The organism is Blautia sp. LMAG:36, assembly GCF_008680535.1.
In the GTDB taxonomy this organism is placed as follows: domain Bacteria; phylum Bacillota; class Clostridia; order Lachnospirales; family Lachnospiraceae; genus Blautia_A; species Blautia_A fusiformis.
Genome location: NZ_NALB01000007.1, coordinates 382,844 through 589,202, shown reverse-complemented (window position 1 = coordinate 589,202; position 206,359 = coordinate 382,844). Strand labels below are relative to the sequence as shown.

Below are 206,359 nucleotides of genomic sequence, written 5' to 3'. Positions count from 1 at the left end.
GGTCTGTTGCCGGGATGGCTGCCGGTTGGTTGCCGGGTTCGTTGCTGATAAATTTATGGGTTTGATATAGAAAAAGCCCGCAAGTAAAGGCTTTTTATGATCTATCTATGTTTTCGGCAACGAAAGCAACGAGATTTTATAAGAAAATTTGAAAAGTTAAGAAATCAGGGTCAGACGATAGTTTACAGGTTTTTTGATGTCCGTTGCCGGACTTCGTTGCCGCAACCACCGTCTAATCCCCCTATTCTATGGAGGTAGCCTATGGAGAAAAACAAGAAGCAGAATAAAAAAGTCCAGTTTGTAGTGGTTCGTGAGTTTTCTGGGGACAAAACCATGCGAGAAGCCTTTGAGCAGCTGATCGAGCGTCAGACCTGCGAACACTTTGAGGAATGGCTGGAGCATCGGGAAATGGCACAGAAAGCGGCGTAAAGCAGTTGAATCATGGACAGGGACATGGTATTATAATGATATCGTGTCCCTGTTCATAGAAGGAGAACACTATGAGCAGGAAAAAACAAGTTAATCAGAAAATCACAGCCCTTTATTGCCGTATCTCTCTGGAGGATGGCGGCGATAATGAAAGCATGAGCATCAGCAACCAGAAACTTATGCTCCGGGACTTTGCCGAAAAAAATGGGATGTTCCAGTATGAGTATTATGTAGATGACGGTTATACAGGCCGCAACTTCAACCGCCCCTCTTTCCAGCGCATGATTGCCGATATTCAGGCGGGAAAGATAGGCTGCGTTATCACCAAAGACCTGTCCAGGCTGGGCAGGAATTATATCGAAGCTGGCAGCTATATCGAAATCTTTTTCCCAAAACACAATGTACGCTATATTGCCATTACAGACGGAGTGGACAGCCTGACCCGTCAGGAAATGGACATTACGCCGTTTAAGAATATCCTGAACGATATGTACAGCCGGGATATTTCCAAAAAGGTGCTGGCAGGGCGTATGACCCGTTCCCGGCAGGGGAAGTTTTGTGGTGGGCAGCCGCCCCTCGGTTTGATGCGTGACCCGGAGGATAAGGGACATTTGATCCGTGACCCTGAGACAGCACCGGTAATCCGAAAAATCTATGATATGGCGCTGGATGGCTGGGGATGCATGCGGATTGCAAAGCAGCTCATGGATGATAAAGTCCCGATCACCAGAGTAAAAAGCAACACAGAATGTGATGTAAATTACTATTCATGGGGAAGTGCAAGAATCAGCCATATTCTGCGGAATCCCTTTTATAAGGGCGCACATCTGGTCTGCCGGACACATCAGAAAGGGATTCGCTCCAACACCTATGACATTATCCCTCGTGAGGACTGGGAAATTATCGAGGATTGCCATGAAGCAATCATCTCCCCGGAAGAATGGGAGCAGGTACAGGAAATCATTGACCGCAGACCAACCATTATGAAGGGCAACTCCTGCCCCTTTTATAACCTGTTCCACGGTATCATTTATTGTGCGACTTGCGGAAAGTCCATGCAGGTGCGGTATGAAAAGGTTGGCAGAACCGGAAAGAATCGTTTTACCGGCGAACAGCGAGAACCGATTGATAAGGCGTATTATATCTGCCAGACCTACAACAGGCTGGGCAAGAACGCCTGTACCAGCCACAAGATCGAAGCCAGAGATTTGTACAACCTTGTGCTGAAAGATATTCAGGAACTGGCAAAGACTGCGCTCAAAGATGCCGATGCTTTTTATCAGCGGCTGAGCAGCCGGATGGAGCGCCGGTATCTTCTGGATACTCCCAGACACAGAAGGAATGTCAACGACTGGAAAGCAGGAATCGTGAAATTGATGAGATGTTCCTGAGCCTATATACCGATAAGGCAAAAGGAATCCTGACTGAGCAGCGTTTTATGAAGCTGACAGCAACACTGGAACAAGAGCAGGAAGCCAACCAGAAGCGCCTGCAAGACCTACTGTTGATGATGCGCCACTCTGACGAACAGGAAAATGAAGTCCGCACCTTCATCAAAGAAATCCGGCGCTATGCAGCCATTGAAGAACTGGATGAAGCGGTGCTGAACCGGCTCATCAGCAAAATTTTGGTGGGCGAAGTCAAGAAGATTGACGGACAGAAGGTGCAGGAAGTCAGAATCGTTTATAACTTTGTCGGAGAAATCCCGGAGATTACAGCATAATCATTTCGCCTCATCTCTCAATCAGCGAGGGATGAGGCTTTTCTTTTTGTAAAATTGCAATAGATATATTCATAATTTATTTACAATTAAATTCCTAGCCGTACAGCAGAAAAATGATGACGAAAGATGATGCAAATGCTATAATGTTTGCATATAGATATGACAATTTGACCATATCGGAATCTTTATTCAAACAGATGATTGGAGATATTGCTATTATGAGAAATCCATGGCCAATTTTCAGCATTGCGGCTCTCTCCGGAGTTGCGTGCCTGATATATGATCACTTTTTTTCTTACGAGACTATGTGGATTGCTGTTGTAGTGTTTCTTGCACTGCTGGCTCTATGCTTTTTCGCATATTGCAAATATGAACATTGGCTGGCAAAGAAACTTAACCCCTATGTGGTGGCGATCAAAGCGACCATAATCTTGATAATTTGAAACAGGGATTGGATCGCTGGCGTCCCTGGGCATTCAGCAAACATTCCAAAAATATCATTACAGCGAACTGGTTCTCCGCTCTGCTGGACCAACAGCGCTGGACAGAAGCAGAAGAAATTTTGGAGCAGTTTTTGCATCGAGCAAAAAATACGCAGGATAAAATAGGGTATCACCTGCTTCGGGGAGATTACGCAAGGGCGATCGGAGATACCAAATTAGAGAACAGGAACGACTTCTAAGCGAACAGCTAAAAACCCAGCTTGGAAACAAAAAGGGAGAATCAAGAGTACCCGCAAACGCCAAAGAGAGTAAATATGCTTTCTTTGCTGGCTCTCTTTCAGCGTTGGTCTGGCATGTTCGGAATCATCAGCAATATCGCCACCGGGGACTCAATCCTTGGATCGTTTGGAGCCGGAGTTTTTATTTTGGGCTTGTTCTCGTTCCCAGTCTGCTTGATCTGGCTGATTCTCTGGTTGATCCGGCGCAGAAAGGAGGCTGCTAAATGACTTATATCCTCCCGGTACTCTATGTATTGTGTCTTATACATTCTTTCTTTTGGCAGTTCATTTTGGCAATGCAATCACATTGCAGATAGTATCGATCCTTCTGCCCTTTATTATGGGGGATCGTCAATTTGATTGTTGTGCTGACCGTTAGGAAGAAAGTGGTCGAGAAAAACATTGCTGAACTGCACTTTGATTATCAAGTATGGACTAATCCCGTTCTACCTGATCGGAGGGAGCATCACTGTATATGTAACGCTGATGGCATTCTTCCCATTGCCGCTGATGGCGTTGTTGGACTGGTAACCATTGTTTTTTTGATTTTGGGATACGGGATTCTATTAGGGGCAGCTCCCTATGCTATCGCTTATCTGATAAAGTCATGCAAAGACGGCATACATCCGAAATGGTTGGCGGTTTTAGCTGGAATCTGCCAGTTCTTCTTTTCCTTTGATGTACTTGCAATGATGGTTCTGACATTAAAGGAGCGGCACAGGGTCAAAACGACGATTGCCGTTTTCTGTGCAATGTGTCTTGCGCTCCTGCTTATCGTACTCTATGTGGTCATGACGCTGATAGGGGCATAATCGACCTTTATATAGGATATGAGTTGTTCATACATAAACAAATTTGATAGAATCGCAGAAAGGATTTTACGCTTATGAAAAACAATGGATTGCTTTACTGACAGGATGTGTGCTGGTATGCAGTATGCTGGCCGGATGCGGCTCAAAACCTCAGACATCAGCTCCGGCAGCTGCGGGCAGCGATAAAGGCTGTACGGATGAGGCCATTCTGTCTCAGCTGAAAAATGACGGGACACCTGAGTTCGTACTGGATGGCACTTACTACACACTTCCTTTGGAAACTTCCCAGCTGATACAAGCCGGCTGGAGTTTGGAAACGGAAGAATATGATGCAGGCAGAGGTTCTCTGCAACCCGGCGAGCGTATTTATGGGGAACTTTCCAAAGACGATCAGGAAATAGATGTTGCAATCGTAAATGCCGGGACAGAGCCATGCAAGCCTGCTGAGGGCGGAACGGTGGTAGAACTGGAATACTCTGCCGATAAGGATCAACCAAATCCTGATTTCTTTGTAACGCTCAATGGGATCAACTGTGCGATGTCCAACGCAGCTTTACAAAAGGCGCTGGAAGGTGTAGACGGATATAAACTGAATTCCGCAGGAAATATCGACATCAATCGTACTGTTGATGATGATGAAATTGCTGTTTATAAAGTCATTCTGGATGATGACTACACAGCAATCACGCTTGCTTCGGACAATGTTTTTGAATACAAGGATTATCAGCCGCAAGAGGTAAAAGAACAGGCATCTAATGAAAAGATTGCCGCTTACAAGGATACTACAAAAGCCGAGATGGAGCCGTATGCTCAGGATTTCAATGCGATCATCGAGGGATATGAAGAAAATATGGTCGTTGGATTTACAGTGAAGGTACTATTTGGGGCGAAGAAGTCGGTGAATATAAATCTATTGCCGGAACGCCGCTCGCTTCGGATGTGTCTCTCTACATCGCAGAGGATACAACCGGCCAGCTCTACTGTATTGCTAACCAGATTTTGAATGAAGATGGTACTGTAAGCACTGCCATTGAGCTTGAGGAAGGCGATCAGGTCAAGGTTTGGGGTTATGCTTCACAGTATCTGGAATTGCAGGAAGGTCTGAAAATCGTCGTGGTTCAGCCTGGTATCATTGAACGCAACGGCGAACTGGTGATCCTGGACAAAAATTTGAAAGCAGACTAATGCTTTTGAACGCCGGGTGCATCTATCAAAGGATTGCATCCGGCGTTCTCAACTTAAAACAATAATTAGGAGGAACAATTATGCTTACAATGAATGAAAAAGATAAAAATGAAATGCTGGAAGCCATTTTGAACGAAAACGAAGCCTACCAGTGCAAGTTATGGGCGGTCATCATGGCCGGGGCTGATACCTATGCACTGATTGGAGGACTTTCTACACTGACGGGGGGCGCTGCCGCTGCATTGGGCGCACTGAGCAATGCTTACTGCTATCTGGGAGTTACCGAGCAACACCTGAATATGGTCATTGTAAATTCCGTCAATGTCTCCAAAATTGAAAACCGGCTTTCTCTGCCCCTAAGCAGCATAACAAAGGCAGAAGTCAAGGGTGGGCTGCTGCCCGGAAGAAAAGTCGTAATGCTGCATTTCGGAAAAGAAAAAATGAAAATTTCTTTGATGAACAATGCGATTGGCTCTGATATTCAGGGGCAGAAAGAAAATGTTGAGATGTTCTGCCAGATTGTTTCCAAACTCGGATAACCCGTATTATAAAGCGAGAGGAATCAGAGCATGAAAAAAATCTTAATTGTGTTATTAGCTATGGTGCTGCTCCTTGCTGGATGCGGTAAAAATGGGACTTCATCGCCACAATCTCCCTCTGATGAATCTGTGACGGATCAGCAGGAACCTTCTTCTTCCGAAACCGAAATATCATCTGAAGATCACGCGATTCCCGGAACTTATACCGTCCCGGAGGGATGGGAGAAATCTGAGAAGCATTCTACTGATTCGCAGATTTTCTACATAGAGGAAGGTCACGAAAATGATGAAAAGCCGGACAACATATCCATCCATGTAGGAAAGAACAAATATAGTCTGGAGGAGCATGAGCAGTTCCGGGATGCGATCGTCCAACAGATTTTGATGCAGCTGGATGGTATTGAAGCACAACTGAACGGGGATGGAACCTATACCGAGCAGGGAGATCTACTGTATATCTTTACTATCGACGAGGGCGATATTGTCACCACGCAATACTATATTGTAAAGGATTACGGGTTCTGCCTGATCCAGCTTACAAATTTCAGCGGATCAGAAACCACCGAACAGGCCGCCAGAGACATGGTAGATAGCTTTGTTTGGGATACAGAAGGATAAATTGACACAGGAACAGTGATTTTATAGGAAAACGACGAAGATGGAGAAACAAAAACTTTCAGGAAAAACAATTTTGAAGCTGGTAGGGGCACTTTTGGCTCTGGCTTATTTGGGATTTTGTCTCTATGCGGGTATTACCGGGAAATTTCCGAATATGCACAAAGCCGAGCATGTGATGCGTTTCGGTGACCTTAAAAACTGGGTGTCTGGCGGGATATCGGCTGTGATGATTTTTGCCCTGTGTATTACTTCTGCTTTCAATGACCTAAATCTCCAGAAGGGACGCAAAAAATCATTTTTACCACTTTTTCTCACCATGATTTTGCCAATTATCCTTTTACTGCTTTTGGAGTCTTATCTGGATATTGGTTGGATCGGGATTGCCCTTTATGCCGGTATTGCAGTTTTTCTATTTGGAGTTGCATGGACTCCACAACTGTTGAATCAGTGGATCGCCCGCCGACTTTTGCGTGATGAACCTATGAGCGGCAAACAACAGGTACAGATCATTGAATGGATTCATTTTCATCCGCTGAAAAAGCTGCTGATTTTCGGGCTGTGGGGCTTTGGCGTCGTGCTGGTTCTGCGTGGCATCTGGGTAACGGCAACTGGAAAAATCGAAATGGACGGAGAGCTTTTCCTGTTTTTACTTGGTACAGCAGTTCTGGTTGTGGCGCTGTTTCAGAAAATGAGACGCTATATCTGCGCGCCTTACCGGAACATACCGGTACTGAATCAGATTCTCAGCAAAAATCAGCTGGAACAGCTGCTGGATGGAGAACATTTTGAACCAATAGAGTTTGAAGATGAGGGCATGAAAAAGTATCTGGAAATATACCAAAGCCAGAACTGGATGCTGATTGGCGGTAAGCTACTCTCAAAAAAGCTGGCTTTATGGTTCACAATGAATCGGTTCAGGAACCATACTTCCCTGAAGGTACTTTACCTGAACGGCATGACTGCCAAAGCAAAGGTCGATCTGGATATTCGAGGGGACCGGTACACGGAGTTTACTGCTGTGCTGAAAGAATTGATTGGATACGAAGGCACACTTAAACTGTATGAAAAAGAAGAACAGCTGGCACAGAAATTTGCGTCCTTTTTCCCAGATCAAACTTCCGAACAGGAGCGTGTCGCTGCTTTTCTTTCTCAGGATGTGACGCTGATCCGGCAGGATTACATTCAGACCTTCTCCCCTCCGCCAGATTCCCGAAAGAAAAAACGGAGTAGACGGGAACGGGAATAAAATATTTTCTTCATTTTTCAATGGAGAAAGGCTTACAAAAATAAAGAGAATTTAACTTGGGGGTTACCTATGAACTATGATATGAATATGATTAAATACCGCAAAAATGGTTTTTTTAGAATTGCAGCAGCTATTCTGATTATCTGTTTTACACTATTGGGGCTTACCGCTTGCGCCGGTACTACTGACAGCAAAGATAATAACGATGATAATGCACTGATACAAGGAACATGGGAAATAGATACCGGCTCTGGTGCTGGTTATAAATTCGTTGACGATAAGTTTATGTGGTTAAAATCCATCGAGAATGTTAACGATAACTACTGGTACGGAGATGTTGAGTATTATAAAGGTGCTGAAGCAATGGATATAGCAGGACTAACAGAGGAGGAACTTAAGAGCAGCCTGCCAGGTCTTAAACCTGAAAACATTTTTGTAACAAAATTAGATCCCGAAAAAATCATTACCGATGGTGAGGATAAAACTGCTACCAATATGAACGACCAAACCTTATGGACTCGCTTATGGCTTATTGAAGAAAATGAGGACAGTGTTGCTGCGGTAGTGTTTGATTTAGAAACTTTTAGTATGGAGAGCTACACTAAAGTTAAGTAAAAAACAAAAATTGGAATTTGGAGTAAACTTATGGACTATATAATACGAGAAATGAGAAGCGAAGAATACTGTTTATTAAGTGGTTTTTTATACGAAGCGATTTATATTCCGGAAGGTATTGAACCTCCACCTAAATCAGTAATAGAATGTCCGGAATTACAAGAATATATCGTCGAGTTTGGAAATCGAAAACATGATAAAGCCTTAGTTGCAGAGATTCAGGGAAATGTAGTAGGAGCTATTTGGGTAAGAATTATGAATGACTATGGACACATTGATAATGATACTCCATCTCTTGCCATGTCTGTCTGCCCCAATATAGAGGGTTAGGCATTGGAACTTCATTATTGAAACAATTATTACAAGTGGAAAGATTAGCTGGATATTCAAAAATATCCTTATCTGTTCAGAAAAGTAATTATGCAGTGAAGATGTACGAGAAAGTGGGATTTACTGTTGTTAATGAAAATAGCGAGGAATTTATTATGATTGTAAATCTATAACAGAAATTCCAGTTTGCATAACTGGCAACCCAACCACAATTAAATATTCACAGCTCTACTAAGCAGGAGATCCGAAAAGGTCTCCTGCTTTTTTGCACCCTAAATTAAATGTATCACAGCTAAAACTATCGAAAACAAAATAGGCAGATACCATAAAAGAAGTTTTTCTTTGGATAGTGCTTGTCTTTTTTGAATTCATCACTTGACATTGTGGCAAAGAGCTGATGAGCCAGGACGAGCTGGCAGTTATGGATGGCGGCAAGTGCATCTTGCAGTTGCGCGGTGTGCGTCCGTTTCTTTCAGACAAGTATGACATTACCAGACACCCTAATTTCAAATACACAGCTGATGCAGACAAGCGAAATACCTTTGATATTGAAGCATTTTTGTCTGCCAGACTAAAACTCAAGCCTGATGAGGTCTGCGATGTATATGAAGTAGACACAAAGGGCGCTTAATTTGTTCCGCTTTAGAAGGGAGTGATCTTATCTATTTGCCGCACCTGCCCTCTATGGGCCATTGGCGTACAAAGCGGACAATCGCAAGAAAAATAATGAAAAAGGAGGACAGCCGGAATCATGCTCCCGGAAACCGGGCGGCAGATTGTTCCGGCTTTTGTATGCCTATGAAACATGACAAACCTATTTTTTAATCAGATTCCGGCTAACAAACTATATGGCATTTTTTGAACAGGCAATTACCGTTCTTCAGACTCTCGTTATCGCTCTGGGTGCTGGTCTTGGTATCTGGGGTGTCATCAACCTGTTGGAAGGTTATGGCAATGACAACCCTGGCGCCAAATCTCAGGGCATGAAGCAGTTCATGGCTAATTAAAGGGAACAAAAAAGAAAGGAAAACCAATCCAGACGGTATCAGCGGCAGGATACAAGAATAAATTTTGATTTCACAAGATTGGTGCTATAATAAGAGAAAAGTTCCTGCCGGGGCAGCCGCCCCGGTGGTATGGATAGAAAGGCAGGAAAACAATATGCACATCAGCTATAAACCACTCTGGCACACACTGTTAGAGCGTGATATGAGGAAAGAGGATTTAAGGCTTGCTGCTGGTATGACAACAAATATGATTGCCAACATGAGCAAAGAGGGAAAGCACATCAGCATGGATACATTAGCCCGTATCTGCGAAACGCTGAATTGTGAGATTACCGATGTGATTGAGTTAGTACCAGACGAGCCTGCTTCCACAGGAGGTAAGGAACATGAGAGAATTGAAACCAAGAATAACGGAAAACGGAATTGATTATATCCTTGTCGGAGATTACTACATCCCGGACTTGAAACTGCCGGAGGAACACCGCCCTATCGGAAAGTACGGACGGATGCACCGGGAATATTTAAGGGAAGTCCACCCAGCCAGATTGAATACATTGATACTGACCGGAGAATTGTGGACATATCTTGCAGACCTGAACGAACAGGCACAGGAACGGTTAGACACTATCATGGAGCAGATGAAAGCACCGAGGGCGTGACAGAGGAATTGAAGCGAACTCAACAATGGAATGGGTGCAGCGTTGTAATAACATTCACAACCGGGCAGAAGAAATTGTTTTGCATGATATAATTTATTCATACGGGAGTAATTAAATCGGAGGTATATAAGATGATTGAAATTGTATTTGGTGAAAGTGCCTGTGGAAGTTTGAAAATTGCCCAAACTTACGGTAAGGGAAAGTATAGAGGAAGTGCAGTTCGGTCTTTATGAGGCACGAAGATGGGAGTGTTCCATCTTCAGATGAAATGAAAGAAGCACAAATTCAAGCACAGGAACAAGAACATATTGCTTGGGAGAATGCTATTCCATTGGGAGGCAAGAGCAGTGATGTTTATTGTTTTGATATGGCTCTTAGTGTGGGAGATATTTCTGATAATGGAATTGGCGAACAGCGGAAAAATGTTCTCAAGAAAATGCTGTCTGTCTGGTTTGTAGAGGATTTAGACTATCAGGTTGAAGAAAAAATACAGAAAATTAAAACTACATTGTCTTCGGTTATTGAACGATATGTAGCTGGGGAAGAATTCGTATTTGGTATAGCTATAATCCGGATGAACTTTGCGGTATGTACTGGCTTATGAAACAACTTCGACCATAAACTGTCAGACAACAATTTATTTGGTTAAGTTACCTGCCTGGGAATATGGAAAAGAAAATACTATGACATCCAAAATAGCATGGGGTGAGGTTTCTCCTGGCGAATGGGGAAAATATATAACTCTACAAGAAAAAGCTAAGCCTGTATTTCTTTCAGCTTGTGCTATGAAATGGAATCAACTTCAAAATGAAAATGCACCTTTGCGTGCAATGCTAAATGGTAAATTGCAAAGTGTTTCAGAAGATATATATGATAGTTTCATTCTTCGTGAAATTGCGGAACAGCCAGAGCAATTCAAAATGGCTATTGTTATAGGTAATGTTTTAGGAAAATATCAACTTGGAATTAGTGATGTATGGATTTCTAATCGCATTGATAAAATGCTTGAAGATGGTGTGTTGGAAATTATACAGGACGCACCAAAGGGAGAAACAAATTATCGCCGGATATTAAGAAAACGAATGAAATAATAACCACAGCAAGAACCGCTGCTACATGGAAGGCACCCCAACCATGCAACAGCGGTTTTTTTTTACCGTTTTTTCCTCTGGCTGATAGGCGTTCCCATTTTCTTTGATTTTTTGAGAATCCGAATCAGCCAGCGAAATTCTTCGTCTGACAGATTTTTATAGTTGATACCGAGCTGCTTGCAGTAAAGGACAACCAGCTTTTCATCCCGGCTGCCCTTGAAATTTTCGACTGCTTCGAGATTTTCTTTCAATTCATCGGCAACGGTGGTCTGGGGCGCACTCTCACTGTCCTTTTTGTGGGCTTCCCGAATATCCCGGATAATCAGGTTGAGGTCATCCAGAACCATGTGACTGAAATACTCATCATCACTGATATGGGCGGCTTGCAGCACTTTCAAATGCGGGTCATCTTCGCCTGGGCGATACCGTTCAATGATTTCATGCCGGACGGTATCGACAAGTGCATTGAGGTTTTGAATCTGCATGGTAGCAATCCCGTCCACATAAATCTCAATATCTGCAAGAAACTTGATAAAATCTTTATGTGTAGCAAGCTCACAGAGCAGACGGTTGTTAATCCGACCGCTTTTCAGCAGTGCCACCATCTCATCATTCAAATGCAACTCCGTCAATGGTGTGTTGATCTGCTCCCTGTTCTCTATCCGGCACAGTAGATAATCAACAGAGACCCCATAGAAGTCTGCCAGCGTGATAAGGTTGCCATGATTGATTTCCTTAAAATCCTCTTTTTCATAACTTCCAAGAGCTGATTTGGAAATGCCTGTCAGCTTTGATAGTTCTTCCAGATTTAAGCCTTTGTCCTTGCGGAGTTCCCAAAGGCGTTCCTGTATGCTTGTTGCTCCTTTCATGGGCGCACGCTCCTTTCCAATGGTTTCATTGCTGCCGCTTATCTGGATTATATCACACTTTCCGCAATCGTGGAAATTTCTGATTTTTACCCCTAATTCCTACTTTGTGGACATACGGCACAGGGCACAAAAATGTTCTATGATACAGGTAGTTCATCGATGGATTATTCCAATCGAATGACCAGCCTGTGTGGGATATGCTTCCCCGGCGATGTAGCGCCATGACTTTTGGCAGGGATGTGGAGGAACCCTGACCGAAACGAGCGTACCAAAGGGAGCGATACGCCGCTGTGAGATTCAGGGGAGGAACGACACCGGGGAGAACTGGCGAACTGACACCGAAATGATACCGAAACACGACAATCTGATAGGGGGATAGTCTACCCTATCGCTGATACTTCGGGAGATTTTAATCGGCTCTATGACCGTAATTTTGCCGAAAATCGCCCCGAAACCATACACTAAAACGGGAGGAAATACAATATGCCGAGAATGAGCAAAAAGAGGAAGCATGAGCTTTCCTTTTACCTCAATGACCGGGGGCGTGTCACTTACAACGAATTATGCCGGAAATGCCAGCATGGGTGCAAGCAGAGCTTCCGGGCGGTTGTGATTGACTGCCCCCGTTATTTATCCAAACGATCAAAGAAAAAGGAGGAACACACCGAATGAATTTTGAATTTATGACGATAGACACACCATTGCCGCCCTGTATGCCATTTCCCAGAGCGTTGACAGGATTTCCAGTCAGCAGCACCGCAAAGGTCATGTACTGCCGGATGCTGGACGCTATGCTATCCAAAGAGCAGGAGGACGAGAACGGAATCCTGTTTGTCTGCTTCCCTGTCACAGCCATTGCCGCAGTCCTGTCCCGCAGTCCCATGACGGTCAAGCGTTCTCTGAATGAACTGGAAAACGCCGGACTTATCATGCGGGTGCGTCAGGGCGTGGGAGAACCGAATAGGATTTATGTGCTGATACCGGGAAAGGAGGACGCTGCCCTTGCCTGATACCTCGAAGCTGGAAAAGCTCAACCGGGAGCTGGAGAAAAGCGAAAAGAAACTGCGGAAAGCCATCAATGATGAAAAGGCATTGCAGCACCAGTTAAAGCAGCTTACCCGAAAGGAACGGACGCACCGGCTCTGCACTCGTGGCGGTATGCTGGAAAGTTTTCTGCAAGAGCCGGAACGCCTAACAGATGATGATGTCATGCTGTTGTTGAAACTCATTTTTCACAGGCAGGACACGCAGGAACTATTGAAAAAAAATGCTGGAACGGGAGAAGCCGGAAACCCCTTAGTTTACTAAGGGCGCAATTATACACCACCCAGAGGTTGGTGCATTGCGTTCTCCGAAGGCTCCTCGCCGGAGAGCTGTGATTTTCCGCAGTCATGGTCTGCTCCAAATCAAACAGGGGACGCTACACTTCCCCTGCGCTGGCTGCAGCCAGCTACCCTTTTGTGGACTTGCCTGTTGGGGACACCTTGCGGTGCAAGCTGTTCCCAGCCGACAAGTTTCATAAAATATGCTATCTTTTCGATAATCGATGAAGTATAATAAAGTCAGAAATAAATCAGGAATTTGAGGTCAAGGCTTAAACGTGAGGTTTATATGAAAAAATACCAATGTCCTTGCTGCGGATATTTTACCTATAATGTTCCGGCAAATGAAGATTGTGGGTATATTTGCCCCGTTTGTTTTTGGGAGAATGACCCGTTCATTGCTTCTGATAACGAACCAAGCGACTCTAATCATGGAATAACGCTAAAAGAAGCGAAATCCAATTTCTCAAAATTTGGTGCTTGTGAAAAAGAAATGTTATGTTATGTCCGACCACCAAGAGATGATGAAAAAGAAATTTCATAGCGACAACTTCCAACTTGTAGAACTGAAAAATTAGAAGTTGTAAAGGATGTGATAAAATGGAAACACTTTTTGACCAATACAAAGAACTGAATATAAATGGCTCTTTGATTTGTCTTGAACAAGTTGAAGATATTTATTTTACTTCTGCTATCCGACCAATGCAAAGGCAATAGGTTTTGAAGGAAGTATTATGTATGCTTTATTGAGCCGTATGGGGAAATGGTTTTGCCTGCAATCCTGATACTGTGCAGATGTTTTTGTTTATCCACTGGCAAGAACCTTGAGGATTTTATGAGACTTATTCTTGCTTGTGGTTCTACTAATCCTATTGAGCAGATTATTGGATGGACAAGACAAATTTGAAAAACACCTCAAAGAGGAAGAAGCAATCCGCACAGAGGAACAGAAAGCGACATTAAGTTATCTTGAAACAGAATTAGAAATTTCCCCTATTGATAACCCTTATGACTATGTAAAAGAACTGCAATCTCGCTTTGACAATAGTGGCATTGAGTATAGTGATGAATACTATGATGTTTTGGGATTGATAGAAAATAACAACAAATAAATTCCAGTTCGTCAGCTTCACATCGGGTCAACTTGTCCCGAACTTTTACAACTAAATACCCGCCGCCCACACAGCGGCACACCGAGCAGGAAATCTGAAAGAAAGGTTTCCTGCTTTTTTTCTGCCCAAAATGAGGTGGTAAAACGCCACCCCTCCACCAATTAGCGAAAGGAGGGACACGAAATGCCCTGTCCACACAACGAAATCACGATTGTTCAGCGCAGTCAGCGGCAGTCTGCGGTTGCCGCCGCTGCTTACCAGAGTGGCGAAAAACTGTTCTGTGAATATGACCAGCAAGTGAAGCACTACCCGGAAAAGCGTGGTATCGTCCACAATGAAATCCTGCTCCCACCTAATGCCCCACAGGAATATGCAGACCGCAATACTTTGTGGAACGCCGCCGAAGCGGTGGAAAACAATGGAACTCCCAGCTTGCAAGGCGGTGGGTGCTTACCATCCCCAGAGAGATACCGCCCGACCAGTATGCTGTCCTTGTCCGGGAGTTTTGCCAGAAGCAGTTTGTTTCCAAAGGCATGATTGCTGACTTTGCCATCCATGACCCCCATCCGCCGGGACACAATCCCCACGCCCATGTCATGCTCACCATGAGGGCAATGGACGAACATGGAAAATGGCTTCCCAAGAGCCGCAAGGTTTATGACCTTGACGAAAACGGGGAACGGATAAAACTTCCGTCCGGCAGATGGAAAAGCCACAAGGAGGATACGGTGGATTGGAACGACCAGAAGTATTGCGAAATCTGGCGGCATGAATGGGAGGTCATCCAGAACCGCTATCTGGAAGCCAATGACCGTCCGGAGCGTGTGGACTTGCGTTCCTATGCCAGACAGGGGCTTGATATTGTCCCCACTGTCCATGAGGGGGCTGCTGTCCGGCAGATGGAAAAGCGTGGTATCCAGACGAATATCGGAACCTGAACCGGGAAATCAGAGCCGCCAACAGTCTGATGAAGTCCATCCGGCAGCTTATCCAAAACCTCAAAGGCTGGATTACCGAGCTGGGAGAAAAACGGAAAGAGCTGCTTGCACAAAAGGCGGCGGAGGAAGCGACACTTCTTCCCAATCTGCTGATGAAGTACATGGAGATACGAAAGGAAGAACGGAAGGACTGGACAAGGGCTGGACAGAACCGGGGGACTTCACAGGACTTAAAGGCAGTCAGCGAAGCCCTGTCCTATCTTCGGCAAAAGGGGCTTTCCACTGTGGAGGACTTAGAAGCATTTCTGGAATCTTCCGGGAAATCAGCCGCAGATTACCGCAATCAGATGAAGCCAAAGGAAGCCCGCAGCAAAGTGATTGACGGGATTCTTGCCAGCCAGACAGCCTGCAAGGAATGTAAGCCTGTCTATGAGAAGTACCAGAAGATATTTTTTAAGAAAACAAAGGAGAAATTCAAACAGGAACACCCGGAGGTTGCCCGGTATGCGAAAGCCGCCGCCTACCTTGCCAAGCACCCAGACGATAAGGACAGTACCCAAAAGGAGCTGCAAGAGGAGCAGGAAAAACTTCTGGAAGAAATCGCAGAGCTGAAAGTACCACTGACCGAGGTACAGGAGGATTTGAAGAAGCTGCGGGACATCCGCTACTGGGTACGGAAAGCCACCCCCGGCACAGAAGAAAGCAAAGAGCCGCCCAAGAAGCAGCCCATCAAAGAAGTCTTGCAGGATAAGGCAGACGAGAAAAAAGCACAAAGAACTGTCCCGGCACAGACGAAACACAAACAACAGGATATGGAACTTTAACAGGCACTTGCCATTTTCAATCAGAGAATGTCAGGTGCTTTTCTTATTTTCAAGGAGGGACAGATTTGAATGTATTTGAAGCTGTGAAGCAGTCCGTCACAACAAGACAGGCTGCGGAGCATTATGGAATCCATGTAGGTCGGAACGGGATGGCTTGCTGTCCGTTCCATAACGATAAAACCCCAAGCATGAAGCTGGATCGGCGTTACCACTGCTTCGGCTGCGGTGCGGATGGGGATGTGATTGATTTTGCCGCCGCCCTGTATGGGCTGGGAAAGAAAGAAGCCGCCGTACAACTGGCACAGGACTTCGGGCTTTCCTATGAGGACTGGAAACCGCCGGGAAAGGCAAAAAAGCCCAAGTCCCGGCAGAAATCCCCGGAGGAACAGTTTCAGGAAGCAAAAAACCATTGCTTCCGTATCCTTGCCGATTATCTCCACCTACTCCGAGTGTGGAGAAAGGAATATGCCCCGCACTCCCCAGAGGAAATCTTTCATCCCCGGTTTGTGGAAGCCTTACAGAAGCAAGACCAAGTGGAATATCTGCTGGATGTGCTGCTGTTCGGGGAAACAGAGGAAAAAGCGGCTTTGATTACGGACTACGGAAAGGATGTGATACAGCTTGAACAGCGAATGGCAGAGCTTGCAGCCGCAGACGCAGCAAGAACTAAAAAACACCATGAACGCCATGCAGCCGCCCCAGAGCGTTGAGGAAATCAAGGCGGGGCTGGAAACTACCGAGAAAGGCGGTGTCCGTCAGAGCATACGGAACTGCCTGACCGTATTCCAGCGTGACCCGCTGCTTTCCGGGGCTATCGCATACAACATCCTGACCGACCGCAAGGACATCATAAAGCCCATCGGCTTCCACAGGGAAAGCACAGCCCTGAACGATACGGACATGAAGTATCTGCTTCTTTATCTGGAAGAAACCTACGGGCTTACCAATGAGAAAAAGATTGATAACGCCATCGGGATTGTGGCGAATGAAAACAAGTACCATCCCATCCGGGACTATCTCAATACCCTTGTGTGGGACGGGACGGAACGAATCCGTTTCTGCCTGCGGCACTTTCTGGGGGCTGACGCAGACGATTACACCTATGAAGCATTGAAGCTGTTCCTGCTGGGTGCAATCTCACGAGCCTTTCAGCCGGGGTGCAAGTTTGAAATCATGCTCTGTCTGGTAGGCGGTCAGGGGGCTGGCAAGTCCACCTTCTTCCGTCTGCTGGCAGTCCGGGACGAGTGGTTCTCCGATGATTTGCGGAAGCTGGACGATGACAATGTGTACCGCAAGCTGCAAGGTCACTGGATTATCGAAATGTCGGAAATGATGGCAACCGCCAACGCCAAGAGCATTGAGGAAATCAAGTCATTTTTAAGCCGACAGAAAGAGGTTTACAAGATACCCTATGAAACCCACCCAGCAGACCGCCCCCGTCAGTGCGTGTTTGGCGGCACTTCCAATGCCCTTGACTTCCTGCCCCTTGACCGTTCCGGCAACCGCCGCTTTATCCCCGTCATGGTGTACCCGGAGCAAGCCGAGGTTCACATTTTGGAGGACGAAGCCGCTTCCAGAGCCTATATCGAGCAGATGTGGGCAGAAGCGATGGAAATTTACCGAAGCGGCAGGTTCAAGCTGGCTTTCAGCCCTGCCATGCAGCGGTATCTCAAAGAACACCAGCGGGATTTTATGCCGGAGGACACCAAAGCCGGGATGATACAGGCGTATCTTGATAAGTACACCGGGAGCATGGTCTGCTCCAAGCAGCTCTATAAGGAAGCCTTGAACCATGCCTTTGACGAGCCGAAGCAATGGGAAATCCGGGAAATCAACGAGATTATGAACCAGTGCATTTCTGGCTGGCGGTACTTCCCGAACCCAAGAATGTTTTCCGAATATGGCAGACAAAAGGGCTGGGAGCGTGAAAACCCGGCAACGGACTCCGGCAACCCGTCTGAAAAAACGATGGACGGTTTTGTGGAGGTCACAGAACAGATGGAGCTTCCGTTCTGAAAATGGCAGCCCGTTGCACCCCCTGTTGCTATCCCGTTGCCGAGCCGGTTGCCGGGGAAAATCCCGAAACTATCGGCTTTTCTCCCCTATGACAACCAAAACAACAGAAAAATAAAAGAAAAGTATAAATAGTAACCATCGCCAGATTGAGATTGTTTGCAAGGTCTTTTGAAGCCCGTTGCCGGACTTCGTTGCCGACACCCTCTGTCTGGCTATTTTCATGTATGGAGGATAACTGCCTATGGCAAAAAACAAAACAGAGATTCATGTTACAACGGTGTTTGACGGGGAACTGGACGCCACTGATGTGTTCGTCAGCCTGATTTCCCAGAAATACGGAAAGACAAATACAAAAGAATATCTTGCTAAAAAGAAAGATATAAGCTATAATGAAGATGAGGTTCAAAAGAGCCAGATACCGTCTGGATTGTGTGGGTAAATGGCTATGATGAACGAAATGGAATACAGAACAATCGGAAAGGCACTTGCCGGGGGCTATCGTGCAGCGGTCTATTGCAGGCTGTCAAAGGACGATGACCTGCAAGGCGAAAGTGCCAGTATCGCAAACCAGCGTGATATGCTGGAAAAATACTGCGAAAAGCAGGGATGGGAGGTTGTGGCAGTCTATCAGGACGATGGCTTCACAGGTCTTAACATGGAGCGTCCTGATTTACAGAGAATGTTGAGAGCCATTGAGCGCAGGCAGATCAACCTTGTCATCACGAAAGACCTCAGCCGACTGGGGCGTAACTATCTGCAAACCGGGCATTTGATTGAGGACTTTTTCCCAAGGAACGGCGTCCGCTATATCGCCATGAATGACGGTATCGACACCCTGCGTGATAACAACGATATTGCCCCGTTCAAGAATATCCTGAACGAGATGTACAGCAAGGATATTTCCAAGAAAGTCCATTCCTCTTATCTTCTGAAAGCGCAGAAAGGACAGTTTACCGGGTGTCTTGCCCCGTTTGGGTATCGGAAAGACCCGGAGGACAGAAACCATCTGCTCATTGACGAAGAAACAGCCCCGATTGTGCGGCTGATTTTCGGATATGCCCTAAACGGTCATGGTCCGAACTATATCCGCAGACGGCTGGAGGAAGAAAAAATCCCCTGCCCCACATGGTGGAACCGGGAACGGGGGCTTCGCAATACCCGCACCAAATGGGAAAAGAAAGACCCGGAAAACGGGCGGTATATGTGGGACTTCTCCGTTATCAAAGACCTTTTGATGAATCCCGTCTACACCGGGGCGATTGCTTCCCAGAAAAAGGACTACCGTTTCAAAATCGGCACGATTGGGGAAAAGAAGCCGGAGGACTGGATTGTGGTGGAGGGACAGCATGAACCGCTGATTGACCGCATGAGCTTTGATATTGTGCAGAACAAGCTGAAATCCCGCCAGCGTCCGGGGCAGACCAATGAAATCAGCCTGTTTGCCGGACTGTTAAAATGCGGCGAGTGTGGGAAGTCGCTGACGATACGCTACACAAACGCAAAATATCCCCAGCGGATTTATTCCTGCAAGACCTACAACGCCTTTGGAAAGAACCACTGCACCCAGCACCGGATTGATTATGACACCCTTTACAGCCATGTGCTGCGGAAAATACGGGAATGTGCCAGAGCTGCCCTGATGGACGGGGAAGCGGTTGCCGACCGCCTGACAAATACCTGCGAAGCCGAACAAAAGGAACAGCGGGAAGCAATGGAACGCTCCCTTACAAGGGACGAGGAACGGATTGAGGTTCTGGACAAAATGGTCATGCGGCTTTATGAGGATATGATTGCAGGGCGTATCAGTGAGCAGAATTTCAACACCATGCTGGAAAAGACACAGACCGAGCAGACGGAGCTTAAAACAAAAGTGTCCGAGGGCAGAAAGCGGCTGTCCGATGAAGTCCAGCTTGCCAATGACGCAAAACAATGGGTGGAAGCCATTCAGGAATATGCCAACATCACAGAGCTGGACGCAGCCACCCTCAACCGCTTAATCAAAGAAATCGTCGTGCATGAGCGCATTGACGAAGATAAAACAAGACACATTTCTATCGAAATTCATTTTAATCTCAAACCCATCCCGGAGGTGGAACAGGTCACTGCCTGACCTGTCCCGCCGGGACGGTTCTCTTAAAAACACCATATAGATTTTTTGTACGCCGCCGCCCGCCATCGAGCAGAGTTTTTACACCTAATTGGGGATAAAACAGCTTATGGCTGGCGCTGGTGTAGCCGTTGTTGGTATGGTTCTTGTACCTCTGCTCTCCGGGCTGTTCTCTGTCTAAGCGTTCCTGCATGAAATCCTTGCCGCTCCCGCAGCTCTGCGGGGGCGGCGGAAAGGAGGTTGACACCGTATGGATTTCTTACTTGAAGCCCTGACAAATTGGCTGAAAGAAATGCTGGTGGGCGGTATTATGAGCAACCTTTCGGGGATGTTTGACAGCGTAAACCAACAGGTCGCGGATATATCCGTACAGGTAGGACAGACCCCACAGGGATGGAATGGCAGTATTTTCAATATGATTGAGAATCTGTCAAACTCCATCATGGTGCCGATTGCAGGTGTGATCCTGGCTATCGTGATGACCGTAGACCTGATCCAGATGATTGCAGACAAGAACAACCTGCATGATGTGGATACCTGGATGATTTTCAAGTGGGTGTTCAAATCAGCTGCCGCCATCCTCATTGTCACAAACACATGGAATATCGTGATGGGCGTCTTTGATATGGCGCAGAGCGTGGTGGCGCAGGCGGCAGGGATTATCAATTCGGATGCGTCCATTGACATTTCCTCAGTTATAACCGATCTGGAACCGAGGCTGATGGAAATGGATTTGGGACCGCTGTTCGGACTGTGGTTCCAATCCCTCTTTATTGGCATTACCATGTGGGCGTTGTATATCTGTATCTTTATCGTTATTTATGGCCGTATGATCGAGATCTACCTTGTAACTTCGGTGGCTCCCGTTCCAATGGCTGCAATGATGGGCAAGGAATGGGGCGGTATGGGACAGAATTACCTCCGATCTCTGCTGGCACTGGGCTTTCAGGCGTTTCTCATTATCGTCTGCGTGGCAATTTATGCTGTGCTGGTGCAGAACATCGCTCTGGAAGATGACATCATCATGGCAATCTGGAGCTGCGTGGGCTACACCGTACTGCTATGTTTTACGCTGTTCAAAACCGGCAGTCTCGCCAAATCAGTCTTTCAGGCACACTAAAACGGAAGGAGGTTTCCACATTGGCTTATGTACCCGTACCCAAGGACTTAACAAAAGTCAAAACAAAGGTCATGTTCAATCTGACCAAGCGGCAGCTTATCTGCTTCACGGGCGGAGCGCTTATTGGCGTACCGCTTTTCTTTTTGCTCAGAAAACCTACCGGAAACAGTGTAGCGGCTATGTGTATGATGCTGGTTATGCTGCCCTTCTTCATGCTGGCTATGTACGAAAAGCATGGACAGCCCCTGGAAAAGATCGTGGGCAACATTCTCAAAGTAGCTGTGATCCGTCCAAAGCAGCGACCTTACCAGACCAACAACTTTTATGCCGTATTAAAGCGGCAGGAAATGCTCGATAAGGAGGTGTATGACATTGTTCACCGCAATAAAAAAATGGCTGCATCGGATGTTCGGAAAAACCGAGGAAAAAACTGTGCAGCCGGTAAAGACAAAGAAAAAACTGTCCCGCGCCGATAAGAAGCAGATCGAAGCGGCCATTGCCCGCGCTAACCGCACGGACAAAAAAGGAAAATCTGCGCAGGACAGTATCCCTTATGAACGGATGTGGCCGGACGGAATCTGCCGCGTATCGGACAGCCACTACACAAAGACCATCAAGTTTCAGGACATCAACTATCAGCTCTCCCAAAACGAAGATAAGACGGCAATCTTTGAGGGTTGGTGTGATTTCCTCAATTATTTTGACAGCTCGATTCATTTCCAGCTGTCTTTTTTGAACCTTGCGGCATCGGAGGAGACCTTTGCTAACTCCATTTCCATCCCGCCCCAGAGGGACGCCTTTGACAGTATCCGTGAGGAATACACCACAATGCTGCAAAATCAGCTGGCCAGAGGTAACAACGGTCTCATCAAGACCAAATATCTGACCTTTGGTATCGACGCGGACAGCATCAAAGCCGCCAAGCCCCGTCTGGAGCGTATTGAGACCGATATACTTAATAACTTCAAGCGTCTTGGTGTAGCTGCCAGAACGCTGGACGGTAAAGAAAGGCTTTTTCAGCTTCATGCGGTATTCCACATGGATGAACAACTCCCGTTTCAGTTTGAATGGGACTGGCTGGCTCCTTCCGGTCTGTCCACAAAGGATTTTATTGCACCAAGCTCCTTTGAGTTCCGCACCGGCAAGCAGTTCCGTATGGGTAAGAAATACGGGACTGTTTCTTTTTTGCAGATTCTCGCACCGGAACTGAATGACCGTTTGCTGGCTGATTTTCTGGATATGGAAAGTTCGCTCATTGTGAGTATGCACATTCAGTCGGTGGATCAGGTGAAAGCCATCAAAACGGTAAAGCGGAAGATTACCGACCTGGACCGCAGCAAGATCGAGGAACAGAAAAAAGCAGTCCGTGCCGGATACGACATGGACATCATTCCATCTGACCTTGCTACCTACGGCAGTGAAGCGAAAAAACTCTTGCAGGATTTGCAGAGCCGCAACGAGAGAATGTTCCTTTTGACTTTTCTGGTGCTGAACACAGCGGACAATCCCCGTCAGCTTGGCAACAACATCTTTCAGGCAGGCTCTATTGCCCAGAAGTATAACTGTCAGCTGACCAGGCTGGACTTCCAGCAGGAAGAAGGGCTGATGAGCTGTTTGCCTCTGGGTCTCAATCAGATTGAGATTCAGCGAGGACTGACCACCAGTTCCACAGCTATCTTTGTGCCCTTTACTACGCAGGAACTGTTCCAGAACGGGAAAGAAGCTCTGTACTACGGCATCAATGCTCTGTCCAACAACCTCATTATGGTGGACAGAAAGCTGCTGAAAAACCCCAACGGCCTGATTCTGGGTACGCCGGGTTCCGGTAAGTCCTTCAGCGCAAAACGAGAAATTGCCAACTGCTTTTTGCTTACCAGTGATGATGTCATTATCTGTGACCCGGAAGCGGAGTACGCACCTCTTGTTGAGCGTCTGCATGGGCAGGTCATCAAGATCTCACCTACTTCAACCAACTATATCAATCCGATGGATCTGAATCTGGACTATTCGGATGATGAAAGCCCGCTGTCACTCAAGTCTGACTTTATCCTCAGTTTGTGTGAGCTGATCGTGGGCGGTAAGGAGGGCTTGCAGCCGGTGCAGAAAACCATTATTGACCGTTGTGTACGGTTGGTTTACAACGAATATCTCAATGACCCAAAGCCGGAGAATATGCCGATTTTGGAGGACCTTTATAACCTGTTGCGGGAGCAGGAAGAAAAAGAAGCTCAGTACATTGCAACGGCATTGGAAATCTATGTAACGGGTTCTTTGAATGTGTTCAATCATCAGAGCAATGTGGACATTGATAACCGGATTGTCTGCTACGACATCAAGGAACTGGGCAAGCAGCTTAAAAAAATCGGTATGCTGGTGGTACAGGATCAGGTGTGGAACCGCGTTACCATCAACCGTGCCGCCCACAAGTCCACCCGTTACTACATCGACGAGATGCACCTGCTTTTGAAGGAGGAGCAGACCGCCGCCTATACGGTGGAAATCTGGAAGCGATTCAGAAAATGGGGCGGTATTCCGACAGGTATCACCCAGAATGTCAAAGACCTTTTGAGCAGCCGCGAGGTAGAGAACATCTTTGAAAACTCGGACTTCGTGTATATGCTTAACCAGGCAGGCGGAGACCGTCAGATTTTGGCGAAGCAACTGGGGATTTCCACACACCAATTATCTTATGTGACCCACTCCGGTGAGGGCGAGGGCCTGCTGTTTTATGGCTCTACAATCCTGCCTTTCGTGGATCACTTCCCGAAGAACACCGAGCTTTACCGCATTATGACCACCAAACCTCAAGAATTGAAAAAGGAGGATGAATGATTATGAATCTCAACATTTTGAATAAAAATCCGCTGATGTTTTTTGACAGGGCGGTAAATGCCCAGCGCAGCCAGCTGCTTACAGTCATGGCCGATGCGGTAAGTGAGTGCCGCACGGCGGCAGATCAGGCAGCCGAACTGAATGAGACCGGTCAGGTGGGGCTGCTCCGTCTGGCAGAGGTCTGGAGTGCCATCCGTGCCAAGGAAGGTATGGGCGGTCTGGTTCTGGAAGGAACAGAGGCGAAGATCCTGTCCGATGTGGTGGCACAGTTTTATGCCTACCTGTCCGGCTGTATGTTCAACGATCCTGTGGGAATGGCCATTTATGCAGAGCTGCACTACATGATGTCCTCCCTCATGCTGGGAGAATGGTTTGAATAAGGAACCGCGCCTGCGCTTTACTGATGAGGAACGGTCTGACCCTGCACTGGAAAAGCCGATCCGTAAAGCGGAGAAAGCTGCGGCCAGAGCAGATAAGGCGCAGGCCAATATCCCAAAGAAAAAGGTCAGGCAGACGGTCATTGACCCGGATACCGGAAAAAAGACCTCGAAGCTGACCTTTGAGGACAAGAAAAAGCCACCTTCCAAAGTTTCTCAAGGAGTCAGGGAAGCTCCCGCCCATCTGGTCGTGGGCAAGCTCCACAAAGAGATACGGGAAACAGAGCAGGACAATGTGGGCGTGGAAAGCGCCCACAAGTCCGAGGAGGCGGTGGAGACCGGCGCTTATCTGGTGCGGGAGGGCTATCGCAGCCACAAGCTGAAGCCGTACCGCAAAGCAGCACAGGCAGAGCGCCAACTGGAAAAGGCAAATGTAAATGTTCTGTACCAGAAATCTTTGCAGGAAAATCCCCAGTTTGCCAGCAACCCTCTTTCCCGCTGGCAGCAAAAGCAGGCCATCAAAAAGCAGTATGCCGCCGCCAAACACGCCGGTCAGACTGCCGGAAATACCGCCCAGGCTGCGTCCAAAACCGGAAAAGCCGCAAGGACGGTGAAAGAAAAGGCACAGCAGGCAGGGGCGTTCGTCGTGCGCCACAAGAAGGGTTTCCTGATGGCAGGGGTTTTGTTCCTCATTACCTGTATGCTGATGAATACCATGTCCTCCTGCTCCATGATGGCGCAGAGCATCGGTTCCGTTCTCTCCGGTACCACTTATCCGTCGGATGACCCGGAAATGCTGGCAGTGGAGGCAGATTATGCAGCCAGAGAAGTCCAGTTGCAGGAGGAAATCGACAACATTGAAAGCAGCCACCCAGGGTATGACGAGTATCGCTATGACCTTGGTATGATCGGCCATGACCCTCATGAGCTGGCAGCATTTCTGTCTGCCGTCTTGCAAGGTTACACCCAGCAGAGCGCTCAGGCAGAGCTGGCGCGTGTGTTTGCAGCACAGTATCAGCTGACGCTTACTGAGGAAGTGGAGATTCGCTACCGCACGGAGACCTCCACCGACCCGGAGACCGGCGAGACCACCTCAGAAGAAGTCCCCTATGAGTATTACATTTTGAATGTGAAACTCACCAGCAAGCCCATTTCCGCTGTGGCGTCGGAGTTACTGACCCCGGAGCAGATGGAAATGTATCAGGTTTACCGGCAGACCATGGGCAATAAGCCGCTGTTGTTTGGCGGTGGTTCCCCTGACATGAGCAATTCCGAGGACTTGACCGGTGTACAGTTTGTAAATGGAACCCGTCCCGGAAATCCGCAGTTGGTGGAGCTGGCCAAGCGTCAGGTCGGCAATGTGGGCGGTTATCCTTATTGGAGCTGGTATGGTTTTGACAGCCGCGTGGAGTGGTGCGCCTGCTTTGTATCCTGGTGTTATAACCAGGCTGGAAAAAGTGAGCCGCGCTTTGCAGGCTGTGAGTGGCAGGGCGTTCCGTGGTTCCAGTCTCATGGACAATGGGGTGCAAGAGGCTATAATAATCTGGCTCCCGGAGATGCAATTTTCTTTGATTGGGATTTGGATGGGACAGCAGACCATGTGGGTATCGTGATCGGTACGGATGGCAGCCGCGTTTATACCGTGGAGGGAAATTCCGGCGATGCCTGCAAGATCAAAAGTTATGACCTGAATTATCAAAGCATTAAAGGCTATGGTCTGATGAACTGGTAACAGACTTTGTGGAAAGGAGTGAACGGTTATGGCAAAAAACAAAATTGAACGTATCGACCAGGAAATTGAGAAAACCCGTGAGAAGATTGCGGAATATCAGGAAAAGCTCAAGACCTTGGAAGCACAGAAAACGGAGGCAGAGAATCTGGAAATCGTTCAGATGGTTCGTGCGTTACGCATGACTCCAGCACAGCTGAACGCTATGCTTTCCGGTGGAATGAACCATGGCAGAGATACGACACTGCCGGAATCAAATAATCAGGAGGCTACCGCTTATGAAGAATAAAAGAATTTGCAAAACACTTTCCGCCCTTTGCCTGACAATGGTTGTGGCATTTGGATTTACGATCCCTGCTTTCGCACAGGGGTCAGAACAGGCACCGGCGGCACCGGCAGAGGATTCTACAAATGACAGCAATGTGATTGTGGAAGAAACAGAACCAGCACCGGCACTTACACCGGAGGGGAATGCGGCACTGGTGGATGATTTTGGAGGCAATAAGCAGCTCATTACCGTTACCACCAAGGCTGGCAACTATTTTTACATTTTGATCGACAGGGCGAATGAGGATAAAAAGACTGCTGTTCATTTTCTGAACCAGGTGGATGAAGCGGATTTGATGGCACTGATGGAAGATGAAAATGTCAAAGAGAAGCCGGCTGCGGTATGCAGCTGCACGACAAAATGTGAAGCAGGGGCAGTCAATACGGCTTGCCCGGTCTGCGCAACTGATAAGAGTAAATGTACGGGCAAAGCACCGGAACCTCCGGCAGAAACACCGGAACCGGAAAAAGAGAAGCCTGCCGGACTGAACCCGGCTGCGATAGTCCTTTTGCTGGCTCTGCTTGGAGGCGGTGGCGTATTTGCCTACTTGAAGCTCATTAAGAATAAGCCTAAGACCAAGGGCAATGACAGTCTGGACGATTATGATTATGGCGAGGAAGATTCCGAGGAATGGGAAACCGAGGATGAGGAGTCGGACGAACCGGACGCTGATGGGGGCAGCACAGAAGAAGATGACGAGGACAGCGTGAAATGACCCGTTTCACAGACAGTCCCTATGAACGCATGATGACACGCAGGCCGGAGGGCGGGAGGGAAACTTCCCGTCCTCATTCTTTATCCCACAACCACCCCTGCTATGGTTGCGGGAGTTATGGAAGTCCCTGCGTAGGTATCTGCCATCGTGAGATGGAACGTTGGCTCAAAGAAAGGAAACGAAAAAAATGAGTGTTCTGATTATATTTATCAAGCTGATTGCTGTTTTTGACCTGCTGGTGATCGCCGTGTATTTTGGCGGCGACATTCTTTCTACCATGTTAAACAAACTTCGGAGAAAGCCAAAACAAGATGACCCCTTTGATTTCTCCTTAGATACCGTGACAGTTTCATTGTCCATAGATTCTATCCGTCAGCTTTATTCCGGTGATGCGGCAGAGTTTGTGGAAGAAAAGATCCTGCCAAATGCGGAGAAAACAATGGCCGTTTTGACGGAACAAGAACAGACGGCGACTCGTCTGCTCTTATCTGCTCTGATCGGTTTTCTTGCTGCAGAAGCTCCTATGGATGAACAGAGCTTTCCTTTGATGATGGAACTTCTGAACTGCATGGAAGGGGAAAAAGAAGATGGTTGCCAGGATGCAGTAGATAGTTTACTTGAAGATGCCGCCTGCAATACCCGCCGTCACGAAGAATATTACAGCAATTATCAACGCTACCAGCTGATGCAGGTGGATAAAACCCGTGTCATTTTGGCTTGCCGCATCATCATCAATGACCTGCTGGGGAAACTGTACCGCTATGATTATCGGTTTGGATATAACCTGCTTTTGGATGAGGAAAACAGCATTGAGAAAAAGCTGCACACGCCTGTGCGAGAAGAATGGGAGGATGAAGATTATGAAACTTGTAATTGCTGAAAAGCCATCAGTTGCCCAGAGTTTGGCGGCGGTGATCGGCGCAACCGTCCGTAAGGACGGGTATCTGGAGGGTAACGGCTGGCGTGTCAGCTGGTGCGTGGGTCATCTGGCCGGTCTTGCAGATGCAGACAGCTATGACCCCAAGTATGCCAAGTGGCGATATGATGACCTGCCTATCCTGCCGGAACATTGGCAGATGGTGGTGGGAAAAGATAAGAAAAAGCAGTTTGATATTCTCAAAAAGCTGATGAATGCCCCGGATGTGACGGAAGTTGTAAATGCCTGTGATGCCGGACGCGAGGGCGAGATGATCTTCCGCAGCGTCTATGAGCTGGCAGACTGTCAGAAGCCTATGAAAAGGCTCTGGATTTCTTCGATGGAGGACTCTGCCATAAGGGAAGGCTTTGCAAACCTGCGCCCCGGTGCGGATTATGACGGACTTCGGGATGCTGCCCTCTGCCGTGCCAAGGCCGACTGGCTGGTGGGGATCAATGCCACAAGGCTTTTTTCCGTGCTGTACCACCGCACCCTTAACATCGGGCGCGTGATGTCCCCAACGCTGGCGCTCATTGTCCAGCGAGAAGCTGAGATCGACACCTTTAAGCCGGTTCCTTTTTATACCGTGGCGCTGGAGCTGCCCGGTCTTACCGTATCCGGGGAGCGCATGAGTGACCGAGCAAGCGCAGAGCAGCTGAAAGAAGCCTGTCAGGGTGTAGCTGTCACAATCAAAAAGGTGGAGTGCAAGGAAAAGTCCGAAAAGCCGCCTGCCCTCTATGACCTGACTACTCTGCAAAGAGATGCCAACCGCCTGCTTGGATTTACAGCCCAGCAGACCCTGGACTATCTGCAAAGCCTGTATGAAAAGAAGCTCTGCACCTATCCCCGTACTGACAGCCGCTATCTGACCAGTGATATGGCAGACAGCCTGCCGGTGCTGGTGAACCTGGTTGCCAACGCCATGCCGTTTTGCAAAGAAATCGCCATTGCCTGTGATCCGCAGACGGTCATCAACGATAAGAAAGTAACTGACCACCACGCAGTAATCCCTACCAGAAATCTCAAGGATGCAGACCTTTCTGCCCTTCCTGCGGGAGAAAAAGCGGTGCTGGAGCTGGTGGCCCTGCGTCTGCTGTGCGCCGTAGCCCAGCCCCATATCTATTCGGAAACTGTTGTGATTGCAGCGTGTGCCGGTGGAGAGTTTACCGCCAAAGGAAAAACGGTGAAGCACCCCGGATGGAAAGCACTGGAGGACGCTTACCGTGCCAAAATGAAGGATGCAGAGCCGAAAAAAGAGGGCGCAGAGAAAGCTCTGCCGGAGCTGACCGAAGGACAGACCCTTTCGGTTTCTGCGGCAATCGTCAAAGAAGGCAAAAGCAGTCCGCCCCAGCACTTTACGGAGGACAACCTGTTGTCCGCGATGGAGACTGCCGGAAAAGAGGATATGCCGGAGGATGCCGAGCGAAAAGGTCTTGGGACACCGGCCACCCGTGCCGGTATTTTGGAAAAGCTGGTATCTGCCGGTTTTCTGGAACGAAAAAAGAGCAGGAAAACGGTGCAGCTTCTCCCTTCCCACGATGCAGTTTCCCTGATCACCGTTCTGCCGGAACAACTGCAATCGCCGCTTCTGACTGCCGAGTGGGAGTACCGCCTGGGAGAAATCGAGCGCGGGCAGCTTGCCCCGGAGGAGTTTTTAGACGGTATCAGTGCCATGCTGAAAGAGCTGGTGGGGACTTATCAGGTCATCAAGGGAACGGAGTACCTGTTCACTTCGCCTCGTGAGGTGGTGGGCAAATGCCCTCGCTGCGGCGGTGAAGTTGCAGAACTGCAAAAAGGCTTCTTCTGTCAGAATGATTCTTGCAAATTTGCAATCTGGAAAAATAACAAATGGTGGGCTGCCAAGAAAAAACAGCCGACCAAGGCTGTGGTGTCTGCACTGCTTAACGATGGCCGTGTCCGTGTGACGGGCCTATATTCGGAGAAAACCGGCAAGACCTACGATGCCACTGTGGTTTTGGAGGACGATGGACAGTATGCCAACTTCAAGCTGGAATTTGACCAGCGGAAAGGAGGCAGCCGATGAAGCTCTCTTTAGTGGAACGGGAAACCATTCTCCTCTATAACCAGGCAGAACCAATGGCTGAGGTCTATACCCACGATCCCCGTCTGATGGAGAAGCTGGAACTGCTGGCAAAAAAGCACCCCGACCAGATCACCCGAAAGGACGCCCATAACTTTATCGTCCCCAAGCGGTGTGTATCAGTCCGGGAGCCATATAGCGCAGAACGCCGCAAAGCCGCCAGTGAGCGTGCGAAAGCTGCCGGATACCAGCCTCCTATGCGAAAGTCCGGCAGTTAAAGGCACATGACAGAGAATGTATTTGAAGCAGTCAAGCAGTCGGTCAGCACCAGAGATGCGGCAGCGTTTTATGGGATCGAGGTCAAACGAAATGGCATGGCCTGCTGTCCCTTTCACGATGATAAGAACCCAAGCATGAAGGTAGACCAGCGGTTCCACTGCTTTGGCTGCGGTGAAGATGGGGATGTGATCGACTTTACCGCAAAGCTCTTTGACCTCTCCCCAAAAGAAGCGGCAGAGAAATTGGCACAGGACTTTGGCCTGATCTATGACAGTCAGGCCCCTCCCCGTAGGAGATATGTCCGGCAGAAAACAGAGGCACAAAAGTTTCGGGAGGACCGGCAGCGGTGTTATCGCGTACTGTCCGATTACTACTATCTGCTGAAAAAATGGGAAGCCGACAATTCTCCCCGGACACCGGAGGAAGAACCGCACCCCCGTTTTGTGGAAGCAATCCAGAAGAAAACCTATGTAGAGTACCTGTTGGACCTTTTTCTTTATGAAAGTGAAGAAGAACAAAAGGCATGGATTGCAGAACACACAGCAGAAATCACACACTTGGAAAGGAGATTGAAAATCATGGCTGAGAACAAACCCACCAACCGAGAGCGGCTAAGGGAAATCACAGATGGCATCGAGCAGGGGATCAAAGAACTGTTTGAGAGTGAAAAGTATATGCGCTATCTGTCCGTCATGTCCCGCTTCCACCGCTATTCGGTAAACAACACCATGCTCATCTATATGCAGAAGCCGGACGCTACATTGGTAGCCGGATACAATAAGTGGAAAGACCAGTTTGAGCGTCATGTAAAAAAGGGCGAGCATGGCATTACCATCATCGCCCCCACACCGTATAAGAAGAAAATCGAGGAGCAGAAGCTGGACCCGGATACCAAGGCTCCGATTCTGGATAAAGACGGAAAGATCGTCACAGAGGAAAAAGAAATCGAGATCCCCATGTTTCGCCCGGTCAAGGTTTTTGATGTGAGCCAGACCGACGGGAAACCTTTGCCGGAGCTTGCTTCCTCCCTTTCCGGCAATGTGCCAAATTATGAGGCATTCATGGAGGCTCTGCGCCGCAGTGCGCCGGTGCCGATCACTTTTGAAGCAATGGCCGCCGATACGGACGGCTATTTTTCTGCCGATCATCAGAAAATCGCCATTCGTCAGGGCATGAGTGAGGTGCAGACGGTTTCGGCCACAGTACATGAGATTGCCCACAGCAAGCTCCATGACCCTAAAAAATATGAAATGCTACCGTCATGGAAGGTTGTGCTGGAGAGTGAAGGTGGAACCAAGCATGATTTCAAGCTGGATTTTGCCACAGAAAGAGAAGCTGAACAGTTTGCTTCTGATATGGATTGGCGCTATGTGGACGAAAATCAGTTTGAATGGCGTCTTGCAGTTGAGGAAGATCCAACCGCAGAAAAACAGGCAATCAAAAATCGCCACACGGAGGAAGTGGAGGCTTTATACTCAGCATTCCAAAATGTTAATCATTTTAAAGAATGCTGAGAAATAAGACGTTTTTCTACTAAAAGATGTGCATTATTCGTTAGCGCAATCCACAAAGTCTTGCCATTTCATCTTCGTTACCCTCCCACATTGGTGCTTCATCAGATACAGGTGTTGGAACAGATTCCATTGCGTCTCTAAGCTGTTCAACAGATGGCTTTGCATAGTAGCTTTTGGTTGTATCAGTTCTGGCATGTCCTAACACTGTAGAAACCAGCTCAATGGCGATTCCATCCTGATAAAGATTTGTGGCTCTGGTTCGGCGAAACATGTGACAGTGAACCGAATCCGGAAGACTAACCCCTTTTTCACTGACCAGAGCTGCATATTTTTTTATAATCCGCTGGACATTTCCAACGGACATCCTGTCTGTTACACCTTTTATTGTTGTGGAAAATAAGTATGCTTCTTTGGAAGAATTACTGTGATATACACGTATATATTCCCTAAGGTGTTCGACTGCTTTAGCTGTTAATTGTATGGTTCTTTCTTTATTACCTTTGCCGGTTATGAAAATATTTGGATATTTTGATTCCATTGCGATATCACATAGGCGAATATTAAGCAGCTCACTGATTCTTACAGCTGTATCGTAGAGAAGAATCAAAATAGCACGGTCTCGTACACCGAATTTCGTATTCGGCGGTGCAGACAGTATTGCAGCAAGTGCATCATCGGACAAAATAGGTTTTTCCTTTTTAATGGTTTTGCATGGTGAGATCTGACTGATCGCCAGGGCAACTGACTGGACTGATATGTCCATATCCGAGGCATAGTTCAGATAGGCACGGATAGCCGCGACTCTTACATTTACAGTTGATGGCTGGCTGCCATTTGCAAGCAGATATTCTCTGAAATTATAAATACATTCTTTGGTACAATCAGAAAACTGAAAGGTGCTTATGGATTTACCTAATTCATCTGCAAGGTAGTTTTTAAATATTGTAAGGGAATCTCTGTAGGATTCTGCTGTAGCCTGACTGCGTCCGACCTGCTTTACCAAATAAACATTTAGAAAGTTCCATGTGTGAGAAAAGAACAGCTGGTCAGTCGATATCTTTGCTGATTTATTCTTCATAGGGAATCACCTCCGGAATGACCTTTCCAGACACTGAATCTTTCTCTCGGATAGTATCAAATGCCTTTTCTACAAGATGATAGTAATAATACGTTTCATCAGGACTTTTGTGTCCAAGGTATCTGCTTAAATATGGGAGCATAGTGTTTGTATCAATTCCCTGATGCATCCACTCATTAAATCTCTCTACTACAAAAGCATGGCGTAAACAGTGGGGTGTCGGATGTTTATCAACTGTCCTGGCAACCGGAAGCATGGCCCAATGGCGGTTAAAACTCGATTCTACTCCAGAGCACGAAACAGGCTTATGTGGATCTTTTCCCGGAAAAGCCCAGTCAATTCCGGGGAAAAGCATTTCCTGACGTTCTTTATAGTTTTTAAGTACCGGAAGGCTATCCTGCGGAAGATATACAAGGCGATCTTTGTTACCCTTTGAGCCAAGGACAGTAAGGATTCCTTTATCCAGGTCTATGTGCTCCCATTTTAGCAATCGCCCTTCTGACAGACGCAGACCGCAGCAAAAATATAGGAGAAAAAGAATCTTGCACTCTCTATCGAGTCTAAATTGCTCTGAATTATGAGACGTGCGGATATCCATTTTCTGTAGCAGTTCCTTAACTTCCTCTTTTGATGGAATGTAAAGAACCGGACGGTAAGCCTTGCAGAAAAAATTAGGAACGTATGCTTCCTGACCAAGGGAAAGGATATATTCACTCAGCACCTTCACCATCGACATACGGCGATTATGATAGGCATCTCCTTCGCCCGGTCTGGCTTCTGACCATTTGGCTGCCATTTCATAGGTGACTGTTGTCAGTTCCGGATAATTCTGTACGCAAAAGGTATCAAAGCGTTTTAATAGCTTTTCTTCGGAATTATAGGCATATCCATCAGCTCGTTTTTGCTGTATAAGTCCTTCGATATGATGTGCCAGACCGCTCTCAAAAATGTATGTCATGATAAAACACCTCCAAATTCCAGAGGGCAGAGCCTCATTTTATCTTCGTCACGTTCAAGATATACCTCTGCTGTTTCCTGACGTGCATGTCCGAGAGCATTGGAAATATCATCAAGTTTGTTGTCTGCCCGAAGCATTCTTGTGGCAAATGTTTTTCGTGTCATATGAAAGCCCTGACCAGTAGATAATTCAAATCCATATTCAGCAAGTATTCTTTTTAAAGCTCCACGGCACGCCGTTGTAACTTTAAGAGGAATATATGGTGCCTGATGGCTGATAAATATATAACCGTTGCCTGTGACAGCCGATTCCGGACGTCCATTCATGATGTATTTATATACTGAATTACCTACATCCGTTGGGACTGGAAGCGTTATTGCTTTGCTTGTTTTCTGCTGAATGAAGGAAACAGTTTTGTTTTTCCAGTCAAAATCATTTACCTGAAGCTTTAGGATGTCTGTTCCCCTGATACCCATTCGAAGTCCAAGCATGACCATGGCTGTGTCCCTGAGCTCCATGGGAGTAGAAGCTTTCTCACGATATTCATATATATTCTCGACCATAGCATCGCCCAGAACATCAACTATGCTGCGATGAGGCGCACAGCTTGCAGATACTGCAAAAGAAAGTGTTGGTGAAATCAGATCCTGGTCAGCCATGTACCGTAGAAGCTGACGAAGCTTGGTTCCATATGCATTTTTACTTTCCGGGGTCGAGTGGACATCATGGTTATGAAATGCTTTAACCACATCGGGTGTTATGGAGACTGGATTATCTATTCCATTATCTTCAAGATATTTGAAGAAACTGCATCCGGCTGCCCTGCACATGGTAAGTGTCTTATCGGTCATTCCATCCCGCCTGCGGCTTTCTATGAAACCATCAAGGATGCTTTTGCTCCATGATGGAAGATGATCAGATGCACGCATCGGCTCAGCGATTATATTGGATTCCATTATGCCCTGGAGATACTTTTCAAACATTCTGATAGTGTGTGAACGACGAGCTGATCCGGAACTGCTGGCTTTGATCTGATTCGGGCAATCCGGGAGTATATCTATCCATGATGTCACAGTTTCTGCCGAGTGTTCCAGATGGTTAAGTTCCAGGAACATGAAATACCATGTGAAATCATTGCGATAAACAGCTTTTGATGATTCCATGTATTTCCAATCGTCCAAAGCGTCAAGATATTCATCAGCTTTAAGAGCGAGAGGTATACTCGGATGAAATGCGGTACCTATTTTAGAAAGTCTCATCTCAAGCAGTATTTCAACGTTCTCACCAAAAAGAACCCGCTGGTAACACTCTGGCACATCACCTCTGCGGTGAAGATATTTCATAAGTGCTGTCATGGCACATACGGCGTTCTGACGTCTGGCAAGAGATTTACAGGATTTGCAGTAAGTATTCCAGTATTCGATAAGAGTATCTATGGTTATTGCTTCCGGCTCTGTAACTCCCAGGGAAGTAGCAAGCTTGAAGAACTCCTTGATGGCAACAGAATACGTATGGTAATAGCAGGGATTCTGTGTGGTCGCATAGTATTCTTCCAGCTCATATGTCAGGCGAAAAAAGGATTCCGATATTCCGCTCCGGCAGAAAAAACTGTCTTCTGAGCGGCAGAAAGAACTTTTGATATCTCCAAAGAGCAGGTAATGCTCGAGGCGGAACAGGGCATTTCTATATTGGGAACACGTCTCATAGGAAATTTCCCGTTTTTTAATCTCAAGCCAGTCCAGTGCGGCATCCATTGAAAAAGGAATGCCCTTATCCATCAGGTACTTGAAGAGTGTAGTATAACAGGTTCTGTGCATGTCTATATTTTTACATGCACTGTCTGGCTGTTTCATCATATTGAGAACTGATGAAATAGCATCTAAATAGTTTATTTGCATATCAAATGCGCTCCTTTCCGGCTTCCCATTCGAGGGGAAAACCTGATAATAGCATATCTGATAATGCTCATCTTTTTTACAAGAAAGTGAGGATTTATGGAAAATAATTTAAAAGATCAACATTATAAAAACATGGGTATAACGCCTCAAATGGAAACATTAACATTTGAGGCTGAAAGCATCTCCTATGCGGTCTGCAAATATTTTGGCATTGAGACCGGAGAAAACAGCTTCGGCTATATTGCAAGCTGGAGTCAGGGCAAGGAACTGAAAGAGCTGAGAGCCAGTTTGGAGACCATCAATAAGACCTCCGGCACTTTGATCTCTGACATTGAGCGCCACTATAAGGAAATCTGCAAAGAGCGTGGGATTGATCCCCATGCAAAGGCAGAGCCGGAAACCGCCCCGATAGAGCAGCCAACCGGCAATCTGACCTACTATGTAGCAGAGTGCATGGAGTTTCCAAACCTTGGAGAATATCACGATAACCTGTCTTTGGAGGAGGCGGTCCGCATTTATCAGGAGATTCCGGCAGAGCGAATGAACGGGATCAAGGGCATTGGCTTTGAGCTGAAAGATGGAAGCGACTATGAAGGACCTTTTCCGATTTTGACCGGGCAGACCATTGACATGGACACCATTCAGGCAATCGACTATTACCGTGATAATCCGTTGGTGCAAAAAGCGGTAAAGGAACTGGCTGCGGCCATGCCGGAAATGGAGGTGCTGGGAGCGGACGCCAACCAGCAGGAGGCTTTGTTTCTGATCGACGATGCCACTTATCTTCATATCCAGCCCTGTGACAGTGGCTGGGACTATACCCTTTACGATGCCGCATCCATGAAAGAGCTGGATGGCGGTCAGCTGGATATGCCGGAGCTTTCCCGCAAAAATGCAGTTCTCCAGATTTGTGATGACAACAATCTGGACAGCACTTCGCTCAGACACGCTCCTATGTCCATGATTGAGACCTTGCAGGAAGCTGCCTACCAGCAGATGCAGGCAGAGGCCAGTCAGATGGCTGCTTCTTCTCAGCTGCCGGAAGCACAAGAGCAGGTGCTGGATGAATACCCTATGCCTGATGAGCAGGTATCCACACCGGATATGCAGGAATACGGCTACTTCTATGATGGGATGCTCCCTGTCACCAGAGAACGGGCGCTGGAACTGGATGCCGCTGGTTTGACTGTCTATGTGCTGCATGAGGACAATACGGAGAGTATGGTATTTGACTCGCAGGAAATCATGGATCATGGCGGCATTTTCGGTGTGGACCGTGAGGAATGGGAGAAAAGCCCTCAGTTCCACGAAAAGGTCATGGAGCGCCAGGAACATCAGCAGGAACGGGAACAGGCATTTCTCGCTCAGAACAGAGATTGCTTTGCCATCTATCAGGTAAGTCGTGACGATCCGCAGAATGTGCGCTTTATGAATCTGGATTGGTTAAAGTCCCATGACATTTCCATAGACCGCAGCAATTATGACCTCATTTACACAGCTCCGCTGAGGGAGTCTGGCACGGTACCGGAGCAGCTGGAAAAACTATATGAGCAGTTTAATCTGCAAAAGCCGGCGGATTTTCACAGTCCTTCTATGAGTGTCAGTGACATCGTTGCGATCAAGCAGGATGGTAAGGTATCCTGTCATTACTGTGACAGTGTTGGTTTTACCCAGATCCCCGGATTCCTGCCAGAAAATCCGCTGAAAAATGCGGAGATGGCCGTGGAGGATGATTACGGCATGATCGACGGTATCATCAACAATGGCGCAAAAGAGCCTACGGTGGCAGAGCTGGAACAGCAGGCCCGCAGCGGTCAGTCCATTTCCCTCATGGATTTGGCTGCCGCTGCCCATCGGGAGGAACGGGAAAAGAAAAAGTCCGTCATGGAGCAGCTGAAAAGCCAGCCCAAGGCAGAACACAAAAAGACAGCGCCCAAAAAGAGTGCGGAAAGGGAGATTTGATATGGGAAACTTTACTTTTGAGGAAATGAACCTGATGTGCATTTACAATACCGGTAGCCGCACCGGACTGATCGAAGCTCTGACTGAGATGTGCGGTGAACTGGCCCCGGAGGAAACGGAACTGAGGGAGCTGACCGACAGCGCCCTTACGAAGCTCTGTGCGATGACCGATGAGGACTTTGCCCAGCTGGAGCTGTACCCGGATTTTGACCAGTAAATTTATCGTGTCGGGATGACATAGTGAGAGAAACTGTTCGATGGGAAGGCGGTTTCTCTCAATTCTTTACAAACTCCCACTATACTTGGAGGGATGAATGAACTATAATGTAAGCAACAAATAGGAATTTATAAGGAACTGATAATATGAAAGGATTTGAGCGAAAAAATCAATTATTTTCCCTTTGCGGATTGAATTGTGGGTTATGCCCTATGTTTTTAGGAAAGCACTGTGGCGGTTGCGGGAATGGTAATCAATCGTGCGGAATTGCTAAGTGTAGCCTTGAACATGGTAAAATTGAATATTGTTATGAATGTGAAAGTTATCCATGTGAAAAATATCGGTATATTGATAAATATGATTCTTTTATAACTCATAAACGCCAAAAAGCAGACTTGAAAATGATACAGGACATTGGTGTTGAACGGTATAATCTTCAACAACGGGAAAAAATGCAAATTCTTTCTCATTTACTTGCTAACTATAATGATGGTCGCAGAAAAAATTTCTTCTGTGTAGCAGTCAATTTATTAGAGCTTTCAGAATTACAAGAAGCTATGAAACAAATACAACAAAATGATGAATTGTCTGTCTTGTCCGTCAAAGAACAATGTTCATATATAGTTGATATACTTCAAAAAATTGCTGATAGAAGAAATATAGAGCTAAAACTTGTTAAAAAGTAGTTTGTAAATTCCAGTTGTGCGCCCAGCTAAGGGTGTGTAGTCAAGCCGGTGGGATTCCGGTTTATCCAAGGTTTAGCCAACCAGATAATAGCGAGTCTTGGGACGATGCCGGTAACGGCATCTGACAAGCGTAGACAGCAAGAAAGCAGGGTTGAATAGTGATTGAGCTTCGAAACGTTAACTTCAGTCGGTCGACGTCTTAACTGGTGCGGAAGACAATATCATATAATGCGATATGGCGAGTGTTATGTGGCACTGCGGAGTCAGAGAACCAATCATGTTTTACATTATGAATACACATCAACTGGGGAGAACCTGCCATTTCTCGAAGAAGAGTATGAAGTTGCAACTGAAAACGGAGGATTTCAAATGAATGGTAGGTGGTCGGACAATCCCATAGTACTGTGGAAATCGGGCAATGCCGATGGAGGGAAGGGGATTGCATAGTAAAGGTCTTACTGAGGACACATTATCCGTACTCAGGGACGGAGGAAATAATGGAAACGAAATTAGTGAGAATAGCTGAGATATCGGCAACATCAAAACATCCTATATTTACATCAGTGTACCACTTGATAAATGAAGATATGCTAAAGCAATGCCATAAGGAATTAGATGGGAACAAAGCAGTCGGAATTGACAAGGTAACTAAGGATGAGTATGGGAAGAACCTTGATAGAAATATCAAGGAACTGGTACAGAGGTTGAAAAACAAATCCTTTAAGCCACTTCCGTCACTGAGGGTATATATACCTAAAGGAAATGGAAAGAAACGACCATTAGGGATTGCTTCCTATGAAGATAAGATTGTACAAATGGCAGTGAAGAAAATACTGGGAGCTATTTATGAACCGAGATTCCTAAACTGCATGTATGGATTCAGACCGAATAGGGGGTGTCACGAAGCAATAAAAGAAGTATACCAACGGATAAGCTATGGAAAAATCAGCTATATCGTAGATGCCGATATCAAAGGTTTCTTTGACCATATCGACCATGATTGGATGATGAAGTTCCTTGAATGGAATATACAGGATAAGAACTTATTGTGGCTAATACGTAAATACCTTAAAGCAGGAATAATGGAGCAAGGAAAATTCGAGCCAACAGAGGAAGGTTCGGCACAAGGCTCAGTAATGAGTCCGATGCTTGCAAATATATACATGCATCATGTGCTGACGCTGTGGTTTAAGCTGGTGGTGCAAAGGGAAATGCAGGGAGAGTGTTTTCTCGTCAACTTTGCGGATGATTTTGTTGCAGGATTTCAATATAAGTCAGAAGCTGAAAGATACTATAAAGAGTTAAAGGAACGAATGGAAAAGTTTGGACTGGAGCTGGAAAGTAGTAAAAGCAGACTGATTGAATTTGGGAGATTTGCAGAGCAGAATCGTAGAGCAAGAGGAGAATGTAAGCCTGAAACATTTGATTTTCTAGGGTTTACCTTCTACTGTAGCAAAACTCGAAAGGGAGGTTTCGTGCCAAAGGTACAGACTTCAAGAAAGAAGTTTGAGCAAAAGGTTAGAGCATACAAGAACTGGATTTACGATAATCGAAATCGACCAATGCGAGAAATAATTAAAGAGTTGAACGTAAAACTAATTGGACACTATCGGTATTATGGTGTTACATGGAATTTTCGGAAGATAACAACATTCCTGCATAGAGTACAACAGTTTCTATTCAAAGCCATGAATCGGAGAGGTTGTAGACGGGCATACACATGGAATGGATTTGTGGAAATGCTCAAGTATTACCCGTTAGCAAAACCTAAAACGTACTATTGTTTATATTGAAGCAAATGTTACTATGAGGAGCCGTATGCGGGAAAGCCGCACGTACGGATCTGTGAGGGGCTAAGATTGAGAGGTCTTAGTCTACTCGACTGTATAACCAATAGGTTAGCCATAATTTAACATTCACAGTTTCACCCAGCAGGAAATCATTTAGGTTTCCTGCTTTTCTTTTACCCAAAACCGAAAGGAGGACAGAACACCATGCCAACCAAAGCTGAACTATATGCACAGATGGCGAACAAGGTGGCAACGCAGCTCACGGGGAGCTGGCAGGAATGGGCAGGGTTTCTCACCACTGCTTCCCGCCTTTACAAGTACCCGTTCCATGAGCAATTGATGATCTACGCCCAGCGTCCGGACGCTACCGCCTGTGCAGAGTACGATTTGTGGAATGAAAAGATGGGCCGGTATGTAAGGCGCGGCTCCAAGGGAATCGCTCTGGTGGACGATTCCGGGGACAGGCCCCGCCTGCGCTATGTTTTTGATATTTCCGACACCGGAACCCGTGAACATTCCCGCACTCCCTGGCTGTGGCAGCTGGAGGAGCGCCATTTGGATTCGGTGCAGGCCATGCTTGAGCGCACCTATGATGTTTCCGGTGATGACCTTGCCGGACAGCTCACCGAGGTAGCCGGAAAACTGGCTGAGGAATACTGGACGGAGCATCAGCAGGACTTCTTCTATATCGTTGACGGTTCCTTTTTGGAGGAATATGATGAGTTTAACATCGGAGTACAGTTCAAGGCAGCAGCCACCGTCAGTATCACTTACGCTTTGATGTCCCGCTGTGGACTGGAGCCGGAACGCTACTTCGACCACGAAGATTTCATGGCAATCTTTGATTTCAACACCCCGTCCACCATCGGGGCGCTGGGAACAGCGGTCAGTCAGATTAACCAGCAGGTGCTACGGCAGATCGGCGTTACCGTCCGAAATGCAGAGCGCGAAGCCAACCAAGAAAGGAGCAAGCAAGATGAACAATCCCATGACCTATATCCAGAACGGAGACTATCTGATTCCCGACCTGAAGCTGAGCCAGCAGCGGTCGAAACCCCTGGGCAAGTACGGCAGGATGAGGAAAACCTACCTGAAGGAACATCGTCCCATCCTCTACAACCAGATGTTGCTGAGCGAGAAGCTGTACCCGCACCTTCTGGAGATCGACGAGACCGCCCAGAGCAGACTGGAACAGATGATGCCCCAGCTGGCGAAGGAAGCGGGAGCCACCGAGGAACTGAAAGCCAGCGATCCCATGAAGTGGGTGGGGCTGATGAACACCTGCAAAGCTCAGGCCGAGGAAATCCTGATGGCGGAGCTTATCAACAGCTGACCCTAAACCTGTTCCTCTCCGAAGCGGAACAGATCCAATCCATAGATGAAGCAGAGAATGTAGCGCATACATCCTCTGCTTTTTCTTTTGCCCAAAATGACATCGACCATGTGCTGCGTTTGGGCGGCAATACAGACCGTCAAAGGGAGCGTGTGGTTGCAGCCTTTGAAAAGCAGAAAACCACCGCTGAGATTACCGAGATACTGAAAACGCTGTACCACGGCGGCAATGGCCTTGGCAGTGTGAGCGCATGGTATGCCGAGGATGGTATCCATCTTTCCCATGGGAAGTCTGTCCGTTATGACAGGTCTGCCCAGGTCATTTCCTGGGAGAGCGCCGCAGAGCGTATCGGGGAGCTTTTGGAAAGTGGTCAGTTTGCCTCCAATGTGGAGCTTGCAGAAGCGGCAGGCTATGAACGCTCCCTCCTTGCAGAAAAGCTCTGGTATCTGTATCACGATCTCAGTGAGGGTGCCAGAGAAGCCGGATATTTGTCCTGCCTGTCAGAGATCAAAGGCAATGGTTTCCCGGAGGAGACTCGCCGCCTGACGGAGCAGCTGAGTGACCCGGCTTTCCGCCAGACCCTCAAGGAAGAATACGCCGCCTTCTGGACTGCCTATCAGCAGGACCGTGACCTGTTGCGTTTTCACTATCACAGACCAAGGGAGATCTGGGAGAACCTGAAGGACCTTGACCTGCCACGCAGGACCTTTTCTTCAGACCTTTCCCAAGTGCCAACCGTTCAACACTTCATTACCGAGGATGAGATCGACGCCGCCATGACCAGCGGCAGCAGTTTTGCCGGAGGAAAAGGCCGCATCTATGCGTTCTTCATGGAAAACCATACGGACAAGGAAAAAGTGAGATTCCTCAAAGACGAGTATGGCATTGGTGGTCGCTCTCATGCCCTGTCCGGCGCAACACACAGCGGCGAAGATCACGATGGGAAAGGACTGCACTATAAAAAGCAGGACTGCCCGGATGTTCACTTGAACTGGGAAAATGTTGCCAAGCGCATTACCTCTCTTGTTCAGAAAGGCCGCTATCTTACCGAACAGGAACAGGCGCAGTATGACAAAATCCAGGCTGAAAAGGAACTGGCAGAAGAAGATGCTATCCAAGCCCAGCAGCCGGAGATGGAAGAAGAAACGCCAAAGCCTATCCTTCGGGAGCAGTTTGAGCAGTATAAGCCTGTGGTGACTGCCGCTATTTCCGAGGATGCCGCATACCGCAATGCCTGCGGGCATTCTGACCGTGAAAATGCTGTCATCGAGGGCAATGCCGCTGTGCGCCGTGCGGTTCTTGGTTCTAAGGATATGGAGCTGATCCGACTCTATTCGGATGTGCCGGAGTTCCGTCAGCGTTTACACCGGGAAGTGATCGACGAGACCTATCCAAAGCTCCATGAGCTTCTGCGCCCTCTTTCTCAGGAAGATATTGATACTGCCCTTTGTGCATGGAACGGCAATATCGAGAGTAAACACGCTGTTGTCCGCTATATGAAAGACCATGAAAGAGAAAAAGATACCGCCGCATGGCTGGCTCAGGAATACGGCGGCAGTAACAGCAACAGCCTGTTCGTTGTCCGTGCCGGCAGCCCGGAGGAAACGCAGCTGCCCTGGCCGAAGGTACAGCGCCGGATTGCCCAGCTCATTCAGGAGGACCGGTTCTATACCGAAGAAGAACAGAACCGTTTTGACGACATCGACCCAATCGCCATCCGGGAAGCTCTGGAAGAAAGAGGGATCGTCAACGGACAGGTGACAGACCCGGAAAAACTGGACAATGATCCGTTTATCCAACAGGTGATGTCAGATGCAGAGCAGATCGCAGATGCCGGGACAGAGCAGACTTCCGAAGTTTCCATTTCCGATGAGGAATATGACGCAGTTCGCCGCCCAATTCCGCAAAGAACCTCCTATGACCCAGCCGCCCCGGTCTATGCCGTGGGCGATACCGTGTATATCGAGGATGACGCCTATCAGATCACCGAGCTGCGGGAGGACACCGTACAGCTTCTGCCCACCGGCATGGTATATCCCATCTATCGGGCAGAGCGCAAAGAACAGTTCGAGCAGCTGCTTCGGGCAGACCGCCGCAATGCTTACTATACCGAGTTTCTTCCCATTGACCCGGACAAGGCAGATCAAGACTTGCGGGATGTATTGGCCCATGGACTCATGGATGAAGCGGATAAACAGCAGCTTTCCACGCTGCTGCAATCCGGCAGGAGCAACAGTGAGATCGCCTACTGGCTGAGTAGAGCTTATCCTCGTGAGATTGAGACGCTGGATTTGGAGAACGGCGATATTGCCGATTACCGTACCACGACACAAGGCATGGAGCTGGAAGTCATGGATGCAGAGGAAAAGCGTCTGGCTGTGCTGTATTTCCGCTGGGATGAGGTTGCGCCTTTGCTGCGCGGGATGTATGCCCGTCAGCTGGATGGCTTTGGACAAGAACAGCCCCAACCGTCTGCCGAATCCCCAGCCTTTCATTCCGAGACCGTGGCCGTCTATCCGGGCGATAAGAACCATCTACCTTATGATGTGGTGGTGGAACGGTTGCATATCGAGGAGCCGGAGCCGCCAGCCCCTGTGACAGAGCCGGAGAAAACCTTTGAGGAAGTGCTGGACGAACACCCGGTTTCCATTCAGGTCAATGGCCAGTGGCAGACCTTCCCCAATGCCAAAGCTGCCGAGGAAGCCTCCTACGAGGAATACAAGGCTAACCTGCGCCGCAATGCAAAAAACTTCCGCATTACCGATGAGCATTTGGGCGAAGGCGGTCCGAAAGCCAAGTTCCAGGCAAATGTCAATGCGATTCGTTTGCTGAAAGAGCTGGAAGCTGCTGGACAGCAGGCAAGCCCCGAACAGCAGGAGGTTCTTTCTCGATATGTGGGATGGGGCGGTCTCTCTGATGCTTTTGACCCGGAGAAACCGGCATGGGCTTTAGAGTATGCCCAGCTAAAAGAACTGCTGACCCCGGAGGAATATGCCGCCGCCAGAAGCTCCACCTTAAACGCCCATTACACCAGCCCTACGGTCATTCAGGCCATCTATGAAGCGGTGGGCCGTATGGGGTTTGAGACTGGAAATATTCTGGAGCCGTCTATGGGTGTGGGCAATTTCTTTGGTATGCTGCCGGAGGAAATGCGAAACAGCCGTCTGTACGGCGTGGAGCTGGACCCTGTTTCCGGGCGCATCGCAAAGCAGCTCTATCCTAAGGCGGACATCACAGTAGGCGGCTTTGAGACCACCGATAGGCGTGACTTCTTTGACCTTGCCATCGGCAATGTGCCGTTCGGTCAGTATCAGGTCAACGACAAAGCCTACAACAAGCTGAATTTCAGTATTCATAACTATTTTTTTGCCAAAGCACTGGACCAGGTGCGTCCCGGCGGCGTAGTAGCTTTTGTGACCTCCCGATATACTATGGACGCCAAGGATTCCACCGTGCGCCGCTATCTTGCCCAGCGTGCCGAGCTGCTGGGAGCTATCCGTTTGCCTAATGACGCGTTCAAAAAGAATGCCGGTGCCGAGGTGGTATCGGACATCATCTTTCTCCAAAAGCGGGACCGTCCGCTGGACATTGCACCAGAGTGGACGCAGACCGGACAAACGGAGGAGGGGTTTGCCATCAACCGGTATTTTATCGACCACCCGGAAATGGTGCTGGGCAGACAGGAGCCGGTAAGCACTGCTCATGGTATGGATTACACCGTGAACCCTATCGAGGGACTGGAGCTTTCCGACCAGCTGCATGATGCTGTGAAGTACATTCATGGCACTTATCAGGAGGCAGAGCTGCCGGAGCTGGGCGAAGGCGAAGCCATTGACACCTCCATTCCTGCCGACCCCAATGTGAAGAACTATTCCTATGCCATTGTAGACGGGCAGGTGTACTACCGGGAAAACAGCCGCATGGTGCGCCCGAATCTCAACACCACCGCAGAAGCCCGCGTAAAAGGTCTTGTGGGACTGCGCGATTGTGTGCAGGAACTGATCGACCTTCAGATGGATGCAGCGGTTCCGGACAGCACCATTACCCAAAAGCAGGCGAAACTGAACAGCCTCTATGACAGCTTTTCTGCCAAATACGGTCTCATCAATGACCGTGCAAACCGTCTGGCCTATGCAGACGATTCTTCCTATTACCTGCTCTGTGCGCTGGAAGTCATCGACGAGGACGGAAAGCTGGAACGCAAGGCAGATATGTTCACCAAACGGACCATCAAGCCCCATCAGGCGGTGGCTGTGGTGGATACGGCAAGTGAAGCACTGGCGGTGTCCATCTCGGAAAAAGCCTGCGTGGATATGGACTATATGAGCCAGCTTACCGGAAAAACAAAAGAAGAACTGGCCGGAGAGCTGCAAGGCGTAATCTTCCGTGTACCGGGACAGTTGGAGAAAGACGGCACACCCCATTATGTGACTGCTGATGAATACCTTTCCGGCAATGTACGCCGCAAACTGCGTCAGGCGCAGCGGGCGGCACAGCAGGACCCTTCTTTTGCAGTCAATGTGGAAGCTCTTACCGCCGCCCAGCCCAAAGACCTGGATGCGTCGGAAATTGAGGTGCGTCTGGGCGCTACCTGGATTGACAAGGAGTACATCCAGCCGTTTATGTATGAGACCTTCAACACCCCGTTTTATCTCCAGCGCAGTATCGAGGTCAACTATTCTTCCTTTACTGCTGAATGGCAGATCAAGGGGAAATCTTCCGTATCCTACAACGATGTGGCAGCTTATACCACCTATGGGACCAGTCGTGCCAATGCCTACAAGATTTTAGAGGACAGCCTGAACCTGCGGGATGTCCGCATCTATGACACCATAGAGGACGCAGACGGAAAAGAGCGCCGCGTGCTGAACGCCAAGGAGACCACCCTGGCGGCTCAAAAACAGCAGGCGATCCGGGAAGCCTTTAGGGACTGGATCTGGAGAGACCCGGAGCGCCGCCAGACTTTGGTGCGCCAGTACAACGAAGAAATGAACTCTACCCGTCCCCGCGAATATGATGGCAGCCACATCACTTTTGGAGGCATGAACCCGGCCATTACCCTGCGGGAACACCAGAAAAGCGCCATTGCCCATGTGCTGTATGGAGGAAATACCCTGTTGGCACACGAAGTAGGCGCAGGTAAAAGTGCGACACGTTCGTAACTGAAAAGGTTACGCACAAGTCAGCTAACAATAGAATCGGGATTTGAAAGGAGTCCCTGAAAAGACTTGGAGAACTAATATTCCGATAGGTGGAATGATGGGGTAACGCCCTGAAACGCCTACCTTATAAACTGCGATATGCGGCAGTCCTCTGTAACAAGGGCTACGGTATAACGCTCGCTAAAGTCGGCGGAAATGCACCCAAACGGATTATGCCGTGGAAAGTGTCCCAGAGATGGGATATGTGCATGATACGCCGGAGGTCTATAAACTGCCTATGGTCAGAATGTCATGGATGACTGACGAAATCCCGAATGTACGGGTCTAAAAGGCGCAGGAGCAGCAATGCTCCTTTCCGATTACGGAAGTATGTGAGGATGAGTAAGAATTCTTACTATGAAAGTCCTTGCGGTGTTACAGGCACCGCCCAGCATACAGGCTCAGAGGGACACCTAAGGGCAGATATGTACAGATAGGAATATTGGAACGTGGAAAGGCTGGAACACAGAGCCGGTTACAGGCTATGAGGTGTTGGATTGGAAAGCGTATTGCGTATAACAATCCTTTATCCAGTTGAGAGAGATGGCACAGTACCGTTGAAGCCGTAGAAATACGGTGGAGGGATGGCCATTAGTCGTCAGCAATCAATAAATTGAAAACTATACAGACACAAAGGTTCGAGTATGACTAAGAAAAGCGAAATCCTCTCGAAAGAAAGGAAAGTACCTGACTTTGGCAAACAAGAAGAAACCCTTAAAGAAACAGAAAATCCGCAATTCCGAATACTACGATATGCAGCTCGTTCTTGACGAATTGTATGCCGCAAGTGTCAAGGGGCAACGGTTCTGCAATCTGGTGGAACTAATAAAACGCCCCGAAAACATCAAGCTGGCCTACAGAAATATCCGAAAGAACAGCGGCAGTCGAACGGCGGGTGTGGATAATAAGACAATAAGCGATTTGAACAAGTGGAACGAAAATGCCTTAGTTGCCCATGTTCAGCGCAAGCTGGACTGGTATATTCCTAATGCTGTCCGCAGAGTTGAGATACCAAAGGACAACGGGAAAACCCGCCCCCTTGGAATACCCACGATTATGGACAGGCTCATTCAGCAATGTATTCTGCAAGTATTAGAACCTATCTGTGAAGCAAAATTCTTCAAGCGAAGCAATGGTTTCAGACCAAACCACAGTGCAGAAAATGCCATTGCCCAAGCGGAGAGAATGATACAGAACGTCGGTTGCCACTATGTCATTGATATAGACATTAAGTCTTTCTTTGACAATGTGAACCACGGAAAACTGCTGAAGCAGATGTGGACACTCGGAATTAGGGATAAAAAGCTGCTGTCTATCATTTCTGCCATGATAAAGGCAGAAGTGGCTGGAATCGGTTTTCCCGAAAAGGGTACGCCACAGGGCGGTATCATTTCCCCGCTGTTGTCAAACATCGTCCTGAATGAACTGGATTGGTGGATTGTCAGCCAGTGGGAGGAAATGCCCACCCAAAGGAACTATGTACACAGAATCTATGCGAATGGAACTCCCGACAAAAGCAGTACCATCCGAACCCTGCGCAACTACACGAATCTGAAAGAGTGCTATGTTGTCCGCTATGCAGATGATTTCAAAATCTTCTGTAAAAAGCGGTCAGATGCAATCAAGCTGTTCGAGGCAACGAAACAATGGCTTTTGGAACGTCTGGGACTGGAAACCAGCCCGGAGAAATCGAAAATCGTAAATCTGAAACGCCATTATTCCGAGTTTCTGGGCTTTAAGCTGAAAGTTCGAACAAAGGGAAAGAAGCCTGAAGGACAGCCACGGTATGTAGTAGAAGCACATATCAAGGATAAGGCATTGTTGAAAATCCGGGAGAAAAGCAAGGAAATTATTGGGCAGATACGGCAGACCTATGACCCAGGAATGGAATATCGTCTGATACAGAAATACAACTCCTATGTCATGGGCGTTCATAACTATTACAGCATTGCAACCCATGTGAATATTGACTTTCACAAAATCGCTTTCGATGTCAAAAAGAGCCTTTACAACAGATTGAAGCACAGACTGCAAAAGAAAGGTCAAATCACAAACAGGTATATCAAGGAGAAATACGGCACAAGCCGGGAGGTGCGTTATCTGAATGGTCATGCCATCGTCCCGATTGCCTATGTTCAGCATAGAGTACCTATGGATAAGAAAAGTCGGATAAATTCGTACACGCCAGAAGGGCGAAACGAAATCCACAAGAATTTGGCCGGTATCAATATGGCAGTTCTCTATTATCTGATGAACCGCCCCTGTGGCAAGCGGAGCGTGGAATACAACGATAACCGCATTGCGCTCTATGTTGCACAGAAAGGAAAATGTGCCGTCTCCGGTGTGGAACTGGAAGCAAAGCAAGTGGACTGTCACCACAAAAAGCCATTGGTGCTTGGGGGCAATGACAGCTACCAAAACCTGATTATTGTCTCCGCTGTGGTTCACATTCTCATTCATTCCAGTAATGAGCGCACCATCCGAAAATATCTGAAAGTGCTAAACCTGGATAAAAAGCAGTTGGCAAAGCTCAATAAACTTCGTGTGATGGCAGAAATGCCGGAACTCGTTTTCTAAAGGGCAAATCTGTTTGATGTATAGATTGTCATAAAAAGTGCTGACGATGGAAAGCCGTGTGATGGGAAACTGTCACGCACGGTTTGGAGCGGGGGAAAATCTGGAGGAACGGATATGCAGCCTGCGGCTGCATATCCCGCCCAAAGGATTACCTATCGCTATCCTTTGAGATGGTGGCCGCTGCGATGGAAGCCAAACGCCTGGGCTTGTGCCAGAAATCTCTCTTTGTGGTTCCAAACCATCTGACCGAGCAGTGGGCGTCGGAGTTTCTGCGTCTCTATCCTTCCGCCAATATCTTAGTCACCACAAAAAAGGACTTTGAGACCCATAACCGAAAGAAGTTCTGCGCTCGTATTGCGACGGGTGATTATGATGCCATTATCATGGGACACAGCCAGTTTGAGCGTATCCCCATCAGCCGGGAGCGTCAGGAACGGCTTCTCTATGAACAGATCGACGAGATCACTGAGGGGATTGCAGAGGTACAGGCCAGTGGCGGCGAGCGTTTTACCGTCAAGCAGCTGGAGCGTACCAGAAAGTCTCTGGAAGCCAGACTGGAAAAGCTGCAAGCCGAGGGGCGAAAAGACGATGTGGTAACCTTCGAGCAGCTGGGTGTGGACCGTTTGTTTGTGGACGAGGCCCACAACTATAAAAACCTGTTTCTATATACAAAAATGCGGAATGTGGCTGGTCTTTCCACATCGGACGCGCAGAAATCCTCCGATATGTTTGCCAAGTGCCGCTATATGGATGAGATCACCGGAAACCGTGGCGTGATTTTTGCCACCGGCACCCCGGTCAGCAACTCCATGACCGAGCTTTACACCATGCAGCGTTACCTTCAGTATGAACGCCTGCAAGAACTGAACATGACCCACTTCGACTGCTGGGCTTCCCGATTTGGGGAGACCGTCACAGCATTGGAGCTGGCACCGGAGGGAACCGGCTACCGGGCAAGAACAAGGTTTTCCAAGTTCTTTAACCTGCCAGAGCTGATGAATCTGTTCAAAGAAGTGGCGGACATCAAGACTGCCGACCAACTGAACCTGCCCACCCCGGAGGTGGAATACCACAACATCGTGGCGCAGCCTACCGAACATCAGCAGGAAATGGTCAAGGCTCTTTCGGAACGGGCATCGCTGGTACACAGCGGAACCGTTGACCCATCCCAGGACAATATGCTCAAGATTACCTCGGATGGCCGTAAGCTGGGGCTGGACCAGAGAATCGTCAACCAGATGCTGCCGGATGAACCTGGCACAAAGGTCAATCAGTGCGTGGACAACATCATGCAGATCTGGCGGGATGGCAAAGCTGACAAGCTGACCCAGCTGGTGTTCTGCGACATTTCTACACCGCAGGCAAAAGCTCCTGCAAGCAAGGCGGCGAAAACGCTGGATAATCCACTGCTTCACGCATTGGAAAGCGCTGTGCCTCTGCCGGAGCAGGAACCGGTCTTTACGGTATATGACGATATTCGTCAGAAACTCATTGCTCAGGGAATGCCTGCCGACCAGATCGCTTTTATCCATGAAGCCAACACCGAAGTGCGGAAAAAGGAGTTGTTCTCTAAAGTCCGTACCGGTCAGGTGCGTGTCCTTTTGGGCAGCACCGCCAAGATGGGCGCAGGCACCAATGTGCAGGACCGTCTGGTGGCACTTCATGACCTGGACTGTCCGTGGAGACCGGGAGACCTTGCCCAGCGCAAGGGCCGTATCGAGCGCCAGGGTAACCAGAATCCTCTTGTCCATGTGTACCGCTATGTGACCGAAGGAACCTTTGACGCATACCTCTGGCAGACAGTGGAGAATAAGCAAAAATTCATCAGTCAGATCATGACTTCTAAATCGCCGGTGCGCTCCTGCGATGATGTGGACGAAACAGCACTTTCCTTTGCCGAGATCAAGGCTCTGTGTGCCGGAGATCCCCGTATCAAGGAGCGTATGGATTTGGATGTGGAGGTATCCCGCCTGAAGCTGATGAAAGCCGACCACCAGAGCAAGCAATATCGTCTGGAGGACCAGCTGCTCAAATACTTCCCGGAGGAGATTGAAAAGCACAAAGGTTTTATCAAGGGCTTTGAATCCGATCTGGAGGTTTTGGCAGCTCACCCGCACCCAGAGGACGGCTTTGCCGGTATGGAGATTCGTGGAGACCTGCTGACCGATAAGGAGAACGCTGGTGCAGCTCTTTTGGATGCCTGCAAGGAGGTCAAAACCTCCGATCCGGTGCAGATCGGCAGCTACCGGGGCTATGCCATATCCGTGGAATTTTCCGCATGGAAACAGGAGTATACGCTCCTGCTGAAAGGACAGATGACCCACCGGGCAACCCTTGGTACAGACCCTCGCGGAAATCTTACCCGTATCGACAATGCCCTCGCCCAGATGCCCCAGCGTCTGGAGGCGGCAAAGGCTCAGCTGGATAACCTCTATCAGCAGCAGGCTGCCGCAAAGGAGGAAGTCGGAAAGCCATTCCTTTATGAAGAAGAACTGAGAAGCAAAAACGCCCGTCTGGTGGAGCTGGATACCCTGCTCAACATCGACGGAAAGGGGCGGGCACACACCGAGTCTGTTGTTGCCAAAAGCACACGGCCTTCGGTGCTGGATAACCTAAAACGCCCGGTGCAACCCCGCAGTACAGACAAGAAACCAAAACAGCATGAGGAGGTGCGATAACATGAATACTAACGATCTGAATACAGCTCTTTATGAAAAGATGGCTGCCGAACAGGACAAGTTCCGGGACTGGCTGAAAAGCCAGCCCCCGGAAGAAGTCTTAAACCATGCCTATGAGTACACCATCCGCGAGGACATCGTGATGGCAATGGAGGAACTGGAGTTGACCGACACCCAGGCTCAGGCGCTTTTGGAATCTCCCTCTCCATTGACGGATGTGTACCGCTATTTTGAAAAGCTGGAGACCGGCTATATGGGTGTGATCCGGGACAGCATTGAAAGCCGTGCCGACGATGTGTGCAGAGCCAAAGAGGAACTGCGAACAACACCGGTCTATCCATATTCTGCTGCCTATGCGTCCGAGCATGGGGAAATGGCACAGTACAACCTCTCATATCAGGCGAACAGCGCCTGCAAAGAAGCCATTGAGCAGACCATCAGCGCCCACTATGCAGAGAATCGGCTGGATACGGAGGCTGCGGTCAAAGATGTGCTGGAAAAGTTCGGGACGGAACGGGTACAGTTTATTCTTGCCAACACCATCCAGCGCAAGAACTATGACGGGCGTATCTCTCAGGACAATAAAGCATGGGCAAAAGCCATTCCTACGCTGGAGGACAGCGGCGCTTCCCGCCACTGTGCCTATCTGGTGGTAGATCAGGTCAATCCCGGTTTGACCGACCTGTTCACCAGACAGTTCCGAAAAGTCGCTCAAGAACAGCAGAAAAGCTCTGTCCTGCAAAAGCTCAAGCAGGAACCGCCTGCCCGCAAGCCTGCCACCCCGAAAAAACGGGAGCCGGAGCGATAACCATGGCAAAGCGCAAGCGGGATGTGCCGGTTTTGTTTTGGGTGTCCGCAGAAGAACTGGAACTGATCCATCAAAAGATGCAGCAATACGGGACAGAGAATTTGAGCGCTTATCTGCGGAAAATGGCGCTGGATGGTTATGTGGTCAAGCTGGAACTGCCAGAGCTGAAGGAGCTGGTCTCCCTGATGCGCCGAAGCAGCAACAACTTGAACCAGCTGACCCGCAAAGTGCATGAGACCGGGCGGGTTTATAATGCTGACTTGGAGGATATATCCCAGCGGCAGGAACAACTGTGGGAGGGTGTGAAGAAAATCCTTACCCAACTCTCCAAACTTTCATAACAGGGATAGATACTCCATTTGCGGAGGGAGGAACGGCGTTTCTTCGCCGCACCTTCCTCCGCTTTTTCTTTTTGTCTGTATCCTTGTCTTTTGCCTGTCCGTACCGGATAATATGAGTAGAATAAGAAGCGTAGCAAAGGAGTGAAAACAGATGCTGACCTTTGAAAAGGTGCTGGAGATTTTTGCGGATTACCTAACCGCAGACGAGACCATAGAAGTTTATATCAGCCGCCATGGATGTGTAAGAGTTGAATTTGACCAAGATTTTCACTATTGCTCTGGCGAGGTGTGCCATACTCCCAAGGAACTGTTCGACCTCTTAGCCGATGATTACCGGACTTATCTGGAGATTGAACTGACCAAAGGAAAACGGGAAGTGACGGAAGATGATGAGAGAGAAGCGGATGCCCTATGCAAACAGTATCTGGAGCGTTGGAAGGAGGAACAGAAATGAAGATTTTGAAATGTCTGCTGATGATCGTAACTGCACCGGTCATTTTGGTGTTGACGCTTTTTGTCTGGCTCTGCACGGGGCTGATCTACATATCCGGTCTGGTGCTTGGTCTACTAAGCACGGTAATTGCTCTGCTTGGCGTGGCTGTGCTGATTACCTATTCCCCGCAGAATGGTGTGATTTTGCTGGTTATGGCATTTTTGATTAGCCCGATGGGGCTGCCGCTGGCTGCGATCTGGCTGCTGAGCAAGGTGCAGAGTTTGAAATTTGCGATCCAGGATTGGGTGTATGGGTAAATGATGTGAATATAATTTGGAATGAAAAGAAGCAGGACAATGGGAGATGAGACCCACTGCCCTGCTTCTCTGTTTATTCGGAACGAACTGTAATATATTTTTGATGTTTACTTTTCGGTTTATCGGGAAGTGTCATTTTGAGTGTTCCATTGTTCAATAGCGGACGCAGATATTTTTGTGTAAAGTTTTTTGTGTTTTTGTATCCACAGTGTTCTGCGATTTCTAATTTTGAATGTGGTTCTATGCAAAATGCAAGGATTTTATCATGGGTTGCATCATGGGTTGCGTCATAGGTCTTATCATGGGTCGTTTCTATGATAGAAGGACCATGATGGTAATTTACATTTTTCAAGATGACTCTGAAATCTGTCGCTGTTGAGGAAAATTCGGGCTTATATGCCTCTGTGTATCCAGGCAGCTTTTCAGTTTCACTGACGATTTTGCGCAGACCACTTCCACGGCGTTCCATGTACTTCATGCGGTGGAACAGGTCAGCGATCACAGGGTTTCGTCGCATCGAACGAATACTGTAAATATCGTATTCCTGAATTGAGCCGCCGCCAAACATACCGCCCGGAGATGTGATTTCCACCCGATCATCAAACATATCAATGTGGACTTCGCTGCCAAGCACAATATAATCACGATGGATGAGAGCGTTGACAAGAGCCTCTGTTACAGCTCGTTCAGCATAATCCGGCTTGTCTACCCGATACTGAGCTTCTTTGACAAAACGGACTTTGGAATTATTGCGAATAAATTCACTGCCGCTTTTCAGTAAATAAATCAAATTCCCCTCGTATTCCTTATCGTCCAGCGCATCATCAAAGATAGAGCCTTTTTCCAAGCCATTCCACCGGGTACAGAACATACGGGAGTTATAAACTGTGTGCTGATCGGTCATGAGCTTTCCGGCATTGGTCAGGAACCCATTTTTGTCAGCCAAACCGAATGAGACATAATCGGATGGCTCGAAGCGGAGGCCGGTTCGTTCCAGATAGGTTGCCTCCAGGAGTGTGAAGCTGTAATCCTTTTTCACAGCTTCTGTTGTTAAGGTGTCAAAGGACTGATTGGTTCCCTTTAAGATCAGTTCATTCACAATGTAATCCGGTGCAATTACGCTTTCATTTCCAACACGGATGTATGCTTCCATTACTCCGTCTGCCTTGTAATAGTATGGGGTGCTGCGGCCAGGAGAAACCTCCAGAGCCAATAGGTTTTTACCATCTTCCTGCAATGGCTTTAAGATAAACTGCGGTAATGGTGTGATACGTTCTTTGATTAAGCGGCTGATCGCTTCAGCATCCTTTTGAACATCTGACAAGCCGATAGGCTCCCGGTCATCAGAGACTCCGAAAAACAGAGTGCCGCCGATCCCATTGGAAAAGGCACTGACACTTTTTAACCAGCTTTTTGGCTTTTTTGTTTCGAGAGCAACTTTGAAATCACATTCCGTTGCTTCGGCAATGAGCTGTTCTATCATAAAATCCCTCCTTTGAGGTTGTAGAATGTTCTTTTTTATTATACCCAGCGGAGAAAGTTATTGCAACGATAGAAGCAAAGAGTTCAGCGAAAAAATATTTATGAGAGGAGGGCCTTCTATTATGGCAACTACAAGAATCATGCCGCTTCATGTTGGCAAGGGTCGCACAGAAAGTCGGGCAATCAGTGACATCATCGACTATGTAGCAAATCCACAGAAAACAGATAACGGCAAGCTCATTACCGGCTATGCGTGTGACAGCCGGACTGCGGATGCGGAGTTCCTTCTGGCAAAGCGGCAGTACATTGCCGCTACCGGACGAGTGCGTGGCGCGGATGATGTGATTGCCTATCATGTGCGCCAGTCCTTCCGCCCCGGCGAGATTACCTCAGAAGAAGCAAACCGGCTGGGTGTAGAATTTGCAAAGCGTTTTACTAAAGGCAATCATGCCTTTGTAGTCTGCACTCACATAGACAAGTCGCACATTCATAATCACATTATCTGGTCATCGGTCAGCTTAGAATATGACCGGAAGTTCCGCAATTTTTGGGGTAGCACCAAGGCGGTTCGTCGGCTGAGTGACACCATCTGTATTGAGAATGGACTGTCCATTGTAGAGAATCCGAAACCTCACGGAAAGAGCTATAACAAATGGCTGGGCGATCAGGCAAAGCCTTCTCACCGAGAGCTGCTTCGTGTGGCGATTGACAATGCATTATCACAAAGTCCTGCTAATTTTGAGGAGCTGCTAAAGCTGCTGCAAGAGTCCGTCTGTGAGGTATCAAAGCGTGGAAAATCGTATCGTCTGAAGCTCCCCGGTTGGGAGAAAGCAGCCCGTATGGACAGCTTGGGCGAAGGATATGGATTGGAAGATTTACAGGCAGTTCTTTCTGGGAAAAAAACGCATACCCCACGAAAGAAAACGGTCACACAGGCAGAGTCGCCGAAGGTCAATCTGCTGGTGGACATTCAGGCAAAATTGCAGGCTGGAAAAGGTGCTGGCTATGCTCGATGGGCTAAAGTTTTTAATCTGAAACAAATGGCGCAGACCATGAATTACCTGTCAGAGAATAATCTGCTGGAGTATGCGGTTTTGGAAGAAAAGGCTGCGGCTGCCACGGCACATCACAATGATCTTTCGGCGCAGATCAAAGCGGCTGAAAAGCGCATGGCAGAGATCGCTGTTCTGCGTACTCACATCGTAAATTATGCCAAGACCCGTGAGGTCTATGTGGCATACCGCAAAGCGGGTTACTCTAAGAAATTCCGGGAGGAACATGAGGAAGAAATTCTGCTCCACCAGGCTGCTAAGAATGCCTTTGATGAGATGGGAGTCAAGAAGCTTCCCAAGGTCAAAGAGTTGCAGACGGAGTACGCGAAATTGTTGGAAGAAAAGAAAAAGACCTATGCCGAGTACCGGCGTTCCCGTGAGGAAATGCGGGAGCTTTTAACGGCAAAGGCAAATGTAGATCGAGTGCTGAAAATGGAGGTAGAACAGGATGTTGAAAAAGAAAAAGACCACGGCCAGCGGTAAGCTGGTCCTGGTCAAAAGCGTTCGCAGAACGCGCAGCCACAGAATGAAATTCTGTGTTCAAAGGGGTTTGGGGGCGCTGCCCTCAACAAGCAAGCGGAGAGGAAAATCACGGAGGGATTTTCTTCTCTGCGGGCCTGTGTGTATTAACACAGGCATTGCTTGCCTCTTTTCTCCGAAATTGAAAAGAACCAGTGAGAGAATCGTTAAATTTCACTCACTGGCTCAATTCATTTCAAATATCTCGGACAACTCTGTCAGTTCTTTCACCGTTTCTTGGGTGTGATGCAACAGGGTGTCACGCATTTCTGGCGGACAGCTGGAATAAAGCATTTTCATCTGATTGACACCTTCATCTTCCAGAGAAATATCTGGATTTATAAGCGTATCTAAAGAGATGTGCAGGACCTTTGCCAATGCTCTCAAAATCAAATAAGAAGGATTCATTTTCCCCTTTTCGATATTGGCGATTTGCTTTACAGAAACATGGCTCAGATCCGCAAGCTCCTGTTGTGTCAGGTCTTTTTTCTTTCGGGCTTCCCGCATTTTTTGCCCTAAAGCAGTCAAATCATCAATCGGCATAATCGTTCACTTCAATAATATTGTATCGTTCCGGTTTGTATGATGGAATGACCTTATTATGCCTGACAAGCTGTACGATTATGCCGATTATATAAAGCTGCGATTGGTGATAAACTTGTATTGTTCGAGACAAAGAACTATAATGTACTCTGTGGAGGTGCATAATGGATTATATGACACTAAAAGAGGCCGCCGAAAAATGGGGCGTGACACCTCGTAGAGTAAATTACTATTGCGCTGCTGGGCGTATCCCCGGCGCTGTAAAGATGGCTGGTGTTTGGCTGATCCCAAAGAACGCAGAAAAGCCGATTGACGGAAGGACAAAACAAGGGAAGGGGTTGCACCATGAATAAAATCCTGATTATAGATGATGACAGAGAACTGTGCGCTTTGATTAAACGTAGCGTACAAGCAGAAAACATAGAAGCTGATTTTTGTAATACCGGAAAAGAGGGCTTACAAAAATTAAGAGAGCAGGAGTATCAGCTTGTGGTGCTGGATGTGATGATGCCTGGTATGGATGGCTTTGAAACGCTGGAAGAAATCCGCAAAGAGAACAGTCTGCCGATTTTGATGTTCACATCTAAAAATGACAGCATTTCTAAAGTACGGGGCTTACGAGCCGGGGCGGACGATTATCTGACAAAACCGTTTGATATGGACGAACTGATTGCCCGTATTGCGTCCCTCATTCGCCGCTACACCCGTTTTAATCATCAAGCCGGAGCTGTGCAAAAACTGGATTTTGATGAATTACAAATTGACCTTGAAAATCGTTCTGTTACGACGGCAAACGGCACTTTTGAACTTCCGCCAAAGGAATTTGATTTGCTCCTGTACTGTGCAAAACATCAAGGGAAAATTTTGACCAAACAGCAGATTTATGAGGAAGTATGGGGCGAAGAATATTTCTATGATGACAGTAACATTATGGCGATTATCAGCCGACTTCGTAAAAAATTAGAAGTCAATCCTTCAAGCCCAAAGTACATACAAACGGTCAAAGGGATTGGCTACCGGTTTAATAAGGAGGTGTAGTCAGCATGGAAATTATCGTATTCTTGTCCATTGTGATTGCTGTTGTGGCTGTATTGACTTCTATCGTTCTCGTTCGGCGTGTAAAAAAACAAATAGCAGAAATGACCGATGTGCTGGTTGATGTGAAAAACGGAAATGGCAACCGGCGTATTCTATCTGCAACAAATGAACTGACAGCACCTCTTGCCTATGAAATCAATGAGATTGTTGTGGCCTATGAAAGCAGACTTTCAACTGTACGGCAGACAGAAGAAACCAACCGCCAGCTTATGACGAGCCTTTCCCATGACGTGCGAACGCCCCTTACTACTCTGCTTGGGTATCTTGACGCTACACACAAAGGACTGGTCACAGGAAAAGACCGGGATGATTATATTGAAACCGCCCGTCGGAAAGCCCATGATCTGAAAGAATACATTGATGTACTCTTTGACTGGTTCAAGTTAAATTCCAACGAGTTTGCTTTGGAGATCCAGAGCGTTGAGGTTGCAGAGCTGACAAGAAACATTCTGATCGACTGGATACCGATTTTTGAGGATAAACAGGTTGATTATGACATTGATATTCCTGAACAGCCTGTCCGGGTAAGATTGGATATGGATAGCTATATGAGGATCATCAATAACCTTATTCAAAATGTAATCGCTCACAGCCATGCGGACAAAATCAAAATTTCCCTATCGAAAAAGGAAAATAACATGGAGCTGCTGCTGGCGGATAATGGAGTGGGAATTGAGAAAGAAGATTTGAAACACATATTTGAACGGCTTTATAAGTGTGATAAAGGACGCTCTGAAAAAGGCAGCGGACTTGGTCTTTCTATTGTCCATCAGCTTGTAGAAAAGATGGGTGGAAGTATAACAGTTGAAAGTTTGCCGGGAAAAGGAACTGAATTTATGTTGCTTTTTCCTTTGGAGAGTTAAGCGGGTTCCCGTCTTTATGGCGGGAGCCTTTGTCATTTTACTGGATTTCAAATTGCAAGGTTAATGCAAGGTTGCGGCAAGGTTAATGCAAGGTTGGCATGATAGAATACCTTACAGAACAGGAGGTTTTGAATATGGATACAAATTATATCATTGAAACAAAAAATCTGACAAAGCAATACGGCTCACAAAAGAGTGTGGCTGACTTAAATATCCATGTCAAGCGTGGGAGAATTTATGGTCTGTTGGGTAGAAACGGAGCCGGAAAAACCACAACTATGAAAATGCTGTTGGGTTTAACGAAGCCTACTTCCGGTGAGGTCAAAATCTGGGGAAAGTCTTTGCAAGGGAATGAAAAGAAGTTGCTGCCCCGCATTGGCAGTTTGATTGAGTCCCCTGGTTTTTATCCCAATCTGACCGGTACGGAGAACCTGCGTATCTTTGCTACCCTGCGTGGAGTACCAAACAATCATGCCATCAAAGACGCTCTGGATTTGGTCGGGCTACCTTACAAGGATAAAAAGCTGTTTTCGCAATACTCTCTTGGCATGAAGCAGCGGTTGGCGATTGCCCTTGCAGTCATGCACGATCCGGAGCTTTTGATTTTGGATGAGCCGATCAACGGTCTCGATCCCATCGGTATTGCAGAAGTGCGATCCTTTATCCGTGAGCTTTGCGACACAAGAGGAAAAACCATTTTAATCTCCAGTCACATTCTTTCGGAGATTTCCTTGCTGGCTGACGATATTGGAATTATTAACCACGGTGCATTGCTGGAAGAAGAAAGCCTTGCTGAGTTGGAGCAAAAAAGCAGTAAACATATCCGGTTTACGCTCTCTGATACTGCACAGGCGGCAAGAATTTTGGAACGCAATTTCCATGAAACCCATTTTTCCATACAAGACGACCACAATCTGCGTCTACACAATATGGAGCTACCCGTGGGGAAAATTGTAACTGCTTTTGTAGAAAACGGATTGGAGGTATCAGAAGCACATACCTGTGAAGAAAGTCTTGAAGATTACTTCAAGCGTGTGACAGGGGGCGAAGGAATTGCTTAAACTAATCAAATGCGAATTTTTGAAATTGAAACGGAAGAAATTTATTCCGCTGATTATTTTGGCTGCGTTCCTGTTTCCAATCCCGCTGACTTATCTGATGACAACGCCCTCTATGATGGAGCAATATACGGATCGGGCAGATGCTTTCGATGGACTATTTAACATGGTGTTGGGATATGGTATCCAGTTTTTACTGCCCTGCATTATCGGAGTGATTGCCGCTATTCTGTTTTTTATGGAACGCGACAACGATACATTCAAAAATCTGCGTACAATTCCCGTAACCAGCACGCAAATGGTACTTGCAAAGATTATTGTCCTTTTTATCTTTGGAATTGTTTTTTGCGTGGCTTCTACCATTGCAACAATTCTTTGCGGAATTGGAACATTAGAAGTTTATGGAATTGGTTATAAGCTGTTTTTGGCGGTTGAAACGGGGATCTTCATTACGGCAGGAACACTCCCGTTGATTGTCCTTGTTGTCTTTTTCAGTAAGACCTATGTTTTTTCCATTTTGTTGTGTGTCTTTTACAGCGTTCTGAACATGAGTGCTACGGCATTGTTTGACACACTGCCTAAAACTATGTTATGGCTTCTGCCCACGCCACTGACTACATTTTGGAGTGCGGGAGATATGGCGGCTCATGGAATAAAAATGGACTTGGAGCAAATGACAGGGCTAATTCCCTCAACATTTCAAGTTGTATTCATTCTTGGGATTATGGCATTCGTTTCGTTCTTACTGATTGACAGATTATATAAGCAGAGGGGGGAATAAACATGGTTCGCATTGTAAAAACAGAATTTTATAAATTGAAAAGGTATCATATCCTTTGGGCGGGCGTTGCACTCATGCTCCTATCCGTCCTGCTGACCTTGTTTACCTCTATGGCGAATGATGGTTCCGTTTGGGATTTTGCCTATCTTACAGAACAGGTCATCAAAAACAATATGTCCATGATTTTTCCGATGTGTATCAGCCTAATTGCTGGATATATGATTTCTCGTGAGCAGACGGATGACACATTGAAAAATATTCTGACTGTGCCGATCTCTTTTAAGAAACTGTTGACCGGAAAATTGATTGTGTGCGGCGTATTGTCTATTATTTTCGGGCTGATATGCAGTCTGTTTACAATCATAGCAGAAATGATTGTGGGATTTCCCGGCTTTGAGATTTCCTTAGCTCTAAAAGCAGCCTTGCAGATTACTGCGGTTAATTTCTTTTTATATCTTGCGGTTCTGCCGATTATCGCTCTTACTTGTCGGAGTGCAGGCAGCTTTTTAGTCGGTGTAATCATTGCTTTTGTCTATGGATATGGAGGGATGTTTGCCGCTGGAAATATGACATTAGCAAACCTTTATCCGATTACCGCAAGTCTTGGAATGGTAGGCTACCGTAGCTATGATACCGCAGTCAACTGGAATATCGGAACCTGTTCTTGCAGTCTTGCGCTTGCTGTCGTTATTTCTGCCATCTTGATTTTGTGCATGAAAGAACGAGAAGCAACCCAAACAAAGAAAAAGGCCAAAAAGGTAGCTCCAAAGAAAGGCTGGTGATGATTTTATGAAGAAAATAGTTTTAGCATTAACATTCGTCCTTGTGGGAAGTTTTATGCTTGCTGGCTGTTCAAAAGATGAAATTCTCAATCATTACAATAACATTGTTCAGTCTGCGGGCTCCATAGAACTGACAGGGAAATCGTCACTGCAAGGGGAAAAAGAAAAAGGAATTGATGATTATACAGGGACTTATACGGCTGATTATGCGAACTTTTCAGGTACAGAGTATTTGTTCGGAGGAACTTCCATAAAGAGAGAAGCCGGTAAGGAGCTGTCCATTGATTGCACCTTGGAGATTACGGAAGGTACTGCAAAAGTATTTTGGATTTCTGGATCTGATGAAGCAGTCACGTTGATTGAAGCAACCGGAACTTATAGTGACATAATTACACTTCCTGATGGTGGAAATTATATTGGCATTGAATGTGAGAATTTCACTGGAAACATTGAATTAAATATTGAATAATACTCTGCCGGACGACGGCAAAAGAAAAAAAGCCGTCGTAGAGCAGACAATTTGACACGCCCATTTGAAACGGCGGCTTTGATTTTCAGAGCCGCCGTTTCTTTGCGTTTACACAAACCTATGACGACTTGCAGGGACACGGTAGCCGATTGGAGGTTATTTTGCCGTGTCTCGTTTGCTTTTTCAAAGCTCACATGATCTACATCAGTTAAAAAAAGCATTGCTCCTCCTCCGGGCAAATATAACATTGCATCGGCATTATCGTTCCATGTAATTCAGTATAATAATGGCTGTTCTTGGCGCGCCAGTTTTCTCTCACGGAAATCTGGCGTTTTTTGTTGCCATTTTTTCGGAGATGACCCGGTTGTCTGCCGGTGTCGGCCTCCGCCTCCATTCGATTCACCCGTCAATCACCCGCGAATCGAAATGGAGGTACATAATGAAGAAAATTAACCTTCGGGAACTTTATCCTGATGTTTATACAACAGACTTTTTTGTAGATGTGACAGAGGAAGTAATGGAGACTATTCGAGCAGCTGAACGTGCGGAGGCTGCGTATGAGCGAAAGATGTATCGTTATAAAGCACAGTATTCTCTGGATTGCGAGAATGGCATTGAAAATGCGGTGCTATTGAAGCCGCAAACACCGGAGATGCTTCTGGAGGAAAAACAGTTCCAGGAGCAGGTCTATGCTACTGTGATGAAGCTGCCGGAGAAACAGGCAAAGCGAATTTATGCCCGATACTATCTGGAAATGACGGTAAATGAAATTGCCGAAGTAGAAGGTGTAGACCCAAGTCGTGTCCGAGACAGTATCCGCTGTGGATTAAAGCAGCTTGTAAAATATTTTTGATAAAATTTCATTTGATGAGCCTGTTTTTTGTCAGTGTTAATAAGAAGGTTATACCGATTTGAAGTGCGCTTATTAAGAAAACGCCAGATCCAGGGGCGTAGCACCTCTGCATCTGGCGTTTTCTTATAGATTTGTACTTGCCTGTTTATCCGATATACGGGAATATTAAAGTGGCTTCACACCCTTTCGGGAAAACATTAGTAAGTTTGAAAGTGCCGTTATGAGCTATGGCGACTTGTTGGACAATCAGCAATCCAAGCCCATGTCTTAAATCAAGCCGTTCATCTGTGCTTTCCATATAATGCGGTTTTTCTTCCAGCTCTTGCAGCTTTTCAGCAGACAGACCCGTTCCGTTATCCGTAACCGCCAAGATAAGATGGTTTTGCGATGCTGTAAGCGAAAGGCAGACTTCACAGCCCTGTGGGTTGTGTTTCATACTGTTCTGGACAAGGTTGTTTACAGCTCGCGAAATCAATCTGGCATCACATTCCAACACAGCATTTTCGGCGTCAGGAGTGATCTTAATTCCGATGTTGTAGCTATCGGAAATTCCTGTATTCAACAGGTCTGCTACATAGGATCGCAGTAGTTTGGATAAGCGAACCATCTCTTTATGAAGCGGCTGCATCTCATATTCCAACTGCGATACTAAATTCAAATCCTGCACCAGCTCTTTGATTTTTACACTTTGCTTCCGTACTATTTCCGCCTGTTCACGGATGCTCTTGCTGGCAGCTTTACTTTCTGCAATACGGTCCGCATACCCCATAATCATGGAGAGAGGTGTGCGGATGTCATGGGAAACGCCGCTGATCCAGTTCGCCCGCGCTTCATTTTGCCTATTCAAAATGGAAGAAGCTTTGTTTACACTGCTTGCAATTTCCGATAGTTCTCCGCTGATATGAAGTGAAACTGGCTTTCCGTCTGCCAAAGTTTTCACAGCGGACACAATCGGTTCGGTATTGTGAATGATTCTGCGTTTGGAAAAGTAATAGGCTGAAAAGAGGCACAGCAAATCCAAGCCAAGCATCCCCAGCACAAAGATGGGGAGTCGTTGAAGTGCTGCAATGGAATAGTAATTGCTGGTGAGTTTTGTGTAGCTGTCTGTGGGATAGCCCAGCACCAACAACCCATCATCGGTGTTCCAAATAAAAACCGGGTAATCCTCAATATACCCTTTTGAAAATAGTGCGACATCTTGAATTGTGTAATTTTTCGGCACATTGTCCGGCAAATCAACCGACCAATAACATTGACCATCTGTGTTCAAGTAGATCGCCCAAATATGATTCTGTCGGAGCATTTGCACCGCCTCATCCGATAATTGTTCCGGTGTAGCGGCGGTAGCAGTCATTTCCAACATGGCTTGCGGGGATGAATCGCCATAATCCTCGGTCACAATCTTTTGAAAAGTCAGACCGAATACTACTGCATTAAGAAAAAGCAATATCAGAATAAAGGCAACGAACGACACAAGATATTTAGATATATAACTTCCGAATGATTTCATGACATCACTTCCTTGCTATCAGCTTATAGCCTAATCCTTTAATGGTTATTAGGGACACGGGTTTTGATGGATCGGTTTCAATTTTTTCCCGGACGCGCCGGACATGAGCATTGAGGCTGTTTTCGTAGCCAAAAGGATTATCCCCCCAGAGGGCTTCACAAAGCGCATCTACGGTAACAATCTTTCCAGCATTACGGGCAAGCGTTTCAAGTAAAGTATGTTCTTTGGCTGTCAGGGAGATAATTTCGCTGCCCTTATGGACTTCGGCCCGGCTGAAATCAATCGTACATCCATCCAAAACAAGCAGCGGTGAATCCTCTTTGTAGGTCCGCCGCAGTACCGCATAGATACGCAGTAACAGTTCCTGCGGCATAAAGGGCTTAGAAATGTAGTCATCTGCACCAAGCCCCAATCCCGATAATTTGTCTGCTGCTTCGTCCTTTGCTGTTAAGAAAATGATCGGCACATTGGTAAAAGTGCGGAAATGTTGCATCAGAGAAAAGCCATCCCCATCCGGCAGCATGACATCCAAAACAATTAAATCGGGAGTTTCCTCTTTTGCGGTCAAAATAGCTTCTTTGACTGTCATTGCGGTAAGGACAGTTTCAAATCCTGCATCTTTCAATATATCTGAAACCATTTTCAATAGTTCCTGTTCATCATCTACCAACAGGAGCCTTTTAGTATGTAAAAAGGAATTATCCATAGCAGTTTCTCCAATCTGATTTTGTTTGTTTCTATTATATCATGGGCTGTCCATTCTGCGTTCTTGTTCCTTGAAAAGTAAGGTAAAAGTAAGGACGGGAGAATGTAGATGTCAGGTTGAAGTTGTACCATAGAAGCATCGAAAGGAGATGTTTCTATGGACTATATCATTACAACGGAACAGTTGACCAAGAAATATAAGAACTTCACTTCGGTCAATCATGTTTCGCTTCATATTCGCAAGGGCAGCATTTATGGTTTTCTTGGCCCGAACGGGGCAGGCAAATCCACTACCATGAAAATGCTGTTGGGGTTGACCACTCCCACAAAAGGCAGCTTTACCATTGATGGGAAACAGTTTCCGCAGGATCGGATTGCCATTCTCAAAGAGATAGGCTCTTTCATCGAAGCACCGTCTTTCTACGCGAATCTCACCGGGCGGGAAAATCTTGACATTATCCGCCGCATTTTGGGACTGCCGAAAGCTGATGTGGAAGATGCTCTGGAACTGGTAGGGCTGACCGAGTTTGGCGACCGGCTGGCAAAACAGTATTCGCTGGGAATGAAGCAACGCTTGGGCCTTGCCGGGGCGCTCTTGGGGCGTCCGCCGATTCTGATTCTGGACGAACCCACAAACGGTCTTGACCCGTCTGGTATCCATGAAATCCGCAATCTGGTAAAATCCTTGCCCAGCCTTTACGACTGCACGGTGCTGATCTCGTCCCATATGCTGTCTGAAATCGAATTGATTGCAGATGACATTGGGATTCTCAACCACGGGCGGCTGCTGTTTGAGGGAAGCATGAATGATCTGCGTCAATACGCCCTGCAATCCGGCTTCGCTGCGGACAATCTGGAAGATGTGTTCCTTTCTATGGTTGAGAAAGATAACATGGACAGAAAGCAGAGGGCAAAATTATGAAAACGCTGGCAATCGAACTTCGGAAAGAAAAGCGAACCGGCGTGATTCCTGTGCTGCTGGCCGTTGGTGTCTTGGGAGCCGCCTACGCATTTGTCAATTTCATTGTGCGGAAAGACACACTTCTGAATCTGCCGCTGGCCCCGATGGATGTCTTGTTGACCCAGCTCTACGGCATGATTATGGTGCTGAATCTGTTCGGTATCGTGGTTGCTACCTGCATGATCTACAACATGGAATTTAAGGGAAGTGCCGTAAAGAAGATGTATATGCTTCCCGTCAGCGTCCCAGTCATGTATCTGTGCAAATTTCTGATTCTGACGGTCATGTTTTTGGTTGCAATCGTGCTGCAAAACCTGGCACTTGCACAGATCGGAATGACGGACTTGCCGGACGGAGCATTTGAGATGGGTACGCTGGTACGCTTTGCCGGATACTCTTTTCTCACATCCATGCCGGTACTGTCGTTTATGCTGCTGATTTCCTCGCGCTTTGAAAATATGTGGGTGCCGCTTGGAATTGGTGTTGCCGGTTTTCTGAGTGGTATGGCCCTTGCAAATTCGGGGCTGACGCTTTTGCTGGTGCATCCTTTTGTGATTATTCTGAAACCAGCAGTAGCCATGAGTGCCCAGCCTGATTCGACGGTTGCCCTTGTCGCTTTGGTGGAAACACTGTTGTTCCTTGCTGTGGGCTTGTGGCTGGCGAAGTACAGACGCTACGAGTAAGGAGGGATAATAAGAAATGAGCTTTTTGGATTTACTCAAAATCGAGTTTATGAAAGTAAAACGCTCCAAAATCGTACCCCTGATTTTTATTGCACCTTTATTGGTGGTGGTTTCCGGGGTTGCGAGTTTGAGCAACTACTTTACACCGGAATACACCAATGCGTGGCCTGCCATGTTTATTCAAAGTGCGCTTGTTTACGCCTACTATCTGCTTCCATTCAGCATGATCGTGGTTTGCGTGATGATCGCAGGACGAGAAACAGGAAATAACGGGATTCTGAAAATGCTGGCGCTGCCGGTCAGCCGCTGCGCATTATCCATTGCCAAATTCTGTGTGCTTACCTTTTATCTGTTTATGGAGATGGTGGTGTTTCTTGTCATATTTGTAATCGCTGGGTTGATTGCGACACAGACAATGGGAGTAACAGAAACCCTGTCGATCCTATATCTTCTGAAATGGTGCTTGGTGCTGTTTCTGACTATGCTGCCGTGCATTGCGGCTATGTGGGCCATCACTGTGCTGTTTGAAAAGCCGCTTCTTTCTGTGGGATTAAATCTGCTGCTTGTGATTCCCGGTGTATTGGTTGCGAATACGCCGCTGTGGATCGCCTACCCGTACTGTTACAGCGGTTATCTCGTTTCCTGCTCTCTCCATGACTTTACAGCAGAAACTTCCGACGCTGCTTTTTCGGTGTTTCCGTTCCTGCCATGCGCGATTGTAGTGTTTGGCCTGTTTTTCGCGTTGGCTGTCACCCAATTTGGGAAAAAAGAAATGAGGTAAAACTATGGAAAAGAAAAAACTTCAATCAGTTAGTATCGCTGCGCTCATTGTGAGCATCCTACCGCTGGCGGCTCTTGCCCCATCGCTTCTGCACCTTTCGCTGTCGGATGGAGTCCGAACCGCTTGGGCCGGAGCCAATATCGTTTTTGTCCTGCTGGGTCTGATTCTTTCGGTGGTATGTGTGCGGAGCAGGGAAAGCCGCAGCATTATCAATATTGTATCAACTGCAATCAGCGTTTTTTGGCTGCTGCTGATGGTGGGAATTGTTGCGCTTGCCATGTTCCTTACTTTCGTTCAGTGAGGAAACGGTTATGCGTAGAGTTGGGAAATTTATTGGATGCTGCCTGATCGCGGTTTCTTTGCTGGCTTGTACTGCCTGCTCCATCTCGATAGGTTAGAGCAAAAAGCAAAGCTGTACTATGGTAACTATTGCTGCAAAACGGATTTTGATTTAATCCGAAAAATTAAAGCCTTAGTCAGTAACTAACTACAGACACCATCTGCCGGACGACGGCAAAAGAAAAAAAGCCGTCGTAGAGCAGACAATTTGACACGCCCATTTGAAACGGCGGCTTTGATTTCAGAGCCGCCGTTTCTTTGCGTTTACACAATCCTATGACGACTTGCAGGGACACGGTAGCCGATTGGAGGTTATTTTGCCGTGTCTCGTTTGCTTTTTCAAAGCTCACATGATCTACATCAGTTAAAAAAAGCATTGCTCCTCCTCCGGGCAAATATAACATTGCATCGGCATTATCGTTCCATGTAATTCAGTATAATAATGGCTGTTCTTGGCGCGCCAGTTTTCTCTCACGGAAATCTGGCGTTTTTTGTTGCCATTTTTTCGGAGATGACCCGGTTGTCTGCTGGTGTCGGCCTCCGCCTCCATTCGATTCACCCGTCAATCACCCGCGAATCGAAATGGAGGTACATAATGAAGAAAATTAACCTTCGGGAACTTTATCCTGATGTTTATACAACAGACTTTTTTGTAGATGTGACAGAGGAAGTAATGGAGACTATTCGAGCAGCTGAACGTGCGGAGGCTGCGTATGAGCGAAAGATGTATCGTTATAAAGCACAGTATTCTCTGGATTGCGAGAATGGCATTGAAAATGCGGTGCTATTGAAGCCGCAAACACCGGAGATGCTTCTGGAGGAAAAACAGTTCCAGGAGCAGGTCTATGCTACTGTGATGAAGCTGCCGGAGAAACAGGCAAAGCGAATTTATGCCCGATACTATCTGGAAATGACGGTAAATGAAATTGCCGAAGTAGAAGGTGTAGACCCAAGTCGTGTCCGAGACAGTATCCGCTGTGGATTAAAGCAGCTTGTAAAATATTTTTGATAAAATTTCATTTGATGCGCCTGTTTTTTGCCTTTTTTGTCAGTGTTAATAAGAAGGACAAGTTTTCCTCCTTCATCAGTACATTGACAATCGAATAGACAGCACAACAGGTACATAACCCATGTACGAGCGAATATGAAACGCCGCGAAGATGGAGCAGTCAGGGAGGTGATGAAAGAACTGCTTCGGAGCGATCTACGATTTCATAAAACGGATTGTGGCAGATTCGGCGCGATGACTGCATGGGGGCTTAAAGATACTTCCTCACGGCCCGCCAAAGACTTGGGGGGAACCCTGCGGCACACGATACGAACGATGCTGCGGAGTTATGACAGCCGCGCCAGCGGAGACCTGTTGTGTTCCCATCGTCAGGGGGCGTGGCAAATGTGATGAAAGCTGAGTTATATAAATAGGAAGCGTTTGCAGCTTCCTGTTCAAAATCAGATACCATGCGCTGGCAGTTTCGGCTGCCAGCGTATTCATGTGGCTTTGAACAAACACGATGACAAACTTGACAGATTGGAGGAAATATGCTTTATGGAAAAACTTATTACACGAAAAGAAGCAGCAGAAATTTTAGGTATCAGCATTGCAACGCTGGACGCGGCCCGTAACAATGGTCTTATTTCTTATGTGCAATATGTGCAGAATGGCTGTGTGTACTTTACTTCAGCGGGCCTTCAGGAGTATATCGCAAAATGCACCCACAGAGCAAAGCCAGCAGAAAAGAACGCAACTTATCGTAAACCTCGCAGAGCTGGAGTGTGAGTCGATCCGTATCCTTGTCGAAATCATAATGGTCTGATAAAACATAGATACAGCGCTGGAGTCTATTCTTAGGAGGTGACGGAATTGGCCAAACGGCAAACAATAATTCCTCAATATGGCACAGTTATGAAAAGAGGTGTCCTATATTATAGGACCAGAATCAAAGACGCGAATGGTAAGCTCGTAGCTATCTACGCAAAAACACCTGAAGAACTATACAACAAAGAAACGCTTGCGTTGGAACAGATTGAGAATGCCACTTTTCATCGGAAAACGCCCACAGTTGCAGAGTATTGTGAAAAGTGGCTGCTGATGCAGTCGGTTCATGTACGAGCTACTACTTTGACGGATTACACCTCAAAGGTTAGGCGGCATATTATAGCGGAATTGGGAGATAAACGGATGGGTGAGGTTAGCCTGGATGATATTCAGCTTGCCCTTGTTCCGGTTTCCAAAAAATCTGCATCGGTTTATAAATCTGTGGTAATCCTTTACAAATCTATCTTTCGCGCAGCGATGGAAAGCAGGATTATTGACCACAACCCAACGATTTATCTGACAACAAAGGGTGGCGGTGTTCCACAAGAGGATCGTCAGGCTTTGACAGATGAACAGGTGGAGCGCCTTTTGGATGCTATCCGAGATTTGCCGCCTTATGTCTTTGTCATGATTGGTTTATATGCAGGGCTACGCCGGGAAGAAATTCTTGCTCTGCAATGGGATTCAGTATATCTGGATACAGATACTCCATATCTGACGGTAAGACGGGCATGGCACACCGAACATAACAGACCGGTGATTTCGGATGAATTGAAAACCAAGGCTGCGGAGAGAAATATCCCCCTTCCTGTTTGCTTGGCTGAGTGTTTGAAAGCAGCAAAGGAAACTTCGACTTCGGAGTATGTGGTTTCAAACAGGGATGGCGAACCGCTGTCCTACACGCAGTTTAAGCGACTTTGGCAGTATATTGTTACGAGGACGGTCAAGGAGCGGAGCTATTATCGGTATGAAGATGGAAAAAGAGTAAAGCATACTGTCACACCTGTCTTGGGAGAAAAGGCTGCTCATAACGGAAAAGTGGTTTACAGTCTGGACTTTGAAGTAACACCCCATCAGCTGCGGCATACTTACATTACCAATCTCATTCATGCATCGGTAGATCCCAAAACGGTTCAATACCTGGCAGGCCATGAAAGCAGCAAGATTACCATGGACATTTATGCAAAGGTTAAGTACAACAGACCAGATGAGCTGGTCAGATCAATGAACTGTGCGTTTGCAAGCTGGGATGCAGCACAGTAATAACAAATAGGAAATGAAGCAGGAGCGAGGCAAGGATGTCTCGCTCTTTGTTTTACCTCAGCCGTATCTTTGATTAAATCGAGGCTTTCTGATAAAAAGAGAGTGTAGATACGGAGACTACACATTATCAAGAAAGGACGATCAAAGATGGCAAAAAAGAAAACACAGATCCCGAAGTACGGGACCATTACATTGAAAGGAATCCAGTATTACAGAACCAGGATTACGGATGCAGATGGCAAAGAGTTGAGTTTGTATGCCGCTACTTGTGAAGAATTGTATGAGAAGCAGTTAGAGGCCCGGAAGCAGGTGGAAGAAATTATCTTTCACCGACAGCACCCGACAGTAGCCGAGTATGGAGAGAAGTGGCTGCTGATGCAGTCGGCAAAGGTGTCTGCGTCTACACTCAGAGGTTATACGAGGGATATGACAAACTATATCATAAAACCTCTGGGAGAGATGTATATGGAAGAAGTGACCGCTGACGATATTCGGCTGGCGCTTGTTCCATTGTCAAAGAAATCGGAAGGCTTATACAATAAGGTCAATATGCTACTCAAGTGCATTTTTTATGCGGCAGAGAGAAACCAAATTCTTGAACACAATCCCTGTGCGGGAATATCCGGTAAAGGCGGAAAACCGACAAAAAAGAAGGAGGCATTGACAGATCAGCAGGTAGCCGTGCTTCTGGATACAGTCAAGGGACTTCCTCCATATTTGTTTATTATGCTCGGTTTGTATTCCGGTCTGCGTCGGGAAGAAATTCTTGCACTGCAATGGGATTGTGTATTTCTGGACGAGGATACACCTTATCTATCGGTGAGGCGGGCATGGCGTACAGAGCATAACAGACCAGTGATTTCTACGGTGCTAAAGACTCCGGCGGCAAAAAGGGATATTCCGATACCGAAGTGTTTGGTGGATTGTCTGCGAGAAACGAAAGAAAATTCCATATCAGATTATGTGATTGCTGACAGCAAAGGGGAGCCGCTGGCTGCTTCGCAGTTTCAAAGAGTGTGGCAGTATGTCGTTGTCCGCTCCACTAAGCCCCGGAACTATTATAAGTATGTGAATGGGCAGAGCATCAAATACGTGGTTACCCCAACGCTGGGCATGACCCAGAAAAATCAACCCAAAATCAGATATACGCTGGACTTTGATGTAACCCCGCATCAGCTGCGGCACACTTACATTACCAATCTTCTCTATGCTGGCGTTGATCCAAAGACCGTCCAATACCTTGCCGGACACGAAAACAGCAAAACAACTATGGACATCTATGCAAAAGTGAAGTACAATAAACCAGAGGAGCTGTTTGGGGTAGTAAATGGTGCGTTTCATCAGGCTATTGCTGAATGAAAAAAGGCCGCTTTTTATGGTCCGCACACCGGATAACTGAGAGGCGGAAAGCCGGAAAAGCCCGGAGTATCAAGGAAAAACAGCTCAAAAACTCGCGCAATACGGTCTCAAAGCAGCTCGTCGCGCTCCGCAGTTCAGCAAGCGATAATTCCAATCGAATACAGAAAACTATTAAAACCTCGGAAAGCCTTGATTTTCCGGGGTTTTTTATATCTGAAATTTCTAAAATTTTCTAAAAAAGGGGTCGTTTTTGAAGTGTAGCACACGTAGCGCACAAAACACCTTAAAAAATATATTGAGTATATTGCAAAGAAAAATTGCGTATGATATAATGCCAGTAGGCAAAAGAAATAATAAGTCCATGAGGACAAAAAGAATGAAGCCCCCAGTACCGCGAATACTGAGGGCTTCTTCTTATTTTTTATAGTGGACAAGAAACCACTAGGTCAGTGCTGTCCTTACTTGTCGCCGTCTAACCATTTGATGATGTAGTGGCAGGCTACACCAGCCATGCAGGAGACAAAGAAAGAAATAATAAATTCCATGAGGTTCACCTCCTCCCGTTGCCGGGTTTCGGTTGGACAACAATAGTATTATAGCATAGAACAATACGGACGGGAAGCAAATATATTTGCCCTTTATGGCAGTGTATTTGCAGGAACGGTGTAGCGCCGAAAAAATTGAAAGCAATGTATGAGACACTTTAATAGATATTTGATCAGACAAGGACTCTGATCGGACGAATGGGAGGTATGCTTCATGCCGTTACAGATTATCAGAAACGATATTACAAAAATGCGCGTTGACGCAATCGTCAATGCTGCCAACACTTCTCTTTTGGGCGGCGGTGGTGTGGACGGCTGCATTCATCGTGCCGCCGGACCGGAACTGCTTGCAGAATGCAGTACGCTGCATGGCTGCGAGACTGGCAGCGCAAAAATCACAAAGGGATATCGCCTGCCCTGCAAATATGTGATTCATGCAGTCGGCCCGCGCTGGCGAGATGGCAAGCATCAGGAACAACAGCTTCTGGAATCCTGTTATCGGACATCTTTGAACCTGGCAAAAGAAAATGGCTGTCAGTCGGTGGCCTTTCCGCTGATTTCCTCCGGCATCTACGGCTATCCAAAAGACCAGGCTCTGAAGGTTGCAGTCGATACCATCAGTGCATTCTTGCTGGAAAATGAGATGATGGTCTACATCGTTATCTTTGATAAGAAGGCATATCAGATTAGCGGAAAACTGTTTGTTGATATCGCGGCGTACATAGATGACCGATATGTGGAGGAACATACCGACAGTCGAGTAGAACAGAGACGGCGGCTTGAAGCGTTGTCAGAGGAATCCTGCTTTGAAGTTGCATCTGCCCCGCTGCCGTCCGAAGCAATCTGTAAATCTTGCAGCAGTCAATCTCTGGAGGAGGCACTGGGGCAGATTGATGAGAGTTTTTCAGAAATGCTGCTGCGGAAGATTGACGAAAGCGGCATGACGGATGTCCAGTGTTACAAGAAGGCAAACATTGACCGGAAGCTCTTTTCCAAAATTCGCTCTGATAAATTCTATAGGCCATCCAAACCAACAGTGCTGGCATTTGCTCTTGCTTTGGAACTGCCGCTTGCCCAGATGCAGGAGATGCTCGGTAAGGCAGGGTTTACCCTTTCCCATTCGAGCAAATTCGATATCATTGTAGAATATTTTGTCGAACGGGGAAACTACAATGTGTATGAAATTAACGAGGCATTGTTTGCTTTTGACCAGAGCCTGATCGGGGCATAAGGACAAAGAAATGTCGTTTTCTATGCGACCACTTCACAAAAGAAAATCGCTATATTATGGCTGTAAGGTACGAAACCGAGTAGCCATAATCTTTTGGGAGGACAAGCATATGAGAAAAAATTTAACAGAGATCGTTTTTATCTTAGACCGCAGCGGTTCCATGAGCGGATTGGAACGGGATACCATCGGCGGATTCAATTCCATGATTGAGCAGCAGAAAAAAGCAGAGGGCGAAGCACTGATCTCAACGGTTCTGTTTGACAATGTGAGCGAAGTCCTGCACGACCGTGTAAATGTAAAGGATATCCGACCGATGACTGACCGTGACTACATGGTTCGCGGATGCACAGCACTCTTAGATGCCATCGGCGGTGCGATTCATCACATTGGAAATGTTCATAAGTACGCACGACCGGAAGATGTCCCAGAGCACACCATGTTCGTAATCACTACGGACGGAATGGAAAATGCCAGCCGCCGGTACAACAGCGAAAAAGTGAAGCAGATGATCGAGCGGCAGAAAGCGAAATACGGTTGGGAGTTTTTGTTCCTTGGTGCCAATATTGACGCAGTAGAGACTGCAAGCCAGTTCGGAATCGGTGCAGATCGTGCAGTCAACTATCAGTGCGATAGTGAAGGAACCGCGTTGAATTATGAGGTGGTCAGCGAAGCAATCAGCTCTGTCCGGTGCAGTGCCCCGCTGAGCGCAGACTGGAAAAAGCGTATAGACGAGGACTACAAAAAGCGTGAAGGCCGCAAGCACAAGTAAATACTTTTTGAAGCCGGGGTGATGATTCACTCCGGCGTTTTCTTTGGCAGGAATGCCGTTAAAGCATCCGAAACGGCACAAGACGTCCGGTGGACGTCTGCTTTGCGCGGACCGGAGTGGAACGGAGACGCAGTAGCCCGATGCCGCAGACAGCGTTCACCCGTGTAGATGCTCCGGATCCGGATGCCGATGAGCAGACAAATATCGTTTATCTAAATAAGGGTAAGACTGAAAAATGGCTTCCTGCTGCAGAAGTGCACGGTGAAGGTGTCTTTATTGAGTTTAATAGGGATAGTATTGATGCGTGGTTGAGAGATCCAGAACTGGGAGCACTTTCTCAGAAATATGCGCAGTGTTATAAGGAATTCTGTGAATCTAAAGAATGGATTGTTACCACATTACGAGATGCAAGGTATGTTTTGATGCATACATTTGCACATTTGTTGATTAAGCAGATGTCAATGTCCTCGGGGTATTCTTCATCTGCTATTCGTGAGCGTATTTATTTTGGGGATGATATGTCTGGTGTGTTGCTCTATACCGGAAGTGCCGATAAAGAAGGCTCACTTGGTGGACTTATAGAATTGGGAAATATTGATCAGCTTATTGTTTTAATGAAAGACGCTTTCCAAGAAGCACTGGTTTGCACAAATGATCCGGAATGCTGTTCAGTAAAGATTCTCTGATTGCATCCTCTGGATAATCTCTTCTGTCAGTTCGATCCAGATTTGAAAAGGTTGCATTTCCTTTCTTTTTCTTTCTTTCTTTCTCATTATAAACAAGAAAGAAAGGTCAAGGGGTGTAGAAACAAGCATTTTGTCGACCTGCAACAATTACAAGCCTCGTTGGAAAAGCAATGGGGTGTTTTTTAACCGGTTTTTTGGTGGATTCGTTTTGAGAGCAACCTTGAAATCAAATTTTGTTGCTTCGGCAATGAGCTGTTCTATCATAGAAATCTCTCTGTTGAGGTTGTAGAAGGTCTTTTGAATGAGGAAAATACAGGTTTATAGCGTTAGTGTAAACCATTCTTCTGAAGGTTAGCGATGACTTGTAACTAAAATAGCGACAAAATAAATTAAAAACTAAGATCAGTCTCTAAATAATTGATATTCTATGTGAAAGAGCGTATAATATAAGTACAAGAACAGGAGGCGATTATATGCTGGATGTAAATATGATAATTGCAAACAACATTCAGGCTGAACTGAAAAAAGAAAACAAAAAGCAGGTTGATCTGGCAGAAGGAATTGGAGTCTCCAAACAGACAATGAGCAAAATTATGAATGGTGCAAGAGCAATCAATGCGATTGAACTTCATAAGATTTCTGAATATCTGCATGTGTCGATGGATTCTCTGATGAAGATGCCAGAAAAGCCGATGGATACGAATGTGATTCATGCGTTTATGGGGCGTGTTAAAACAGAAGAAGCAAGAAAGGGAATCCGGCTTGCGGATGAACTGTCCGACATGATTCTGTTCCACACTAGGGCATGCGAGAATGGCAAAAAGATGGAGCAGCTCTGGGAGGATAAGTGATGAACAATGTTCTGAAAGATAGCCTTTTTGTAAGCCAAAACAGGAAATTTGATGAAATTCAATCTGTTGTCAGGCAGTTTTCGGCAGAGTATGTCGGTAATTCTATTATCAAAGATAATATTTTTGCTGTTATACAGAACTATGCAAGAAAGAAAGAAATTGCACTGGAACTGCTTCGTTTTCCAATTCATGATGATGAATTATGGGCATTGACTTTTTTGAAGCAGGATACGATTTTTGTGTGCGTAAATACGGCACTTCCACTATGTAAGCAGTTTTTCGCTGCGTCGCATGAATTGTATCATATCTACTGTTATGTAGAAAATGCAGACCAGAGCTATATAAAAAATGGTTCTATGCTGGATTCGGCAACAGGTGATGAAACAGGAAGAACACAGGAGGACTTGGAAGCTAATGCCTTCGCAGGTCTGCTTTTGATGCCGGATCAACTTCTCCATGAGCAAATTCTACTGTATGGAATTGATAAAGATTTGGTTTCGGTAGATTCCGTTTTGATACTTATGGATATGTTTGCTATGCCCTACAAGGCAGTTGTACTGCGCTTGTTTGAAAGTGGAAACATATCCCACCAGCAGGCTGAAAAGCTGCTGGAGATAAGTTCTGTGAATGTAATGAAAAGGGCATCACTGATAGGTAAGGCAAAGCGCTGGCAGCTTGATGGCAGGGGAACAGAATCTTTTGGCACACTCCTTGAGAAAGTTGAGTATAATAGACAGCATGAGTATCTGACAGAATCCAGAGAAAATGACGATGTGGCTTACATTACTCAACTGAAAAAAGAGTACGGTTTGGATTGAGGGGTGTAAAAGCGAAGTGAAAAAATATGCACTGCTAGATACCGATTTCATTTCCAAAACGCACTCTGTTCAAGATGGCGTCGATAATCATTTGATTGACCGGGTCATGGAATTGCCGGAATATGTGTTCTTTTGTCATGCGCAAATCGTAACAGAACTTAATCGGTATAATGCTGATGCGCCAATCTGGTTGAGCGAAAAGATTGGCGCGCAAAAGATAAAAAGCTACACGGATCAAGAAATTCTTGAAAGCCTGTCACATGTACGAGGGCCGCTGGCGTGTGCGACTTATACACAGATGTTAAAATTGGCCTGTGATGTTTTTTCTAAAGATTACTTTTCGGAACATTATCGAGCATTGGAAGATGCTGATTACACGGCGATATCGAGAGAGGATTATTTGAAAGAGCTTGAACGACTCGATATCGAAGTGGGCAAGAAAAATAATCTTGGAGAAATCAAGTCTTTTGTGCTGTTGCAGGTCTTGTCGGTGATGCTTGGGGAGCAGATTTATGTGTTCTGCTCCGATGACCGAAATGCTCGGAATGGCGCTACAAATTTTGAAGATGTTCGATGTATTAGTCTGGTATCGGTATTCTCGCGTTTGAAGGAGGAAGCAAACTGGACGTTTGAAGATGCTGAGCCGTATATTGAATCGCTCATTGCATTTTATCAAGATCATCACCAAACTACTTTCCGAGTAATGGAAGCGTCTGAGGTTAGAAGATTGCAACGGATACCATGCAGACAGGTGTTGCAGGAAATCTTTAACGGAAAATTTATTGAATTGAAAAATGGTATGTTGCGGTACAAGCGGTAAGTGAAAACAGGTTAAAGAATACCAACAATCACATGTCTAGTTGGGAAACCAGCGGAGAAAGTTATTGCAATGATAGAAGCAAAGAGTTCAGTAAAAACAGAAACATCTTAAAAAGTATACAGAGTATATTGCGAAGAAAAATCGCATATGCTATAATGCTCGCAGGCAAAAAAGAATTAAATTGTTTATAACAAAAAAATCAAAAGCCCTCGAAGTTGCAGCTTCCAGGGCTTTCTTCTTATTTCATTTTTTATTACAGTGGACAAGGAATCATCAGGTCAGAGCTCCGCTGTTTGTAGTATAGACGATAATTGTTGATTTTATTACGCAACAGGAATATTCAGTTAGGCTTACGCACAACAGAAAATTCTCATTCAATGCAGAAAGGGGCGGTTTTATGAGGCAGGATACACTGGAGGGCAGAGCAAAAACGAAAAACGGTGTCATTCGATTATGCTTTTCGGTGCTTTGTATTTTATTGGAAGCAGCTTTTATCATTATCGTGATCACAAGGCTGAATGAATATGCGGAGATCGTTAATCTGCTGACTAGAGTCTTTGCAGGAATTCTGGTTCTGGCACTATATGCATCCGATCAGACCTCTTCCATGAAAATGCCGTGGATCATTCTGATACTTGTGTTTCCGATCATGGGTGTAGCACTGTATCTGTTGATCGGATTAAATGGCGGAACCCGTAAAATGCGAGAACGATATGCGGATATCGACAGAAAGCTTCTGCCGCTTCTGCCGGACAATCGGGAAAAACTGGAAAATATCAAAAATAAAATCCCCAAAGCAGGAAATATCAGTGAGTATATTTGGAAAAATGCAGGTTATCCCGTATACCAGAATACGGATATTGTTTATTATGATGAGGCGGTAAAGGGATTAGAAGCACAGTTATCAGCACTGTCAAAGGCTGAAAAGTTTATTTTTATGGAATACCATGCGATAGAAGATGCAGAGGCCTGGAAAAAGATCCAGAAAGTGCTGGAGGAGCGTGTACAGGCAGGCGTGGAAGTGCGAGTATTTTATGATGATATGGGCTCTATTGGCTTTATTAATACGGATTTTGTAAAAAAGATGGAGCAGATCGGAATCCACTGCCGGGTATTTAATCCGTTTATGCCGGGTCTGAATGTATTTCTGAACAACCGTGATCATCGAAAAATAACCGTGATCGATGGAAAAGTAGCTTTGATATGCCCCTTGTCAAGTAGACAGGTGAGATATCTAAAGGTAAGCGACAAAAATACCTACATTTCATTTTGGAGTGTAGGTATTTTTATGCACACCATTTCTCTTTATATTTTTTAATTCGTTTGTTTTCTGGAATAGGATATTCTACTGGTATGTCAGATTTCAGTGCTTCTTGACGTACTTCTAGGGGTGTTTTGCAGCAATACCTATCCTGTGGACGTTCTTCACTATAAAATCTTATATAATCCTTTATTGCAAATCTTAATGAGGATTCATCAGTTATTTCGTACATCTGATACATTTCTGCTTTGATAATTCCCCAGAAACCTTCTGTTGGTCCATTATCAATACAATGTCCAACCCGAGACATGGATTGTCTCATTTCTTGTTTTACAAGTTTCTTTTTAAACATTTTGCTGGTATACTGGAATCCCCGATCTGAATGAAAAATCGGCTTTGCACAGGGGTTCAACGCAATTGCCTTATCAAAAGTTTTAAATACTAATTTATTATCATTTCTGGCACTAACAGCATATGACACAGGATATCTATCATACAGATCTATAATGGCACTTAAATACAACTTCTTTTTTTTACCTGGCACTTTAAATTCAGTCACATCAGTAGCCCATTTTTGATTGGGTGCAGTTGCGTAAAAATCTCTTTGTAATATATTTTGTGTTGTTTCATCTGCATTGGCATTCCTATATTTTTTCTTCTTTTTTCGTATAACGGAATGGATTCCCAGTTTTTTCATAATTCTGTGAACTCTATTTTTGCTGTACTTTGTTTGATTAAAATGATTGATCCAAGAAGTCATTCTCCGATACCCTAAGATATGACTAAAGCGTTCATCATACTCCTTAATGAGCTCTGCAAGTTTGATGTTTTCCATTTCATCCTCAGGTGTTTCACGGTGTAGCCATTTATAATAAGCAGCTCTTGCGACCTCCAAATGTTTACACATCCATCCAATACTCCAGTTTTTCTCTGTATGAAAATATTCTATCGCAAGATATTTTGATTCATGACGAACCTTACCCAGCCTCACATCCTTTCGAAGTCTTTCACTTTTTTTAACAATTCAACAACCATATCCTTTTCTTCCAGCTGACGCTTTAGTCGTAAGTTTTCACGTCTCAAACGTTCTAATTCATCTACTTCATCATCTGTTTTACGTTGACCGCGTCTGTCAGTTAATCCGGATTCCCCATCACTATCATATTTCTTTACCCAAGAATAGACCTGACCGTAAGAAACATTGAATTTTGTAGCTGTATTCTTATAGTCACGATTATGGTTGATGCAATAATTAACGATTTCTTTTCGTTCCTCAAGTGTTGTTTTTCTTCGTGCCTCTGCCATATAGACCTCCCGTTTTGGATTATAATCCTTGAACTCTCTATTGGCATTATACACCTTAATCCAACTTCGCAAAACAGAACGACTAGATATTGCATATTTAGCGATGATATCGTCAACAGTCCCTTCTCCATTTAGAACTGCTTCTACGCATCGGAGTTTAAACTCCTTTGAATAAGTTCTATTTCTATTCGATGGATGACAAAATGCAGCTATCCCATGAATTTGATATTCATTAATCCATCCTTTTAGTGTTGAATATCCTATACTGTATTTATCAGCAAGGAACTGAATAGAACCTATACCATCCAGATATTCCTGCGATACTTTAGCTCTAAACTCAGGTGAATGTTTTGATTTTGGCATGAAAAATACCTCCAAAGTAACAGATTTTTATATTTAATCTGTCTACTTTAGAGGTATCATATCACTTTCACAGGCGGCTATAATCTGGCAAATGAATATTTTAATTACACCAATCCTTACGGACAATGGAAGGATACCGGGATCCGTCTTGAAGGCGATGCAGTTCAGTCGCTGACAGCAACATTCCTTGAAATGTGGAATGCAGCCAATGACAGGAATAATAATGAGGATTTCAGCAAATATTTTATAAGATCAGAATATAAGGCAGCTCAGAACGGATTTGTACAGCCTTATGCAGATAGTCCAATGGATGATGAACAGGTAGGAGAGGAAGTTTATATCAGCATGGTCAACAAAGCTGAAAAATACTGCTGGTTTATAACGCCATATCTGATCATTACGGATGAAATGACACATGCGCTGTGTCTTGCTGCAAAGCGTGGGATTGATGTCAGGATCATTACACCGGGAATCCCGGATAAAAAAATGATTTACAGTGTTACACGTTCCTTTTATCATGGACTGGTTAAAAATGGAGTGCGGATCTACGAGTGGACACCTGGCTTCTGTCACGCCAAGATGAGCGTGGCAGATGACTGTATGGCAACATGCGGAACCATAAATCTGGATTACAGAAGTCTTTATCATCATTTTGAAAACGGATGCTTTATGGCAGACAGTCCGGCTGTGTTATCCATAAGAAATGACCTGGAAGAAACAATGAAGGAATGTCGGGAAGTAACAGAACAATACCGTACAGGACGCAGTGCATATCTTCGTCTGGGACAGCTTTTCATGAGATTGTTTGCAGGATTATTGTAAGGAAGAGGTGTAGATCTATGTGTACAGCAGCAACGTATCAGACAAAGGATTTTTATATGGGAAGAACTCTTGACTATGAGTTTTCCTATGGTGAAGAGGTGACCATAACCCCAAGAAATTATGAGTTCGATTTCCGATATGCAGGAAAAGCAAAAACACATTATGCTCTTATAGGAATGGCGTTTGTAGCAGGAGATTATCCGCTTTATTATGATGCGGCTAATGAAAAGGGACTGGGTATGGCAGGACTTAACTTTGTGGGGAATGCGGCATATGCAGATGAAGCGACAGAGGCAGATAAGGATCTTGTCCAGGTGGCGCAATATGAATTTATTCCATGGATCCTTACCCAGTGTGCTTCGGTGGCTGAAGCAAGGAGGATGCTTTCCAATATGAAGCTTATGGGAACACCCTTCAGTGAACAGCTTCCAACGGCACAGCTTCACTGGATGATCGCAGACAAGGAGGAATGCATCGTTGTAGAATCCATGAAAGACGGAATGCACATCTATGACAATCCTGTTGGCGTACTTACAAATAATCCTCCATTCCCCGGTCAGATGTTTGCACTTAACAATTATGCAGGTGTATCCAGAAAGCAGCCGGAAAGTACATTTGCAGGAGTGCTGGAGCTGGATCCATACAGCAGAGGAATGGGCGGAATGGGAATTCCGGGAGATCTTTCAAGCCAGTCAAGATTTGTAAAGGTTGCATTTACAAAATTAAACGCAATATCCGGAGATGGGGAAAACGAAAGTGTCAGCCAGTTTTTCCATATTTTAGGCTCTGTTGATCAGCAGCGGGGATGCTGTGAGGTATCAGAGGGCGCATATGAGATCACGATCTATACTTCATGCTGCAACACGACAAAGGGAATTTATTATTATACCACATATGATAATCACCAGATAACCGCAGTAGATATGTATGCGGAAAACCTTGATTCAGACAAGCTGATCCGTTATCCGATCATATTAAACGGTGAGATCCGATGGCATAATAAATAAGAACAGGATTTTTACAGAAGATAATGAGATAGGAAGATGGAAAATTATTCAATAGTATTCAGCAGCTTAACCGGTAATACAAAAAGCTGCCAGTCAGCCGATCGCAGTGTATACAGAGATTTGACTTTACAGCAGAGAAAAATATCAAGTATAATACTATAGCATTATTAAAAATCCCTTCCGGGAAAACAGAAAAACCACAATGATAAAGGAATATAACAAATGAGTATTTTAAATGTAGAACACCTGACTCACGGGTTTGGAGACAGAGCGATTTTCGAAGATGTATCTTTCCGGCTTCTTAAGGGAGAACACATCGGACTTGTAGGCGCTAATGGCGAAGGAAAGTCCACATTTATGAGTATCGTGACCGGAAAACTGATGCCGGATGAGGGCAAGGTAGAGTGGGCAAAAAATGTCCACGCAGGCTATCTGGATCAGCATGCAGTTCTGGAAAAGGGGATGACCATCGGCCAGGTGCTGAAATCCGCTTTTGATCCTCTTCTCAAAAAAGAAGAACGGATGAACGAGATCTGCGACAAGCTGGGAACTGCAGATCCTGACGAGATGGATGGTCTGATGGAAGAGCTTGGAACGATCCAGGACGAACTGACACTTCACGATTTTTATGCGATCGATGCCAAAGTGGAGGAGGTTGCCAGAGCTCTGGGCCTTCTGGATCTGGGGCTTGACCGTGATGTTACGGATCTAAGCGGCGGACAGAGAACTAAGGTACTTCTTGCGAAGCTTCTTCTTGAGAAGCCAGATATCCTGCTTCTGGATGAGCCTACCAACTATCTGGATGAGGAGCATATTGCATGGCTGAAAAGATATCTTCTGGATTATGAGAATGCATTTATCCTTATTTCCCACGATATTCCGTTCCTGAATTCTGTAGTTAACATTATCTATCATATGGAAAATCAGGAACTGAACCGTTATGTAGGAGATTACGATCATTTTCAGGAGGTCTATGCGGTCAAGAAGGCACAGCTGGAGGCTGCTTACCGCAAACAGCAGCAGGAGATCAGTGAGCTGAAGGATTTCGTAGCAAGGAATAAGGCACGTGTTTCCACAAGAAACATGGCTATGTCCCGCCAGAAAAAGCTGGACAAGATGGATGTGATCGAGCTGGCAGCAGAGAAGCCGAAGCCGGAGTTCAAATTCCGTTATGGCCGAACACCAGGAAAGATGCTTTTTGAGACACATGACCTTGTGATCGGTTATGATGAGCCGCTTTCCAAGCCACTGAATTTTACTATGGAGCGAGGACAGAAGATCGCACTGGTGGGAACCAATGGAATAGGAAAAACAACACTTCTTCGAAGCCTTCTTGGACTGATCAAGCCTCTTTCCGGAAGTGTGGAGCAGGGCGAGAACCTTGAGATCGGATATTTTGAGCAGGAAGTTAAAGGTGATAATCGAACTACCTGTATCGAAGAGCTCTGGCAGGAATTTCCGTCATTTTCCCAGTATGAAGTGCGTTCCGCGCTGGCGAAATGCGGGCTGACGACCAAGCATATTGAGAGCCAGGTACGAGTTTTAAGCGGTGGTGAGCAGGCAAAAGTGCGTCTTTGCAAGCTGGTGAACCGTGACACCAATATTCTTCTTCTGGACGAGCCTACTAATCATCTGGATGTGGATGCAAAAGACGAGCTGAAAAAAGCTCTCCGGGAATACCGCGGAAGTATCCTTCTCATCTGCCATGAACCGGAATTTTACCAGGATGTGGTAAATGAAGTCTGGGATATGAGCAAGTGGACAACCAAGATATTCTGATAATGGATATAGATATATGGCAGAAAAGACCGATATAATTCGAAAAGTACAATAAATGGGACATAAAGATGAAAGCATAAGGGCAGCAGAGTCTGCCAGACAGAATACAGAGGACAAATAAATGGAAGAAACACAATTGAAAAAATTCAGTATCGTTATGGAGGGCGGCGGTATGCGAGGCTTGTATACAGCCGGCGTGATCGATGTTCTGATGGAAAATAAGATTTACGCAGACAGTGCGGTGGGCGTATCGGCTGGAGCTGTTTTTGGATGCAATTATAAGTCCAGGCAGATCGGAAGAGTTCTTCGCTATAACAAAAAGTACTGCAAGGATAAAAGACTTGCAAGCATCCGGAACTGGATCACCACAGGAGATGTATACAGCCGGGAATTCGGATATTACGAACTGCCCTGGAAGCTGGATATTTTTGACCGTCAGACCTACGCAGAAAATCCCATGAAATTTACAGTGGTGTGTACGGACCTGGATACAGGAAAACCGGTGTATCATGAATGTCCCAACGGAGATGTGGAGGATATTGAATGGATGCGTGCGTCTGCATCGATCCCGATAGCCTCCCGACCGGTGAAGCTTGAGGGAAAGAGACTTCTGGACGGTGGTGTGTCTGATCCGATCCCGGTTAAGTGGATGCTTTCCCGGGGATACGAAAAAAACGTAGTGGTGCTTACCAGAGATGTGAAGTACCGAAAAAAAGCGAACCCGAAGATGCAGCTTTTTCTGAAAGCAGTATTACATAAATATCCGGCTTTTCTGAAGGATCTGGAGGAACGGCATATCCATTATAATGAAACACTGGAGGAATTGGCTTCTCTGGAAAAAGAGGGGCGCATTCATATCATCCGTCCGAGCAGTCCCATCCAGGCGGCGATGATCGAGCGTGATGAGAGCAATCTGGAGCGGATCTACCAGACAGGAAGAGCAGATATGAAAAAGGATCTGGAGAAGCTGAAAGCCTACCTGGATTCCTGAATCACAGACTGAAACAAAATTCGACTTATACCCCTTTCTATGTTATGATATTGGATATCATTACAACAGAAAGGGGTATTTTCAATGGGAGAAAAACCTCAGAATATAAAACACAGACATATAAGCCTGGGCGTGCTTGCCCATGTGGATGCAGGAAAGACGACATTATCGGAAGGCCTGCTTTTTAAATGCGGAAGGATCCGGAAAATCGGAAGAGTCGATCACAAGGATGCGTATCTGGATACCTATGAGCTTGAGAGGGAGAGAGGAATCACCATTTTTTCAAAGCAGGCAGTTTTTTCCATGGGGGATATGGAAGTGACACTTCTGGATACGCCGGGGCATGTGGATTTTTCTGCTGAGATGGAGCGTACCCTGCAGGTGCTGGATTATGCAATCCTGGTGATCAACGGAGCAGATGGTGTGCAAGGGCATACACAGACATTGTGGAGACTGCTGACACAGTATAAGATCCCAACATTTCTTTTTGTAAATAAAATGGATCAGGAAGGAACAGACAGGGAAAGACTTCTTGAGGAGCTGAAGAAGAAATTAAGCGGATGCTGTGTGGATTTTAGTGGAGAACTGGAATGCTCCGGTGCAGAAGCAGCAGGGAAAAAGGAGAATCCTGTGGATAACTCCGGGAAATCTCCGTCAGCTGAAGGAATGCAGCTGAAAGATAACGCCAGTGAAGCAGAAAAAGAGAATATATCCGGAACGCAGGGCGCTTCTGATAAAATAAATGGAACTGATGATTTTCTGGAAAATATCGCCATGTGTGAGGAGAACCTTCTGGAAAGCTTCCTGGAAACAGGAACGATCGCAAAAAAGGACGTGGCAGAGCTGATCCTGGAGCGAAAGCTTTTTCCATGCTTTTTTGGATCTGCCCTGAAGATGGAAGGCGTAGATGCTTTTATCCATGGAATGGAGACCTACATGGCAGTACCGTCCTATCCCGCAGAATTCGGAGCCAGGATCTTTAAGATCGCCAGAGATGAGCAGGGAAACCGTCTCACTTATATGAAGATCACCGGCGGCAGCCTGAAGGTTAAGGAGACGCTGACCAATGCAGGAAGAAATGGTATTCCGGCAGAGGAGATCTGGGAGGAAAAGGCAGATCAGATCCGTATCTATTCCGGTGCAAAATTTGAAATGCTCAAAGAGGCAGAGGCAGGAACCGTCTGTGCAGTTACAGGTCTTACCGAAACATATCCGGGAGAGGGACTTGGCATTGAGGCGGATTCTGCCATGCCGGTGCTGGAACCGGTACTGAATTATCAGATCATCCTTCCGGAGGGCTGTGACGCCCACAGGATGCTGAAAAGCCTGAAGGAGCTGGAGGAGGAAGAACCGCAGCTTCATATCATGTGGGATGAGCAGCTGGGAGAGATCCACGCCATGCTGATGGGCGAGGTACAGATCGAGATCCTGAAGCATCTGATCTGGGAGCGTTTTCATGTGGCAGTAGAATTTGGAACTGGTAATATCGTATACAAAGAAACCATTGCCGCACCGGTGGAAGGCGTGGGACATTTTGAACCGCTTCGTCATTATGCAGAGGTGCATCTTCTTCTGGAACCGGGAGAGAGAGGAAGCGGACTTCAGTTTTTTACTGCGGCAAATGAAGATCAGCTGGATCGGAACTGGCAGCGGCTGATCCTGACACATCTGGAGGAAAAAGAGCATCTGGGAGTCCTTACCGGATCACCCATCACCGATATGCAGATCACACTTCTCACCGGGCGGGCACATCAGAAGCATACGGAAGGCGGAGATTTCCGGCAGGCGACTTACCGTGCTGTGCGTCAGGGCCTCAAGAAAGCAGAGACAGTTCTTCTGGAACCCTATTACAGCTTCAGGCTTGAGATTCCGGCAGAAAATGTAGGACGTGCCATGACGGATATCCAGAGGATGCAGGGAACCTTTCAGGGGCCGGAAACCCAGGGAGAGCTATCGGTGATCACAGGAAGTGCGCCGGTGGCAAAAATGAGGGATTATCAGAGTCAGGTAGTTTCCTACACAAGAGGCAGAGGTCATCTGACCTGTACTCTGAAGGGCTATGAACCCTGCCAGGATCAGGAGCAGATCGCAGAGGAGATCGGATATGATTCCGAGAGAGATCTTGAGAATCCTACAGGTTCTGTATTCTGTGCCCATGGAGCAGGCTTCGTGGTTCCCTGGTATGAGGTAGAAGAATATATGCATCTGGAAGGAACTCAGCTTCCGGACAGTAATGATGCCTATGAGGATTCCGACAACAGCTCTGCAGGAGTGCGTGCAGGTCAGGGAACAGCCAAAAACAGTCCTGATCACAGAGCAGCCAATGCCGGCCGTGGAAAATATACCTCCATGTATGGAAGCTACGAAGAGGAAAAAGAACTGAAGGCAATCTTTGAGAAAACTTTTGGTCCGGTGAGCTCAAAGAAATACGGCAGTAACAGCCGAAGCTTCGGAAATCCGGAAAGCGGAAGCAGCTTTTCCGGAAAGGGAGGCAAAGGCGCAGCAGATTCCGGCCTTCTGGCAAAAACCGGTCACGGCGCTTGGAGAAATAGCAGTCCGGCCATCCACAGAGAGGACTATCTGCTGGTGGACGGCTGCAATATTATATTTGCCTGGGAGGATTTAAGAGATCTGGCACAGGCAGACTTTCATGCGGCACAGTCCAGGTTAATGGACATCTTAAGCGATTATCAGGGAATCAAGGGATGTATCCTGATCCTGGTATTTGATGCCTACCGTGTGGAGGGCCATCCGGAGGAAACCTTCCAGTATCATAACATTCATGTTGTCTATACAAAAGAAGCGGAAACAGCAGACCAGTATATTGAACGCACTGTCCATAAAATCGGACGGAAGCATAACGTGACAGTTGCCACATCAGACGGACTGGAGCAGATCATCATTATGGGACAGGGAGCCGCCAGGATCTCAGCGCGCGGATTCAAAGATGAGATCGCTTCCGCAAAACGGCAGATGAGAGAAGAATGGCAGGAGCGCAGGGACAACAGCAAAACCTATCTCTTTGACAGTATGACACCGGAACTGAAATCTCATATGGAAGACATCCGTCTGGGAAGAAAGAAAAAAGAAGAATTATAACAAAAAATATATGCCCTCATTGTGGGCATATTTCACAAAAATAAAAAAACTTTTTGAATTCTTTTGCAAATAAATGGGAAAAGTAGTAAAATAAGGATAGAATCCTCAGTGAGAAGCTCCTTGTCTGGATATATAACCTGGCAGGGAGCTTTCATTAGAGCACAATAAGCGCCAGGATAACAAAAGAAAAGTAAAAAAATGAAAGGAAGTGGAAAAATGTTTGAAACAGGCGAATATGTTGTGTATGGTCGTACCGGCATCTGCCAGGTAACAGGAGTTACCACAATGAGGGTGGATGGTTCCTCCGGCGAGAAGCTTTATTATGTACTGAGACCCGGAGGAGAGACAGATGGGAAGATATTTACACCGGTGAAAGGTGGAAAGCAGGTGCTTCGCGGAATCATTACGAGGGAAGAAGCGGAGAGGCTTATCGATGAGATCCCATCCATTGAGACACTGAGTATTGAGAATGAGAAATTCCGGGAGGATAGCTACAAGAAATGCATCCGTACCTGTGAATGCAGAGATCTTCTTCGGATCATCAAGACGATCTACGTCAGAAAACAGGCCAGATTATCTCATGGCAAAAAAACAACCGCTACAGACGAGCGGTATCTGAAGCTTGCAGAGGATCATCTCTATTCTGAATTTTCCATGTTACTGGATATCCCCAAAGAACATATGGCAGATTATATTGAACAGCGAGTACACCAGCAGGAGGAAGCCGAAGAACAGGTATGCGCTGTTTGACAAAGCAGAGCGTATCTGCTATGGTATTTCCGGTAACCTTCCAGAAATCCTGTATCTGTGACAGAAGCTTCACAGGAAGTGGAGAACAGATCCAGGATCAGTCTGAATGTTATAAAGAAAAGGAGATGCCAGAGAAATGAGAGAACAGCTTACCCGCAAGGATGTTGAAAAAATAGAGCAGGAGATCGAACACCGTAAACTGGTAGTACGCAAGGAAGCCATTGAGGCGGTCAAGGAGGCACGTGCCCAGGGAGACTTAAGCGAGAACTTTGAGTATTATGCAGCCAAGAAACATAAGAATCAGAACGAGAGCCGCATCCGTTATCTGGAGAGGATGCTGAAGACCGCTTCCATTGTATCCGATGCTTCCAGATCAGACGAAGTGGGAATGGACGATATCGTGGAAGTTCTTTTTGAAGAAGATAATGAGGTGGAGAAGTACAAGCTGGTTACTTCCATCCGTGGAAATTCCATGGAAAACCGTATCAGTATCGAATCGCCTATCGGCAAGGCACTGCGCGGTCATCGTGTAGGAGACCGGGTGGAAGTAAAGGTCAATGATGATTACAGCTATTACCTTGTAATAAAATCCATCGACAAGACCGGATCTGAGGATGAGGAAATCCGCGGATTCTGAACGATATATAGGACAGAGAGATCCTGACGGGAAATCGGTTTCCCGTAACAGGATCCTCTGTTTTATTTTTTTTACACAGATTTTACATTCCAGTGGGGAAAATTTTACAATAGGCCGCTATTATGAAAATCGTTGAAATGAGAAAAAAGGAAATCAAACATATCAAAAAGAGAAAGTGAAGGAGAGTATTATGGACTTTTTCAGCGTACTGGCATTGCTTGGCGGCCTTGCTATTTTCCTTTATGGAATGAACTTAATGGGAGACGGGCTTGCGAAGGTTGCAGGCGGAAAGCTTGAGCGGATCCTGGAGACACTTACCTCCAATCCCATCAGAGCCGTTCTTCTTGGAATGGGTGTGACTGCAGTGATCCAGTCATCCTCGGCAACTACCGTTATGGTCGTTGGTTTTGTAAACTCGGGAATCATGAAGCTGTCCCAGGTTGTGGGAATCATCATGGGTGCCAATATCGGTACTACCGTAACCTCATGGATCTTAAGTCTTACAGGTATCCAGAGTGATAACTTTATTATCCGGCTTTTTAAGCCGACGTCATTTTCACCGATACTGGCACTGATCGGCGTGGTTCTGATCATGTTTACAAAAAGCCAGAAGAAAAAGGACGTGGGAGCGATCTTTGTAGGCTTTGCGATCCTGATGTATGGAATGAATGCCATGAGCGGAGCTGTGGAACCTCTTGCAGAGGTACCGGAGTTTACCGGAATGCTGGTGAAATTCTCCAATCCGATCCTTGGAGTTGTGGCCGGAGCAGTGCTGACAGCGATCATCCAGTCGTCTTCCGCATCGGTTGGTATCCTCCAGGCACTGTGCCTTACCGGAATGGTACCGTTCAGTGCAGCACTTCCTATTATCATGGGACAGAATATCGGTACCTGTATCACTGCGATCCTTTCAGCCATCGGAGCCAGCAAAAACGCAAAACGTGCGGCTATGGTCCATCTGTATTTCAATCTGATCGGAACCATGCTGTTCATGGCAGTATTTTATGCGATAAATGCAGCAGTACATTTTTCATTTATGGCACAGGCAGCGACTCCGGCCGGGATCGCGATCCTGCACAGTGCCTTCAATATCACGGCAACTCTTGTTCTTCTTCCGTTTGGAAAGGCTCTGGAGAAGCTTGCCTGTCTTACTATCCGCGACAGGAAGGAAGAGGAGGAGAAGGTGGCAGCAGATCCGGATTTCATGATCCTGGAAAGCCGTTTTCTGGAGAAACCTGCATTTGCAGTTGAGCAGAGCAGGAATGCAGCGAAAAAAATGGCAGAGGATTCTCATAGAACTCTGTTTACCGCCCTGGACCTTCTGAAGAATTTCAGCGCAGAAGGAAAGGCTCTGGTGGAAGAAGCAGAGAAAAAGGTAGACCGTTATGAGGATGAACTTGGAACCTATCTTGTAAAACTGAACCAGAAGGATCTTTCCGTTCATGACAGTCACAGTGTTTCCATCATGCTCCACTGTATCGGTGATTTCGAGAGGATTTCCGATCACGGTGTGAACATCATGGAATCCGCACAGGAGCTTTATGAAAAAGGCCTGAAGTTTTCGGATAAGGCGCTGGAAGAGTTACGTGTCATGGAGCATGCGGTGGAAGACATTGTAGATATTGCTTACAAGGTTTACGAAAATCAGGATGTGCAGCTTGCGAGAGAGATCGAGCCACTGGAGGAAGTAATCGATGAACTCAGCAAGGAACTGAAGTACCGGCATATCCAGAGACTTCGCGCCGGAGAATGTACCATTGAAATGGGATTCATCCTGTCCGATGTGACTACCAGCCTGGAGCGTGTGGCAGATCACTGTTCCAATATCGGTGTTTGTGTGACACAGGTTCATGAAGATGCTTTTGATACACATCAGCACCTGAAGCAGATCAAACATGGGCCGGACGAAACCTTCTACCGTGCGCTGGAGGTGATCCGGAATCAGTATCAGCTTCCGGAAATAAAGGATGAGCAGGCGGCAGCCCAGATGGCAGCGGCAGGCAGCCAATAAAAAGATATCGAAATGCTATGCCCTGGTTATCTGTATCAGCAGACGGCCAGGGCTTGTGCAGTAAAAAGAAAGCAGTTATACTGAAGGCATGGAACAAAAAAGACCAGACGATTATGAAGTGCCAACGGCAAAAAACGAACAGAGAGGATATAGAATGATCTACTGTGTGGAAGATGAGAGAAATATCAGAGAGCTTCTTGTCTATACCCTGGAGACAACAGGCTTTGAGGCAGAAGGTTTTGAAACCGGGGCAGAACTTGACACAGCCATGAAAAAAAATATGCCGGAACTGATCCTGCTGGATATCATGCTCCCGGGTGAAGATGGGTATAATATTTTGAAACGACTGAAAAGTGACACCAGGACCCGGGATATCCCGGTGATCATGGTCACAGCCAAAGAAGCGGAGTTTGACAAGGTAAAAGGTCTGGAGGGCGGCGCAGATGATTACATCACCAAGCCCTTCGGGATGATGGAATTTGTAGCCAGGGTCAAAGCGGTCCTTCGGCGCTGCGCAAGGCAGAGCGAAGAGAGAGAGCTGTACTGTAAGGATCTTCGTGTCAATGTGTCCCGTCACGAAGTCAGCTATCAGGGTGAGGTGAAGGAGCTGACCAGAAAGGAATTCGAGCTTCTGGAATATCTTATGGAGAACAAAGGACTGGTCATGTCCAGAAACCAGATCCTGTGCCATGTGTGGGGCTATGATTTTGACGGAGAAACAAGGACTGTAGATGTTCATGTACGGACTCTCCGACAAAAGCTGGGGGAAGCTGGAAATCTGATCGAGACAGTGCGTGGCGTGGGATACCGGATCGGAGATCATGTATGAAAAAGAAAATTCTGCATCATACAAGCATTATGATCATTTTTGCTGTTCTTGTCACGTTTCTGGCAGCAAGTGTGGTCACCTACAATAAATTAAACACATACATGCAGCGGGGAGTCCGTGAGGAAGCGCAGTATATCTGCCTTGCCATGGATGAGTATGGAGATTCCTTTCTCACAAAAAAGCTTCAGACAGTATCATCAAGTCGTGTGACTCTCATCCGTAAAGACGGAACCGTTCTCTACGATTCTGAGGCCTCTCCGAAAAAACTGGCAAATCACAGTGATCGTCCGGAATTTATACAGGCAGAAAAAAATGGAAAAAGCGAAAGTATCCGTTATTCAGAAACCTTTGCAAAAAAGACCTTTTATTATGCGGTGAAGCTGGATGACGGAAATGTGCTCCGTGTAGGAAAAACCGTAGACTCCATATATTCCACCTGGATCTCAAGTCTTGCTGTGCTGGGACTTCTGATGCTCCTGGTACTGATCCTGGAGTTTGTTTTTGCACAGAGACAGACCAGAGAGCTGATCCGTCCGATCAACGATCTGGATCTGGAGCATCCGCTGAACAATGTGTGCTATGAGGAGCTGCGTCCCCTTCTTGTGCGGGTGGATGAACAGAACCGGCAGATCCGGCAGCAGGTAAAAGAACTGAAGGAGGCAGAGGAGATCCGGAAGGAATTTTCTGCAAATGTTTCCCATGAGCTGAAGACCCCGCTGATGTCCATTTCCGGTTATGCGGAGCTTATGATGAACGGCATGGTTCCGGCAGATCATATACGGGAATTTTCCGGAAGGATCTACCATGAATCAATAAGACTTTCCAATCTGGTAGCGGATATCATCCAGCTTTCCAGACTGGATGAAAGCAACAGTGAGGTTCCTTTTGAAGAGGTGGATCTTTATGAGCTTGCGGAAGACGTAAGAAATAATCTCAGACATCCTGCCGGAAAGAAAAATATTTTCCTTGAGCTTGCCGGAAGTGCAGAGAAGATCAAGGGTGTCCGCCATGTACTCTATGAGATGCTTTTTAATATTGCAGACAATGCAGTTCGCTATACAGAACAGAATGGTCATGTGCGGATCATGGTAGGCAACCGGAAAGGGCATCCGTTCTACTGTGTGGCAGATGATGGGATCGGAATCCCGAAAAGTGAACAGGGAAGGATCTTTGAGCGCTTTTACCGGGTAGACAAAAGCCATTCCAGACAGACCGGCGGAACCGGTCTGGGGCTTTCCATTGTGAAGCATGGAGCAACGCTTCATCATGCACAGATCAACGTGGAAAGTGAACAGGGAGTTGGAACCAGGATGGAGATCGTTTTCCCGGAGAATACTTCTGACCGAAAATAAACTGAAAATAATCAGTAGGATTTCACGGTGAAGTGTAGTATAATAAAAAAAGATTCAAAGGCCGGTCGGATGAGAATCTGACCGGCTTAAACTATGTATGGGAAAAAATCCCTGTATTTCTAAAAATCAGGAGGAACAAAATTATGAAAGAGCCGGTTCTGGTAGTAATGGCAGCAGGAATGGGAAGCCGCTACGGCGGACTGAAACAGATCGATCCTGTAGATCAGGAAGGTCATATCATCATGGATTTTTCCATTTATGATGCCGTACGTGCAGGCTTTAAGAAAGTGGTATTCATCATAAAAAAAGAGAATGAACAGGATTTCCGCGATGCCATTGGCGACCGCTTAAGTGACAAGGTGGAGATCGTTTATGTGCATCAGGATCTTAACAACATCCCGGAAGGTTTCCGGGTTCCGGAAGGCCGTGTGAAGCCATGGGGAACCGGACATGCGGTATTAAGCTGTGCCGGAGAGATCGACGGACCGTTTGTGGTGATCAATGCAGATGATTATTATGGAACCCATGCCTTTAAGATGGCGTATGATTTCCTGATCCAGGCCCAGGAGGACACTGTACCTGCCCAGTATATGATGGTAGGCTACCGTCTTGAGAATACCCTGACAGACAACGGCTACGTTTCCAGAGGTGTCTGTGAGACAGATGAAAATGGATATCTTGCAGATATCAATGAGCGAACACACATTGAGAAACGTGACGGCGGAGCAGCCTACACAGAGGACGATGGAAAAACCTGGACAAGTCTCCCGGGAGAGACTCCGGTATCCATGAACATGTGGGGATTCACCGGCGGATTTATGAAAGAGCTGGTAAAACGCTTCCCGGTATTCCTTGAAAAGAGCATCCCGGAAAATCCTCTGAAATGCGAATATTTCCTTCCGTTTGTAGTTGACGAGCTCCTCCAGGAAAAAAAGGCAGCAGTCAGGGTCCTTACCACACAGGATAAATGGTACGGAGTGACCTATAAAGAGGACAAACCGGTAGTGGTAGCCGCGATCCAGAATCTGAAGGATCAGGGACTTTATCCGCAGGGACTCTGGGATTAAGTAGTAAACCTGGTTTTCTGCTATTGTGGAAACAAAGGAACAGTGCTAAAATAAACAGGAACAGTTAGATCCAATAGAGGAGGAGAAAAACTATGGCAATTTTAGTAACAGGTGGAGCAGGATACATTGGAAGTCATACCGTTGTAGAGCTGCAGAGCGCAGGATATGATGTTGTAGTAGTTGACAATTTATGCAATTCCAGTGAGAAGGCTCTGGACAGAGTATCCAAGATCACAGGCAAACCGGTGAAATTCTATAAAGCAGATATCCTGGACCGCGAAGCATTAAATGAAGTTTTTGACAAAGAAGAGATCGACTCCTGTATTCATTTTGCAGGACTGAAAGCAGTTGGTGAATCTGTTGCCAAGCCGTGGGAGTATTATGAGAACAATATCGCAGGAACCCTTACTCTTGTAGACGTGATGAGAAAACATAATGTAAAAAATATCATTTTCTCTTCCTCAGCAACCGTATACGGAGATCCGGCAATGATTCCGATCACCGAGGAGTGCCCGAAGGGACAGTGTACCAATCCATATGGCTGGACCAAATCCATGCTGGAGCAGATCCTTACAGACATCCAGAAGGCAGACCCGGAGTGGAACGTAGTTCTTCTTCGTTACTTCAACCCGATCGGTGCTCATAAGAGCGGAACCATCGGTGAGAATCCAAATGGTATCCCGAACAACCTGATGCCATATATCACACAGGTAGCAGTAGGCAAGCTGAAAGAGCTTGGCGTATTCGGAAACGATTACGATACACCGGATGGAACAGGTGTCCGTGACTACATCCACGTAGTAGACCTTGCCAAGGGCCATGTAAAAGCCCTTAAGAAGCTGGAAGACAATTCCGGATTAAGTATCTACAACCTTGGAACCGGAAAAGGCTACAGTGTTCTTGATATCGTTAAGAACTTTGAGGCAGCTACCGGCGTTAAGATCCCATATGTGATCAAACCACGCCGCCCAGGCGACATCGCAACCTGCTACTCCGATGCAACCAAAGCTGAGAAAGAGCTTGGCTGGAAGGCAGAGAACGGAATCCGCGAGATGTGTGCAGACTCCTGGAGATGGCAGAGCCAGAACCCTAATGGATATGAGGCTTAAGGAACAGAAAGCTTAATTACATAAAAATATAAAAGCGATATAAAACACGGCAGACAGCCCCGGAGGGATGTCTGCCGTGTTGTTTTTTTTGAGGGTAAAAAAGTCGCTTATCATTTCCATAAGCGACAAACAGGCCGGAAACCCGTATAAATGCGGACTTCCGGCCTGCGTTGACCATAATTTTGACTGCTAATAGTTCAGCTTTTCCATGCACTTCTGTTTTTGTTTTATGCTGCTGTGCACATAAATATCCATGGTGATTTTGACGGACGAATGTCCCAGAATTTCAGAAAGTGTCTTGCTGTCAAATCCCATTTCCGTACAACGGGTGGCAAAAGCATGCCGGAGAGAATGAATGTTGATACTGGGGATTTCACATTGCTGAAGGAGCTTCTGGAATTTACGCTGTATATTTCTGGGCTCCATACACTTACGATTCGTACCCGTCAGCAGGTATGAATCAGGTTCAGCAGCAATCCGCTTCATTTTTTTCAATAAAAAATCAGGGATTGGAATATCCCTGATGGATGAGACTGATTTAGGAGGACCTATCATTAAAACGGTTTTGGGTTCGTCATCAGATTCACCAGAATAATCAAGATTTTTTATCCGTGAGATCGTTCGCCTTATATGTAGCAGCTTTTTATCAAAATCAATATCTTCCCAACGGATGCCGCTGAGCTCGCCAACGCGGATCCCTGTATAAATACATAGTAAGATGCCGATGGGAAATTCTGAGTCCTCAGCAGAGAGAACTGTGATCAGCTTTGTGAGATGTTCATGAGAAATAAGCTGAAAAGGACTGGTATTTATTTTGGGATACCGAAATTCAAGCTGTGAAAGATTCAGATACCCCTGTTTTTCACCATAGCGTAAAATGCTGTGGAACAGGATCAGAAGATTTTTGATGGTACGTGGCGAAAGCCCCTGCCGTTTCAGCTTTTCAGAGAAGGCATATACAGAAGCAGAAGAAATGTATCTCAGCGGCATATCACCAAATTCCGGAAGGATATGTGTATCAAGAAGTGTTTCGTAGCAGGCATAGGTGCTGAGCTTTACAGCATAACGCATGGATAACATCCATTCTTCACTGAGGTTTCGAAATACATAACACTTTCCCGGAGAGTTTTGAAGATTATTCTGACATAAAACAGCCAGCTTTTTCTTTTTTACAGCCTCGTATGTACGACCATACAGATATCCGTACTGGATCCGTCCATTCTGGTCACGACATTTTTCATAGCGTGCTTCCCATCGGCCATCTTTTCTTTTTCTGATATTTTCCCCTTTTCTAGGCATAATCGTAGTCTCCTTTTCGCACTATTATAGCAAAAGTCTGACCATTTTTGTGACCACTAATAAGCGAAAAAAAGGAAAATTTGTCGTATATAAAAAAATTTAACCGAAAAAACCTGCATTTTTGGTCGAAAGTGGTGCATTTTTCGTATCTTGACAGTGACAGGGTGCAATGCTATCATTGATTAAGATTCAAAAACTATGCAATTTGAGAGAAAATCACCTGTCGCTTATGGAAATGATAAGTGACAAAAATAATAATTTAGATAAGTTATATTATAATGATTTTTCTTTGCAAAAAACGGAGAACCAAAATGAAAGAACCGGAAACCGGCAAAAAAGAAAACACCGGAAAAAGCGGCTACAGCATCACAACCTGGCGACTGCATCTCTGGTGCAGACATCCGGAATGGCTGCGGACCACACAGGAATTTTATAACCGGATCGCTGAATTTTATTACAACCTGCTTCTGGATCATACGGATCTCTGGGAACTGGGAAGCCAGCAGACTTTACGCGAGCTGGAGATCATGAGCATTCCGGGACGAGGCGGACGCATACCATCAGATCCCCTCCCCTGGCAAAAGGTTCCACTGTATTTTCGAAGAGCAGCAGCCAATGAAGGAATTGCTTCAGCCAAAAGCTATATCAGCCGTTTTGCCCAGGATGAGAAGATCGGCAGAGCAGAGAAACTAAATGCAGCAGTTACTTATTACAAAGGAATGTATCAGGATTTTTCCGCTAAAGAGATCACGTTGCGTGTCTGGACAGGAGACACATGGACCTGGATGCATTGTCGGCTGTCAGGCAGAGACTTTCCGGAAAACGCCAGACTCATGTCACCATCCGTAGTTTTTGAATACAAATATGACATGCTGCATGTTCCAGTACGTCAGAACAATGAAAATACAGCAACCGTACGTCAGAGGATGCAGGCAGGATGCAGGATACTCTGTATTCAGTTTACAAACAGTGATGCCTTTGCAGCAGGCGTTGTTCTGGACGGAACCGGTCAGGAGATCGCAGTGAAGTTCTGGAAAGGCGGAAATGAATACAGCCACCATTGCAGAAAGCTTCTGGAAAAAATCCAGAAGTCCCAGGAAGCAACCGGAGGCAGACAGACAGGCAGAGTAGATCAGAAATACTGGATGCATCTGAAACATCTTTCTGAACACTATGGACACCAGGTCACAAGCCAGATCTTACGTTTTGCCGTAGAGCAGGACGTTTCTGTGATCGTACTTCCACGTTATAACCAGGAATATTCCAGAAACGTCATGAAAGGCTCAGGAAACTGGGGCCCGCTCCACTTAAGCACCAGGATTCGCCAGTACCTGGACTACAAAGCCTGGAAAAACGGAATCATTGTTATCGAAGTCCACGCCACCGGCATCAGCAAAATTTGTGCAAAGTGTGGTGCAGAAATCATTCGGACTGACACCAGAACAGAACTATGCTGCTGTGCCAACGGACACCAGATGAATCGGTATCTGAATGCTGTGAGAAATCTCGGGAAAAAGTGCCTGACACAGTTTGGACGCAGAGCATGAAGGGAAGAACAAAGGAAACAGAACAGAATATCAGCATGAAAAGAGCGCAGGTGGATTGACCTTATGGCATGTCGGAAAACAGATGTCATAAGGTCAGTGCATCGGCTTTGCCGTGCTGACAAAAAGAAAGCGAAAGCAAAACACGGTGTATATCAGTGATAAACACCGTCGGGTTGAATACCGCCTGTCGTGTGTGTGCCTGAAGAAGGGATGGGCACGGCGAAGAATGTGCCGGCTTTTGAGTTGGGGAGTGTATTCGAAGTTATGAAAAATAAAAACTTGCATATGGAGGATGAATAGAAAAAAGAGAGAAAGCATGTAAGGAAATATTGAAATGACGAAGAATACGCCTACAGTAAAAATTATAGTAGCAACACATAAAAAATATGAAATGCCTCAAGATGCAATGTATCTTCCACTGCATGTTGGCGCAGAGGGAAAAACAGATCAGAATGGAAATCCGCTGGATTTAGGGTATCAAAAAGATAATACAGGAGAAAACATTTCAAACAAAAACGCTGCGTATTGTGAGCTTACAGGCTTATATTGGGCATGGAAAAATCTTGACACGGATTATACAGGATTGGCACATTATAGACGCCATTTTGGAAAGAAAACCAAGGCACCATTTGAAGGTGTTCTTACGTATAATGAGCTGCGCCCAATGTTGGAAAAATATAAAATTTTTGTACCTAAAAAAAGAAAGTATTATATAGAAACCTTATATTCCCATTATGAACATACACATTATGCATCTCAATTAGATATCACCAGAGAGATAATCGCTGAAAAATATCCCGACTATCTGAAAAGTTATGATGAAGTTGTAAAACACACTTACGGATATATGTTCAATATGATGATCATGCAAAAACGATATCTGAATGATTATTGTGAATGGTTATTTGATATTCTCTTCGAGTTAGAAAAACGCATCGATCCACAGGAATTATCAGCATTTCAGGGGCGATTTTATGGAAGAGTAAGCGAGATAATATTTAATGTGTGGCTTGATGGTGAGATTAAACTAGGGAAAATTAAGAAAAATGAGATTAAAGAGTTGCCTTACCAGCATATGGAAAAGATTAATTGGTGGAAAAAGAGTACAGCGTTTTTAAAAGCTAAGTTTGTTGGAAAAAGATATGAGGGGAGCTTTTAAATAAGAGGATTATGAATGAAAAAATATTAATTTCATATATTATTCCAGCATATAATGCGGCTGATACATTAGAAAGAGCTGTGGAAAGTATTACACATACTTGTAACATGGAGAAATATGAAATATTGATTGTTGAAAATGGATCAACTGATTACACCAATAGTGTTGTATTAAAATTAATTCAAAAATATGGAGAAAATATTAAACTAATTCATTCGGAAAAAGGAGTGTCAAGAGCTAGAAATGAAGGATTGAAAAACGCCAGAGGAGAATGGATTGTCTTTGTCGATGCAGATGATTATATAGTATCTAAAAGCAAAAAATATATTTACGAAGATATATTAAATGCTAAAGCGGATTTGTATGTATATAGTTACGAGATTGGTAATAGAGCAAATTATATAAACAATAAAGAAGAGAAAACATATTATTTTAATGACTCTGCAGAAAAAATGAAGTTGGAAATGATCGCAAATCCAACAAAATTCATGCAGGTTTGGGGAAAGATTTTTAGGAAAAGCATTATTTATGAAAATAGAATTAGCTTTAATACAAAAATGCAGCTTTCAGAGGATAGTGATTTTACATTACATTATTTAATGCATTGTTCCAGAATTAGCATAAGTGATACGATATTTTACCATTATTCTATAGACAATGAGTCTACGATGAGGAGTAACGCAGATAAAAAAGTGCTTCAATATATTGAAGCTATGAATATAACGAGTAAGTATATTGAAAAACAACATGAAAATGTACAATTGGCATTTAATGATTATATTTTAATGCATTTAAATATAGCCTGTGTTAGAGGTATATTTTGCGTTAATAATAAAGAAAATTATGTAAAAAAAATAGAGCATATAAAAAAAATTATAAATACACCTGTATTCAAAGATGCGATAAAAAAGTTCCATATAAAGAATAATTTTTCAGCGAGAACATTGCCTGTTTTTTTTATGAAATATAAATTGGTTCATATTGCAAGTATCATATATATTGTGCGGGCATATCAAAATTATATTTACGAAAAAAGTAGAAATTAAAATAGTCAAACATTAAATTGTGAGGAAACCTATGTATAAAATATTAGTTTTTGGTATGACAGAAAATCCAGGTGGGGTAGAGAGTGTTATTATGAATTACTATCATTACATGGATAAGAATATCTTTCATTTTGATTTTTTATGTAATTCATATAATAAAATCGCTTTCGAAGATGAAATTATTTCCAATGGCTCACAAACATTTCATTTTCCTGCGAGAAGTAAAAATTATAAAAAATACAAAAAAGAATTAAAAAATTTTTTTGAAAATAATGCTTCTAAGTATGATGCAATATGGGTGAATGTGTGTAGTCTTGCCAATATTGATTATCTGAAAATGGCAAAAAAATATGGGGTAAAAAGAAGAATTATACATAGCCATAATTCTCAAAATATGGATAGCAGGTTAAGAGGAATTTTACATCAATATAATAAAAAAAGAATTGCTCATTACGCAACGGATTTTTGGAGCTGTTCAAAAGAAGCTTCGGAATGGTTTTATGATTCTTCAATAATAAAAAAATCTATTATTATCAGTAATGCAATAGACGTAGAAAAATATTGTTTTGATGATGTGAAGCGAAAAAAATTGCGGCGAGATTTGAAGTGGGAAGAAAATTATATCATAGGAAATATAGGAAGGTTGCATTTCCAAAAAAATCAAATGTTTATTTTAGACATATTTGAAAAACTTATAAAAAAAGAACCAAAAGTAAGATTGATTTTAATAGGTGATGGAGAAGACAAGACAAAGCTTGAAAAAGAGATTGATAAAAAGAAACTAAATAAGTATGTATATATGGCCGGAATTCAGAAAGACATATGTGGATGGTTGAGTACATTCGATCTGTTTTTGTTTCCATCTAAATTTGAAGGCCTCAGCATGGCTGCGATGGAAGCGCAGGCAAATGGAGTACCTATGTTAGCATCTGACAGCGTAATTCCTAAAGAAGTTAAAATTAATCCATCATTTATATTTTGGAATTTGGAAAATTCAGCGGAGTCCTGGGCTGAAGAAATATTAAACATTAAAGCAAATATAAACCGAGTTTCCATAAATGAGATAGTGGAAAATTTTACAATGCGAGGATATGAAATTCATACCGAAGCAAAAAAATTAGAAAAATTATTGTTGGATGGTGTGGTGAACAAATGAGAAAAATGAGTTTGGAGGAAATAAAAGAAACAGAATTAAATATTCTGGTAGATTTTGATAAGCTATGTAAAGAAAATAATCTGTATTATACATTATGCGGTGGAACATTGCTGGGAGCAATTCGCCATAAAGGATTTATTCCATGGGATGATGACATTGATGTGTTGATGCCAAGACCAGATTATGATCGATTATTAGAAAAAAAAGATATTGATTTTTCAAGTTTGCCAAATCATTTAAAAATTTGTTCGTGGAAAGATGGAACTTTGAAATTTCCGTTTATAAAATTGGTTGATAAAAGAACAAAAATATCCACAGAATTTTATGATGATGATTTGAATGTAAATGGTATATGGATAGATGTTTTTCCTATTGATGGAAATCCAAATGATTCAAAAGAAACTGATAAAATATATAAAAAATCTTTGAAATTACGTAAACTTATTTTTTTAAAAATAGCTAAAATCGGAAAAGGGAAAAATCTTTTTAAAAGGATTGCAAAGCCTGTTGTGATAAAATGTTTATCTGTTATAAGTAGTGAGAAGATTTGTGAAAAAATAGATGAATTAGCAAAAACCTATAAATTTGAAGATTCAGAATTTATTGGAGGAATTCTGTGGGGATATGGTCCGCAGGAAAAAATACATAAAAAAGGCTATATGAAACCTATATCTGTAGAATTTGAAAAATATTTTTTCAATGCACCATCTAATTATGATGAGTATTTAACAGGATTGTATAAAGATTATATGGAATTACCACCTGAAAGCCAAAGAATTTGTCATGAAATGACGGTATTTTGTACGGAGGAGTAAATATATGAATATTGCAGTGATTTTTGCTGGTGGCATAGGAAGTCGAATGCATAGCAAGGAGTTACCTAAACAGTTTTTAATGTTGAGAGGAAAACCAGTTATAATTCATACATTGGAACAATTTGAGAATCATGATGAGATAGATGCAATAGTAATTTCATGCATTGAAGACAGAATTCAATATTTGAACGAATTGTTAGAAAAATATAATATAAGAAAGGTGAAGAAAATTGTTCCTGGAGGAAAAACCGGACAGCTTTCAATTTATAATGGACTTTGTGCAGCTGAATCAGTGGTAGATAAAGAAGAGAAAAATATTGTATTGATTCATGATGGAGTCAGACCTTTGATTAATTCGAAATTAATAACCGATAATATAAGATCTGTAAAGGAAAACGGGTCTGCCATAACTTGTGTAAAAGCAAAAGAAACAATTCTTCTTGTAGAGAATGAAGATAATGCAGAAATTAATACAATTCCAGATAGGAATTGCGTTCGATTGGCGGAGGCCCCTCAGAGCTTCTTTTTGAATGATATTATGGAAGTTGAACGGAGAGCAATTAATGAAGGATTAACAAATGCTATTGATTCCTGCTCTTTGATGAAAAAGTATGGAAAAAAGATTTATTTGATCGAAGGTCCAACTGAAAATATAAAAATTACGACACCAGATGATTTTTATATTATGAGAGCTATTTTAGATGCAAAAGAAAATGCGCAGATTTATGGAATTGAGGAATAGAATGGGAGTATTAGAAAAAGATTTTGAATATGTTTCGAATAGTAATATAAGTTTTGATAGATTCAAAAATAAAGTGATTCTTATTACCGGTGCAACTGGTTTGGTGGGATCATTATTAGTGAAAAATTTTGCGTACTGCAATAAAAAGTATGGTTTGGATTTAAAGATTATAGCAATAATTCGAAACACGGATAAAGCAAAGAGCGTATTTGGAGAATTGTACGACGAAAAAAATATTACGTATATATCATGTGATTTGGAAAAGAATTCTTTAAATATAGCTGAAAAAGTTGATTATATTGTTCATTGCGCGGCAGTAACCGCATCAAAGGACATGATTAAATATCCTGTGGATTGCCTCAAACTTGCAGCGAATAGTACATTGAATTTATTGGAACTGGCAAGAACAAAATCAGTAATAAATATGGTGTTTATTTCTTCAATGGAAGTATATGGAATATTAAACACTCAGGATCATAAAATTACAGAAAATCAACTGGGATATGTGAATTTGGCGTCAGTGAGAAGTTGTTATCCAGAAGGAAAAAGATATTGTGAATGCTTATGTAATGCATATGCAGCCCAGTATAATGTTAATGTAGTTACGGCAAGATTGGCGCAAACTTTTGGAGCTGGAATTTTAAAAACAGAAAACAGAGTGTTTGCACAATTTGCAAAAAGCATTTTATATGGAGAAGATGTTGTTTTGCATACAAAAGGTCTTTCAGAAGGGAACTATGTATATTCGGCGGATGCTATAATAGGAATAATGATATTGCTACTCAAAGGTGTTAAGGGAGATTCTTATAATATTTCAAATGAGGACTGTCATACTACAATAGCGAAGATGGCTGAAATGTTAATTGATGAATTTGGAAATGGAAAACAAAAGGTCGTTTATGATATCTCCCCAAATTTGAATGAGAACGGATATGCGCCAGATGTGAAAATGCATTTAAGTGCCGAAAAAATGCAGAAATTGGGATGGAATGCCAATATTGATTTGAAAATGTCGTATGCAAAATTGCTGGATTATATGAAACAGGAAGTTTTTTAATGAAATAGAATGGAGAGAATAAGCACGATGGATTATTATGTGAAAGAGATACAAATCGGTGATGGAGTAAAAAAAACAGCGGGCATCAAGGCTAGAGATGATTTGTATTCTATCATGCAGAGCTTAAATATGAATGAAATAGAAATTCCATCACAAGAAAACAAAAGAAATTCTAAAAGTATTATAGGAAAAATGAAAGAACATTTTTCTATATTGTCAATTTGGAAGAACAAATTTAAAAGAATAAAAGCAGGAGATAGAGTTTTTATACAGTTCCCCATTATTGAACATTCACTTTTTTTTGCAGATTTAATTAAAAGTTTTTGTAAAAGAAATATAGAAATAGTTTTAATTATACATGACTTGGAAATTCTTCGTTCTGCCAAAAGGAGTGATCTGGGAAAGAAAAAAAGATTACGTATATATTTAGAAGAAAAAAGAGTTTTAAAAAATTGCTCCAAAATAGTAGCACACAATACAAAAATGAAAGAATATCTTATCAAATGTGGAATAGATGCTTCTAAAATAGCAGTTTTAGAAATCTTTGATTATTTAATTCCAGAGTACGATCTGGAAAAAAAAGAAGTAGATGTATTAGATAAAAATGAACCAATTATTATTGCAGGGGCACTTAGAAAACATAAGGCCTATTATGCATATCAATTGCCTGAAAATCAAAAGTTTAATTTGTACGGTGTAGGGTACACTGGAAATACTAACAAAGACATAAAATATTATGGAGCATTTCCGCCGGAGCAACTTCCATATGTAATGCAAGGGGCATGGGGATTAGTATGGGATGGTACATCTTCGAATACATGTGAAGGAGTGTTTGGCGAGTATTTAAGAATTAATAATCCACATAAAACATCTTTATATCTTGCATCTGGAATTCCGATAATAATATGGAAAAATGCTGCATTAGCGGAGTTTGTAAAAGAAAATAATTGCGGATTGATGGTTGAGTCGTTATATGAAATTAAAAATGTTGTTGATAAAATATCTCAAGATGAGTATGCTACAATGAAAAAGAATGCGGAAGAGGTTGGAGAAAAATTACGTTCAGGATTTTATACAAAAAAAATAATGAAAGAATGTTGAATCTGAATGATAAGATAGAAAGTATGCATGTAGATGATACGTATCAATAAAAAGGAATTATAATGAAAAAAAATCAATCTTTAAAAGTTAATTTTGTTATGAATGCATTTTTGACAATGTCTTCTTTTATTTTTCCATTAATTACATTTCCTTATGTGTCACGTGTTCTTTTGCCAATAGGAACGGGAAAAGTTTCATTTGCGACATCAATTATTAACTATTTTTCGATGTTTGCACAATTAGGTATTCCAACATATGGTATTAGAGCTTGCGCGCAAGTGAGAGATAACCGTGAAGAATTATCGAGAGTAGTGCAGGAATTATTAATTATCAATCTAATTATGAATGTAATTTCGTATGCGGCGCTTTTTGTATCAATATTTACAATACAGAAATTGACATTAGAAAAAGAGCTGTATATTCTTTTGAGCTTTACGATTATACTTACATCTATAGGTATGGAATGGTTGTATAAAGCACTTGAACAATATACTTACATTACAGTGAGATCGGTAATTTTTAAATTTGTAGCATTAATAGCTATGTTTTTGCTGGTACATGAACAAAAGGATTATGTGATTTATGGAGGAATAACAATATTTGCCTCTTCAGCGTCAAATATATTGAATTTTATTAATGCACATAAATATATAAATTTGAGATTTGTTGGAAAATATAATTTAAAACGTCATATAAAACCTATATTGATTTTTTTTGCAATGTCCTGCGCCACAACAATTTATACTAATCTGGATACTGTGATGTTAGGTTTTATGTCATCAGATACTGACGTTGGATATTATAATGCTGCCATTAAAATAAAAGTGATACTTGTAAGTATTGTAACATCTTTAGGAACAGTTCTATTGCCAAGAGCGTCTTATTATATCCAGAAAGGTGAAATAAAACAATTTTATAGAATTACAAAAAAATCATTAAATTTTGTAATGGTTATAGCTATTCCAATGACAATTTATTTTATTTACTTTGCAAGACAAGGAATTATATTTTTGTCAGGAAATGCTTATGAAGGTGCAGTTATGCCTATGAAATTGATTATGCCAACACTGGTTTTGATAGGAATAACAAATATATTGGGAATACAAATGTTAGTTCCTATGGGAAGAGAAAAAAGTGTATTATATTCTGAAATCGCAGGAGCCGTAGTAGATGTTATTATCAATGCAATTTTGATTCCTAAATATGCGTCGGTAGGAGCTGCAATAGGGACATTGGTAGCCGAAGCAGTAGTTTTGATAGTTCAATTTTATGCATTGAAAGAGAAAGTAAAAGATGCTTTTATACAGATTCCATATTTGAAAATTATATGTGCTGCTTTGATTGGAAGTGGTGCTGCATTATGGGTGAAAAATTTGAAATGGGGAAGCATTGGAACACTAATATTATCAGCAATTTTATTTTTTGGTACATATGGATGCACTTTACTTGTACTAAAAGAAAAAATAGCTGTAGAAATATTTGAATTGTTATTGAATAAAATGAGGATAAGTAAGCAGAAATAAGATTCAGTAAAAGTCCATTTATTACAATAATATTCATTGATAAAATACAATGTATAATGGTAAAGAGATCATTTAATTGTAAGGAAGGAATCAATTAAAATGAAAATAAAAACAAAAATGAAGGTACAAAAAATACCAACGAGTCAGTTGATTTTTTTTGTAGCATATACTTTATATTTGATCTTTGCATTGTTAAGTACGTCGTTTTATTATAAATATTTTGAAGGCAGAGTATACATTGCGCTAAAAGTATTATGTCTATATTTGATTTTTATAAGTGAAATTATAAAATGTCAAAAGAATATTAAGGCATTTTGGGGATTAGCTATATGTAGTATGATGTGTGGAGTTGTAATATATAACACCAGTTTATTTAATGATATTGTATTGTTGATTGCTTTTGTATATTGCGGACGGGATATTGCATTTGAGAAAATAGCCAAATTAACAGAATATGTTTCATCAGTAATGTTAATAGCTATTATTTTGAGCGCTTATGTTGGAATAATACAAAATTATACAGAATTATTTGATGGAAGATATAGGGAATATTTAGGCTTTAGATATGCATTGTATCCAGCTGCTATTATATTTAATATCACAGCATTGATTCTTTATAAAAAAAGAAAGAAATTAAAAATTCATGACATATTGATTTTATTGCTTTCAAATAGTTTTATATTTTACAAAACAAATTCAAGATTATCTTTCTATATGTCCGTAGTAATGATCTTATGTATGTTTTTGTTTCAGATTTTTCCATCTATTTTGGAAAAATCTAAAATACTTCATGTTGGAATGACATTATCGTTTGTTATTTCATGTGTCGGGTCTATTATGATGACCGTAAAATTTAGTGATAGTATTAATTGGATGTATACTATTAATGATTTTTTAAATAATCGTTTGAAATTTGGAAAAAGATCATTAATATTATATGGAGTGTCCTTTTGGGGAAAACACAACATGGAATGGATCGGAAATGGTCTTGATTCAGCAGGAAATAAAAGTACGAAGACATATTTATGGGTAGATAATTTTTATATATCAATCATGCAAAGATTTGGAATCATTGTGATGATTATAGTCGTACTATTGCTTACTTATACTCTCATTAAATGTCTAAAAAATAAAAATTATTATTTGATGTTCATGCTTACATTTATAGCTGGACATTGTATTGTAGACGATTTGTTTTTATATTTGCATTATAATACATTTTGGTTTTTGATTGGTTCAGTATTAATGGAAAGAAATAAATATTCAAAAAGTAGAAAATCATACATCAAATATCAAAATAATAGAATTTCTTCCAATTTTAACAAAAATTTCGGAAAAGCTGTTTAATATTTTATAATACTTCAATTATATGATTAAAATATTATTTGTTTGGTGTGTTATGAAAAAAGGTAAGGAATATTGAAAGATGTCGAATAAGAATTTTACTGACAGAATTTGCAATCGTAATTCTTCAATAGAATTATTACGGATTATATCCATGATATTGATAGTATTTCATCATTTTGCTTTCATGGTGGATTTAAATGGCAGACAAATTCAGTTACGATTTCTCATTTTTGGTATAATTTTATTTATGGTGGGGGAAAAATAGGCGTAAATATATTTGTATTAATTTCTGGATATTTTTTAATTGATCGGAAAACATCAGTATGCAGTTACATAAGAAGAATCTTAAAGTTTTGGGGACAGGTGTTTTTTTATTCGTTTGTAATTTTTTTTATATCTGTAATAGTAGATATTAAAAATTTTGAAATGCAGTCATTAATAAAAATGTGTTTTCCTATTACGTTTTCTGAATGGTGGTTTGCAAGTACATATTTTGTTTTATTGCTAATACATCCATTTTTAAATAAATTTTTAAATAATTTGAAAAAAAAATCGTATCAGGAATTATTAATTTTACTTATTGTATGCTGGTCCATAATTCCAACATTTACTAATTCGGAATATCAGGGGAATTCATTTTTATGGTTTATGACTTTATATGCAATTGCCGGATATGAGAAAAAATATAAATTCCAGACTGAATTTACATCAAAACATTATTTTAAATTATGTTTTTTATTTTCTTTATTAACATATTTATGTGGCATTGTATTCATAGTAATTGGTAAAAAATGGAATATATTTGCTACACATGAAACATATCTTTATGGACAAGAAAAACTACCTATGTTGCTAATATCTTTGACATTGTTTTTAGCGTTCACAAGGTGGAAAATGAATTATCGTAAATGGATAAATATAACTGCATCTGCAACATTTGGAGTGTACCTGATTCATGATAATAAAATTGTCAGATCTTTTTTGTGGATGAGCTTATTCAAAAATTACAGGTATCAGGATTCTATTATGATCATTCCTTATTCTATTGGAGTAGTTGCTATAGTTTATATTATATGTACAATGATTGATTTAGTAAGAAAGAATCAATTTGAGAAAAGGTATATGAGAATTATAGATAAATATAGTGTTTCATGGTTGAAGATATTTAGAGAAATTTACAATTTTTTTGAAAGGAAAATTTTTGGTTAAAAGAAAGGCTGTAGAGGTGAAAGAAAAATGAAATACAATTATTTAGTAGTAGGTTCCGGCTTATACGGAGCAATCTTCGCGCACGAAGCAAAAAAATCAGGAAAGACAGTTCTTGTAGTAGACAAGCGACCGAATATTGCTGGAAATGTTTACACAGAGAAAACAGAAGGTATTAACGTACATAAATATGGAGCACATATTTTCCATACTAACAACAAGAAAGTATGGAATTATATCACTCAGTTTGCAGAGTTCAACAGGTTTACAAACAGCCCGGTCGCTAATTATAAAGGGGAACTTTACAGTCTTCCTTTTAATATGTATACATTTAATAAAATGTGGGGTGTGGTAACACCGGAGGAAGCTGCAGCGAAGATTGAGGAGCAGAGAAAAGAAGCTGGAATTACAGAACCAAAGAATCTGGAAGAGCAGGCAATTTCACTGGTCGGACGTGACATTTATGAAAAGTTGATCAAGGGTTATACCGAGAAACAGTGGGGACGTGACTGTAAGGATCTTCCTTCGTTTATTATTAAACGTCTGCCGGTTCGTCTGACATTTGATAATAACTATTTTAATGCTTTGTATCAGGGTATCCCAGTTGGAGGTTACACGAAGATGGTAGCAAATCTTCTGGAAGGTATTGAGGTTCGTTTGAGTACAGATTATCTGGAAAACAAAGATGAATTAGATGCGATGGCTGAAAAAGTAGTTTACACAGGTCCGATCGATGCATATTTTGATTATAAGCTTGGTACACTGGAATATCGTTCCGTGCGTTTTGAAACAGAAACTCTGGATAAACCGAATTTCCAGGGAAATGCAGCTGTGAATTATACGGATCGGGAAACTCCATGGACGCGTATCATTGAGCATAAATGGTTTGAATTTGGTAAGGATGAGGAAGGTAACGATCTTCCTAAGACAGTGATTAGCCGAGAATTCAGTTCTGAGTGGAAGCCGGGGGATGAGCCGTATTATCCTGTTAACGATGAAAAGAATGGAGCTCTTTACGCAGAGTATAAAAAGCTGGCAGAAGCTGAGACAAATGTGATTTTTGGCGGACGTCTTGGTGAATATAAATATTATGACATGGATCAGGTTATTGCGGCTGTATTAGACCGCTGTGAAAAAGAATTACATTAAGATCAGGAAATGAGGGGAAATTAAATGCAAACAACATTACTTATCATGGCTGCTGGTATCGGTTCCCGTTTTGGCGGTGGTATCAAACAGCTGGAGCCGGTTGATGAACAGGGTCATATTATCATGGATTATTCGATTCATGATGCGATCGAAGCAGGCTTTAATAAAGTGGTTTTTATTATCCGCAGGGATATTGAAAAGGAGTTCAAGGATGTAATCGGAGACAGAATCGAGGCTGTCTGCAGAGAGCATTCTGTGACTGTTGATTATGCTTTTCAGGATATCAGAGATATTCCATGTGATTTTCCAGAGGGACGTACGAAGCCTTGGGGTACTGGACAGGCAGTTCTGGCTGCAAAGGATGTTTTGACAACGCCCTTTGTTGTGATCAATGCGGATGATTATTATGGAAAAGAAGGCTTTCGTGAGGTTCATGATTATCTTGTAAATGGCGGGCAGTCTTGTATGGCGGGTTTTGTGTTGAAGAATACGCTGTCTGATAATGGTGGTGTGACACGTGGTATCTGCAAAATGGATAAGCATAATAATTTGGCGGAGATTGTGGAGACTTCCAATATTGTGAAGAATGCAGAAGGTGCCGAGGCGGACGGCGTAAAGCTGGATACAGAGTCACTTGTTTCTATGAATATGTGGGGATTGGCACCGGAGTTTCTGGAAACGTTGGAAAGTGGTTTTCAAGATTTTTTTGAAAAAGTGGTCCCGGAGAATCTTATAAAGGCGGAATTTTTGATTCCCACATTTATTGGAGAACTTTTGACAGAAGGCAGGATATCCGTAAAGGTTCTTCGTACCAATGATACTTGGCATGGTATGACTTATAAAGAGGATGTTGCTGCAGTGAAGGATAGTTTCAGAGAAATGTTGGAAAAAGGAATTTACAGAGAAGAGCTTTTTGCTGATTTATAGGAGCTTTTTGTATAAAAGCGAGGCCGTCAGTAAATGGGGATAATGTTACTATTATTTTATATAGAAGGCATATAGAATCATTTGCAAATGGCCCCAATATATAAAGAAATAAAGGAACATTGTGATGAATATATCGGTGATGAATTCGAAGGATAATTGGAATATATTTAGCAAAAATCGTAATGCAATTTATGGTGTGGCGATAATTTCAATTATGATATTTCATTTTTTTGAAGATATAGCAAATTCAAATTTGTCCGGAGGGGGATTGGGATTTTTAGGCAAGTTGTATAACACATTCATTGGTAGTGTTGGAGTTGAGTTCTTTGTTTTTCTGTCCGGCGTTGGATTATATTTTTCGATGTCAAAAGATTCCAATATTTTGCATTTTTTTCAGAAGAGAATAAAGAGAATTTTGCCAGCTTATCTTATGGTTGCTATTCCATATTGGATTGTGGTTGATCTTATTATCATGCAAAAAGGTGTCAAGATGTTTGCATTTGATTTTGGCTTTGCTACATTTTTTACACAAGGGACAAGAACCTTTTGGTATGTGTTATTTATTGTTTTTGCATATTTAATTTATCCATTTATTTATAAGATATTGCATGTAAAGTGGTCAGATTGGGGGCAACTGTTAATTCTTCTGATTATGGCTTTAGTTATTCAATTTTTACCGAGAATTGTAGCTCCTGTATTGAATTTAAATATAGAAATTCTATTGGGAAGATTTCTTGTTTTTTTCATAGGGTGTTGGTGTGGAAAAAAAGTTTACCAGAATGCTTGTATTAATAATATAGATAAAATGGGAATTTTCTTTGGAGTACTGATAATGCTGTGCGACTTTTTACCGGTAACCAAAATAGTTGTGTCAAAACTAGGATTTAGGATTTTGATGTGTTTTTGGGGGATTTTTTTGCTGTATTGTATTGCTGTAAGTATGCGAAAGATGCCTAAAAGAATTGTAAAGATATTGGAGCAGTTTGGAAAAATGTCTTATGAATTATATTTGACTCATGTTGCAATTAGAGCACTTATGAATGTTATAGGGATAAAGACATTTTATTTTCAAAATTATGTTTTTTGTATTTTGATAAGTTTGTTTTTGACATACACAATTGTAAAATTACAAAAAAAGCTGATTTAGGGTAATAGATAACAATCGGTTTCAGCCTTAATCAGAAGAATAGCAAAATGCTCAGATTGCAAATTATGCTTAAACGGAATGCCAGTTCCGCTACTGCGGAACTGCTATTCCATTTTTAACGGTACGAAGTACCGCTAGATGATATCATTCTGTTTCACGCATATTTATACCGTTCATCTCCAGACGATATGTATGATGTTTATCTGTGATTCGTGTAAGGCACGCATCAGCGTAGGTATTATCAGCAAACATATCAAACCACGTACTGACTGGAAACTGTGAGATGACTACAGTTGATTTTCTTCCATCCCTGGTGTCAAGGACTTCAAAAAGATCCCGGCATTTATCAAGATCGAGATCCATAAGGCCGAAATCATCGATCACAAGCAGATCCAGCTTGGTCAGTTTATTCAGGTAATCCAGATTTGTGGATTTGATGCGTGCCTGTTCCATTTCACTCATAAGTGTGTTCGCTTTTATATACTTTACACTCTTGGACTGCTTCATTGCAGTTATGCAAAAAGCATTGATCAGATACGTTTTTCCACTGGCAGAAGAACCTGTTACAATGAGATTTTTTCCTTCTTCTATCCAATGGCAGGTACTCAGACGTTCTATTGTCTGGGTATCAAGCTGACGTTCTGGACGGTAAATGGTTTCATCAAGATCTGCCGCCGGGTATCGCAGATGTGCTTCTTTCATCAGACGATTAAAGCGTTTATCTGCCCGTGTCTGCCACTCTGCATCAACCATTGCTGTCATGCGTTCCATAAACGTGTTCAGATCTGCATTGGGATCTTTCATCTGTTCTTCCAGGATATGGGCCATTTCCGGAACGCGGAAACTCTTCAGACGCATGATCAGAGCTTGTTCCTGGGTGTTAATGTAATGTCATGGGATGAACTCATTTGTATGCCTCCTTTCCACGGATGTTTGTATGGGAAGGAAGTTTTCCGTTTATACCGCTGCTGGAATGATTATTCTGGACCATGCCAAGCACTTTCTTGAAATAAGAATACTTGCAGGCATTAGCTTCTACGCATTTCTCAGCAGCCTCCCGAACCAGTCGGTGAGGAACATCCTTACAGGAATGGAGTACACCGGCACAGCTGTTGTATGCCTGTTCCTCGTGTTTGGAACTGCGGAGTATCCTGTCAATAAGAGTTACCATAGATTCTCCATAGACAGATGCCCACCGTCTGTAATAAGCTCCGTCATGTGCATTCACTTCTTTGTAATACAGGTGTTCTGGTGGCATATGACTGTCATCTGTAATGTAAAGAGGAAAATCACGATAAGATCTCGGATGTCGGCAGATCAGCCGGTTATACTCGTCGCAGATCCGTATCTCCGTCATGGTAGCCTTAAGAATTGCAGACTTCCCCTTATAGGTATACAATACAGAATAGTAGTGGGCATCATACTCAAGGTGGTAATTATCTGGAACTTTAAGAAAGTATTTATAATCACAAAGTGTATAACTTTCGCCTGGAAGCTGGTTCATACGCGGTTTGTCATACTTTTCAAATCCATTCATGCGGGATTTCCGAATGTCAGATTTTTTCTGGAAAGGACGCTGGTTGATGTCCGCTACGATCTTTTTGGCCGCAGCATTCAGGGCTTCCAGAGAGGTATAAGTGTCTTTCTTTAATTCTTCTACCAGATGCGTTTCTAAGAAACGCACATGATTTTCAACGGTCGGTTTGCCTTTCGGTTTCCTTGGCGGCGGAGGCAGAATGACCGTATCATAGAAGGTCTCCAGATCTGAAAAGGCTGACTGCAGCACAAGTTCATCTTTGCTATGCATGGTAACAGCTGTTTTCAGATTGTCCGGGACAAGATATTTAGGAACTGCCCCATAATAAGACAGTGCGTGTACTGTGCCGGCAATAAAATGTGGAAGTTTTTCATCCAGAAAGATTTCTGCATAAACAAGGCTGCTAAAACCAAGTGTAGTTGTAAAAATGTGAACTTTCCGAAGTTCGCCAGCTGCTGTGTCCAGTAGCAGTTCCGGCTGGTCGCCTACCCAGTCAATATACATCTTTTCACCAGGGATCCGTTCCACAGGCATAGATGTTTTTGAAGTACCATAAGTATCTACCATAAAATCACGATACAGCTTATAAAACTGGGCAAGCTGGTAACCATTGGGATGCTCTTTTTTATAATCGATCCATAGAAAGCTCAAGTCGGCATGCTTTCCCATTTGGATCATCTGCTCATGTATTTTTTCAAAATCAGGTAGTGGAATGTCCTTATGTCGAAGGTTTTCTTTTGGATAGATGAGATCAACAACCTTTGCGGGTGGCATTTGCCGAAGATCATCCAGTGATAATCCTGAATCATTATAGCGGTTCATAATCAATGCAATCCCGCTCCGTCCAATCCGGTAACGTTTTTGTACGGCGTCATAACTGACTTTACTGAGTCGAAGTTCTATGACTCCAAGAATAGTATTGTAGTCGTGCATAATAGTTCCTCCTTTGCACTGTGATGAATAATAGTTACATCACAATAATAAAGGAAAAACGTACCGCTTTGAGCAGAAAACGCATACCGCTAAATCAGAATGGATGTACCGCTAATTTCAGAATAGGCGTACCGTTCGAGCAGAATTTGCAGCTCAGATCCCCCACAAAGGATCTGAGCATTTCCAATACAAGCTATTTCTTCTGTAATTTCAGCACGTCCTCAAGAGAAAGGCCTGAAAATCTGGAGATGTCTTCAGGGGAGAATCTTGGATCCTGAAGCATACGCTGTGCTGTCAGCATAGCTTGTTCCTGAAGGCCTTCTGTGCGGCCTTCTGTACGGCCTTCCGCAAGTCCGGCAGTACGGCCTTCTGCGAGTCCGGCAGTACGACCTTCTGCCAATCCGGCCTGACGGCCTTCGGCACGTGCATCATCGCACATTTCCTGAACAGCCTGACACATATTAACCCTCCCTTCTGTTTCTGTGAAACGTAAGTTAATACCTGTTATGGAGTCGATGACCCGGGCTGCTTTGAGCTCGAGTGACCGGAAGCCGGGACTCTGTGAGGTAAGATCCTGAAGCTTCCGTTTATCTTTGGAATATTTGATGAAGAGCATGACTTCTTTGAGATTGCTCTGGAGTTTGTCAAGTTCTTCATCCTTTATCTCGGCAGGTGAGAAGAGATTGATCCGGTAATCCGGGACCATGGAAAGAATTTCGGGGTCCTGGACAAAGAGCATTTCGTGGAGGCTCCTGGGAGCGTTCCAGGTGTCGGAACCGAAGTACACGACCGTGGTTATGACCGGGATGAGCCGGTCATCCTTGTAGAAACCGGTGAGATATTCTCCGGATGTGGAAGGCCATTGCTTTGCTTCTCTGTGGGACCTGGCGGAATTTTCTACCTGCCCTGCGTATTCTAATGCATCATAGACCATGTTCTTGACCGGCATTGCGAAGTGAGGTTCCGACTGGTTCTCAATCCCCAGGAGAAGATAGATCCTTGAATCATCGTGCATAACATTGAGGGATTTGAATTCGTCCCGGAATTTCTGGACAGGAACTTCTGAAGTGCCGGATCCGTAGGGGGCAGCGAGAGCTGTGGTATCCAGTGGATGAAGAGTGTCAGGGTCTATGATGTTTTTTCCTTTGTACAGTATATGGTTGAACACATCCGCAAAAACGCAGTTGTCAGCCATGTAATCTTTGGTGATGGTATCCTTTGTACCCATAGGTTTCACCACCTTCGATCTGTTTATGTGATCAGAGTAGTTTATTATCTGATCCAGTTACAGGGTATCATACATTTTGGTGTTTGAGAAGCGGATATCTGATATTTTATCGGGATTTTACAGTGGCTTCTTGCCAGCTGCCCTTTTCCGGTGTTAAAATAACAGCATCAATGAAAGAACAGGGAGAATGAAATCAATGTACGATTATCTTATCGTAGGTGCCGGCCTTTACGGTGCGGTTTTTGCACAGGAGGCGAAGCGTGCCGGGAAGTCAGTGCTTGTGATCGACAAGCGTTCGCATATTGCGGGAAATGTATATACAGAGAAGGTGGAAGGAATCAACGTGCATAAATACGGTGCACATATTTTCCATACCAATAATAAGAAGGTCTGGGATTATATCACCCGGTTTGCCACCTTCAATCGTTTTACCAACAGTCCGGTTGCCAATTATCACGGGGAGCTGTACAGTCTTCCGTTTAATATGTATACCTTTAACCGGATGTGGGGCGTGGTGACTCCGGAGGAGGCTGCGGCAAAGATCGAGGAGCAGCGGCAGGCTGCAGGGATCAAGGAACCTTCAAATCTGGAGGAACAGGCTATCAGTCTTGTAGGTACGGATATTTATGAGAAGCTGATCAAGGGCTATACGGAGAAGCAGTGGGGACGGCCGTGTACGGAGCTTCCTGCTTTTATCATCAAGAGGCTTCCAGTGCGTCTGACCTTTGACAATAACTATTTCAATGCGCTGTACCAGGGAATCCCGGTGGGTGGTTATACGAAGATGGTTGCCAATCTGCTGGACGGTATCGAGGTACGGCTGAATGAGGATTATCTGGAGAAAAAAGAACAGTACGATGCAATGGCGGAGAAGGTGATCTACACAGGTGCCATCGACGCGTATTTTGACTATAAGCTGGGAACTCTGGAGTATCGTTCTGTGCGTTTTGAGAATGAAACACTGGATAAACCTAATTTCCAGGGAAATGCAGCAGTGAATTATACGGATGTGGAGACTCCATGGACCCGTATCATCGAGCATAAATGGTTTGAGTTCGGAAAGGATGAGGAGGGGAATGATCTTCCGAAAACGGTGATCAGCCGGGAATACAGTTCCGAGTGGAAACCTGGAGATGAGCCGTATTATCCGGTCAATGATGAGAAGAACGGAGCGCTTTACGGACAGTATAAGGAGCTTGCAGAGAAGGAACCGAAGGTGATCTTCGGCGGCCGTCTTGGCGAATATAAATATTATGACATGGATGCGGTGATCGCTTCTGCGCTGGATATGTGTGAGCGGGAGCTTGCATAAAAAAGATACTGGATATAACTAATGATAAGATCCTCTTATATTTCGGAGCCAAGGCAAAAGAGAAATATAAGGGGATTTTATGCATAGAATGGCAGTGAGATTTTTTGAGGGAGGAAAGAGCAATGAAAAGGTGCAAAGGTGTGTTTCTGGCAGGAATGCTGGTGCTGAGTATGAGTGTTCCGGTGTATGCGGACAAGTCGGTTGTGATGAAGGTGGAAGCTCCGGCAGATACCACAGATTATTATATGACGGTGGATTCCGGTGGAGTTGGTGTGGATATCTATCCATCCACCGACGGAAAAGGTGAAAAGCTCAATGATAAGACGGTAAGGGATGGTACTGTCCTGCATATCGAAGGGGAGACAGAGAAGAATGGTGAGACCTGGGGATATACAGAGTATAATGGCAGATACGGTTATGTGCCGCTGGAGGAGCTGCGGCCCTCAAAGGATGCGGAGCTGGCGAAGGCCGGAATCGCAGGGGGCACAGAGAAAGAGACTTCTGCAGTGAATCAGGGAGACGCATCCGATACGCAGGATTCCGCAGCCGGCGAAGGACAGGGAACGTCTGCAGGGACGGCCAGCACAGGCAGTTCTCAGGCTCAGAATGACGAAGGACAGGGAACGTCTGCAGGGACGGACAATACAGGCAGCTCTCAGGCTCAGAATGGCGAAGGACAGGGAACGTCTGCAGGGATGGCCAGCACAGATGAATCTCAGGCTCAGAGAGGTGAGGTTCAGGGGCCACCTGCAGGGACAGCCAGCACAGGTAGTTCTCAGGCTCAGAGAGGCGAGGTCCAGGGACCGCCTGCAGCGGATGGAACAACAGAAGGTGGGGAATCTGTGGATGAAGCTGTCACCAAGCCGGTCAATGGCACAGCTGCGACATCCTTTAAAGAAGAAAATTCCTGGTATAAAAGTCCGTTTATCTGGATCGGGATCGCAACAGTAGTTGCAGTAATCGGAATTCTGGGTTATCATTTGAAGAAACGTTAACAGATAAACCAGATCAATATAAGAAAAGTGGAGAATTTTGTGAAGAGATTACAGCTTGTCAGGAAGAAATTACTGCCGCTTCTTCTGTGTGTGGCAGTTGCGGGCAGCCAGGTTTCGGTCATGGCAGCCGATGTGGAAGGCTTCAGTGATTCTGCGGAAGGCTTCAATGAAGAATGGTTAGAAGATACACAGACGCAGTCGGCGGAAGCAGAGGATACGACGGAGACCGCAGAAGGGAATACCGCAGAGAACACCGCAGAGAATACCACAGAGAACATCGGTATCCCGGATGAACAGACCGAGGATATTGCAGAGGCAGCCGACGGGGATACCGAGGATATAGCTTTGCAGAGCTCCGAGGAGGATACAGAGACTCCCGAAACATCAGAAGGATTGTCTTCTGATTCCCAAGAGGATACCTTTGGCGACGGTGAGGAGAGCTTCGGGGATGCCTCAGACAGTGGTGAGTCCGGCATCGAATATATCAAGGGCCGTCCGCTTACGGAGGAAGAGGAGCAGGAACAGCTGGCACCCTTTGATAATCTGACCTCTTATTCCACCGCCGTGGAGATTGGAAATGATGTGGATGAGGTACCGATGGGAAGAGCTGCGGCCTATCCGTCCTATTATAATGCAGCGGATCAGGGATATGTCACTTCCGTAAAGAATCAGGAGCCCTACGGTATGTGCTGGGCATTTGGAATGGCCTCTCTTCTGGAAACTTCGTTTCTGACCCAGGGCCTTGGAACTTATGATCTGTCGGAAGAGCATCTGGCGTATTTTTTTGCAAACAGAAAGAATGACCCGCTTGGAAATACCTACGGGGATGTCAATAAGCATATGGGGACAGATGATAAAGGAAACGCAGATTATCATGAGGGCGGAAATGATCTTCTGGCTTCCATGTTTCTGAGCACCTGGTCCGGAATGACAACAGAAGGGGATGTGCCTCTGGCAACTGATTCCACGCATACACAGAAAACCGGTGTGACTCCGGCGGCATCCAAGGCGTACAATGCAGCTGCTTATCTGAAAAATGCCTATTTTTCCGATTATTCCGTAAATGCCATGAAGAAGCTTCTGGTTGCAAATAATTCGGTCACTGTGATGTATAATGCACAGAATGCCTATTACAATGCAAGTACAGCGGCCTATTCCTATCCTACCAGCACCAAGAACGTGAATCATGTAGTTACAGTGGTGGGTTGGGATGACAATTATTCTGCGAAGAATTTCCGGGCATCTTCCAAGGTAAAGGGAGACGGAGCCTGGATCGTCAAGAACAGCTGGGGTACAGGCTGGGGAAAATCCGGATATTTTTATATGTCCTATGAGGATAAGTCTGTCAGTGAGCTGGTTGCGGCTACGGCTGTCAATACACCGAAATATAGCAACAATTATTTTTATGACGGAACGTCGGGACTTGGTTCTATCCGCATGTATGCAGGGGAACAGCTGTCCACGGTTTTTCGTGCCAGTGCAGGAAATGGAAAAGCGGAATCGCTTGGTGAGGTGACGCTTAGCTCCATGTCTGCCAATAATTCCTATACTGTGCAGGTATACACAAATCTGAAGGATGCCAGTGATCCTACCAGTGGAACACCGGCGTATTCCACACCGGTTTCCTGCAGTCAGCCGATGGCTGGGGTTATGACCTTTCAGATCCCGGAGGTCCTGCTCAGCCAGAACAGTCTGTATTCTATTGTGGTGACAAATGCAGGAAGCACATATATAAAATACTGTGTGGAGGCAGAGGTTAGTTATGGCTGGTGCAGCTTTTCTCCGTCTATCGTATCCGGTCAGAGCTTTCTGCGATATAACGCGGAGGATACCTGGATGGATGCGGTTGAATTTAATCCATCGGTAACGCCGAGGATCAAGGCGCATACCAGGACTCTGAGCAGTGCGGCCAGGATGCAGCTTTCTTCCTCTGAGATAGATCTGTATTCCGGAGATCAGAAAACACTGAATGCCTCGGCTACCAGATCCGAGATGGCTGCTTCCGGCATTGTCTGGGAAAGCTCAGATACCAGTGTGGCTGCTGTAAATGGAAGCGGCGTTGTTACTGCAAAAAATCCGGGAACAGCAACCATAACCTGCTACGGAAAAAATGCCAGGGGAATCCGGGCTACCTGTAAGGTTACGGTGAAGCTTCGTCAGACGACAGGTGTAAAACTGGTTTCCAAGGCATTTAACAGGATACGGATCTCCTGGAAAGCAGTTCCCGGCTGCAATCGTTATGCTATCTATCGCTGGGATAAAAGCGGAAATTCAAAAAAAATGGCAACCGTAACAGCAGATGTAGTGACCTGGCAGGATACTGCAGTGAAAACAGGAAGCACTTATACGTATCGGATCCGGGCTTCTTATGTACGTTCCGGAAAGAAAACTGTTTATGGAGCCGCATCTTCGCCGTTATCAGCAAAAGCGGAGTTGGGGAAGGCCCGTGCAGTGGCTACGGCTGTCAGCGGACCATGTAACAGGGTATCCTGGAAGAAGGTTTCCGGAGCCAGTGGCTATCATATCTACCGGAAGCTCCAAGGGAAAAGCTGGGTTCGGATCGGAACCGTGAACAACAAAGTATTGTCCTGGCAGGACACGAAGATTGAGGGAATCACCTCCTACGCTTATGCTGTGAGGCCATATAAGAATGTAGACGGGAAAAAAGTTTTCGGAGGATATCAGGCAAGCAGCTATATCCTGTCCTATCCGGAACTTCAGAAGATATCCAGTGTCAGGAAGACCTCCAGAGGGCTGAAGATCTGCTGGAAAGCGCAGAAGAAAGCAGATTGCTATCAGATCTACCGTAAGACTGGAAAGGGTTCATGGAAAAAGATCAGTACAGTTTCCGGAGGCAGCCGTTCCTCCTTTGAGGATAAGACCGCAAAGAAGGGAACAACGTATTACTATGCGGTGCGTGCAGGGATAAAAACCTCCGGTGGAAAAGTACTCTGCGGAGGATATGCCGCAAAAGCAGCAAAGAGATAAACGTGTCAAAATATAAAATGCCCGGATCTGGAATGTTTCAATCCAGATCCGGGCGTTTTATGTTTTGGTTGAATATGTGTATTATATATGATTATATCAGGCAGTTCAAAAAAAAGATCAGTCGTTGTTGATCACAACGCCTTTCTGGAGCATGATGTTGGCATAAAGTGCTTTCTCACTTGTGGAGATGATGCAGTATGCAGTTTTTGCTTCGTCATAGAATGCGAAACGCTCGATGTTTCCGACGGCTTTTTCGCCACGCTCGTCATGTTTGGAAACGATTTCTTTATATGTATCCCAGATCGGTGTCTCCACATTATCGCCAGGCATTACTTCCATCAGGTTTACCGGATGCTCTACATAGGTATCCAGCGGGAAGAGCTTCAGGATGGCATCCAGGATCTCCGGAACGCCATGTCCGTCACAGCGGATGGTGATGGCATTTTTTCCCATGGATTCTACAGGAAAGTTTCCGTCAGCGATAACAAGACGGTCACTGTGTCCCATCTCACATAAAACCTTCAGTAATTCTGGTGATAAGATTTCTGGAATTCCTTTTAACATAGTTCATATCCTCCTAAGATCATTGTGTACTTACAGCATTTCGGAAATTACAGCATCAGGCTCAGGTGATCAGAACAGGATACATGGATTTCCGAAACTGTTATGACGCCGGTAGTATCAGACAGACCTGCCCGGCCACAGGCTTTAGAACTCTTATTAATTAATCTAACGGTATTTGGTCTTCTTTTCAAGGGAATATTTTCCTGTAAATGATGAAAATTTTATGGTTGACAGAAAACGTATGGAGCGCTATGATGAACTCAAACGGAAACGTTTCGGTTTCTGAACCAAATGAGAAAATAATACAAAACAAACACAATGATTCCAAGGAGGAGAAGATTATGCCACTGGTTACATCGAAGGAAATGCTGTTAAAGGCACAGAAGGGCGGATATGCAGTAGGAGCATTCAACGCAGAGAATATGGAGATGGTGAAGGCAATCATCCAGGCAGCTGAGGAGCTGAAAGCACCGGTTATGATTCAGACAACACCTTCTACTGTTAAATATGGTACGGTTGAGACTTACGCTGCGATCGTAGCAGCAGAGGCAGCCAAGGCTTCCGTTCCGGTATGCCTTCATCTTGACCACGGCAGCAGCTTTGAGCTTGCGATGCAGGCAATGCATGCAGGCTATACCTCTGTGATGATCGATGGTTCCAAGCTGGATTTTGAGGATAATATCAGAGAGACCAGGAGAGTTGCGGATGTGGCAGCAGCCTTGGATATCCCATGTGAGGCTGAGCTCGGTAAGGTCGGTGGTAAAGAGGATGATCTTGAGGCTGAGGCAGACACTAACACCGACCCGCAGGAGGCGAAGGAATTCGTGGAGCGTACAGGTGTTACTTCCCTGGCAGTTGCCATCGGAACCGCACATGGTTTCTATGTGGGAACACCGGTTCTTGACAAGGAACGCTTAAGCGAGATCCGTGAAGTTGTAGATATCCCCCTTGTTCTTCACGGGGCATCCGGACTCAGTGATGAGGATGTCAGCGACTGTGTAAAACGTGGTATCTGCAAGGTTAACTTTGCAACAGAGCTTCGTGCTGCATATTCCAAGGCAGTGAAGGAGACCTTTGCAGAGAATGAGAACACCATCGATCCGAAGGCCTACGGAAAGAAAGCGATCCAGGCAGTGAAGGAGCTGGTTGAGGCGCGTATGAAGGTTTGCGGCTGTGATGGAAAGGCAGAATGATCTTCTGTAAAAAAACAGAAACGGAGTGATCTGTATGGCAGCAACCATGAAAGATATTGCCAGGCGGACCGGACTTGGGCTCGCAACGATTTCTTCTTATTTTAACGGCGGAAACGTAAGAGAAAAAAACAGAATAAAGATCGAGGAGGCCATTCAGGAGCTGCATTATGAGGTCAATGAGGTGGCCAGAGGGCTTAAGACCAATGCTACCAAGACCATCGGCGTGGTGATCCCGGAGCTTAACAATACCTTTTGCGCGGAGATCATCACAGGAATGGAAGATGTCTTAAGGAGTCACGGATATGCGACTATTGTCTGTGACTGTCGTACCGATAAGAGACTGGAGCGGGATGCAGTGGAGTTTTTAAGCCGGAAGCGTGTGGACGGGATCATCAGCATGCCGGTAGATGCGGAAGGCAATCATCTGAAAAAATTCCAGAAAACCGGAAAGCCCATCGTACTCATTGACCGCAGGATCCGGGAGCTTTCCTGTGACAGTGTTCTTGTAGACAACGAGAAGGCGGCTGAGGACGCAATGAGAGTTTTTTTTCAGGCAGGACACCGTAAGATCGGGATCATTGGCGGACCGGAGGAAATTTCCACCGCTCAGGAACGTCTCCAGGGGTACCGCAATGCATACGAAAAAGAAAATATACCGGTACGGGAATCTCTGATCTATCACGGCGATTATACCATTCAGGGCGGTGTGCAGGGAATTGAGAAGCTTGTTGCGGACAATCCGGATATGACGGCCGTGTTTGTTACCAACTATGAGATGACCATGGGGGCGGTGATCGGGATGAATGAGCTGGGTCTTAAGATACCGGAAAAGCTGTCTATGATCGGTTTTGACAATCTGCAGTTTGCCAGAGCATGCAATCCCAAGCTTACCATTGTGGCACAGCCTACACAGGGGATTGCCGGAGAAGTGGCGGGAATCATGCTGAAACGGCTGGAAGGGGCTGCAAGTGAAGAAACAGAACCGATCACGGAGAAGCTTGGCGCAGAGATCATCATGGGAAAATCCGTCCGTGTGCTGGACGAGAAGGAGAATCTATAATGAAACCATATTTATTAGGTATTGATATCGGCACCAGTGCCTGTAAGGTTGCGGTTTTTGAAAAATCGGGAACGGTTGTGGCTGCGGCCAACGGCGATTATCCGGTTTACTATCCGAAGGAGGGCTGGGCAGAACAGGATCCGGAAGAATGGTGGAGTGCTGTCTGTCAGGCGGTAAAGAAGGCCATCCAAAAAGCGGGGATAGCACCTGAGGAGATCGCAGGCATCGGTATTGACGGCCAGAGCTGGTCAGCCATTGCCATGGATAAGGACGGAAATGTACTGACAAACACTCCGATCTGGATGGATACCAGAGCACAGTCTATCTGTGACAGATTGAATGAAGAGATCGGGGCAGAGCAGATTTTTGAAGTATCCGGTAATTCCCTTCAGCCGTCCTACACAACTGCAAAGATCCTCTGGTATAAAGAAAATCTCCCGGAGGTGTACCAAAGGATCCACAAGATCCTGCAGTCTAACAGCTACATTGCATATAAGCTGACAGGTGTGATGAGCCAGGATGTTTCCCAGGGCTATGGCCTGCATTGCTTTGACATGAGAAAGGCAGCCTGGGATGAGGATATGTGCAGAAAGCTTGGGATTCCCATGGAATTTCTTCCTGAGATCTGTGCCTGTGATCATGTTGTGGGAACAGTTACAGAGAAGGCGGCGGAGGAATCCGGCCTTGCTGTGGGAACACCGGTTGTTGCCGGTGGTCTGGATGCGGCATGCGGAACACTGGGGGCCGGAGTAATCCATCCGGGTGAGACACAGGAGCAGGGAGGACAGGCCGGCGGAATGAGCATCTGCATGGATGCGTACAAGGCAGATCCCAGACTGATCCTTGGCTATCACGTGGTTCCGGGACAGTGGCTCCTTCAGGGAGGAACCACCGGAGGTGGTGGTGTCATGCGCTGGTTTGAACGTGAGTTTGCAGATTATGAGCGCTCTGTAGCAGGAGAAAAAGGCTCTTCTCTGAATCAGCTCAATGAGATCGCGGAAAGGGTCGCACCAGGTAGTGACGGAGTGGTATTTCTTCCATATATGTCCGGTGAGCGTTCCCCGATCTGGAATCCTAATGCGAAGGGCGTATTCTACGGACTGGATTTTGCCAAGACCAAGGGACATATGGTACGTGCCTGTATGGAAGGCGTAGCACTTTCTCTGAAACACAACCTTGAGGTGGCAAAGGAAGCAGGAGCAGATGTGGAAGTTCTCCGCGCAATGGGAGGCTCTGCAAATTCTCTTCTCTGGACACAGATCAAATCCGATATCACAGGAAAACCCATCGTAGTGCCGTCCTCTGATACGGCAACAACACTTGGCGCAGCGATTCTGGCAGGTGTTGGTGTTGGAATGTATCAGGATTATGATGAGGCCATCCGTCTTACGGTAAAGGAAACAAGAAGACATGAACCGAACCCGGAAAACCGGGACGTTTATGAGAAAACCTATAAAACCTATTTAAATCTCTATAAATCTCTTGAACCTATGATGAGAAATGAGGAGGAAAAGTGATCATGAAAGCAGCAGTAGTAGTAGCAAATGAGGATGTTCAATATCAGGAAGTGGAAGAACCTCAGGTAACACCGGGCCATGTGAAGATCAAGGTAAGATATTCCGGGATCTGCGGATCTGATATTCCGCGTGTATTAAATCACGGCGTACATTTTTATCCCATCGTGCTTGGACATGAATTTTCCGGCGATGTGGTGGAAGTGGGAGAAGGCGTTACCAAGGTGAAGGTCGGCGACCGTGTATCCGGTGCACCACTTCTTCCCTGTATGAAGTGTGACGACTGTCAGAAGGGTAATTTCTCTCTCTGCAAGCATTACAGCTTCATCGGTTCCAGAGAGCAGGGAGCAAACGCAGATTATGTAGTGGTTCCTGAGCAGAATGCAGTACCATTCGCAGATAATGTTCCATATGAGCAGGGAGCCATGTTTGAGCCTGCAACCGTAGCTATCCACGGTGTATTCCAGAACGATTACCACGGCGGTGAGTATGTGGCGATCCTTGGCGGCGGTACAGTTGGTATGTTCACCATGCAGTGGACAAAGATCTTCGGCTCCAAGAAGGTAGTGGTCTTTGATATCAGCGATGAGAGACTTGCTCTTGCAAAGCGTCTCGGCGCAGATGAGATCATCAACACAAAGGAAGAGGGATATATGGAAAAAGCCATGGCCATTACAGGTGGAAAGGGCTACGGCTTCGTATTTGAGACAGCAGGACAGGTTCCTACCATGCATATGGCATTTGAGCTTGCAGCAAACAAGGCACATGTATGCTTCATTGGTACTCCTCATGAAAACCTTACCTTTACACCGAAGGAGTGGGAGAACATGAACCGTAAGGAGTTCAAGCTTACCGGTTCCTGGATGTCCTACAGTGCCCCGTATCCGGGACGTGAGTGGGAGTTGACGGCGCATTATTTTGCAACCGGCCAGCTGAAGTTTGACCCGGGCTTCATCTATAAGAAAATCCCGATGAGCCAGGCACAGGAGGCCTTCCAGCTGTTCAAGACGCCGGGCCTTGTAAAAGGAAAGATCCTTCTTTCCAATGAGGAAGACTGATATGATCCTGACAGTAACCTTAAACGCTGCCATTGACAAGCGTTATGTAGTGGATGATTTTAAAGTGGGCGAAGTGAACCGTGTGCGTGAATGTACCTACGTTCCCGGCGGAAAGGGACTGAATGTTTCCAAGCCGGCGTCCATTTACGGTGCTGAAGTGGTTGCCACCGGCTTTGTAGGCGGCCACGCAGGCAATTATATAGAAGCTGCCCTGAAGCCTTTTGGCATTAAGAGTGCTTTTTACCATGTAGAGGCGGAGAGCCGCTCCTGTATCAACATCTGGGATGAGGTGAATCATGTACAGACCGAATTCCTGGAGCCGGGATTTACACTGACAGAGGCAGATTTTGAGGGCTTTGAGAAAAAATTCCGCCAGCTTGTAAAAGATGCTTCTGTTGTGGCGATGTCCGGCAGCGTGCCGAAGGGACTTGACGGAAGTGCCTACCAGCGCCTTGTGAAGATTGTGAAAGACGCCGGAAAACCGGTGATCCTGGATACCAGCGGCAAGCTTCTGGAAGAGGGAATCAAGGCAGCACCGACACTGATCAAGCCTAACATTGATGAAATCCGTATGCTGACAGGCAAGCATTGTGACGATATCAACGAGATCATTGAAGCAGCGAAAGCCATCCATGCCGGTGGTGTGGAGATCGTGGCGGTCTCGCTTGGAGCAGATGGTTCCCTGGCAGTCGGAGAGGAAGGGATTTTCCGTGCGGTGGTTCCGAAGATCGATGCGGTAAATACCGTAGGCTGCGGAGATTCCATGATCGCAGGTTTTGCCCTTGGATTAAGTGAGGGACTTTCCCTGGAAGAGACTCTGCAAAGAGCCAGTGCGATCTCAGCGGCGGCAGCCATGCGCGAGGAAACGGGCTTCTTTGTGATGGAGGATATGGAGGCTCTTCTTCCGAAGATCGAGATCAGGCGTTTATAAGATAAGCTTATAATAAGAAAATTTTTATAAAAAAGGAGATGTAAAGATGGCAGAAGTTATCAATCCGGCAATTGTGCCGAAAGTGACACTTCCTTCCGGCGAGCAGGTTCCGTGTGTCGGAATGGGAACATTCGGTTCCGACCGTGTATCCGCAGAGGATGTATCTGCAGCTGTTGCAGGCGCGATCCGCAGTGGCTACCGTATGTTTGACTGTGCCGCATGTTACGGAAACGAGCATGAGATTGGCCAGGTATTTAAGGACGCTTTTGACGAAGGTGTTGTAGAGCGTAAGGATCTTTTTATCATGACAAAGGTATGGAACGACATGCACAGAAGAGTAGAGGAAGCCTGCGACAAGAGCATTAAGGATCTTCAGTGCGATTATGTGGATATGTATTTCATCCACTGGCCATTCCCGAACTATCATGCACCGGGATGTGATGTGGATTCCAGAAATCCGGAGTCCAAACCCTTCAGTGTGGAGGAGTTTATGGATACATACCGCCAGTGTGAGGCGTTGGTAGAAAAAGGAAAGATCCGTTACATTGGTATTTCCAATATGACCATTCCGAAGCTTGAGGCAGTTCTTCCGCTTATGAAGATCAAACCTGCAACCTGTGAGCTTGAGCTTCATGTATGCTTCCAGCAGCAGGAGCTTTATGATTATCTGGTAGAGCATAACATCCAGCCGGTAGGCTATATGCCGATTGGTTCTCCACGCAGACCGGAGAGAGATATCTGCCCGGAGGATGTTGCGGATCTGGAGGTTCCGGAGATGCAGGCGATCGCAAAGGCACATGGTGTTCATCCGGCTCTGATCGCTCTGAAATGGGCACATCAGAGAGGAGAGATCTCCATTCCGTTCTCTGTGCACAACTATGCAAGCAACCTGAAATGTGTCACAGAGGATCCCCTTACAGAGAAAGAAATGGCAACCATCGCAACTCTGGAAAAAGGCAACCGTCTTGTAAAAGGACAGGTATTTCTGTGGCATGGTGCCAGGGACTGGCATGACCTCTGGGACGAGGATGGCGTTATCGTAAAATAATAAAAATATGCAGGAAAATCCCGTGTTCCATATGTTGGATGCGGGATTTCTTTGTATTTAATTTGGACTAAGAAACTCCGTTGTAAATTTTAACCAAACATGTTAACATATAAAAAGAATTAACAGTTATTGTTCACAGAAAGGACAGTAATCTTACCAATGAAAATGACAGAGACGGGGGGAAGGATCTGTCAGGGGGATGTGCAATAAAAACAACAGAAACTGATCAGAGGGGGACAACAGAAATTATGTATCGTATTTTACTGGTAGATGATGAGATACTTGTTCGAGATGCGATCCGGGAGAATATTGACTGGAAAGCAATGGACTGTGAGCTGGTAGGAGACTGTGATAACGGGAAAGCAGCAGCGGAATTTGTACAGAACCATCCGGTGGATATCGTGCTTACAGATATCCTTATGCCATATATGGATGGTATGGAACTGAGCCGTTTTCTCCATGATAATTATCCGGACATCGTGATCGTGATCTTCAGCGGATTCGGAGAATTCGAGTATGCCAAGAAGGCGATCCAGTATGGTGTCAGTGAATATATGCTGAAGCCGGTGACAGCCATGGAACTCAGAAATGTTATCGGAAAAATGAAGGAGAAGGTGGACCAGCAAAGAAAAGAAAAAGAGAAGCTGGAACGTCTGACACAGACTTCCGAGAATTATCAGAAAAACGCCATTGTGATCCGTTCCAGAGCGCTGCAGGGCTTTGTGGATAATATCAAGACACGGCAGGAAAGTCTGGAAGAGCTTGCAGCACTAGGAATCGATCTTGAGGCAGCATGTTATCGTGTGGCCGTTTTTGATCTGGATCTGTATTCGGACGGCAGTCAGCTTACTGCGGAGAAACGCCAGGAGAGTGCACTGATGTCTTTTGTCCTTTTTAATATCAGTGATGAGATCATCAGCAAAGAAAAAGCAGGAGTGGCATATCAGGCCGGAAATAACAAGGTCGGTGCTCTTTTCATGGGAAACCGTACCAGAGAGTTTGAACACAAGATAATGGAGATCTGCAGGACGATCCAGGATAAGCTGAAGGAACTGATGTCGCTGGATATTTCTATCGGTGTGGGAAGCTGGGCCAGAACTCAGCAGGAGCTTCGTGCATCCCATGAACTTGCAGAGAAAGCTATTGAATATCGTTATCTTCTTGGAGGAAGCCTTCTTATTGATATGGAAGAACAGCCGGAGGAAAAAAATCTTTCCATTAAAGCTTATGTAGAGAAGCTGGCAGCTGCTCTGAAAATGGGTAAAAAGGAAAACGCAGAGCATATTCTGGAACAGATCTCTTCTGAGATCAAGGAAGCGCGGGTGGATAAGAGTCGTGCTTGCGTGTATCTTCAGCAGATCATCCGTGCAGCAGATGAGACCTGTGAGGATATGGTTCCGGACAATAGGCTTTTTTCCAAAAGAGAAGCACTTCTGCAGCAGGTTACGGAGCAGAATTCTTTTGACAGTGCTGTTGAACTGGTCAGGAATCATATCGGAGAGATTTTCCAGACACTTTCTGATGCAAACAGCTCCAGCGGACAGCGTCAGGCCAGACTTGCCCTGGATTATATCCAGAAGAATTATATGGATCCGGATTTAAGCCTGAACAGTATTTGTTCCTATCTGAATATCAGTACAAGCTATTTCAGTACGATCTTTAAGGATCTTACGGGAGAGACTTTTACAGAGGTTCTGATCCGTACCCGTATGGAGAAGGCGAAGGAACTTCTGGAGAATACAACTATGAAGAATTATGAAATTGCCGAGAAAGTCGGATTTGCAGATCCCCATTATTTTGGGATCTCCTTCAAAAAAATGACCGGCTGCACACCAACAGAATATGCAAGGGAGAAACGTAAATGAGAGATATCCGGTTTGCGGCAAAGATCATAGGAAAATTTAAGAGTATCCAGAGTGCGATCTTTGCGGTAGTGACGGTGCTGCTTTTAAGTGCGGTGCTGGTCATAACAGGTGTTTCCATGAGATATACCCGCAATTCTATTTTTGAAAATTCTGCTGTCTACACCCAGAATATCGTGCAGCAGATGAATCAGAATATTGATTCCTATATTGATTACATGGAAAATATAGCCTATATGATCTCCAGTAACGAGGATGTACAGCAATATCTTTTTGGTGAAAATGTGGACAATGGAACAAGAGAGCGTCTGATCAATCAGTTCAAGACTATTCTGGATGGACGAAGTGATATCCGAAATCTTGGAATCATTGGAAGTAATGGACGGAAGCTGATCAACGACGGCAAACAGTCTGTGAATCCGGATCTGAAGCTTTCCACCCAGGAGTGGTATCTGGAAGCTTTACAGAAGCCGGAAGGCCCGCTTCTTACATCTTCTCATGTACAGCACATCATCAGCGGAGAGCGTCCGTGGGTGATCACTTTAAGCAGGGGAATCCGTAATTTTTCCAACAGTGGTGAGAAAGAGGGAGTCTTTTTTATTGATCTGAATTACAGTGCCATCAGTGAACTTTGTGATCAGAATACGATCGGGAAAAAGGGATACGCATTTATTCTGGATGAAAGCGGAAATATTGTATACCATCCCCAACAGCAGCAGCTTTACAATGAATTGCAGACTGAGAATATCGACCTGATCGTGAAATCAAAAGAAGATACGGTGCGTACCGAAAAGGGAAACAGAGGAAAGCTGTATTCCATTTCCAGATCAAATAAAACCGGATGGACCGTTGTGGGTTGTATGAGCGTCAGCGAGCTTCTGCGCAAAAGCAATCAGGCACAGAGTATTTATGTGCTTATTTCCGCACTTCTGATGATCGTGGCACTGCTTTTTTCCAGATTTCTGGCAAAGAGTCTTACATATCCTCTTCAGCGTCTCAGAGATTCCATGTCCAGAGTACAGGAAGGGCATTTTGACGGAGCAGATGTGGAGATCGATTCAGAGAATGAGATTGGAAGCCTGACGAAATCTTTCAATGTGATGACACATAGGATACAGGATCTTATGGAGCAGAACGTGAAGGAACAGGAAGCAAAGAGAAAAAGTGAGCTTAAGGCCCTTCAGTCCCAGATCAATCCTCATTTTCTCTACAATACCCTGGATTCGATCATCTGGATGGCAGAGGGCAGAAAGTACGAAGAGGTTGTTCTGATGACAGCATCCCTGGCGCGTCTTCTTCGTCAGAGCATCAGTAATGAAGATGAAGTGGTTCCTCTTGCAAGGGAAGTGGAGTATGCCAAGGGTTATCTTACGATCCAGAAGATGCGTTACAAGGACAAGCTGGAATTCGAGATCGATGTAGAACCTTCTATATTAAATATCCCTCTGATCAAGCTGGTTCTCCAGCCGATCATTGAAAATGCCATCTATCATGGACTGAAATATAAAGAGAGTAAGGGACTTTTGCAGGTAAAAGGCTTTATGAAGGACGGAAATGCAGTTCTTCAGGTGATCGACAACGGTGTAGGTATGGATGAGGAAACATTGTCACATATTTATGATAAGCATAAGGTGAATTATCATTCCAATGGTGTGGGTGTTTACAATGTACAGAAACGTCTGAAGCTTTATTATGGAGAAAATTACGGGATCACCTATGAAAGTGAAAAAGGTGTCGGAACCACTGCCACGATCACCATTCCGGGAATACAGGAGGAATCAATATGAAAAAACATAGAAAACTCCTGACTTTAGGAGTGGTCATCTGCCTTGTGGCGGGGCTTGTAGCCGGAATAGTCTATTATAAACAGGTAGAAGAAGAGAGAAAACTATCGCTGATCTATATTCCGAAGGTTGTGGACGGTACCAATGATTTCTGGACATCATTGATCCAGGGGGCGGAGATGGCTGCAAAGGAATATAATGCAGATATCCGCGTATGGGCACCTGAGGAAGAGAATGATGTGGCTGGGCAGAACAAGCTGATCGAAAGGGCAATAGAAGAAAAACCGGACGCGATCCTGATCTCGCCGTCCAGCTTCACTGAATCCGACCAGCTTTTGAAGAAGGCAAAGGAACAGGGAATACATATCGCATTTATTGATTCCTACACACAGGAAGAGGTCCAGGATCTTACCGTTGCGACCGATAATCTGGAAGCGGGACAGATCCTTGGCAGGTTTGCGAAGGATCTTGTGGGAACGGATGATCAGATTGCGATCGTTTCACATGTAAAGGGTGTATCTACGGCAGTTGAAAGAGAAAAAGGTTTCCGGACAGGACTTGGCAGTCTGAAGGATAATATCGTAGATGTGGTATACTGTGATTCTCAGTATGACAAGTCCTATGAGCTTACAAAAGAGCTGATGAAAAAATATCCGGATCTCAAGATGATCGCGGGAATGAATGAATATTCCTCTGTAGGTGCTGCAAGAGCAGTAAAGGCAGCAAAAGCAGAGAATCGGATCAGGGTGGTGGGAGTAGACAGCTCACAGGAGGCCGTCCAGCTGATGGAACACGGAATCTTCCAGGGAATCGTTGTACAGAAGGCATTTAAAATGGGGTATGTGGGTGTTCGGGAAACTGTTAAGATGCTGCGTGGAGAAGACTATAAGAAGAATATTAATTCCGGGTGCCAGCTGGTGACTCCTGACAATATGTATACCAGTGAGATCGAAAAACTGCTTTTCCCGTTTAATACGTTAAAAACATATGGTGATCTTACACCGTAAATAGTCATAAATGCACAAAGAAAAGGGTTAAATATTTACCATACAGTAAATATTTAACCTTTTTTTGAAAGATATTCTATTACAATTATTGATTTTTGACGGTATTATAATAACCAAGAAAACACAAGATACGTGCAAAACGTGAGGAGGGTAAAAATTGGAAAACTTAAAACAAAATCCAATCGTTAAGAAGCTCGGATTGAACAGAATACTTCTTGTCTGTGTTCTGATTCTTATGTTCCTGGTTTTTAAAGTAGTTCTTGGAAACAAGTTTCCGGCTGTTGATAGTATCAAGTCTACTTTGAACTATGTGTACTTCCTGGGCTTCTTGTCACTTGGCGTTACATTCGTAATCGCTACAGGAGGAATTGATTTCTCCATCGGACCTGTAATGTTCTGCTGTGCACTGGTATCCGGTTACTGCATGACATCTTACAAGGTTCCCTGTGCAGTTGCCATGATCCTTTGCATTCTGATCGGTCTCTGCTTTGGTATTTTCAATGGCTGGATGGTTTCTTACATGTCAGTGCCACCATTCATTATTTCCATGGCATCCATGAACATTGCAAAAGGTATTGCTTCTGTATTCACAAAAACACAGTCTGTAAGCTGGCCGGCAGCCAGCGATGCAAACGGCTGGTTCCGTAATATCGTTTCCGTAAACGGCTTCCCTGTAGGAATCATTATCTTCCTGGGAATGGCAGTTATCTGCGGTATCGTTCTTTACAACACAAAACCGGGACGTTACATCCTCTGCCTTGGTTCCAACAAAGAGGCTGTCCGCCTTTCCGGTGTTAACACAAAGAAATGGGAAATGCTTGCTTATGTGATCTGCGGATTCCTGGTAGGTATTGGAGCACTCTTCTTTGTAGCTACATACACAACTGTTCAGCCTGGTTATGGCGATCAGTACAACAATGAGGCTATTGCAGGCTGCGTTATGGGTGGTACATCCATGGTTGGTGGACTTGCTTCCATCGGCGGTACTGTAATCGGCGTATTCATCATCTCTCTTCTTCAGCAGGGCATCATGGCATTTGGTCTTGGTAAAGGACAGCAGATGATCATCACAGGTATCATCGTTATCGTTGCAGTTTATATCGACGTTTCTGCAAGACGCAGAAAGAACTGATCTTAGAGGGAGGATGCGACAATGGGTGAAGTTATTTTAACTATGAAGGACATTGATAAGTCCTTTCCTGGAGTTCATGCTCTGGATCACGTTAATTTCGAAGTAAAACGCGGCGAAGTACATGCACTTATGGGAGAAAACGGTGCCGGTAAATCAACACTGATGAAGGTTCTTACCGGTATTTATCAGAAGGATTCAGGTTCCATCGTTTACAAAGGACAGGAAACAGAATTCCACAATACACGTGAGGCACAGGATGCCGGCGTTGTAATCGTACATCAGGAGCTGAACATGGTAGGTGATCTTACCGTTGCTCAGAACATCTTCATCGGACGTGAACCGAAAAAAGGTTTCCGCATTGATGACAAAAAGATGATCGAGGATTCAAAGAAGCTTTTCCAGGATCTGAACATTGAGATCAATCCGAAGGAAAAGATGAAAAACCTGACAGTCGGAAAACAGCAGATGTGTGAGATCGCAAAAGCAATCTCTCATAAAGCTGAGGTCATCATCTTCGATGAGCCTTCCGCAGCACTTACCGAGAAAGAGATCGCGGATCTGTTCGAGATCATCCGTGACCTTCGTAAGAAAAATCTTGGTATCGTGTATATCTCACACCGTATGGATGAGATCAAAACCATCACAGACCGTGTAACAGTCATGCGAGATGGTGGTTACGTAGGAACTCTCATCACAAAAGACAGTACAAAAGAAGATATCATCAACATGATGGTTGGTCGTGTTATTTATGAGGATCCGAAGCAGGAGAGTGCAGTTCCGGCAGATGCACCGGTAGTTCTTAAGGTTGAACATCTGAACGCAGGAAAGATGGTTCAAGATGTAAGCTTTGAACTGAAGAAAGGTGAGATCCTTGGTTTCTCAGGACTGATGGGTGCAGGACGTACCGAGACAGCCAGAGCACTGTTCGGAGCAGACCCGAAACAGAGTGGTAAGATCTCTGTTATGGGTAAAGATGGACAGCTTCACGAAGTTACCATCAACAGCCCGCAGGATGCTGTTAAATACGGTATCGGTTATCTGTCAGAGGACAGAAGAAGATACGGCTGTGTTGTACAGAAATCTGTAACAGAGAATACAACACTGGCAACAATGGAAGAGTTTACCAATGGTATCTTTATCAACAAAGCAAAAGAGAAAAAAGTTGCTGAGAAATATGTAAACGAACTTGCAACTAAGACACCTACTACAGACCAGCTGGTAGTTAACCTTTCCGGTGGTAACCAGCAGAAGGTAGTTATCGCAAAATGGCTGACACGAGACAGTGACATCCTTATTTTCGATGAGCCTACCAGAGGTATCGATGTTGGTGCTAAGAACGAAATCTACAAATTAATGAACAGACTGGCAGCAGAAGGAAAATCCATTATCATGATTTCTTCTGAGATGACGGAAGTTCTCCGAATGAGTGACCGTATCATCATCATGTGTGAGGGTAAAGTTACCGGATGTATTGATATCTCCGAGGCAACCCAGGAAAACATCATGGACAAGGCCACACGGAATATCGATTAAGGAGGAAAGTCATGACTAAGAAGAAAAAAAGTATTTTAAGTGATCAGAGATTTATTGTTTTGCTCGTTATCATTGTCCTGTGTGCAATATTCTCAGGCTTGAGTAAAGAATTCAGACAGTACACCACGATCCTGAGTATGCTGGATTTCTCATATTACGATCTTCTTATGGCGATCGGAGTTACATTCCCGCTTATCACTGGTGGTGTTGACCTGTCAATCGGAACTGGTATGGTAGCATACGCACTGATCGCCGGAACATTGATCAGAAACAACAATTGCCCGGTAGCTCTGGCAATGCTGATCTGTGTTGTTCTTGGTATCGCAGTCGGTGCACTGAACGGTGTACTGATCGGTGTTATGAACCTGCCGCCATTTTTGGCAACACTTTGTACCTGTATGATCACCCGTGGTGCCGGATCTCTCTGCAGTGCGACACCTTGGCCGGGACTTACACAGGATGGTGGATGGTTCCACACAATCTTTAAAGTAACTGTTGGTACAGGAAGAAGTGCTTCCCGTTATCCGCTTGGATTCCTGTGGATGGTCATTCTGGTTCTTCTTATGGAGTACATCCTGAACCACACCAAATTCGGTCGTTATACAATTGCAATCGGTTCCAACAAAGAGGCAGCAGCCCTTTCCGGAATCAATACAAAGTTCTATCACGTAATGGTATACGTTGTCTGCGGTCTGTTTACAGGTCTTGCAGCGATCGCATACGCAGCAGTAACACCTACTGTACAGCCTGGTACTGGTGCCGGACTTGAGATGGATGCTATCGGTGGTGTATTCGTTGGTGGTGTAGCAGCTACCGGTGGATATGGTTCCGTGATCGGTACATTCGTTGGTATCTTCGTCATCATGCTTCTGAAAACAGGTCTTCCATATATCGGCCTGCAGGCAAACTGGCAGCAGATCATCACTGGTATCGTTCTGATCGTAGCCGTTCTGATCGATATCCTGAAAGAGAAAAAAGCAGCTCACTGATAAGCAGTGAGATATAATGTGAAAAAGGGTGCTGTTCACAGAGAAATGTGACAGTACCCATTATCAAAGATGTGAAACGCCAAGGGGTAGCAATGGCGTATGAACATAAAAAAACTATATAATATATTTAAGGAGGAAATATTATATGAAAGCAAAAAAGGTTATGGCATTAATGCTCTGTGCAGCAATGGTAACAAGCATGAGTGCAACTGCAGCTTTTGCAGCTGAGGAGAAAGAAGATGCAGCAACAGAGAAATCTGCAGATTCCACAGCAGCTGAGGATCCTACTGCACAGTTCGACGGACTGAAAGCAAACGAAGCTTATGAGTTCCCGATGATGGTTAAATCTTTCCAGTCTACATACTGGGATGCAGCTCAGGAAGGTATGAAGAAAGCATCTGAGGAGCTGGGCGTTACTTATAAAGCACAGGGACCGAACAGTGAGTCCGATATCGCTGACCAGGTTAACATGATCAACACAGCTATCGGCTCCAATCCTGTTGGATTAGGACTTGCAGCTTGCGATACATCTTCTGTTCAGGATGCTCTTAAGACATGTGCAGAAAAAGGTATCCCGGTTGTAACTTTCGATACAGGTATCGCTGATGCTCCGGAAGGATCTGTAGTATGCGAGGTTTGTACAGACAACGCACAGGCTGGTGCAGTAGCAGCTGAGAATATGTACAACTCCATTAAAGACGTTGTTAAAGATGCAGACGGACAGGTTATCATCGGTGAGGTTAACCAGGATGCAACAGCTCAGAACATTCAGCAGCGTGGTACTGGATTCATCAACAAGATGATCGAGCTTCTTCAGGCTGATGGCAAGACTGTAGCAGTAAGCGGTAACGAGTTCTATGTTAACGCAGCAGAGGGTGCTGATGCTGATGCTAAAGACGCAGACGTTGTTATCCAGGTAGCTGTTCCGGCACAGACAACTGTAGAGCTTTGCTCCACAGAGGCTCAGGCAATCCTTTCCCAGGAGAACTGTATCGCAGTATTCGGTTCCAACCAGGTTTCTGCAGAGGGTGTTCTTGCAGCAAATGCTAACCTTAACGTTCTTGGTTCTGACCCGGCAAACGGTGATGTAGTTGGTGTTGGTTTCGATGCTGGTTCTATCATCAAAGCAGCTGTTAAAGATGGCACATTCATCGGTGCTGTTACACAGTCTCCTCTTATGATGGGATACTATGCAATCTACGCTCTGACAGCAGCAGCAAACGGCCAGGAGCTTGAGGATGTTCCTACAGACGGTTACTGGTATGATGCAACAAATATGGAAGACGAGGATATCGCTCCTAACCTTTATGACTAATCAAATCATATAATTGATAAGATCGTGAAGTTATAATGAACGCGGATTGCGTTCGGACGTATGAAATAAGAGATCCGCTGGCTGATTCAGTCAGCGGATTTTTTAAACAAATAATGTAGTAGTTCATAAATAATCGCTGTATTATTGGCAAATAAAGACACTTTTTTTGACAAAAGAGGTTCTTATCACCGGAAGGATCCTGATGTATGATAAATACAACATCAGATATGAAAGTGATCAGAAGCTTACATATTGAGGAGGATTTAAAAATGGCAACATATTATTTAGCAGTAGATATCGGAGCATCCAGTGGACGTCACATTCTGGGACATATGGAAAACGGAAAAATGATCCTGGAAGAAATCTATCGTTTTGAGAACGGCATGGTTAAGAAGGATGGAGAGCTCTGCTGGGAGTTTGACCGCCTTTTCACCGAGATCGTAAATGGTCTCAAAAAATGTAAAGAGATCGGCAAGATCCCGGTAAGCATGGGTGTTGATACCTGGGGTGTTGACTTCGTGCTTCTAGACAAGGATGACAAGGTTCTTGGCAACACGGTAGGCTACCGTGATCATCGTACAGAGGGAATGGACGAGGAAGTTTATAAGACAATTTCCCTGAAGGATCTGTATGCAAGAACCGGTATCCAGAAAGCGATCTACAATACAGTATATCAGCTGATGGCAGTGAAGAAGAAACATCCTGAGTATCTGGAGCAGGCTGAGACACTTCTTCATGTACCGGACTACTTCCATTTTCTTCTTACAGGCGAAAAAACTTGCGAGTACACAGAGGCAACCACAGGACAGCTTGTATGCCCGACAACCAAGGACTGGGATTATGAGCTGATCGATATGCTGGGATATCCAAGAAAGATATTCCAGAAGCTGATCATGCCTAGCACAAGCATCGGACATTTAACAGACGCAGTGAAGGAAGCAGTTGGCTTTGATCTTGAGGTTGTAGCACCGGCTACACATGATACAGGGTCTGCAGTTCTGGCTGTGCCTGCAAATGATGACGATTTTATTTATATCAGTTCCGGAACATGGTCTCTGATGGGAATCGAGAGAAAAGAAGCAGACTGCTCTGAGAAGAGCTGTGAGATGAACTTCACAAACGAGGGTGGATATGCAGGACGTTTCCGTTATCTGAAGAACATCATGGGTCTCTGGATGATCCAGTCTGTACGTCATGAGTTTGATGATGCGTACAGCTTTGCACAGATCTGCGAGATGGCTGAGGAGGCAAAAGACTTCCCGTCAAGAGTAAACGCAAACGATGAGTGCTTCCTTTCTCCTGAGAACATGACAAAAGAGGTTCAGGACTACTGCCGCAGAACAGGACAGCAGGTTCCGGAAACTCTTGGCGAGATTGCAACCGTTATCTATACAAGCCTTGCAGATTGCTACGCTAAGATTGCAAAAGAAATCGAGGAGATGACAGGAAGAACCTACAGCCGTATCCATATCGTAGGCGGTGGTTCCAATGCAGGATACTTAAATGAGCTGACTGCAAAAGCTACAAAGAAAGAAATCCATGCAGGCCCTGGTGAGGCTACTGCAATCGGTAATATCACAGCACAGATGCTGAAGGCCGAGGAGTTTAAAACGATCGAGGAGGCTCGTACAACCATCCATGAGTCCTTCGGTATTAAAGTATACAAAGCATAAATAATTGGAGGTCTTATTATGTTAGTTAACACAAAGGCAAAAGTTGGTGTATTTTCAATTGCTTTAGGCGCATATCTTCCGCAGTTTCCGTCACTGGTGCCGGAATTTGAGGCACAGTACGACGCATTCAAGAAAACGATCCCGGATACAGTAGAGATCGTTGACGGCGGAATGGTGACAACAAAAGAGCAGGCAATGGTGGCAGGAGATAAGTTCCGTGCAGCAGATGTTGACCTTGTATTTCTTCAGATGCTGACATACGCAACATCCTACAACATGCTTCCGGCGATCCGTGATCTGGATGTTCCGGTTGTTCTTGTAAACGTTCAGAAGATCAAAGCGCTGGATTATGAGCACACTGACATTGCCTCCTGGCTGGGTGAAGGCTATGCATGCGGTGCTGTAGGCGAGGCAGTTGCTGACCTTGAGAGAGCAGGCAAGAGACATGCGGTTATCACAGGCGTTGTAGAAGGCGGAGATCCGGCAGTTCAGGCTGAGATCGAAGACTGGTGCAAGGCTGCTCAGGTAAGGAGAAGATTCCGTGAGACTAACATTGCACAGATCGGAAGACCGTATCCGGGTATGATGGATCTGTATATTGATGAGACAAACCTCTATAACAGAATGTTCCTCTACACAAAACAGTTCGACTGGGAGAAGATGTGGGCGATCGCTGATGATATCACAGACGAGGAGGCAATCCGTGCAAAGGCACAGGATATCCTTGATACATTCGATATTGAGGGCGGCGGCACGATTGAGAAAGTATGGGATATGGCCAAATACGTTGTTGCTTTTGAGAAATGGGTAAAGGACGAGCATCTTGGAATGATCGCTTCTCATTACGACGGATTTGCACAGGGTAAAGCAGGTGTCCTTGACAGTATGCTGATCCCGGCATTCTCCATGCTGATCAAACAGGGTACTGCATGTGCGGTAGAGGGTGACATGAAGGTTGCCATGGCAATGAGTATCTTAAAGACAATTTCCGGTACAGGTCAGCTTTCTGAGATGTACTCCATCGACTTCAATGATGACATCTGCATCATCGGACATTCCGGAAGCGGTGACGCGGACATCTCTGACAAGAAGCCAACCATGAAGATCGTAAAAGTATTCCATGGCAAAACAGGCGGCGGATATCTGACACAGTTCTATCCGTACACAGGTCCGGTGACCTACCTTGCGATCACTCAGGATAAAGACGGAAACTTCAAATTCGTTGTAGCTGAGGGCGTAAACGAGGAGGGACCGATCCTTTCCTTCGGTGATACAAACATGAGAACACGCTTCACATGCGGAGCAAGAGAGTTCGTTAACCGCTGGAGCGAGGCTGGCCCGACACATCATATGGCAGCTGCTACAGGAAGACACATCGATACGATCCTGAAGGTTGCAAAAATCTTTAACGTACCGGTAGATATCGTGACAAGATAAATTCTTTCTTATGTATTCAACCTAAAACATATTCAAAAAAGGAGACTGCGCGGAGCGGTCTCCTTTTTCAGTGGGAAAAATAAGATAAAAAAGATCTGCCGGAAATGCAGCAGGCAGATTCGGCAGATCAAAGCTTTGGATTTTTATTTATTTTTTATGCATAAGTGTGTGCTCCCTGGAAAGCTCATCGTGCAGCTGGATGGAAGACCAGTGCTGAGTTACCGGTGTGAGCATGGCCTTCAGTGCAACAGGTGGGATCTGGTTTTCACGGAAAAAAGCAAGAAAACCATCCATCTGTGCACTGGAAAAATCCTTCAGCACGATCATCTCATCACTGAAATTGCTTCCCAGATTAAACTGGGATGAGGGATGAAATCCCGGAATCTCAAAAAGATATCCCAGCGGATGAAGAAATTCCGGCGCAGTGACGATCCGTGTCTTAACCTTCTGACGGTTCAGATAGCGGCGGATCTGGCGAAGCCGTTCCGGGTCGTTAAAATTATATAAAAGAGCTTCTGGCTGTGTATTCATATAGTGTCATACCTCATTTCTGAATAAAGATTTTTTTGGAACGTAAGTTACTTTTCACGATGTGCAGGGAACCGGATCTCAACATCCGTCCCCTCTCCAGGCTTGCTGGAATAAGTGAGTCCGTAATTATTTCCATAGAGAATTTGGAGTCTCCGGTGGGTATTATAAACTGCGATATTGGTGCCGCCGGACTGGCTTTTTCCCTTTCCGGAAAGGATAGTTGACAGGATTTCCGGCGAAATCCCAACACCGTCATCGGAAATCAGAAGAACAATATCCTCATTTTCCATCCATCCGGTAATAACAATAGTTCCGGATTTTGATTCTTTTTCCAGGATCCCGTGAAGAATGGAATTTTCCACAACAGGCTGAAGAGTCAGCTTCGGGATCTGGTATTCTGAAAGCTCATCCGGGATATCCGTGATCAGCTCAATGCTGTCGTGGTAGCGCATATTCTGAAGCTGCACGTAGATGGTTACATGCTCCAGCTCCCTTGCAATGGTAGAGATTCCTTTTTTGCGGCTCAGAGTCAGCTTATAAAAACGGGAAAGACTTTGCACTGCGTGACTGATCTCATCGGTCTGTCCCTGCAGTGCCATCCAGTTGATCATATCCATGGTATTATAAAGAAAATGCGGATTGATCTGTGCCTGGAGGGAATTGAATTCTGCAATCCGGAGATCTTCTGCAGCCTTAGCCTGCTTCTCCATCAGTTCCTCCATTTTTCGAGTCATATAGTTGTAGGTATCGATAAGATTACCGATCTCATCATGTGCCTGTGGACTTTCCATAGGAGTAGGCGGGCCGTGGCGGACGGTCTGCATCTGCCGGATCACAGAAGAAAGTCTTCCGGTAATGGAATGAGCCAGTACATTGGCAAAAATCAGAGCCAGAACCAGAAAAACTGCATAGATCAGTACGATCTGGACCATCAGTCGGTTGCTCGCATGGATCAGCGGCGGGGAAGGAAGGACCGTCACCATAAACCAGTCCGTATTGGAAATGCTGTAAAAACCGGCATAAACCTTTGTGTCCAGAATGTTCCGCTCAATGAAGTTATTGGAAGACATAAAGGAAGCCTTGATGGTGTCGTAATCCAGTTGGTAGATTCCGGATAATGACAGATCTGAGGTAGCAACAATGGCATCACGTTCGTTTACAATATATGAAACACTTCCTTCCAGAGATAGATTGTCGGAAAGAATGGAAGTAAGCTTGTCATCGGAATAATACACTGCCAGATAAGCCTTATAGGCAGTGGAGTGATAATAAAGGCTTAAAGGGCAGATATATGCCATATCACCATAATTCTTTTTTTCCCTGGGACCAAGATAGAAGGAAGGACAGAACATTTCCTGGGTGTTCCGGTTTCCCTGAAAGATACCGTACCAGTAGGTACCTTTCGCCTGACTTAAGGGAGCAAGGATATTCTTAGTGTTGGGATAAGTATCCAGTGTCTTCAGATCATCAGGAAAATCCACATAGATCTGTACATCGGTAACAATGGAATCTGTGGTCAGACGCTGAACGGCATTTTTAAAATCAGTGGCATGGTTAGATGTTGCAAGCTGTTCTGCTGAATCGCTGACCGGCATATAAAAAAGTTCCTGAAAAAAATTCTGTCCTGTAATATTCCGGGTAGTAGCGAGGATCGTATCCATAGTCCGTTCGATCAGAGGTGCAGTTTTTGCGGAGGCGTCCTGCTCCTGCCGGATGGTATTGGAAACCACCATGCTATAAAGTCGTCCATAAAAAAGAAAGGCGGTAAGACAGGCAGGAATTACCACAATGCTGATCAGGGCAATGGTGAATTTTGTCTGCAGGTTTAAATTCAGGTAGCCGTTTTTGAAACGGCGCCAGAGGGCCCTCATGACATTTTCTCCCGGTATTCAGACGGGGAAAAGCCGGAGTATTTTTTGAAGCTTTTTCCGAAGTAATTGCCATCCGTATAGCCTACCTTGGAAGAAATCTCGGAAATCTTGTATTTGGGATCGGAAAGCAGCTGCTTGGCCTTTTCCATTCGGTATTCTGTCAGATATTGATTGAGAGTCTGTCCGGTCTCGCTTTTGAAAAAAGTGCATACATAAGATGCGGAAAGGTATACATGGCCGCTGATATCTTTTACGGAAAGTGTATCGTTCATATAGTTCCGGCTGATATAATCCTTGATCATAAAGATCGTGGAATTTTCCGGCTGGGAATTTTTCGCATCTTCAAAATACTGGGCGGTTTTTTCTTTCAGAGCTTTGTGAAGCTCTTCGTAGGTGAAGGCGTTGTTTAACGTATCTACGATCAGATCCTGCTTTTCATGAAGTTCGGTTTCCAGCTGATTTTTTTTACGGGAAGCCGAAAGTGTATTAAATAGCTGGTAATAAAGATCACGGATCTGGTTAGGCATAAATGTGTGATTGCAGCTATAATACCGGAAAAGCTCATCAAGAAACTGAAAACAGGGTTCTTCTTCTCCGGCCAGGAGATATTTGGAAAAAGTATTTTCCGGTGAATGCAGGGAATCCGGAACCGGTCCCTTCGGTGAAAGCAGGCGGATGGAATTTTCCGTCAGAAATGTTTTTTCCGGAAAGAAAAAACAGTTCTGCAGAAGGATCACGGCAGAAGCGTAGGACTGATAAACCCTGAAAATATCCGTTACGGTATTTCCGGCAGCGATCAGATGCTTTCCGCAGGTGTCATATTGTCTGGAAATATAGCTTCCCACTGCGGAAAGGGTAGTCGGGGAAAGGGCATTCCTTCCATATATATGGTGGACCAGATACTGAACTCTTTTTTCCACAAAAAGACATTTCAGATGGTAATGCTCCAGAAAACAGGAAATGTCGTTCTGGAGATCTTCCAGGAAAATACCGGAAGCCTCCACAGATTCATTAAGCTTTACGATCACAGAGGTAAAATTCATGCCGTTCTCAAGAAGCTCCGGCTGCCCCAGTTCCAGACAGAGATCTGCAATTTTGTTGTTATCGGAAGGTGGAAGAGTCAGCTGTTGTGCCAGCCGGGTAGCGATTTCCTGAGAATGGATCGCTTCGCCACGATGGGAGCGGAGCTTTTGTTTGTAAAGAGTCTGCGCTTCCAGAACTGCCGCCTGTACTTCCTCGGGATGCAGAGGCTTTTCGATGTAATTGATGGCTTTTAGTTTGATGGCAGCTTTCAGATACTCTTTGTCAGAATATCCGCTCATAAAGATAGGGATACTGTCCGGCAGGAATTTCTCCAGACGCTCCAGCATGGCAATGCCTGTCATCCGCGGCATCCGTACATCGCAGAGAATGATCTCAGGTTTATACAGTCTGGCCATTTCCAGTCCGTTCACACCATCATCTGCCTGAAGGATCTCGGTGATTCCCAGAGAATCCCAGTCGATAGATGAGATCAGTCCGGTACGCGTAAGTTCTTCGTCATCGACGATCAGTAATTTCATATACAATTCTCCAATCGAGCATAGCTTTATAGCTTCGTAAATCGGACGTTTACAGTTCTGTTTATATTCCCAGAAAACTGTAACGTCAGCGTTATCATTATAGCATAAAGTATATAGAAATACGAGAATGGGACAATGGTTTATGAGTAATATTTTACAGGGAAAAGAAGAATATTTTACCCTTATCCAAAAATATTCCCATTATCAACCTGTGGGCCGGATGATAGAATATAATCAGATTAAAGGAAAGGGAGGAGAAAGAGCCGTGTCAGAATATGTTCTTGAATTAAAAGGTATTACGAAGATATTCCCCGGTGTCAAAGCTCTGAATAATGTACAGTTCCAGCTCAAGCCTGGTGAGGTTCACGCACTGATGGGTGAGAACGGTGCTGGTAAATCTACGTTTATCAAGGTTATTACCGGAGTACATAAAGCAGAAGAAGGTGAGATGTTCCTGAACGGACAGAAGGTTGACTTCAAGGGTCCGAAGGATGCCCAGGAGGCAGGTATTGCAGCCGTATATCAGCATCCGACATCATATCCGCACCTTACAGTTGCAGAAAATATTTTTATGGGTCACGAGATCATCAAACATCATATGATCCAGTGGAAAGAGATGAATCAGGAGGCGAACAAGTACTTAGGTGAGCTGGATGCAGATTTTGATGCAACCGCTGAGATGGGAACTCTTTCTGTTGCACAGCAGCAGATGGTTGAGATCGCCAAAGCGCTTTCCACAAATGCAAAGATCATCATTCTGGATGAGCCTACAGCAGCACTTACCAGAAACGAGTCGGAGAAGCTTTACACACTGGTTGATAAGCTGAAAGAGAATGGCGTTTCCATTATCTTTATTTCCCACCGTTTCGAGGATATGTATCGTCTGGCTTCCAGAGTTACCGTATTCCGTGATTCTCAGTATATCGGAACCTATGATGTAAACGGGATCACAAACGCAGATCTGATCAAGGCAATGGTTGGACGTGAGATCAATGATCTGTTCCCGAAGCCGGAGGTTAAGCTGGGAGATGAGATGCTTCGTATTGAACATCTTTCCAGAACAGGATTTTTCAAGGATGTTTCCTTCAATGTACGTGCAGGCGAGATCGTAGGTCTTACCGGTCTGGTCGGTGCAGGACGTACAGAGGTTATGGAAGCTGTCAGCGGAATTACCCATCCGGACGAAGGAAAGGTTTTCCTTGAGGGAAAAGAGGTTTATATCAAGACTCCTTCCGAAGCAATGGAAAAAGGTATCATCCTTCTTCCTGAGGACAGACAGAAGCAGGGCCTTGTCATGAGCTGGGGCCTTGGAAGAAACGTAACCCTTCCGATCATCAGCAAATATGCAAAATCCGGATTCAATGACGAGAAAGCAGAAAGAGAGCTTTCCAAGAAGCTTCTTGAAGAAGTAGATACCAAGGCTGTTGATATTTTCCAGCCTGCAAGCTCACTGTCCGGTGGTAACCAGCAGAAGGTTGTTGTTGCCAAGGCACTTGCTCAGGAAATGAAGGTCGTTATCATGGATGAGCCGACAAAGGGTGTCGATGTTGGTGCAAAAGCCGAGATCTATGCGATCATGGGAGATCTTGCGAAGAAGGGCTATGCCATCATCCTGATCTCTTCCGAGATGCCTGAGATCCTTGGAATGTCTGACCGTATCATCGTTATGTGCAACGGTCGTAAGACAGGTGAACTGAACAGGGGAGAGGCAACACAGGAAGGAATCCTTGAGCTGTCCATGGAAAAGAGCACTGGAAAGGGGACTAAATAATGGAAAAGAAATCTGTTATCAAGAAGATTACAGGCTCCCGAGAGGCTCTGCTGGCAATTATCGTGGTCGTGCTGTTTGCCGTTGTCACAGTGATCAGCCCGTCATTCCTTACGCCGAAGTCACTCATGGAGATGCTGAAAAATAATGCAGTAACAATGGTAATGTCACTTGGTATGCTGTGTGTCATGCTGGTAGGCGGAATCGATATTTCCATCATGTCAACTCTGGCACTTTCCGGTATGTCCATCGGTATGCTCCTGAAATACGGACATATCACAAGTACATTACTTGCTTTCATCATTGCAATGGCGATCGGTATTGCCTGCGGACTGGTTGTAGGTCTTGTGATTTCAAGAGCAAACGTTCCGCCTATCATTGCAACCATGGGCTTTATGTACATCTACAGAGCAATGGGTTATCTTGTTTCCCACGGTGGTGAGTGGGCAAGTGCCGCAGCTCTTGGTGAGTTTAAGAATTTTGCAACAACCAGCTTCCTTGGGATCAACAAGGTTATCTGGGTGATCATCGTATGCTATGTGGTATTCTTCTTCTTTATGAAATGGACAAGAACAGGACGAAGGATCTACGCAGTAGGAAGTAATGCAAGCGCAGCACAGGTTTCCGGTATCAATGCAAAGAATATCAACCTTCTTGTATATGTGATCATGGGATTCCTCGCAGGTCTTGGCGGAGCACTTCAGGTATCTGTTTATGCTTCTGCAATGCCTGATATGCAGTACGGCGGTGAGATGGATGTTATCGCAGCCTGCGTTATCGGTGGTGTAAGCATGAGCGGTGGACGTGGAACCGTAGTAGGTGCATTCCTCGGTTCCATTATCCTTGCAACGATCGCAAAAGCTCTTCCGCTTGTAGGTATCAGTTCACTGTGGCAGAACATGATCAAGGGTGTTATCATACTGGTAGTAGTTGTGATCAACGTTGTTCTGCAGAGAATCGCAGATAAAAACGCATTAAAGGGAAGGGAGATGTAAATCATGGCTGGAAAATCTGGAAGAAGTATTAACAATGTGCCGGAAAATCCGATGAAACACATCATATTCAGTTGGGAAGGCATCCTGGTCATTCTCTTTATCCTGGTAAATATTTTCTGCGCATCATTTTCTGAGTTTTATAATATGAAGAGTGTTCTTCGTCAGATGCCGGTTTACCTTGCAGAGGTATTCATGATGTTTCCAATGGCGTACATCCTGGTATTAGGCGAGATCGATATTTCCGTAGGTGCGATCGTGTGTCTCTCCGCTACCTTAAGCTGTATGGTCTGCAACACAAACGCTCCGTTCATTGTAGTAGTACTTACAGCACTGGTTGTTGGTGCCCTCTGTGGTGCGGTTAACGGATTTATCCTTACCCGTTTCAAGGAGCTGCCTCCAATGATCGTAACACTGGCAACACAGATCATCTTCCGTGGTATCGCTGAGGTAACACTTGGAGCCGGCGGAAGTATTGCGATCACAAACACAGATGGCTTCCGTGCTATCGGTGGAAAGGTTGGAAATATTCCATATATTCTTTTCCTGGTGCTGATCCTTGGTGTACTTTTTGCGATCTTTCTTGGAAAGAGCACATTCGGACGCCGTACATATGCGATCGGAACAAACCGTGTGGCAGCTTATTACGCAGGTGTTCACGTAGAGAAGATCCGTTTCATCATCTACACAGTTATGGGACTTATGTCCGGACTTTGCGCAGTATTCCTGGTATCCTCTTCTTACGGTGCAAATACAACAACCGGTAACGGATTTGAGATGGATGCCATTGCAATGGCAGTATTCGGAGGTATCTCCTCCACAGGTGGTAAAGGTAACCTGGCCGGCGGTATCATTTCTGCATTCATCATCGTATGCTTACGAGTTGGCCTTGGACAGAAGAACGTAAATGCTCAGGTGATCCTTCTCATCATCGGTGTACTTCTGGTAGCAGCAGTAGCTCTTCCGAATATCATCGGCGATGTGAAAAAAGCAGTCGCAATGAAGAAAAACTAAATATCACTTTTGAAACCCATATGATTGTTAGCTGCCTCCATTGGTGTAGCGGAGGCAGCAGCATATAAAAAAATTATATTCTTATAGGGAGGAACAACAATGAAAAAAAAGGTAATTAGCGCAATCCTTTGTGGAGCAATGGTTCTTGGTACAGTTTGCCCGGTTCTTGCAGCAGATGACAAAAAAGATGATACTAAGACAGAAGCAGCAGCTGGTGATTCCGCAAAAGACAAAAAGATCGCTCTGGTTGGTAAAGCAGCCGGTAACGCATTCTTCGAGATCGCAGCGAAATCTTTCCAGGAGACAGTAGAGGCTGAAGGCGGCGAGGTTCAGGTCGTTTATCCTGAGACAGCTACAGCTGATGCACAGATCAAGGTTCTTGACAACCTGATTTCCCAGGACTTCGATGCAATCTGTATTTCCGCTAACGATGTTAACGCTCTTCAGGCTAAGCTTGAGGAAGCTATGGATGAGGGAATCAAAGTATCTTCCTTCGACTCCGCACCGAACAAAGACAGCCGTGAGATTTTCGTAAACCAGGCTGGTACGAAAGAAGTTGCTCAGGCACTTATGGATGCAGTTCTTGATATTTCCGGTGGTGAAGGACAGTTCGCTATCCTTTCCGCTACATCTCAGTCCGCTAACCAGAATGCATGGATCGACGCAATGAAGACCATCATGGAAGGCGATGACAAATACAGCAAGCTTGAGCTTGTAGACGTTGTATACGGTGATGATGAGCCGCAGAAATCCACAGACCAGACAGCAGCTCTTCTTCAGAACTACAAGGATCTGAAGGTTATCTGCGCACCTACAACAGTTGGTATCGCAGCAGCAGCTAAATATCTTCAGGATAACGGATCTTCCTGCAAGCTGACCGGACTTGGACTTCCATCTGAGATGCAGGAGTACACAGGTGATGATGATTCTCATTCCTGCCCATACTTCTATCTGTGGGATATGCAGGGCCTTGGAAAACTCAGCGCTTACACAACAATCGCTCTGATCAACGAAGACATCACAGGTGCTAAAGATGACAAATTCACAGCTGGTGACCTTGGTGACTACACAGTAACAGAGGCAGATGATGGCGGTACAGAGGTTGTTCTTGGTGCACCTCTGAAATTCGATACAAGCAACATCGAGGAGATGGCTAAGCTGTACTAATCAATCCTCAGATTGACTGTATAATCATATGATAAATCCTTTTGGGACAAGGCGGAGTCTTCGGACTCCGCCTTGTTTCGTATATTTGAATTTGGTGTATAGAAGGTTTCCGAAAAAATTTCAGTCTTTTGATTCTGGTTGTACTCTTATGGCTGCGGTGTTAAAATGAGGACAGCAGAATAGAAAACCATGAACAGATGAAGGAGCAAAACACATGCAGCAGGCATTACTGGATCAGCTGAGAAAGATCACAGAGGAAGAGAGAAAAATCCTGGATGGAGAAGCAGAGGTGGATAGAGATCTCTACACATCCGGTCGGGACTTTACTGTGGACAGCCGTAAAATGCTGAAAGAAGGCAGGCTGATCGCTGTGCGTACACACACCCGTTTTGTGTATTTTCCGGCTCACAGGCATAATTTTGTGGAAGTGCTGTATGTGTGTGAGGGATCTCTGACTAATATCATTGACGGAAAAAAAGTCATAGTTAACAAAGGCGAGCTGCTTTTTCTCAATCAGTTTACGAAGCATGAGATTCTGAAAGCGGGGCAGAATGATATTGCGATCAATTTTATGGTGCTGCCGGAGTTTTTTGATGTGGCCTATTCCATGGCGGGCAATGACAATATGCTGGCAGATTTTCTGGTGAATGTCCTGCGACAGGATGAAGAGCGTGGGGAATATCTTCATTTTAAGGTTGCGGAAGTGCTGCAGATCCAGAATCTTCTGGAAAATATCATCTATTCTCTTGTAAACGGTGAGGAGAACAGAGAGCGGATCAATCAGACCACAATGGGCCTGATATTCATGTATCTGATAGAATCGGTGCAGTATGTGGAGATGCGTCTGCCCAATCAGTACGAAAATATGATCTCTATGACAACACTGGATTATATTGAACAGAAATACCGGACTGCTACGCTGACGGAGCTTTGTGGTCGTCTGCATCTTCCCATGCATGTCCTCAGTAAGATGATCAAGAAAAGCACAGGGTTTAATTTCAAGGAACTTCTTCAGAGAAAACGTCTGAACAAGGCTGTAGAGCTGATGTGTGAAACAGATCTGCCTGTCAGTGACATCATTGCGGCTGTAGGCTATGAAAATAACAGTTATTTTCATCGGGTATTCAAGGAACATTATCACATGACACCACGGGCGTTCCGGGTGAAAAACAGTGAGAAAGAACAGGTGAGGCTGTAACAGCCTCACCTGTTTTTTTAAATATCATGGAATTGTCCGATCTTGTTTTTGATCCGCTGCATTTCGTTATCCATATCGATCACAGTGCGGGCGCAGTTCAGCAGTTCATTGCTGACATCCTCATAACCGTCCATTTCTTCGATATTCTGCTTGTAACGCAGCTGATGCTCCAGAGTTGCCCAGAAATCCATACCGTTGGTACGGATCTGGATCTCTGCACGCATGGGAGTTTTTCCCTTGGAGAAGAATACGGGGATTTCCACGATCATGTGATAACTGCGGTAGCCGTTTGGCTTTGGATTTTTGATATAGTCCTTTACCTGGATGACGGTAATGTCATCCTGCCTGGTGATCAGGTCTGCAATAGTGTAGATATCATCGATAAAGGCACAGACAACACGGATGCCTGCCACGTCATTCAGCTGATTCTGAATATTCTCCGCAGTAAACTCATAGCCGAGCTTTTTGAGCTTTTTGTAAATGCTTTCCGGCTTTTTGATCCTTGTTTTGATGAAGGAGATCGGGTTACGTTTATATTCCAATGAAAATTCATCGTTGAGGACTTCCAGCTTGGTGCGTACCTCACGGACCGTACATCGATACATCATCATCAGATCATTAAATTTTGCGGAATTTTTGATAAAAACCTGTGGATCGGGGGTATCCAGCCAGGTGTTTGTATTTCTTTCAGCCATAGTGTTTTTCTGGTGAAACTCCTTTCTTATGTAATATTTATAACAATTACTTTCATACAATTATAGAACAAAATGATATTTTTTTCAACATTTGTATTGACATATCAGAAAAGCTGTGCTATTTTATAGAAAAAGTTTAATTAAGTAAACCACTAAACCACTAAACCGTTGAAGCGGAGATAAAGATATTCATGCGCGCACAGAGAGTCCGGGAGGGTGAGAGCCGGGTCGAGAGGCAGTTTATCAAATGGACCGCAGAGGGCACAGGGAAAGATATTTTCGGGTATCAAGTATTCTGTGACGTGAGGGCATACGTCAGTTGCCGGGAATATGAAGGTATTCCGCCAAGTGCACGGGTCAGACCGTGAATCAGGGTGGCACCGCGGGTGATTTTGAATTTAGAGCTCGTCCCTGACAGAACCAGATTCTGTCGGAGACGGGCTTTTCTTTGATTTCATGAGCAAGCAGCGAATGCAGATCACGAATGTCCCGTCCTCCGGTAAGGAATGAAAAACTCAGGAGGGCCTGTATATGTATCCAACATTAGAAAAAATCAAAGAACTCGCACAGTCAGGCGAATACCGGCGAATCCCTGTATGCAGAGAGCTGTATTCCGACCGCTATACACCCGTAGAAGTCATGAGGACCTTACGCACAGCCAGCAGACATTGCTATCTTCTGGAAAGTGCCAGCCAGACAGAGGTATGGGGACGCTATTCCTTCCTGGGATATGAGCCATCCATGGAGATCACCTGTACAGACGGAAAGCTTCAGATCCGCAGGATCCATGAGGACGGAACTGAAGAAAAAACCGTACAGCAGGTGAAGCATCCGGGAGATGCCATTCGGGAGATCCTGAAAGAATACAAAAGCCCAGTGCTGGAAAATATGCCGACCTTTACCGGAGGTCTGGTAGGATATTTTTCCTACGATTATATTAAGTACAGCGAGCCGAAGCTGGAGCTTACCGACGAGACAGTACAGGATTTCCGGGACATGGATCTGATGCTTTTTGACCAGGTGATCGCTTTTGACCATTACAGACAGAAGGTGCTTCTGATCACCGGTGTGATGACGGATGATCCGGAAAATTCCTATCAGAAGGCGGAAGCAAAATTAGAAGAGATGACAGATCTGATCCGAAACGGAAAACAGAAGGAATTTCCGTCTTTGAAACTGAAATCTTCCATTGAGCCGCAGTTCCCGAAAGCAAAATACTGTGAGATGGTTGAGAAAGCGAAGCATTACATCCACGAAGGAGATATTTTCCAGGTGGTGCTCTCCAATCCGATGCGAGCGAAAGCAGAGGGAAGTCTGTTTAATACATACCGTGTTCTCAGGGCTACCAATCCTTCGCCGTATATGTTTTATTTTTCCAGTGATGATATTGAGATTGCAGGAGCCTCCCCGGAAACACTTGCCAGGCTTGCAGGAACAGAATTAAGTACCTTCCCGCTTGCAGGAACAAGACCAAGAGGCAAGACAAAAGAAGAGGACCTGGCGCTGGAAAAAGGACTCCTGGCTGATGAGAAGGAACGTGCCGAGCATAATATGCTGGTGGATCTTGGTCGAAATGATATCGGAAAGATCAGTAAGATCGGTACCGTGAACGTAGAAAAATATATGTGCATCGAGCGTTTTTCTCATGTGATGCATATTGGTTCCACAGTGACCGGCCAGATCCGGGATGACAGGGATGCGGTGGATGCAGTGGATGCCATCCTTCCGGCAGGAACGCTTTCCGGAGCACCGAAATTCCGTGCCTGCCAGATCATCCAGGAACTGGAACAGAGCAAGCGAGGCATTTACGGCGGTGCTATCGGATATCTGGATTTTGCCGGAAACCTGGATACCTGTATTGCCATTCGCCTGGTTTATAAGAAAAACGGTGAGATCTGTATCCGGTCAGGAGCAGGGATCGTAGCAGACAGTATTCCGGAAAGTGAATTTCAGGAGTGCTGCAACAAGGCAAGAGCCGTTGTACAGGCAATCGAAACTGCACAGGAGGGACTGGAATGATAGTACTGATCGATAATTATGATAGCTTTTCCTACAATGTTTACCAGCTAATCGGTTCTGTGGAGCCGGATATCAAAGTGGTAAGAAATGATGAAGTGACCATCAAAGAGCTGGAGGCCATGAAGCCGGAGGCATTGATCCTTTCTCCTGGTCCGGGAAAACCGGAGGATGCGGGAATCTGTATTGAATCCATAAAATATTTCAAAGACAAGCTGCCAATCCTGGGTATCTGCCTTGGACATCAGTCCATCTGTGAAGCCTTCGGAGGGACAGTATCCTACGCAAAAGAGCTGATGCACGGAAAGCAGAAAGAGATACATAAAGTTGGAAAGAGCCGGATGTTTGAAGGACTTCCGGAAACTTTTCCGGCAGCCAGATATCACTCACTGGCAGCTATCCGGGATACCTTACCGGAGGAACTGGTTGTTACCGCTGAGTCTGAGGACGGAGAGGTGATGGCACTGGAGCATAAAGAATATCCGATATTCGGATTACAGTTCCATCCGGAATCTGTTATGACACCGGATGGAAAAACAATGATCGAGAACTTTATGAAGGTTATCAGAGACAGATAAGACAGAGAACAGCAATCCATAAAAGATAGAATCGTTACAGAACAGGAGGAAACAACAATGATCAAAGAAGCAATCATCAAGCTTTCAAAAAAAGAAGATCTTACATATGACGAAGCAGAAGCCGTAATGAATGAGATCATGGACGGAGCGGCAACACCGGTACAGATGGCATCCTACCTTACTGCACTTTCCCTGAAAGGAGAGACTATTGATGAGATCACTGCATCAGCAGCCGGAATGCGTGCACACTGCATCAAGCTTCTCCACGATATGAATGTTCTGGAGATCGTAGGAACCGGTGGTGACGGAGCAAACTCCTTTAACATTTCCACGACATCTTCTCTTGTGATCGCAGCAGGTGGCGTTCCGGTAGCAAAACACGGAAACCGTGCAGCATCTTCCAAGAGCGGTGCAGCAGATGTTCTGGAAGCACTTGGCGTAAAGATCACCATCCCGCCGGAAAAAAGTGCAGAGATCCTGAAAAAGATCAACATCTGTTTCCTGTTCGCCCAGAATTATCATATTGCCATGAAATATGTGGCACCGATCCGTAAAGAGCTGGGAATCCGCACGGTATTTAATATCCTCGGACCATTAAGCAACCCGGCAGGCGCAAACATGGAGCTGATGGGAGTCTTTGACCAGTCTCTGGTAGAGCCGCTGGCACAGGTTATGATGAAGCTTGGCGTGAACCGCGGAATGGTAGTTTTCGGGCAGGATAAGCTGGATGAGATCTCCATGAGCGCACCGACTTCTGTGTGCGAGATCAAGGACGGATGGTTCCAGTCCTATGAGATCACACCGGAGCAGTTCGGCTATACACGCTGCAGCAAAGAAAATCTGGCAGGCGGCACACCGGCAGAGAACGCAGAGATCACAAAAGCCATTGTAAACGGAACCGAAAAAGGCCCGAAGCGTCAGGCGGTCTGCATGAACGCAGGTGCAGCATTTTATATCGCAGGAAAGGCGAAGACTATAGAAGATGGCGTGAAGATGGCTGAAAACCTGATCGACAGTGGTGCAGCTGCTGCCAAGCTTGCGGAATTTATCAAATTAAGTAACGAGATTTGAAAATAATAGCGGCAGAAGAGAAATCGGCAATCCCTATCGGAAGAGATATGAACGGAAACATTAATCTGTCAGACTTCTTGAAATTGCTGAATGAGAGTTGAAATGAAATATCAAGGAGACAAACAAAGAATGAGCGAAAAAAACATTCTGGAAGAAATCGCAGAAAAAACAAGAGAACGTATCCGGAAGGAAAAGCTTCAGTTTCCCCTGGATCAGCTGAAAATCCTGGCAGAAAAAGCGCCACAGCAGCCGTCCTTTCTTGAATCATTGAAAAAGCCGGGTATGTCCTACATCTGTGAAGTAAAAAAAGCTTCCCCCTCCAAGGGGCTGATCGCATCGGAATTTCCGTATCTGGAAATTGCGAAAGAATACGAGGCAGCAGGTGCATCTGCGATCTCCTGCCTCACAGAGCCATTTTATTTCATGGGAAGTGACACTTATCTCCGTGAGATCACAGAAACAGTGGATATTCCGGTCCTCCGGAAGGACTTCACGGTGGATAAGTACATGATCTATCAGGCAAAAGCATTCGGCGCATCGGCTGTACTTCTGATCTGTGCTATCTTAAATGACCAGGAACTCCTGGAATACCGAGAGCTTGCAGAAGCTCTGGGAATGGATGCACTGGTGGAAGCTCATGACGAGAATGAAGTGGCAAGAGCATTAAAGACAGGTGCAAAGATCGTCGGTGTAAACAACCGTGACCTGAAAACCTTTAAGGTTGATATGAATAATAGCATCCGTCTTCGAAACCTGGCACCGGACAATGTGGTATTTGTGTCTGAGAGCGGAATCAAAAACGCAGGTGATATCGCTATACTGGAAAGAAATCGGGTAGGTGCAGTCCTGATCGGTGAGACCCTGATGCGAAGCCCGGATAAGAAAGCTGCATTGGAAAATCTGAATGGTAGAGCGCTTGTATAAAGGCCAAATGAAAGAATAGAGCAAATAAGTAACAGAGCTGACCAGCAGCAAATAGTAACGAAACAGGAAGGGGCAGGGTCAGACAGAAAGGGCAGGATTGGCTGAATATGAGAGAACAACCGTTGAAACATGGGAGCAGAACCAGGATCAAGATCTGCGGCCTGACCCGCCCGGAAGATATCCTGGCAGTGAACCAGGCTAAACCGGACTTTGCAGGATTCATTGTAGAATTCCCAAAAAGCAGAAGAAACGTCACCGTGGAGCAATTGAAGGCTCTCCGGGAAGAACTGGATGATAGCATTTTGCCGGTAGGCGTATTCGTCAATGCACCGGTGGAGCTTCCCGCACAGCTTTTAAACGAAGGAACCATCGCACTGGCACAGCTTCACGGCCAGGAGGACGAGAATTATATCAGACAGCTTAAGACCATGACAGACCAGCTTCTGATAAAGGCTTTTTCCATAAAAACAGAAGCAGATATAAAGAAAGCGATCCGTTCGGAAGCAGACAATATTCTGCTGGATCAGGGCGCAGGAGGAACAGGAGAAACTTTCGATTGGAGTCTGGTACCGGCAATCAAACGTCCCTGGTTTCTGGCAGGAGGTCTGGGCTGTGAAAATCTGGAATCGGCCATACATCTGCTTCACCCCTGGGCAGTAGATTTAAGCAGCAGTGTAGAAACCGACGGTCACAAAGACCCGGATAAAATATTAGAAGCAGTATACGCAGTAAGGAACATAAAGGAGGAAATATAACATGTCAAAAGGAAGATTCGGCATCCATGGCGGACAGTACATCCCGGAAACACTGATGAACGCCGTTCTGGAGCTTGAGGAAGCATACAACCATTACAAAAACGATCCGGAATTCAACCGCGAGCTCACAGAGCTTCTCAATGAATACGCAGGAAGACCATCCCGTCTTTACTATGCGGCACATATGACCGAGGACCTTGGCGGAGCCAAGATCTATCTGAAAAGAGAAGACTTAAACCACACAGGAGCCCACAAGATCAACAACGTACTTGGTCAGGTGCTTCTGGCAAAAAAAATGGGCAAGACCCGTGTCATCGCAGAGACAGGAGCCGGCCAGCACGGCGTTGCAACTGCAACCGCAGCAGCACTGATGGGAATGGAATGTGAGGTATTCATGGGAAAAGAAGACACGGAACGTCAGGCACTGAATGTTTACAAAATGCGTCTTCTCGGAGCAAAAGTCCATGCAGTCACAAGCGGAACCGCAACCTTAAAGGATGCCGTTTCCGAGACCATGCGTGAGTGGACAAACCGTATTGCAGATACCCATTATGTACTGGGCTCTGTTATGGGCCCGCACCCGTTCCCAACTATCGTACGTGATTTCCAGGCAGTGATCTCCAAGGAGATCAAAGAACAGATGTTGGAAAAAGAGGGCAGACTTCCGGATGTTGTCCTGGCCTGCGTAGGCGGCGGCTCCAATGCTATCGGAAGCTTCTACAATTTCATTGAGGACAAAGACGTTCGTCTCATCGGCTGTGAGGCAGCAGGACGTGGCGTGAATACTGCGGAGACTGCGGCAACCATCGCAACCGGTCGTCTCGGAATCTTCCATGGTATGAAATCTTACTTCTGCCAGGATGAATACGGACAGATCGCACCGGTATACTCCATCTCCGCAGGTCTTGATTATCCGGGTGTAGGTCCGGAGCATGCACACCTTTATGATATCGGAAGAGCAGAGTACGTTCCTGTTACAGATGACGAAGCAGTAGAGGCTTTTGAATATCTTTCCAGAACAGAAGGAATCATTCCTGCGATCGAAAGTGCCCACGCAGTGGCCTATGCGAAAAAGATCGCACCGACACTTGGAAAGGACAAGATCATGGCAGTTACCATTTCAGGACGTGGAGATAAGGACTGTGCGGCAATTGCCCGCTACAGAGGGGAGGATATTCATGAATAAGAGAATTACAGAAGCATTTGTAAACGGAAAAGCATTTATTCCTTTTTTAACCTGCGGAGATCCGTCTCTGGAGGTAACAGAGCAGCTGGTTTATGCAATGGAAGAAGCAGGAGCAGATCTGATCGAGCTTGGGATCCCGTTCTCAGATCCTACCGCAGAGGGACCTGTGATCCAGGAAGCTAATGTCCGGGCACTTGCAGGCGGCGTGACTACAGATAAAGTTTTTGCAATGGTAGAAAAAATCCGTAAAAATACAAAAATCCCAATGGTATTCATGACCTACGCAAACGTAGTATTTTCTTACGGAACAGAGCGTTTTATCAAGAAAGCAGCAGAAGTTGGAATGGATGGACTGATCCTTCCGGATGTTCCCTTTGAGGAAAAAGAAGAGTTTGATGTTGTGTGCAAACAGTACGGCCTTGACCTGATCTCCCTGATCGCACCGACCTCCCATGAGAGGATCGCTATGATCGCAAAAGAGGCGGAAGGCTTTGTTTACTGCGTATCGTCCCTTGGTGTAACAGGAATGCGTACCAGCATTACCACAGATATCGGAGCTATGGTGAAGCTGGTAAAATCCCAGAAAGACATCCCATGTGCAGTAGGATTCGGAATCTCCACCCCGGAGCAGGCAAAAAAAATGGCAGACCAGTCGGACGGTGCCATTGTAGGATCTGCTATCGTGAAGCTTTGTGGAGCTTACGGCAAGGACTGTGTGCCGAAGGTGAAGGCTTATGTGAAAGAGATGAAGGACGCGATCAGATAAGTTTCCGGCTGAAATCGGATTACAGATCACAAAGTGTAATAAAAATCTGCTTTATCCAAAAAGAAAGGGTAAGGCAGATTTTTTTTGTGCTAAGCAGACTTCGGAGAAATTACAGAAAATATCTGCTTGACAGTCAGAGACCAGGTGATAGATGATATAAAAAAAGGTGAGGAGGAAATTGGGGATGAATCGGGAGGAAGCAACGGAAAAAGCAGAAGTGCTGGTTGCCAGAATGACGCTGGAGGAAAAAGCCAGTCAGTTAAGGTATGATGCACCTGCAATAAAAAGACTGGGAATTCCGGCATATAACTGGTGGAATGAGGGACTTCACGGTGTTGCCAGAGCAGGGCAGGCAACGGTTTTTCCACAGGCGATCGGAATGGCGGCAACTTTTGATAGGAAAAGTGTGGCAGAGATGGCCGGTATCGTGGCAACAGAGGGCAGAGCAAAGTATAATGCATATTCCGTAAACGGTGACAGAGATATTTATAAGGGATTGACGTTCTGGTCTCCTAATGTCAATATTTTTCGTGATCCACGATGGGGTAGAGGCCATGAAACTTATGGGGAAGATCCGTATCTTACAAAAGAACTGGGAGTTTCCTTTGTAAAAGCACTTCAGGGAAATGGGGATACAATGAAGGCAGCAGCCTGTGCAAAACATTTTGCAGTACATTCCGGGCCGGAGGCACTCCGTCATGAATTTGATGCGGAAGCATCCGCAAAAGATATGGAAGAAACGTATCTGCCGGCATTCGAAGGTCTGGTAAAAGAAGCGAAAGTAGAAGCGGTTATGGGAGCTTATAACCGGACAAACGGGGAACCCTGCTGCGGAAGTCCCACATTACAGAAAAAACTCAGAGGCGAATGGAAATTTCAGGGGCATTTTGTATCAGACTGCTGGGCGATCCGTGATTTTCATGAACACCATATGGTAACGGATACAGCCGTTGAATCTGCAGCACTGGCTATTAATAATGGCTGTGACCTGAATTGTGGAAATACCTATCTTCACATTATGAAGGCATACGAAAAGGGGCTTGTCACAGAAGAAACCATAACCCGGGCAGCAGTGCGGCTTTTTACCACAAGGTATCTGCTGGGGTTGTTTGATGGAAGCGAATATGACAATATCTCCTATCTGGAGGTGGAATCTCCCAGGCATCTGGATGCAGCGGAGAAAGCAGCGGAAAAAAGCTTTGTTCTGCTGAAAAATAACGGGATTCTTCCGCTTGATAAAGAAAAACTGAAAACAATAGGGATCATCGGACCAAATGCGGATAGCAGACAGGCGCTGATCGGCAATTATCACGGGACAGCTTCCAGGTATATTACCATACAGGAAGGCATCCAGGATTATGTGGGAGACGATGTAAGGATCCTTACTTCCAGAGGCTGTGATCTGTTCCGAGACCGGACGGAGCACCTTGCGTTTACCAGAGATCGTATTGCGGAAGCCAAGGTGGTTGCGGAAAACAGCGATGTGGTGATCTTATGTATGGGACTGGATGAGACACTGGAAGGAGAAGAGGGAGACACCGGAAACAGCTATGTATCGGGAGATAAAGAAGATATTGAACTTCCCGGAGTACAGCGAGAACTGATGGAAGCAATCGCAGACACAGGAAAACCGGCAGTATTCTGTCTGCTGGCAGGAAGTGACCTTAATCTGAAATATGCGGTAGAGAAATTTGATGCCGTCATGATGCTGTGGTACCCTGGATGCCAGGGCGGGAAGGCAGCGGCAAAGGTACTGTTTGGAGAAATCTCGCCATCAGGAAAACTTCCGGTGACATTTTATGAAAGCCTGGAAGAACTTCCGGATTTTACCGATTATTCCATGAAAGGCAGAACATATCGCTATATGGAACGAAAAGCACAGTTTCCTTTTGGATATGGTCTGACGTACAGTAAGGTGGCAGTAGATAAAGCAGAGGTCAAAACATGTGGACAGAAGATAAACGTGGAGGTAGAAGTGCAGAATAACGGCGCATATGATACAGAGGATGTTGTTCAGATCTATGTAAAAAATATCGACAGCAAAAATGCCATTCCCAATCCGATGCTGGCCGGTTTTCAGCGGATATTCCTGAAGGCGGGAGAATGCCGAAAAATAGAAATCCCAATATGGGAAAAAGCATTCACCGTAGTAGATGAAACAGGAAAACGGATGGAAGAAGGAAAGAAATTTGAAATTTATGCAGGCTGCAGCCAGCCGGATGAAAAAAGCAAAGAACTGACCGGGATCATGCCGGTAAAGATCATCTGGGAAAAATAATAAGAAAATCTAAAATAACAGGAGGGCGATGCATCAGGCAGCGCCCTCCCTTTATATCTAACGCATAAACAACCGTACCATTTTCTCATAAATCTTCCGATATTTCTGATACCGCATAGGAAGATCGATCCAGGTCTTTTTATCTACAATACTCTTATAATGAGAGAATGTCCGGAAGCCGTCGATGCCATGATAGGATCCCATGCCGCTTTCACCAAAGCCGCCGAAGCCCATATTGCTGGTTGCCAGATGTATGAGGACATCGTTGATACAGCCACCGCCGAAACCACATCGGGAAGTAACTTCCCGGGCATTTTTTTCATCTTCGGTGAAGATATAAAGAGCCAGCGGATGTGCCATGGAATTGATCTTTGTTACGGCACCTCCGAGAGAGTCATAGGTGAGGACCGGAAGTACCGGACCGAAGATTTCCTGCTGCATGACCGGATCTTCGAAGGTTACGTTATCAAGAACCGTCGGCTCGATCTGAAGTGTTTCACGGTTGGAACCACCGCCGCAGACAGTTTTGGAAGGATCGATCAGACTGTTGATACGGTCGAAATGCTTTTCGTTGATGATCTTTCCATAATTCCGGTTCTTCAGTGGTTCTTTTCCATACTGGCGTGTGATCTGTCTGCGAAGCTCTGCGACCAGGGCTTCTTTGATCTCCGGATCACAGTAGATGTAGTCCGGAGCCACGCAGGTCTGGCCACAGTTCAGGAACTTGCCGAATACGATACGTTTTGCCGCAAGGCGGAGATTGGCTGTTTTGTCCACGATGCAGGGGCTTTTTCCACCCAGCTCCAGAGTGACTGGTGTGAGGTGTTCGGAAGCCTTTCTCATGACCTCTTTTCCCACAGACTGGCTTCCCGTGAAGAAGATGTAATCAAAGTGCAGACTGAGAAGATGTGTGTTTTCCGCACGTCCGCCTGTGACAGTTGCAACGTATTTTTCATCGAAACATTCATGGATGAGAAGACGGATCACTTCACTTGTTGCCGGTGAGTAGGCACTTGGTTTCAGGATGACTGTGTTTCCGGCTGCAATGGCGTCTACCAGTGGTTCTATGGTGAGAAGAAACGGATAGTTCCACGGACTCATAATGAGAACCACACCGTAGGGGGATGGTTTGCGGAAACTGTGGGAATGGAACTGTGCCAGTGGAGTTGGAACGGTCTGTTCTTTTGCGTAGGAGCGGATATTTTTCAGCATATGTGTGATCTCGGAGAGCACCAGTCCGGTCTCACACATATAGCTTTCGAAATTACTTTTTCCAAGATCCTTTTTCAGCGCGGCGTGGATCTGATCTTCGTGTTTCCGGATGGAAGCGCGGAGACGTTTCAGGGCGCTGATGCGAAAATCAAGGTCAAGAGTTGCGCCGGAGTAGAAGTACTGGCGCTGTTTATCTAAAAGCTGGTTGATCTGTTCTTTTTCCATGGAATTGTAGTCCTTTCTGAAAAAACTGTATTCGAAATATCGAAAAAATCTTTCTATGCCAATGGCTGTTTTAGCAATTGCCTGCCGGAGGCATCAGTCTGTAATACAGTGTTTCAAGTTCGCCGGCATCCATCAGTACAGGAACCGGGTACAGAGGATTGGCTTCTTTATCTGCGTAATGGGCAAGCTCCGGGATGTCTGTTTCCTGGATTTCCGGAATATAGTCTCCGATGCTAAAGCGTTTTTTCATATCTTTTATTGCATCAATAAACATCCGGGCAGCAGTTTTATCGTCCTCATGTTTATCGCAGAGACCGGCAGTTACGGCAAGGTTGCGGAGTTTGTGAGTGATGGAATCTCCGTATGTTTCCAGTACCATAGGAAGGATCACTGCATTGGCAAGCCCATGTGGAACATTATATTTTCCGCCGAGGGAATGTGCAATTGCGTGGACATATCCAACGTAGGATTTGGTGAAGGCACAGCCTGCGAAATAGGAGGCGCGGAGCATATTTCGTCTTGCTTCAATATTATTGCCGTCTGTGTAGGCGGTATCCAGATTTTCAAAGATCAGTCTGACAGCATCCAGGGCATTTTTTCTTGTGCCAGGTGTAGTGGAATTTCCAATGTAGGCTTCCACTGCGTGAGTCAGGGCATCCATGCCGGTGGTAGCTGTGATAAACGGCGGAAGGCTTAAAGTCACTTTCGGGTCAAGGACTGCGTAGCGTGGGATCAGCGGAAAATCGTTGATGGCATATTTGTGCCGTGTTTCTGCATCGGTAATGACAGCAGCAAGTGTTGTTTCACTTCCTGTTCCTGCAGTCGTGGGGATGGCGATGAGAAGAGGAAGCTTTTTGTGGATCTTCAGGATTCCCTTCATCTGAGCAAGAGACTGGTGTGGCTTGGCAATGCGGGCTGCCGTGGCTTTTGCACAGTCCATACTGGAACCTCCGCCGAAGCCGATGATCGCCTGGCAGTCATTGTCCAGATACATGTGAAGGGCTTCGTCCACATTGACGGTTGTTGGATTGGCAACGGTTTTGTCGTAGATGTGGTAAGAGATGCAGCTTCGCTTCAGTGTCTGCTCCAGCCTTTCTGTAAGGCCAAGGCTTCGAATCCCTGCATCTGTGATGATGAGTACATTGTTATAGTTTCTTTTTTCCAGAACTTCCGGAATACCTTTGACGCTTCCGATGATCTTCGGATTGCGGTAAGGAAGCAGTGGAAGGGCGAATTTAAAGACATTCTGGAAAACCCGGCAGTAAGCTTTTTTTAATGGATTCATGGTAGTTTTCGTTCCTTTTAAAGTCAAATTATTTTATTCTAAATATTATATATAGCAGTTGGAAGGGGAAAAGTCAAGGTTGCCGTTTATGGAAGTGCATCGCGAAGCGTGTTGCTGAGAACAGAGTAACCGTAACGTCATAAAAAAGAAAACAGGAAAATATAATATTGTCATGGTTGTAAATATCCTTTACACTAAGGGAGTCAAACAGAATCATTATGCAAGGATTGGATATCCAGCGGAAGGCAAATGTCCGCAGAATAGATATTGATCACGGAGGAAATCATGCCAGAAACAGACACATCCGCAAAAAATCCTCTTCATGTATCCGAAGTGGATGATAATTTAAAAGAATTAAGCCCTCACGGTTCCTTTGAGCTGCCGGTGGAAACCTATATGGCGAACTGTGAGATCTTTCATGCATTGTATGACCACTGGCACAGTGAGATGGAGATCATGTATATTGAAAAAGGCAGTGGCTTTGCCAGACTGAACCGGGAGAGCATCCGCCTGAAAAAGGGGGATATCCTGATCGTGAACTGCGGAGTTCTCCATAGTATGCGCACGGATCTTAAGAAGCCTCTTTATTATAAGAGTGTGGTTTTCAGCCTGGGCTTCCTTGCAGGTCAGCCGGGAGATATCTGCCAGGAATGTGTGGTATCACCATTAATAGAAAACAAGGCAGAATTCTGCCATCATATAGAAGAAGGAGATTCCGGATATGAGAAGCTACGGGAAATTTTTCTGGAGATCCATGACTGTCATACGGAGAAGAAGCCATATTTCTATGTGAAGTTGAAAATGCTGTTCTTTGATTTCTTTTATGAGATGCTGACGAAGCATTATATTATCCCGGTAAGCATAGAGCAGAACAAGAGCCTTGTAGCAGTAAAGAAAGTGCTGGATCATATCAGCCTTCACTACCAGGAGAATCTTACCGTTTCAGAGCTTTCCGGACTTTCCAATTACAGTGAGTATTATTTTATGAAGCTTTTCCGCCAGTATACGGGAAAAACCCTGGTGGAATACATCAATGACTTCCGTATGGAGAAGGCGAAGTATCTTCTTACGCATTCCGATGCACCTGTGACGGAGATCGCCATGCAGGTGGGATTTAACAGTACAAGTTATTTTATAAAGAAATTTCAGCAGTCCAATAAGGTTTCACCGCATAAGTACAGGAAGAGTATGAGACAGATCTGAGACAGATCCCGAAACAACCGCATATGTACCGGTTATGTTTTTATGCAGAGCTACAGTAAAAAGTGAAAAACAGTCTGACAAATATCTTGCATATCATGACAGGATTGTTATATTTTTGAAAAGAAATGCGTGATATCCTAATATCATCAAAAACAAAGCAAACAACCTTGTAAAAACATATTTCATCCCATCAAGATCCATGAAAGGAGATCAAAATGGAAACATTAAGCAAAGTATTTGAAGACAAATATAATAAAAATGTAAAAGATTGTACAAACGAGGAAATCTATCACGGACTCCTCTCCTGGACAAAGGAGCAGCTGAAGGGGCGCGGCTACCAGGATGGAAAAAAGAAAATTTATTATATTTCCGCAGAGTTCCTTATCGGTAAGCTTCTTTCCAACAACCTGATCAATCTGGGCGTTTATGATGAAGTTGCGAAATATCTTAAAGAAAACGGAAAAGAGCTTTCCATGATCGAGGAGATCGAGCCGGAGCCATCTCTCGGAAACGGCGGACTTGGTCGTCTGGCAGCTTGCTTCCTGGATTCCATCGCAACTTTGGGACTTCCGGGAGAAGGAATCGGACTTAATTATCACCTCGGACTTTTCAAACAGGAGTTTAAGGATCATCTTCAGTTTGAGACACCGAATCCGTGGATCCAGCCGGAGAGCTGGCTTACAGATGCAGGCGTTTCCTATTACGTGCCGTTTAAGGGCTTTATGCTGAAATCCACACTGTATGATATTGATGTTGCAGGCTATGAAAACAAAGCGATCAAGCTTCGCCTTTTTGATATTGATATTGCAGACGAGAGCATTGTGGGCGAGGGAATCTCCTTTGATAAGAAGGATCTGCTCCACAATCTGACACTGTTCCTTTATCCGGATGACAGCGATGATGCAGGAAGAAAGCTTCGTATCTATCAGCAGTACTTCATGGTAAGCAATGCGGCACAGCTGATCCTGGATGAGGCAACAGCAAAAGGCTGCAATCTTCATGACCTTGCCGATTACGCAGTGATCCAGATCAACGATACACATCCGAGTATGGTAATTCCGGAGCTTATCCGTCTCCTCACAGAGCGTGGAATCGAGTTCGAGGAGGCATGCGAGATCGTATCTCATGTATGCGCTTATACCAACCATACCATTCTTGCAGAGGCACTTGAGAAATGGCCGATCTCCTATCTTGAGGAGGTTGTTCCGCATCTGATGCCGATCATCCGCAAGCTGGACGAGCGTATCAAAGCAAAATATCCGCAGGAAAATCTTGCCATCATCGACAAGAACGACCTGGTACACATGGCACATATGGACATACACTACGGATTTTCCATCAACGGTGTTGCATCCCTTCATACCGATATCCTGAAGGAGACAGAGCTTCATCAGTTCTATGAGATCTATCCGGAGAAATTCAATAACAAGACAAACGGAATCACCTTCCGCAGATGGCTCCTTCACTGCAACCATCCGCTGACAGAGTACATCACATCCATGATCGGTGACGGCTTCCGCAAGGATTCCTTTGAGCTTGACAAGATGCTTGGCTTCAAGGGAAATCAGGACGTTCTTGCAAATATCCTTAAGATCAAGCAGGATGCAAAGAAGAGATGTGCGGAGTTTATCAAAGCCAACACAGGTGAAGAGATCAACACACACAGTGTTTATGATATCCAGATCAAACGTCTTCATGAGTACAAACGTCAGCAGCTGAACGCACTTTACATCATTGACCGTTACCTGAAGATCAAGGCAGGCGAGAAGCCGCAGCGCCCGGTAACCTTTATCTTCGGTGCAAAGGCAGCTCCTGCATACGTTATCGCAAAGGATATTATCCACCTGCTTCTCTGCTTACAGGAGCTTATCAACAATGATCCGGAGGTTTCCCCGTACATGAAAGTTGTTATGGTGGAAAACTACAACGTAAGTGCAGCAGAGAAGCTGATCCCTGCCTGCGATATCTCCGAGCAGATCTCTCTTGCTTCCAAGGAGGCCAGCGGAACAGGAAACATGAAGTTCATGCTCAACGGTGCTGTAACACTGGGAACCATGGATGGTGCAAATGTGGAGATCAGCCAGCTGGTAGGCAAGGATAATATCTATATCTTCGGAGAGTCCAGTGAGCAGGTTATCGAACACTATGAAAAGGCTGACTACTGCTCCAGAGATTTTTATGAGAAAGACGAGCGCATCCGTCGTGCAGTAGACTTTATCGTAGGAAACGAGCTTCTTTCTATTGGAAGTGAGGAGCATTTAAGAAGACTGCATCATGAGATCGTAAGCAAAGACTGGTTCATGACTCTTCTTGACTTCGAGGATTATGCGAAGGTGAAAGATCAGGCACTGTCCGATTATGAGGACAGAACCGCATGGGCAGAGAAAATGCTTGTAAATATCGGAAAAGCAGGATACTTCTCTTCAGACAGAACCATCGAGGAGTACAACAGAGATATCTGGCATCTGACACCGGAGAAATAAAACGGTTTTAGGCAGATTGCTCCGGCTCGGAAGAAAAATAGAAAAATAGAAAATAAAAACGCCGGCATTCATTGGAATATGTACTGGGGCTGAGATGTCAGAGATGATCTGGCAGCCTGGACAGGACATGTTACAGATGAATGGCCGGTGTTTTTTTGTGAAATTGGTTGCGAAAAATTGTTTACGGAATCAGGCAAGCGATACTTCAGGCTTTTCCATGCTTAAATGCCATCATCATCTCCTTGGTAAGGCTGATATTATCTCCTTCATCCGGAATGTCTTCCCGGTTGAACCAGGAGGCCATGGAAAGCTCATCGTGGTCTACAGTCAGAGTGTCGTCGCCATCCAGATCACAGTAGAAGCCAAACAGAAGTGTTCCGGAGAAGGACCATGGCTGACTTTTGTAGTAGCGGAGATTTTTGACCTTTACGCCGATCTCTTCCATAACTTCACGGTGGACAGTCTCCTCGATGGTCTCGCCAATCTCGGCAAAACCTGCGATCATGGCGTAGCGGGTGTGATTTCGGCCCTCATATTTGGAGAGGATCAGCTTGTCACCGTTGGTAACGCCTACGATCACAGCTGGAGAAAGCACTGGATATTCACCGTTTCCACAGGCAGGGCAGATCATCTTGCGCTCATGTTTATCATGTACCATCGGTTTTCCGCAGCAGCCGCAGAAACGGCGCTTGCTGTACCACTGAAAGAGCTGATATCCGGTGATTCCTGCGAAAGCCAGATACTGTGGCTCTGCTGTGCGGAGAACTCTTGTGATCTCAAACTGATAACCAGGAAGGAGCCTGGTGTCAAGATCCGGGATCAGATAAAAATGCTCTTCGTCAATGGAGAAGAGATAGATATAATTCTCATAGAGATTTTCAACTTTTCCTTCCAGCTCTCCAAAGCTTGGAAGAGTCATAGTCTCGCCATCTTTTTTCATAAGGATCTTTCCTTCTTCATAGGCGAGGATGTGGCTTTCTTTATCCGGGGCCACAGGTTTGTACTCATTGTGATAGGTATGTGGTGCGATATCCTGGATCATGATCGATAATTCCTTTCCGAATTTATTGTTTTACAGTGTTTGCTGAGAAGTTTTGCCATATAAAATACAGCACGCTTTCTACAGTATAAGCTTACCTTAAGAAAAAGGCAACTCCAGCAATAACAAAAAAAGTTGTATGAGTCAGAAAATCAGTGTAAGATAAATGTATTATATTGTGCAGAAGATGTGAAAGATCTGAAAATTTTTCTGCACAGAAGGAGAAAATTATGCCAACAACAGAAAAGCCGGGACTGACCCGGGATGCCATTAAATATCTGGCAATTTTTACCATGCTTCTGAACCATATCGCCAACGTGCTTCTGCCGGAAAACACGATCCTGTGGGAAGTGTTTATAGACATTGGCTACTTCACAGCCATTACCATGTGCTATTTTCTTGTGGAAGGTTTTTACTATACACATTCCAGGAGAAAATACGGTGAAAGGCTTCTGATCTTTGCCGGGATCTCCCAGGTTCCCTATATGATAGCCTTTGGGAATTCACAGCTGAATATGATCTTTACTCTGTTTATCTGTTTTATGATCCTGGTTGTTCAGGAAAGGATGATGGCAAGTAAATGGAGAATTCCACTTCTGATCCTGCTCCTTTTACTATCCGTTTATTCGGACTGGGCAATCCTGGCACCGGTTTTTACCATCTGGTTCCATGAGAGCTGGGGGAACAGGAAGAGGATGATAACAGCGTACGGAGTCGGTGCTGCCCTTTTTGTGCTGTTTAACTACAGCTCCTACGTGGAAAAAATGGCAGCGGGACCGGCAATGCTCCATGCTCTGTTTTCGGCAGCAGGGATCGTGGCATCAGGAATCATCATCCTGTGCTTCTATAATGGCAAAAAATCCGAAAAAGCACCGAAGTTTTCCAAGTGGTTTTTCTATATTTTCTATCCGGCACATCTGCTGATCCTGAGCATAGTCCGTGTTATAGTACAGTAATAGATAAAATAAAATCTCTCCAATATTTATAACCGGATAGATTGCCGAAAATAAATTTCATATCCACATAAAACATAGTAATTCTGTAAGAAAACAGAAAAATAGCGAAAAAACTCTTGAAAACCCACAAATTATCTGCTATGCTAACTGACATGACAAAGGCGTCTGGAAATTGAGTTTCCAGGCGCTTTTTGCGTTGCAGAATAATTGAGGGAATCGAGGAGGAAATGTATGATGAATGCAGGAGATACCGGCTTTATGCTGATCTGTACAGCCTTTGTGTTCTTTATGACACCTGGGCTTGCGTTTTTCTACGGAGGACTGGTCCGCAGGAAAAATGTGGTAAATACCATGATGGCCTGTGGGGCGATCATGGGACTGTCCGTAGTTATGTGGACATTGTTTGGATATTCGCTGGCATTTGGAGGAAATCATGGCGGGATCATCGGAGATTTTCGCTGGTTTTCGCTGAATGGCGTAGGCTGGGAGCCGGGACCTTATGCGGATACGATCCCGCATCTGGTATTTGTGGCGTTCCAGATGATGTTTGCCATGATCACACCGGCACTGATCACCGGTGCCGTGGTTGGAAGAATGCGTTTTAAGGCGCTGTTTTTCTTTATTGCGATCTGGTCTTTGATTGTGTATTATCCAATGGCACATATGGTCTGGGGAGACGGTGGATTTCTGGCAGCCATTGGCTCTGTGGACTTTGCAGGAGGAAATGTGGTACATATCAGTTCTGGTGTCAGTGCACTGGTTCTTGCCATTTATCTTGGACAGAGACGAGGCTATGCAAAAGCAACCTATCGCACACACAATATCCCATTTGTATTTCTCGGAGCAGCTATGCTGTGGTTCGGATGGTTCGGCTTTAATGCAGGAAGTGCGCTGAAGGCAGACGGCCTTGCGGCACATGCCTTTATGACCAGCAGCATTTCTTCTGCCTGCGCACTGCTGACCTGGATGCTGATCGAGGTGATCCGCGAGGGAAAACCGACACTGGTTGGTGCATCCACAGGTCTTGTTATCGGACTGGTAGCCATTACACCGGGAGCTGGTTTCGTACCGGTATGGGCATCCTTTATCATTGGGATCCTGGTAAGCCCGATCTGTTACTTTACTGTGCTCCTTCTGAAACAGAAGCTGAAGATCGATGATGCCCTGGATGCTTTTGGCTGCCATGGTATCGGTGGTATCTGGGGAGGAATCGCAACAGGTCTCTTCGGAAAAACTTCCATTAACTCTGTTGCAAAATGGGATGGCCTTGTGTTTGGAGATCACCGTCTGTTCCTGGCACAGGTATTGAGTATTGTGATCACCATTGCGGTTGCTATTGTGGGAACGCTGATCTGTATCGGGCTCGTGCGGATCTTTACACCGCTTCGTGTAGATCCGAAGGAAGAGATGGTCGGTCTGGATGCATCCCAGCATGGAGAGAATGCATATCCGTCATTTAATGGATTTGACTGATAAAAGAATTTGTTCGGCAATGATCGTGTGAAAATGGAGGAAATCGTATGCTTATAAAGATAGAAGCAATCGTAAGAGAAGAAAAAATGGAAGATGTAAAAGCAGCGTTAAATGAGATCCAGGTTAACGGTTTTACAGTAACCCAGATCATGGGATGCGGAACACAGCGTGGTTACACAGAGTATGTCCGTGGTTCCAAGATCGATGTATTTCTGAAACCGAAGATCAAGTTTGAAATCGTGGTATCATCGGAAGATTGGGAGATCAAAGTTATTGATGCTGTGCAGAAAGCAGCGTTTACCGGTGATCCAGGCGATGGAAAGATATTTAGCTATGAGATCCGTAACGCTGTTCGTATCCGTACAGGTGAGACCGGATACGATGCGCTGCAGTCGGAGTTCCTGTAAAATAATAAAGATATAAAAAAGATCCTTCTGGAAAAACTGAGATATTCAGATTTTCAGAAGGATTTTTTGCAGATAATTAACAATAGTCTTACTTTGATTTGATGCAAACTTCTGCAGTTACATATAAGATAGAAAGGTACACAATAGATCAGTTAGAAAGTAAAATTAAAACATACGGAAAAACTATGTCAAAAAAGAAATCAAAGAAGATCAGAAAAGAGCAGGCTCAGGAGTTGAGTTCAGCAGAACCGGAACATCTTAAACTGGCGGCAGAAAAAACAGCAGCCATTGCAAGTTACATCAAGGATCCGGACTATCGTCTCCGCTGCAAGGCGGCTATAGATATTCTCATGGCGAAGCTTAAAATGATTAACGCAGAACTTTCCGGACAGAAAAAGCGTACTGTGATCAGTCAGATCACCAACCGGATAAAAAGTGCTGAAAGTATTTACGCTAAACTTCTGAAAAAAGGACTGGAACCGGATTTTGAGACTGCCAGAAAAAATCTGAAAGATCTCATCGGCATCCGTGTAGTCTGTCCGTTTGAGGATGAGCTTTACCAGGTTGCAGAATCCCTGGAAATGCAGAAGGATATCGAGATCGTCCGGATAAAGGATTACATTAAAAATCCAAAGAAAAACGGCTACAAAAGTCTTCATTTGATCGTGAAAGTACCTATCTACTCTGCGGAAGGTGAACAGAAAGAACAGGTGGAAATACAGCTTCGGACCATTGCAATGGATTACTGGTCTGTGTTAGAATACGAATTGTATTATAAAAAAAGAGATAATGCGGAAATAGAATCAGAATTAAAAAAATATGCAGAAGAAATTGCTAATCTGGATCACAGAATGCTGGGATTACGAAATAAAATCGAAAAAATCTGAGCAATCAGCGAATGCGAGATCAGAATGCCTGTTTTATGACAAACCTGTAAAATTACTGCATCAGAAAAGGAGAATATCCCGGTGCTGGAGAAATAAAAGATATTTACACATGAAATTATAAATTAGGATTTATAAAAAATAAAACGGAGAATTCCCGAAAGAAAAATTTAAGGAATTCTCCGTTTTATTATCTGACTGAGCAAACTATGAAGTTATTATTCAATATAGAGCTGTGCAACAAATGGGGCATAAGATATCCAACTGCTTTTTCTCTGCCATAGTTGCATTTCAACTGCAAAGATGACACTTTTCACAGGCGGACGGTGTGGCTGCACAACCGCCGAGAGCAGTTTCACGAAGCTCTGCAGGAAGCTTTTTGCCCACAGTATACATGGCATCGATCATCTCATCCAGCGGGATGAACTGGGGGATACCGGCCAGTGACATTTCCGCTGCGATTAGGGCATTGGAAACACCGGCTGCATTACGGTTCTGGCAGGGATATTCCACCAGGCCGCCTACAGGGTCGCACACAAGTCCAAGCATGTTCATAAGAACCGTGGAAGCAGCATAAGTACACTGAAGAGGTGTACAGCCAAGAAGTTCCACAGCAGCGGAAGCAGCCATTGCAGAAGCGATTCCGACCTCAGCCTGACATCCGCCAACAGCACCGGCAACTGTTGCATTACGCATGGCAAGATAGCCGATCGCGCCTGCATTAAATAGTGCCTGGCGGATTTTTTTATCGGAAAAGCCGTAGACCTCCTGAAGAGCAAGCATCATTCCGGGAACGATCCCGGCACTGCCGGCAGTAGGAGAGGCAACGATAAGTCCCATGGAAGCGTTGGTCTCAAGGGTTGCCATAGCGTAGGTGATACCCTTTCCGAGAACATTTCCGCACAGGCTTTTTCCCAGGTCATGAAATTCGCAGAGCTTTCGGGCTTCACCGCCGATCAGTCCGCCCATAGATATCACCGGATCTTTGATGGGGGAAAAAGCAGCATCCTTCATGATCTCCAGAACACGATCCATGCGCTGGTCCACGATTTCAGCAGTGGTTTCACCGAGAAGGATCTCACGCTGGCGCATTACTTCGGAAATCGGAAGCTTTTTTTCCTGGCAGAGAGCAAGAAGTTCCTTGGCATTTTTGAAATCCATAAAACACATCCTCCTTTTCCCTACATCTGAACAACCATGACATCATGGATGTTGGTGTTCCGGTGAATGCTTTCTACGATATCTTCCGGGAGATGACCGTCGGATTCCACGATCGTATAGGCTGTGGTTCCTTTGGATTCACGGAAGAGGCGCATGAAGGCAATGTTAATGTTACGTTCACTTAAGCATCTGGTGATGTAGGCCACAACACCGGGAGTATCCTGATGGATCACGATGATGGCACTGTATTCGCCGGTGAAATCCACTTTCACGTGGTTGATCTCCACAATGCGGACCTTGCCGCCGCCCAGCGATTCCCCCCGGACTGTCATTTCCTGTCCCTGTTCATTGACCATATGGATATCTACAGTGTTGGGATGGACATCGGTTTCCGCTTCATTTGGAGTAAAGGAAAAGTCGATCCCCTGTTCCCTGGCAATATCAAAAGAATTCCGTATACGCATGTCATCTGTGGAAAAGCCCATGATCCCGCCAAGGAGGGCACGGTCTGTACCGTGTCCCTTGTATGTTCTGGCGAAGGAACCATAAAGGATGAATTCTACTTTTTTCAGGGGCGGCGTGATCATCTTCTGGGCAAGGAAAGCAATACGCGCAGCCCCTGCGGTATGAGAACTGGAAGGACCGATCATGTTGGGACCCATAACGTCAAATACACTGATAAAAGACATTTTGCTTAATTCTCCTGTGGTGTTTTTGCAATAAATTTCTTATAAATGGTGTCAACGATCACGCCGATGGCGTTGTCACCGGATACATTGCAGGCAGTTCCGAAGGAATCCTGGGTAATGTAAAGGGCAACCATGATAGCACAGATGGCACCGTCCGGATCACCGGCTTCCGCTCCGAATACCATGTAAAGGAATGGAAGGGCAGTCATGATGGAACCACCGGGAGCACCGGGAGATGCAACCATGGCAACACCGAGAGTCATGATGAACGGAACGATGATCCCAAGACTGATGGGCAGCTGGTTCATAAGGCAGACTGCAGTAGCACAGGCTGTGATGGTGATCATGGAACCGGCCATGTGGATGTTTGCACAGAGTGGTACTACGAAGTTGCGGATCTGCTCGCACACGCCGTCTTTCTTGGCACATTCCAGATTGACCGGGATGGTAGCTGCGGAAGACTGGGTTCCCAGAGCAGTTGTGTATCCCGGGATCTGATTTTTGATCAGAGTGAAAGGATTCTTTTTGCTGACAGTACCTGCGATCACAAACTGGATCGTAATGCAGATCAGGTGCATGATGATAACAACAAGGAATACCTTCCAGAGGATGCTTAAGATGGCAAAGGTTTTTCCGGAAATAGTCATATCTGTGAAGGTTCCGCAGATGTAAAGCGGAAGCAGCGGGATGATAATGGCATGAAGGACCTTATCAATGATCTTGGAAAAGTCACTCATTCCGTTATAAAGGCTGTTTCCCATTTCTTTTCCACGCATGGAAGAGAGGCACAGTCCCATGACAAAGGCAAGGGCAACAGCAGAAAGAGTATCCATGACCGGCTCCAGTGTGATAGAGAAAAACGGTGTCAGGGATGCGTCTGCGGTAGCTGCGATCTGATCCAGTGCACCTTCACTCATAAAGTGTGGGAACAGGCTGGATGATACCAGATAGGATGCGGAACCTGCGATCAGAGTGGAGCCATAAGCCAGAGCCACTGTGATCAGGAGAAGCTTCCCTGCACCCTGTGAAAGATCCGCAATACCCATGGTCACATAGGCAAGGATCATCAGCGGGATGACGAATTTCAGAAAGGTACTGAAAAATCCGGAAAGGGTTACAACAAAGCGACAGAAGCCTTCCGGAAGGAACTGGCCGAACAGGATACCTACGATGATGGCAATGATCAGCTTCGGCACAAGTCCGATCTTGATTTTTTTCTTTTCCATTTGGATTCTTTCCTCCTAAGTATGAATTTATTCATTTTGCACAAAAATACGATTGACGTCCTCGTGATTGTATTGTAACATTGACATAAAAATAAGGCAAATTCACAGATTTCATCATCACGATGAAAAAATTTCATAGTAAAAGGGAGAAAATCATGGAAATCCGTCAGTTGGAGACGTTTGTACATGTAGCACAGCTTCAGAGCTTTTCCAGGGCAGCAGAGGTTCTGGGATACACTCAGTCAGCGATCACTGTTCAGATCCGTCTTCTGGAAAATGAGCTGGAAACAAGACTTTTTGACAGAACCGGAAAGCGTGTGGTGCTTACTCCGTCCGGAAAAGAGTTTATGGGGCATGCAAGCCGGATCTTATATGATGTAAATAAAGCAAAAAAGTCAATGAATGATGATGCGGAACTGAAAAATCCATTACATATCGGGACGATTGAATCTCTCTGCACAGCAAAGCTTCCGGCTGTTCTCAGCAAATTTCGTGAGTTTCACCCGAAAGTAAATATGCAGGTGACTATTGATACACCGGAGCAGCTGATACGGATGATGGAGCATAACGGGCTGGATCTTATTTATATACTGGATACTCCAAGGTGGGACCAGAACTGGGTGAAGGTCATGGAGAAGGCGGAGCCGGTAGTATTTGTGGCCTCTGCAGATTCGGAGTTTGCGGGAAAGACGCTGAAGATGGAGAATATCCTGGAAGAGCCTTTTTTTCTCACGGAAAAGAATGCCAATTATCGGCAGGCCCTGGATCAGCAGCTGGCGCTTAAGAAGCAGGCCCTGTCACCGGTGCTGGAGATCAGCGATACCGCTTTTATCATCCGCATGCTGGAAAAGAACCACGGACTTTCCTTTCTTCCCTATCTGGCTGTGGAGCGGGATATCCGGAAAGGAAGAATTGCCCTTTTACATGTGGAAGATGTGGAGATATCCATGTACCGGCAGATCTTTTACCATAAGAATAAGTTTAAGACGAGAGAGATGGAGGAATTCATTCGCCTGGCGGCAGAGTGAAAGGCAGAGCTTGTAAAAACAAATAAAATGTGGCACTATAAAAGAAAAAAGCGTAGGAGAGAAAAATGGATTTTATTGAAGAAGCAAAGAAGCTTGGCTTTTCCGATGCGGCGGTCATGAAAACCGATAAGCTGGTGTTTGTGCCGGAATACCGTGTTTTCTGTGAAGAAAATGCCTGTGGTAATTATGATAAAAATCCCGCATGTCCACCGGAAAGCGGGACTGTGGAAGAAATGAAGGAACGTGCCCTGGATTATGAGAACACTCTGGTGCTCCAGACGACGCAGGACAGACTCATGGATTACAGAAAAGCCAAACTTGCACATAATAAACTGACAGAGCAGCTCTCAGAGAAGATGAAAGAGTGCGGAAAAACAGATATTCTGATCATGAGCGCCGGACCGTACAAGCATAATTCCTGTATGTCTGCCTATTGTGTGGATGCGCAGAAGATGGCAGATGCTGTGGGAATGCAGTGCTGGACTAATGATGGAAAGTTCCGGTATTTTTCGCAGATCCTTTTTCGAGAGTAGAGTAGCGCATTTTTTATACATTTTTAGTATAAAAACTGGACATATTGTCAGGAAAAGGGTAAATTTATTTTGAAATGATCAAACAGGAGGAAAACCAGAATGGAAAAATCAACAGTTTATTTCACTGATTTTCGTTGCCCGGTGGGAACCAGTCAGCTGGACAAACTGAAAAAACTCTGCGTTGCCGCAGGAATCAAAGATATCGATATGGATGGAAAATTCGTAGCCATCAAGATGCATTTCGGAGAGCTTGGAAATATGGCATTCCTTCGTCCGAACTATGCAAAGGTAGTAGCAGATCTCTGTAAGGAGCAGGGCGGAATGCCGTTCTTGACAGATTGTAATACCCTTTATCCGGGAAGCAGAAAGAACGCACTGGAGCATTTGGACTGTGCAAATCTTAATGGATTTAACACGATCACAACCGGATGTCAGATCATCATCGGTGACGGAGTTCGAGGAACCGATGAAGTAGAAGTTCCGGTAGTGAACGGAGAATACTGTAAAACTGCCCTGATCGGCCATGCTATCATGGACGCAGATATTTTTATCAGTCTCAGCCACTTCAAGGGACATGAGACAACCGGCTTTGGCGGTGCTCTGAAGAATATCGGTATGGGATGCGGAAGCCGTGCCGGAAAGATGCAGCAGCATGCCAGCGGAAAGCCGGCCATCAATGAAGAAGTCTGTCGTGGCTGCCGCCGTTGTGCGAAAGAGTGCGGAAGTGATGCGATTACATATGTAAACAAGAAAGCAGTTATCGATTACGATAAATGCAAAGGCTGTGGTCGCTGTATCGGGGCCTGCAGCTATGATGCCGTATACAATCCGAATAGCAGTGCAAACGAGCTTCTTGACCGCAAGATGGCAGAGTATGCACAGGCTGTCTGTCACGGACGTCCCCATTTCCATATTGCACTGGTACAGGATATCAGCCCTAACTGTGACTGCCATGGTGAAAATGATGCGCCGATCCTTCCGGATATCGGAATGTTCGCAAGCTTTGACCCGGTTGCACTGGATCAGGCCTGTGCAGATGCCTGCCTGAAGGCAACACCGATCGCTAACAGCCAGCTTGGAGAGCATCTGGCAGAGCCGGGATGGCACTGTCACCATGACCACTTTAAGGATTCCAATCCGAATATTGAGTGGAAGGCAACCCTGGATCAGGCAGAAAAGATCGGTCTGGGAACCAGGGAATATGAGCTGAAGATAATCAAATAAGCAACAGAAATCATATAAAATCACGAAAGCACGCCTGTTACATGGCGTGCTTTTTTGCGTAAATAAAGAAATATAAAATGAAAAAACGTATAAAGACGGTATCTAAAATAAAAAACATGTGCGTGCATATGCGTGCTCGAAATACAGCCATTGTGAATAATATACAAAGAAATAACAGGAAAATTTGGACAAAAACGAGAAAACAGAAAAAGCTGTAAATTTATATTGCATAATCAGACTGCGTGTGATAACATACACACAACATAATTAACACGCATTTAACACGCAAACAAAGAAGAATAGCACGCAAATAAGAAAATATCAAATATAAGCGGAGCTAATGTGCAGGAAAACGTGCAGATCGTGTGTACAGAAACAGGCTGCATTCTGTGAGCAGAGAATATAGAGCAGGCCTGAAATCTTTTTCAGAGGAGGAAATTATGACAGGAATACAGAAAAAACAGCGTCTGCTGACTATGATATTCGGAGCTTTTGCAATCTTTTTTACCGGATATCCCCATGTATGGTCTATTTACCAGCCCTATGTGATGGAGCAGGCAGGCTGGAGCCAGGGACAGGCATCCATGTGCTTTTATCTGGCACTGAGCACCTTTGTATTCGGAAATATCGTAGGCGGAAGGATGCAGAACCGCTTTAAGGAAAAGACGATTGTATGGATCGGAGGCGGGACCTTTGCGGCAGGAATCCTGGCATCCGCATTTCTGATCGTTTCCACACCGCTTCCTATGTATCTCTCCTATGGAGTGATGCAGGGATTTGGTCAGGGAATGATCTATACGGTGATTCTGGCAACGGTACAGAGATGGTTCCCGGACCGTACCGGATTTGCTTCCGGCGTTGTGGTAACTGCCAACGGACTTTGCGGATTTTTCCTGGCGCCGCTGAGTCGAAAGCTGCTGGAGGCAGAGGGCGTGCAGAAAACCTTTCTGATCATTGGGGCAGCCATCGCAGTTTCCTGGATCCTGTGCGGCATCTTTTTTCAGGCACCCGATAAGAGTCTGGTGAACGCAGGTGGCTCTGCGGCAAAGTCCGGAACATCGGAGATGAAGCAGTATACATCCGGAGAGATGATGCGTACAAGAAATTTTTATCTTCTTCTTGCGACCATGTTCTTTGGACTGATTTCTTATTTTATGGTTTCACCGGTATCCCAGACCTACCAGATCGACCTTGGGATTCCGTCTGCAGTGGCAGTCAGCGCCGTTATGCTTGGATCCATTGTCAATGCGGGAGCAAGACTGGTGCTTCCGACACTGGCAGATAAAGTGGGAAGGATCGTCTGCATCAAAGGAGTGCTGATCGTGGCAGTGATCGCTATGGGAGTTCTCGCTGTATCAAGATCCCTGGCAGTAACGGTTGCTGTTGTTCTGATGTACGGCTGCTACGGCGGCATCATGGGAAGCTTTCCGTCTCTGACAAGCTCTATTTTCGGAATGAAGCACACTGGGGAGAATTACGGATTTGTCATGTTCGGCATTGTATTTGCAACCTTTGGCGCACCGGCAATCTCCGGTCTGGTGAGCAGCAAAGGTTATGAGATGAACGTGGTATTTGGGATCGGAGCTGTTTTTGCAGTGATCGCATTGGTATGCCTGACTCTACTTGGACGGAATCTTGTGAAAGAGCATGCCGAAAAATCTGCCGGAGTAAAGGATGATACAGCACAGGTAAGCAAACCACAGGCAGAATAAGTCTGAATGTAACTGGATGCAGAGCTGTATCAGCTGCCGGATCAAAGACAGCTGACTGAGAATCAGAAAACAGAAAAACCTGGAAGAAATAAAATGCCTGTGGCTGATTTCTTCCAGGCTTTTTTTGAGTTGCCGGAATCAGATATTTCTGCTAGGATAACGAAAGGATGAGAAAATCAGATATTGTTTTTGACTGTTTATTTTGATCTGTCGTTTGAAGAAACCGTGAGACGACATAATACAAGAAACAGAGAATTTGGTGAAAAAGATATGCGCAGATGGTGGAGAGAAAAAGATTTTTCTTCAGTTCTCAGGGAACAGTCTATTACCTGCGAAATGGATACAGACAGTATTGTTGAGAAAATATACTCGGATTTGAACGCAGATCGCAAAGCGATTGCGTTCATGAGCATATAAAGTGAATGTAATACAAACATGTTCAGACTGGCAGCATAATTGCGATCATGCTGCCCTTTTTGCTGCTTTCCAGTACTTTTACCTGTCCGTTATGCTGTCTGACAATTTCACTGACAAGTGCAAGCCCCAGGCCGGCACCTCCCATAGCACGGCTTCTTGATTTGTCCACACGGAAGAACGGGGTGAAGATTTTTTCCTGATATTCAGGAGGAATGCCGATTCCGGTGTCGGAGACTTCAAGAAAGACGTAATTGACAGACGTGGATGTATCTGTTATTTCTTCAGAAGGATGGATATTTACGGTTACTTTTCCACCGGAGTGATTGTATTTGATCGCATTTTCCACAAGATTGTACACAGCGCGATACAGCAGCAGATAGCTTCCGGTAATGATGCAGTCCCCTTCCTGCTGGATCAGTTCAACTTCTTTCTGTTCCGCTACGGAAGCCAGGTCGCAGAAAACCTCATCCGTCAGTGCTGCCAGAGAGATCCTTTCGGAACGTTCAACAGTCTGTACACCGGTCATATCCAGGAGGATTTCAGCCAGATGGGAAAGTCGCCCGGTCTGTTCCTGGAGCATGGAAAAAATCTCCTGATAATCCTTTAAAGCAGGTGTTTCCCTGCGGGCAAAGACCTCCAGATTTGTCTGGATAACGGCAAGAGGAGTCCTAAGCTCATGGGCTGCATTGGCAGAAAACTGCTTCTGTGCAGTAAAGGCCTCATCCAGGCGTGCGAGCATTTTGTTAAATGAAATTGTCAGGCGGGAAATTTCGTCATTGGTAGCAGGAACTTCAAGAGCCTCTGAAAGGTTCTGGACCTCTATTTGGTTTACCTCCTGGCTGAGTCTGCGAAGCGGAAGTAATGCCTGACGGCTGATAAAATAAGTGCAGATGCTGCTGAGAAGGATGATGATCCCTGTTACCATGAGTCCTTTGGTGAGAAAAAGTTTTTTGGTCAGCTGCAGCTGATCGGAAAGCTCCGGAAATAAGACGGAGGGATTCATATTAAAGGTGATGGGAGTAGAATCTGTGTTATCGATCCGTATCATGTAATCTCCCAGATCCTCCATTCCGGCAACTGCAGACTGGCTGATAAAAAAATACATCAGAATGCAGGTGACTGTCATAAGCAGTGCGGTGATCAGTGTCAGACGCCATTGAAGAGAAAGCTTTCCGGTTATTTTTTTCATTGTATATCCTCCGTTAAAATGTAACCCTGGCCGATCTTATTCTGTATTGGATCAAAGCCGAGAGCCGTGCGCAGCTTTTTTCGAAGAGAAGAAATGTGGACACGAATGGAATTGCTGAGACTGTTGACGCTTCCGTCCCAGATATGCTCGATCATTTCTTCTGGGCTTATGATACGGTTCTGATGAAGAAGGAAATATTCCAGAAGAGAACTTTCCTTTCGGGTCAGAGAAAGAGGAAGTCCATCGATACTGGCCTTTCTTGTACGGGTATCAAAGCTGATACGTCCGCATTGCAGACATACATCCTGCTGGATAAATTTCCTTCGTGTCAGACTTCGGATCCGTGCCTCCAGCTCTTCAAAATGAAAAGGCTTTGTGAGATAGTCATTGGCACCGAGATCAAGCCCTTCAACCTTGTCCTGGATCTGTCCTCTGGCAGAGAGGATCAAAACGGGAGTGGAAGTATCGGATTCCCGAAACTGGCGCAGGATTTCCAGACCATCAACGCCTGGAAGGTTCAGATCAAGAAGGATGAGATCATAATTTTCCACCAGACATAATTCCAGTCCTTCATCCCCGTCAAAACATGTGTCCGCTTCATAGCCATCCATGCGAAGTCCCTCCGCAATAGACTGGCAGAGCTGCTTTTCATCTTCGATTATCAATATATGCATAATAAATTCTCCTAAAAAACAGTTGATTTTGCTTTGTTATCTATCATATCATGTATAGCATAAAATTCCTGTAAATTTTTTTATTTCTTAACAGAGATTTTATACAGGGGATGATATAGTAAGGCTACAGAGAACAAAATTAACATATAAAATATACGCCGGTTCCGGATATGGGCCGGTGATATCAGAAGGGAGAATATAAACAATGAAATTAAGAACACAGAAAATAACAGCACTTATGGCAGCAGCGGTATTAGGAATATCTGCATTTGGAAGCGTACCGGTAACAGCGGCAGAAAGCACGGAAACAGCAGAGATCGGAGAGGCAATGGCGGTGGATGGAGAGGCAGTTTCATCAGATCTGGTAGCAGGTACATTTAAGCCTTCCGACGTAACCTGCAAGGCACAGGATTCTTATGAATATCCGTTTCTGGGACTGAAGCTTTCGCTTTCGAAGGAGCTGTTAAAGCAGATCAAGGACCAGAGCATTGCAATGCTTACCACGGAAGATTTTGAGAATCAGACCAACGCAGTGACATATGCCTATGTAAGCTGGAGCAAAATGACAGAGGAACAGAAAAATGCCGAAATACAGAAGATGGGAACCGGATATGACGACTGGGTGGCAGGTCTGGACAGAATTGGCACAATTGGCGTTTATGACGAAGCTTCACAGAAAAAGCTGGATGAGATCACTGGCTGTACAGAGCATAAAGAGCTTGGAAGCAGCAGTGACGGGAAATACAAATATTATCTGAGCACCAACAAAGATGCAGATGAAAAGCTGACAAAGGAGCTGGAAAAGATCAAAACCGACATTACGGAAATGACACCGTATCAGAATATTTCTGTGTTTGACCAGCCACAGGATACCAGCGTCAACCCGGAGGATGTAAAATCTGTAGGAAAATTTGAAACAACAGGAATAGATGGAAAAACATATACAGAAAAAGTATTCAGTGACTATGACCTGACGCTGGTAAATGTTTTTACAACCTGGTGCTCACCATGCGTAAAAGAAATCCCGGAACTTCAGGAGCTCTATAAAGAAATGAAAGATAAAGGCGTCGGAGTAGCAGGCGTGGTGCTTGATACTACAGATGAAAAGGGAAATCAGGACGAAGAGGCTGTAAAAAAAGCAGGCATTCTTCAGGAAAAAACAAAAGCAAAATATCCGTTCCTGATACCGGATACTACTATGATGAACGGCCGTCTGCAGGGGATTTCCGCATTTCCTGAAACATTTTTTGTTGACAAAGATGGAAACATTGTAGGCGATACCTATACAGGAAGCCATACACTGGACGAATGGAAGGAAATCGTGGAAAAAGAGCTTAAAAACGTTTCAAAGTAAAAGATGATCATTATGGAGAGTGGAAAAATGATTCGGAAAATAACAGAATCCAGGTGGATCGGACCTGCTCTGGCGGTTTTGGGAATTTTACTGATGATACTGGGAATCTGCAGGGGCGAAGTGTCTGTAGTTTTTACAAAAGCGATCAACATCTGTATGGAGTGTATTGGCATTGGATAATAAGAAGATGAAAATAAATGAATGGCCGCGGCATGGGATCCAGGCATTGTGGGCGGCCCTTACAAACAGTCACATATCAGGCTTTGTGACTGGAAAGATCTATACCGGAAAACTGAAAAATGTCTGTGTTCCGGGGCTGAACTGTTATTCCTGCCCCGGGGCAAGAGGGGCCTGTCCCATTGGTTCCCTTCAGGCTGTGATCGGAAGCTGGAACTTCAAGATGGCATATTATGTAGCTGGATTTCTGATCTTTGTAGGAGCGTTGCTTGGAAGACTGGTGTGCGGATTTCTCTGCCCCTTTGGACTGATCCAGGATCTGTTGAACAAGATTCCTTTTCCAAAGAAGATCCGGACATTTCGGGGAGATAAGCTTCTGCGAAAACTGAAATATGTGATCTTTCTTGTATTTGTGATCATACTTCCCATGTTTGTAGTAGATATCATGGGCCAGGGAGCACCATATTTCTGCAAGCTGATCTGCCCGGCAGGAACACTGGAAGGAGGTATCCCTCTGGTGCTGCTGAACAAATCCATGCGAAGTGCAGTAGGCTGGCTGTACATGTGGAAAAATACAATCCTGGTGATCACCATTATCTTATCAATTATGATATACCGGCCATTCTGTAAGTATATCTGTCCGCTGGGAGCTTTTTATTCGGTATTTAATAAAGTTTCCGTTTTTCGTTACAGAGTAGATAAAGAAAAATGTGTTCACTGCGGAAAATGCAGGAATATCTGCCAGATGGAGGTCGATCCGACGGAAAATCCAAACAGTACAGAATGTATCCGATGTGGAAGATGTAAAAAGATATGTCCGACACAGGCGATCCGGTGTGGGTTTGCAGGCAAACCCTGATACAGAAAAATACGAAAACGGTACAGCTTATAAAATATAAGGTGTACCGTTTTTTGCAGAAAACTACTTTTCCATATTATCTATCAGTAACATATTCAGCTGTTCCCAGCGCTTCAGATCTTTTTTTGTAAAAAGCAGCTGGTGGCGGAACGCTTCGGTAAGCTCTTGTGGTTTTAAAGTGATCACACATTTGAATGCGCAGGGCATCAGATCCGCACTGGAAATCCCACACAAAAGTCCTGTTGTAAAATCTCGAAGCTCCAGAGGATTAAAAATGTACAGGAGATCTTCTTCCAGTGGGTTATACTGATTTACAAAGGAAAAACGGATCAGCATATCACTGTAAAGAACTTTTCCGGTGTAAAAAATCTCACTGCTTCTTCCGTTGGCAGAAACAGAACAGATCGTTAAGGTTGCTTCGTATTTTCCGGATTCGCCTTTTTTTTCATAAATATCGATGACGCCATCCTTCGTACGCTGATAGCGTCCATCGTAAAAGTAAAAATATAGCCGCTGTGCCTGAAAAAATGGGCTTTTTTGTCCTTTTCCCGGTGCATTGGACGGTTTACTGGCTGTTTCAGGAAGACCAGTGGTAAGCTGGGACATAGATACCTGGAGAATCTGGCTGATATCATACAAAGTTTCGATATCAACGGAGATATCTCCATTTTCATATTTGCATACGGTAGCTCGACTTTTATGGATGGCATCTGCCAGATCCTGCAGAGTCATCTTTCCGGCTTTTCGGTATTTTCTTATTTGTTCACCTACATAACAGGTAAAATTACTCATTTTGTTTCCTCATACTATCTATTTTTCTTATTAATTTTTATTGTATACGATTATATCGGAAAAACCGGTATTTTGTAAAGTAGTAAGAAACTTTTTTGAGATAAAATTTCGTAAAAAGAAACTTCTGCCATTTGCACTTATCTTTATTTAAGGTAAGATATGGCTGTTAGGCTGAAGGTTTCAGCCTATATCAAATATATACTTGAAGAGGGGAAATTGAAATGAAAGAAAAAGGAAGTAGCTTTTCCGGCTCAATAGGCTTTGTCCTGGCGGCAGCCGGAAGTGCAGTAGGAGTTGGAAATATCTGGAGATTTCCATATCTCTGTGCCAAAGATGGCGGAGGACTTTTCCTGCTGGTTTATCTGGTACTGGTACTGACTTTTGGATTTGTACTGTTGACAACGGATGTAGCACTTGGGAGAAAGACAAAGAAAAATGCATTGAGGGCTTTTGAATCTCTTGATCCAAAGTGGAAATTTTTAGGACATTTAACGTTTATGGTTCCGGCATTGATCATGACCTATTATTCTGTTATCGGTGGATGGATTGTAAAATATTTTTTTACTTATATTATTTCTGATGGGAAAGATGCGGCTTCAGATGTATACTTTACATCATTTATTACATCAGATATTGCACCCGTTGTATTTATGCTGATCTTTCTGGCACTGACTGCCTGGATCGTATTTCGTGGTGTGGAAAAGGGAATCGAAAAGTTTTCCAGGATCATTATGCCGGGGCTGATTCTTCTGATTGTGATCATTGCGATTTTTTCACTGACACTGTCCCATACTGATACGGATGGAACTGTCCGCACCGGTATGCAGGGGCTGGCTGTTTACCTCAAACCGGATTTTCATGGATTGACGGTAAAACGCTTCCTGGAGATCCTTCTGGATGCGATGAGCCAGTTATTCTTTTCCTTAAGTGTATCTATGGGAATCATGATCACATATGGTTCTTATGTGAAAAATGAAGTTAATTTAAATAAAGCAACAAATCAGATTGAGATCTTTGATACCGGCGTTGCGTTTCTTGCAGGAATGATGATCATACCGGCTGTTTTTGTATTTCTCGGAAAGGATGGAATGGCTTCCGGCCCAAGCCTGATATTTATCTCACTGCCAAAGGTTTTTGATGCCATGGGAGTATTTGGCCGTCCGGTGGCAATTGCATTTTTCCTGATGATGGGATTTGCGGCACTGACTTCCTGCGTGTCTGTCATGGAGACACTGGTTGCAAACTGCATGGAACTTTATCATAAGCCACGTAAGAAAATGTGTGGTGCTGTCGGAATCTATTCTCTTGTTACAGCAGTACTGATCTGCCTTGGTTATAACAAACTGTATTTTGAACTTAAACTGCCAAATGGTTCCGTTGGACAGCTGCTGGATGTGATGGATTATATCAGCAACAGTTTTCTGATGCCGTTTATCTCACTTTTGACAAGTATTCTGATCGGCTGGGTGATCGGCCCTGACTGGATCATAGGAGAAGTGGAACGAAATGGGGAACACTTCAAACGGGCAGGGTTATATCGCTTTATGATCCGTTATGTAGTGCCGGTTGTAATGCTGATATTATTCCTGGTATCTACAGGATTTGCAGATTTGATTTCATAAGTGTGGTAATATGTTTATGGCGTCTGGACAGTCGCATTAACGGATGACCAGTACAAGATACGATTAAATAACAGAGGATTTGATGAAAAAAGATATGTACGAATGTTGGAGAGAAAACTAATACATAGAACGGAAATGATTCAGAAAATTAGACTTAGCTCACTTTAAAAGTGAAAAAATAATTTGATAATTTCTTGACAAGTACTAATAAATATGTTAGTATTCAATCATCAAATTAATAAAGTCTTCGGTGACTGACGGAGTTGTGGGATAACCACGAGGGAGCCGGAGATTCGATGAGTCGACCGTCTGGGCAGTATTTGAAAAACTTCAGATACTGCTCTTTTTTATGGGATAAAAGATGCAGACGGTTGCAGCGGAGAAAGGAGAACATTATGGGATTTAAAAGTGACATCGAGATTGCACAGGAGTGCACAATGGAGCCAATTACCAAGATTGCAGAGAAAGCAGGTATTGATGACAAATATCTGGAGCAGTATGGTAAATACAAAGCAAAGATCGACTATAATCTCCTGAAAGAAACAGACAAAAAAGACGGCAAACTGATTCTTGTGACAGCTATCAACCCGACACCGGCCGGGGAAGGAAAAACAACTACAACGGTAGGTCTTGCAGATGGAATGCAGAGACTTGGAAAAAATGTTATGGTAGCTCTTCGTGAGCCATCCCTGGGACCGGTATTCGGTGTCAAAGGTGGTGCGGCAGGCGGCGGCTATGCACAGGTAGTTCCGATGGAGGATATCAACCTTCATTTTACCGGTGATTTCCATGCAATCGGTGCGGCAAACAACCTTCTTGCAGCAATGATCGACAACCATATTTTCCAGGGAAATGAGCTGAACATCGACCCAAGAAAGATCACCTGGAGACGTTGCGTGGATATGAACGACCGTCAGCTTCGTAATGTAGTAGATGGACTTGGCGGAAGAACAAACGGTATGCCGCGTGAGGACGGATATGACATTACCGTAGCATCTGAGATCATGGCAGTTCTCTGTCTGGCAAGTGATATCAAAGATCTGAAAGAGAGACTTTCCAGAATCATCATCGGATACACTTATGGCAAGGTTGCTGAGCAGAAACCGGTAACAGCAGGAGATCTTCACGCAGAGGGTGCTATGACAGCACTTCTGAAGGATGCCCTGAAACCAAACCTTGTTCAGACACTGGAGCATGTTCCGGCAATCGTTCACGGCGGACCATTCGCAAACATCGCTCACGGATGTAACTCCGTAACAGCTACAAAGATGGCTATGAAGCTTGCTGATTATGCCATCACAGAGGCTGGATTCGGTGCTGATCTTGGAGCTGAGAAATTCCTGGATATCAAGTGCCGTATGGCAGGTCTTACACCAAGTGCCGTTGTTATCGTAGCAACCGTACGTGCTCTGAAATATAATGGCGGTGTTGCAAAAGCGGATCTTAACAATGAGAACCTCGAGGCTCTTGAAAAAGGTATCCCGAACCTTCTGAAGCATGTAAGCAATATCAAAAATGTATATAAGCTCCCATGTGTGGTAGCTATTAACGCATTCCCGACCGATACCAAGGCAGAGCTTGATTTTGTGGAAGCAAAATGCAGGGAGCTTGGCGTAAACGTAGCACTTTCAGAGGTATGGGCAAAAGGTGGCGAAGGCGGAATCAAGCTCGCTGAGGAAGTAATCCGTCTTGTTGAAGAGCCGAATGACTTCACATATGCTTATGAGCTGGAAGGCTCCATCGAGGACAAACTGAACCAGATCGTACAGAAGGTTTATGGTGGAAAGAAAGTGGTTCTTACAGCAAATGCCCAGAAGCAGGCGAAACAGCTGGAGGCACTTGGATTTGGCAACTGCCCGATCTGTGTAGCTAAGACCCAGTACAGCTTAACAGACGACCAGACAAAGCTTGGTGCTCCGACAGATTTCGAGGTAACAGTAAGAAATCTTAAGATTTCCGCAGGTGCAGGATTTATTGTTGCACTGACAGGTGAGATCATGACCATGCCAGGACTTCCGAAAGTACCGGCAGCAACCAAGATCGACGTAGACGAGAGCGGTAAGATCACAGGACTGTTCTGATATAAAGATTTTTTGAGGGGAATTCAGATAGAAAGCGGTAGAGCCTGCAAAAATAGAGGCTCTGCCGCTTTTTATATTGTTGTGGAGAGAGTATTGAAAAACTTTTAAAAGCAGGAAAAACACTGGGTTTGACGATCCCGTGATACGAATTTGATACGAAAATCCCCGGAAGTGGTCGAGACTTCCGGGGGTTCTTGTTCCGTTTATGTAAGGTGGTTTAATCCTTTAGGCTGTTACTGCCTGTCGTTTCTGTCCAGCCTAGCCACAGTTGCCATAACAGAAACAAAGAAAGTAATTATAGAACTTGTCATAGGACTTTACATCCTTTCAGCTGGAGGTTCGGCAGCAACAGCATTATAGCATGTTCAAAACAAAAATGGTATAATATTATAAATTGTCAAGAATATCAGCAATCTCCTGCTGCTTGTTGGGATAAAACTCACAATGTCGAGGAAATCGCAGAGGGGACGCGCATGTGACATTTGTGTTAATTAAGAGGAATGCTATAGAAAATATTGTAGAGATAAATGAATGTGGGGGGGGGGAAAATATGGTATACACATGCAAATATAAATCGCTAATCGGAGATATTTTACTTGCTGCAGATGAAATCGGACTTACCGGTTTGTGGTTTGAAGGACAGAAATATTTTGCAAATACACTTCCGGAAGATTATGTTCCACAGGAAACGAAAATTCTCACAGAAGCAAAAAAATGGCTGGATGTATATTTCTCCGGTGAAGAACCGAACTTTACTCCACCACTTCATCCGAACGGTTCAACATTCAGAAAGGCAGTGTGGCAGATTTTACTGGATATTCCCTATGGACAGACGATTACATATGGAGAAATTGCGCGCAGAATTGCAGTGATGAAAAACACTTCCCATATGTCCGCCCAGGCAGTAGGCGGTGCGGTTGGACATAATGAAATTTCCATTATCATTCCCTGCCATCGAGTCATAGGAACAAATGGAAGCTTGACGGGCTATGCCGGAGGAATTGACAAAAAAATTTCACTTCTTAAGCTGGAACATACAGATATGAGCCGTTTGTTTATTCCAAAGAAAGGAACTGCACTGTAAAACTCAGGCTGAGAGGACGGTCTGGTACAGGCGTCCACGAAAAGACAGATATTTTATTTATGAAAGCATGCTATGAAAATTGCCAGCAGGATTTCGGAGGAATAATTATGGGAAAAATACTGGATGAAGATTTAATCTACGAGATACTGTCCGTGGTGGAAGAGATACCTGAGGGAAAAGTGGCCTCCTACGGACAGATCGCACGGCTGATCGGGCGGGATAAAAATTCACGTCTTGTAGGAAAAGTCTTAGGTATGGCAGAATTTTACGGGAAGTATCCCTGCCACAGAGTTGTGAACCATGCAGGGCGTACTGCACCAGGCTGGAGAGAGCAGAAGATGCTTCTGGAAGACGAGGGTGTGGAGTTTAAGGCAAATGGATGTGTAGATATGAAGCAGTATCAGTGGGAGGAGTAGTGTTTTATGAATTGTAGAAATATGATGCAGATCCCGGAGCTTACAGAAGTTCTGAAGCTGAAAGCAGGGGAAAATGGTCTGGAGTAGTTTGTCCGATGGTGCTATTTTGCAGACTGCCTGCAGTGCATCAAAAGTGAATACAGGATTGAATAACTATATCCATGGAGGAGAATTCGTAGTTCTGACAAATCCCAGTGTCACCGACGACAGCCGGAAACTCGTGCTGGAGGAAAAGGACAGAAACGCCGCAGAGCAGCTGTCTTCCTCTATTCTGGATGCAGAACATTTAAGCCGAGAGCGTGTGATGGCACAGGCCAGATATCTGAACCTTGCACCGCTTACCATGACCGATGAGCAGATGGAGAAAGGACTTGAGATCTTTGAAGCTTCTCTGAAAGAGGCATTAGAAGCATAGATTAATAGAAAGTTACTCTGTAATAGAAAGCTACTCTGTAACAGAAAAATAAAACATGCTTGACAAACCATAAATTCCTCGTATAATTATCAATGGTAATTAACTAAGATAATTATATAAGGAGTTTTTTTATGACAAATGAAAAGATCAAGCGGATGTTTGATGCGTTTTATCAGGCAAAGCGGATCCGGGATATGCTTCCGCCACTGCCTCAGGGGGTGATGCCATCCTACATACAGTATCTGGATGTGATCCATTCTCTGCAGAGAGAAAAAAAGGATATCCGGCTCTCTGATATCAGTGATGCCATGAACCTTCCGCGTCCGGGTGTTACCAGAACAGTGAAAGAAATGGAGACAAAGGGATATCTTCAGAAGCTTACGTCTCCGGATGACGGGCGCGTTACTTACATTTCCATAACAGAAAAAGGAGAGATGCTTTCCAGGAAGTATGATCAGGATTATTTCAGCAGTCTGGCGCCCTATCTTTCAGAGATTTCCGAAGAAGAAGCAGACAATATGATCCGGACCATCGGGAAATTTTATCAGATCATGTGTGACAGGAGGGAACATTATGACAAATGATAAGGCAGATTTTACCCAGGGAAATATCCTGAAGAAGCTGGTTGCATTTATGATGCCGGTACTCGGTGCGCTGATCCTGCAGGCTGCCTATGGTGCGGTCGATCTTCTTGTAGTTGGAAGATTCGGTTCCACATCCGGACTGTCAGCGGTTTCCACCGGAAGTCAGGTACTGAATCTTGTTACCTTTGTAGTGATCCAGTTTGCTATGGGTATCACAGTTCTGATCGCACGTTATCTTGGAGAAAAAAGACCGGAGCAGATCGGCTCTGTTATCGGTGGGGCTGCGATCGTTTTTACCATGATATCTGTCGTGCTGTTTATTGTTATGGTAGGCTTTGCACATCCGATCTCCGTGCTGATGCAGGCACCAGACGAAGCGGTAGTGCTGACTGCATCTTATGTACGGATCTGTGGCAGCGGAATTTTCTTTATTGTCGCGTATAACCTACTGTCTGCTATTTTCCGTGGCCTTGGTGACAGCAAATCTCCGTTGCTGTTTGTGCTGGTGGCATGTATTGTAAATGTGATCGGAGATCTGGTACTGGTAGCCGGGTTACATATGGATGCAGCAGGAGCAGCTATTGCTACGGTTTCTGCTCAGGCCTTAAGTGTTGTATTTGCAGTAGTTCTGCTGATAAAGAAGAAGCTTCCGTTTACCATTACAAAAAAAGATTTCCGGCTGAATCCCCAGTGCAGACGTTTTCTAAAGATCGGACTGCCGCTGGCACTTCAGGAATTCCTGACACAGATTTCATTCCTTGCTTTGTGTGCATTTGTCAATCGCCTGGGTCTGGAAGCATCCTCCGGTTACGGAGTTGCATGTAAGATCGTAAACTTTGCCATGCTGGTTCCAAGCTCTCTGATGCAGTCCATGGCTTCCTTTGTTTCACAGAACGTAGGAGCCGGAAAGCCGAAACGTGCGAGAAAATCCATGCTTACGGGAATTGGAGTTGGCCTGTTTGTGGGATGCCTGGTATTTATCCTGATCCTGCTGAAGGGTGATGTGCTGGCAGGATTCTTTTCAACAGATGCCGGCGTTATCCAAAAGGGCTTTGATTATCTGAAGGGGTTTGCTCCGGAGACACTGGTAACGGCTGTTCTGTTCAGTATGATAGGCTATTTCAACGGAAACAACCAGACCATATGGGTTATGGTCCAGGGCCTGATCCAGACGCTTCTGGTACGACTTCCAATGGCGTACTTTATGAGTATCCAGCCGGATGCCAGCCTGACAAAGATCGGTCTTGCAGCACCGGTATCTACCACAGTGGGAATCATTCTGAACATCGGATTCTTTCTGTACTTTACCCGTGTGAAAAAAGAAATTGTTTCGGAAGAATGACCGGATAAAGGGATGTAAATGAGAGGGGTGATATGATATAATCAGAATCACCCCGGCAGAGGTGATGGTACTGACCCCTGAAATAGCTGCCGGAATCTTGACAGCTGTAAAGGAGGAGTACAGGATGATTTGCGGGATGACGTATTTTCAGATATGTCTGTATTTTTTGTTTTATTCTTTTGGAGGATGGGTCGTTGAAGTTATCTTCCATGCAGTAACATTAGGAAAGGTTATAAACCGGGGATTTCTCAACGGTCCGGTATGCCCGGTGTACGGATTTGGTGTACTTTCCGTGTTTGCATTGCTTAATACGCTTCAGAGCGGCGGACATCAGATGAGTGAGGGAATGATCTTTCTGTTTGGAATCGTTCTTGCAACTGCGGTGGAGCTGGTTGCCGGATGGCTTCTGGATGTATGCTTCCATGCAAGATGGTGGGATTATTCAAATAAGCCGCTGAATTTTCACGGCTATATCTGTCTTGAGTTTTCCCTGATATGGGGACTTGCCATTGTGATGGTCGTAAAGGTTTTTCAGAAGTATGTGGAGCGTCAGGCTTCTCATACACCTTCCACACTGGAATGGGTTGTTATGGCAATTCTGTATGCGGTGTATCTGGCTGATCTTATTGTAACAGTGGCGGTGATTCGCGGACTGAACAAGAAGCTTACCCGACTGGATAAGGTACGTGCGGATCTGCGGATCGTGAGTGATAAGCTCAGTGATACTCTGGCAACAACTACCATTGATACAGCACAGAAGGTGGGAGAGGGAAAGGTTCAGGTTGCTCTTGCTAAGGCAGAGCTCAGAGATGCGACTGTGGCTCAGAGAGAAAAATCTGCCGAAATGCTTCGGATGAAGAAAGCGGAGCTTCAGGCACAGTTTGATGAGCTGTCAAGCTCTATCACAAACCATACGGTATTCGGTCAGGGAAGAATCATTAAGGCTTTCCCGGAGATGAAGCACAGAGATTATTTTGAACTGATCCAGGAACTGAAGAAAAAACTCAGATAAGAAAAATGAAACGCGATAAAGAGGCAGCAGGAAATGTTGGAAATTTCCTGCTGCCTCTTTTGGAGTATCAAAATTTCTGCTTATCGGATTCGTTTCTTTATCATTGGTCCGATGATCATGGCGATGATCATTTTTATGAGATCTGCCGGGATAAACGGAATTACACAGATTCCAAGAGCTGCTTTGAAAGTGGAATCTGCAACGATGCAGAACCATACAGTTCCGAAAAGATAGCATACAATTGTTCCTGCGATCATACCAACGAGCTGGATCAGAGGTTTATGGCAGTTGTCAATTACCAGTCCGGCAATAACAGCCATAACGATAAAGCCGATGATGTATCCGCCTGTAGGACCGGCCAGCTTTGCAGGGCCGCCGGTAAATCCGGAAAATACCGGAAGACCTACAAGTCCAAGCAGAAGATAGATCAGATAGCTGATGGTTCCTTTTTTCCATCCGAGAAGATACAGGGACAGATAAATGGCAAGATTGGTAAATGAGATCGGAACCGGACCGATTGGAATGGACAGCGGCGCAAGAATACAGGTGACAGCTGCCATAAGAGCGGTCATGGTGATCTCGTAGGTTTTTGTACGTGGTGCAGAGACAGTATTTGTCTGGTTCATATTAAAAGAGCCTCCTTTGAAAAAGGTAATATATTTACTGGTTCGGGTAAGCAATGAAATGCTGTAAGTGTGTATGATAGGTCATATGTCCATAAGGATGCTTACGCAGATTCAATCTCATAGGTAAATCCTGCATCCGTAATGGTTTTGAGAGTGTCTTCGATTCCCTGACCACCTTCTGTAAGATAACCGGAAGCAAAAATAGAGTCTACAACACTGAGCAGTTTTTTTTCTTCGCCTTTAAAATAAACTTCTCTTCCGGCAGCACATCGGATATCTGCTTTAGGTACAAGAAGTCTTGCCAGGCAGAGGACTTTCATGCAGTATTCGGTTGTTAGCTGGGAAATATCTGCATTTCCGAGAGGAGTTCCCTTGATCGGAAGAAGAAAGTTGATCGGCAGTGCTTCCGGCTGGATCTCACGTAATTCCAGAAGCATGTCAACAACGTCTTCCTTACTTTCACCCATGCCAATGATACCGCCGCTGCAGATCTCGAAACCAAGTCCCTGAAGCATATGGATGTTCCGGACACGCTGGTCAAAGGTATGTGTACTGCAGATATTATGATAAAAGGAACGGCTGCTGTTCAGGTTATGGTTGATCCGGTCAAGACCAGCCTCTTTGAGCATTTTTGCCTGGTGCTCTGTGAGAAAGCCTATGGAGCAGCAGAGATGGGTTCCGTGTTCTTTCATTTTGCGGATCCTGCGGGCCAGCTCCTCGATCTCTTTATCTGTAAATTTCATACCACTCAGTCCGATACAATGTCTGGATAAATGATACTCATTTACGAAATCATTGTCCTGATATAATTTGTCTTCATCTACCCATTTGTATTTATCAATATCGGCAGTGGAACGACATGACTGGGCACAGTAGGCACAATCCTGGGAACAGTTACCACTGCGGGCATTGGTAAGGATGTGGATGCTTACCCGGTTTCCCTTATATTTGTAACGTAAACTGCTGGCACGGTTGATCAGTGCCTCAAGTTCTTCGTCCGGAGTATCTAAAATTGCAATGGCTTCATCTCTGGAAAGCGATGGAGCTTCTTTTTCGCATGATGCAGTGTTCATGTCAATACCTTCCTTTTGAGTTTTTTTGTACGGGTATCACTTTATCACAGAGAAATATCGAATGTCAACTACAAATATAAAATGAGTTTACAATTAAAAACTGTAGTATTAAGGTAATGCTTAGGATCATCAAAGCAGGTAATTTCCTTGATTCGGTTAAAATAATTCTCAATTCAATATCATATCTTTATAAAATCTTAATACGGAAGCAGAGAATTTTATACTATCTTTGAAAGTAGTTATATATAATAAAATGCATTACGAGGATAGCACTGTTAAAAGTATTGATAAGGAGTTCTGATCATTTATGCCGGAAAAATCATATAAGAAAAAACATATGACATCTTTTCAGCTGATTATCATGGGGTTTGCAGGAGTGATCCTTTTGGGAACCGTTCTGCTGATGCTTCCATTTTCTTCTGCGGAGAAAGTGATCACACCATTTCATGAGGCACTTTTTACAGCCACTTCGGCGGTATGTGTTACAGGTCTTGTGGTAAAGGACACTGGAAGCTACTGGTCCCTGGCAGGCCAGACGATCATTCTTGCACTCATACAAACAGGTGGGCTTGGAGTAGTGACTGTGGCTGCGTCTGTTTCCCTTCTTTCCGGAAAGAAAATATCCCTCATGCAAAGAAGCACCATGCAGGATGCAATTTCAGCACCTAAAGTTGGAGGAATCGTCAGACTGACAAGGTTTATTTTGAGGGGAACATTTTTGATCGAAGCTGCAGGGACGGTGTTGCTGCTGCCGGTTTTTATGGGAGATTATGGAAAAAAGGGAATCTGGATGTCAGTCTTTCATTCGATCTCTGCCTTCTGCAATGCCGGATTTGACATTTTGGGAACAGCCTCCGGTTCTTTTCCATCACTGACAGAGTATTCCGGAAATATACTTATAAATGTAGTGATCATGTTGCTGATCATTATAGGTGGAATCGGTTTTCTCACCTGGGATGATATTTATACAAACAAACTGAACTTTAAACGCTACCGCATGCAAAGCAAGATCATTCTCATGACTACCGCATGTCTGATCTTATTTCCGGCAGTTTTTTTCTATATCTGTGATCTGACAAAATTACCCATGGGAAAACGCCTGTTGGCAGCAGCGTTTCAATCGGTAACGACAAGAACTGCCGGATTTAATACTATAAACATTTCAGAGATGAGTGAGGCATCAAAAGCAGTTATGATATTGTTAATGCTAATTGGTGGTTCACCGGGATCTACAGCAGGTGGAATGAAAACAACAACTTTTTCAGTACTTATTTTAAATGCAATTGCGACATTTCGAAGTCAGGAAAATGCAGGGGCTTTTGGTCGAAGACTTGAATATCATGTGATAAAAAATGCAGCGACAATCGCTATATTATATTTTGCCTTGTTTTTTGGCGGCGGAATAGCGATCAGTGTGTACGAAGGCTTTCCGCTTTTAGATTGTCTGTACGAAGCTGCTTCAGCTGTTGGTACGGTAGGTCTGACTCTGGGAATTACACCGGAACTTCATGTTTTTTCACAAGTCGTGTTGATCATACTGATGTATCTGGGACGTGTAGGTGGTCTGACCCTGATCTATGCGGTATTTTCCGGAAGAAATAAGGGAAATGCAAAGCTTCCTCTGGAAAAAATCACAGTTGGATAAGAAGGAGAAAAATAATATTATGAAAAATGTATTGATTATTGGACTTGGAAGGTTTGGAATACATATTGCCATGCAGCTCAATCAGCTGGGACATGAAGTTATGGCAGTTGACTGGAAGGAAGAAAGAGTGGACAAAGTACTGTCGTTTGTGACGAATGCTCAGATTGGTGACAGTACCAATGCTGAATTTTTACAGTCCCTTGGAATTGGAAACTACGACATTTGTTTTGTGACCATTGGAGACAGCTTTCAAAATTCTCTTGAAACAACATCCCTTCTAAAAGAACTGGGCGCAAAATTGGTGATATCCAGAGCTGAACGTGATGTTCAGGAAAAATTTCTTTTACGCAATGGTGCCGATAAGGTAGTTTATCCAGAAAAGCAGGTGGCAAAATGGGCCTCCATCCGTTATACAGATGATCATATCCTGGATTATATGGAGGTGGACGCTTCCCATGCAATTTTTGAAGTGGAAGTGCCGGAAGAATGGGTTGGAAAAACAGTGGGCGGACTTGACATCAGAAAACGCTACAATATTAATATCCTGGCAGTAAAAAATGAAGAGGAATTCAGTATTGCAATTTCTCCGGAAACGTATTTTGCAGAGAATGATAAATTACTGGTATTAGGAGAGTACAGAGCTCTTCAGAAGTGCTTCCGCATATAGCTCATTGCCATGAAGAAAAAATTTTGACCACAGAACAGCTGCGTGATATAATTCCAGAAAACAGTAGCAGAAGGAGAATGACAGAATGAGCTTGAAAATGGAGGATACAGTAAAAAACAGAACCTATCCGAAACGGCCATTTGCATGGTATGTGGAAAAACCGTCCGCAAAAGATTACTTGCTGACGGTTTTTATATTTGCAGTATGCACTTTGATTGGCCTGCTGTTTCAGAAACTGGATCTTACGGATACAAATATTGTAACGATATACATTCTGGGCGTATTGATAACTTCGATCGTGACAGATGGTTATCTTTGCAGTGTAGCCGGATCCTTTTTAAGTGTATTCTTATTTTGCTTTTTCCTGACGGAGCCAAGGATGTCTTTTGAGATATATGCGGTGGGATATCCGGTGACATTTTTCATAATGCTTATTTCGTCCGTACTTACAGGAACCCTTGCGGCAAAGCTGAAAATGCATGCAAAGCTGTCTTCACAGATTGCCTTTCGCACACAGGTTCTGTTTGATACGGATCGTCTGCTGCAAAAGGCAAAAAGTGAGACAGAAATCCTCGGAGTTACCTGTACACAGCTGATACGCCTGTTAAACCGCAGCATCACGGCATATGTTGTGGAAAATGGAACTTTATCAGAAGGAAAGCTTTTTTCCGGGGAAAAAGAGAGCACAGAGGATTTTCTGACACAGGAAGAACAACAGGCGGCCAGATGGACTTATGAAAACAGACAGCGTGCCGGCGCATCCACACAGTATTTCTCACAGGCAAAATGCTTATATCTGGCAATTCGAAGCGGGAATAATGTTTATGGCGTAATCGGGATCCCTCTGCAGAAAGAAACACTGGACTCTTATGAATACAGCATCCTGCTGTCTGTAATAAATGAATGTGCACTTGCAATGGAGAATGTACAAAATGCCATAGAAAAAGAAAAAAATGCGGTTTTAGCAAAAAATGAGCAGCTGCGTGGCGATCTTCTTCGGGCAATCTCCCATGACCTGCGTACTCCGCTTTGTTCTATTTCCGGAAATGCAGATATGCTTCTCAGTAACAGTGACCGTCTGGATGAAGCTACAAGGTATCAGATCTACACGGACATTCATGAGGATTCAGAGTGGCTGATTGGAGTTGTGGAAAATCTGCTTTCCATTACCAGGCTCAATGATGGAAGATTGAAGTTTAAATTTACGGATCAGCTTTTGGATGAGGTAATAGCAGAGTCACTCCGACATATCAGCCGGAAGCATGATGAGTATAAGATCGTGGCGGACTGTGAAGAACTTGTTCTTACACGTATGGACGTGCATCTTATTATACAGGTGTTGGTAAATTTGATCGATAATGCGATAAAATATACGCCGTCAGGCTCTGTCATCAGCATTCGGGGGGTCAAAAAAGCCGGGAAAGCGCAGATAAGCGTGGAAGATAACGGCCCCGGAATTCCGGATGAAATGAAGCCACATATTTTTGAGATGTTTTATACAGGGAAAACGACCGTTGCAGACAGCCAACGGAGTCTGGGGCTTGGCCTGGCACTTTGCCGCTCTATCATAGAAGCTCACGATGGAACACTGGTTCTTTCAGATCATGCTCCGCATGGATGTAATTTTACTTTTACTTTACCATTAAGCGAGGTGACATTAAATGAATAAGACATTAATTCTGGTGGTTGAGGATGACAGACCCATACGGAACCTGATCGTTACCACATTAAAAACACATGACTATAAATATCTGGCTGCAGACAATGGGGCTTCAGCCATTTTGGAGGCTTCATCACACAATCCGGATATCGTTCTTCTGGATCTTGGTCTTCCTGATATGGAAGGAGTAGAGGTAATAAAAAAAATCCGTACCTGGTCGAATATGCCTATTATCGTGATCAGTGCCAGAAGTGAAGATATGGACAAAATAGAGGCACTGGATGCGGGTGCAGATGATTATATCACAAAACCATTTTCAGTAGAAGAATTACTTGCGCGTATCCGTGTCAGTCAAAGGCGGCTTGCCATAACGCAGGCAGGAAAACAGCCGGAAACATCTGTTTTTGAAAATGGTGGATTAAAGATAGATTACACGGCTGGCTGCACATTCCTGAAGGATAGAGAACTGCATCTGACGCCCATTGAGTATAAGCTGCTCTGCCTTTTATCCCGTAATATTGGAAAAGTATTGACACATACATATATTACTCAGCAGATCTGGGGACGCTGCTCGGAAAACGATGTTGCTTCTCTCAGGGTTTTTATGGCAACACTGCGGAAAAAACTGGAGCCTGAAAAAAACGGTGTACAATATATCCAGACGCACATAGGAATTGGATATCGCATGCTCAGAATCGAGAAACCTGAGCAGGAAACCAAAAAAGATAGCATTAATCCTCAAACGATAATATAATCATCTCATATGATGACAGTTTCTATAGTAAAGATCATAGAAAAGGACGGAAACAGACGATGAAGATCATGGGGATTGATATCGGCACAACAACAGTCAGTGTCGTAATGACAGACACAGAAACGGGAAAGCTGCTTGCAAGGGAAACAGTGGAGCATAATTCTTTTCTGCGGAGCAGTAAGCCGGAACAGAAGCTGCAGGATCCGGAACGGATCTATGAGATCGTCCGGGAGCTTCTTATAAAGCAGCAGAAGGAGAATGGTTTGCCAGATGGAATAGGGTTTACAGGGCAGATGCATGGAATGCTGTATGTGGATGCTTCCGGCAAGGCAGTGAGTCCTCTCTATACCTGGCAGGATGGAAGCGGAGAGATTCCGCTGGAAAACGGAAAAACCTGTGCAGAGCTTTTGCAGGGAGTAGGTGCGGCGGCGTCCGGATATGGTGTAGTGACACATTTTTATCTTCAGAAGAAAGATCAGATCCCGAAGGATGCTGTAAGGATGACGACGATCAGTGATTATATTGCTATGCGGCTGTGTGAAAATACTGTCCCTGTTATCGGACTTGACATGGCGGCAAGCTGGGGCTGCTTTGACCTGCGAAAACAGGAGTTTCTGTATGAAGCCCTGGAGCAGGCCGGCGTAGATACTTTTTATCTGCCGGAAGTAAGAAAGGGACATTTTTTAGTCGGAGAAACAAGAGCCGGTGTGCCGGTAATGGGATCGATCGGTGACAATCAGGCGAGTCTGTTTGGTTCCGTCCGGGATCTTAAAGATACCGTACTCCTGAATGTGGGAACCGGCAGCCAGGTTTCCTTAGTGACAGAGAAGTTTATAGAATGCAGCGGCAGTGTGGAGCTTCGCCCCTGTACCGAAAACAGCTATATCCTCGTGGGAGCTTCCCTGTGTGGTGGTCGTGCGTATGCGATGCTGGAACAGTTTTACAGAGAAACTGCAGAAACTGAAGAAAGACTGTATTCCCGGATGCAGGAGCAGGCAGAAAAATTTATTGAAACATACGGAAAAGAAGCTGCATGGAAAGTAGATACAGCTTTTTCAGGGACAAGAAGTGATCCGTCTCACACGGGCATGATCGCAGGAATCGGTGTAGAGAATTTTCATCCTGGTGCATTGACGGTCGGTGTGATCTGTGGGATCCTTAACGAACTGCATGAGCAGTATGAGCAGATGTGTCAGCTCACCGGAAAAAAGGCCACACGCCTGACTGGCTCCGGAAACGGAATTCGCCGAAACCCGCTGATGAGAAGACTGGCAGAAGAAATGTTCAAAATGCCGATGGAGATTCCTGAATATGAAGAAGAGGCTGCATATGGAGCTGCACTTACTGCGGGAAAGTTGGTTGCGGTAATGTAAGAAAAATTTTGTTTGACTTTTTGAAAAAGAGGCAATATAATTACAAGAAACGAGTAAATAGTTCACAGCTTGGATATGACAGATGTGAGAAGCTTGTTATGGAATGTAGTAAATAATGAAATCTTCATGGTGAAAGTGGATTAAAGAAAATGTGATGAGAGCATTCATGAGTAAGTAGCGAAAGCGGATTGCGAATGTCCTATTTATATAACGTACACGAATGTAAATGGATATCTGATCCTGAATCTCACCTATAAATCCGGTGAGCAGATGGAGCAACTTGGCAAGCATATCATGTTGGTGCGTCTTTGAAGGACGCAGGTAAAAAATGTTTTGGAATTAATCTGATTGAAGATGCAGGTATTGTAAGAGATATTTTAAAGAGAGTGGAATTAGAAACAGAAGAATAGAAAAGTAAGTTATGCAGAAAGGCGTGAGTCATAAGAATATGGCTTGCGTCTTTTTCTGTCTGGAAAGGAAGTGGGGGAGCATGTAAATTATTATTTTAATGACCAGATGAGGGTATAAATTGCATTCCAAGTGCAGTGAATATAATGCGCATGAACATGAAATTTTAAATATTATGAAGACAAAATTTGGTTGATTAACCAGGTAAAAGTGATATACTGAATGCATAAGAAAAGAAACCGTGTGGAATTACAGTTTTGTTTTCACACGGTTTTTTAGAAAATGAGAGTTAGATATTACTAACATGAACACTGGCAGTTTTTTTGAAAATGAAAAAGAGGACGGATTTCTATGAGAATATTGATTTATGGTGCAGGTGTGATTGGATCCTTGTATGCGGTCTTATTTGCAGAAACTGGTTATGATACGAGTATTTATGCCAGAGGTAAAAGACTTGAGTTTTTAAAGAAAAATGGACTGCTTTATAAGAAAAACCAGAACATAAGGCGGGCAGGCACCAGATGAAATGAGGGAGCTGCATAAGCAATTTTATGCTTATATGAAAAAACTAAAGGAGGCCAGATATGAAATTTTATGAAAGTGGAGACAGTAGTAAACCAGTGATATTTTTATTTCCTGGTACCTGTTGCCTGTATAGTAGCTTTGATCATATACTGGATAGATTACATTCTTATTTTTACACGGTAGCAGTTTCTTATGATGGATTTGATCCAAATGAGAAAACAGAATTTTATTCAATGGAAGATGAATGCGAAAAGATTGAGCAGGAAATCAAGAAAAAGTATGATGGAAGAATTAAAGCAGCGTATGGGTGTTCCCTTGGAGGAAGTTTTGTATCCCTTTTGATTCAGCGAAAAAGAATTCATATAGATCATGGCATCATTGGGAGCAGTGATATGGATGAAGCTGGTCAGTTTATGGCGAAAATTCAGTCATCTGTAGTTGTGCCGATTATGTATAAAATGGTACATACTGGTAAATTGCCTAAATTTATGCAAAAGAAAATAAATGAAGCAGATAAATCAAAGAAAGAAATGATTGATGGATTTTTAAATATGTTCGGCATTGAGCAGGGAGGAAATCCATGGATTACGAAACAGAGTGTTTATAATCAGTTTTATTCTGATCTGGTTACGAAAGTCCAGCATGGAATTGATGTGCCGGGAACTACGATACACGTGTTTTACGCAACAAAGATGGGCAGAAAATATGAAAAGAGATATTGTACTTATTTTAAAAATCCGGATATTCGGAGACATAACATGCAGCATGAAGAACTGTTTTGCTGTCATAGTGCAGAGTGGGTGGAAGAAGTAAGAAAGGCAGTGGAAGGCGACAGATAATGAAAGAAAAAGTGAATGTGACAGGTGTGCCGGAA

At 44.9% G+C, this 206,359-nt stretch carries 179 protein-coding genes, 17 pseudogenes and 1 riboswitch (1 of these 197 only partly in view); of the genes and pseudogenes, 164 read left to right on the top strand and 32 right to left on the bottom strand.

Annotation, left to right across the window (positions count from 1 at the left end; all coding sequences use genetic code 11):
- Positions 1-261 precede the first annotated feature (261 nt).
- From CCC17_RS12165 to CCC17_RS12090, 16 genes and pseudogenes are all read left to right on the top strand, one after another.
- Positions 262-429, top strand: coding sequence for a hypothetical protein (locus CCC17_RS12165; protein WP_002594253.1), 168 nt, complete (start codon positions 262-264; stop codon positions 427-429).
- 71 nt (positions 430-500) lie between these two features.
- Positions 501-2,152: pseudogene (locus tag CCC17_RS12160) on the top strand (recombinase family protein).
- A 116-nt stretch (positions 2,153-2,268) separates the two neighbouring features.
- Positions 2,269-2,595 carry a hypothetical protein gene (locus CCC17_RS12155; RefSeq protein ID WP_287083162.1) on the top strand — a complete coding sequence of 109 codons (327 nt, stop codon included), beginning with the start codon at positions 2,269-2,271 and terminating at the stop codon, positions 2,593-2,595.
- Positions 2,596-3,097: 502 nt separating this feature from the next.
- Positions 3,098-3,685 (top strand): annotated as a pseudogene (locus tag CCC17_RS12150) (ABC transporter permease).
- Positions 3,686-3,794: 109 nt separating this feature from the next.
- Complete coding sequence (locus CCC17_RS12145; protein WP_287083160.1) at positions 3,795-4,688, top strand: hypothetical protein; 894 nt, start codon at positions 3,795-3,797, stop codon at positions 4,686-4,688.
- Positions 4,685-4,870 (top strand): hypothetical protein, encoded by a 186-nt coding sequence (locus tag CCC17_RS12140; protein ID WP_287083159.1) that lies wholly within the window; start codon positions 4,685-4,687, stop codon positions 4,868-4,870. The genes CCC17_RS12145 and CCC17_RS12140 overlap by 4 nt, the downstream gene beginning before the upstream one ends.
- A gap of 80 nt (positions 4,871-4,950) precedes the next feature.
- Positions 4,951-5,409 carry a hypothetical protein gene (locus tag CCC17_RS12135; RefSeq protein WP_004613373.1) on the top strand — a complete coding sequence of 153 codons (459 nt, stop codon included), beginning with the start codon at positions 4,951-4,953 and terminating at the stop codon, positions 5,407-5,409.
- A 30-nt stretch (positions 5,410-5,439) separates the two neighbouring features.
- Entirely contained in the window at positions 5,440-6,027 is a 588-nt protein-coding gene (locus CCC17_RS12130) for a hypothetical protein (RefSeq protein ID WP_024739055.1), read from the top strand.
- A 40-nt stretch (positions 6,028-6,067) separates the two neighbouring features.
- Positions 6,068-7,273: a hypothetical protein gene (locus CCC17_RS12125; protein ID WP_287083158.1), complete on the top strand. Its 1,206-nt coding sequence runs from the start codon at positions 6,068-6,070 to the stop codon at positions 7,271-7,273.
- A gap of 69 nt (positions 7,274-7,342) precedes the next feature.
- Entirely contained in the window at positions 7,343-7,888 is a 546-nt protein-coding gene (locus tag CCC17_RS12120) for a hypothetical protein (protein WP_006775152.1), read from the top strand.
- Positions 7,889-7,918: 30 nt separating this feature from the next.
- Positions 7,919-8,391, top strand: a pseudogene (locus CCC17_RS12115) (GNAT family N-acetyltransferase).
- Between the two features lie 212 nt (positions 8,392-8,603).
- Positions 8,604-8,849, top strand: a pseudogene (locus CCC17_RS12110) (VirD4-like conjugal transfer protein, CD1115 family); the annotation flags it as partial.
- A 217-nt stretch (positions 8,850-9,066) separates the two neighbouring features.
- Positions 9,067-9,225: a Maff2 family mobile element protein gene (locus CCC17_RS12105; RefSeq protein ID WP_004798086.1), complete on the top strand. Its 159-nt coding sequence runs from the start codon at positions 9,067-9,069 to the stop codon at positions 9,223-9,225.
- Between the two features lie 154 nt (positions 9,226-9,379).
- Positions 9,380-9,652, top strand: a complete 273-nt coding sequence (locus CCC17_RS12100; protein WP_002593556.1) for a helix-turn-helix domain-containing protein — start codon at positions 9,380-9,382, stop codon at positions 9,650-9,652.
- Positions 9,612-9,999, top strand: a pseudogene (locus CCC17_RS12095) (TnpV protein). The gene CCC17_RS12100 and the pseudogene CCC17_RS12095 overlap by 41 nt, the downstream one beginning before the upstream one ends.
- Positions 10,000-10,015: 16 nt before the next feature.
- Positions 10,016-10,975 (top strand): annotated as a pseudogene (locus tag CCC17_RS12090) (DUF3658 domain-containing protein).
- 62 nt (positions 10,976-11,037) lie between these two features.
- On the opposite strand, the gene CCC17_RS12085 reads toward CCC17_RS12090, so the two are convergent.
- Positions 11,038-11,844 carry a helix-turn-helix domain-containing protein gene (locus tag CCC17_RS12085; RefSeq protein ID WP_006873172.1) on the bottom strand — a complete coding sequence of 269 codons (807 nt, stop codon included), beginning with the start codon at positions 11,842-11,844 and terminating at the stop codon, positions 11,038-11,040.
- 483 nt (positions 11,845-12,327) lie between these two features.
- On the opposite strand from CCC17_RS12085, the gene CCC17_RS12080 reads away from it, so the two are divergent.
- From CCC17_RS12080 to CCC17_RS11970, 23 genes and pseudogenes are all read left to right on the top strand, one after another.
- Entirely contained in the window at positions 12,328-12,516 is a 189-nt protein-coding gene (locus CCC17_RS12080) for a hypothetical protein (RefSeq protein ID WP_054328105.1), read from the top strand.
- Entirely contained in the window at positions 12,513-12,854 is a 342-nt protein-coding gene (locus CCC17_RS12075) for a DeoR family transcriptional regulator (protein ID WP_054328106.1), read from the top strand. Before CCC17_RS12080 ends, CCC17_RS12075 begins: the two co-directional genes overlap by 4 nt.
- Positions 12,847-13,152: a DUF3847 domain-containing protein gene (locus CCC17_RS12070; RefSeq protein WP_442859775.1), complete on the top strand. Its 306-nt coding sequence runs from the start codon at positions 12,847-12,849 to the stop codon at positions 13,150-13,152. The genes CCC17_RS12075 and CCC17_RS12070 overlap by 8 nt, the downstream gene beginning before the upstream one ends.
- Before the next feature lie 303 nt (positions 13,153-13,455).
- Complete coding sequence (locus CCC17_RS12065) at positions 13,456-13,710, top strand: CPCC family cysteine-rich protein (protein ID WP_006575072.1); 255 nt, start codon at positions 13,456-13,458, stop codon at positions 13,708-13,710.
- 340 nt (positions 13,711-14,050) lie between these two features.
- Positions 14,051-14,278 (top strand): hypothetical protein, encoded by a 228-nt coding sequence (locus CCC17_RS12060; protein ID WP_287083157.1) that lies wholly within the window; start codon positions 14,051-14,053, stop codon positions 14,276-14,278.
- Positions 14,279-14,461: 183 nt separating this feature from the next.
- A pseudogene (mobQ, locus tag CCC17_RS12055) lies at positions 14,462-16,040 on the top strand (MobQ family relaxase).
- Positions 16,041-16,105: 65 nt separating this feature from the next.
- Positions 16,106-16,750, top strand: coding sequence for a CHC2 zinc finger domain-containing protein (locus tag CCC17_RS12050; protein ID WP_117930459.1), 645 nt, complete (start codon positions 16,106-16,108; stop codon positions 16,748-16,750).
- Positions 16,719-18,056, top strand: coding sequence for a virulence-associated E family protein (locus tag CCC17_RS12045; RefSeq protein WP_118554113.1), 1,338 nt, complete (start codon positions 16,719-16,721; stop codon positions 18,054-18,056). Before CCC17_RS12050 ends, CCC17_RS12045 begins: the two co-directional genes overlap by 32 nt.
- A gap of 241 nt (positions 18,057-18,297) precedes the next feature.
- Positions 18,298-18,495 carry a hypothetical protein gene (locus CCC17_RS12040; protein ID WP_002304371.1) on the top strand — a complete coding sequence of 66 codons (198 nt, stop codon included), beginning with the start codon at positions 18,298-18,300 and terminating at the stop codon, positions 18,493-18,495.
- Positions 18,496-20,166, top strand: coding sequence for a recombinase family protein (locus CCC17_RS12035; protein WP_118747348.1), 1,671 nt, complete (start codon positions 18,496-18,498; stop codon positions 20,164-20,166).
- A gap of 91 nt (positions 20,167-20,257) precedes the next feature.
- Positions 20,258-20,344 (top strand): annotated as a pseudogene (locus CCC17_RS12030) (Maff2 family mobile element protein); the annotation flags it as partial.
- Positions 20,345-20,413: 69 nt separating this feature from the next.
- Positions 20,414-21,283 carry a VirB6/TrbL-like conjugal transfer protein, CD1112 family gene (locus CCC17_RS12025; RefSeq protein WP_287083156.1) on the top strand — a complete coding sequence of 290 codons (870 nt, stop codon included), beginning with the start codon at positions 20,414-20,416 and terminating at the stop codon, positions 21,281-21,283.
- 20 nt (positions 21,284-21,303) lie between these two features.
- Positions 21,304-21,759 carry a PrgI family protein gene (locus CCC17_RS12020; RefSeq protein ID WP_005335865.1) on the top strand — a complete coding sequence of 152 codons (456 nt, stop codon included), beginning with the start codon at positions 21,304-21,306 and terminating at the stop codon, positions 21,757-21,759.
- Complete coding sequence (locus CCC17_RS12015) at positions 21,716-24,115, top strand: VirB4-like conjugal transfer ATPase, CD1110 family (protein ID WP_221718768.1); 2,400 nt, start codon at positions 21,716-21,718, stop codon at positions 24,113-24,115. Before CCC17_RS12020 ends, CCC17_RS12015 begins: the two co-directional genes overlap by 44 nt.
- Positions 24,112-24,495 (top strand): DUF3851 domain-containing protein, encoded by a 384-nt coding sequence (locus tag CCC17_RS12010; protein WP_205488514.1) that lies wholly within the window; start codon positions 24,112-24,114, stop codon positions 24,493-24,495. The genes CCC17_RS12015 and CCC17_RS12010 overlap by 4 nt, the downstream gene beginning before the upstream one ends.
- Positions 24,488-26,224 (top strand): C40 family peptidase, encoded by a 1,737-nt coding sequence (locus CCC17_RS12005; protein ID WP_287083155.1) that lies wholly within the window; start codon positions 24,488-24,490, stop codon positions 26,222-26,224. Before CCC17_RS12010 ends, CCC17_RS12005 begins: the two co-directional genes overlap by 8 nt.
- A 28-nt stretch (positions 26,225-26,252) precedes the next feature.
- A complete protein-coding gene (locus CCC17_RS12000; protein ID WP_221718769.1) occupies positions 26,253-26,510 on the top strand; it encodes a DUF4315 family protein in 258 nt (85 codons plus the stop codon).
- Positions 26,500-27,264, top strand: a complete 765-nt coding sequence (locus CCC17_RS11995) for a DUF4366 domain-containing protein (protein ID WP_221718770.1) — start codon at positions 26,500-26,502, stop codon at positions 27,262-27,264. The genes CCC17_RS12000 and CCC17_RS11995 overlap by 11 nt, the downstream gene beginning before the upstream one ends.
- Positions 27,261-27,455 carry a hypothetical protein gene (locus CCC17_RS11990; RefSeq protein WP_003526245.1) on the top strand — a complete coding sequence of 65 codons (195 nt, stop codon included), beginning with the start codon at positions 27,261-27,263 and terminating at the stop codon, positions 27,453-27,455. Before CCC17_RS11995 ends, CCC17_RS11990 begins: the two co-directional genes overlap by 4 nt.
- Positions 27,452-28,144 carry a conjugal transfer protein TraG gene (locus tag CCC17_RS11985; protein ID WP_221718771.1) on the top strand — a complete coding sequence of 231 codons (693 nt, stop codon included), beginning with the start codon at positions 27,452-27,454 and terminating at the stop codon, positions 28,142-28,144. The genes CCC17_RS11990 and CCC17_RS11985 overlap by 4 nt, the downstream gene beginning before the upstream one ends.
- Entirely contained in the window at positions 28,125-30,224 is a 2,100-nt protein-coding gene (locus CCC17_RS11980) for a DNA topoisomerase 3 (RefSeq protein WP_330577322.1), read from the top strand. Before CCC17_RS11985 ends, CCC17_RS11980 begins: the two co-directional genes overlap by 20 nt.
- Positions 30,221-30,499 carry an immunoglobulin gene (locus tag CCC17_RS11975; RefSeq protein WP_117822124.1) on the top strand — a complete coding sequence of 93 codons (279 nt, stop codon included), beginning with the start codon at positions 30,221-30,223 and terminating at the stop codon, positions 30,497-30,499. The genes CCC17_RS11980 and CCC17_RS11975 overlap by 4 nt, the downstream gene beginning before the upstream one ends.
- 6 nt (positions 30,500-30,505) lie before the next feature.
- Positions 30,506-31,753, top strand: a pseudogene (locus CCC17_RS11970) (CHC2 zinc finger domain-containing protein); the annotation flags it as partial.
- Between the two features lie 301 nt (positions 31,754-32,054).
- Here the strand turns inward: CCC17_RS11970 and CCC17_RS11965 are convergent.
- Genes CCC17_RS11965 through CCC17_RS11955 form a run of 3 tightly spaced genes read right to left on the bottom strand, consistent with a single transcriptional unit; the run spans position 32,055 to position 35,948 of the window.
- On the bottom strand, positions 32,055-33,092 hold the full coding sequence (locus tag CCC17_RS11965; RefSeq protein WP_118207862.1) for a tyrosine-type recombinase/integrase: 1,038 nt from the start codon (positions 33,090-33,092) through the stop codon (positions 32,055-32,057).
- Positions 33,082-34,050: a tyrosine-type recombinase/integrase gene (locus tag CCC17_RS11960; protein ID WP_118207861.1), complete on the bottom strand. Its 969-nt coding sequence runs from the start codon at positions 34,048-34,050 to the stop codon at positions 33,082-33,084. The genes CCC17_RS11965 and CCC17_RS11960 overlap by 11 nt, the downstream gene beginning before the upstream one ends.
- Positions 34,047-35,948, bottom strand: a complete 1,902-nt coding sequence (locus CCC17_RS11955) for a tyrosine-type recombinase/integrase (RefSeq protein WP_118207860.1) — start codon at positions 35,946-35,948, stop codon at positions 34,047-34,049. Before CCC17_RS11955 ends, CCC17_RS11960 begins: the two co-directional genes overlap by 4 nt.
- A 93-nt stretch (positions 35,949-36,041) precedes the next feature.
- Between CCC17_RS11955 and CCC17_RS11950 the strand changes: the two are divergent.
- The 4 genes and pseudogenes from CCC17_RS11950 to ltrA (CCC17_RS11935) all read left to right on the top strand — a co-directional run.
- A pseudogene (locus CCC17_RS11950) lies at positions 36,042-37,910 on the top strand (YodL domain-containing protein); the annotation flags it as partial.
- A gap of 1 nt (position 37,911) precedes the next feature.
- Complete coding sequence (locus CCC17_RS11945) at positions 37,912-38,127, top strand: transposon-transfer assisting family protein (RefSeq protein ID WP_178875828.1); 216 nt, start codon at positions 37,912-37,914, stop codon at positions 38,125-38,127.
- Between the two features lie 146 nt (positions 38,128-38,273).
- Complete coding sequence (locus CCC17_RS11940) at positions 38,274-38,813, top strand: DUF3795 domain-containing protein (RefSeq protein ID WP_287083153.1); 540 nt, start codon at positions 38,274-38,276, stop codon at positions 38,811-38,813.
- Positions 38,814-39,310: 497 nt separating this feature from the next.
- Complete coding sequence (gene ltrA / locus CCC17_RS11935; RefSeq protein ID WP_155177828.1) at positions 39,311-40,606, top strand: group II intron reverse transcriptase/maturase; 1,296 nt, start codon at positions 39,311-39,313, stop codon at positions 40,604-40,606.
- Positions 40,607-40,825: 219 nt separating this feature from the next.
- On the opposite strand, the gene CCC17_RS11930 is transcribed toward ltrA (CCC17_RS11935), so the two are convergent.
- The gene (locus tag CCC17_RS11930; protein ID WP_287083152.1) at positions 40,826-41,425 is read right to left on the bottom strand and encodes a hypothetical protein; all 600 of its coding nucleotides are present in this window, start codon (positions 41,423-41,425) and stop codon (positions 40,826-40,828) included.
- 166 nt (positions 41,426-41,591) lie between these two features.
- On the opposite strand from CCC17_RS11930, the gene CCC17_RS11925 reads away from it, so the two are divergent.
- The 8 genes and pseudogenes from CCC17_RS11925 (at position 41,592) to CCC17_RS11890 (ending at position 54,291) form a co-directional block, all read left to right on the top strand.
- The gene (locus CCC17_RS11925; protein WP_435391139.1) at positions 41,592-41,936 is read left to right on the top strand and encodes a TnpV protein; all 345 of its coding nucleotides are present in this window, start codon (positions 41,592-41,594) and stop codon (positions 41,934-41,936) included.
- Positions 41,864-47,083: pseudogene (locus CCC17_RS11920) on the top strand (SNF2-related protein); the annotation flags it as partial. The gene CCC17_RS11925 and the pseudogene CCC17_RS11920, both read left to right, overlap by 73 nt.
- An 807-nt stretch (positions 47,084-47,890) precedes the next feature.
- Positions 47,891-49,714, top strand: coding sequence for a group II intron reverse transcriptase/maturase (gene ltrA / locus CCC17_RS11915; protein WP_442859777.1), 1,824 nt, complete (start codon positions 47,891-47,893; stop codon positions 49,712-49,714).
- Between the two features lie 161 nt (positions 49,715-49,875).
- A pseudogene (locus CCC17_RS11910) lies at positions 49,876-52,392 on the top strand (SNF2-related protein); the annotation flags it as partial.
- A 1-nt stretch (position 52,393) separates the two neighbouring features.
- Positions 52,394-53,200, top strand: a complete 807-nt coding sequence (locus tag CCC17_RS11905) for a DUF3849 domain-containing protein (RefSeq protein ID WP_287083149.1) — start codon at positions 52,394-52,396, stop codon at positions 53,198-53,200.
- 2 nt (positions 53,201-53,202) lie between these two features.
- Positions 53,203-53,541 (top strand): plasmid mobilization protein, encoded by a 339-nt coding sequence (locus CCC17_RS11900; protein ID WP_118594640.1) that lies wholly within the window; start codon positions 53,203-53,205, stop codon positions 53,539-53,541.
- Between the two features lie 151 nt (positions 53,542-53,692).
- Complete coding sequence (locus CCC17_RS11895) at positions 53,693-53,995, top strand: hypothetical protein (RefSeq protein ID WP_015529855.1); 303 nt, start codon at positions 53,693-53,695, stop codon at positions 53,993-53,995.
- Positions 53,992-54,291, top strand: coding sequence for a CD1845 family protein (locus CCC17_RS11890; protein WP_097772891.1), 300 nt, complete (start codon positions 53,992-53,994; stop codon positions 54,289-54,291). The genes CCC17_RS11895 and CCC17_RS11890 overlap by 4 nt, the downstream gene beginning before the upstream one ends.
- A 73-nt stretch (positions 54,292-54,364) precedes the next feature.
- Here CCC17_RS11890 and CCC17_RS11885 read toward each other — a convergent pair whose 3' ends face one another.
- Positions 54,365-55,774, bottom strand: a complete 1,410-nt coding sequence (locus CCC17_RS11885; RefSeq protein WP_097772890.1) for an ATP-binding protein — start codon at positions 55,772-55,774, stop codon at positions 54,365-54,367.
- Positions 55,775-55,895: 121 nt separating this feature from the next.
- Between CCC17_RS11885 and CCC17_RS11880 the strand changes: the two genes are divergently transcribed.
- Positions 55,896-57,308 (top strand): relaxase/mobilization nuclease domain-containing protein, encoded by a 1,413-nt coding sequence (locus CCC17_RS11880; RefSeq protein WP_287083148.1) that lies wholly within the window; start codon positions 55,896-55,898, stop codon positions 57,306-57,308.
- Between the two features lie 222 nt (positions 57,309-57,530).
- Here the strand turns inward: CCC17_RS11880 and CCC17_RS11875 are convergent, their stop codons facing one another.
- Positions 57,531-57,887 carry a helix-turn-helix domain-containing protein gene (locus tag CCC17_RS11875; RefSeq protein ID WP_117500085.1) on the bottom strand — a complete coding sequence of 119 codons (357 nt, stop codon included), beginning with the start codon at positions 57,885-57,887 and terminating at the stop codon, positions 57,531-57,533.
- 164 nt (positions 57,888-58,051) lie between these two features.
- On the opposite strand from CCC17_RS11875, the gene CCC17_RS11870 reads away from it, so the two are divergent.
- From CCC17_RS11870 to CCC17_RS11835, 8 genes are all read left to right on the top strand, one after another.
- Complete coding sequence (locus tag CCC17_RS11870) at positions 58,052-58,240, top strand: helix-turn-helix domain-containing protein (protein ID WP_002596317.1); 189 nt, start codon at positions 58,052-58,054, stop codon at positions 58,238-58,240.
- Positions 58,233-58,925 (top strand): response regulator transcription factor, encoded by a 693-nt coding sequence (locus CCC17_RS11865; protein ID WP_287083147.1) that lies wholly within the window; start codon positions 58,233-58,235, stop codon positions 58,923-58,925. The genes CCC17_RS11870 and CCC17_RS11865 overlap by 8 nt, the downstream gene beginning before the upstream one ends.
- 5 nt (positions 58,926-58,930) lie before the next feature.
- Positions 58,931-59,848 carry a sensor histidine kinase gene (locus tag CCC17_RS11860; protein ID WP_012816190.1) on the top strand — a complete coding sequence of 306 codons (918 nt, stop codon included), beginning with the start codon at positions 58,931-58,933 and terminating at the stop codon, positions 59,846-59,848.
- A gap of 134 nt (positions 59,849-59,982) precedes the next feature.
- A complete protein-coding gene (locus CCC17_RS11855) occupies positions 59,983-60,909 on the top strand; it encodes an ABC transporter ATP-binding protein (RefSeq protein ID WP_117802755.1) in 927 nt (308 codons plus the stop codon).
- A complete protein-coding gene (locus CCC17_RS11850; protein WP_287083146.1) occupies positions 60,902-61,687 on the top strand; it encodes an ABC transporter permease in 786 nt (261 codons plus the stop codon). Before CCC17_RS11855 ends, CCC17_RS11850 begins: the two co-directional genes overlap by 8 nt.
- Positions 61,688-61,689: 2 nt before the next feature.
- The gene (locus tag CCC17_RS11845; protein WP_024738633.1) at positions 61,690-62,469 is read left to right on the top strand and encodes an ABC transporter permease; all 780 of its coding nucleotides are present in this window, start codon (positions 61,690-61,692) and stop codon (positions 62,467-62,469) included.
- Positions 62,470-62,476: 7 nt separating this feature from the next.
- Positions 62,477-62,938, top strand: coding sequence for a hypothetical protein (locus CCC17_RS11840; protein WP_118763543.1), 462 nt, complete (start codon positions 62,477-62,479; stop codon positions 62,936-62,938).
- A 439-nt stretch (positions 62,939-63,377) separates the two neighbouring features.
- Entirely contained in the window at positions 63,378-63,791 is a 414-nt protein-coding gene (locus CCC17_RS11835; RefSeq protein ID WP_287083144.1) for a sigma factor-like helix-turn-helix DNA-binding protein, read from the top strand.
- 145 nt (positions 63,792-63,936) lie between these two features.
- Here the strand turns inward: CCC17_RS11835 and CCC17_RS11830 are convergent, their stop codons facing one another.
- Positions 63,937-65,301, bottom strand: a complete 1,365-nt coding sequence (locus tag CCC17_RS11830) for a sensor histidine kinase (protein WP_059085543.1) — start codon at positions 65,299-65,301, stop codon at positions 63,937-63,939.
- Positions 65,302-65,305: 4 nt separating this feature from the next.
- Positions 65,306-66,007 carry a response regulator transcription factor gene (locus tag CCC17_RS11825; RefSeq protein WP_015515120.1) on the bottom strand — a complete coding sequence of 234 codons (702 nt, stop codon included), beginning with the start codon at positions 66,005-66,007 and terminating at the stop codon, positions 65,306-65,308.
- Between the two features lie 156 nt (positions 66,008-66,163).
- Between CCC17_RS11825 and CCC17_RS11820 the strand changes: the two genes are divergently transcribed.
- From CCC17_RS11820 to CCC17_RS11805, 4 genes are read left to right on the top strand one after another with little or no spacing between them, the layout of a single operon-like run.
- Entirely contained in the window at positions 66,164-66,928 is a 765-nt protein-coding gene (locus CCC17_RS11820; protein WP_118511435.1) for an ABC transporter ATP-binding protein, read from the top strand.
- Positions 66,925-67,650, top strand: coding sequence for an ABC transporter permease (locus tag CCC17_RS11815; RefSeq protein WP_118633961.1), 726 nt, complete (start codon positions 66,925-66,927; stop codon positions 67,648-67,650). The genes CCC17_RS11820 and CCC17_RS11815 overlap by 4 nt, the downstream gene beginning before the upstream one ends.
- A 16-nt stretch (positions 67,651-67,666) precedes the next feature.
- Positions 67,667-68,431 (top strand): ABC transporter permease, encoded by a 765-nt coding sequence (locus CCC17_RS11810; protein WP_287083145.1) that lies wholly within the window; start codon positions 67,667-67,669, stop codon positions 68,429-68,431.
- A gap of 4 nt (positions 68,432-68,435) precedes the next feature.
- Positions 68,436-68,732 (top strand): hypothetical protein, encoded by a 297-nt coding sequence (locus CCC17_RS11805; RefSeq protein WP_118633963.1) that lies wholly within the window; start codon positions 68,436-68,438, stop codon positions 68,730-68,732.
- Positions 68,733-68,907: 175 nt separating this feature from the next.
- Here the strand turns inward: CCC17_RS11805 and CCC17_RS11800 are convergent, their stop codons facing one another.
- On the bottom strand, positions 68,908-69,147 hold the full coding sequence (locus CCC17_RS11800; RefSeq protein ID WP_173813845.1) for a hypothetical protein: 240 nt from the start codon (positions 69,145-69,147) through the stop codon (positions 68,908-68,910).
- Between the two features lie 218 nt (positions 69,148-69,365).
- Here CCC17_RS11800 and CCC17_RS11795 point away from each other — a divergent pair, with 218 nt between their 5' ends.
- From CCC17_RS11795 to CCC17_RS11745, 11 genes and pseudogenes are all read left to right on the top strand, one after another.
- Positions 69,366-69,779, top strand: a complete 414-nt coding sequence (locus CCC17_RS11795) for a sigma factor-like helix-turn-helix DNA-binding protein (protein ID WP_287083144.1) — start codon at positions 69,366-69,368, stop codon at positions 69,777-69,779.
- A gap of 537 nt (positions 69,780-70,316) precedes the next feature.
- Positions 70,317-70,547 carry a helix-turn-helix domain-containing protein gene (locus tag CCC17_RS11790; protein WP_008728422.1) on the top strand — a complete coding sequence of 77 codons (231 nt, stop codon included), beginning with the start codon at positions 70,317-70,319 and terminating at the stop codon, positions 70,545-70,547.
- A 126-nt stretch (positions 70,548-70,673) separates the two neighbouring features.
- The gene (locus CCC17_RS11785) at positions 70,674-71,849 is read left to right on the top strand and encodes a tyrosine-type recombinase/integrase (RefSeq protein WP_370776474.1); all 1,176 of its coding nucleotides are present in this window, start codon (positions 70,674-70,676) and stop codon (positions 71,847-71,849) included.
- Positions 71,850-71,996: 147 nt separating this feature from the next.
- On the top strand, positions 71,997-73,208 hold the full coding sequence (locus tag CCC17_RS11780) for a tyrosine-type recombinase/integrase (RefSeq protein WP_287083143.1): 1,212 nt from the start codon (positions 71,997-71,999) through the stop codon (positions 73,206-73,208).
- A gap of 759 nt (positions 73,209-73,967) precedes the next feature.
- Positions 73,968-74,984, top strand: coding sequence for an O-acetyl-ADP-ribose deacetylase (locus CCC17_RS11775; protein ID WP_015527355.1), 1,017 nt, complete (start codon positions 73,968-73,970; stop codon positions 74,982-74,984).
- A 109-nt stretch (positions 74,985-75,093) separates the two neighbouring features.
- Positions 75,094-75,753: a vWA domain-containing protein gene (locus CCC17_RS11770; protein WP_015527354.1), complete on the top strand. Its 660-nt coding sequence runs from the start codon at positions 75,094-75,096 to the stop codon at positions 75,751-75,753.
- Between the two features lie 140 nt (positions 75,754-75,893).
- A complete protein-coding gene (locus tag CCC17_RS11765) occupies positions 75,894-76,439 on the top strand; it encodes a Zn-binding domain-containing protein (protein ID WP_015527353.1) in 546 nt (181 codons plus the stop codon).
- Between the two features lie 473 nt (positions 76,440-76,912).
- Positions 76,913-77,290 (top strand): helix-turn-helix domain-containing protein, encoded by a 378-nt coding sequence (locus tag CCC17_RS11760; protein WP_015527351.1) that lies wholly within the window; start codon positions 76,913-76,915, stop codon positions 77,288-77,290.
- The gene (locus CCC17_RS11755; protein ID WP_015527350.1) at positions 77,290-78,108 is read left to right on the top strand and encodes an ImmA/IrrE family metallo-endopeptidase; all 819 of its coding nucleotides are present in this window, start codon (positions 77,290-77,292) and stop codon (positions 78,106-78,108) included. The genes CCC17_RS11760 and CCC17_RS11755 overlap by 1 nt, the downstream gene beginning before the upstream one ends.
- Before the next feature lie 16 nt (positions 78,109-78,124).
- The gene (locus tag CCC17_RS11750) at positions 78,125-78,928 is read left to right on the top strand and encodes a hypothetical protein (protein WP_161208906.1); all 804 of its coding nucleotides are present in this window, start codon (positions 78,125-78,127) and stop codon (positions 78,926-78,928) included.
- Positions 78,929-79,325: 397 nt separating this feature from the next.
- Positions 79,326-80,123: pseudogene (locus tag CCC17_RS11745) on the top strand (PLDc N-terminal domain-containing protein); the annotation flags it as partial.
- A gap of 91 nt (positions 80,124-80,214) precedes the next feature.
- Here CCC17_RS11745 and CCC17_RS11740 read toward each other — a convergent pair.
- Both CCC17_RS11740 and CCC17_RS11735 read right to left on the bottom strand, forming a co-directional pair.
- Positions 80,215-81,180 carry an IS3 family transposase gene (locus CCC17_RS11740; RefSeq protein WP_173717587.1) on the bottom strand — a complete coding sequence of 322 codons (966 nt, stop codon included), beginning with the start codon at positions 81,178-81,180 and terminating at the stop codon, positions 80,215-80,217.
- Entirely contained in the window at positions 81,177-81,857 is a 681-nt protein-coding gene (locus tag CCC17_RS11735; RefSeq protein ID WP_173717586.1) for a helix-turn-helix domain-containing protein, read from the bottom strand. The genes CCC17_RS11740 and CCC17_RS11735 overlap by 4 nt, the downstream gene beginning before the upstream one ends.
- A 60-nt stretch (positions 81,858-81,917) precedes the next feature.
- On the opposite strand from CCC17_RS11735, the pseudogene CCC17_RS11730 reads away from it, so the two are divergent.
- The 13 genes and pseudogenes from CCC17_RS11730 to galE form a co-directional block, all read left to right on the top strand.
- Positions 81,918-82,679, top strand: a pseudogene (locus CCC17_RS11730) (phospholipase D-like domain-containing protein); the annotation flags it as partial.
- 17 nt (positions 82,680-82,696) lie between these two features.
- The gene (bsh, locus tag CCC17_RS11725; protein WP_173745882.1) at positions 82,697-83,686 is read left to right on the top strand and encodes a choloylglycine hydrolase; all 990 of its coding nucleotides are present in this window, start codon (positions 82,697-82,699) and stop codon (positions 83,684-83,686) included.
- A gap of 222 nt (positions 83,687-83,908) precedes the next feature.
- The gene (locus tag CCC17_RS11720) at positions 83,909-85,465 is read left to right on the top strand and encodes an ABC-F family ATP-binding cassette domain-containing protein (protein WP_015527346.1); all 1,557 of its coding nucleotides are present in this window, start codon (positions 83,909-83,911) and stop codon (positions 85,463-85,465) included.
- A 121-nt stretch (positions 85,466-85,586) separates the two neighbouring features.
- A complete protein-coding gene (locus tag CCC17_RS11715) occupies positions 85,587-86,456 on the top strand; it encodes a patatin-like phospholipase family protein (RefSeq protein ID WP_015527344.1) in 870 nt (289 codons plus the stop codon).
- A gap of 84 nt (positions 86,457-86,540) precedes the next feature.
- Positions 86,541-89,555: a translation factor GTPase family protein gene (locus tag CCC17_RS11710; RefSeq protein ID WP_287083142.1), complete on the top strand. Its 3,015-nt coding sequence runs from the start codon at positions 86,541-86,543 to the stop codon at positions 89,553-89,555.
- Between the two features lie 216 nt (positions 89,556-89,771).
- Entirely contained in the window at positions 89,772-90,305 is a 534-nt protein-coding gene (locus tag CCC17_RS11705; protein WP_243119189.1) for a CarD family transcriptional regulator, read from the top strand.
- Complete coding sequence (locus CCC17_RS11700; protein ID WP_015527341.1) at positions 90,293-90,445, top strand: hypothetical protein; 153 nt, start codon at positions 90,293-90,295, stop codon at positions 90,443-90,445. Before CCC17_RS11705 ends, CCC17_RS11700 begins: the two co-directional genes overlap by 13 nt.
- Complete coding sequence (gene greA / locus CCC17_RS11695; protein WP_015527340.1) at positions 90,442-90,942, top strand: transcription elongation factor GreA; 501 nt, start codon at positions 90,442-90,444, stop codon at positions 90,940-90,942. The genes CCC17_RS11700 and greA overlap by 4 nt, the downstream gene beginning before the upstream one ends.
- Positions 90,943-91,132: 190 nt before the next feature.
- Positions 91,133-92,953, top strand: a complete 1,821-nt coding sequence (locus CCC17_RS11690) for a Na/Pi cotransporter family protein (protein ID WP_022427064.1) — start codon at positions 91,133-91,135, stop codon at positions 92,951-92,953.
- 154 nt (positions 92,954-93,107) lie between these two features.
- Positions 93,108-93,782, top strand: a complete 675-nt coding sequence (locus CCC17_RS11685) for a winged helix-turn-helix domain-containing protein (protein ID WP_022427063.1) — start codon at positions 93,108-93,110, stop codon at positions 93,780-93,782.
- Positions 93,779-95,134, top strand: coding sequence for a sensor histidine kinase (locus CCC17_RS11680; protein WP_173739334.1), 1,356 nt, complete (start codon positions 93,779-93,781; stop codon positions 95,132-95,134). Before CCC17_RS11685 ends, CCC17_RS11680 begins: the two co-directional genes overlap by 4 nt.
- Before the next feature lie 143 nt (positions 95,135-95,277).
- Positions 95,278-96,201 carry a sugar phosphate nucleotidyltransferase gene (locus CCC17_RS11675; RefSeq protein WP_287083141.1) on the top strand — a complete coding sequence of 308 codons (924 nt, stop codon included), beginning with the start codon at positions 95,278-95,280 and terminating at the stop codon, positions 96,199-96,201.
- A 92-nt stretch (positions 96,202-96,293) separates the two neighbouring features.
- On the top strand, positions 96,294-97,310 hold the full coding sequence (gene galE, locus CCC17_RS11670) for a UDP-glucose 4-epimerase GalE (RefSeq protein ID WP_015527335.1): 1,017 nt from the start codon (positions 96,294-96,296) through the stop codon (positions 97,308-97,310).
- A 189-nt stretch (positions 97,311-97,499) separates the two neighbouring features.
- On the opposite strand, the gene CCC17_RS11665 is transcribed toward galE, so the two are convergent.
- Complete coding sequence (locus tag CCC17_RS11665) at positions 97,500-98,609, bottom strand: tyrosine-type recombinase/integrase (protein WP_287083140.1); 1,110 nt, start codon at positions 98,607-98,609, stop codon at positions 97,500-97,502.
- 311 nt (positions 98,610-98,920) lie between these two features.
- Here CCC17_RS11665 and CCC17_RS11660 point away from each other — a divergent pair, with 311 nt between their 5' ends.
- From CCC17_RS11660 to CCC17_RS11595, 14 genes are all read left to right on the top strand, one after another.
- Positions 98,921-100,156: a transposase gene (locus CCC17_RS11660; RefSeq protein WP_287083139.1), complete on the top strand. Its 1,236-nt coding sequence runs from the start codon at positions 98,921-98,923 to the stop codon at positions 100,154-100,156.
- A 334-nt stretch (positions 100,157-100,490) separates the two neighbouring features.
- Positions 100,491-101,315 carry a DUF4422 domain-containing protein gene (locus CCC17_RS11655; protein ID WP_059086096.1) on the top strand — a complete coding sequence of 275 codons (825 nt, stop codon included), beginning with the start codon at positions 100,491-100,493 and terminating at the stop codon, positions 101,313-101,315.
- 11 nt (positions 101,316-101,326) lie between these two features.
- Complete coding sequence (locus CCC17_RS11650) at positions 101,327-102,361, top strand: glycosyltransferase family 2 protein (protein ID WP_287083138.1); 1,035 nt, start codon at positions 101,327-101,329, stop codon at positions 102,359-102,361.
- A gap of 31 nt (positions 102,362-102,392) precedes the next feature.
- The gene (locus CCC17_RS11645; RefSeq protein WP_287083137.1) at positions 102,393-103,517 is read left to right on the top strand and encodes a glycosyltransferase family 1 protein; all 1,125 of its coding nucleotides are present in this window, start codon (positions 102,393-102,395) and stop codon (positions 103,515-103,517) included.
- The gene (locus CCC17_RS11640; RefSeq protein ID WP_059086093.1) at positions 103,514-104,332 is read left to right on the top strand and encodes a LicD family protein; all 819 of its coding nucleotides are present in this window, start codon (positions 103,514-103,516) and stop codon (positions 104,330-104,332) included. Before CCC17_RS11645 ends, CCC17_RS11640 begins: the two co-directional genes overlap by 4 nt.
- Positions 104,333-104,336: 4 nt before the next feature.
- Positions 104,337-105,074: an IspD/TarI family cytidylyltransferase gene (locus CCC17_RS11635; RefSeq protein ID WP_059086092.1), complete on the top strand. Its 738-nt coding sequence runs from the start codon at positions 104,337-104,339 to the stop codon at positions 105,072-105,074.
- 1 nt (position 105,075) lies between these two features.
- Positions 105,076-106,131: an NAD-dependent epimerase/dehydratase family protein gene (locus CCC17_RS11630; RefSeq protein WP_059086091.1), complete on the top strand. Its 1,056-nt coding sequence runs from the start codon at positions 105,076-105,078 to the stop codon at positions 106,129-106,131.
- Between the two features lie 27 nt (positions 106,132-106,158).
- Positions 106,159-107,232 (top strand): glycosyltransferase, encoded by a 1,074-nt coding sequence (locus CCC17_RS11625; protein ID WP_059086090.1) that lies wholly within the window; start codon positions 106,159-106,161, stop codon positions 107,230-107,232.
- Between the two features lie 62 nt (positions 107,233-107,294).
- On the top strand, positions 107,295-108,755 hold the full coding sequence (locus tag CCC17_RS11620) for a flippase (RefSeq protein ID WP_059086089.1): 1,461 nt from the start codon (positions 107,295-107,297) through the stop codon (positions 108,753-108,755).
- Positions 108,756-108,854: 99 nt separating this feature from the next.
- Entirely contained in the window at positions 108,855-110,102 is a 1,248-nt protein-coding gene (locus CCC17_RS11615) for a hypothetical protein (protein WP_059086088.1), read from the top strand.
- Positions 110,103-110,234: 132 nt separating this feature from the next.
- Positions 110,235-111,311 carry an acyltransferase gene (locus tag CCC17_RS11610; RefSeq protein WP_330577325.1) on the top strand — a complete coding sequence of 359 codons (1,077 nt, stop codon included), beginning with the start codon at positions 110,235-110,237 and terminating at the stop codon, positions 111,309-111,311.
- Positions 111,312-111,338: 27 nt separating this feature from the next.
- Entirely contained in the window at positions 111,339-112,457 is a 1,119-nt protein-coding gene (glf, locus tag CCC17_RS11605) for a UDP-galactopyranose mutase (protein ID WP_059086086.1), read from the top strand.
- Positions 112,458-112,481: 24 nt separating this feature from the next.
- Complete coding sequence (locus CCC17_RS11600; RefSeq protein WP_287083136.1) at positions 112,482-113,384, top strand: sugar phosphate nucleotidyltransferase; 903 nt, start codon at positions 112,482-112,484, stop codon at positions 113,382-113,384.
- A 124-nt stretch (positions 113,385-113,508) separates the two neighbouring features.
- Positions 113,509-114,531, top strand: a complete 1,023-nt coding sequence (locus CCC17_RS11595) for an acyltransferase family protein (protein WP_287083135.1) — start codon at positions 113,509-113,511, stop codon at positions 114,529-114,531.
- A gap of 144 nt (positions 114,532-114,675) precedes the next feature.
- Here CCC17_RS11595 and CCC17_RS11590 read toward each other — a convergent pair whose 3' ends face one another.
- The 3 genes from CCC17_RS11590 to CCC17_RS11580 all read right to left on the bottom strand — a co-directional run bounded on the left by CCC17_RS11590 (position 114,676) and on the right by CCC17_RS11580 (position 118,229).
- Positions 114,676-115,389 (bottom strand): ATP-binding protein, encoded by a 714-nt coding sequence (locus CCC17_RS11590; RefSeq protein WP_287083134.1) that lies wholly within the window; start codon positions 115,387-115,389, stop codon positions 114,676-114,678.
- 46 nt (positions 115,390-115,435) lie between these two features.
- Positions 115,436-117,001, bottom strand: a complete 1,566-nt coding sequence (locus CCC17_RS11585) for a Mu transposase domain-containing protein (protein ID WP_287083133.1) — start codon at positions 116,999-117,001, stop codon at positions 115,436-115,438.
- A 193-nt stretch (positions 117,002-117,194) separates the two neighbouring features.
- The gene (locus CCC17_RS11580) at positions 117,195-118,229 is read right to left on the bottom strand and encodes an Rpn family recombination-promoting nuclease/putative transposase (protein ID WP_287083132.1); all 1,035 of its coding nucleotides are present in this window, start codon (positions 118,227-118,229) and stop codon (positions 117,195-117,197) included.
- A gap of 196 nt (positions 118,230-118,425) precedes the next feature.
- Between CCC17_RS11580 and glf (CCC17_RS11575) the strand changes: the two genes are divergently transcribed.
- The 3 genes from glf (CCC17_RS11575) to CCC17_RS11565 all read left to right on the top strand — a co-directional run bounded on the left by glf (CCC17_RS11575) (position 118,426) and on the right by CCC17_RS11565 (position 123,524).
- Complete coding sequence (gene glf, locus CCC17_RS11575) at positions 118,426-119,541, top strand: UDP-galactopyranose mutase (protein WP_287083131.1); 1,116 nt, start codon at positions 118,426-118,428, stop codon at positions 119,539-119,541.
- Positions 119,542-119,663: 122 nt separating this feature from the next.
- Positions 119,664-120,536, top strand: a complete 873-nt coding sequence (locus tag CCC17_RS11570; protein WP_287083130.1) for a hypothetical protein — start codon at positions 119,664-119,666, stop codon at positions 120,534-120,536.
- A gap of 39 nt (positions 120,537-120,575) precedes the next feature.
- Positions 120,576-123,524, top strand: a complete 2,949-nt coding sequence (locus CCC17_RS11565) for a C1 family peptidase (protein WP_287083129.1) — start codon at positions 120,576-120,578, stop codon at positions 123,522-123,524.
- A gap of 117 nt (positions 123,525-123,641) precedes the next feature.
- Here CCC17_RS11565 and CCC17_RS11560 read toward each other — a convergent pair whose 3' ends face one another.
- Positions 123,642-124,088, bottom strand: coding sequence for an RbsD/FucU family protein (locus CCC17_RS11560; RefSeq protein ID WP_015527311.1), 447 nt, complete (start codon positions 124,086-124,088; stop codon positions 123,642-123,644).
- A 341-nt stretch (positions 124,089-124,429) separates the two neighbouring features.
- On the opposite strand from CCC17_RS11560, the gene CCC17_RS11555 reads away from it, so the two are divergent.
- The 15 genes from CCC17_RS11555 (at position 124,430) to CCC17_RS11485 (ending at position 143,624) form a co-directional block, all read left to right on the top strand.
- A complete protein-coding gene (locus CCC17_RS11555) occupies positions 124,430-125,281 on the top strand; it encodes a class II fructose-bisphosphate aldolase (protein ID WP_287083128.1) in 852 nt (283 codons plus the stop codon).
- A gap of 34 nt (positions 125,282-125,315) precedes the next feature.
- Positions 125,316-126,341 (top strand): LacI family DNA-binding transcriptional regulator, encoded by a 1,026-nt coding sequence (locus CCC17_RS11550; RefSeq protein ID WP_173733389.1) that lies wholly within the window; start codon positions 125,316-125,318, stop codon positions 126,339-126,341.
- The gene (xylB, locus tag CCC17_RS11545) at positions 126,341-127,858 is read left to right on the top strand and encodes a xylulokinase (RefSeq protein ID WP_173761180.1); all 1,518 of its coding nucleotides are present in this window, start codon (positions 126,341-126,343) and stop codon (positions 127,856-127,858) included. Before CCC17_RS11550 ends, xylB begins: the two co-directional genes overlap by 1 nt.
- A 2-nt stretch (positions 127,859-127,860) precedes the next feature.
- Positions 127,861-128,913, top strand: coding sequence for a galactitol-1-phosphate 5-dehydrogenase (locus tag CCC17_RS11540; protein WP_015527307.1), 1,053 nt, complete (start codon positions 127,861-127,863; stop codon positions 128,911-128,913).
- A gap of 1 nt (position 128,914) precedes the next feature.
- Entirely contained in the window at positions 128,915-129,844 is a 930-nt protein-coding gene (gene pfkB, locus CCC17_RS11535) for a 1-phosphofructokinase (RefSeq protein WP_195274298.1), read from the top strand.
- Between the two features lie 46 nt (positions 129,845-129,890).
- Positions 129,891-130,892, top strand: coding sequence for an aldo/keto reductase (locus CCC17_RS11530; RefSeq protein ID WP_147602919.1), 1,002 nt, complete (start codon positions 129,891-129,893; stop codon positions 130,890-130,892).
- A gap of 248 nt (positions 130,893-131,140) precedes the next feature.
- Positions 131,141-132,757: a response regulator gene (locus tag CCC17_RS11525; RefSeq protein ID WP_147602920.1), complete on the top strand. Its 1,617-nt coding sequence runs from the start codon at positions 131,141-131,143 to the stop codon at positions 132,755-132,757.
- The gene (locus CCC17_RS11520) at positions 132,754-134,541 is read left to right on the top strand and encodes a cache domain-containing sensor histidine kinase (RefSeq protein ID WP_015527303.1); all 1,788 of its coding nucleotides are present in this window, start codon (positions 132,754-132,756) and stop codon (positions 134,539-134,541) included. Before CCC17_RS11525 ends, CCC17_RS11520 begins: the two co-directional genes overlap by 4 nt.
- Complete coding sequence (locus CCC17_RS11515) at positions 134,538-135,545, top strand: substrate-binding domain-containing protein (RefSeq protein ID WP_022427197.1); 1,008 nt, start codon at positions 134,538-134,540, stop codon at positions 135,543-135,545. The genes CCC17_RS11520 and CCC17_RS11515 overlap by 4 nt, the downstream gene beginning before the upstream one ends.
- Before the next feature lie 157 nt (positions 135,546-135,702).
- Positions 135,703-136,677 (top strand): ABC transporter permease, encoded by a 975-nt coding sequence (locus CCC17_RS11510; RefSeq protein ID WP_021652142.1) that lies wholly within the window; start codon positions 135,703-135,705, stop codon positions 136,675-136,677.
- A gap of 21 nt (positions 136,678-136,698) precedes the next feature.
- Entirely contained in the window at positions 136,699-138,210 is a 1,512-nt protein-coding gene (locus CCC17_RS11505; protein ID WP_118608416.1) for a sugar ABC transporter ATP-binding protein, read from the top strand.
- 11 nt (positions 138,211-138,221) lie between these two features.
- Positions 138,222-139,199, top strand: coding sequence for an ABC transporter permease (locus CCC17_RS11500; RefSeq protein ID WP_118608415.1), 978 nt, complete (start codon positions 138,222-138,224; stop codon positions 139,197-139,199).
- 145 nt (positions 139,200-139,344) lie between these two features.
- Positions 139,345-140,514, top strand: a complete 1,170-nt coding sequence (locus CCC17_RS11495; RefSeq protein WP_287083127.1) for a substrate-binding domain-containing protein — start codon at positions 139,345-139,347, stop codon at positions 140,512-140,514.
- A gap of 269 nt (positions 140,515-140,783) precedes the next feature.
- Positions 140,784-142,187 carry a rhamnulokinase gene (gene rhaB, locus CCC17_RS11490; RefSeq protein WP_044961882.1) on the top strand — a complete coding sequence of 468 codons (1,404 nt, stop codon included), beginning with the start codon at positions 140,784-140,786 and terminating at the stop codon, positions 142,185-142,187.
- A gap of 18 nt (positions 142,188-142,205) precedes the next feature.
- Complete coding sequence (locus CCC17_RS11485) at positions 142,206-143,624, top strand: arabinose isomerase (RefSeq protein WP_118368701.1); 1,419 nt, start codon at positions 142,206-142,208, stop codon at positions 143,622-143,624.
- Positions 143,625-143,771: 147 nt separating this feature from the next.
- Here CCC17_RS11485 and CCC17_RS11480 read toward each other — a convergent pair whose 3' ends face one another.
- From CCC17_RS11480 to CCC17_RS11470, 3 genes are read right to left on the bottom strand one after another with little or no spacing between them, the layout of a single operon-like run.
- Positions 143,772-144,155, bottom strand: a complete 384-nt coding sequence (locus CCC17_RS11480; RefSeq protein WP_118753054.1) for a DUF3783 domain-containing protein — start codon at positions 144,153-144,155, stop codon at positions 143,772-143,774.
- A 47-nt stretch (positions 144,156-144,202) separates the two neighbouring features.
- Positions 144,203-146,026: a sensor histidine kinase gene (locus CCC17_RS11475; protein WP_118368702.1), complete on the bottom strand. Its 1,824-nt coding sequence runs from the start codon at positions 146,024-146,026 to the stop codon at positions 144,203-144,205.
- The gene (locus tag CCC17_RS11470; RefSeq protein WP_022426624.1) at positions 146,023-147,588 is read right to left on the bottom strand and encodes a response regulator transcription factor; all 1,566 of its coding nucleotides are present in this window, start codon (positions 147,586-147,588) and stop codon (positions 146,023-146,025) included. The genes CCC17_RS11475 and CCC17_RS11470 overlap by 4 nt, the downstream gene beginning before the upstream one ends.
- Before the next feature lie 265 nt (positions 147,589-147,853).
- On the opposite strand from CCC17_RS11470, the gene CCC17_RS11465 reads away from it, so the two are divergent.
- From CCC17_RS11465 to CCC17_RS11445, 5 genes are all read left to right on the top strand, one after another.
- A complete protein-coding gene (locus CCC17_RS11465) occupies positions 147,854-149,359 on the top strand; it encodes a sugar ABC transporter ATP-binding protein (protein ID WP_059086913.1) in 1,506 nt (501 codons plus the stop codon).
- Complete coding sequence (locus CCC17_RS11460) at positions 149,359-150,351, top strand: ABC transporter permease (protein ID WP_059086065.1); 993 nt, start codon at positions 149,359-149,361, stop codon at positions 150,349-150,351. The genes CCC17_RS11465 and CCC17_RS11460 overlap by 1 nt, the downstream gene beginning before the upstream one ends.
- 3 nt (positions 150,352-150,354) lie before the next feature.
- The gene (locus tag CCC17_RS11455; RefSeq protein WP_092068559.1) at positions 150,355-151,362 is read left to right on the top strand and encodes an ABC transporter permease; all 1,008 of its coding nucleotides are present in this window, start codon (positions 150,355-150,357) and stop codon (positions 151,360-151,362) included.
- A gap of 99 nt (positions 151,363-151,461) precedes the next feature.
- Positions 151,462-152,529 (top strand): substrate-binding domain-containing protein, encoded by a 1,068-nt coding sequence (locus tag CCC17_RS11450; RefSeq protein WP_059086063.1) that lies wholly within the window; start codon positions 151,462-151,464, stop codon positions 152,527-152,529.
- Positions 152,530-152,743: 214 nt separating this feature from the next.
- A complete protein-coding gene (locus CCC17_RS11445) occupies positions 152,744-153,727 on the top strand; it encodes an AraC family transcriptional regulator (RefSeq protein ID WP_092068556.1) in 984 nt (327 codons plus the stop codon).
- A gap of 17 nt (positions 153,728-153,744) precedes the next feature.
- Here the strand turns inward: CCC17_RS11445 and CCC17_RS11440 are convergent, their stop codons facing one another.
- Entirely contained in the window at positions 153,745-154,422 is a 678-nt protein-coding gene (locus CCC17_RS11440; RefSeq protein ID WP_015527292.1) for a GTP pyrophosphokinase, read from the bottom strand.
- A 531-nt stretch (positions 154,423-154,953) separates the two neighbouring features.
- Between CCC17_RS11440 and trpE the strand changes: the two genes are divergently transcribed.
- The 8 genes from trpE (at position 154,954) to CCC17_RS11400 (ending at position 163,996) form a co-directional block, all read left to right on the top strand.
- A complete protein-coding gene (gene trpE / locus CCC17_RS11435; protein WP_173722421.1) occupies positions 154,954-156,441 on the top strand; it encodes an anthranilate synthase component I in 1,488 nt (495 codons plus the stop codon).
- On the top strand, positions 156,438-157,016 hold the full coding sequence (locus CCC17_RS11430) for an anthranilate synthase component II (protein WP_092068549.1): 579 nt from the start codon (positions 156,438-156,440) through the stop codon (positions 157,014-157,016). The genes trpE and CCC17_RS11430 overlap by 4 nt, the downstream gene beginning before the upstream one ends.
- A gap of 57 nt (positions 157,017-157,073) precedes the next feature.
- Entirely contained in the window at positions 157,074-158,087 is a 1,014-nt protein-coding gene (gene trpD / locus CCC17_RS11425) for an anthranilate phosphoribosyltransferase (RefSeq protein ID WP_287083126.1), read from the top strand.
- Positions 158,088-158,216: 129 nt separating this feature from the next.
- The gene (trpC, locus tag CCC17_RS11420) at positions 158,217-159,011 is read left to right on the top strand and encodes an indole-3-glycerol phosphate synthase TrpC (protein WP_287083125.1); all 795 of its coding nucleotides are present in this window, start codon (positions 158,217-158,219) and stop codon (positions 159,009-159,011) included.
- A 107-nt stretch (positions 159,012-159,118) separates the two neighbouring features.
- Positions 159,119-159,766, top strand: coding sequence for a phosphoribosylanthranilate isomerase (locus CCC17_RS11415; protein WP_287083124.1), 648 nt, complete (start codon positions 159,119-159,121; stop codon positions 159,764-159,766).
- Position 159,767: 1 nt separating this feature from the next.
- Entirely contained in the window at positions 159,768-160,952 is a 1,185-nt protein-coding gene (trpB, locus tag CCC17_RS11410; RefSeq protein ID WP_287083123.1) for a tryptophan synthase subunit beta, read from the top strand.
- On the top strand, positions 160,945-161,718 hold the full coding sequence (gene trpA, locus CCC17_RS11405; protein WP_287083122.1) for a tryptophan synthase subunit alpha: 774 nt from the start codon (positions 160,945-160,947) through the stop codon (positions 161,716-161,718). The genes trpB and trpA overlap by 8 nt, the downstream gene beginning before the upstream one ends.
- A gap of 184 nt (positions 161,719-161,902) precedes the next feature.
- Complete coding sequence (locus tag CCC17_RS11400) at positions 161,903-163,996, top strand: glycoside hydrolase family 3 C-terminal domain-containing protein (RefSeq protein WP_287083121.1); 2,094 nt, start codon at positions 161,903-161,905, stop codon at positions 163,994-163,996.
- A 57-nt stretch (positions 163,997-164,053) separates the two neighbouring features.
- Here CCC17_RS11400 and CCC17_RS11395 read toward each other — a convergent pair whose 3' ends face one another.
- Both CCC17_RS11395 and CCC17_RS11390 read right to left on the bottom strand, forming a co-directional pair.
- On the bottom strand, positions 164,054-165,433 hold the full coding sequence (locus tag CCC17_RS11395; RefSeq protein WP_287083120.1) for an aldehyde dehydrogenase: 1,380 nt from the start codon (positions 165,431-165,433) through the stop codon (positions 164,054-164,056).
- 70 nt (positions 165,434-165,503) lie between these two features.
- Entirely contained in the window at positions 165,504-166,718 is a 1,215-nt protein-coding gene (locus tag CCC17_RS11390) for an iron-containing alcohol dehydrogenase (RefSeq protein ID WP_022426709.1), read from the bottom strand.
- 285 nt (positions 166,719-167,003) lie between these two features.
- Between CCC17_RS11390 and CCC17_RS11385 the strand changes: the two genes are divergently transcribed.
- Together CCC17_RS11385 and glgP are read left to right on the top strand one after the other, a co-directional pair.
- Entirely contained in the window at positions 167,004-167,921 is a 918-nt protein-coding gene (locus CCC17_RS11385; protein WP_287083119.1) for an AraC family transcriptional regulator, read from the top strand.
- Positions 167,922-168,136: 215 nt separating this feature from the next.
- Positions 168,137-170,404 carry a glycogen/starch/alpha-glucan family phosphorylase gene (glgP, locus tag CCC17_RS11380; protein WP_215638316.1) on the top strand — a complete coding sequence of 756 codons (2,268 nt, stop codon included), beginning with the start codon at positions 168,137-168,139 and terminating at the stop codon, positions 170,402-170,404.
- A 205-nt stretch (positions 170,405-170,609) separates the two neighbouring features.
- Here glgP and nudC read toward each other — a convergent pair whose 3' ends face one another.
- Positions 170,610-171,446, bottom strand: a complete 837-nt coding sequence (gene nudC, locus CCC17_RS11375; RefSeq protein WP_114002281.1) for an NAD(+) diphosphatase — start codon at positions 171,444-171,446, stop codon at positions 170,610-170,612.
- Between the two features lie 227 nt (positions 171,447-171,673).
- Between nudC and CCC17_RS11370 the strand changes: the two genes are divergently transcribed.
- The 4 genes from CCC17_RS11370 (at position 171,674) to CCC17_RS11355 (ending at position 175,166) form a co-directional block, all read left to right on the top strand.
- Positions 171,674-172,399, top strand: a complete 726-nt coding sequence (locus tag CCC17_RS11370; protein WP_235812364.1) for a TraX family protein — start codon at positions 171,674-171,676, stop codon at positions 172,397-172,399.
- A 234-nt stretch (positions 172,400-172,633) separates the two neighbouring features.
- A complete protein-coding gene (locus CCC17_RS11365) occupies positions 172,634-173,872 on the top strand; it encodes an ammonium transporter (protein WP_114002288.1) in 1,239 nt (412 codons plus the stop codon).
- A gap of 47 nt (positions 173,873-173,919) precedes the next feature.
- Positions 173,920-174,279: a P-II family nitrogen regulator gene (locus CCC17_RS11360; RefSeq protein ID WP_015527276.1), complete on the top strand. Its 360-nt coding sequence runs from the start codon at positions 173,920-173,922 to the stop codon at positions 174,277-174,279.
- 185 nt (positions 174,280-174,464) lie between these two features.
- The gene (locus CCC17_RS11355) at positions 174,465-175,166 is read left to right on the top strand and encodes a GTP pyrophosphokinase (RefSeq protein WP_287083118.1); all 702 of its coding nucleotides are present in this window, start codon (positions 174,465-174,467) and stop codon (positions 175,164-175,166) included.
- A gap of 288 nt (positions 175,167-175,454) precedes the next feature.
- On the opposite strand, the gene sdaAA is transcribed toward CCC17_RS11355, so the two are convergent.
- The 3 genes from sdaAA to CCC17_RS11340 are packed head-to-tail and all read right to left on the bottom strand — an operon-like array spanning position 175,455 to position 178,239.
- A complete protein-coding gene (sdaAA, locus tag CCC17_RS11350) occupies positions 175,455-176,324 on the bottom strand; it encodes an L-serine ammonia-lyase, iron-sulfur-dependent, subunit alpha (protein WP_287083117.1) in 870 nt (289 codons plus the stop codon).
- Between the two features lie 20 nt (positions 176,325-176,344).
- Positions 176,345-177,013, bottom strand: a complete 669-nt coding sequence (gene sdaAB / locus CCC17_RS11345) for an L-serine ammonia-lyase, iron-sulfur-dependent subunit beta (RefSeq protein WP_015527273.1) — start codon at positions 177,011-177,013, stop codon at positions 176,345-176,347.
- 5 nt (positions 177,014-177,018) lie between these two features.
- Entirely contained in the window at positions 177,019-178,239 is a 1,221-nt protein-coding gene (locus CCC17_RS11340) for a dicarboxylate/amino acid:cation symporter (RefSeq protein ID WP_287083116.1), read from the bottom strand.
- A 155-nt stretch (positions 178,240-178,394) separates the two neighbouring features.
- On the opposite strand from CCC17_RS11340, the gene CCC17_RS11335 reads away from it, so the two are divergent.
- From CCC17_RS11335 to CCC17_RS11320, 4 genes are all read left to right on the top strand, one after another.
- The gene (locus CCC17_RS11335) at positions 178,395-179,267 is read left to right on the top strand and encodes a LysR family transcriptional regulator (RefSeq protein ID WP_021976645.1); all 873 of its coding nucleotides are present in this window, start codon (positions 178,395-178,397) and stop codon (positions 179,265-179,267) included.
- Between the two features lie 65 nt (positions 179,268-179,332).
- A complete protein-coding gene (locus CCC17_RS11330) occupies positions 179,333-179,800 on the top strand; it encodes a DUF2284 domain-containing protein (protein WP_114002284.1) in 468 nt (155 codons plus the stop codon).
- Positions 179,801-179,899: 99 nt separating this feature from the next.
- On the top strand, positions 179,900-181,024 hold the full coding sequence (locus CCC17_RS11325; RefSeq protein WP_114002285.1) for a DUF362 domain-containing protein: 1,125 nt from the start codon (positions 179,900-179,902) through the stop codon (positions 181,022-181,024).
- A gap of 440 nt (positions 181,025-181,464) precedes the next feature.
- On the top strand, positions 181,465-182,736 hold the full coding sequence (locus CCC17_RS11320; RefSeq protein ID WP_114002289.1) for an MFS transporter: 1,272 nt from the start codon (positions 181,465-181,467) through the stop codon (positions 182,734-182,736).
- 439 nt (positions 182,737-183,175) lie between these two features.
- Here CCC17_RS11320 and CCC17_RS11315 read toward each other — a convergent pair whose 3' ends face one another.
- Both CCC17_RS11315 and CCC17_RS11310 read right to left on the bottom strand, forming a co-directional pair.
- Positions 183,176-184,342, bottom strand: coding sequence for a sensor histidine kinase (locus CCC17_RS11315; protein ID WP_129976076.1), 1,167 nt, complete (start codon positions 184,340-184,342; stop codon positions 183,176-183,178).
- On the bottom strand, positions 184,339-185,016 hold the full coding sequence (locus CCC17_RS11310) for a response regulator transcription factor (RefSeq protein ID WP_015527267.1): 678 nt from the start codon (positions 185,014-185,016) through the stop codon (positions 184,339-184,341). The genes CCC17_RS11315 and CCC17_RS11310 overlap by 4 nt, the downstream gene beginning before the upstream one ends.
- Before the next feature lie 205 nt (positions 185,017-185,221).
- Between CCC17_RS11310 and CCC17_RS11305 the strand changes: the two genes are divergently transcribed.
- Genes CCC17_RS11305 through CCC17_RS11295 form a run of 3 tightly spaced genes read left to right on the top strand, consistent with a single transcriptional unit; the run spans position 185,222 to position 187,406 of the window.
- On the top strand, positions 185,222-186,370 hold the full coding sequence (locus CCC17_RS11305; protein WP_021652979.1) for a TlpA family protein disulfide reductase: 1,149 nt from the start codon (positions 185,222-185,224) through the stop codon (positions 186,368-186,370).
- Between the two features lie 27 nt (positions 186,371-186,397).
- Complete coding sequence (locus CCC17_RS11300) at positions 186,398-186,550, top strand: CD1871A family CXXC motif-containing protein (RefSeq protein ID WP_092068499.1); 153 nt, start codon at positions 186,398-186,400, stop codon at positions 186,548-186,550.
- 7 nt (positions 186,551-186,557) lie between these two features.
- Positions 186,558-187,406 carry a 4Fe-4S binding protein gene (locus tag CCC17_RS11295; RefSeq protein WP_110102924.1) on the top strand — a complete coding sequence of 283 codons (849 nt, stop codon included), beginning with the start codon at positions 186,558-186,560 and terminating at the stop codon, positions 187,404-187,406.
- Positions 187,407-187,469: 63 nt separating this feature from the next.
- Here CCC17_RS11295 and CCC17_RS11290 read toward each other — a convergent pair whose 3' ends face one another.
- Entirely contained in the window at positions 187,470-188,198 is a 729-nt protein-coding gene (locus tag CCC17_RS11290; protein ID WP_110102907.1) for a helix-turn-helix domain-containing protein, read from the bottom strand.
- Positions 188,199-188,419: 221 nt separating this feature from the next.
- On the opposite strand from CCC17_RS11290, the gene CCC17_RS11285 reads away from it, so the two are divergent.
- The 8 genes from CCC17_RS11285 (at position 188,420) to CCC17_RS11250 (ending at position 196,754) form a co-directional block, all read left to right on the top strand.
- Complete coding sequence (locus CCC17_RS11285) at positions 188,420-189,820, top strand: sodium-dependent transporter (RefSeq protein WP_021652983.1); 1,401 nt, start codon at positions 188,420-188,422, stop codon at positions 189,818-189,820.
- Between the two features lie 240 nt (positions 189,821-190,060).
- Positions 190,061-190,142: riboswitch (ZMP/ZTP riboswitch) on the top strand.
- Positions 190,143-190,215: 73 nt separating this feature from the next.
- The gene (locus CCC17_RS11280) at positions 190,216-191,901 is read left to right on the top strand and encodes a formate--tetrahydrofolate ligase (protein ID WP_287083115.1); all 1,686 of its coding nucleotides are present in this window, start codon (positions 190,216-190,218) and stop codon (positions 191,899-191,901) included.
- Between the two features lie 550 nt (positions 191,902-192,451).
- Positions 192,452-192,985: a methylated-DNA--[protein]-cysteine S-methyltransferase gene (locus tag CCC17_RS11275; protein ID WP_110102908.1), complete on the top strand. Its 534-nt coding sequence runs from the start codon at positions 192,452-192,454 to the stop codon at positions 192,983-192,985.
- A gap of 107 nt (positions 192,986-193,092) precedes the next feature.
- Positions 193,093-193,401: an MGMT family protein gene (locus CCC17_RS11270; RefSeq protein ID WP_015527257.1), complete on the top strand. Its 309-nt coding sequence runs from the start codon at positions 193,093-193,095 to the stop codon at positions 193,399-193,401.
- A 73-nt stretch (positions 193,402-193,474) separates the two neighbouring features.
- Entirely contained in the window at positions 193,475-193,816 is a 342-nt protein-coding gene (locus CCC17_RS11265) for a hypothetical protein (protein ID WP_129976074.1), read from the top strand.
- A gap of 131 nt (positions 193,817-193,947) precedes the next feature.
- Positions 193,948-194,400, top strand: coding sequence for a MarR family winged helix-turn-helix transcriptional regulator (locus tag CCC17_RS11260; protein ID WP_110102910.1), 453 nt, complete (start codon positions 193,948-193,950; stop codon positions 194,398-194,400).
- Positions 194,390-195,742: an MATE family efflux transporter gene (locus tag CCC17_RS11255; protein WP_287083114.1), complete on the top strand. Its 1,353-nt coding sequence runs from the start codon at positions 194,390-194,392 to the stop codon at positions 195,740-195,742. The genes CCC17_RS11260 and CCC17_RS11255 overlap by 11 nt, the downstream gene beginning before the upstream one ends.
- Before the next feature lie 124 nt (positions 195,743-195,866).
- Complete coding sequence (locus CCC17_RS11250; RefSeq protein WP_021977018.1) at positions 195,867-196,754, top strand: putative ABC transporter permease; 888 nt, start codon at positions 195,867-195,869, stop codon at positions 196,752-196,754.
- 80 nt (positions 196,755-196,834) lie between these two features.
- On the opposite strand, the gene CCC17_RS11245 is transcribed toward CCC17_RS11250, so the two are convergent.
- Both CCC17_RS11245 and bioB read right to left on the bottom strand, forming a co-directional pair.
- Positions 196,835-197,380, bottom strand: coding sequence for a biotin transporter BioY (locus tag CCC17_RS11245; protein WP_015527251.1), 546 nt, complete (start codon positions 197,378-197,380; stop codon positions 196,835-196,837).
- Positions 197,381-197,481: 101 nt separating this feature from the next.
- Positions 197,482-198,453, bottom strand: a complete 972-nt coding sequence (bioB, locus tag CCC17_RS11240) for a biotin synthase BioB (RefSeq protein WP_287083113.1) — start codon at positions 198,451-198,453, stop codon at positions 197,482-197,484.
- Between the two features lie 307 nt (positions 198,454-198,760).
- Here bioB and CCC17_RS11235 point away from each other — a divergent pair, with 307 nt between their 5' ends.
- The 10 genes and pseudogenes from CCC17_RS11235 to CCC17_RS11195 all read left to right on the top strand — a co-directional run.
- A complete protein-coding gene (locus tag CCC17_RS11235) occupies positions 198,761-200,098 on the top strand; it encodes a TrkH family potassium uptake protein (RefSeq protein WP_287083112.1) in 1,338 nt (445 codons plus the stop codon).
- Between the two features lie 19 nt (positions 200,099-200,117).
- Positions 200,118-200,765, top strand: coding sequence for a potassium channel family protein (locus CCC17_RS11230; RefSeq protein ID WP_118063961.1), 648 nt, complete (start codon positions 200,118-200,120; stop codon positions 200,763-200,765).
- An 85-nt stretch (positions 200,766-200,850) separates the two neighbouring features.
- On the top strand, positions 200,851-202,434 hold the full coding sequence (locus CCC17_RS11225) for a DUF4118 domain-containing protein (RefSeq protein WP_287083110.1): 1,584 nt from the start codon (positions 200,851-200,853) through the stop codon (positions 202,432-202,434).
- Complete coding sequence (locus tag CCC17_RS11220) at positions 202,427-203,179, top strand: response regulator (protein ID WP_287083109.1); 753 nt, start codon at positions 202,427-202,429, stop codon at positions 203,177-203,179. Before CCC17_RS11225 ends, CCC17_RS11220 begins: the two co-directional genes overlap by 8 nt.
- Positions 203,180-203,238: 59 nt before the next feature.
- Entirely contained in the window at positions 203,239-204,552 is a 1,314-nt protein-coding gene (locus tag CCC17_RS11215) for a sedoheptulokinase (RefSeq protein ID WP_287083108.1), read from the top strand.
- A 201-nt stretch (positions 204,553-204,753) separates the two neighbouring features.
- Positions 204,754-204,858: pseudogene (locus tag CCC17_RS15230) on the top strand (TnpV protein); the annotation flags it as partial.
- Positions 204,837-204,962, top strand: a pseudogene (locus tag CCC17_RS15225) (ORF6N domain-containing protein); the annotation flags it as partial. The pseudogenes CCC17_RS15230 and CCC17_RS15225, both read left to right, overlap by 22 nt.
- Before the next feature lie 349 nt (positions 204,963-205,311).
- Positions 205,312-205,473: pseudogene (locus CCC17_RS11205) on the top strand (ketopantoate reductase family protein); the annotation flags it as partial.
- 71 nt (positions 205,474-205,544) lie between these two features.
- A complete protein-coding gene (locus CCC17_RS11200) occupies positions 205,545-206,324 on the top strand; it encodes a hypothetical protein (RefSeq protein ID WP_287083107.1) in 780 nt (259 codons plus the stop codon).
- Positions 206,324-206,359: the start of a class I SAM-dependent methyltransferase gene (locus CCC17_RS11195; protein WP_287083106.1), read on the top strand. 771 nt of this gene lie beyond the right edge of the window; the window shows 36 of its 807 coding nt (coding positions 1-36); it begins with the start codon at positions 206,324-206,326; its stop codon lies beyond the right edge, outside the window. The genes CCC17_RS11200 and CCC17_RS11195 overlap by 1 nt, the downstream gene beginning before the upstream one ends.

Bases quoted from the DNA above. Each gene is read 5' to 3' on its own strand.
- CCC17_RS12165 (WP_002594253.1), top strand. From the start codon at position 262: ATGGAGAAAAACAAGAAGCAGAATAAAAAAGTCCAGTTTGTAGTGGTT.
- CCC17_RS12155 (WP_287083162.1), top strand. From the start codon at position 2,269: ATGACGAAAGATGATGCAAATGCTATAATGTTTGCATATAGATATGAC.
- CCC17_RS12135 (WP_004613373.1), top strand. From the start codon at position 4,951: ATGCTTACAATGAATGAAAAAGATAAAAATGAAATGCTGGAAGCCATT.
- CCC17_RS12130 (WP_024739055.1), top strand. From the start codon at position 5,440: ATGAAAAAAATCTTAATTGTGTTATTAGCTATGGTGCTGCTCCTTGCT.
- CCC17_RS12125 (WP_287083158.1), top strand. From the start codon at position 6,068: ATGGAGAAACAAAAACTTTCAGGAAAAACAATTTTGAAGCTGGTAGGG.
- CCC17_RS12120 (WP_006775152.1), top strand. From the start codon at position 7,343: ATGAACTATGATATGAATATGATTAAATACCGCAAAAATGGTTTTTTT.
- CCC17_RS12105 (WP_004798086.1), top strand. From the start codon at position 9,067: ATGGCATTTTTTGAACAGGCAATTACCGTTCTTCAGACTCTCGTTATC.
- CCC17_RS12100 (WP_002593556.1), top strand. From the start codon at position 9,380: ATGCACATCAGCTATAAACCACTCTGGCACACACTGTTAGAGCGTGAT.
- CCC17_RS12085 (WP_006873172.1), bottom strand. From the start codon at position 11,844: ATGAAAGGAGCAACAAGCATACAGGAACGCCTTTGGGAACTCCGCAAG.
- CCC17_RS12080 (WP_054328105.1), top strand. From the start codon at position 12,328: ATGCCGAGAATGAGCAAAAAGAGGAAGCATGAGCTTTCCTTTTACCTC.
- CCC17_RS12075 (WP_054328106.1), top strand. From the start codon at position 12,513: ATGAATTTTGAATTTATGACGATAGACACACCATTGCCGCCCTGTATG.
- CCC17_RS12065 (WP_006575072.1), top strand. From the start codon at position 13,456: ATGAAAAAATACCAATGTCCTTGCTGCGGATATTTTACCTATAATGTT.
- CCC17_RS12045 (WP_118554113.1), top strand. From the start codon at position 16,719: ATGAACGCCATGCAGCCGCCCCAGAGCGTTGAGGAAATCAAGGCGGGG.
- CCC17_RS12040 (WP_002304371.1), top strand. From the start codon at position 18,298: ATGGCAAAAAACAAAACAGAGATTCATGTTACAACGGTGTTTGACGGG.
- CCC17_RS12035 (WP_118747348.1), top strand. From the start codon at position 18,496: ATGGCTATGATGAACGAAATGGAATACAGAACAATCGGAAAGGCACTT.
- CCC17_RS12025 (WP_287083156.1), top strand. From the start codon at position 20,414: ATGGATTTCTTACTTGAAGCCCTGACAAATTGGCTGAAAGAAATGCTG.
- CCC17_RS12010 (WP_205488514.1), top strand. From the start codon at position 24,112: ATGATTATGAATCTCAACATTTTGAATAAAAATCCGCTGATGTTTTTT.
- CCC17_RS12000 (WP_221718769.1), top strand. From the start codon at position 26,253: ATGGCAAAAAACAAAATTGAACGTATCGACCAGGAAATTGAGAAAACC.
- CCC17_RS11995 (WP_221718770.1), top strand. From the start codon at position 26,500: ATGAAGAATAAAAGAATTTGCAAAACACTTTCCGCCCTTTGCCTGACA.
- CCC17_RS11990 (WP_003526245.1), top strand. From the start codon at position 27,261: ATGACCCGTTTCACAGACAGTCCCTATGAACGCATGATGACACGCAGG.
- CCC17_RS11985 (WP_221718771.1), top strand. From the start codon at position 27,452: ATGAGTGTTCTGATTATATTTATCAAGCTGATTGCTGTTTTTGACCTG.
- CCC17_RS11980 (WP_330577322.1), top strand. From the start codon at position 28,125: ATGAAACTTGTAATTGCTGAAAAGCCATCAGTTGCCCAGAGTTTGGCG.
- CCC17_RS11975 (WP_117822124.1), top strand. From the start codon at position 30,221: ATGAAGCTCTCTTTAGTGGAACGGGAAACCATTCTCCTCTATAACCAG.
- CCC17_RS11965 (WP_118207862.1), bottom strand. From the start codon at position 33,092: ATGAAGAATAAATCAGCAAAGATATCGACTGACCAGCTGTTCTTTTCT.
- CCC17_RS11960 (WP_118207861.1), bottom strand. From the start codon at position 34,050: ATGACATACATTTTTGAGAGCGGTCTGGCACATCATATCGAAGGACTT.
- CCC17_RS11955 (WP_118207860.1), bottom strand. From the start codon at position 35,948: ATGCAAATAAACTATTTAGATGCTATTTCATCAGTTCTCAATATGATG.
- CCC17_RS11945 (WP_178875828.1), top strand. From the start codon at position 37,912: ATGGGAAACTTTACTTTTGAGGAAATGAACCTGATGTGCATTTACAAT.
- CCC17_RS11940 (WP_287083153.1), top strand. From the start codon at position 38,274: ATGAAAGGATTTGAGCGAAAAAATCAATTATTTTCCCTTTGCGGATTG.
- ltrA (WP_155177828.1), top strand. From the start codon at position 39,311: ATGGAAACGAAATTAGTGAGAATAGCTGAGATATCGGCAACATCAAAA.
- CCC17_RS11925 (WP_435391139.1), top strand. From the start codon at position 41,592: ATGACCTATATCCAGAACGGAGACTATCTGATTCCCGACCTGAAGCTG.
- ltrA (WP_442859777.1), top strand. From the start codon at position 47,891: ATGCAGCTCGTTCTTGACGAATTGTATGCCGCAAGTGTCAAGGGGCAA.
- CCC17_RS11905 (WP_287083149.1), top strand. From the start codon at position 52,394: ATGAATACTAACGATCTGAATACAGCTCTTTATGAAAAGATGGCTGCC.
- CCC17_RS11900 (WP_118594640.1), top strand. From the start codon at position 53,203: ATGGCAAAGCGCAAGCGGGATGTGCCGGTTTTGTTTTGGGTGTCCGCA.
- CCC17_RS11895 (WP_015529855.1), top strand. From the start codon at position 53,693: ATGCTGACCTTTGAAAAGGTGCTGGAGATTTTTGCGGATTACCTAACC.
- CCC17_RS11890 (WP_097772891.1), top strand. From the start codon at position 53,992: ATGAAGATTTTGAAATGTCTGCTGATGATCGTAACTGCACCGGTCATT.
- CCC17_RS11885 (WP_097772890.1), bottom strand. From the start codon at position 55,774: ATGATAGAACAGCTCATTGCCGAAGCAACGGAATGTGATTTCAAAGTT.
- CCC17_RS11880 (WP_287083148.1), top strand. From the start codon at position 55,896: ATGGCAACTACAAGAATCATGCCGCTTCATGTTGGCAAGGGTCGCACA.
- CCC17_RS11875 (WP_117500085.1), bottom strand. From the start codon at position 57,887: ATGCCGATTGATGATTTGACTGCTTTAGGGCAAAAAATGCGGGAAGCC.
- CCC17_RS11870 (WP_002596317.1), top strand. From the start codon at position 58,052: ATGGATTATATGACACTAAAAGAGGCCGCCGAAAAATGGGGCGTGACA.
- CCC17_RS11865 (WP_287083147.1), top strand. From the start codon at position 58,233: ATGAATAAAATCCTGATTATAGATGATGACAGAGAACTGTGCGCTTTG.
- CCC17_RS11860 (WP_012816190.1), top strand. From the start codon at position 58,931: ATGGAAATTATCGTATTCTTGTCCATTGTGATTGCTGTTGTGGCTGTA.
- CCC17_RS11855 (WP_117802755.1), top strand. From the start codon at position 59,983: ATGGATACAAATTATATCATTGAAACAAAAAATCTGACAAAGCAATAC.
- CCC17_RS11845 (WP_024738633.1), top strand. From the start codon at position 61,690: ATGGTTCGCATTGTAAAAACAGAATTTTATAAATTGAAAAGGTATCAT.
- CCC17_RS11840 (WP_118763543.1), top strand. From the start codon at position 62,477: ATGAAGAAAATAGTTTTAGCATTAACATTCGTCCTTGTGGGAAGTTTT.
- CCC17_RS11835 (WP_287083144.1), top strand. From the start codon at position 63,378: ATGAAGAAAATTAACCTTCGGGAACTTTATCCTGATGTTTATACAACA.
- CCC17_RS11830 (WP_059085543.1), bottom strand. From the start codon at position 65,301: ATGAAATCATTCGGAAGTTATATATCTAAATATCTTGTGTCGTTCGTT.
- CCC17_RS11825 (WP_015515120.1), bottom strand. From the start codon at position 66,007: ATGGATAATTCCTTTTTACATACTAAAAGGCTCCTGTTGGTAGATGAT.
- CCC17_RS11820 (WP_118511435.1), top strand. From the start codon at position 66,164: ATGGACTATATCATTACAACGGAACAGTTGACCAAGAAATATAAGAAC.
- CCC17_RS11815 (WP_118633961.1), top strand. From the start codon at position 66,925: ATGAAAACGCTGGCAATCGAACTTCGGAAAGAAAAGCGAACCGGCGTG.
- CCC17_RS11810 (WP_287083145.1), top strand. From the start codon at position 67,667: ATGAGCTTTTTGGATTTACTCAAAATCGAGTTTATGAAAGTAAAACGC.
- CCC17_RS11805 (WP_118633963.1), top strand. From the start codon at position 68,436: ATGGAAAAGAAAAAACTTCAATCAGTTAGTATCGCTGCGCTCATTGTG.
- CCC17_RS11800 (WP_173813845.1), bottom strand. From the start codon at position 69,147: ATGCTTTTTTTAACTGATGTAGATCATGTGAGCTTTGAAAAAGCAAAC.
- CCC17_RS11795 (WP_287083144.1), top strand. From the start codon at position 69,366: ATGAAGAAAATTAACCTTCGGGAACTTTATCCTGATGTTTATACAACA.
- CCC17_RS11790 (WP_008728422.1), top strand. From the start codon at position 70,317: ATGGAAAAACTTATTACACGAAAAGAAGCAGCAGAAATTTTAGGTATC.
- CCC17_RS11785 (WP_370776474.1), top strand. From the start codon at position 70,674: ATGAAAAGAGGTGTCCTATATTATAGGACCAGAATCAAAGACGCGAAT.
- CCC17_RS11780 (WP_287083143.1), top strand. From the start codon at position 71,997: ATGGCAAAAAAGAAAACACAGATCCCGAAGTACGGGACCATTACATTG.
- CCC17_RS11775 (WP_015527355.1), top strand. From the start codon at position 73,968: ATGCCGTTACAGATTATCAGAAACGATATTACAAAAATGCGCGTTGAC.
- CCC17_RS11770 (WP_015527354.1), top strand. From the start codon at position 75,094: ATGAGAAAAAATTTAACAGAGATCGTTTTTATCTTAGACCGCAGCGGT.
- CCC17_RS11765 (WP_015527353.1), top strand. From the start codon at position 75,894: ATGCCGCAGACAGCGTTCACCCGTGTAGATGCTCCGGATCCGGATGCC.
- CCC17_RS11760 (WP_015527351.1), top strand. From the start codon at position 76,913: ATGCTGGATGTAAATATGATAATTGCAAACAACATTCAGGCTGAACTG.
- CCC17_RS11755 (WP_015527350.1), top strand. From the start codon at position 77,290: ATGAACAATGTTCTGAAAGATAGCCTTTTTGTAAGCCAAAACAGGAAA.
- CCC17_RS11735 (WP_173717586.1), bottom strand. From the start codon at position 81,857: ATGCCAAAATCAAAACATTCACCTGAGTTTAGAGCTAAAGTATCGCAG.
- bsh (WP_173745882.1), top strand. From the start codon at position 82,697: ATGTGTACAGCAGCAACGTATCAGACAAAGGATTTTTATATGGGAAGA.
- CCC17_RS11720 (WP_015527346.1), top strand. From the start codon at position 83,909: ATGAGTATTTTAAATGTAGAACACCTGACTCACGGGTTTGGAGACAGA.
- CCC17_RS11715 (WP_015527344.1), top strand. From the start codon at position 85,587: ATGGAAGAAACACAATTGAAAAAATTCAGTATCGTTATGGAGGGCGGC.
- CCC17_RS11710 (WP_287083142.1), top strand. From the start codon at position 86,541: ATGGGAGAAAAACCTCAGAATATAAAACACAGACATATAAGCCTGGGC.
- CCC17_RS11705 (WP_243119189.1), top strand. From the start codon at position 89,772: ATGTTTGAAACAGGCGAATATGTTGTGTATGGTCGTACCGGCATCTGC.
- CCC17_RS11700 (WP_015527341.1), top strand. From the start codon at position 90,293: ATGCGCTGTTTGACAAAGCAGAGCGTATCTGCTATGGTATTTCCGGTA.
- greA (WP_015527340.1), top strand. From the start codon at position 90,442: ATGAGAGAACAGCTTACCCGCAAGGATGTTGAAAAAATAGAGCAGGAG.
- CCC17_RS11690 (WP_022427064.1), top strand. From the start codon at position 91,133: ATGGACTTTTTCAGCGTACTGGCATTGCTTGGCGGCCTTGCTATTTTC.
- CCC17_RS11685 (WP_022427063.1), top strand. From the start codon at position 93,108: ATGATCTACTGTGTGGAAGATGAGAGAAATATCAGAGAGCTTCTTGTC.
- CCC17_RS11680 (WP_173739334.1), top strand. From the start codon at position 93,779: ATGAAAAAGAAAATTCTGCATCATACAAGCATTATGATCATTTTTGCT.
- CCC17_RS11675 (WP_287083141.1), top strand. From the start codon at position 95,278: ATGAAAGAGCCGGTTCTGGTAGTAATGGCAGCAGGAATGGGAAGCCGC.
- galE (WP_015527335.1), top strand. From the start codon at position 96,294: ATGGCAATTTTAGTAACAGGTGGAGCAGGATACATTGGAAGTCATACC.
- CCC17_RS11665 (WP_287083140.1), bottom strand. From the start codon at position 98,609: ATGCCTAGAAAAGGGGAAAATATCAGAAAAAGAAAAGATGGCCGATGG.
- CCC17_RS11660 (WP_287083139.1), top strand. From the start codon at position 98,921: ATGAAAGAACCGGAAACCGGCAAAAAAGAAAACACCGGAAAAAGCGGC.
- CCC17_RS11655 (WP_059086096.1), top strand. From the start codon at position 100,491: ATGACGAAGAATACGCCTACAGTAAAAATTATAGTAGCAACACATAAA.
- CCC17_RS11650 (WP_287083138.1), top strand. From the start codon at position 101,327: ATGAATGAAAAAATATTAATTTCATATATTATTCCAGCATATAATGCG.
- CCC17_RS11645 (WP_287083137.1), top strand. From the start codon at position 102,393: ATGTATAAAATATTAGTTTTTGGTATGACAGAAAATCCAGGTGGGGTA.
- CCC17_RS11640 (WP_059086093.1), top strand. From the start codon at position 103,514: ATGAGAAAAATGAGTTTGGAGGAAATAAAAGAAACAGAATTAAATATT.
- CCC17_RS11635 (WP_059086092.1), top strand. From the start codon at position 104,337: ATGAATATTGCAGTGATTTTTGCTGGTGGCATAGGAAGTCGAATGCAT.
- CCC17_RS11630 (WP_059086091.1), top strand. From the start codon at position 105,076: ATGGGAGTATTAGAAAAAGATTTTGAATATGTTTCGAATAGTAATATA.
- CCC17_RS11625 (WP_059086090.1), top strand. From the start codon at position 106,159: ATGGATTATTATGTGAAAGAGATACAAATCGGTGATGGAGTAAAAAAA.
- CCC17_RS11620 (WP_059086089.1), top strand. From the start codon at position 107,295: ATGAAAAAAAATCAATCTTTAAAAGTTAATTTTGTTATGAATGCATTT.
- CCC17_RS11615 (WP_059086088.1), top strand. From the start codon at position 108,855: ATGAAAATAAAAACAAAAATGAAGGTACAAAAAATACCAACGAGTCAG.
- glf (WP_059086086.1), top strand. From the start codon at position 111,339: ATGAAATACAATTATTTAGTAGTAGGTTCCGGCTTATACGGAGCAATC.
- CCC17_RS11600 (WP_287083136.1), top strand. From the start codon at position 112,482: ATGCAAACAACATTACTTATCATGGCTGCTGGTATCGGTTCCCGTTTT.
- CCC17_RS11595 (WP_287083135.1), top strand. From the start codon at position 113,509: ATGAATATATCGGTGATGAATTCGAAGGATAATTGGAATATATTTAGC.
- CCC17_RS11590 (WP_287083134.1), bottom strand. From the start codon at position 115,389: ATGCGTCTGAAGAGTTTCCGCGTTCCGGAAATGGCCCATATCCTGGAA.
- CCC17_RS11585 (WP_287083133.1), bottom strand. From the start codon at position 117,001: ATGCACGACTACAATACTATTCTTGGAGTCATAGAACTTCGACTCAGT.
- CCC17_RS11580 (WP_287083132.1), bottom strand. From the start codon at position 118,229: ATGGGTACAAAGGATACCATCACCAAAGATTACATGGCTGACAACTGC.
- glf (WP_287083131.1), top strand. From the start codon at position 118,426: ATGTACGATTATCTTATCGTAGGTGCCGGCCTTTACGGTGCGGTTTTT.
- CCC17_RS11570 (WP_287083130.1), top strand. From the start codon at position 119,664: ATGAAAAGGTGCAAAGGTGTGTTTCTGGCAGGAATGCTGGTGCTGAGT.
- CCC17_RS11560 (WP_015527311.1), bottom strand. From the start codon at position 124,088: ATGTTAAAAGGAATTCCAGAAATCTTATCACCAGAATTACTGAAGGTT.
- CCC17_RS11555 (WP_287083128.1), top strand. From the start codon at position 124,430: ATGCCACTGGTTACATCGAAGGAAATGCTGTTAAAGGCACAGAAGGGC.
- CCC17_RS11550 (WP_173733389.1), top strand. From the start codon at position 125,316: ATGGCAGCAACCATGAAAGATATTGCCAGGCGGACCGGACTTGGGCTC.
- xylB (WP_173761180.1), top strand. From the start codon at position 126,341: ATGAAACCATATTTATTAGGTATTGATATCGGCACCAGTGCCTGTAAG.
- CCC17_RS11540 (WP_015527307.1), top strand. From the start codon at position 127,861: ATGAAAGCAGCAGTAGTAGTAGCAAATGAGGATGTTCAATATCAGGAA.
- pfkB (WP_195274298.1), top strand. From the start codon at position 128,915: ATGATCCTGACAGTAACCTTAAACGCTGCCATTGACAAGCGTTATGTA.
- CCC17_RS11530 (WP_147602919.1), top strand. From the start codon at position 129,891: ATGGCAGAAGTTATCAATCCGGCAATTGTGCCGAAAGTGACACTTCCT.
- CCC17_RS11525 (WP_147602920.1), top strand. From the start codon at position 131,141: ATGTATCGTATTTTACTGGTAGATGATGAGATACTTGTTCGAGATGCG.
- CCC17_RS11520 (WP_015527303.1), top strand. From the start codon at position 132,754: ATGAGAGATATCCGGTTTGCGGCAAAGATCATAGGAAAATTTAAGAGT.
- CCC17_RS11515 (WP_022427197.1), top strand. From the start codon at position 134,538: ATGAAAAAACATAGAAAACTCCTGACTTTAGGAGTGGTCATCTGCCTT.
- CCC17_RS11505 (WP_118608416.1), top strand. From the start codon at position 136,699: ATGGGTGAAGTTATTTTAACTATGAAGGACATTGATAAGTCCTTTCCT.
- CCC17_RS11500 (WP_118608415.1), top strand. From the start codon at position 138,222: ATGACTAAGAAGAAAAAAAGTATTTTAAGTGATCAGAGATTTATTGTT.
- CCC17_RS11495 (WP_287083127.1), top strand. From the start codon at position 139,345: ATGAAAGCAAAAAAGGTTATGGCATTAATGCTCTGTGCAGCAATGGTA.
- rhaB (WP_044961882.1), top strand. From the start codon at position 140,784: ATGGCAACATATTATTTAGCAGTAGATATCGGAGCATCCAGTGGACGT.
- CCC17_RS11485 (WP_118368701.1), top strand. From the start codon at position 142,206: ATGTTAGTTAACACAAAGGCAAAAGTTGGTGTATTTTCAATTGCTTTA.
- CCC17_RS11480 (WP_118753054.1), bottom strand. From the start codon at position 144,155: ATGAATACACAGCCAGAAGCTCTTTTATATAATTTTAACGACCCGGAA.
- CCC17_RS11475 (WP_118368702.1), bottom strand. From the start codon at position 146,026: ATGAGGGCCCTCTGGCGCCGTTTCAAAAACGGCTACCTGAATTTAAAC.
- CCC17_RS11470 (WP_022426624.1), bottom strand. From the start codon at position 147,588: ATGAAATTACTGATCGTCGATGACGAAGAACTTACGCGTACCGGACTG.
- CCC17_RS11460 (WP_059086065.1), top strand. From the start codon at position 149,359: ATGGAAAAGAAATCTGTTATCAAGAAGATTACAGGCTCCCGAGAGGCT.
- CCC17_RS11455 (WP_092068559.1), top strand. From the start codon at position 150,355: ATGGCTGGAAAATCTGGAAGAAGTATTAACAATGTGCCGGAAAATCCG.
- CCC17_RS11450 (WP_059086063.1), top strand. From the start codon at position 151,462: ATGAAAAAAAAGGTAATTAGCGCAATCCTTTGTGGAGCAATGGTTCTT.
- CCC17_RS11445 (WP_092068556.1), top strand. From the start codon at position 152,744: ATGCAGCAGGCATTACTGGATCAGCTGAGAAAGATCACAGAGGAAGAG.
- CCC17_RS11440 (WP_015527292.1), bottom strand. From the start codon at position 154,422: ATGGCTGAAAGAAATACAAACACCTGGCTGGATACCCCCGATCCACAG.
- trpE (WP_173722421.1), top strand. From the start codon at position 154,954: ATGTATCCAACATTAGAAAAAATCAAAGAACTCGCACAGTCAGGCGAA.
- CCC17_RS11430 (WP_092068549.1), top strand. From the start codon at position 156,438: ATGATAGTACTGATCGATAATTATGATAGCTTTTCCTACAATGTTTAC.
- trpD (WP_287083126.1), top strand. From the start codon at position 157,074: ATGATCAAAGAAGCAATCATCAAGCTTTCAAAAAAAGAAGATCTTACA.
- trpC (WP_287083125.1), top strand. From the start codon at position 158,217: ATGAGCGAAAAAAACATTCTGGAAGAAATCGCAGAAAAAACAAGAGAA.
- CCC17_RS11415 (WP_287083124.1), top strand. From the start codon at position 159,119: ATGAGAGAACAACCGTTGAAACATGGGAGCAGAACCAGGATCAAGATC.
- trpB (WP_287083123.1), top strand. From the start codon at position 159,768: ATGTCAAAAGGAAGATTCGGCATCCATGGCGGACAGTACATCCCGGAA.
- trpA (WP_287083122.1), top strand. From the start codon at position 160,945: ATGAATAAGAGAATTACAGAAGCATTTGTAAACGGAAAAGCATTTATT.
- CCC17_RS11400 (WP_287083121.1), top strand. From the start codon at position 161,903: ATGAATCGGGAGGAAGCAACGGAAAAAGCAGAAGTGCTGGTTGCCAGA.
- CCC17_RS11395 (WP_287083120.1), bottom strand. From the start codon at position 165,433: ATGGAAAAAGAACAGATCAACCAGCTTTTAGATAAACAGCGCCAGTAC.
- CCC17_RS11390 (WP_022426709.1), bottom strand. From the start codon at position 166,718: ATGAATCCATTAAAAAAAGCTTACTGCCGGGTTTTCCAGAATGTCTTT.
- CCC17_RS11385 (WP_287083119.1), top strand. From the start codon at position 167,004: ATGCCAGAAACAGACACATCCGCAAAAAATCCTCTTCATGTATCCGAA.
- glgP (WP_215638316.1), top strand. From the start codon at position 168,137: ATGGAAACATTAAGCAAAGTATTTGAAGACAAATATAATAAAAATGTA.
- nudC (WP_114002281.1), bottom strand. From the start codon at position 171,446: ATGATCCAGGATATCGCACCACATACCTATCACAATGAGTACAAACCT.
- CCC17_RS11370 (WP_235812364.1), top strand. From the start codon at position 171,674: ATGCCAACAACAGAAAAGCCGGGACTGACCCGGGATGCCATTAAATAT.
- CCC17_RS11365 (WP_114002288.1), top strand. From the start codon at position 172,634: ATGAATGCAGGAGATACCGGCTTTATGCTGATCTGTACAGCCTTTGTG.
- CCC17_RS11360 (WP_015527276.1), top strand. From the start codon at position 173,920: ATGCTTATAAAGATAGAAGCAATCGTAAGAGAAGAAAAAATGGAAGAT.
- CCC17_RS11355 (WP_287083118.1), top strand. From the start codon at position 174,465: ATGTCAAAAAAGAAATCAAAGAAGATCAGAAAAGAGCAGGCTCAGGAG.
- sdaAA (WP_287083117.1), bottom strand. From the start codon at position 176,324: ATGGATTTCAAAAATGCCAAGGAACTTCTTGCTCTCTGCCAGGAAAAA.
- sdaAB (WP_015527273.1), bottom strand. From the start codon at position 177,013: ATGTCTTTTATCAGTGTATTTGACGTTATGGGTCCCAACATGATCGGT.
- CCC17_RS11340 (WP_287083116.1), bottom strand. From the start codon at position 178,239: ATGGAAAAGAAAAAAATCAAGATCGGACTTGTGCCGAAGCTGATCATT.
- CCC17_RS11335 (WP_021976645.1), top strand. From the start codon at position 178,395: ATGGAAATCCGTCAGTTGGAGACGTTTGTACATGTAGCACAGCTTCAG.
- CCC17_RS11330 (WP_114002284.1), top strand. From the start codon at position 179,333: ATGGATTTTATTGAAGAAGCAAAGAAGCTTGGCTTTTCCGATGCGGCG.
- CCC17_RS11325 (WP_114002285.1), top strand. From the start codon at position 179,900: ATGGAAAAATCAACAGTTTATTTCACTGATTTTCGTTGCCCGGTGGGA.
- CCC17_RS11320 (WP_114002289.1), top strand. From the start codon at position 181,465: ATGACAGGAATACAGAAAAAACAGCGTCTGCTGACTATGATATTCGGA.
- CCC17_RS11315 (WP_129976076.1), bottom strand. From the start codon at position 184,342: ATGAAAAAAATAACCGGAAAGCTTTCTCTTCAATGGCGTCTGACACTG.
- CCC17_RS11310 (WP_015527267.1), bottom strand. From the start codon at position 185,016: ATGCATATATTGATAATCGAAGATGAAAAGCAGCTCTGCCAGTCTATT.
- CCC17_RS11305 (WP_021652979.1), top strand. From the start codon at position 185,222: ATGAAATTAAGAACACAGAAAATAACAGCACTTATGGCAGCAGCGGTA.
- CCC17_RS11300 (WP_092068499.1), top strand. From the start codon at position 186,398: ATGATTCGGAAAATAACAGAATCCAGGTGGATCGGACCTGCTCTGGCG.
- CCC17_RS11295 (WP_110102924.1), top strand. From the start codon at position 186,558: ATGAAAATAAATGAATGGCCGCGGCATGGGATCCAGGCATTGTGGGCG.
- CCC17_RS11290 (WP_110102907.1), bottom strand. From the start codon at position 188,198: ATGAGTAATTTTACCTGTTATGTAGGTGAACAAATAAGAAAATACCGA.
- CCC17_RS11285 (WP_021652983.1), top strand. From the start codon at position 188,420: ATGAAAGAAAAAGGAAGTAGCTTTTCCGGCTCAATAGGCTTTGTCCTG.
- CCC17_RS11280 (WP_287083115.1), top strand. From the start codon at position 190,216: ATGGGATTTAAAAGTGACATCGAGATTGCACAGGAGTGCACAATGGAG.
- CCC17_RS11275 (WP_110102908.1), top strand. From the start codon at position 192,452: ATGGTATACACATGCAAATATAAATCGCTAATCGGAGATATTTTACTT.
- CCC17_RS11270 (WP_015527257.1), top strand. From the start codon at position 193,093: ATGGGAAAAATACTGGATGAAGATTTAATCTACGAGATACTGTCCGTG.
- CCC17_RS11265 (WP_129976074.1), top strand. From the start codon at position 193,475: ATGGTCTGGAGTAGTTTGTCCGATGGTGCTATTTTGCAGACTGCCTGC.
- CCC17_RS11260 (WP_110102910.1), top strand. From the start codon at position 193,948: ATGACAAATGAAAAGATCAAGCGGATGTTTGATGCGTTTTATCAGGCA.
- CCC17_RS11255 (WP_287083114.1), top strand. From the start codon at position 194,390: ATGACAAATGATAAGGCAGATTTTACCCAGGGAAATATCCTGAAGAAG.
- CCC17_RS11250 (WP_021977018.1), top strand. From the start codon at position 195,867: ATGATTTGCGGGATGACGTATTTTCAGATATGTCTGTATTTTTTGTTT.
- CCC17_RS11245 (WP_015527251.1), bottom strand. From the start codon at position 197,380: ATGAACCAGACAAATACTGTCTCTGCACCACGTACAAAAACCTACGAG.
- bioB (WP_287083113.1), bottom strand. From the start codon at position 198,453: ATGAACACTGCATCATGCGAAAAAGAAGCTCCATCGCTTTCCAGAGAT.
- CCC17_RS11235 (WP_287083112.1), top strand. From the start codon at position 198,761: ATGCCGGAAAAATCATATAAGAAAAAACATATGACATCTTTTCAGCTG.
- CCC17_RS11230 (WP_118063961.1), top strand. From the start codon at position 200,118: ATGAAAAATGTATTGATTATTGGACTTGGAAGGTTTGGAATACATATT.
- CCC17_RS11225 (WP_287083110.1), top strand. From the start codon at position 200,851: ATGAGCTTGAAAATGGAGGATACAGTAAAAAACAGAACCTATCCGAAA.
- CCC17_RS11220 (WP_287083109.1), top strand. From the start codon at position 202,427: ATGAATAAGACATTAATTCTGGTGGTTGAGGATGACAGACCCATACGG.
- CCC17_RS11215 (WP_287083108.1), top strand. From the start codon at position 203,239: ATGAAGATCATGGGGATTGATATCGGCACAACAACAGTCAGTGTCGTA.
- CCC17_RS11200 (WP_287083107.1), top strand. From the start codon at position 205,545: ATGAAATTTTATGAAAGTGGAGACAGTAGTAAACCAGTGATATTTTTA.